The sequence below is a fragment of the Streptomyces sp. P9-A4 genome (assembly GCF_036634195.1).
Lineage (GTDB): Bacteria > Actinomycetota > Actinomycetes > Streptomycetales > Streptomycetaceae > Streptomyces.
This window is the reverse complement of sequence record NZ_JAZIFY010000001.1, coordinates 6,458,864-6,689,549: the sequence shown is the minus strand read 5'-3', so window position 1 is coordinate 6,689,549 and position 230,686 is coordinate 6,458,864. Positions and strand designations below refer to the sequence as shown.

Sequence of the window (230,686 nt, the reverse complement as noted above, 5' to 3'; positions counted from 1 at the left end):
CAAGAACTCGAAGTTCGCCACCGTCGCCTGCCCCAGCTGGATGACCGGCATCATCAAGGACCAGGCGGGCCCCGCCAACCAGGGCAAGTGGGACATCGCCGCACCGCCGGTGGCCGGCAACTGGGGCGGCGCCTTCCTCGCCGTACCGAAGTCCGGCAAGCACGCCAAGGAGGCCGCCGAGCTCGCCGCCTGGCTGACCGCCCCCGCGCAGCACGCCAAGGTGTTCGCGGTCAACGGCAACATCCCCTCGTCCAAGGACACGCTCACCTCGTCCGCGGTCCAGGACGCGAAGCTGCCGTACTTCGGTGACACCCCGGTCGGCCGGATCTTCTCCAGCGCGGCGGCCGGCATCACGCCCGCCACGATCAGCCGCTACGACGGCCAGGTGAAGACCTTCCTCACCGACAACGGCATCCTCGACATCGAGCAGCGGGGCACCGACCCGGCCAAGGCCTGGGAGAACGTCAAGAAGCTGGTCGACGACAAGATCGACCAGTAGCGGGGGGCGCCTGCCGGTCCGCCGCCGCCTCCGGGCGGCGGGCCGGCACCGTCCGTACCACCGCACGCATCGACCTGGAAGGACGCCCCCGTGGCCACCTCCGTTCGGGCGCGGCCGGACGGCTCCCCGCCGCCCCCCGCACCGCCCTCCACCCCCGGCCCACACCGCCGCGCCCCCTCCGGCGGCCTGCGCAGCACCCTCTACCGCTGGGACCTCAAGGCCGTCCCGTACGTCTTCGTCGCCCCCTTCTTCCTCACCTTCGCCGCCTTCGGCCTCTTCCCGCTGATCTACACCGGCTGGCTCTCCCTCCACCGGGTGGAGCTGGGCGGCGACGCGCGGTGGAAGGGCCTGGAGAACTACACCGACCTCGCGACCAGCGAGTTCTTCTGGAACGCGCTGTTCAACACCTTCACCATCGGGGTCATCTCGACCGTCCCGCAGCTGCTGATGGCGCTGGGCCTGGCACATCTGCTCAACTACGAGCTCCGCGGCCGCGGCTTCTTCCGGGTCGCGATCCTCGCCCCGTACGCCACCTCGATCGCGGCGGCGACCCTGGTCTTCGCCCAGCTGTTCAACACCGACTACGGGCTCATCAACACCTTCCTCGACGTGGCCGGGTTCGGCCCGGTCGACTGGGAGGCGTCCCGGTGGCCCGCGCAGATCGCGATCTCCACGATCGTCACCTGGCGCTGGACCGGCTACAACGCGCTGATCTACCTGGCCGCCATGCAGGCCGTGCCGCAGGACCTGTACGAGGCGGCCTCGCTCGACGGGGCCTCCCGCTGGCGCCAGTTCCTCAGCGTCACCATCCCCTCGATCCGGCCCACCATCCTCTTCACGATCGTCGTCTCCGGCATCGGCGCCACCCAGCTCTTCGGCGAGCCGATGCTGTACGGCGGCAGCGTCGGCATCAGCGGCGGCAGCGGCAACCAGTTCCAGACGCTGAGCCTGCTGATGTACGAGAAGGGCTGGGTGACCGGCGCGCTGGGCCAGGCCTCGGCCATCGCCTGGGTGATGCTGCTGCTCCTGCTGATCGTCGGCGGCGTCCAGGCGCTCGTCTCCCGCCACCAACGCGAGAAGCTGGGGGGCTGACCTCATGGCCCGCACACTCGACACACCGAGCCCGGCGCTCCAGGCGCCCGGAAACGCCACGCCGGGCCGGCGCTCCCGCCGGTCGCCCGGACGCCGGCTCCGTCAGTCGGCCGGCCGGCAGCACCACGCCGGACCCCTGACGTACGTCCTGCTGGTCGTCGCCGCCGTGGTCTCGCTCTTCCCGCTGTACTGGAACGTGGTCGCGGCCTCGCACACCGGCGAGCGGGTGGTGGAGGCGCCGGCGCCGCTGCTGCCGGGCTCCCGCCTCCTGGACAACCTCACGTTCGCCTGGAACCAGGTCGACATGGGCGCGGCGCTGGTCAACACGACGATCGTGGCGAGCCTGGTGGCCGTGTCCACCGTCCTGTTCTCCACGCTCGCGGGCTTCGCCTTCGCCAAGCTGCCGTTCCGCGGCCGGGGCCTGCTGCTGTCGCTCGTGGTCGCCACCATGACGATCCCGCCCCAGCTGAGCGTCATCCCGCTCTACCAGATCGTCACCGACCTCGGCTGGGTCGACCAGCTCCAGTCGGTCGTGCTGCCCTCGCTCGTCGCCGCCTTCGGTGTGTTCTTCATGCGGCAGTTCCTCGTCGAGGCGCTGCCGGTCGAACTGGTCGAGGCGGCCCGGATGGACGGCGCGCACAGTCTCCGGATCATCTGGCACGTGGTCTTCCCGGTGGCGCGGCCCGCCATGGCAGTCCTGGGCATGCTGGTCTTCGTCCAGGCGTGGAACGACTTCTTCTGGCCCTTCATCGCGCTCACCCCGGACGGCAACCCCACCCTTCAGGTGGCGCTCGCCGGGCTGGGCGCGGGCAACCACACAGTGGACCAGGCCGTCGTGCTGACCGGCGCCCTGCTGTCCACCGTTCCGCTGCTGCTCGTCTTCGCCTTCCTCGGCAAGCACATCGTCGGCGGCATCACGGCCGGCGCCGTGAAGAGCTGACCGGCCGCGCCGATGCCTTCTCCGTACCGAACGTCCCTACCCCGTACCCGCGTTGGGAGCGCTCTCCTATGACCGCGTCCGATACCCGGCCGCTCACCGCCACCCGTTCGTTCCCGTCCGGCTTCCTCTGGGGCGCCGCGACCGCCGCGTACCAGATCGAGGGAGCGGCGGCGGAGGACGGCCGCACCCCGTCCATCTGGGACACCTTCTCGCGCACTCCCGGCAAGGTCTTCGAGGGCCACACCGGCGACGTGGCCGTGGACCACTACCACCGGTTCCGCGAGGACGTCCGCATCATGTCCGAACTCGGTCTGAACGCCTACCGGTTCTCCGTCTCCTGGTCCCGGGTGCAGCCCACCGGGCGCGGTCCGGCCGTGCAGAAGGGCCTGGACTTCTACCGGGCGCTCGTCGACGAGCTGCTCGCCGCCGGGATCGAGCCCGCCCTCACCCTCTACCACTGGGACCTGCCGCAGGAGCTGGAGGACGCGGGCGGCTGGCCGGAGCGCTCGACGGCCGAGCGGTTCGGCGAGTACGCGGGGATCGTCGCCGACGCCCTCGGCGACCGGGTGACCCGCTGGACCACCCTCAACGAACCCTGGTGCAGCGCCTTCCTGGGCTACGGCTCCGGGGTGCACGCCCCGGGCCGCACCGACCCGGTGGCCGCCCTGCGCGCCGCGCACCACCTCAACCTCGGGCACGGTCTCGCGGTCCGGGCCCTGCGCTCCGCGCTCCCCGCCGACCGGCAGCTCGCCGTCTCGCTCAACCTCCACGAGGTCCGCCCGCTGACCGGTTCCGACGAGGACCGGGACGCGGCCCGCCGGATCGACGCCGTCGGCAACCGGATCTGGCTGGGCCCGATGCTGGAGGGCGCCTACCCGGAGGACCTGATCCGGGACACGGCGCGGGTGACCGACTGGTCCTTCGTCAAGGACGGCGACACCGCGACCGCCGGGCAGCCGCTGGACCTGCTGGCGATCAACTACTACACGCCGACCCTGGTCTCCCGCGTACCCGAGGGGGCGGAGAAGCCGCAGGACGACGGGCACGGGAACAGCGAACACTCGCCGTGGCCCGGCGCGGACGACGTGGCCTTCCACCGGGCGCCGGGCGAGCGGACGGCGATGGGCTGGCCGGTCGACGCGAGCGCCCTGTACGACCTGCTGACCCGGGTGTCGGAGGCGTATCCGCAGCTCCCGCTGGTGATCAGCGAGAACGGGGCGGCGTACGAGGACGTGGTCGGCCCGGACGGCTCGGTGCACGATCCGGAGCGCGCCGCGTATGTGCACGCGCACCTGGAGGCCGTCCACCGGGCGCTCTCGGACGGGGTCGACGTACGCGGCTACTTCCTGTGGTCCCTGCTCGACAACTTCGAGTGGGCGTACGGCTACGGGAAGCGCTTCGGCGCCGTGCGGGTGGACTACGACACCCTGGAGCGGACCCCGAAGTCCAGCGCCCGCTGGTACGCGCGGGTGGCGAGGTCGGGCGAGCTGCACGCCCCCGACGGCGCCTGACCGCCGCACCCGCGGGAGGGCCGCGCCGCACACACGCGGGAGGGCCGCGCCGGACGAACCGGCGCGGCCCTGCTTCACGGTGTGGGCGACGGTCAGATGTCGACCACGCGGTAGCCGATGACGTAGACGCCGCCGAAGCCTTCCACCGTGCGCCTGCCTTGACGGCCGAGCCGCTGAGCCCCCGGACGCAGGCCGGTCACTCGCTGGCCAGGGTCGAGCGGCTGCCTCACACGCCACCGTCGCACGCACCGGCGCTCCGCCCCGGTCGGCGGTGCGCCCTCTAAAGTGTCGGGAATGAGAGACGCTCACCAGCCCGCCCCCCGGTTCCGCCGGCGCCGGACCCTCGGCCTGGTCGCCGGGGCCACCGCCGTGGCGGGGCTCGCGACCGCGTTCGCCGTCGCCGCTCCGCAGGCGGGGTCCGCGCCCCGCCCGGTGGTGCGCGCCACTACACCGGCGAGTCCCTGGCTGCGCGCGCCCGGGGCGCCCCTGACGGTGATCGCCCACCGGGGCGCCCCCTCGGCGGCCCCCGAGAACACCCTGGTCTCCGACGAGGTGGCCCGCCGGGGCGGGGCCGTCTGGATCGAGAACGACGTCCAGCCCAGCAAGGACGGCGTGCCGTACATCCTGCACGACACGACCGTCGACCGGACGACCGACGGCACCGGCCCGGTCCGCTCGCTGACCGCCGCCCAGCTGGACGCCCTGGACGCCGGTTCCTGGTTCGCCCCGGCCTACGCCGGCGCCCGCGTCCCGACGCTCGCCGCGCAGCTGGCGGACCTCCGGGAGCGCGGCGGGAAGCTGCTCCTGGAGATCAAGGGCCGCCACAGCCACGCCGAGGTGGCCCGGATCGTCAGGGAGGTCCGTGAGCAGGACATGACCGGGCGGGTCTTCGTCCAGAGCTTCGACATCCCGTCCCTGCGGTACGTCCACGAGCTGGCGCCGGAGCTGCCGCTCGGTCTGCTGCGCGGCACCCTCGACGCCGACCCGGTCGCGCTCGCCGGGGAGCTGGGCCTCTCCGCGTACAACGTCGCGGACGCCGCGCTCACCACCCGTCCGGGTCTGGTCGGCGAACTGCACGCGGCGGGTGTGGCCGTGAACGTCTGGACGGTCGACACCCCGGCCCGCTGGAAGGCCCTGGACGCGCTCGGGGTGGACGGGATCATCACCAACCGCCCGACGGAGCTGGGCGGTTGGTCATCCGGCCGGGCGAGCCGGTCCGCTACGGGGTGACCTTCACCCCGTCGACGAAGGCCCGGACCATGATGGCGTGGGTGTAGACGACGGTGCCGGGCTTGATGAGGCCGTCGTCGCTCGTCCCTTCGACCTGGACGGTCCGCTCGCCGAGGAAGGCGAGGGTCTTGCTGTCGAAGATCCACTCGGTGCGCTGCCCGCTGGTGGCGTCGAACCGGGCGACGGCGACGCCCTTGCGGCCGACGGCGTCGGTGGCGCTGTCGACGGTGACGACGCCGGGGATCTTCGCCGCGGTCCGGTAGAGCGCGGCCGTGAGCCGCGGGGACGGCCAGCTCTCGACCAGCAGGTCCCCGATGGTGGTGAAGGCCTGCTGGTCCTTGTTGTTGCCCTGCCCCTCGGTCTCCTTGTAGATCTTGCGCAGCAGCGCGTCGGGGTCGGTGGGCAGTGCGGCGAGGTAGTCGTACGAGGGCGCGCCGAGGTGCGGCTTCGGTACGTCGCCGTTCTCGTCGGGGCCTTCCAGGGTGATGCCCTCGGGGCCGGTGGTGCCGGGTTCGATCAGCCAGCCCTTGAGGCCGTCGGGGGACTTCCAGGACTGCCGGGTGTGCAGCGGCCGGCCGACGAGGCTGCTCTCGCCGTTCACGGTCTTCACAGAGGTGTTGGCGATCCGCGACTCGATGTAGACGTACTGGCCGGTCCGGCCGTCCGGAGTGTCCGTCCCGGCCGCGGCCAGCGAGATCCGGTCGAGGAGCCGGGGCGCGCCGTGGGCGTCGACGGTGCCGATGCTGGTGGTCAGCACGGGTCCCGAGGCGCGGTCGTCGGGGGCCTGGACTCCGCCGGGGGTGAGTGCGAGGACGCCGACGGCGAGCGCGCCGGCGAGGACGGCCGCGGTGGGCAGGAGGATCGCCTTCCGCAGGAAGGGGTTGCGCGGGGCGGGCGGCGAGGCGGCTGCGGCGAGGCGGTCGTCGTGGATCCGGTTCATCAGACGCTCCTTGTGGAACTGGTGGCGGCCCGGAGGAAGTTCGTGCTCCTCGATCGCCGGGAGGTCTCCGGTCTCGTACCGGTTCGCCGTACGGGGCTGGTTCGGGTCGGGGTTCATCGGATTCCTTCCTGCGCGGGCCGGACCGCGTTCACGCGATCACCTGTTGTCTGTCGGGGGCGGGGTGCGGGTTCCCGTTTTCCCGCGTCGAATCGTTCCCGTCGTTCCCGGTCGAGTTCCTGCTCGGCGCCGGTACGGAGCTTGGCGCGGGCGCGGGAGAGCCGGGAGCGGACGGTGCCGACGGGCAGGCCGAGGGCTTCGGCGGCCTCGGTGTAGGCGAGGCCTTCCCAGAGGCAGAGCACGAGGACTTCGCGTTCGGTGCGCCGCAGGGTGCCGAGCGCCCGGAGGGTGGCGGCGATCCGGCGGCGGTCGTCGAGGCGTCCCGCGACCTCGGAGGCGTGGTCGGGCACCGAGGCCTCGGACGGTCCGGCCGTGGCGTAGGCGACGGCGGAGGCCCGGTACCGGCGGTTGCCCCGGCAGTGGTTGCGGGCGACGTTGGTGGCGACGCCGAGCAGCCACGGCCGGAGCGAGCCCCCTTCGGGGTCCACCTTCCCCCGTAGCCGCCATGCTTCGAGGAAGGTCGCCGCCATCACGTCCTCGGCGACGGACCAGTCCCCGGTCAGCCGGAACGCGTGGTTGTAGACGCTCCGGGCGAAGGAGTCGAAGAGTTCGGCGTAGGCCGAGGGGTCTCCGTCCCGGACGCGGGCGCGCAGGTCGTTGTTCACGTCTCTCGTCTGTCCGGCCCCCGGGAGGGGTTCCCGTGACCCGGGTCACACCGGGCGTCGAACTCCGCCAGGAGTTCGGGGTTGACCACCCGCAGGATGGTCGCGACGTGCCGGGGGTCGGCCGCCGCCCACAGCAGGTCCCTGGCCGTGCGGTACTTGGCGGCGAGCCGCTCCCGTCGGGCCGGGTCGAGGGCGGCGGCCCGGTCGGAGCGGCTGTTGTGCGCGTTGTCGGCGATCTTCAGGAGGGTGGCCTCGGGGTCCTCCGTGATGCGGCGGATCTTCTCCTCGTACGGGGTGCCGGGCCGGTTGGTGACGGCTTCGACGAGGGCGACGACCCGCTCGGGGACGCCGTCGGCGCGCAGCCGCTCCGCGGTCCACGGAGTGTCCTCGATGACGTCGTGGAGCAGCCCGGCCATGGCCAGGTGCGGGCCGAGCGGCGCCAGGCCGGCGGCGACCGCGCGGACGTGTTCGACGTACGGGACACCGGCCTTGTCGGTCTGTCCGGCGTGCGCCAGGCCGGCGAGCGCGTCCACCTCGGCGAGAGTCTTCATCGCCCCATCATGGCGGGGCGCGGTCGGATGCCCCCGGCGGGGCGGTGCCGGCCCCACCGAGGTGGACGCGCCCGCCCCTCCCCCGGACGGCGCAACACACTGTTCACGTACGGCGGGAATGCCCTTCCCGGACGGGCCGGTTGCCGCCTTCATGACTCTCGGAGTAACGCTCGGCTCGACCGCCGTCCAGCGCACGATCGACAACACGGTGGAACTCGCGCGAGAGGCGCGCGAGGCCGGTCTGCACTCGGCCTGGTTCGGCCAGACCTTCGCGTACGACTCGCCCTCGCTCGCCGCGATCGTCGGCCGGGAGGTGCCGGGCCTCCACGTCGGGACGTCCGCGATCCCGGTCTTCGGCCGCCATCCGCTGCTGGTCTCCAGTCAGGCGCAGACGGCCCAGGCGGCGACCGGAGGCCGTTACCACCTGGGGCTCGCCCTCGGCACCAGGCACCTCACCGAGACCGGTTTCGGCATCCCGTACGAGCGGCCCATCGGCCTGCTCAGGGAGTTCCTGACGGCGCTGCGCCCGCTGCTCGAAACGGGCAGCGCCGATTTCCACGGGGAGCTGCTGACGGCGACGACGCCCTACTCGGCGGCGGTGCCGGGCGCACGGCCGGCGGTGCCGGTGCTCGTCGCGGCGATGGGTCCGCAGGCCCTGCGGGTCTCGGGTGAACTGGCGGACGGGATCCTGCCGTTCCTGGCGGGGCCGCGTACGCTGGCCGAGCACATCGTGCCGGCCGTGACGGCCGCCGCGACGGCGGCGGGCCGCCCCGCGCCCCGGATCGTGGCGCTCGTCCCGGGTGTGGTCACGGCCGACCCCGTGGCCGTACGGGAGTCGGCGGCCGAGGCGCTCGCACTGTACGAGTCGATTCCCTCGTACCGGCGGGTCCTGGAGCTGTCCGGCGTGACGCGGGCGGCGGACCTCGCCGTGATCGGTGACGAGGAGACCGTCGCCGCCGAGGTGCGGCGCTACCGCGAGGCGGGGGCGACGGAGGTGGTCTTCACCGCGACGGAGCTGGGCGGCGAGGACGACCGCCGCCGCACCTGGAAGCTGCTGGGCGAACTGTCACGCGGCTGAACGGCGGCCCGCCGCCCCGGTGAGGGGGCGGCGGGCGTACGGGCGGACGGTGGTCTGGACCTCGGGGCGGGGATCAGGTCCCGGCCCGAGGCGCCGCGGCCCGCTCCGGCTCTCCCTCGCCCTCCGTGTCCAGGTGCGGCAGGATCCGGTCCAGCCAGCGGGGGGTCCACCAGGCGTGTTCGCCGAGGAGGGTCATCACCGCGGGTACGAGGAGCAGCCGCACCACGGTGGCGTCGATGAGGACGCTGGCCGCGAGGCCGAGGCCGAGCATCTTCACCACGATGTTGTCCGAGACGATGAAGGCGGCGAAGACGCTCACCATGATCAGCGCGGCGCAGGTGATCACCCGGGCGGTGATCTCCAGGGCGTGGGCCACGGAGGCCTTCGGATCGCCGGTGCGCAGCCAGGCCTCGCGGACCCGGGACAGCAGGAAGATCTCGTAGTCCATGCTCAGTCCGAAGACGATCGCGAACATCATCATCGGTACGTAGCTCTCGATGGGCACCTTGCCGGAGACGCCGAGCGCGGGCCCGCCCCAGCCCCACTGGAAGACGGCCACGACCACACCGTACGAGGCGGCGATGGACAGCACGTTGAGCACGGCCGCCTTGACCGCGACCAGCAGGCCGCGGAAGACCGTGAGGATGACGAGGAAGGCGAGTGCCACCACCACGGCGATGATCAGCGGGAGGCGGCTGGAGACGATGTCGAGGAAGTCGACCTGGGCCGCCGTGGTGCCGGTGACGTAGGTCTGCGCGTCGGTGCCGGCGACCGCTTGCGGCAGCACGTCGTCGACGAGGTGGTCGGTCAGCTGGGTGGTCCGCTCGTCCTGCGGGGAGGCAACCGAGTAGGCGGTGCCGACCAGCACGTCCCCGTCGGAGGTGGTCTGGAGCGGGGTGATGGAGGCCGCGTCGGGGACGCCGGTCAGTGCCTGCTTGAGCTTGTCCGCGAGGTCCGCGCGGTCGGCGGCCGGGACGGCCGACTGGTCCACGACGACGGTCAGCGGCCCGTTCGCACCGGGTCCGAAGGCGGTGGAGATCAGGTCGTAGGCCCGCCGGTCCGTGAACGACTCGGGGTCCGCGCCGTCCCCGATGTGGCCGAGCTGGATGAAGAGCAGCGGGATCGCCAGGATCACCAGTGCCACGACTCCTCCGGTGAGGAACCACCAGGGGCGCTTCTCCACCCGCTGCGCGTACCGGTGCCAGGTGCCGTGCGCCACCGCGCCGGGCGTCTCGTCGGCCTCCGCCACCGGCTTGCGCACGTGGTAGCGGTCGATCCGGCGGCCGACCAGGCCCAGCATCGCGGGGACCAGGGTGAGCGCGGCGAGGACGGCGGTGACGACGGTGAAGGCCGCCGCCAGGCCCAGTTTCCCGATGAAGGTGACGCCGGAGACCCACAGGCCGGACAGGGCGATGATGACGGTGCAGCCGGAGACCAGCACGGCGCGCCCGCTGGTGGTGGTCGAGAGGGCGGCGGCTTCGGCGGGGGCGTGCCCGTTCATCAGGTTCTGTCGGTGCCGGGTGATGAGGAAGAGCGCGTAGTCGATGCCGACGCCGAGACCGATCATGGTGGCCAGGGTGGGCGAGACGGTGCCGAAGGTGAAGGCGGCGGCCGTCAGGCCGAGGAGGGCGAGTCCGCAGATCACCCCGAGGAGCGCCGTGACCAGGGGCAGGACGGCGGCGATGGCGCTGCCGAAGCCGATGAGGAGCACGAGGATCGCGACGGCGAAGCCGATCGCCTCGCTGGTGCGGTCGTCGGGCTGCGGCCGGGCGAGTTCGCCGAGCGGGCCGCCGTACTCGACGGTGACCCCGGCGTCACGGAGCGGCTTGACGGCGGCGTCGACGCCGGGCAGGTAGCCGGTGCCGAGGGTGGAGGGCGGCACGCTGAAGCGGACGGTGATGTAGGCGGTCTTGCCGTCGGTGGAGAGCGGGCCGGTGTTGGGGACCCCGGCGGGGAGCGCGGGAGGGGTGGTACCAGGGGGCGGCAGGGGGTTCTGCACGCTGAGGACGTCGGGCAGTTTCTGCAGGGCGGCGACGGTCGAGTTGACGGCGGAGGCCTCGTCGGTGAGCGGTCCGGAGGGCCGGTTCAGGACGATCTGGGCGCCGTAGCCCCCGGCTGCGGGGTCGTGCGCCTTGAGGACGTCCAGGCCCTCGGCGGACTGGACCCCGGGGAGGGCGAAGTCGTCGGAGAACTGGCCGCCCACGGCCCGGTCGGTGATCTGGAGGCCGACGACGGCGGCCACCCAGAGGGAGATGACGATGAGGAAGTGGCGGGCGCACCAGTGCCCCAGTCGGTAGAGCACACCTCTGGGCGGTGACCCTCGGCCCTCGGCCGGGTTTCCAGCGTTCATGGCGTGGCCGTGTCCGGTTGGGAGGTCCCCGAGCGGTCCCGGCGCCGGCAGCTCGCGCCTACTCGGTCCATTGTTCGCCTGCCGTGGCGCTCCGGCATCTCGGCCGGTACGGAGGGCCGTTCGGTCAGGCCGGCAGCCGGTTGGGGTGGGAGGAGCGGCGGGCGGCGGCGAGGAGGGCGTGGATGCGGGGTCCGGCCTGGTCCATGTCGGTGACGGGTATTACTTAGGCAAGCCTAAGGTAACTCACTCCGCCGAGGGCGGAAGGGCCACGCCGACACGAACCGCCGCACGGCCGCGCCTCCCTCACACGGGGTCAGGGCGCGTCGCCCGACCAGTCGAAGCGGCCCGGATCACCGGGACGCGGGTCGTACAGCGAGCGCCCGTCCGCCCCGAAACGGCCCAGTTCCGTCTCCAGCGCCGCGCCTTCGGCCCTCTCCTGCGGCGTCCGGTCCGTGACGTCCAGGAGGAGTCCGTCCAGCGGCCCCCCGGTCAGCTCGACGTAGACCCGGCCCGGTCTCGGCCCCCGGTGGGGGTCGTCGTGGTCCTGGCCGTAGACCCGGCCCCTCAGCAGCTCCTCGTCCCTGTCCATGCGACCCAGCGTCCCAGCCGCCACTGACAACGCCCCGTACCGCGCCCACCACACGGAACGCCCCAGGTCCAAGAGAAGAAGGTCACAGTCGTACGCCCGCTGCGCCTTAAGCGATCTCCCCTAGCATCCGAGCATGACGGTCCTGCCTGACGACGGGCTCTCCCTGGCGTCCGAATTCCCTGACGCGCCACACGAACAGTGGCAACACCTCGTGGCGGGTGTCCTGCGCAAGTCCGGCAAGGACGTCTCCGGCGACGCCGCCGAGGACGCCCTGTCCACGCTCCTGGAGGACGGTCTCGGCATCCGCCCGCTGTACACGGCGCGCGAGGCCGCCCCCGACACCGGCCTCCCCGGCTTCGCCCCCTTCGTCCGGGGCGGACGCCCCGAGGGGAACACCGCAGGCGGCTGGGACGTACGCCAACGGCACCTCGCGGCCGACAACGAGGCCGTCCTCACCGACCTCGAGAACGGCGTCACCTCGCTCTGGCTGGGCGTCGGCGCCACCGGCACCCCGGTCTCCTCCCTCGACAAGGTCCTCGACGGCGTCTACCTCGACCTGGCACCCGTCGCCCTCGACGCGGGCGAGGAGACGACGGCGGCGGCCGAGCGGCTGTTCCGGCTGTACGAGGAGCGCGGCGTCGCCGACGACGCGGCCCGGGGCACCCTGGGCGCCGACCCGCTCGGCCACCTGGCCCGCACCGGACGCCTCTCCTACGACCTGGCGTCCGTCGCCGGTCTCGCGCGCCGCTGCGCCGACCGGCACCCGGGGCTGCGGGCCCTCACCGTGGACGCCCTGCCCTACCACGAGGCGGGCGGATCGGCCGCGCAGGAGCTGGGCGGTTCGCTCGCGACCGGTGTGGCGTATCTGCGCGGTCTGACCGGGGCCGGTCTGAGCGTCGCCGAGGCCTGCGGGCAGCTGGAGTTCCGGTACGCGGCGACCGCCGACCAGTTCCTGACCATCGCCAAGCTCCGCGCGGCACGCCGGCTCTGGGCCAGGGTCGCCGAGGCCTGCGGCGCCCCGGAGGCGGGCGCCCAGCGCCAGCACGCGGTGACCTCGCCGGTCATGATGACCCGCCGCGACCCGTGGGTGAACATGCTGCGCACCACGGTGGCCACGCTCGCCGCCGGGGTCGGCGGCGCCGACAGCGTCACCGTGCTGCCCTTCGACGAGGCGCTCGGCCTGCCGGACGCCTTCGCGCGCCGGATCGCCCGCAACACCTCCACCGTCCTCATCGAGGAGTCGCACCTGTCCCGGGTCATCGACCCGGCGGGCGGCTCCTGGTACGTCGAGCGGCTGACCGACGAACTCGCCCACGCAGCCTGGGAGTTCTTCCAGGAGATCGAGCGGGCGGGCGGCCAGGAGGCCGCGCTGCGCGCCGGGACGATCGGTGAGCGGCTGGCCACGACGTGGGCCGCGCGGAGCGCGAAGCTCGCCACCCGCCGCGAACCCATCACGGGCGTCAGCGAGTTCCCGGACCTCACGGAGAAGCCCGTCCACCGGGCGCCCGCGCCCGAGCAGCCGGCCGGCGGTCTTCCCCGGGTCCGGCGCGACGAGGCGTTCGAGGCACTGCGCGCCCGCTCGGACGCGCACCTGGCCGCGACCGGGGCACGGCCCCGGATCCACCTCGCCGCGCTCGGCCCGGCCGCCGCGCACTCGGCCCGGCTCGCCTTCGCCACGAACCTCTTCCAGGCGGGCGGCATCGAGGCCGTCACCGAGGGCACGTTCGAGGAGAGCGGCGCCCGCGAGGCCTGCCTCTGCTCCAGCGACGCACTCTACGAGGAGCAGGCCGCGACCGCCGCGGCCGAGCTGCGCGCGGCGGGCGCCGAGCACGTCCTCCTCGCCGGCCGCCCGGGGGCGTACCCCGGTGTCGACACCTACCTCTTCGCGGGCTGTGACGCCGTCGCCCTGCTCTCCACCGCCCTCGACCGCATGGGAGTGTCCTGATGTCCATCCCCGACTTCACCGGGATCGAGCTCGGGACGCCGACCGCCGAAGGCGGCCCCGGCACCGACGCCTGGCGTGCGGCCGTCGAGACGACCTCGGGCGGTGACGACCTGCTGTGGGAGACCCCGGAGGGAATCGGCGTCAAGCCGCTGTACACCGGGGAGGACCTGGAGGGCCTGGACTTCCTGGGCACGTTCCCGGGCATCGCCCCGTATCTGCGGGGCCCGTACCCGACGATGTACGTCAACCAGCCCTGGACGATCCGGCAGTACGCGGGCTTCTCCACGGCCGAGGAGTCGAACGCCTTCTACCGGCGCAACCTCGCCGCCGGGCAGAAGGGCCTCTCGGTCGCGTTCGACCTGCCGACCCACCGCGGCTACGACAGCGACCACCCGCGCGTCACCGGTGACGTCGGCATGGCGGGCGTCGCCATCGACTCCATCTACGACATGCGGCAGTTGTTCGACGGCATCCCGCTGGACCGGATGACGGTGTCGATGACGATGAACGGCGCCGTGCTGCCCGTTCTCGCGCTGTACATCGTGGCGGCCGAGGAGCAGGGCGTACCGCCCGAGAAGCTGGCCGGGACCATCCAGAACGACATCCTCAAGGAGTTCATGGTCCGCAACACGTACATCTATCCGCCGGGGCCCTCGATGCGGATCATCTCCGACATCTTCGCCTACACCTCCCAGCGGATGCCGCGCTACAACTCCATCTCCATCTCCGGCTACCACATCCAGGAGGCGGGGGCGACGGCCGACCTGGAGCTGGCGTACACGCTCGCCGACGGTGTGGAGTACATCCGCGCGGGGCGTGAGGCCGGTCTCGACGTGGACGCGTTCGCGCCGCGCCTGTCGTTCTTCTGGGCGATCGGCATGAACTTCTTCATGGAGATCGCGAAGCTGCGCGCCGCCCGGCTCCTCTGGGCCAAGCTGGTCAAGCAGTTCGACCCGCAGAACCCCAAGTCCCTCTCCCTGCGGACCCATTCGCAGACCTCCGGCTGGTCGCTCACCGCGCAGGACGTCTTCAACAACGTCACCCGCACCTGTGTCGAGGCGATGGCCGCCACCCAGGGCCACACCCAGTCCCTGCACACCAACGCCCTCGACGAGGCGCTGGCCCTGCCGACCGACTTCTCCGCCCGCATCGCCCGCAACACCCAGCTGCTCATCCAGCAGGAGTCGGGCACCTGCCGGACCATCGACCCGTGGGGCGGCAGCGCGTACGTCGAGAAGCTCACCCACGACCTCGCCCGGCGCGCCTGGAAGCACATCCAGGAGGTCGAGCAGGCCGGCGGCATGGCCAAGGCCATCGACGCGGGCATCCCCAAGCTGCGCGTGGAGGAGGCCGCGGCCCGCACCCAGGCCCGGATCGACTCCGGACGGCAGCCGGTGATCGGCGTCAACAAGTACCGGGTGGCGACCGACGAGCAGATCGACGTCCTCAAGGTCGACAACTCCTCGGTGCGCGCCCAGCAGATCGCCAAGCTGAAGCGGCTGCGCGAGGAGCGCGACGAGCGGGCCTGCCAGGACGCGCTGGCCGCGCTCACCCGGGCCGCCGCCGGCGAGGGCAACCTGCTCGAACTCGCGGTGGACGCGGCCCGCGCGATGGCGACCGTCGGCGAGATCTCCGACGCCCTGGAGAAGGTCTACGGACGGCACGCCGGCCAGATCCGTACGATCTCCGGGGTGTACCGCAACGAAGCCGGCGAGTCCCCCGCCGTGGACCGCACCCGGACCCTGGTCGACGCCTTCGCGGAGGCCGAGGGGCGCAGGCCCCGCATCCTGGTCGCCAAGATGGGCCAGGACGGCCACGACCGCGGCCAGAAGGTGATCGCCACCGCCTTCGCCGACCTGGGCTTCGACGTCGACGTCGGCCCCCTGTTCCAGACCCCGGCCGAGGTGGCCCGCCAGGCCGTCGAGGCGGACGTGCACATCGTCGGGGTCTCCTCGCTCGCCGCCGGCCACCTCACGCTCGTACCGGCGCTGCGGGAGGAACTCGCGGCGGAGGGCCGTGAGGACATCATGATCGTGGTCGGCGGGGTGATCCCCCCGCAGGACGTGGCGACGCTCCTGGAGATGGGCGCGGCAGCCGTCTTCCCGCCGGGGACGGTGATCCCCGACGCGGCCCACGACCTGGTGACGCGGCTGGCGGCCGACCTCGGGCACGAGCGGTGATCGGTCTCGACACGTATGTCCGGGGCGTACGGGAGGGGAAGCGGGCGCTCGTCGCCCGCGCGATCACCCTCGTCGAGTCGACCCGCCCCCAGCACCGGGCACTCGCCCAGGAACTCCTGACGGAACTCCTCCCGCACAGCGGCGACGCCGTGCGGATCGGGATCAGCGGAGTGCCCGGTGTCGGCAAGTCGACGTTCATCGACGCGTTCGGCACGATGCTGACCGGGCTCGGGCACCGGGTCGCGGTCCTCGCCGTCGACCCCTCGTCGAGCCGGACCGGCGGCTCCATCCTGGGCGACAAGACCCGGATGGAGCGGCTCGCGGTCGACCCGGCGGCCTTCGTCCGCCCCTCCCCCACCGCAGGGACGCTGGGCGGGGTCGCGAAGGCGACCCGCGAGTCGATCGTCGTGATGGAGGCCGCCGGCTACGACGTCGTCCTCGTCGAGACCGTGGGCGTCGGCCAGTCCGAGACCGCCGTCGCCGACATGGTCGACTCCTTCCTGCTGCTCACCCTGGCCCGCACCGGCGACCAGCTCCAGGGCATCAAGAAGGGCGTCCTGGAACTCGCCGACGTGGTCGCCGTCAACAAGGCCGACGGCCCCCACGAGCGCGACGCCCGCGCAGCCGCCCGCGAACTCGCGGGCGCGCTGCGGCTGATGCACGGCGCCGACGCCTTCTGGACGCCACCGGTGCTGAGTTGCAGCGCCCGCGAGTCCGCCGGCCTCGACGAGGTCTGGGACCGGCTCCGCCGACACCGCGCCCTGCTCGACTCGACGGGCCGCCTCACGGCCAAGCGCCAGGACCAGCAGGTCGACTGGACCTGGACGATGGTCCGCGAGGAACTCCTCCGCCGCCTCCACACGGACCCCGCGGTCCGGAGCCTCGCGCCCGATCTGGAGCGGCGGGTCCGCGCCGGCGCGCTGACGGCGACGACGGCCGCCGAGCGCGTCCTCGACGCCTTCGGCGACCGGCGCGACTGACAGGTTCCCCCTGGCCCGCACCCCCGCACACCCACTTTTTTGTGGGTACTTGCCGGGGTGCGGCGCCCCGGGCGAAGCTGGACGCGGCCCGGGAGGAAGGGAGCGGGGGCCTCAGGACACGGTGGCGGGTGCGGCCGTGAGCAGGTCCAGACGACGGTGGCCCCAGTCCGACAACGGGCCGAGCGCCTCGGCGAGTTCGCGCCCGAAGGCGCTCAGCGAGTAGACGGTCTTCGGAGGCAGGACGTCGTACGCCTCACGGTGCACGAGGCCGTCCTCCGTCATCTCCCGCAGTGCCTGGGTCAGCACCTTCTCGCTGATCTCGGGGAGCTTCCGGCGCAGTTCGCCGGGGCGGTGCGGGCCGGCCTCCAGCAGCCACAGCAGCGACGTCTTCCATTTGCCCTCGATCACCACGATCGCGGCGCTCACTCCGCACACGTTCGTGTCCTGGGCCCTGGCGCGTGACATCCGCGTCCTTCCCCTTCCTCCGGGATCTCTTTCCTTCACCTGTCTCCATGTCTACAAGGGAGTTCACCCATGTCTTCTTCCCCTTCGCCCACCCCGAACGGGCACGCGGTCACGGTCATCGGTCTCGGGCCCATGGGGCGGGCGCTGGCCGCCGCGTTCCTGACGGCGGGCGTGCGGACCACCGTGTGGAACCGTACGCCCGGCCGGGACGGGGAACTGGTCACCCGGGGCGCCGTCCCGGCCGCGAGCGCCGAGGAGGCGGTCGCGGCGAGCCCGCTGACGGTGGTCTGCCTGGTCAACTACGACGCCACCGACTCCGTGCTGCGGACCGAGGCCGTGACGCGCGCGCTCAAGGGGCGGACCGTCGTGAACCTCAGCGCGGACACCGCCGAGCGCGCCAGGGACACCGAGCGCTGGGCCGGCGAGCACGGCATCGGCTATCTCGACGGGGCGATCATGACCCCGACCCCCAGCATCGGGACGCCTTCTGCCGTGTTCCTCCACAGCGGCCCCGAACCGCTGCACCGCGAGCACCGGCCGGTGCTCGACGCCCTGGGCGGCACCCACACCCACCTCGGGGAGGAGATCGGCCGGGCCGCCGCGTACGACATCGCGCTGCTCGACATCTTCTGGACGTCGATGGCGGGCTATGTGCACGCGCTGGCCCTCGCGCAGGCCGAAGGCGTCTCCCCCACCGAGCTGGCGCCGTTCGCGCAGGGCATCGGCGCGATCCTGCCGCCGCTGTTCCAGGAGTGGGCCGAGGACGTGGAGAGCGGCGGCTTCTCCGGCGAGGGGAACCCGCTGACCTCGGCGGTGTCGACGATGACGCACGTCGTGCACGCCGCCGAGGGGCACGGCATCGACGCGAGCGTGATGCGCGCCGCGGAGGCCCTGGCCCGGCGGACGGTGGATCTGGGCCACGGCGAAGAGGGCTTCACCCGGGTCACCGAGGTCCTGCGCCGCCGCTGATCCGGGGCCGGGGCGCTCCCTCGGATGCCGTCGGCGGCGGGCCGTGGTGTGCTGGCTTGTAGGGGCGGACGCCGCCGGCCGGGTGGCGCGGGAGGTGCCGCGCCCCCTCACGAGGAGGGATCCATCATGGCGATCTTCGTGCACGCCATCCTTCCGGGCATCACCGCGGATCAGTACGACACCCTCAACTCCAGGCTCCAGGAGACGCCGGAGATCTTCGACGGCTGTGTGTCGCACACGTGCGTCGCCACGGGCGACGGCCTGGAGATCTTCGACGTCTGGGAGTCGGAAGGACAGATGGAGGCGTTCGCCGAGCGCATGATGCCGGTCTCGGCGGCACTGGGCTGGCCCTCGGACATGGACAGGCCCGAGGTGTTGAAGGTGCACAACTACTGGGTGCCGGGCGCGGGCGGCTGACCCGCCCCGTCCATGTACGGGGTTCCCGTACGGGTTCACTTACGGGCGGGGGTCACGTCCTCGCGAGGAAGGCCGGGCGGAGGGACGGGTCCACCGGGTCGTAGTACCGGTGGAACACCGGGGTGGCGGAGCCGGAGACCGGTGGGACGATCCAGCTCCAGTCGGCCGGGGTCTCGCGCCCGTGGCGGCTCTCCCGCTCGATGTGCCGCAGGAACCGCTGCGACTCGGTGTGGTGATCGGCCATGGTCACCCCGGCCTCATGGAAGGAGTGCAGCACCGCCACGTTGAGCTCCACCAGGGCGCGGTCACGCCACAGGGTCCGCTCGGCCGAGCGGTCGAGTCCGAGCCGGTCGGCGACCACCGGGAGCAGGTCGTAGCGTTCGCCGTCGGCGAGGTTGCGGGCGCCTATCTCGGTGCCCATGTACCAACCGTTGAACGGCGCCGCCGCGTACCGCACGCCGCCGATCTCCAGGGTCATGTCGCTGATCGCCGGAACCGCGTACCAGCGCAGTCCGAGCGAGGCGAACCAGGCGTGGTCGGGATGGCTCAGGGGGACTTCGAGCACGGAGTCGTCGGGCAGCTCGTACCACTCGGGCCGCGCGTCGGGGCGCTCCCGCACCATCAACGGCAGTACCTGAAAGGCCTCTTGGTCCCGCTTCCACCCGAGGTCGACGGCGCGGGCGGTGAGGGGGCCGCCTCTCGGGTCGCCGCTCCAAGGCCCCTCGGGCGTACGGTGTCCGGCGTAGCGCACCAGCTGGTCGTTGACGATCCGGGGCCCGGGGCGGCCCGGCCGGTCGGGGGCGAAGACCGAGATCACCGGTCTGATCCGGCCGCCGTTGCCGGCCTGCCGCAGGTGCTCGAAGCAGTGGGCGGCGATGTCGTCGGCGGAGGTGACGTGCCGCAGGTCGCGCACCACGAGACTGCGCCAGTAGAGCCTGCCTATGCAGCGGGCGGAGTTGCGCCATGCGACGCGCGCGCCGAACGCCAGCTCGTCGGCGGTGTGTTCGTAGGTGCCGGTACGGCCGATCTCGGCCAGCACCGCACGCACCCGCGGGGCGGCGTCCCCGGCGGTGGGCTGCTCGTGGTGGAACTGGCGGATGAATCGTTCCGCCTCGCCCCGGTCCACGGGGTACGACGCCGGGCCGGCGCGGTCCTCGGGGGCGGACCCGGCGGGCGCGAGGTCCCCGTGCGCGTAGGGGCAGGCCCCGGTGGAACCGGTGACGGACTTCCGGCGGCTGCGGCTTCGACTGAAGATCAATGTGTTCCCTCCCGGCGTCATGACTACCCTACGAACACATGTGGGCGCGGAGAGTACGTGAATATCCGGCCGGGGAGGGCCCGCGCTGGTAGGCTGCCCGCCGCCGTCACCGTGAACGCCGTCGAGCACCGGGCGCTCACCCCGTGCTGTCGCGGGCGATCAGGCGGGGCAGCAGGAGACGCCGGTTCGGCTCGGCGGGCGGGGCGCCCTCGATCGCGCCCAGGAGCAGCCGGATGGCCTCACGGGTCATCTCGCGGGTGGGCAGGGCGACGCTGGTGAGGGTGGGGCGGGCGAGCAGCCCCTCCGGACTGTCGTCGTGAGCGACGACGGACAGGTCGTGCGGGATCGAGCGGCCGGCCTCGCGCGCCGCCTCCAGCGCGCCGACCGCGAGCACGTCATGGGTGGCGAACAGGGCCGTGGCCGTCGGGTGCGCGGCGATTGCCGCCCTGGCGGCGGCGACACCGCCCTTGAACGACGGCTCGGGCGCCAGGTGCACCACGCTCTCCGGGACGTGCAGACCGTCCTCGGCGAACGCCCGGCGGAAACCGTCCACGCGCAGGGTGTGGGCGGGGCTGGCGAGCACGGCCACGTTCTCGTGGCCCAGGGCGCGCAGATGGCGCCCGGCGAGGTGGCCGCCGTGCTCGTAGTCGATGGTGACGACCGGGAACCCGGCCGGGGCCCGTGTCTCCCAGGCGCACAGGACCACGGGGAAGCGGGTACGGGACAGCAGCGGCAGATGGTCGGTCAGGCCCTGGTCGCCCGCGATGAGGAGGGCGTCGACCGAGCGGCTGGTGAGCCCCGCGAGGTGCGCCCGGGCGCGCTCCCCGTCCCGGCGCGTGGTGCACAGGAGGAGGTGGTAGCCGTGTGCGTCGAGTACGTCCTCGGCCTCCTCGACGACCTCCGCGTAGAAGGCGGTGGAGACGGTGGGGACGAAGAGGCCGACCGTGCGGGTGCTGCCGGTGGCGAGTGAGCGGGCCACCAGGTTGGGGACGTAGCCGAGTTCGGCTATCGCGGCGCGCACCCGGGCCTCGGTGCCGGGCCGTACGGCGACCCGGCCGGAGAGCACGTTGGACACGGTCTGCTTGGTGACGCCGGCGCGCTCCGCCACGTCCTGCATCGTCACCATGACTACCTCGATCGACCGGTCGGACGGCGGGTGCAACGTATCGCGGGGGAAAGCCGTGGTCAACGCCTCGGAGCGGGGGCCTACGGGCCGGTCGTGCGCATCAACTCCCCGGCGGGGCACGGAAGTTTTTCGGGCCGCGGCTCTTGTTTTACCGGTCAAATGAGCCGTACGGTCGCGCCGCGGCCGGGCCGCTTCCCGACCGGAACACGCACCACGCAACGCCCCCCGCACGACCCCGCTCCCGTACGACCCGCACCACCGCGATCCCACACGAACGCGATCCCACACGAACGCGATCCCGCACCACCGCGATCCCGCACGACCGCCGTCCCGAAGGGCGCCGGACCGTTCACGGAGCCGCCCCACCCGGCTCCTCCGATCAGGGGATACCCGTGACCACTCCTCGCAGCAGACTGGCCGGAGCGCTCGCCGCCGCCGCGCTGGTCCTCACCGGCGGCGGCGCGCTGACGGCGCCCACGGCAGCGGCGGCGCCGACCGCCCCCACCGCCTCTTCCGCCGCCTCCTACACCGTCGCCGTCGGGGCCAAGGGCTCCTGGACCCACCCGGACGACACCCCCGCCGGCCCGTACATCGACAAGGACGGCACCTTCTACTTCCAGCAGGCCCACGCGCTGTACGGCGCCGACGACCCGCGCAAGTGGACGTTCTTCACCGGCACGAACCTCGACACCGCCACCCGGTCGAGCGCGCTCAGCGACGCGGTGAACCCGGCGAACTCCAACGACCGCAACGACGACACCACTTGGCGATGCAACAACAGCCCGACCGGGGTCGAGTCGACCGCCGCCCCGGCGGGCTCGGGCTACGCGCACCGCAACTACTGCGACCTCGCGGGCGTCTGGGTCGACCCGGACACCGGCGACTGGTACGGCCTTGTGCACAACGAGTTCACCCCGCAGCCGTTCGGCGACGGCGTCCACTACGACGGCATCGACTACGCCGTCTCCAAGGACCAGGGCCGGACGTGGAGCATCAAGGACCACGTCATCACCTCGCGCTACGGCACGAAGCGCGGCGACACCGCCGCGTTCCCGCAGCAGACGTACCACTACGGGACGGGTGACCAGCGGCTGTTCGTGGACACGGCGTCCGGCTACTTCTACGCGTTCTACGGCTCGCGGATCGTGAACAAGGGCGGTGGCTGGGCGGCGTTCTACGGCCACGTGGCCCGCGCCCCGATCGCGTCGAAGATGGCGCCCGGTTCCTGGCAGAAGTGGTACGGCGGAGCCTGGTCCGAGCCCGGCGTCGGGGGCCGCGAGAGCACCATGGTGCCCGTCGGTTCCGGCAGCACCACCGGGTACACCCCGACGGCGAAGGAGTACGACCCCGCCAACTCCGGCAGCGTCAGCCAGCAGGTGGCCGCCGGCCTGATGCCCCCGACCTCCCCGCTGTTCGTCATGGACATCACGTACAACGCCCATCTGGGGCTGTACATCGGCCAGCCCCAGGCCGTCGACCAGAGCGGCAACGCGTCCCAGGAGATCTACGCGACGGCCGATCTGACCACCCAGAAGTGGTTCCGTCTCGGGGACACCGGCAGCTACCGGAACGCCTCCTGGTACCGCTGGTTCCTCGACAGCGGCAACAGGACCAGCTCGACGATCGTCGGCAAGGACTTCCGCTCGTACTGCTCCTTCGGCTGCTCCGGCGGAGCCAGCAGCGAGTACGTGAACCTGACCATCGACACGACCGAGCCCGCCGCCCCGGTCGACACCTCGAAGGCGTACCGCATCGCCAACTCCGGCGGCCGTGTCCTCGCCCAGATCGCCGACACCACGGCCACCACCTCGCTCGCCGCCGCCACCGGTTCGGCTGCGGAGTCCTGGACCTTCGCCTCCGACGGCGACGGCTCCTACCGCATCGCCAACTCCGCCACCGGCGGGCTGCTCGGCGTGGGCGCCACGTCCACGAGCACCCGCGCATGGGGCACCCGGCCCACCGTCACCCCGGCCGGGACCGGTGGACCCACCGTCGGCCAGCAGTGGTTCGTGCTCCGCGCGACCTCTCCCGCCGACGGCTCCGCCACCGGCGCGTACAAGATCGTCAACCGGTACAGCGGGCTCGTCATCGGCCTCTCCGCCGACTCCGGCCGCCCCGCCGAGACCACACCCACCCGCAGCTGGACCAACACCACCGGCAACTCCGTCGGCGGCACCCGCACGGCCGGCGAACAGACCCTGACCCTGACGCCGACCGCCCAGGCGCCCGAGACGGTGACGGTGCTCGGTCCGGGCCCGCAGTCCACCGCCCCGAACAAGCCCGTGTCCCTCAAGATCGACGCCACCGACTCGCTCGGGAAGGCCCTGACCTTCACGGCGAGCGGCCTGCCCGCCGGGCTGACCATCAGCTCCGCGGGCCTGATCACCGGTACGCCGACCACCGCGGGCACCTCCACCGTGACGGTCACCGCCGCATCGGGCACCGCCACCGGCACGGCCGCCTTCACCTGGGCGGTCACGGCCTCCCTCGACGGGCTCCACACGCTCGCCACCGGGGGCAGGGCGCTCGACAACCCCAACCACAGCACCACCCCCGGCACCCAGCTCATCACCTGGACGGCCAACGGCGGGGCCAACCAGAAGTGGCAGTTCACCCAGCAGGCCGACGGAGGGTACGTCCTCAGGAACAGCGAGTCCGGGCTGTGCGCGGACGTCGACGGCGGTTCCGCCACGGCAGGCGCGAAGATCATCCAGTGGACGTGCACCAACGGCGTGAACCAGCGCTGGACGATCACCCGGCAGACGAACGGCACCCACACCGTGGCCTCCGCCGCGAGCGGACTGCTCCTGACGGCCGCCTCCGCGGCGAACGGCGCCCTGGTCACCCAACAGCCGAACACCGGCGGCGCGCTCCAGCAGTGGACGATCGGCTGAGCGCGTCCATGACGCACGACCGAGCACGTCCACGACGACCCTGACGGTCCGAGAGATCGTCAAGGCCGACGGGCGCGGCGGGCCTGTCGGTATCCCGGGCAGCACACGGGATTCCGGCCCGTCGGGGTGAGCGGGGGGCCGCCCGCCGTCGCGGCGGCGGGCGGCAGACCCGTACCGAGGAGGTTCGGGCGGGATTCAGCCGGCGGGCGGGGTGAGGACGACGAAGTCGGCGTTCGAGGGGTCGAGGCAGACGGCGAGCCGGCCGACGCCTTCCACGTCCGCCGGGCCCATCTGTACGTTGCCGCCGTTCGCGGTGACCCTGGCGACCGTCTCGTCGCAGTCGGCGACGGCGAAGACGGGGTGCCAGTAGGGCTTGCCGTGCGCGAGGGCGAGGTCGGCCTCGGAGAGCTGCATGAGGCCGCCGTGCATGCGCTCGTCGGGGAGTCCGGCGGGGGTGATGAGGGTGTACGTGTCCCCGCCGCCCGGCATTTCCATGTCGCCGAACCGCCAGCCGAAGACACTGCCGTAGAACGTCTTCGCCGCGGCGGCGTCGGTCGTGTACAGCTCGGTCCAGGACAGGGAGCCCGGCGCGTCCACCAGGTCGACGCCCTTGTTCGTGCCGGGCTGCCAGACGGCGAACTGCCCGCCGAGCGGGTCGCTGTACTGGGCCATCCGGCCCCACTCGTCGAGGTCCGTGGGGGCGACCCGGACCGTGCCGCCCGCCTGTTCCACCGTCTGGGTGGTGGCGTCCGCGTCGGCGACGCTGTAGTAGATCATCCAGGCGGAACGGGCGCCCTCCTCGGTGAGCCTGCCGAGCCCGCCGACGATCTTCCCGTCCTTCCTGAACATCCCTCCCTCCATGTCCTCGCCCTCCCCCATGGACTCGTACTCCCAGCCGAGCACGGCGCCGTAGAAGGCAGCGGCGGCCGGAACGTCGGGGGCGCCGAGATCCAGCCAGCAGGGGGAGCCGGGTACGAAGTCGGTGGTGATCATGGCAATGCCTTTCACGTCTCCGGGGATGGACCCTCAGCCTGGCACCGCACCCGGAGCCCCGCCCGTCGGCCGACCCGCGCGGACCGTGTCGGGAAGGAACCCCGCTGAGGCCGACCCGGCACCGGCCCGCGGCGAGAGCGCTGGTCACCGCGGTCCGGACCTCTTCGACGGCTCGGTCCCGGGAAATGGGACGTTCTTACGGATCCGTGACGTGCGGTACGGCGGACCGGTCTTCGGGGAGTGGGCGGCATAGCTTCGCCGCATGCGTGTACTTGTGACTGGAGGCGCGGGCTTCATCGGCTCGCAGATCGTCGCCGCACTGGCCTCCCGCGGACACGAGCCGGTGGTCTTCGACCTGGCCGGGGACGGGCGGGACGTGCGTGATCCCGAGGCCGTGCGGGAGGCCCTGACCGGGGTCGACGCCGTGTGCCACCAGGCCGCCAAGGTCGGCCTCGGCAAGGACTTCGGCGACGCCCCCGCCTACGTGTCGGCCAACGAGCTCGGCACCGCCGTACTGCTGGCCGAGATGACGGCGGCGGGCGTCCGGCGTCTCGTGCTCGCCGGGTCGATGGTCGTCTACGGCGAGGGGCGGTACGAGTGCCCCGCGCACGGCACCGTCCGGCCGGGCCCGCGAGCCGAGGAGGATCTCGCCTCGGGCCGGTTCGAGCCCCGCTGCCCGGACTGCGGCGCCCCCCTCGCCCCCGGACTGGTCGGGGAGGACGCCCCGATGGACCCCCGGAACGTCTACGCCACCACCAAGGTCGCCCAGGAACACCTCGCGTCCTCGTGGTCCCGGGCCACCGGCGGGCGGGTGGTCTCGCTGCGCTACCACAACGTCTACGGGCCGGGGATGCCCCGCGACACCCCGTACGCGGGGGTCGCCGCCCTCTTCCGTTCCTCCCTCGCCCGCGGCGAGGCCCCCCGCGTCTTCGAGGACGGCGGGCAGCGCCGGGACTTCGTGCACGTCCGGGACGTGGCCGGGGCCAACGCGGTCGCGCTCGACGCCCTGTCCGGGACGGCGGACTTCGCCGCGTACAACGTCGGCAGCGGTGCCCCCCGGACCGTCGGCGACATGGCGGGCGCGCTGGCCGACGCGTACGGCGGCCCGGAACCGGTCGTCACGGGCGAGTACCGGCTCGGCGACGTCCGGCACATCACCGCCGACTCGACTCGGCTGCGCAGCGAGCTGGGCTGGCGCCCGGAGGTCACGTTCGCCGACGGGATGGCCGAACTCGCCGGCGGTGCGGACGAAGGGACCCGTCCGTCCGCGGCACTGGCCGGACTGCCGTAGGCCCCGCCCCCGGCCCGCGAGCATGATGACCGGGACGGGCCGTCCGCCGTCCTCCCGGGCCCGCAGCCGCCGGCAGACCTCCAGGCCGTCCATGCCGGGCAGCATCAGGCCGAGGACCACGAGGTCGGGCCGGGCTTCCTCGGCGGCGCGCAGCGCGGCCGGACCGTCGGCCGCGAGCCGTACGACGAACCCGGCGCGGTCCAGATAGCCGGCCACGACCTCCGAGACGGTCGGATCGTCGTTGACGACCAGCACCCGCGCCGCCGGGGCGCCGGTCGCGTGGGAACCGCCCGCACCGCCCGCACCGCTCCCGCTCACGCGGTCGTGCCCCTGGTGCCCGCTCTCCGCATCGCTCACCGCCATGGCCCCAGAGTGTCACCCGTCCGGGCCCACCAGCGGCGGACTCTTCCACCCGCCAGGAGGGCGTCCGCGTTTCGTAAGGTCTCGAAGCCCCTTTTCCCCGTTCCGGATTCCTACGGTGTGGAGGGTGACTTCTTCTGCTTGCGCACCGCCCCGCGCGGACGTCGTACTGCCGTGCCTCGACGAGGCCGAGGCACTCCCCTGGGTGCTGGCGCGGGTGCCCGCCGGTTGGCGCGCCATCGTCGTCGACAACGGCTCGACGGACGGCTCCGCCGGGATCGCCCGCGAACTCGGCGCGACCGTCGTCCACGAGAGCCGACGCGGTTTCGGCGCGGCCTGCCACGCCGGGCTGCTCGCGGCCCGCGCCGACCTGGTCTGCTTCTGCGACTGCGACGCCTCCATGGACCCCGGGCTGCTCGCCCCGATGGCCGCGCGCGTCGAGGCGGGCGAGGCCGACCTGCTCCTCGGCCGCCGCCGCCCGCAGGGCCGCGGCGCGTGGCCGGCGCACGCCCGCGCCGGGAACGTCGTCCTCGCGCGCATGCTGCGCCGCCGCACCGGCGTACGACTGCACGACCTCGGCCCGATGCGGGTGGCACGGCGTGAGGCCCTGCTCGGCCTCGGCCTGACGGACCGGCGCAGCGGCTACCCGCTCCAGATGGTCGTCCGGGCCGCGGACGAGGGCTGGCGGGTCGCCGAGACGGACGTGCCCTATCTGCCGCGCTCGGGGAAGTCCAAGGTCACCGGCACCTGGCGGGGCACCTGGCACGCCGTGAGGGACATGCGCCGGGTGCTGGCCGAACCGCCGGCGGAGCGGTCTCGCGCCGCCGGGGAGGTCGCCGTATGAGCACCGTCCCCACAACCGGTTTCCCCGCGAGCACCGCTCCCGTGACCACCGCCCGCGTCAGCACCGTCCCCACGACCACCGTCCCCGTGGGCACGCTCCTCGTCATCGCCAAGGCGCCCGTCGCCGGACGGGTCAAGACGCGCCTCACCCCGCGATTCGCGCCGGAGCAGGCCGCCGAGCTGGCCCGCGCCGCCCTTGAGGACACCCTCGCGGCCGTGCGCGCCACCCCGGCCGCACGCCGTGTGCTGGTCCTCGAAGGACTGCCGGGGCCCTGGGTGCCCGAGGGCATCGAGGTCGTTCCGCAGTGCCCCGGCGCACTCGATGTCCGGCTCGCCGCCGCCTTCGCGCAGGCCGAGGGACCGGCCCTGCTCATCGGCATGGACACCCCGCAGGTCACCCCCGGTCTCCTCGCCCGGGGGCTCGACTTCGGCGGGACCGACGCCTGGTTCGGCCCCGCCGAGGACGGCGGGTTCTGGGCGCTCGGACTGGCCGAACCCGACCCGGAACTGCTCCTCGGCGTCCCCATGTCCGTGAGCCACACCGGGCGGGAGCAACGCCGACGGCTCGTCGCCTCCGGGCGCGCCGTACGGGATCTGCCCGAGCTGTGCGACGTGGACGAGCCGGCCGACGCGGCGCGGGTCGCCGCCGCCTCGCCGGACACCCGCTTCGCCGCCCTGTACGAAGGCATGTGCGCGGTGGCGCGGTGACCGCCCAGCTGGCCGAGCCCGCCGTCGCCTGGCGGGCCGATCCGTACACGGCGGCGCTCCGCACCGGCCGGGGGCCGCTCTATCTGCGGCGGGAGGACGGCTGGTTGCTGCCGCTGGAGGTGGAGCGGTGGTGCGGCGAACCCGACGCGGCGGACGTCACCGTCCTGGACCGCTGTACGGGGCCGGTGCTGGACGTCGGCTGCGGACCGGGCCGGCTGGTCGCCGCGCTCGCCGCCCGGGGGCACCGGGCGCTGGGCGTGGACATCACCCCGGAGGCGGTGGACCGTACGGTACGGGCCGGGGGCAGCGCCCTGTGCCGCTCGGTGTTCGACCCGCTGCCCCGTGAGGGCCGTTGGGGCACCGTGCTGCTCATCGACGGGAACATCGGCATCGGAGGCGACCCGGCCGCGCTCCTCCGCCGTGCGACGCGGCTCGCGGCGCCGGACGGTTCTCTGCTGGTCGAGGTGGCCGCGGAGGATGTCGACGAGCGCGTCGAGGTCCACGTGGACGACGGGCGGGGCGGCCGGGGCGCGCCCTTCCGGTGGGCGCGGCTCGGGGCCCGAGCCCTGTGCGCCGGTGCCGCCGGGGCGGGCTGGACCCGATCCCTGACCTGGCAGTCGGCGGGCCGCGCCTTCGTCGGCCTGCGGCGCTGAGGGTCGGGCGGGAGGGCGGGAGGGCGGGAGGGCGGGACCGGCGGTCAACCGACTCCCGCCCCGCCCCCTCTCAGCTCCGCCGCCCACCCGACCCGGCCCGCCCGGACCGCCCGGCCCAACGCACCCGCGCCCCCGCGTACCCGGTCGCCGTCACCCCGACGGCCGCCATCGCCAGCAGCCAGTTCCGGGAGTGGTCCAGCGGCGGCACGGTCGGGTCCTCCACGCCGCCGGGGCGCAGGAGGCCCGGCAGGGCCACCACCGTCAGCGAACCGGCGACGACCAGCGCCGCCCGCGCCACACCGCGCGGGGGCCGTCCGGCCATCTCTTACGGAATGCGGACATGCGGCTCCGGGATCCATGGTTCGGGGCCCGTTCCTGGAACGCTGCCGAGGTGAACCAGCACACCGGCCGCACCGCCACGGTCCTCACCGCCCTCGTCATCGCCGCCCTCGCTGCCGCCCTCCTCGTCACCGTCCGGTACGACGGTCATGTCATCGATCCTTCCGGGCTGTTCGGCCGGTACGCGGTCTGCTGGGCCCTGTTCGTCGTAGCCCTGCTCGGGCTGTGGCGGGTTCCGGCCGCGCACGTCGTTCCGCTGCTCGTGGCCGGGGCGGTCGCGGTGACGGTGACGGGGCTCGTGGCTCCGCCCCGGACGAGCACGGACTCGTACCGGTACGCCTGGGACGGCCGCGTCCAGTCGGCCGGCGTCCCCCCGTACGACCACGCCCCCAGGGATCCTGAGCTGAGCGGGCTGCGCGACGCGTGGCTGTTCCCCACGGGGGCCGCCTGCGCGGGCCGAGACCTGGTCGCGGTCCCCTCCCCCGGTCCGGAACCGCACTGCACGAGGATCAACCGGCCCTCGGTGCACACGATCTACCCGCCCGTCGCCGAGGTGTACTTCGTAGCCGTCGACCGGCTGTCCCCGGAGGGAGCCCGGCACAAGCCGCTGCAGATCGCCGCCGGGCTGGTCGCGCTCGCCACGACCTGGGCGCTGCTGCTGATCCTGCGCCGCCGGGGAACGGATCCGCGCCGGGCCGCGGCCTGGGCGTGGTGCCCGGTGGTGCCGATCGAGGCCGTGAACAACGCGCACGTGGACGTACTCGGGGCGCTGCTCGCCGTGATCGGGCTCGGACTCGTCGCCACCGGCCGTACGAACGGCCGTCGGACCGCCGCAGACGTACGCCTCGACGGTGGCGTACCCCTCGGAGCGCCGCACGGCACCCGCCGCCTTGCCGCCGGCGGCCTCGTCCTGGGTGCCGCCGTCGCCACCAAGCTGATGCCCGCGGTCGTCCTGCCCGGTGCGCTGTCCGGGGTGCGCCGGGTGCGCGACGCCGCCGCCGTCCTGCTGCCGGCCGTGGTCTTCACCGGACTCTCGTACGTCCCCTACGTCCTCCTCTCGCACGACTCCGTCTTCGGCTACCTCGGCGGATACGTGGACGAGGAGGGCTACGACGACCCGTCGGCCGGCTCCCGCTACGCCCTGCTCCGGCTGGTCCTGCCCGACAGCTGGGCGTTCCCGGTGCTGCTCGCCGTGATGGCAGCGGTGTCCCTGTCGGTGATGTGGCGCGGCGATCCTCGGCGCCCGTGGAGCGGGGCGCTCCTGGTCACCGGCTGGGCCTTCGTGCTCCTCACACCCGGCTACTCCTGGTACGCGCTGCTCCTGGTGGCGCTCGTCGCGCTGGACGGGCGGCGGGAGTGGCTGGGCGTCGCACTCGCGGGCGAGGCGGTGTACGTCCTCGGGCCCGAGTACGGCTACCAGTCGGCGCTGAGCGCGACCGCGTACGGCATCGCGGCGCTCGTGGTGCTGCTGGGCCCGGCGGCCCGGCGGTGGCAGACCTCGCCTACCGGGTGGCGAGTTCAGCGTTCGCCCTCGCCGTGACGTGGGCGAGGGCGCGGGCGGCGATCTCGCGGTCGGCGGCCGGAAGGTCGCCGTAGAGCCGCTCGGTGAGCCCGGCCACCTCGTCCGTGAAGCCCCGGTGCAGCGTCTCCCCCTTCTCCGTGGGGGTGGTTCGGGCGCCGTCGGTCAGCCCGGCTTCGGCGAGTGCGGCGAGCAGGGCGCCGGCCTCCGACTCGGTGATCTTGAGCGTCGCGGTCAGACGGTCGACGGCATCGGAGCGGTCGAGCCCGTCGACGACGGCCTTGAGCGCGACGGACTGAGGGAAGGTCAGCCCGGAGTCGGCGAGGATCCGGTCCCGCACGGCGGCGATGGCGTGGTAGGCGATGCCGATCAGCTGACCGTTGAGGAGCGGGGCGGAGGGGGTGGTGTCGGCCATGGCGTGGATCTCCTTGGGTGCGATCGCGGTGCGCTCGGGAAGCTCCGGCCAACAAGCGGAGAACCCTCCGGTTGGCATGCCGCAACCATAAGCGGAGGACTCTCCGATTTTCAAGGCGTAACCGGAGACTCCTCCGCTACGTCCGCTACGCTGCTCCGCATGACCGCCCCCACCGAGCGCGCCGACGCCGCCCGCAATCGCCTCCGCATCCTCGACGCCGCCCGGCGCCGGCTCGCGGCCGACGGCTTCGCCGCACTCTCCCTGGACGCCGTGGCGAAGGACGCCGGGGTGGGCGTCGGTACGGTCTACCGCCGCTTCCACAACAGGGCCGGGCTCGTCTACGCGCTCATCGAGGACAACGAGAGCCGCTTCCAGGAGGAGTTCGCCCGCCAGGCGGAGGACGGGTCGCCTTCGGCGCGCGAGCGGCTGCGGGCCTTTCTGCACGGCATGGCCGACCTCGTCGAGGACAACCGTGAGCTGCTGCTCCTGGCGGAGGCGAGCGTCCCGGCCGGGCGCTATCGCAGTGCCCCGTTCCGCAGGCACCACGAACAGGTCGTCGGGATGGTCGCGGAACTCGCGCCGGACGCGGACACCGCCTATCTGGCCGATCTGCTCCTCATGGCGTACACACCCGGCCTGTTCGACTTCCAGCGCACGGACCGGGGCTGGGACGTGGACCGCATCAAGCGCGGGCTCGACGCCCTGGTCGACGGAATCGGGGCCGTCGGAGCCGGGGGAGCCGGGGCCGAGGAATCCGGGGAATCAGCAGGACCGCCGCCGAGGCGATGAACAGCGCCGCCGTGAAGAGCAGCCATCTCCCCAGGAACACGTCCGCCGGGAGCCCCGTCGCCGCCGTGTAGTGGCCGACCTGCCGGAAGACGAGCGGCCACCAGACGAGGAGCATCAGACCCGAGAGGAAGGCGGGCACACGGACATGGTTGACGCCGAACCGCGCCCTTCTCCAGCCATCGCCCCGCTCCCCTCGCGACCCGCTGTCCCCGTCCCCCCGGGGCGGGAACAGCAGCTGCGCGGCACGGTCGGTCACCGCGTACAGCGGCAGCAGGACCAGATCGTGCAGGAGGGCGGCGCCGACGAACCAGAGGGTCACCCCCAGCGTGTCGCCTTTCAGTAGACGTACGCCCGCGTAGGCGGCCAGCGCGAAGGAGGCGAGCACCAGCAGCAGGTGCAGCGGTGTGTCCTCCTCCCTCCGGCGGACCCCGCTCACGGCCGCTCCCCGAAGGTGAGGCGGGTGACCCACTTGGTGTTGAGGACGCCGGGAGCGCCGGGGACGATGACCCGGGCCGGGTAGCCGTGGTCGTGGGAGAGGTCGGCGCCGTTGACGCGAACGGCGAGCAGCGAGCGGTGGTCCCGCACCTGGTTGTCGCGCAGGGCGGCCACGCTGAACGGGCCCCCGCGCTGGACCGACTCCACCCGTACGTCCGGCGGATCGCCGTCGAGGCCGACGAGGGCGGCGAGGTCCACCAGCCGTACCCCGCTCCACAGCTGGTCCGGGGTGGACCACCCCTCCACGCAGGCGATCGGCAGCGCCGCCTCGTGCTGCGGCATGGCGAGCAGCGCCTCCCGGGTCAGGACGGTCTGCCGGCCCGCGCCGCGTACGGTGAGCCGCCACGCCGGACCGACGTCGCTCGCCCGGATGCCCACCGAGCCCGCGGTCTTGTTGATCTGGAAGCCGTTCGGCCCCGATCCGGGTTCCCGGCCGCCGTGCGGGGCGAACAGCGCGGTCCTGCGCCACCAGCCCCCCACGCTCTGCCCGGCCGTCACCGCGAACAGCGCCAGGGACCCCAGGCCCACCAGACCGACCGCACCCCGCCGGGAGATGGTCGGCTCGGCCGGCCGGGGCGACACCAGCCCCGCCGCCTCCTCACTCCCGGCGGCGGGCCGCGCCGCGTGCCCGGCCCGCACGGCCCGGAGTGCTCGCGGCAGCCTCAGCGTCACGTGCACCACGAACGCGCCGATGAACACCCAGGCGCCGAAGAAGTGCAGGACGTAGAAGGAGCCCGGGAAGATGTAGTGCAGCTGGATGTTGAGGATGCCGGTGACGAACTCGAAGCCGGCCCCGCCGACCAGGAGCAGCAGCGACAGCCGTTCGAGCGCGTGGCCGGGCGACCGCACCGGCGGCCACGCGAACAGCTTCGGGATGACGGACCACAGCTTGGCCAGGAGTACGGGCACCAGCACGACGCCCAGGACGACGTGCACGCCCTGCGTGAGCCGATACAGCCAGTACGGCGAGGTCGGCCAGGAGAAGAGGTAGAAGCCGAGCCACCCTTTGTCGGGCGTCTGGTCGTTGACCGCCGCGAGATCCGGGTTGTACGCGGCGTACGACAGGAGTCCCGTCACGAACAGGACCGTCACGCCGACGAGCAGGACCAGTCCGAACACGGCGGTCAGCCACGGCCCCCGCAGCGGGCTCCGCCAGAACTCCGGCCGCGACGGACCGGGCGGAGGGCCCGTCGGCACGACGGACTCCAGGACGGTGCGCCACCGTCGCGGCCCCGCCCGCCCGTCCTCGGACGGTGTCGGGTCTCCCGCCTCCTCGCGCCCGCCTTCGTCGCTCGCGTCCACGGGAAACCTCCGCACGTACCGGCCTCATCGGATGTCCCCCGCCGAGGAGAACATGCCGCACCCGAACGCCGAAGGAGGCCGTGACACGCCACACGGTCCGTCAGCCGCCCAGATAGTACGGCCGGTTGTGCGCCGCGACGGGCGGCGACTGATAGCTCCACGCACCTGCGGCCGGGGCGCCGCCGAGCAGCCGCTCCAGGTCCCGGCCGACGTCGGCACCGGGGTCGAGAACGGTCAGCCGGGCGCGCTCGGAGGCTCGGTCGGGTGCTCCGTCGGACGCTCCGTCTGCGAGGGAGTGCCAGGTGTAGGGGCCGTGGACGTTCATGGGACCGGCCAGTGCCCGCCCTTCCTCGTCGGTGCCGTATCCCGTGATGGGTGTGTTGTTCACGGCCCTGCCCCGGAGGGACGTGAGGTCGGCTTCGAGGGAGAACAGCGCGGTGGTGCCGCGCCGGAGTTCGCCCTGCGGGGTGAGTTCGGCGCTCCGGCAGGTCACCTGCCAGTCCTCGCCCTCGGGGCCGTTGAGGGACGGCATCGTCGCCTCGAACCAGGCGGGGTACTTGGGTTCGGCGTAGAGACGGCGGCCGGCGTCGATGGCGAGCGGGTTGTCGCACAGCACGTGGATGCGGGCGATGCCGAGCAGCTTGGTCTGGTCGTGGCCCTGGGCGTACTCGGGGTAGGACACCTCGGGCAGCCGCTCGGCGGCGGCGGCCGGGAAGGCGACGATGTTGACCTCGACCTCCTGGGTGACGCCGGCACCGGACCTGTACTGGGCGAAGTACAGCTGGAAGTTGACCGAGAGCAGGGCCCGGCCGCCGAAGTCGGCAGCGCTCAGGGCGGGATGGTGTTTGGCCAGGAGCTCGCGGGCCGGTTCGGGGTCGACGAGGAAGTCCAGGCCGATGTTGTGCAGGGCGCCGTAGTGGAAGGGAAGTTGGTACGGCGCTGCCACGGGCGGCAGGGGAAGCGGGCTCATGAGGCGGCTCCGGAGGGGTCGGCGGCGGGCGGGACGGTGTCCGTCAGGACGGCGGGCGCGTGGCGCGCGGTCAGGTCGGTCTCGATGCGTTCGGCGGTGCGCAGGGCCAGGGCGGCCATGGTCAGGGTGGGGTTGGAGGTGGCGAGCGAGGGCATGCTGCCGCAGCCGACCGCGTAGAGCCCGGGATGGTCCCAGCAGCGCTGCCAGTGGTCGACGACCGAGGTGGCGGGGCTGTCGCCCATGAGGTGGGTGCCTCCGGCGTGGCCCGCGCCCCGGAAGGCGTACGACCGGCCCCGATGGGTGAAGGTCCCGGGCCGGCCGGGGTCCGGGGTGTGGTCGCTGTGGTCCTCCGCGCCCAGCAGCGCGAAGAGCTGGTCGGACACCTCCTTGGCGGCCACGAAACCCTCCTTGACGTGGTCGGAGAGGTCGTACGCGACGACGGGGCGCGGCAGCCCCAGCGCGTCGCGGCGCTCCGGATCGAGGGTCACGCGGTTGGCGGGGTCCGCCTCCTGCTCGATCTCGAACTGGAGGGCGAACTGGCGCCCCACGCGGTCGCGCAGGGCGGCCCGCAGCGCCGTCCCGAACAGCCGGCCACCGTCCGCGCCCCCGCCGCGCACCAGACCCGCCACGTCGGCGCCGGAGCCTCCCGTCGCCCACACCCACCCCCAGTTCCCGATCTCGACGCGGAACGGGGCGTGCCGTGCGCGGGAGGGACCGAAGCGGAACCCCTCAAGGCCCGAGGTGGAGCCCGGACCCCGGTACGGGCCGATCTGCTCGGGCATCAGCCCCCAGGTCAGCAGCACCGGATGGTCCATCAGGTTGCGGCCCACCTGCCCGCTGCTGTTGGCGAGGCCGGAGAGCAGCAGCAGTCTGGCGTTCTCGACGGCGTGGGCGGCGAGCACCACGACGTCCGCGTGCGCGCGGTGGCGGGTGGTGCCCCGCGCGTACGAGAGGTACTCGACGCCCGTGGCGCGCCCGGCGCCGTCGACCAGCACCCGGCTCGCGACGGCACGGTCGACGAGCGTCACCGACGGAGCCCAGCGCGCCTGGGTGCGCAGCGGGGTGTACTTGGCCCGCGCGGGGCAGACGGGGATGCAGCTGGCATGCCCTTCGCAGCGCCGGTGCTCACCACCCGGGTCCGCATCTCCCGCATAGGCGGTGTTCGCGACGCCGTTGCGGCCGTGCGGTGTCCCCACCACCCGCAACGCCACACGCTCCCCGGCCACCGGGTCCGTCACCGACCGGCCGTCGAGGCGGCCCGCCATCACCGTGTCGAGGTGGCTCGGCGGCAGCGCGTGCATCGGGAAGACGTACTCGTCGGGGAAGGGCAGGCCCACGTGGTCGCGCTGCTCGGCGACGTCCGCCGCCACGCCGATCTCCCGCTCCGCGGCCCGGTAGTACGGTTCCAGGTCCCCGTAGCCGAGGGGCCAGCCGCGGCCGTAGCCGAAGAGGTCGGTGCGGAAGTCCTCCGGGTGCATCCGGGGTGTCAGCCCCGTCCAGACGTTCCCGGTACCGCCGTTCACCCTGATGTACGTACTGGAGTACGGCAGCGGGCCGCGCTGGATCAGATGGCCGTCGCCGCCCGCCCCGGCACCGAGGTCGGTGACCTCCGGCCAGGCGGCGGCGGGGTGCGGCACATAGGGCGAACCCGGCACCTTCGCCGTCGCGGCGAGGTAGGTCTCCACCGCCTCGGTGTGACCCCGCTCGGCATCCGGTGCGCTCGCCCCGGCCTCCAGGACCAGCACGCGCCGGCCGGCCGCGCCGAGGCGGTGGGCCACGAGAGTGCCCGCGAAGCCGCCGCCGACGACGATCACGTCGTAGTGCGAGCGGACCGCTCCGGTTGGTGTCATCGGAGCACCCCCGCCCCGGCGGCCTCGGCCGGTTTCTCCGCCCAGCTCCCGAATCCCCGGGGCGCCGCGCCGGGCGCCGCCCCGCCGAAGGTCCGCCACACAAGCCCTTCGGCGTACGCCCGCGCGGAGACCAGGAAGGCGGCCTCGCCGTCGAGCCCCGGCCACACACCCGTGTACCAGAGACAGGTGAGCGCTTCGGCGAGCTCTGCCACGTCGGGCGGGACGCGACCGCTCGGGCACTCCCAGGCGAACACCCCCTCGGCCGCCGCCGCGACGAGCCGCGCGTATCTCTCGGCTCCCGCGTGCGTCCGTAGGACGTCCCGGTAGTCGTCCACCATCCCGGTGGCCCATAACTCCCTCGTGTCGAAGCCCGTCAACTCCACGGACAGCGTCACGAACTCGTCCTGCGTACCGCTCTGTCGCACCGGTCCAGGCACGTCAGCCTCCCCCCGTCGGCCTCTGAACGACCATGGAAACAGGTGACGGGGGACGCCGACCACGGTTGGTCCGCCACTCCACCCGAACGTGTGGCGCCCCCAACCGCAAACCCGTTCGGGCACATTTGGCGACTTCCCGCCGGTGAGACAGGGCACGACCGCGTTCCCGGCCCTTCGCGCCCGAAAACACTTGGACCGCGCGGCGCCGCTCGCGGGAGACTCCGTCCTTCACCTGACGGTCCGACAACACAGGGTTGGGCATGGAATCACCAGAATCAGCTGAATCATCTGAACCACCGGAAAAACCCGAGGGGTTGCCGAACAAGGGATCGGTTGCCCTTGCCCTCCGCTGTTACGGACGGGAACTGGTCCGGCTCCGCCTGCTGACCGCCCCGGCCCTGCTGCTGCCCGCGCTCGGCAACATCGGCATCAACTACATCGCCCCGCTGATCGTCGCCAAGCTCGTCGGCCGGATCGCCGGAGGCGGCGCCTCCTCGGCGGTCGGCCCGATGCTGCCGTACGTCCTCGCCTTCGCCGGCGTCCTGCTCCTCTCCGAGGCGCTGTGGCGGGTCGGTCTGCACTGCCTGAACCGTCTGGACGCGCGCGGCATCGAGAACCTGTACGTGATCGGGATGGACGAGCTCTTCGCCAAGGACGCCGCCTTCTTCCACGACAACTTCGCAGGCTCGCTGACCAAGCGCGTCCTGAGCTTCGCCTCCCGGTTCGAGGACGTCGTCGACACGCTGACGTTCTCCGTCATGGGCAGCTTCGTGCCGCTGCTGTTCGCGTCGGTGGTGCTGTGGCAGTACGACCCGCTGCTCGTGGCCGGGCTGCTCGCCCTGATCGCGTTCACGGGGGTGCTGGTGGCACCCCTGATCCGCCGCCGTCAGCGGCTGGTGGCCCAGCGCGAGAAGGCCATCGCCCGGGTCTCGGGGCACGTCGCCGACAGCCTGATGAACATGGACACGGTGCGCGCCTTCGCCGCCGAGAAGCGGGAGGCCGCCGAGCACCGCTCCCGGGTCGCGGAATCACGCCGCCTCACCCTGCGTTCGTGGGACTACGGAAATCTGAGGATCGACACACTGGTCGCCCCGATGTCGGTGCTGACCAATGTGCTCGGTCTCGTCCTGGCCCTCGGCCTCGGCGCGGCCGACCACGGGGTGGAAGTGGTCATCGTGGCCTTCACCTATTACGCCAACGCCACCCGGATCATGTTCGAGTTCAATCAGATCTACCGGCGTCTGGAAAGCTCGATGACGGAGGCGGCACAGTTCACCGAGCTGCTGATCGATCCGCCCACCGTGCTCGACCCGGTGCCGCCGGAACCGCTCCTCGGCAAGGAGGCGGATGTCCGCTTCGAGGGCGTGACCTTCGCGCACGGCGGCGGGAACCCGCTCTTCGACGGCCTCGACCTGGACGTGCCGAGCGGGGCCAGGATCGGTCTCGTCGGCCGGTCGGGCGGCGGCAAGACGACCCTCAGCCGGCTGTTGCTGCGGATGACGGACGTCGACGGCGGCCGCATCCTGATCGGCGGGCAGGACATCAGCAAGCTGCGGCAGACCGATCTGCGCGGTCTGATCGCCTACGTACCCCAGGACCCGGTGATGTTCCACCGGACGCTGCGGGAGAACATCGCGTTCGCCCGGCCGGACGCCACCGAGGCCGAGGTGCGCCGGGCGGCCGAGGCGGCCCACGTGACCGAGTTCGCCGACGCGCTCCCCGACGGCTTCGACACCATGGTGGGCGAGCGCGGGGTGATGCTGTCCGGCGGGCAGCGCCAGCGGGTCGCCCTCGCACGGGCGATCCTGCGGGACGCGCCGATCCTGCTGCTCGACGAGGCGACCAGCGCGCTGGACTCCGAGAGCGAGATCCTCGTACAGGACGCGCTGTGGCGGCTGATGGACGGCCGGACGGCGCTCGTGGTGGCCCACCGGCTGAGCACGGTGGCCTCGATGGACCGGCTGGTCGTCCTCGACCGGGGCCGGATCGTCGAACAGGGCACGCATCAGGAGCTGCTCGACGCCGAGGGCTCGTACGCGAAGCTGTGGCAGCACCAGTCGGGCGGCTTCCTCGACGACACCACCACGGACGACACCCCGGCCGGCGCGGACGTGCGCTGAAACGGGAGGACCCCGGGTCCGTCGGGCAGCTGCCCGACGGACCCCCACTACGGCGCCGCCCCCGGACCCGGACCCGCCTCCGTCCCCGTCCCCGCCTCCGTCCCCGTCCCCGTCCCCGTCCCCAAATAGCGGCTCAGAGTCGGCTCCCGCGCCAGTACGGCTCCGATCGTGAACGCGAACGTGAGGGCGGCACACACCACGATGAGCCAGGACAGCAGCGTGAACACGAGCCCCAGCGCCCCGTACACCTGCAGGGCCCTGTTCATCGCGTTCGGTACGTAGAGGGGTGCCGTCAGGCCGAGCGCGGTGGTGGCGCCCGCCGCGAGCAGGGCCCCGGGCAGGAGCGGCGGCCAGGCGACCCGATTGGCGAGCAGCAGGTGCTGCGTCCAGAGCCACACCCCCGTACTGACCAGGAAGTACACGGGAAACCCCAGCCAGGCTCCCGCTCCGAAGCCGTCCCGGATCGGGCCCTGGAGGAGGACCACCATGAGGAGGGCGAGCAGCCACACCAGCCATCGCCAGGCCGTGATCCGCGTCTTCGCCTTGGGCAGTTGCCAGGCCCGCTCGCAGACCCTCGCCATGGCCCTGCTGAAGCTGGTCGCCGACACCAGGGCCAGGACCAGCCCCACGGCCCCGCTGGTCTCGCGCAGGGTGCCGTCGGTCGTACTGTCCAGGACGCGCCGCAGTTCCTGGTCCGAGGGCCCGCTCAGTCCGAACATGGCGCGCAGGGAGGAGAGGAGCTGATCGCGTACGCCGAGCGGCGCGAACGCGGCCACGGCGAACAGCAGTGGGACGGCGGCCAGGAACGCCTGCGCGGCCAGCCGGGTGCCCCCGTCCAGCAGATTGCCCGAGGTCAGTCTGCCGACGAGTTCGGTGAGGACCGGGAACCGGCGCTCGGCCCCCGCCCACGCCTGCCGCATCCGGGCCGCCCACGCCTTCACGTCTCCGCTCCCCCGGCCGGTTCAGTCCGCCGCGGGCTGATCGTGGGTGCGACGCTGGAGGAACTGCGTGGTCAGATGCGCGATGACGGTGGCGAGCACGATGAGCGGCATCTGGTTGTACGCGTCGTCCCCGAGCAGCAGGACGGCCAGGATCGCGCTCGTCAGCGGGAGCCCGGACACCGTGGTCGCGGCGGCGGCGGTGCCGAGCGCGAGCGCGGGCGTGACGCCGAATCCGGGCAGTGCCGAACAGGCCATGGCCGCGGCCGCCCCGATCAGGAGGGCGGGGAAGATGGGGCCGCCGCGCAGGCTGCCGAGGCTGATCCCCCAGGCCAGCCCTTTGCACGCGACGAGGGCGACGAGGGCCGCGACGGACCAGCTGTGCGGGTGCGCGGCGAGTTCGCCGAGGGTCGCCTGTCCGGAGAGGGCCGCTTCCTCGGGTGAGCGGCCCGTCAGCACCGCGTAGGCGGTGAGGCAGAGTCCGGCGGCGAACGCGCAGGCCACGGTACGCGTGGCGGTGTTGCGGACGGTCCAGCGGGCGGTGCTCCGGCCGAGCCGGTGGCCGGCTCCGACGATGACGGCGACGAGCACGGCGAGGGGCAGGCCCCAGAGGAAGTCTCCGGCGTCGGGGTTGACGTCGGGGGGCAGGCTGGGGAGCGCGAGACCCCCGATGGAGAGCCCCGTCCACGCTCCGAAGCCGGTGAAGACGATCGCGCCGACGCCGCTGGCGACGAGACATGGCAGGAGCAGCAGGACGAGCTGCCCGCCGGCCAGTCCCGCCGCCTCGACGACGAGGACGGCGGCGACGAGGGGGCCGCCGAGGATGGTGGCGATGGCGGCGGTCGAGCCCGCGGTGCCGATGACCAGGGACGACCGGGGGGCGACGGTGGTACGGGCGGCCCGTACGGCGAGGAGGGCCAGGCCGCTGCCGACCGCCATCAGGGGCGCCTCCGGGCCGAGGACGACGCCGAGCGGCAGGGTCGCGAGCGCGGCGAGGACGGCGCCGGGCAGTTCGGCGGGGCCGACCGGCGGGCCGCCGAGGCCGTTGACGGGCACGTGCCCGCCGTGACCGCGCATCCGGGTGACGATCGGGGCGAGGATCAGACCGGCGAGGAGGAGCGCGGGCATCGGCCACCACCAGGGCGCCCGGTCGAGGCCCAGGGCCCGGGGAAGGCTCTCCCAGACGGCGTGCTGAAGGGTGTGCTGGAGGCCGACGAAGAAGAAGCAGGCCACGGCGATCGGCACGCCGAGGAGTACGGAGAGCAGCAGCAGCTTCTGGTAGGAGCGGCTGAGCAGGAGGTCCCGTACGCCCTCCGCGGTGGGCGCGGTCTCCCCCCGCGTCTCCTCGCTCACGCCACCCCTTCGGGTCGTCCGCCCGGGAGCGCGGCGGGTCCCGCTCCGGCCGCCGCCGGTCCTTCGGTGGGTCGTGCGGGTCTCCGCCGCACAGTCCGGTCGAGCAGCACCGCACCCTCCCGGCAAGTCGAACGGTCGTCGTCGTCCCCCCAGTGAAAGGGGTCTGACGGGGTCTCGCATCCGGGCCGGGCCATATCCCCCGTTCGCCGCACGGACCCACATAAGCCCGACAAGATCACTTTGATGCGATTCGCCCACGAGGAAAGGCGGCACGGTCTCCGTCGTCGAACTCGCCGACTCCGCGGTCGCCGCCGTGTTCGAGTCGGTCACCGACGAACGGCTGGGCCGCGCGCCTCGCCACGGCTGCACGGGGCTCAGCCGGCCGGCCGGCCCTCCTGGAACGCGTACCGCACGAGGACGTCGTGCGCGCCATCACCGCCCTGGACGAGGAGTGACACCATGATCCGTCGACGCATCGCCGGGCCCGGCCCGCTCGGCACGACGGCCCGTACCGCCGTTATCACCGGGGGAGCGAGCCGGCCGACCTCAAGGCCCAAGGGGCGCTGACGGAGGAGGAGTTCGCGGCCGAGAAGGCACGCGTCCTCGCGTCCTGACCCAGCGGGCGGGCCCGGCCGGAAGAACCACCACCGGCCGGGCAAGCCCGTACCCCCAGAACCTCGCACACCCCGCCCGCACCCCGCAGCCCCCTCAGGGTCCCCGCCGGACCGCTGACCGTTCCGGCGCACACGCCGAGACCCGTACGACTGCGGTCGAGCAGTGCGCCCCCGCGCCCGAACGGAGGGCGGTTCCCTCCCCATCCGGATACGGCCAATGGGCCGGACGCCGTCCGGCCGCGCGACTGAGCACCCTCGAAAGGCGTGCGGCGTCTGCGATCCGGAGGGGTGGGCGGCAGCCGCCGTCGCACAAGCATCGTCCGGGTGTCACGGTCCGGTCACAGAGCCGTCGTCGCCCCATCGCACTCGCCGGACGCAGGATGGCCTGAATCCATGGCACTCAATCCCCCACGCGCGTCCCGTCGTTGATCACTTCCGCCGCGCCTCACATACTGCGCTGACCGGCGACGGGCGCTCTTGCGCCCCCGGTCCGGAACCGACCATTCGACCTCATCCCAAGCTCCTGGGGGAGACTTGCGCGCACACGTGCACAGAGCACGCGCCTTCACCATCGCGGCGGCCACTTCGGTGGCGCTCGTGGCAGGCATGACCGGCCCGGCGGCGGCGATCGCCGCGAACGCCACGGCCGCACCGGACACCCCGCGCCTCGACGGCAGCCGGCGGATCCCGCTCATCACCGGCGACCGCGTCGTGGTGGACAACACGGGCCGGATGGTGGGCTTCGAGTCCGCCGCCGGCCGTGAGCACATACCCGTACAGGTGCAGCGCACGGCGGGCCACACCCTGGTGGTGCCCGCCGACGCCCAGCGCCTCATCTCCTCGGGCCGGCTGGACCAGCGGCTCTTCGACCTCGACGTCCTCACCGACCCGCGGCTGCTCAAGAGCCACCGCGCGGGGCTCAAGCTGATCGTGCAGTACGAAGGCGGTGCCGCCGCCGCACGCGCCGAGGTGCGTTCGGCCGGTGACACCCAGCTGCGGCGGACCTTCCCGACCATCAACGCCGACGCCATCCGTACCTCGCAGGACGACGTGGCCCGGGTGTGGGACGCCCTGACCGACCAGGGCCGGACCGGCGCGCGTTCCACCGCCTCCGGCATCGGCAAGGTGTGGCTGGACGGGGTGCGCGGTGCGCGCCTGGACCGCAGCGTCCCGCAGATCGGTGCCGACCGGGCGTGGCAGTCCGGGTACGACGGCACGGGCGTCAAGATCGCCGTTCTCGACACGGGTGTCGACAAGACCCACGACGACCTCAGGACCCAGGTCGTCGGCGAGAAGAACTTCTCCGCCTCCGCCGACGCCGTCGACCGTGTCGGGCACGGCACCCATGTCGCGTCGATCGCCGTCGGCACCGGCGCCAAGTCCGGCGGCCGGTTCAAGGGCGTCGCCCCCGGCGCCAAGGTGATCAGCGGGAAGGTCCTCGACGACGAGGGCTACGGCGACGACTCCGCCGTCGTCGCGGGCATGGAGTGGGCAGCCGCCGAAGGCGCGGACGTGGTCAACCTCAGCCTCGGCGGCCCCGACAGCCCCGGCGTCGACCCGCTGGAGGCCATGGTCGACAAGCTGTCCGCCGAGAAGGGCATCCTCTTCGCCATCGCGGCCGGCAACGAGGGCGAGGACGGCGCGTCGACGGTGGGCTCGCCGGGCAGCGCGGACGCCGCGCTGACCGTCGGCGCCGTCGACAAGGACGACCGGCTGGCACCGTTCTCCAGCGTCGGCCCGCGCGTCGGCGACGGCGCCGTCAAGCCGGACGTGACCGCGCCCGGCGTCGCCATCACCGCGGCCGCCGCCGCCGGCAGCCTCATCGACCTGCGACCCGGTACGCCGCACCCCGCACCCGGGTACCTGCAGATCGACGGCACCTCGATGGCGACCCCGCACGTCGCGGGCGCCGCCGCGATCCTGAAGCAGCGGCACCCCGACTGGAAGTCCGCCGAGCTCAAGGGCGCGCTCACCGGCTCCACCAAGGGCGGCGAGTACACCGCCTTCCAGCAGGGCTCGGGCCGCATCCAGGTCGACAAGGCGCTCGCCCAGAGCGTGATCGCCGAGCCGGTGTCGCTGAACTTCGGCACGGCGCTCTGGCCGCACGCCGACGACAAGTCCGTCACCAAGAAGCTCACCTACCGCAACCTCGGTACGACGGACGTCACCCTCGACCTGTCGGTGTCCACCCTGGACCCGGCGGGCAAGCCGGCCCCGGCGGGGTTCTTCGCGCTGGGCGCCTCGAAGGTGACCGTGCCCGCGGGCGGCACCGCCGAGGTCGACCTCGTCGCCGACACCAGCGTCGGTGACGCCGACGGCACCTACTCGGGTTACGTCACCGCGACCGCGGCGGGGCAGTCCGTGCGCACGGCCGCGGTGGCCGTCCGCGAGGCCGAGTCGTACAACGTGACGGTGCGGACCCTCGGCCGCGACGGCTCCGACGCGCAGAACTTCTCCAGCACCCTGACGGGCGTCGGCGGACCCGCCGCCGGCTTCCAGGCGCGCGTCGACAACGAGCCGGGCGTCCACACGATCCGTGTGCCCAAGGGCTCGTACACCTTCAACTCGGCCGTCTACCAGGACCCGTCGGACTACACCGCGGGCACCGACTGGATCGCCCAGCCGAAGCTGGACGTCACCGCCGACACCTCGGTCACCGCCGACGCCCGCACCACCAAGCCGGTGGACCTGACGGTGCCCGGCATCGGCATGGCGGACTACGGCGGCACGTACTACGAGGTCGACACCGAGATCGGCGAGGTCGGCAACGGCTGGGTCCTCAGGGGCTTCAAGGGCTTCCGCACCGCGCACCTCGGTCCGGCGGTCACCGACGGCTCCCTCCTGCAGACCTGGGACGCGCACTTCCTCAAGGACCCCACGAGCCAGTACTCGGTGGCCTTCGGCGGCAAGACCAGCAAGGTCACGACCGGCTACACCAAGCACGTGAAGGCGAACGAACTGGCCACGCTCAAGGTCGGTCTCGGCTCGTCGGCGCCCGGTAAGACCGTCCTGGCCTCGCCGTACTCCCATCTGCCGGGCGCGCCGGAGGGCATCGGCTTCTCGGCACCGCAGGCGGCGCCGGGGACGCGTACCTTCTACGTCTCCACCGCCGACGGGGTCTCGTGGCTCACCCGGATCAACCAGCTCGGCGAGCTGGACGAGTGGGGCTACCCGGCCTTCGAGGGTGCCTACGAAATGGTCCGCCCGAAGCGCTACGAGACCGGCCGGACGTACCGGGAGACCTTCAACACGGGTGTCTTCGGCCCGCTCCTCGGTAAGGGCATGGGCGTCTTCCGTACGGCTCCCGACCCGGCGACGGGCGAGCAGCAGCTCGTCGGCGCCGTGCCGCTGGTCGCCGACGGCAAGGGCCACGTGGGCACCGTGCCGTTCACCTCGGCCACGTCGACGCTGTACCGCGACGGCGTCAAGGTCGGCACGAACGACGACCCGCTGAGCGGCTCGAAGCCTTTCACGGTCGACGCCGCCGACGCCGAGTACCGCCTCGTCACCTCCGTGGAACGCCCGTCGAACGTCGCCGCGGTCTCCACCCGGATCGACGCCGGCTTCACGTTCCGCTCGAAGCAGGTCGCGGAGACCACGTCGCTGCCGGTGTCCACGGTCCGCTTCGCGGCCCCCGTCGACCTCGCCACCCGCGCTCCGGAGAACGCTCCGGTCCTGGTCCCGGTGACCGTGCAGGGCTCGGCCGCCGGAAGCAACCTCAAGTCGCTCTCGGTGTCGGTGAGTTACGACGGCGGGAAGACCTGGCAGGTCGCGCAGGTGCAGGACGGGAAGATCTCCGTGAAGAGCCCGGCGAAGGACAGCGGCATCTCGCTCTCCGCCGAGGTCACGGACAAGCAGGGCAACACGTCGACGCTGACGATCCACAACGCGTGGATCGGCAAGTGAGGTTGGCGGATTGACCGCGTGACCATGTGACCGCATGACCGCGCGCCCGGGGGCCGGGTATCAGGGGGACCACCTCTGATACCAGGCCCCCGGTTCTCGTTCTCCCCGGGGAGCCGGCCGAGCATCACCGTTTCCTTCCGACCCGAGTGGTCGTTGCACCCAAAGATCCATTGGGGTGACGACGCGTCACCAGCGAGTCGAAAGTATGTGCCTTCAGTGAGTGTCACCACCGAAGACCTGTGGTTCTCCCCCGACCGTCCCGTGGCAGCCCGTCACCACACCCGGCTCTTCTGTCTTCCGCAGGGCGGGGCGGACGGGTCGGTCTTCCGTTCCTGGCAGGGCTTGGTGGGCCCCGGGATCGAAGTCGTGCCCGTGTACCTGCCGGGGCACGGACTCCGCATGGCGGAGCCCCCCGAGAGGTCGGTGGCCCGGCTCGGCGAGCGGCTCACCGGGCCGGTCGCCCGCCGGGCCGACGAACTCCCCTACGTGCTGTTCGGCCACAGCATGGGGGCTCTGCTCGCCTACGAACTCGGCCTCGCCCTCCAGGACGGCCCCCGTCCCCCGGCCGCGGTGATCGTGTCCGGCTCCGTCCCGCCGCACGTGCCCCGCCGCACCGAGCCCATGCACCTCCTCCCCGACGGGGAGTTCCTGGACCGGATCGGCGCCCTGGGCGGAATCCCGCCGGAACTGCTCGCGGAGGACGAATGGCTGGAGCTCATCCTGCCCGTGCTGCGCGCCGACTTCGAGGCCGCCGAGACCTACCGCACACAGAACGTGCTCTCGCCCGGCGTACGGCTGATCGCGCTCGGCGGCGCCGACGACCCGGCGGCGCCGCCCGCCGAGGTGGAGCGGTGGAGCGAGCTGGGCAGCGAGGTGACCGTACGGATCTTCCCCGGCACCCACTTCTTCCCCTTCGAGTCGACCGCCGAGGTCCTCGGCCTCGTGTCGGACGTCTGCCTTCCCCGTTGAGCCGCGCCCCCACCCGTCCGGAACCCGCGTCTCATCCCTTCGATTGGTGGATCAAGGAATGTCAATCGTGAGCAACAAGGCTGTACGACAAGGCCGTTACGGCATCGACGGTCCCGGCTGGATGGCCGCCCTCGGCGGCGGCGTCCTGGCGCCGCTGGCGGCGGTCTCCGCGGGCGCGCCCCGCTGGCTGCTGCGGATCCCGCCGCTGGTGGCCGTCCCGGCGGGGCTGTATCTGCACGCGACCCTACGGGGCAAGTTCCTCGTCTGGGAGGAGCAGTTGGACGCGCTCGCCCTGCGGGGCGACGAACAGGTCCTGGACCTGGGCTGCGGGCGGGGAGCGGTGCTGACGGCGGTGGCGCGCCGGGTACCGAAGGGCCGGGTCACGGGTGTCGACCTCTGGCGTTCGGTCGACCAGTCCGGCAACACCGAGAGCGCCGCGGAGGACAACGCCCGGCGGGAGCGGGTCTCCGACCAGGTCGAGCTGGTCACCGCCGACATGCGCAGCCTTCCCTTCCTCGACGACCAGTTCGATGTCGTGGTGTCCAGCATGGCGATCCACAACATCATGAGCGCGCGGGGCCGCGAGGAGGCCGTACAGGAGGCCTACCGCGTCCTCAGGCCGGGCGGCCGGCTGCTGGTGGCCGACGTCTTCCACGCCCCGCGCTACGTCGACATCCTGCGCGCGGCGGGCGCGGTCAACGCCACCCGCACCGACGCCGGCCCCCGGATGTGGTGGAGCGGACCCTGGGTCCGGACCCAGCTGGTGACCGCGGAGAAGCCGGCCATGGACGACGACGACGGCGGCGGCGGCGAGGCCTTCGCCGACGTGCGGGACGGGGAGCGGCGGGCATGAACCTTTCCGCGCCCTTCCCGGAAGCGTACGGCCGGCGGCCGAGCAGTCTCGTCGAGCTGCTGCGGTCCCGGGCCGAGCGGCAGCCCGACCGGCTCGCGTACGTCATCCTCGACAGCCATGGCGAGGAGGAGGCCCGGCTCACCTACGCCCGGCTCGACCACCGCGCACGTGTGGTGGCGGCGACGCTCCAGGAACAGGTCAAGACAGGTGACCGGGTCCTGATCCTGCACCAGCCGGGCGCCGACTACCTGAGCGCGTACTTCGGCTGCCTGTACGCCGGGGCCGTCGCCGTACCGTGCTATCCGCCGCACACCCGCAGCCTCCCCCGGCTCCGGGCCGTCGCCGCGGACGCGGCGCCCGTCGCCGCGCTGCTGGGCGACCGCATCACGGCCGGGACCCGCAGGCGACTCGTCGACGCACCCGAGCTGCGGGACGTCGCCCTGTTCTCGAACGGCGACCTCACCGCCGACGCCGAGCAGTGGACCGATCCGCTCGTCGGGACCGACAGCCTCGCGTTCCTGCAGTACACCTCGGGCAGCACCGCCGCGCCGAAGGGCGTGATGGTCTCGCACGGCAACCTCCTGTACAACTCCGCCCAGATCCAGCGGCGCATCCGGGCGTCGGAGGACTCCCTCTGTGTGAGCTGGCTCCCGCCGTACCACGACATGGGGCTCATCGGCGGAATCCTGCAGCCCCTCGCCGCCGGGTTCCCCGCGGTCCTGATGGCGCCGGGCACCTTCGTCCTGGACCCCGTCCAGTGGCTGCGCGCGATCTCCGCCTACCGCGCGACGAACTCCCCGACGCCTCCGTTCGCCCTGGACCTCTGCGTCGAGCGGGTCGATCCCGCCGTCCACGAGCCCCTGGACCTGAGCAGCCTGGAGAGCGTCATCGTCGGCGCGGAGCCCGTACGGGCCGCGACGCTGGACCGCTTCGCCGGGCACTTCGCCCCCTGGGGGTTCCGGCGGAACGCGCTGCGGCCCAGCTACGGGCTGGCCGAGGGCACCCTGATGGTGTCCTGCGGGGCCCACCTCACCCCGTCGGCCACCGTCACGGTCGACGTCCCCACGCTGGAGGCGCACCGCGTCGCCCCGGGAGGCGAAGGAAGCCCCGGCACCACGGGCGGCGGGTCCGGCCGGAGCCGGGACATCGTCGGATGCGGGTCCGCTGTCGACGGGCAGCGACTGGTCGTCGTCGATCCGGCCACGGCGGCCGTCTGCGGCCCCGACCGGGTCGGTGAGATCTGGGTGGGCGGCCCGAGCGTCGCCCACGGATACTGGGGGCGCCCGGACGAGAGCGAGGCCGCTTTCGAGGCCGAACTCTCCACCGGAGAAGGGCCGTTCCTCCGCACCGGCGACCTGGGGTTCCTGCGCGACGGCGAACTGTTCGTGACCGGCCGCAGCAAGGACCTGATCATCGTCCGGGGCCGCAACCTCTACCCGCACGACATCGAGCGCTGCGCGGAGCGCGCCCATCCTGCCCTCCAGGCCAACTCCTCGGCCGCCGTGGCCGTCGACGACGACGGCACGGAACAGCTGCTGCTCGTCGCCGAGGTCCGGCGCGGGGCGGAGCTGCCGCCCGTCGCCGAGGTCGCCCGGCAGCTCGGCCGTGTGATCGTCGCGGAGTTCGACGTACGACTCCACCGGCTGGTCCTCGTCCGCACCGGCACCATCCCCAAGACCTCCAGCGGCAAGATCCGGCGCAGGGCCACCCGGCAGGCGCTTCTCGACGGCGCCCTCACCGTCGTCGGCGAGTGGACCTCCGGCGCCGCACAGGAACCGGAGCCGCCCACCACCGACCGCCGGAGGAGCGCCGTCGAGGCCTATCTGAGCGACCTGGTGGCGACCCTGGTGACCGATACGGCGGGCGGTCCCGACCGACAACGCCCACTGCTCGACCTGGGGCTGGACTCGCTCGCGACCTTGCGGCTCGTCGGCCGGGTCGAGCGGGACCTCGGCGTGGACGTCTCCGAGGACGTGTTCGACGGCGACCCGACGATCGCCACCCTCGCGGCGATCGTCGTCGAGCGGCACACGGGCGGACTCCCGCTCGACGACGCGGGCCGACCGCTCCCGGCCGAGACCCCCGCCCTCGGCACCACGCCCGCCCTCACGCCCGCTTCGGGGCTCGCCTCCACTCCGGACACCGCAGGCACCGGCGCGGCGGACCCGGCCGCCCTCCCTGACGCCCCCTTCGCTCAGACGGACACCCAGCAGGCCTACTGCCTCGGCCGCACGGGCGCCTTCGAGCTGGGGAACGTCTCCACCCATGTCTATCTGGAGTTCGACGCCCCCGATCTCGACCTGCCCCGCTTCGAGCACGCCTGGCGGCGGGTGATCGACCGGCACGAGATGCTGCGCGCCGTGATGCTGCCCGACAGCAACGAGCAGCGGATCCTCACCGAGGTGCCCCCGTACGAGATCCGGGTGACCGATCTCCGGGGCCGTGAACACCGGGAGTCCGAGGACGAGTTGGCGGCCATCCGGGAACGGCTCTCCCACGAGGTGCGCCCGGCCGACCGTTGGCCGCTGTTCGAGGTCGCCGCCACCCGGCTCGACGACGGCCTGCGCGTCCACCTCAGCGTGGACTCGCTCATCGCCGACTTCTCCTCCGGGCGGCTGCTGTTCGACGACCTCTCCCGCTTCTACGAGGAGCCGGACGCCCGGCCCCCGAGGCCGGAGAAGTCCTTTCGCGACCATGTGCGCGCCGAGACCGAACGCCGGAACGGGGCCGCGTACCGGCGCTCGCGCGACCACTGGTGGAGCAGGCTGCCCGAGCTGCCCCCGGCGCCGCAGCTGCCCGGCGCCGCCCGCGCCGGTTCGATCGACCGGCCGCGGTTCACCCGGCGGGAGACCACGCTGCCCGCCGAACTGTGGCAGGGCCTCAAGGAGCGGGCCGGCCGGGCCGGACTCACTCCGACCGGACTGCTGCTCGCCGCCTACGCCGAGGTCCTGGCCGCCTGGAGCGCCGGCCGCCACTTCACGCTGAACGTACCGCGCCTCAACCGGCCGGTGCACGACCCGAGTTACCGGGAGGTGATCGGTCAGTTCGCGTCCTTCACCCTCCTTGAGGTCGACTTCCGTACGGGCTCCACCTTCCTGGACCGGGCGCGCGGACTCCAGCGGCAGCTGCGGTCCGACCTGCGGCACCAGGACGTCGGCGGCGTCGAGGTGCTCCGCGAACTCATGCGGCTCCAGGGCGGATTCGACCAGGCACTGATGCCGGTGGTCATGACCAGCAACCTCACCTTCGCCACCGAGGAGAGGACGGCACTGGAGAAGCTGCTCACCCCCGTCTTCGCCGTCTCGCAGACTCCGCAGGTCTCCCTCGACGAGCAGGTACAGGAGGAGGAGGGCGCGCTGCTCCTCAACTGGGACGCGGTCGACGAGCTCTTCCCCGCCGGACTCGTCGACGACATGTTCGCCGCGCATACGGCGCTGCTGCGCGCGCTCGCCACCGACGAGCGCACCTGGGACCTGCGCACCCCGCTCGCCCTGCCGCCCGCGCAGGCGAAGCGGCGCCGGTCGAGCATCGGGCCTGCCCGTGCCGTCCCGGACATCCAGGTGCAGCACCTCTTCGAGCGGCAGGTGGCCGCCCGCCCCGACGCCCCTGCGGTGATCGCCCCCGACCGGACCCTGTCGTACGCCGAACTCGACGCCGCCGCACGGCGGGTGGCCGGCTGGCTGCGTCCCCGGGGCGCCCGGCCCGGCCGGCTGGTGGCCGTCGTCATGGACAAGGGCTGGGAGCAGGCCGTCGCCGCCTACGCGGTGCTGTTCTCGGGCGCCGCCTACCTGCCGATCGACCCGGAGTTGCCCGGCGCACGCCTCCGCCGTCTGCTCGCCAAGGGCGAGGTCGAACTCGTCCTCACCCGGTCGAGGCTCGACGAGACCCTGGACTGGCCGACCGGACCGCTGCGGCTCTGCCTGGACCGGCCGCTGCCCGCCGTCACCGACACGCCGCTCCCCTCCGACGGCAGCCCGGCCGACCTCGCGTACACGATGTTCACGTCGGGGTCGACGGGCGAGCCGAAGGGCGTCGCGGTGAGCCACCGGGCTCTCGTCAACTGCCTGGTGGAGACCCTCGCGGCGTTCCGGATCACCGAGGACGACCGCTGCCTCGCGGTGTCCGCGCTCCACCACGACCTGTCGGTCTTCGACCTCTTCGGGGTCCTCGGCGCGGGCGGCACGATGGTCGTACCGGCAGCCGCCGACCGCCGTGACCCGGCTCACTGGGCGCGGCTGATCGCCGCCCACGGGGTCACCGTGTGGAACTCGGTCCCGGCGATGATGGAAATGCTCCTGGAGGCCACCGGCGGGGACAACTCGACCGGCACGACCGGCTCCACCCGCTCGGCCGGCTCGCCCGGCGCGCTCGCATCGCTGCGGCTGGCGTTCCTCGGCGGCGACTGGATCCCCCTCGCGGTCCCGCGCCGACTGGCGGACGCGGCACCTGGCATCGAGACGGTCTCCGTGGGCGGCCCGACCGAGACGACCTTGTGGAGCATCTGGCACCGGATCGCCGAGGTCGATCCGGCCTGGCGGAGCGTTCCGTACGGCACCCCCCTCGCCAATGTCGGCTACCACCTGCTCGACGAGCGCCTTGAGGAGTGCCCGGAGTGGGTGACCGGGGAGATGTACGTCTCCGGCGTCTGCCTGGCGGACGGGTACTGGCGGGACGCCGAGCGCACCGACGCGGTGTTCACCACCCACCCCCGCAGCGGGGAGCGTATGTACCGCACCGGGGACCTCGGCAGATGGCGGCCGAACGGCACCGTCGAGTTCATGGGCCGGGCCGACTTCCAGGTCAAGATCCGGGGCCAGCGCATCGAGCTCGGGGAGATCGAAGCGGCCCTGCGCGCACACCCCGAGGTCTCCTCGGCCGTGGTCACCGCCACCGGCCGCACGGACCGGCCCGGCCACGACGGGCTGGTCGCGTACGTGATTCCCGAGGCGGCGGGCGGCGGCGTACGGCCGACGGGCGGAGGTACGCGGGCCGGAGACGGAGACGGGCTCCCCGACGCGACCGACGTTGAGGAGGCCCGGCGCAACGGTGTCACAGTGCTCGACCCCTTGGACCGGGCCGCGTTCAAGCTCGCCCGGCACGGCCTGCGCCGGGAGGCGGACCGGCCCCGGGTCGTCCTGCCCCCGGTGGCGGACGAGCCGTCGCGGCGGCGCAGCGACCGGGCGTTTCTCCCCGGGCCGCTGGACCTGGCGGAACTGGCCGACTGCCTGGGCGTCCTGCGTCAGGAGGAGGTGGACGGACTCGCCACGTGCCGCTACCCGTCGAGCGGTGGCCTCTACCCGGTCCAGACGTACCTGTACGTGAAGGCCGGTGCGGTGTCCGGCCTGGCGGGCGGCACGTACTACCTCGACCCGCGGGACAGCGCGCTGGTCACCCTCGAAGAGGGCGCGACGATCGATGCCGGGATCCACGCGCCGCACAACCGGGCCGTCTTCGAGGCCGCCGGCTTCTGGGTGTTCCTCGTCGCGGATCTGGACGCGATCGAGCCCATGTACGGCCGGCTCGCCCGTGACCTCTGTCTGCTGGAGGCCGGGTACATGGGCCAGCTCCTGATGGACCGGGTGTCGCGTACCGATGTCGGCCTCTGCCCGATCGGCGCGTTCGACTTCGACCCAGTGGGGCCGCTGCTCGCACTGGGCGAACGTCATCTGCTGGTGCACTCCCTGCTCGGCGGCCGGGTGGACCGCGCCGCCCCCGCCCGGTCGGCCGAGACCGTCGAGCGGGCCGCGCCGCTCGGCGACCGGCTCCGGGCATGGCTGGGAGAACGGTTGCCGGCGCACATGGTCCCCCAGCACGTGCTGGCCCTGGACACCTGGCCGCTGAGCCCCAACGGCAAGGTCGACCGGCGCGCGCTGCCCGCCCCCCGGCGGACCGACGACGCGCCCAGGCCTTCCGCACCGCGCACACCGACCGAGGAGCGGCTCGCCGCCCTCTGGTGCGAGGTCCTGGAACTCCCCCACGTGGATGTCCGCGACAACTTCTTCGAGCTCGGCGGCGATTCGCTGGCCGCGACGCGGCTGATCGCCCGGATCCGCAAGGGGTTCCGGATCACGATCAGCCTGCGCGAGGTCTTCACCTCGCGCACGATCGCGGACCTCGCGGTCACGGTCGACCGCCTCGGGAGCGAGACGATCGGCGCCGACGAGGCGAGCGAGGTGAACGACACGGTCTGACCCCCGACCGATTCCCGGATTCAGCCGAGGGGCCGCTTCGGATCACTCTGAAACGGCCCCTCACCGCATGCGGTTCGACGAAGCGGTGGATCCCGCCCGGGGAAGAAGTCACGTTGATCGACTACGTCCTCCCATGACACAGTATTCGCACTCGCATTCTGCGAACATGCGTGCGCACGGGGGGATCTGAGGTCATGGCTGTCACGGTGCCGGACTGGGCGGACACACTGCTCGACCTGGTGGGGGTCAACTGGCCCAACGTCGACGAGGACGCGTACCGGGAGATGGCGGACGCGCTCCGCGAGTTCGCGGACGACCTCGCCGACGACGGCCAGCTCGCCAACAACCACATGGAGCGCCTGCTGTCGTCGGGGCACGGCGAGGCCATGGACGCGCTCAACGCGCACTGGACCAAGGTCAAGGGCAAGCACCTCAAGGACATGGTCTCCGCGGCCCGTACGATCGCGGACGCGCTCGACCTGGCGGCGGGTGCGATCGAGGGCATGAAGTGGAAGGCCGTCGCGGAGCTCGGGGTGCTGGCCGGCCAGACCGGTCTGGCGATGGCGCTGATCCCGGTCACCGGCGGTCTGTCCGCTCTGCTCGGCGCCGGAGCGATCGCGTTCACGAAGAAGCAGTTGCTGAAGCTCATCACGGCCGCGATGGAAGAGGCCGTCGGTCACATCGTCTCGGTCATGACCGAACCGGTCGTGGCCGCCCTTGAGAACATGGCGGCGGACCTGGTGGTCCAGGTCGGCATGGACGCCCTCGGCGTCCAGAACGGCGTGGACCTCAATCAGACGCGACAGGCAGGCAAGGACGGCTTCGACGAGGGCGTGCGGGGAGCGAAGGACAGCCTGAACCTCGCCTCCGCCGGAGGCGGCGGCAGTGGTGGCGGCGGTCGTGGCGGCGGCAAGGGCTTCCACATCGAGCACGACGAGCACGACAACGCCGGTACGAAGCTGAACGGCGTGAGCGTCGGCATCCACGGCAAGACCGCCGGCAAGCTCACCAAGGCGAAGTCGGCCCAGCGCCGCAACAAGGGCCGCGACGACATCGCCGACGCCCTCGACCCCGTCATCGAGAAGGCCATGGGCGCGCTGGTGAAGTCCGCCAAGACCATGGGCGACCACGTCGGCGAGACACTCCCCAAGGCCGTCAAGCGGATATCCAAGGACCACAGGAACAACGACGACGACATCCGCGACCGTCTCGCCCGCGAACGCAAGGACGACGACGGCAAGGGCAAGGACTCCCACGGCCACGGGCCGGGCGGCAAGGGGCCCCGCTCCGGCACGCACGTCAGGCCGGAGCCCCTCAAGGACAGCAGGTCCGACCCCCGTGGCAAGAGCGTCGAGATCGGCGACCGCACCTGCGAGGGCGACCCCGTCGACATCGCCTCCGGCGAGATGACGATGGAGCAGGTCGACCTGTCCCTGGCGGGCGTCCTGCCGCTGGTCCTGCGGCGCACCCATCTGTCGACGTACCGCTACGGACACTGGTTCGGGCCCAGTTGGGCCTCGACCCTCGACGAACGGATCGAGCCGGCCCCCTCCGGCCAGGGCGCCTTCTGGGCCCGCGAGGACGGATCGGTCCTGTGGTTCCCGGCACTCCCCGCGCCCGGTGCGGCGGACCCCGTCCTCCCCGTGGAGGGTCCCCGTCTGGCACTCCGCCACGGCGAGCAGGACGAGGCGGTGACCACGTACCGCGTCACCGACCCGCGCACCGGAGTGATCCGCACCTTCGCCGGCAGCCCGTACCACGAGTCCTCGGCGTACTGGCTCACCGCGATCGAGGACCGCGGCGGCAACCGGATCGCCTTCGGGCGGCGCGGCGACGGCACCCCCACCTCCGTGTCCCACTCCGGCGGTTACCTGGCGACGCTCGCGTCGGAGGACGGCAGGGTGCGCGAGCTCGCTCTCCGCACACCCGAGGGCCCGCGGACGGTGATGCGCTACGGCTACGACGAGCCGGGCCGGCTCACCCAGGTCGTCAACTCCTCTGATCTGCCGATGCGGTTCACCTACGACCCGGACGGCCGCATCACCTCGTGGTCCGACCGGAACGGCTCCACGTTCCGGTACGAGTACGACGCCGAGGGCAGGGTCGCCCGCACGATCGGCCCGGACGGCTGCCTGTCGTCGACGTTCGCGTACGACGTCCACCCCGCCACCGGCGACCGGATCACCCGCTTCACGGACTCCACCGGCGGGTCCAAGGTCTACGTCCTCAGCGACCGCCTCCACGTCCTGTCCGTGACCGACCAGTTGGGCAACACCGTCCGCCAGACGTGGGACCGCCACGACCGGCTCGCGACCCGCACCGACCCCGCCGGGCGGACCACGGCGTACACCTACGACGAGCGCGGCAACCTCACCGGCGTCGCACACCCGGACGGCGGTTCGGCCGGTGTCGAGTACAACGAGCTGAACCAGATCACGGTCGTCACCGCCCCGGACGGTTCGGTGTCCCGGCAGGAGTACGACGAGGACGGCAACCCGTCCTTGTTCATCCGCCCCAACGGCACGACAACCAGGCTCAGTTACGACGCACGGGGCCGCCTTACCGGGGTCGACGACTCGCTGGGCGCCGTCGACCGGGTGGAGAACGACCCGGCCGGCCTCCCGCTCGCGGTGCGCGATCAGCACGGCGGGGTCACCCGCTACGTCCGCGACGCCTTCGGCCGGCCCGTGCGGATCACCGACCCGCAGGGCGGCAGCACCGAACTGGAGTGGACCGTCGAGGGCCGGCTCGCCCGGCGGACCGATCCGGACGGGGCCACCCAGACCTGGGCGTACGACGGCGAGGGCAACTGCGTCCTGCACACCGACGCCCTGGGCGGCGAGACCCGCTTCGAGTACACCCACTTCGACCTGGTCAGCGCCCGGACGACACCGGACGGGGCGCGCCACGAGTTCGCGCACGACACCGAACTCCGCCTCACGCACGTCACGAACCCGCAGGGGCTCACCTGGTCCTACGCCTACGACCGGGCCGGTCTGCTGACCGCCGAGACCGACTTCGACGGACGCACCCTCGGCTACACGTACGACGGGCTCGGGCGGCTCGCCTCACGGACCAACGGGGCCGGGCAGACGGTCCGTTACGAGCGGGACCCCGGCGGCCGGCTCGTCCTGAAGGACGCCGACGGGGCGGTCACCCGCTTCACCTACGACGCCCGGGGCCACCTGGCCGGTGCCATCGGCCCCGACTGCGAGCTGTCGTACGTCCGCGACGTCTCGGGCCGGGTGCTCCAGGAGACGGTCGACGGCCGGACGCTGACCCGCGCGTACGACGAGGGGGGTCGCCGTGTCCGGCGCACCACGCCGTCCGGGGCGGTCGGCTCCTGGTCCTATCCGGCCGGCTCCACGGCGCGCCTGGACACCTCGGGGTACCGGGTCGACTTCGAGTTCGACGCGTCGGGCCTGGAGACCACGCGGCGCGTCGGCACCACGCTCACCATCGACCACGCCTACGACGCCGTGGGCCGCCTCACCGGCCAGCGCGTCCGGGCGGCCGGAACCGGGCTCGTCCAGCAGCGCGCGTACACCTACCGCCCGGACGGTCACCTCACCGCCGTCGACGACCGGCTGTCCGGTCACCGGCGGTTCGAACTGTCCGCGGAGGGCCGGGTCACCGGCCTCAGGGCCGAGAACTGGACGGAGCGGTACGCCTACGACGAGGCCGGCAACCAGACGCACGCCTCCTGGCCCGGCGCGGGCACGGCCGAGGGCGCCCGCGAGTACAGCGGCACCCGCATCGTCCGCGCCGGCGCGATCCGCTACGAGCACGACGCCCAGGGCCGGGTGGTGCTGCGGCAGAAGGCCCGGCTCTCCCGCAAGCCGGACACCTGGCGCTACGACTGGGACGCCGAGGACCGGCTGATCGCGGTCACCACCCCGGACGGCACGCGCTGGCGGTACCTGTACGACGCGCTCGGCCGTCGGGTCGCCAAGCGGCGCCTCGCGGACGACGGGGTCACGGTCGCCGAGGAGACGCTGTTCACCTGGGACGGCGACACCCTCTGCGAGCAGTCGACCCGCACTGCGGGCGCGCCGGAGAGCGTCGCGCTCACCTGGGACCACGACGGCTCCAAGCCGGTGGTCCAGGTCGAGCGCCGGTTCCTGGACGGCGCGGAGGTCGACCGCCGCTTCTTCGCGATCGTCACGGACCTGGTCGGCACTCCCCGCGAACTCGTCGACGAGTCCGGCGACATCGCCTGGCGCACGCGCGCCACCCTGTGGGGGACCACCACGTGGAACCGCGACGCCACGGCGTACACCCCGCTGCGCTTCCCCGGTCAGTACTTCGACCCCGAGTCCCAGCTCCACTACAACCGCCACCGCCACTACGATCCCGCCTCGGGCCGTTACGTCTCCCCCGACCCCCTGGGTCTCGTCCCGTCACCGAACTCGGTGGCGTACGTGGAGAATCCGACCAGGTGGATCGACCCGCTGGGGCTGGCGGGCTGCCCGCACAGGGGTGCGGACAAGCCCCGGCACAGTGTCGTCCTCGGGCCGAACCGGCCGCCCACCCACGCGTCGAACGAACTGGCCCGGTATCTGCGCAACGACCCCGCCGATCCGGATCACGACCCGAACCGCGAGAGGGATCCGGGGGCGCACACGTACAACGGCAACGACTACGCGTACGGCACCCCGCCCGACTGGATGACCAATGTCTCCGGCGCGGTCGGCGACCGGGGGACGAGGCTGTCCATCACGCTCGACGGAATGCCGAACAGCCGTGGGGAGGTGGGCAACTGGAACACCCCGGAGACGATCGTGGAGGCCTTCCGGGAAGCCGCGGTGTTCGGCTCCCAGTTCAACATGAGCCACGAGGACAACTACCCGCCCGCCGGTGTGGGCGGAACCGCGTGGGAGATGAGTCTGGTCGCCCGCGCCGTGCGTCAGTACGACGGCGACGCGGCCTGGGGAGAGGCGGACGAGGACCGTCTCGGCCGTCCCTGGGAGGAGATCGACTGGTACTCGAACAATGAGAGGATCGATGTGCCCAAGCCGGACATCCCGGAGATCAAACCCGACCTTTCGAAGCTTCCGAAGCACATGAGGTGAGAGCAGAGAGATGACGGACGACGCCGACGCGCGGAGTGCCGCGGAGACCGTGGCGGGGGAATGGCGTTTCCTCCTCGACGGAAGCCACGACCTGATCGAAGCGGAGACCGTCCGCGCGGCTCATGCGCAGCCGCGGCTGCGACAGCTCTTCCCCCTGGTCAGCCATGGAGTCATGTACTTCAGCGGCTGCACCGGAATGCCGGCCGCGCATGTCGGGGGGCAGGTCCATCCGCGTGGTGCCGACGGACGGTTCCGGGTGGCCGGGCCCAAGGGTGTGGGAACCCTCGGCAGGGCGGAGACCCTGGACGAGGCGTTCGCCCTGGTCGTCGCCAACCTCCCGGAGGAGTGCGGGCCGGCCGTGCTCGGGGGCGCGGGCCGCGTCTGACGGGGCCGGCGGGGACGGCCGCGAGGACGTGGGTGCGGCCCGGCGGGGCATCCCGGCCGGGCCGCACCCGTACCGCCGCGGCCTCTACTTCAGGTAGCCGAGGACGGTCGTCATCCCGGACTCGGCGTGGTAGACGATGTGGCAGTGAACCATCCACAGACCCGGGTTGTCGGCGTCGAAGTCGACCTCCAGCCGCCGACCGGGCAACAATACGAATCCGCCCCCGGGCCGCGTGCCGGTGGCCGCGGTCGCCGGCTCACGCCCGGGTCGCGGAGGCGACGAGGAAGGGCACGGCCAGGAACAGGCGGTCGGCCTCGGCCCGTGCCCGCTGCTCGGCCACCCAGTCGTCGGCCTGCGCCCGGGTGACCGCTCCGGCCGCGAACGCCCCCTGGGCGAGGCCGTCGATCATCGGCAGCACGGCCGGTGTCGTGAAGACACCCGTGTGCACCTCCACGTCGACATCGCGGAAGCCGGCGTCCAGGAGGAGGTTCCGGTGGCGCCGTGCCACCCGAGGACCCGGCACGACGTCGGCTCGGGCGTGCACGATGGTCCGGGTCAACGCTGCGGCGTCGGAGTCGAGCAGGAAGGAGTCCCAGTCCTGGCCGATCAGGACGGCACGGCCGCCGGGCATCAGGACCCTGCGCGCCTCCGCGACGGCGTGGGCGGGGTCGTCGAGTTCGTGGAGGATCTTGTCGGCCCGGTAGGCGTCCAGCTCTCCGTCCCCGAACGGAAGCCGGTCCGCACCGGCCCGCCGGAAGTCGCCGTCCGGCCTCCGCCCGCGGGCCTCGGCGAGCATCACTTCGCTGATGTCCACCCCGGTCGCCCGCGCGCCGAGGTCCGCCATCTCCGCCACCGCGCGACCCGCTCCACAGCCGACGTCGACGACCGCGGCACCGGGCCTCAGCCCAAGCAACTCGTACGAGCGCACACGGAGTCGCCGAGCGGCGGGGCGTACGTCCAGCGTGTCCAGCAGAGCCATGAGCCGCGCTGTCCGACCGACCGAATCACCATGCACCCGTGTGTTGGACATGACCGTCAGGCTGGCGCTTAATGTCGACGTGAAGTCAAGCGAGAACGCCCGGTCCATCCCGTCCATGACCATCGGGGCCCTCGCCGAGCGATTCGGGCTGGCCACACACGTACTGCGGCACTGGGAGTCGATGGGGCTCCTCACGCCCGAGCGCGGCGCGAACGGGCACCGCCGGTACGGCCGCGACGAGCTGGTCCGCACGGCGGTGATCCTGCGGGCCAAGGAGGCCGGCCTCGCCCTGCAGGAGATCCGGGCCATGTTGACGGTCCAGGACGCCCAGCACCGCAGGACGGTCCTCTCGGCCCACCGCGCCGCACTCCGCGCCACTGTCGCGCAGGCACGGTCCCAGCTCGCCCTGATCGAGGGCGCCCTGAACTGCGCACACGAGGACATCGCGACGTGCCCGCACTTCCAGCGGGTCATCGCGTCGCGTACGGGCGAGACCCTCCCGGACACCCCTCAGAACAGCCGAGAGGTCGCTTCGGATCTCTCTGAACCAGTCCCGGGCCCGACGTGCGTACGTCGGGGCGACGAGATGTGAGCTCAGCCGCGCAGCCGCACTGCGAGCATGGCGAGCCAGGCTCCGGGGGTGTACGGCGCCGGGGGTTCGACCTCCGCGCCGAGCGTCACCAGTGCCAGGGCCAGACCGTCCTCGTCGAGGCCGAGGGCCAGGAGGTCGTGCAGCTCCCCCGTCAGCTGGGCGACGAGCCCCGTGTCGGTGCCCTCCAGGTAGTCGGCGAGCGCGGCCTCGTGGTCGCCGAACTCGTCCGGCGTGTCCTGCGAGAACCAGCCGCCGAGCAGTTGCGCCAGCTCGGGGAAGCGGGCCCGCCACTCCCATGGCGTCGCGGGCGCGGCCGGCGGTGGCGCCTGGCCGTTCGCCAGGCTCTCGTCGAGCCGGTCGGCGAGGCCCGTGAGCCAGTCCCGGATCTCCTCGGGCGCCAGCCCCGTGTCGGGCAGCCGGTAGTACTCGCCGAGCCGCAGCCGCAGCCGTCCCGGCGGATTGTCGGCGTAGACGCGCAGCTGCTCGGCCGCGACGGCGATGGCCCAGGGCCGGGTGCGCCAGGTCTGCCGCAGATAGCCGGCCACGGCCTCGGGGGCGTGCGGACCGAGGCCCAGGTGTGCGCGGACGACCTGGTCGAGCTCGCCGTACTTGCGGTCGTGCTCGGCGGGGTTCAGGGACACGGAGGCCTCTACAGGTCGACGGGCAGGGAGGAGTGCACGGTGAAGGGGTACGCGCCGGGCTCGGCGGATCCGGTCCGGCGGAGCACGACCCGGGCGGCGCGCACCGGGACCGGCTCCTGGCCGGTCAGCGCCATCCCGGTGGTGAGCAGCGTGCCCACCGGATCGGGCCGCGAGGGCCAGGCGGCCTCGATCACGAGCCGCTGCCGGGTGGACTGGGCGAGCCAGCGGTGGATGACCTGCTCGTTCAGCGCGATCACCTGCTGGGTGGCCCATTGGGCGGTCGCCCGGTCAGGGAAGCTCGCGGCGCGGTCGGCGCGGGCCGGGGCGGGTGACGCGGAGGGGGCGGAGGGTCCGGGAGGCGGTGTCGTCATGTCAGGCCCCGCCCCAGCCGCGCAGGGTGGCCCGGTGGGCGGCGGAGTAGTTGGCGTGCCCGGTCGAGACGACGGCGTGCAGCCACTTCTGCGCGGCCTCCAGGTCCTGCATCTGCCGGTCCCAGCGGTCGAGTTCGTCCACGAAGGCCTCGCGGGCCTCGCCCTGCCAGGCCAGGACGACCGGCACCGTGCGGTCGTACAGCGCGCCCAGGCGCTCGTTGAGCTTCTTCACGATGTCCTCGAGGTCGCCGGCCATCTCGCGCAGCGCGACCAGGTCGACGGTGATCGAGCCGTCGTCGTTCACGTTTCCCCCTGCCTCACGGGTGTGGGGACACCCGTTCAGATGTCGTTGATCTTGCTGGTCGGCGCCGCTCCGGGACCCGGGCCGCCCGGTCCCTCGCCGGACAGTCCGCGTACCTCGGCGTCGATGTCGACCTTCTTGCTCTCGGCCCGGAACTGCCGCAGGGTGTCCAGCTCCTGGCGTGTGAAGCCGTCCCGGCTCATCCGGACCGCCGCCGCCAGGACTCCCAGGATCTCCCGGACGCGGACGGCGTCCGCCCCGGCCTCGCGGTGCAGCTTCCGGTACGCCGTCGCCGCCTCGCTGCGCCAGCGCGCCTCGGCACGGTCGACGATCGCGTCCATCCGGCGCACCTGCCCGTCGATGTGCGTCCGCATGGCGTCCAGGTCGTCCGCGAGACGCTTCAGGTCCTCGTCCGTCACGGCGAGGTTCGGGTCGGTGGGCATGGCGGCGGCTCCTTCCGGGGCGATGGGGTGGTGGGTGGTGGGTCAGTGCTGCTCGGCGAAGTGGGCGTGGACGGCGTCGAGCAGGCGGCGGACGCGTGCGTGGGTCACATGGGGCCTGGCGGTGGCGAAGGCGGCGTCCAGCTCGGCGGGCGTGCGGAACAGGTACAGGAGGCGCTGCAACTCGCCTGCGAGGTCGGCGAGTTCCTGGCAGTCGGGATGCTCGCTGGTCAGGATCTCGTCCAGGGCCTCGTCCACGCTGTCGTACTCCCCCGACACCATCGACGAGATGAAGGCCGAGGTCAGCGAGAAGCGTGCGCTCGCCTCCCAGTCGGACAGCGACAACTCCGTCAGGGCCGGGTACGAGAGCAACTGGCGGTCGCGGACGAGCTCGGCCATCGACCGAAGGAAGTCCGTCGGCGCATCGTCACCGGCCGCCCGCGCCAGCCGCTCGCGGTACGCGGCGGGCCGGGTCTCGAACACCTCCGTGCCGACCTCGTCGGCCAGGAGGTCGAGCAGCGAGGCCAATGACTCCAGGGGCATCACATGGGCGATCGCCCGGGAATCCTGCAGGAGGCGGGACAGCCGCTGGAGTTCGTCCTCCAGCGGCGCGGCGCCCGGGTTGCGCGACGCGGCGGCGATGCTCAGGAGGAGTCCCACCGCGCCCCGGGTGAGGAACTCGTGGTGTTTCGTGGTCACGTGGCGCATATTACGGCGCGCTCGGGAAGGCGGTGCGGACATAGAACGTCCCGGAATCCGGCGAGTAGGCGAGGATCAGCTTCACGCTGTGGACGTCCTTCGGCTGGGCGCCGAAGCCCTGAGCGGCGAAGTCGTCCTTCGAGACCAAGGATCCCGTCACGACGTTGTTCCCGTTGGTGTCCTTCACGGTGATGATGTCCAGATCCGGCGAGGAGGCGGAGCTGAACGTCCCGTTGATCACCTTCTGCTTCTGGTTGTTCATCCATTTCGTGATCGTGTCGATGTTGTCGGGGTCGTTGAGCGCGGCCTGGACGTTCCTCTGGGCGGCCGGCAGGTCCGCGAAGGCCGAGGCGTCGACGCCCTGGTCCCGTACGCGCATCCGCAGCTGGTCGGGGGTGAGGCCGACGTGCCGGTCGATCGCGTGCCCCTCCTTCGGGCTGCTCTGGGAGCCCTGGTAGGGATTGGTCTCCCACTCCATGGACGCGAGGTCGATGCCGAACCGGTTGTTCGGGTCCCGCGACTGTTCGTTGAGCGGGGTGATCGATCGGTTGAACTCGAAGAGCGAGCGCGCCCCGTACGCCTCCGCCCTCGCCGACTGCGACTGGAAGGTCGGCACCGACCGCGAGGCCTCCTGCAGCGGTTCGAGCAGGCCCTTCACCTTCTCCGTCTGGGCCCGCAGCTCGGTCTCGTAGGCGTCAACGGCCCGGTTGACGGCGTCCGTGTCGATGCTGAGGAGCACCGCGGCGCCCAGGCCCTTCCACAGGTTCTTGAGGCGCTTGAAGAAGTTCTCGAAGAAATCCTTGGGGTCGGAGAGGTCGAGGAGTGCCAAGGCGTCCTTGAAGGCCTTGTTCAGGATCTGGCGCAGCTCGGTGCGGACCTTCTCCGCGGCCTCCGCGTACGAGCGGATGGCCTGGGCCAGGATCTGGGCCGTGGTGCTGAGGACACCGAAGACCGGGAGGCTCGTCCCCGCGCCGGTCGGCGGCTTGTGCCCCCACTCGTAACCGGCCGTGTTCTTGCCCCAGGCCTTCGTGCCCCACAAGGACGATACGAACTGCAGCATCGCCCCGTGCCAGTCGCTGTTGGTGTGGTCCGTGATGGCGTCGATGGTGCCGCTGAGCTGCCCCTGGATGATGCCGAGGCCCGTCTGGTACGGCAGCCAGGCCTGCGACAGCTCGTTGACCCTGAGGTAGTTCGGGAGCGGCAGGAGCTCCAGCGCGCGGCCGGTGCGCAGCGCTTCCTCGATCACGCTGCGCATCAGGGAGCCGGGGATGTCGCCGTCGTCGAAGACGTCGGCGAAGTCGTCGACGGGGTTGCCGTCGCGGACGCCGAACGGCGGCGGGACCTTGTACGCCGGCGGCGCGGAGATGACCTGCGGCGGCGGCGACGGCGCGAAGGGCGGACTGAGCGGGTGGGTGGCCGCGTCCGCCTGCCGGAAGTTGTTGGCCGTGGTGGTGAAGCCGACCGACGCGCCGCCGATGGCGACCACGGCCTTGCCGTGGGTCTCGATGAGCAGGGCGACGACGGCGGCGTACTGGGTGGCGAACTCGACCGTGACGGTGCCGGATCCGCCGACCTTGGAGTAGCCGGCGTGCACGTCGAGGAACTGCGCGAGCGCCTTGTGGAACGACTCCTGCTCGACGGAGAGGGCCGTCGACACCTGGTACAGCTGGAGCGGCTGGACGTCGATGCCACCGGGGCCCGTCCACGGGGTGGTCACGGGGGGCGGGGTCGCCGGAGGCAGTTGGGGCGCGGGACCGGAGGCCGGCGGGGTCGGCGGCGTGTTCGGCATCGGCGACGGCGTCGCCTGGGAGCCGGGCGTGCCCGAAGGCTGGCCCTGCGGGGGCAGCTGCGTGGTGCCGGGTGTCGGTGTCGTGTTGGGCGGCGGGGTGGAACCCGGGGGCGCCGTTCCGCTCGGGCTCGGGTGGGGCGTACTCACCGGCACACCCGGCCGACGCCGCACCTGCCGCAAGCCGTGCGCGACCGCGCGTACGTACGTATGCCCCGTTCCCGTCCCATGAGTCCCCCCGACTCCGTCAGACTGAGGCCGAAACTAGCAGGACTTCACGCCAACTCCCATGATCGACAACAGAGTTGGCCGGAATACGCCACACCGCACTCGCGCCCCGGGCAGGGGCGGGGCGACCGCCGGCAGCACGCGAGGGGGATCGATGTGGGTGGCGGCGAGGGCGAGCCCGGCGGGGACGGCTACGTGTCCGCCGGGGAAGCCGGCCTCGGTGAGCGAGACCTGCGCGTCCACCAGATCGGGGCGGGGCAGGACCAGCCTGGCGAGCTCCTTTGACCCGACCGCGCCGATGCCGATCCCGGGCGCCGCGACCCCGTGATGCCGTAGCCGCGCAACGGCCCGTCCATGAGCGCGGCGAGGCTGCCGGATGCGCCGCCGCCCCACCCTCGGGGAGGGCGGGGCGGGGGCCGGGACGGGGATCAGCAGGGACGGATGTGGTAGACGGGGGTCCAGGACGCGGTGCCCGAGCCCTTGGCCACGTGGGACCAGCGTTCGCTGCCGTCGTTGTTGTAGAAGCGGGCGCGGGTGCCGGAGCTCTGGTTGTTGTTGAAGGTTCCGTCGCCGATGCCGTTGAAGTCGTAGTAGCCGCACCGGTAGTAGTCGTAGTTGACGCCGCGCCCGTCCGTGATGCACAGGTGTCCGTCGTTGCAGGCCCGGGGCGCGTTGGGGGCTGCCAGGTCGCGGGGTTCGGGCTGCCCGGGTGCCGGGATCGTTGCGGTGCCGCCGGGGATGGCGAGGGTGTTCGCCGAGGTCTGGCGGGCCTGCGGATCCTGGGCGAGAACGGCGTCGACCCGCCGCTGAAGCTGCCCGGCCTGCTCGTCGGTGAGGCCGGCGGCGCGCGCCTGCTCGGAGTAGGTCTGCTGATCGGTCTGGGCGATCGAGGTCGAGGCGTGGGCGGACAGGGCGGGACCTGCCATCAGGGCCACAGCGGCGACCATCAGTCCTGCGGATCGGCGGAACGGAACACGCTTCAAGGTCTTCTCCAAGCGTCGGCTCTGCACCTCATTCGAGGAGCAAGGGCACTCTTTCCACCACAACACCCTTTCAATGGCCCTTGGCGAGGGTGCGCCACACACCGTGAGGAATACGGACAGTCACGACCGAACATCGGAGAACGCCCGGCGCCGGGCTCCGGGCCTCGCGAAACGGTGCACGCGAGGACTCCACGGTCTACGTGCGGCGTCTGCCGCCCCGACAGCGGCCTCCAGGACACCTGAATCCGAGACGCAGGCCAGGCCCCGGGCGGGAAGCGGCGTTCGAGAGATGCGGGCCGACTCGTCCAGGACGAAGAAGCAGTTCGGACGTTCGGCCCGGGCCCGGACCAACTCGGTGAGCGCCGGGGGCGACAGCGCGGCGGCCACGCCGTCGCCCGTGGAACGCATCGGCTGTGTAGACGGGGGAGAGCTCTGGTCAGACCGTGGGCGTGACTGTACGGGTCACCGCTCTACCGTAGTTGCTCCAGTGCGACGGCCGTACGTCATCGCGGGGGCGGCCGTTGTGTGAATCGATGTTGACTTCGTTGTGGATGTTGCCGGTGCTGAAGTTGAACAGGCCGGGTCCACCGCAGAGCAGGAGGCAGGGCCCTGGCGTCGGGGGTGCGGGGGTTTGGGTCACGGTGACTGTGGTGGTGTTGCTCGAGGCGTCGCATCCGGTGTTGCCGTTGTACGCCGCGGTGATCGTGTGCGTACCGGTGACGTTGAACGTTGCCGTGTAGGTGGCCTGACCGCTGGAATTCACCGCGATGGTGTCCAGCACGTCAGGGCCGTCCCAGAAGGTCACGCCCAGGCCGCCGCTGGGGTCCTCGGCGCAGGTCACGGTCGCGGTGAGGGTCGCCGGGTTTCCGACGGTGGTCGTCGAGGGTGATGCCTGGACAGTGGTCGAGGAGTCCACGGCTGCGGCCGGGGTGGCCAGGCCGATCACGGCCGCGAGCGCGGCTGTGGCAACGAGAGTTCCCGCCCCCCGCCTGCGCAGATGCATACGTCCCATATGAGTGCTCCTTTGATCGAGGAACATCACCATATGCCCGCTTTACATAGATGCGGTGGAGGTGTTGCCGGGTCCGCCCGGTTGGATGGTGTGTCACTTCCAGCTGACTCCGCATCACCGGGCCCGGCGGTGGCGGTGCGGGTGGCCCTGTGGGGATCGATAGCGATGCATCACAGGCCGTATTCCTTGCGGTCGGACGATGGGGCGACCACGCTCGACACGCCGACGTCCGAAACCAGACGACCGGACATGCCTGTGTCGAGTCAGACCGCAGGCGGACGCAGGACTGGCGACATACCCCGGGAGAGCCGGCCCCGAAGAGCGGCAGACGTTCACGAGTCACCAGCACCTGGCCCGGCGTCCTGCAGCGCGCCACGAACTGCGAACCCAACCGCGCTCCGCCGCTCCTGTTCGAGTCGGCAGCTCACTACCAGAGGTCCCGTTCTTCGTCGTCACCGGCTTGGCGAACCACCCGTCAGCCGAACGCAACAGTGCTGGAAGCGACGTTGGCCGCCGACCGGCCAGTCGCACCTCTACGACTCGCCACAGATATTTACAAATGTCCCAATAGGCACATAAATATAACTCATTTGAGTGATGTGCCGTTAACCGTCTTGCTCATTCTTACGCCAAGCGGCTCACTGACTGATGTCCGAACCAGGTAACCCGCCCATCCCTCTGCTGGTGGCATCTGCGGCAGTACCGCGATTCCCATGACGCCTCGGCTCGGCAACCCCGCTCACGGGCGTCTCCAGCGTCGCGATCCGATCCACCGCCTGGTGCCCGTTTCCGCAGGGGGCACTGGTCCGGGATGTGGCGGTACCACTCAACACCCGACCTCATAGGAGGACCTGATGGCTCCCGTCATCACTTCCATCAGCCCCACCCAAGGCGCGTCCGGTACCGTCGTGACCATCGCCGGTACCGGGTTCGGCGCCATCGCCAGCACACCGACTGTCCACTTCGACAACACGTCAGTGACCGGCACGGTCACCGTCGCCAACACCCAGATCACCGTCACCGCCCCCGGCGGGTGCGCGCAGGTCAACGTCAGCGTGACTGTGGGCGCCTCCACCAGCAACGCCAAGCCGTTCTTCAACATCGCCGCCCCCACGATCGGGGGTATCAACGCCAACGTCGGCCCTGACACCTCCCCACCCGCCACCACGCTTTACGGCAGCGGGTTCGCCGCGACCACGGCGGTCACCTTCGGCGCTGCGGGCGCCGGCACCCTCGGCCCCGTCGTCAGCGACTCCCAGCGCTCCGTCACCCCGCCCACCTTCGTTGTCACGGGCGCACCGGTCACCGTCAACGTCACGGCAACCAACCCGGGCGGGACCAGCGCCATCGCCGGCGCCTCCGGCCAGTACACCTACTACGACCGGCCGACGGCCGCCACCATCACCCCCAGCACCGGGTCGCCGGGCGACACCGGCGTCCTCATCGTGGGCACCGGCTTCTACGACGTCAGCGCCGCCACCTTCACCGATCCCGCCGGCCCAACCGACTACCCCGCCGATTTCACCCCTCTCAGCGACACTCAGCTGATCGTGACGGTGCCCCCCGGCGCCCCGTCGGGAACGGCGCTCAACGTGACCGTCACCAACCCTGGCGGCACCACCACCCCGGCCCTCACCTTCACCACCTGACACCCACGGGTGCCGCGTCAGTCAGGGTTTGCCCGTCAGGGAGCAGCGTCCGGTGCGGTGGCTCGCAAGACGCCGGATCGACTTCGTAGAGGTCCTACTCGATCGATTCGGCGACGCCGCGAAGGGCCGTGCCGGACGCTGCGACGAGGCGAAAGTCGCCTGACGCTGCTCCAGCATCGCGAGCCGCGAGTTCGTGAAGAAGTGCAGTGAGATGCCGACAGCGAAGTCCCTGATGATAGAGGTGCTTGCTGTGTTTGGGCCCCCCAAATTCATCAATGGATTTCCGGTGGCGCACACGAGCCGCCCGTGTGTGCTCTGGGTGATCAGAGCACACACGCCCATCCACGGGGCTGGGGACCGCCCAGCCCCGTACAGAAAGCGCGCACCCCGCCCGAACGAGAGACAAGCCAGAGAGGCCCGCTCCATGCCACCGATGATCAGCACACTCAATCCCACCCAGGGCCCTGCCGTCGGCGGCAACCAGGTCATCATCTCCGGCGCCAGTCTCACCGGAGCCACCGCCGTCCGCTTCGGTACGAACTCCGCCGCCTTCACCGTGGTCAGCAACTCCTCCATCAGGGCCACCGCACCGCCGGGCGTCGGGCAGGCGAGCGTGCGAGTGACCACGCCTGGTGGCACCAGCAACGGTCTCACCTACACCTATCTCACGGCGCCGGTGCTCTACGCACTTGTGCCCGGCCAGGGGCCGACGAGTGGCGGGAATCAGGTGGTGCTCACGGGCGTCGGGTTCACCAGCGCCAGCGCGGTGCACTTCGGCGCGGCATCGGCGGTCTTCACCGTCAACAGTGACACGCAGATCACCGCCACCGCGCCCGTCGGGTCAGGTCCGGTCCCCGTGACGGTGACCACGCCCGGCGGCACCAGCAACGGTCTCACCTACACCTATCTCACGACGCCGGTGCTCTACGCACTTGTGCCCGGCCAGGGGCCGACGAGTGGCGGGAATCAGGTGGTGCTCACGGGCGTCGGGTTCACCAGCGCCAGCGCGGTGCACTTCGGCGCGGCATCGGCGGTCTTCACCGTCAACAGTGACACGCAGATCACCGCCACCGCGCCCGTCGGGTCAGGTCCGGTCCCCGTGACGGTGACCACGCCCGGCGGCACCAGCAACGGTCTCACCTACACCTATCTCACGACGCCGGTGCTCTACGCACTTGTGCCCGGCCAGGGGCCGACGAGTGGCGGGAATCAGGTGGTGCTCACAGGCGTCGGGTTCACCAGCGCCAGCGCGGTGCACTTCGGCGCGGCATCGGCGGTCTTCACCGTCAACAGTGACACGCAGATCACCGCCACCGCGCCCGTCGGGTCGGGTTCCGTCCCCGTGACGGTGACCACGCCCGGCGGCACCAGCAACGGCGTCACCTACTCCTACACCACCGTGGCGGGGCCCACCCTCACGGACCTCGACCCCCATTTCGGGTCCACCAGCGGCGGCACCAACGTCACCATTTTCGGGACCAACCTGACCGGCACCACCGCCGTCCACTTCGATGCCCAGGCCGCCGGCAACATCGTCGTCCTGGGGGACAACCAGATCACGGCGACTGCGCCGGCCGGCACCAACACCGTGGTGGTCACCGTCACCACTCCCGGGGGCACCAGCGACCCCAGTATCGGCAACCCGTACTACACGTACGTGCCACAGCCCGCCCTCACAAGCCTCATCCCCGACACCGGCGCCACCACCGGCGGCACCAACGTCACGATCAACGGCACAGCCCTCACCTACACCGACGGGGTCTTCTTCGGCGCCACGCCCGCCAGCTTCGCCGCCATCTCCGACACCATCGTCCTCGCCACCTCGCCGCCCGGGGTCGGAGGCGTTCCCGTCACCGTCCACTCCCCCGGCGGCACCAGCAACTCCCTCACTTTCACCTACGAGTGACCGAGAGGGTCTGTTCGTTTCTGTGGTTGATGCTGAGAGGACAGCGGCCGGAGCACGGCCGTACGGTCTGCCAGCTGCTGATGTAGGAGTTGGTTCTCGACTGTTGCTTGGTGCAGCGCGCCCACGAGAGCTTCGACGTCGGCCTTGACGCGGGCGATCTCCTCCGCGTCGGCAGCCCGCCGCTCCTTGAGCCGGCGGACCTGCTTGCGCAGGCGCTGCTCACTGTCCGGGGTGCCGCCGCAGGCGCCGGCCTTGTCGTAGAACTCGTTCTTCAGGTCGGTGTGCCGCTGGGTGAGTGCATTGCACGGGACACCGGCTTCGACGGCGAGGCCGACGATCGTCAGGGCGCCGTTGGAGCGTTCGGGTGTGCCGCTCAGGATGCGGTCCATCGCGGCACGGATACGGTCGCGCTCGTCTGCGACGGGGCTCATGCGGTCGGCTCCTGGGAATGGATGCCATCGGTGTGGTGACGGGTGGCCAGAGCCCGGAGATGGTCCGCACGCTGGGTGAGCCGGTCGGCGAGCGGGCCGGGCACAGCCTCCGAGGCGGCCTGCTTCTCCAACCTCTGTGCGCGCTGCACGAGTTCGTCGGCGTGGCGGTCGGTGCGCGCGATGTTCGCACACGACGGCTGGCAGCGGTCCAGGCTCGGGGCGTCGGCGACATGGAGGCGGTGGCATGGAGCGCGGTCGCGGTTGTAGACGCACATCAGGAACGAGTGCGGGCCGTCCACGGTGTTCCCTTCACGAGGCCGGTGACCGGGGCGGCCAGGGGGCAGGGGCCCGGATTGGTGCGTACGTACTCGGACAGGTGCTGCCACGGCCCGGTGCCCATCAGACCGTTGACTTGCGTGTATGAGCAGCCGCATGCCCGGCGATGCAGGTGGTGGCCAGGGCGTGGGCGTAGCCGGCGTTGGGTCGGGACGGAATCGGCTGGCCGCGGTCCACGTCGCGTCCGGCAGCGGTGTCCGGCCCACCACGCCGTCCCGGTCCTGCCAGTGCAGCAGAGCAAGCCGGCGAAGGCGGCCTTGCGATCGGCCAACCGCCCCGCCCACCCAGCGGTCGGCAGCCCGTCGGCTCCGAACCCGTGCAAGCCCACATCCACCCATCGGCGAAACGCCCGCGGCATCAGCCAGCGCACCTCACTGGTCCGCGCGTTCTTCGCCCGTGCCGCCGGAACCAAGACCGGATTGCCGGTCCGACCGACGACAGACCTCATCAGCAGCGGGTTCACCTGCACGAACTCGCGCTGCACCGCCCACTCGTACAGCCGCGCCAGCGCTGCCAGACCCCGGTTCCACCGTGCCCCGCCGATCCGGCTGGCGTTGCGGAGTGACCGGATTCGCCAGTCCTCGAAATCCCACAGATCGTCCGCCGATGCCTCGCTCCAGCACTTCCCACGACCCCACAGGAAATCGAAGAACAGGCAGTAGTCGTCCGTGTAGTTCCGCTTCGTCTCCGGCGCGGGACGGGCGAACGACGACCGGCACAAGTACCGGCTCAGCACCTCATCGATCCGGTGGTCCGGAGAAAGAAGAATCGGATCCCCAGGATGAATCCCTACGCGGTCCTCACATGCGGCCGGGTCTTCCCACCCGGTCAGAACAGGCACCCGGTCCGCCATCACCCGACGTTCCTCGGGCACCCAGTACGTACGCCAACCCGCCACGCATCCACCCCTGCTCGATCCGCTTCAACACGTAGATCCAACAGGGAAGACCAGCACAGCCGACAGAGTGCCACCCGAGGGAAGCCGCTCCCCCTTCCGCGACGACCGCGCCCGGCGAATTCGCAGGGGGCCTGGCCGGGCCGCCGCCGGGCGTCGCGTACGGAGCCGTGCCGGTCTGCTCGCAGACCTTGTTCGCCAAAGCGTCGCCCTACTCCCCCGAGGCGTCCTCGGTCCGGTTGCGCCGAGGCTGCTTTTTCGGGCGTTTCTCTTTTCGGAGGCACTCCCCTGTTCTTCCCCCGCGCCGTCGCGCGCCGGTGCCAGTCGAAGGCGGTCCGGCGGTCCGGCTCCCCGCCCGACGCACATCGGCCGAGGAGTTCCGGTGGTGACGGCCGGTGGCCACGGGCGCTTCACAGCGGCGCTGAATCGTTGCTGCAGGCGGGCCGGCCCGCCTGCATCGTCATCACGAATATGCCGGCGATCACGAACGTAAAGCACTTCTTCCTATCAATCACCGTTCGATATCGCTCGCCGCGGGCTGGCCAAAAAGCGTCGCCGAGGAATGAACAGGCCCTCTCGGCCGCTGCTAGTGTTCGGTCCCTCATTCGGACGTGATGGAGATTCTCCGCATGGAAAATCGACCCGAGACGGGGTCACTTTCGGCGAAATCGTGGGCCATCGCAGCTTCCTCGCGCGAGGTGCTTCGGCATGTCGCCTATCCGATCCTGGCCCTCTCCGCGGCCTGGCTCTTCGCCTCGACGCTGCGCTACGGCTGGGACCGCGGGGAGGCTGTCCAGTTCTTTCTGGTCGGCGCCATCCTCTATCTCGCGGTGCTGGAAAGGCTGATCCCCCATCGCTCCGACTGGCACCCCAGCGTGCGAGAACTCTGCTGGTACGCGGCCTACTTCGTGTTCACCATGGCGGGAGCCGTGCTCGCTCAGGCGGTCGTCGCGGTCGTCGTCGCGGCGGCTCCGGGAGGGGGGCTGGGGCTCGCGTTGTGGGTGCAGGTGCCCGTGGCCCTGCTGGCCTCCTCTCTCGCCGGCTACCTGGCGCACCGCTTCGCGCACACCAATCGGTGGCTGTGGAAGGTCCATGGAATTCACCATGTTCCGCGGAAGGTCAATGTCGCCAACAACGGCGTCAATCACGTGCTGGATGTCGCGTTCAAACAGGGTGCCGTTCAATTGAGCCTCGGATTGTTGGGGTTCTCTCCTGACTGCCTCTTCGCGGTGGCGCTCTTCACCATCGTTCAAGGATATTTCGTGCACGCGAATGTGGATGTCCGTCTCGGGCCGTTCAACCATGTCCTGGCCAGCCCCGAACAGCATCGGCTGCATCACAGCGCCGACATCGACGAGGCCGGCCACTACGGAGTCGACCTGTCGGTCTGGGACCGCCTCTTCGGCAGCTTCACCTGGCGGCCGGGCCGCCGGCCGGCCGTGGTGGGCGTCCAGGATCCGACCGCGTTCCCGGAGACCGGGGCGGTCCTCGCCGGCCTGCTGCATCCCTGGCGCCGCCCGACTCGCACCGCGTAGCCCCGTGCCGTACGGGCGTCGTGCCCGAAACCGCCCCTCGCCTGGCCCGTACCGAGGCGCCATCAATTCCGGATTGGACCATGACCGACTCACCCAACACCGCCTTCCGTGAGAAGGTCGCCATCATCGGCATCGGCTGCCGTCTCCCCGGACAAGCGGGTGACCACCGGGCCTTCTGGCAGAACCTGATCGAGGGGCGGGACTGCCTCGTCCCCACCCCGGCGGACCGGTACGACACCAGCACGCTCGGCAGCCGTGACAGGGCCAAGCCGGGCCGGCTCATCGGTGGCCGGGGCGGCTACATCGACGGCTTCGACGAGTTCGACCCCCACTTCTTCGGCATCAGCCCGCGCGAGGCGGAGCACATGGACCCGCAGCAGCGGAAGCTGCTGGAGGTGTCCTGGGAGGCGCTGGAGGACGGCGGACAGAAGCCGGGCGAGCTGGCCGGACGGGACGTCGGGGTGTTCATCGGCGCCTTCACCCTGGACTACAAGATCCTGCAGTTCGCCGACCTCGGCTTCGAGACGCTGGCCGCCCACACCGCCACCGGCACCATGATGACGATGGTGTCGAACCGCATCTCGCACTGCCTCGACTTCCGCGGCCCCAGCCTCTCGATCGACACGGCGTGCAGTTCCTCCCTGGTCGCGGTCCACCTGGCCTGTCAGAGCCTGCTGCGCGGCGAGAGCGAACTGGCCCTGGCCGGAGGCACCCTGCTGCACCTGGCACCGCAGTACACGATCGCCGAGACCAAGGGCGGCTTCCTCTCCCCCGACGGGCGCTCGCGTGCCTTCGACGCCTCCGCCGACGGCTACGTACGAGCCGAGGGCGTCGGTGTGGTGGTCCTCAAGCGCCTGTCGGACGCCCTGCGCGACGGCGACCCCGTCCACGCGGTGGTGATCGGCAGCGGCGTCAACCAGGACGGGCGGACCAACGGCATCACCGTGCCCAGCGCGGACGCCCAGGCCACGCTGATCGAGCGGGTGTGCGCCGAGGCGGGGGTCGCACCCGGCAGCCTCCAGTACGTCGAGGCGCACGGCACCTCCACCCCCGTCGGCGACCCGATCGAGGCCGAGGCACTCGGCCGGGTGCTGGCGATCGGCCGACCACCGGGGGCCCGCTGCTACGTCGGCTCGGTCAAGACCAACATCGGGCACACGGAGTCCGCGGCCGGAGTGGCCGGACTGATCAAGACGGCGCTCGCCCTCCGGCACCGCCGCATCCCGCCGCACCTCAACCTGGAACGCCCCAACCCCGCCATCGACTTCGCCACGCTGCCGTTCGAGATCCCGACCGCGGCGGTCGACTGGCCGGAGCACGAAGGTCCCGCCCGGGCGGGCGTCAACTCCTTCGGCTTCGGCGGCACCAACGCACACGTCCTGCTGGAGGAGGCACCACCGATCCCGCAAGGTGAGGGGAGTGCGGCGGACCAGCCGCCGCCCCTCTCCGTGCTTCCGCTGAGTGCCCGCCACGCGGCCGGGCTGGCGGAACTCGCGGGCGGCATCCGGCGGGAACTCGCCACGGGGGTGTCGCTCACGGACCTCGGGCACACGCTCGCGCACCGCCGCCAGCGGTTCGAGGAACAGCTGGCGATCGTCCACTCCTCCCGCGAGTCCCTGGACGAGGCGCTGGCCGCCTGCGAGCGCGGCGAGCCGCACCCCCGGGCGGTACGGGGCCGCCGGCGGGACGCCGGGCAGCGGCGGCTGGTCTGGGTGTTCACCGGCATGGGGCCGCAGTGGTGGGGCATGGGACGCCAACTGCTCGACGCGGAGCCGGTCTACCGGGAGGCGGTGGAGCGCTGCGACCGGGAGATCCGCCGCCAGGCCGGCTGGTCGCTGCTCGACGAACTGACCAGGCCCGAGCCGGAGTCACGGATGGCTGAGACCTGGCTCGCCCAGCCTGCCAACTTCGCGGTCCAGTCGGGTCTTGCGGCACTCTGGGAGCACTACGGGGTGCGGCCCGACGCGGTGGTGGGACACAGCACCGGCGAGATCGCGGCCTTCCACCGGGCCGGGGTGTACGGGCTCGAGGACGCTGTCCGGGTGGCGCTGGGACGCAGCAGCCTCCAGCAGCGGCTCGCCGGCACGGGCGCCATGCTGGCGGCGAACCTGCCCGAGGAGGAGGCCGAACGGCTCGTCCGCCCGTACCGGGACCGGGTGTCGGTGGCCGCCGTCAACAGCCCGGCCTCGGTGACGCTCTCCGGGGACCCGGACACCCTCCGCGAGCTCGCCGACCGGCTGGGCCGGGATCAGGTCTTCACGCGGTTCCTCGACGTCGAAGTGCCGTACCACAGCGTGCGGATGGACCCGATCCGCGCCGAGCTGCACGAGGCGCTGGCCGGGATCGAGCCGCGTCCGGCGAGGCTCCCGCTGTACCTGACGGCCCGGGAAGGACGCGCGCTCGGACCCGAACTGGACGCCGGCTACTGGTGGGAGAACGTCCGGCAGCCCGTCCGGTTCCGCTCCGCGATCGACCGGCTCGTCGACGACGGCTACACCCTGTTCCTGGAGCTCGGCCCCCACCCCGTCCTCGGCCACTCGATCCGGGAGTGCCTGGACGCCCGGGCCGCGGACGGGCTGACCCTGCCCTCGATCCGCCGCCGGGAGGACGAACCCGAGCGGTTCGCCCGCTCCCTGGCCGAACTCCACACCCTGGGCGTCGAGGTCGACTGGACGGTGCTCCAGCCCGGGGGGCGGCCCGTGCCGCTGCCCCGCTATCCGTGGCAGCGGGACCGATACTGGGTCGAACCCCGCCCGGTGGAGCAGATCCGCCTCGGCCTGCTCGACCACCCCCTGCTCGGCCGCCGCACCGCCTCCCTCCAGCCGACCTGGGAGAGCCAGCTGGACACCGAGCGCCTGGCGTACCTGGCCGACCACCGGATCGAGGGCAGTACGGTCTTCCCGGCCGCCGGGTACCTGGAAATGGCCGCCCAAGCGGTACGCGCGATGACCGGCGGCGATCTCGCGACCCTGGCCGACGTGGAGTTCTCCCGGGCCCTGTTCCTGCCCGAGGGCGAGTCCGCCACCGTACAGCTCTCCTTCTCTCCGGAGGAGGCCAGGTTCACCATCGCCTCCCCCGCGGACTCCGGAGCCGGAGCCGCGGACCCCACGGTGCACGCGAGCGGAGTCGTACGCACCGGCCAGCCGTGCCGGGTCGCGGGACCGCTGGACGCCGAGTCCGTGCGTGCCCGCGGTGGGCGCCGTCTCGACGGGGCCGCCTGCTACGGAGAACTGGCGGCGCTCGGCTATCACTACGGCCCGGCCTTCCAGGCCATCGACGAGGTGTGGACCGGGCCCGGCGAGGCGCTGGCCCTGATCCGCCCCACCCCGGAGATCGGCGCCGACGCGGCGGGCTGCCACGCGCATCCGGTGCTGCTGGACGCCTGCTTCCAGACCATGCTGACCGCGCTGTCGCCGGACGGCGGGCGTTCCGGTGGCATCCGCCTGCCCGTCGGGATCGAGGAGGTGCGCCTGGACCCGGTCGGGGACCGGCCGCTGTGGGCGCACGCCACCGTCACCGAGGAGAACGGCGAGGAGCTGATCGGCGATCTCGCCCTGTACGCCGAGGACGGAACCCCGATCGGCAGGATCACCGGCTTCCGCGCGGCGGCGGTGGATCGCGTGGCCTCCGCGGTGAAGCTGAGCACCATCGACGGCTGGCTGGCCGAGGTCGGCTGGGAGGAACTGGCGTCGGAGGAGACCGAACCGGAGGGGTCCGGAGGGGAGGCGTCCGTCGGCCCGTCGGATACGCGGGCACCCGACCTGCTGCTGTTCGCCGACGAGGGCGGCCTCGCCGACCGGATGGCCGATCTGGTGCGGGCCCGTGGCGGGCAGTGCCTGCTCGTACGTCCCGGCCGCGCCTACCGGAGCGGCGGACCGTACGCGACTGTCCGGCCGGACTCGGCCGCCGATCTGCGGAGCCTGTTCGCGGACCTCGACCCGTCCTTCCGGACGGTGGCCCATCTGTGGAACCTCGACCTGCCGGCGCTCGACGCCGTCGCCGCCGGGGACCTCGCCGAGATCGGCACCATCGGTGCCTTCTCGCTCGTCCCGCTCGCCCAGGTGCTGCCCGAGGCCCGACCGGACGGACGGCTGCACATCGTCACCCGGGGCACCCAGGCCGTCAGGCCGGGCGATCCGGTGGAGCCGTTCGGCGCGTCCGCCTGGGGCATCGGCCGGGTCCTTTGGCAGCAGGAACTCACCGCCCATGCAGGTAAGTTGATCGATCTCGATCCGACCGCAGGACCGACTGGGCGACCGGACTCAAGCCCGCCCGCCCAGTCATCGCCGGAAGCCGAAGCCCTGCTGCGCGAGCTGGCGGCCGACGACGGCGAGGACGAGATCGCTCTGCGTGGCGTCCGCCGCCACGTCAGCCGGCTGCGTCCGCCCGCCGGTCTCACCCGCCCGCTGCCACTGCGGCTGCGTACGGACGGCAGCTACCTGGTCACGGGCGCGTTCGGGGCGCTCGGGCGGCTGCTCTGCCGCACCCTGGTGCGGCGCGGGGCCCGGCGCCTGATCCTGCTCGGCCGTACCGCCGTGCCCGAGCGCGGCGCGTGGCACGGGCTCGATCCGCGGAGCCCCGCCGGGCAGCGGGTCGCCTTCCTTCGCGAGCTCGAAGCCCTGGGTGCCGAGGTGCTGGTCGCCGCGGTCGACGTGACCGACCAGGAGGCGATGGAACGCTGGCTGGCCGAGCAGAGGAGCAGTGGACTGCCTCCGGTACGGGGCGTGTTCCACCTCGCCGGGCAGGTACGGGACGTCCTGCTGCCGTCGCTGGACCGTGCGGCCTTCGACGCCGGCTACGGGCCGAAGGTGCACGGCGGATACCTCCTGCACCGGCTGCTGCGAGAGGAGCCGGTGGAGCACTTCGTCCTGTTCGCCTCGGTCGCCTCGCTGCTGACCACGGCCGGTCAGGTCAACTACGCCGCCGGCAACGCCTTCCTGGACGCGCTCGCCCACCACCGTCGTGCGCGAGGCCTGCCCGCGCTCAGCCTGGACTGGGGGCCCTGGGCCACCGGCATGATCGAGGAACTCGGGCTGGTCGCCCACTACCGGGACGCCCGGGGGATGAGCTCGCTCGCCCCGGACACCGGGATGGCGGTCCTGGAGCGGGTGATCGGGCAGGACCGGGCCCAGCTGCTCGTCGCCACCGTGGTGGACTGGCCGGTGTTCCTCTCCTGGTACCCCACGCCGCCGCGACTGGTCTCCGGCCTCGCGGCCGCCGCCGCGCGGGCCACCCCGACCGGGCAGGGCGGCAGCCTGCTCGACACCATCCGCGGCTCCGACCCGACGGCTCGCGCGCGGCTGGTCGCCGAGCACTTCGCCGCGCTGGCCGCGGGCGTGCTCCGGGTGGGGCCGGAGCTGATCGACGCGGACAGCCGACTCGGCTCGCTCGGTCTCGACTCGCTGCTCGCGATGGAGCTGCGGGCCCGGGTCCACACCGAGCTGGGTGTCTCACTGCCGGTGGTCGCCCTGCTCAGCAACGGGCCGGTCGGTGAACTGATCGACCGACTCCTCGAAGGACTGGCCGAGCTGGTGTCGGCCGACGGGGCGCCGCAGGAGACGGCGGTGGAGCTGTTCACCGACGAGCACTGTCACCCGCTCACCCACAACCAGCAGGCCCTGTGGTTCCTGCGGCAGCTCAACCCGGACGGTTTCGCCTACAACATCGGCGGCGCGGTGGAGGTCCGTGCCGAACTGGACCCGGAGCTGCTGTTCGAGGCATTCCGCACCCTGATCGGGCGGCACCCGAGCCTGCGGGCGAGCATCACCACCGAATCCGGCCGCCCCGTGCAGCGCATCCGGAGCGACGTCCGCGCCGACACCCGCCTGTTCGACGTCGAGGGCCGGCCCTGGGAGGAGATCCGCGCGCTGCTGGTCGGGGAGTACCGCAGGCCGTACGACCTGGAGCGCGATCCCCTGGTCCGGCTGCGGCTGTTCCGGCGCGGGCCGGACCGCTGGGTCATCATGAAGGCCGTCCACCACATCGTCTCGGACGCGATCTCCACCTTCACGTTCATCGAGGAGCTGTTCGAGGTCTACCACGGCCTGCGCACGGGCCGGCCCGTGGAGCTCGCCCCGGTGGCGGCCCGCTACCTCGACTTCCTCAACCGGCAGAACCGCTTCCTGGCCGGGCCGGAGGCGCGGCGGATGCTGGACTACTGGCGCGGTCATCTGCCGGACGAGGTGCCGGTGCTCGACCTGCCCACCGACCGGCCGCGCCCGCCGGTGCAGACCGACAACGGCGCCTCCGAGTTCTTCCGGCTGGACGAGGAGCTGAGCGCCCGGGTGCACGCGCTGGCCCGCGAGCACAACGTCACCGTGTACGTGGTGCTGCTGACCGCGTACTACCTGCTGCTGCACCGGTGGTCGGGGCAGGACGAGATCGTGGTCGGCAGCCCCGTCACCGGCCGCACCGAGGAGGAGTTCGCCTCCGTCTACGGCTACTTCGTCAATCCCCTGCCCCTCCACGTCAGCCTGACCGGCGAGCCGACGGTGCCCGAGCTGCTCTCACGGGTGCGTGACACCGTCCTCGGCGGGCTGGACAACCAGGAGTACCCGTTCGTACTGCTGGTCGAGCAGCTGGGCCTGCAGCACGACCCGAGCCGCTCGGCGGTCTTCCAGGCGATGTTCATCCTGCTCACCCACAAGGTGGCCACGGAACGCTTCGGCTATGAGCTGGAGTACATCGAACTCCCCGAGGAGGAGGGCCAGTTCGATGTCACCCTGTCCGCCTACGAGGACCGTTCGGACGGCCGCTTCCACTGCGTCCTCAAGTACAACACCGACCTGTTCGACACGGAGACGGTCCGGCGGATGGCCGGCCACTACCGCAACCTCCTCGACGGGCTCACCCGCGCACCGGCCGAGCGCCCGGCCGGCCGGCTGCCGATGCTCGGCGCCGGGGAACGGGAGCGGATCCTCACGGAGTTCAGCGGCGGCGCCCGGAGGATCGACCACGACGTCCCGGTGCACGAACTGATCGGCAAGATCGCCGCCCAGTACCCGGAGGCGGTCGCCGTGTCCGTGCCCGGCGGGCGGCGCCTGGGCTACCGGGAGCTGGAGCACCGCTCCCGGCGCATGGCGGCCTCGCTGCGCGAACTCGGCGTCGGCGAGGGCACGGTGGTGGCGCTCCGCCTGGCCAAGTCCCCGGAGCTGGTGATCGCCCTGGTGGCGGTGCTCCGGGCCGGCGGCGCGTACCTGCCGCTGGATCCGGACCACCCGGCCGAGCGGCTGGCCGAGCTGATGACCCACGCCGGTGCCCGGCTCGTCGTGACCGATCAACCCCAGGACGGTGTGTCCCGGCTGCCCGGCAGGCCGGTGACCCCCGAGGAGCTGGACCGGCCCGAAGCCGACGCCCGGCCGGAGCCCGTCGTGGGCCTCGACCAGGCCGCGTATGTGATCCACACCTCCGGTTCCACCGGCCGTCCCAAGGCCGTCCAGGTCAGCCACCGCAACCTCGCGTCGGTGTTCGCGGCCTGGCAGTCGGAGTACCGGCTGGACACCGAGGCCCGGGTCCACCTGCAGATGGCGGGCGTCTCCTTCGACGTCTTCACCGGAGACGTGGTCCGGGCCCTGTGCTCCGGCGGCACCCTGGTCCTGGTCGACCGCGACCTGCTGTTCGACACCGCACGGCTGTACCGGACCATGCGGTCCGAGGGCGTCGACTGCGGCGAGTTCGTCCCGTCCGTGGCGCGCGGCCTGCTGGCGTACTGCGAGCGGGAGGGTCTGAGCCTGGACTTCATGCGGCTGCTGATCGTCGGCTCGGACGCGTGGAAGGCGGGCGAGCACCAGCGGCTCATCGCCGTCTGCGGTCCGGCGACGCGGGTGGTGAACTCCTACGGTCTCACCGAGGGGACCATCGACAGCGCCTGCTTCGAGGGTCCGGCCGGTCACCTGGAGGCGGGCCGGATGGTGCCGGTCGGCCGGCCGCTGCCCAACAGCGAGGTGTACGTCCTCGACCGGCACGGCGAGCCCGTACCGCCGGGCGTGGCAGGCGAGTTGTGGATCGGCGGCGCCGGGGTCGCCACCGGGTATCTCGGCGAACCTGAGCGGACGGCCGAGCGGTTCGTCACCCTCACGCCGGACCGCGATCCCGTGCGGCTGTACCGGACGGGCGACCTCGGTCACTGGGATGCCGACGGTGTGCTGCACCTCCTCGGCCGGGCCGACGGCCAGGTCAAGGTCCGCGGCCACCGGATCGAGACCGGCGAGATCGAGGCCCGGCTGGCCGCCCGGCCCGAGCTCGCCCAGGTGTGCGTCACGGTGCGGCGGGACGAGAGCGGCGAGAACCTGCTGTGCGCCTACTGCGTACCCGTTGAGGGCGCCGGTCTCGACGCGCGGGAGCTGCGCCGCCACCTCGCGGAGCAGCTGCCCACGTACCTGATCCCCGCGCACTTCACCGAACTGCCGGCCCTGCCGCTCACCGCGAACGGCAAGGTCGACCTCGCCGCGCTTCCGGAACCCCGCGCCGAGGCCGGACCGGACCGGCACGAGCCGCCGGTGACGCTGTACGAGCAGCGGATGGCCGCGCACTGGCAGGCCCTGCTCGGGCTCGAACAGCCCGGTCTGCGGGACGACTTCTTCGAGGCGGGCGGCAGCTCGATCAAGCTGATCGAGCTGATCCACCACCTCCGGACCGAGTTCAACGCCGCCGTCCCGGTCGGCCGGCTGTTCCGGACCAGCACCCTGCACGGCATGGCCCGCACCCTGGAGGACGTCGTCACCGGACGGCTCCCCGGCGCGGAGCCGTACCTGTGGTTCAACCCCGGCGCGGACCGGACCAGGACGGTCTTCTGCCTGCCACCGGCGGGCGGCCACGGGCTGGTCTACCGGCAGCTCGCGGCCCTGATCCCCGACCACCGCTTCGCCGCGTTCAACTACCTCTCCGGCACGGACAAGGCCGCCCGCTACGCGGATCTGGCCGAGGAGCTGCACCCGGGCGGACCGTACATCCTGTTCGGCTACTCGCTCGGCGGCAACCTCGCCTTCGAGATCGCCGAGGAGCTGGAGCGGCGGGGCCGGACGGTGAGCACCGTGGTCATCATGGACTCGTACCGGATCACCGAGGCCGTCACCCTCGGCGAGGAGCACCTGGCCGAGTTCGAGCAGGAGCTGGCCGGGCACCTGCACCGGCACACCGGGTCCGAGATCGTCGCCCGGGAGACCCTCGAACAGGCCCGGGAGTACCTCGCCCACTGCGGTGCCCATCCCGCCCTGGGCGTGCTCCGCGCCCCGATCGTGGTGATCTCCGACCAGGACAAGCTGCGCCACTTCGCGGCGGGCGAGCCCGGAAGCTGGCACAGCGCCTCCACCGCCGGCTGCACGCTCCTCCAGGGCCACGGGCGGCACGCCGAGATGCTCGACGGCGCGTTCCTGGACCGCAACGCCGAGCTGGCCCGCACCCTGCTGGCGGGAGGTGCCCCGCATGGCGGCGCGTGACACCGGCCCCCGTTGGAGCGCCCGGCCTCCTGGCGGACGGCCGCGCGTCATCATCATCGGCGCGGGCATGTCGGGCCTGGCCGCCGGCTGCTACGCGCAGATGAGCGGGCTGGAGAGCCGCATCTTCGAGAAGCACGTCCTGCCCGGCGGCTGCTGTACCGCCTGGGCCCGGCAGGGCTACCTCTTCGACTACTGCATCGACTGGCTGATCGGCACCGCCCCCGGCACCGGGGCGAACGACGTCTGGCGCGAGCTCGGCGCGCTGGACGGCAAGCGGATCACCTCGTTCGACCAGTTCAACCGGGTCGTCGACGAGCACGGCAGATCCGTCACCTTCTACAACGACCCCGACCGGCTCCAGCAGCACCTGCTGGAGGTCTCGCCCGCCGACGCCCGGCTGATCCGCTCGTTCTGCCGGGACCTCCGGCGCTTCGCCGCCCTCGACCCACGCTGGGAGCTGAAGCCGCCGCCGCTGAAGTCCGCGGCGGAGAAGGCCGGGACGCTGCTCGGCATCCTGCCCGCGTTCCGTCTGTACTGGCGGACCGCGGCCACCCCCATGCGCCGCTTCGCGGACCGCTTCGAGGACCCGTTACTGCGGCGGGCCTTCCCGAACATGTTCCTGCAGGAGCTCACCGGCTTCCCGCTGCTCCCCTACCTCTTCACCATGTCCTGTGCGTACAACGGCAACGCGGGCTTCCCGGAGGGCGGTTCGCTCGGGCTGGCCCGTTCGGTCGAGGAGCGCTACGCCGGCCTCGGCGGGCACGTCGGCTACCGCTCCCGGGTGGAACGCATCCTCGTCGAGGACGGGCGTGCCATCGGCGTACGGCTCCGCGACGGGCAGGAGCACTTCGCCGACCACGTGATCGCCGCCTGCGACGGCCCGACGGTCCTGGACCGGCTGCTTGACGGGCGGTGGACCAGCCCGCGTACCGACCGCCTCTACCGCGAGCTGCTGGACACTCCGGACAACCTGTACCCGGCGGTGGTCTCCGCGTTCGTCGGCCTGGACGGCCCCCTGCCCGCCGGTGAGCCGCACAGCACCACCTACCTGCTCGGCGCGGAGCAGGGCGCCGCTCTGCCGGGCTGCCTGCAGCACAGTCTGGTGGTCCAGCAGCGTTCGGGCTACAGCACCGGCTTCGCGCCGGCCGGGAAGTCGGTGCTGCACTGCACCTACTTCACCGACCACCGGTCCTGGCAGGAGCTGCGCGGCGCCGACCGCCGGGCGTACCGGGCGCGCAAACAGCAGGTCGTCGACTTCCTCCGCCGGTTCCTGGCCGAACGGCACCCGGGCATCGACGAGCGGATCGAGCTCGTCGACGTGGCCACCCCGGCCACCACGGAGCGCTACACCGGCAACACCTACGGGAGCATCCTGGCCTGGAAGGCGTTCTCCGAGGCCGACGACGTGTCGACCGCGCTGGTCAACCGGGACCGGATGCGGCTGCCGGGCCTGAGCGGTTTCTCGATGGCCGGGCAGTGGACCGGCATGGGCGGCCTGATCCGGGCGGCCACCAGCGGCCGGTACGCCGTCCAGTACCTCTGCGCCGAGCTCGGCCAGGAGTTCCGGGCCTGGCCGAGCGAGGGGACCGAACCCTGGCACCCCGGGAAGCTGGGCCGGCTGCCGCAACTCGAACCACGACGGACTGCCCGGAAGGCGGAGGTGGCCGAATGACCAGAAGGACCATGCTGATCGTCGGCGGGGGTCTCGGCGGCCTGTCCACCGGCTGCTACGCCCAGATGAACGGATACCGCAGCAGGGTGCTGGAGATGCACGAGATCCCCGGTGGTTCCTGCACCGCCTGGGACCGGGGCGACTTCACCCTGGACTGCTGCGTCAGCTGGCTGCTCGGCAGCGGCCCCGGCAACGAGATGCACCAGATCTGGCTGGAGCTCGGCGCCCTCCAGGGCAAGCGGATGCGCAACTTCGACGTCTTCAACACCGTGCGCGGCCGGGACGGCCGGGCGGTCCACTTCTACTCCGATCCGGACCGCCTGGAAGCCCATCTGCTCACCCTCTCACCCGCCGACGCCCGCCCGATCCGGGACTTCTGCGCCGGGCTGCGCACCTTCCGGCGCGCTCTGGCCCGTTATCCCTTCCTCACCCCCGTCGGGCTGATGGGCCGACGGGAACGGTGGCGGATGCTGGCCTCCCTCATCCCGTACTTCAACGTGATCCGACGCTCCATCACCGTCCTGATGCGGGACTACTCCCAGCGGTTCCAGGACCCTCTGCTGCGCGAGGCGTTCAACTTCATTCTGTACGAGAAGCACCCCAACTTCCCGGTCCTGCCGTTCTATTTCCAGCTCGCCGCGCACGCCGGCCAGTCCGCCGGCGTGCCCGAGGGCGGTTCGCTCGGCCTGGCCCGTTCGGTCGAGCAGCGCTACCGGGGGCTCGGCGGAGAGGTCACGTACAACGCCAAGGTGGTGGAGATCCTGGTCGAGGAGGACCGGGCGGCCGGCGTCCGGCTCAGCGACGGGACCGAGCTCAGGGCCGATATCGTGGTCTCCGCCTGCGACGGCCGCACCACCCTCATGGAGCTGCTCAAGGGCCGGTATCTCACCGACACGTACCGCGAGCTCTACACCAGGACCATCACCGAGCCGGACATGGTCTTCCCCGGCTACTTCACCGTCTTCCTCGGGCTGCGCCGCGCCTTCCCGGAAGGCGAGCCCTGCACCACACACCTGCTGGACGAGGCCTTCGCGGCCCGGCTCACCGGGATCCGCCACCCCAGCATCAACGTCCAGTTCCGCAGCCGCCACTACCCCGAGCTGTCGCCCCCAGGCACCTCGGTCGTGTACGCCACGTACTTCTGCGACATCTCGCCCTGGCGGGAGCTGAGCACCGGCCCGGAGCAGGCCACGCGGCTGCGCCGGGGCGAGGAGCTGCACACCCTGCCGGTCGGCCGTGGGCGCGCGTACCAGCGGGCCAAGCGGCAGGTGCGGGACGCGATCACGGACTTCCTCGAAGAGCGCCACCCGGGCCTGCGGGACGCGATCGCGGTGAGGGACGTCTCGACCCCCCTCACCCAGGTCCGCTACACCGGCAACTACGACGGCACGGTGCTCGGCTGGCAGCCCTTCGTGACGAGCGGCGAGACCGTGGAGCAGGAGGTCAAGCGCCACGGGCCGGGTCTGCCCGGGCTCGCCGACTTCTACCTCTCCGGTGTCTGGGCCACCACCGGCGGCCTGATCAGGGCCGCCGCGTCCGGACGGCACGTCATGCAGTTCGTCTGCCGCGACGACGGCCGGCCGTTCACCGCCACCGTCGACCACAGCGCCCCCCTTCCCGTCCAACTCATCGACCCGGCAGGAGCAACCCCTTGAAGACCGAGAAGTGGATCGTCAGCGAGCACAACGACGGTGTCCCGGACGTGGACCGGATGTACGTGAAGGTGGTGGAGGACCTCGACACCGAGCTGGCCGAGGACGAGATGCTCCTGCGCACCCGGTACGTCTCCGTCGACCCGTACCTCCAGGGGATCGCCCTGGACACTCCGGTCGGCGACCACATGGGCGCCGACTCGATCATGGAGGTGCTGGCTGCCGGGCCGCGCGCCAGGTTCGCCGTCGGTGACCTGGTCCAGGGCTTCGGTGGCTGGCGCACGCACCTGGTCAGCAACGGTGCCCCCGCGCTGTGGCAGACCGGGACCTTCCCGATGGTCTTCCCCGGCTACCGCCGGCTGGACCCGGCCCACTACGACGACGCGCTGCCGCTGAGCACCGCGCTCGGTGTCCTGGGCGGTGCGGGCATGACCGCCTGGGGCACCCTCAACAGGTTCATGACCATCCGGCCCGACGACACGCTGGTGATCAGCGGCGCCTCCGGCGCGATCGGCACGCTGATCGGCCAGTTGGCCAAGCGGGCCGGGGCGCGGGTGGTCGGCACCACCGGTTCGCCGGAGAAGGCGGCCCGGCTGACCGCACTCGGCTTCGACGCGGTGGTCGACTTCCGGCACGGCGGGGACGCCGCCCAACTGCGGGAGGACTTCGCCAAGGCGGCCCCCGGCGGGGTCGACAAGTACTTCGACAACCTCGGCGGGGTCATCACCGACACCGTGTTCCCCATGCTCAATGTGGACAGCCAGGTCGCGGTCTGCTGGCAGTGGGCCAGCCAGGTCGGCGGCGAATGGTCCGGTCCGCGCCTGCTGCCGTACATCATGTTCCCCCGCACCACGATCCGGGGAATCTTCGCGCTGGAGTGGTTCACCGACGAGAACTGGGCCGCCCTGCACGCCGACCTCGGCCCGCTGGTCCGCGGCGGGGAGGTCCGGTACCAGCAGACCGTGCACCGGGGCTTCGACAGTATCCCCGCCGCCTACCGCAGCCTGTACACCGACCGGGCCGGGTCCTTCGGCAAGGTGCTGGTCGAGCTGTGAACCGCGGGTACACCCGGTCCTTCACCGAGGGCCCGAGCCCGGCCGACGCACACGCGCCGAGCCTGCCGTACCCCGACGGCTGGTTCGCGGTGGCCTTCTCCTCGGAACTGGTGCCGGGCACCGTGCTGACCCGGCCGCTCCAGGGCGAGGACGTGGTGCTCTACCGGCTCCGAGACGGCGGTGTGCGGGCGGTCCGCCCGTACTGTCCGCACCTGGGGGCCCACCTCGGACTCGGCTCGGTGGAGGGGGACGACCTGCTCTGCCCCTTCCACCGCTTCGCCTTCGGCCCCGACGGCTCCTGCCTGCGTACGGGGTACGGCACGCCACCGCCGCCGTCGTCCGACCTGACGCTGCTGCCGGTGTGCGAGGTCAACGACGCCGTCTTCGTCTGGCGGCACCATGACGGGCGGTCACCGGACTGGGAACTCCCGGCCTGGCACACCCTCGGCGCGCGGGCCCCCCGTCTCGCCACCTGGGAGATGGCGGGCCACAGCCAGGACGTGGTCGAGAACGCGGTGGACACCGGGCATTTCACCCCCCTGCACGGCTGGGGCGAGTCCGAGGTCGCCGAACCCGCCACGTTCGAGGGACGGAGCTTCCGGGTGTCGGTCCGCTCCCACGAGCGGGTGCCGCTGCTGGGCGAGAGCCCTCTGGAGGTGACGCTGGAGGGCTGCGGCATCAGCCGCGTCCACGTGTGCACCGCCCTCCCGAGGTTCGGAGTGCGCACCTGTGCCATGTACGCGGCCACGATGATCAAGCCTGCCGTGTTCCAGCTCCGGCAGGCGAGTTGGCTCGACATCGCCGAGCCGGGCGCGCTTCCGGCGCCGGTGGCACGCTGGCTGAGCCGCTCGGCGGCGCGCCTTCTGGCCGGGGTGATGTTCCAGGGGAACTGCGAGTTCGTCGCCCAGGACTTCCCGGTGTGGGCGACCAAGCGCTACCAGTCCCCGCCCCGGCTGGCCAGGGGCGACGGTCCGATCGGCCCGTTCCGGCACTGGGCCCGCCAGTTCTATCCGGCGGACCCGCTGCGGGCGCACGTGCCGTCGTCGGTCCGCCCGGCGGAGGGAAGCAGGACGACCTGAGGGGTGAGGGGGCGCCTCGCAGCCGCCGGGGCCGTCCCCGGGGGGCCATCCGCTGCTCGCGCAGCGCGTCCGGGGCCTTCTTGGTGATCTCGATGGCGCCCGGGGGGATCTCGGGCGCGTCGGCGAAGGCGGTCGGGGCCCAGACGAGAGAGCCGGTCGCCAGGGTGGTCGCGGCGGCGGTGACCGTCGGCCGGGCGTCCACCACCTCGGGTGCGGTCCGGCTACGGCAGGCGGCGAGTCCTACCGAGCTCGCCCCAGCCGCTCCCGCAGGCCCGGCAGGAACCGCCGGATCTGCCGGTCCTCGACGTCGTCGTACGCCGTGCGATGGAAGTCGACGGCTTCCGATGTCAGCTCCCAGCCCTTCGTTTCCGCCGCGCGGGGAAGCTTGGTGCCGAGGAGGAACTCCTCGTCCCGGGTCCAGTAGTGGTGGACGCGCATGCCGCCACGCCCGGGTGCCGGGTCGGCCGGAACGGTGACGTAGGCGCTGCCGGGCAGGAGCTCGCAGCGGTGAATACCCGCCTCGGCGACTCGGTGCGGTTTGACGATCGACTTCCCCGGATTCGGGCGTGCCGCCATGCGGCGGCACATGCGCTCGGTGAGCAGTTCCCCGGTACCCAGCCGCCGCACGCCCGATGTTCCGAACATGCGCCATTCCACGTGCACCGCTCCCGCCTCCTCGTGGTCCGAGAGGAACTCGATGACGGTGGGGGCGACGGTCGGTACGAGGAACTCGTCGACGTCGACGAGGGCCAGCCAGCGCACGGCTCCGCGGAGTTCCCTGCACAGCCCGCCCAGGACCACGTGCTGGTACTGGTTCCACCGGCGCCCCGCGTACGCCGGCGGGCAGGGCTTCTCAATGACCTGGACGACGCCTTCGTCGACGTAGGGCTTCACCACGTCCCGGTAGTCGTCCTCGCTGCGGTCGTCGACGAGGAAGAAGCGCTGCACGCCCATCAGCCGGTGGAACTCGATCCATTCCCTCAGGAATCTGGCTTCGTTCCGGAAGGTGCATCCGATGGCGAGGTCCAGCGGAAAGTGCCGTTCGGGTGTCACACCCTCGCCTGGACCTCCATTTCGTTGACTGTGCTTCAGGTCACTGCTAGGAAGGCTTTCCCTCAACATAGTCCCCTTCGTCACAACTTGACGTGACAAGTCAGGAGTACACCATGTGTGAGAACACCGACATGACGCAGCCACGCAAAGAAATCGTGGTGGAGGTGTTCGAAGGAGCCGACACGCCGCGAGTGGAGCTGAACGACGGCGACCGGGTCGCCATCGAGCTCCGCCGCCGCACCGGGCAGGCCGACACCTCCGACGCGGCCGACGAGGGCGACGCCGGCGACGAGACGGCGGCGGAGCCCGAGGAGGTCATGTCCATCTCCCTCCAGACCGTCGACATCGAGCTGGACAACCAGAGCTTCGGCATGATCACGGCCTGCACGGGATGCGCGTCCAACGTCGGCGGGCCGAGTTGCTGAGCGACGCCGCTCGGGACTGATTCCCATGGACACGGAGAAGCGAGGGCTGGCCACCGTCCTCGGCAGCCCGGACGTCACCTCCTTCCTCCGCACGAGCTGGGAGCGCGAAGCGCTGCTGCTCCGCGGGGCCGCCGCTCCGCTGGTCGGGCGGCTGTTCACGATCGAGGACTTCGAACGGCTGGCCTGCGGCGGAGGCGCCGATCTCAGCGTCGTACAGGAAGGCCGGGCACGGCCGGTCGTCCCCCACCACTCCGACCGGTCCCCGGGGCGGGACGTCCTGACCGCCTACCGCTCCGGCGCCACGCTGCTGCTCTCCCTCCTGGCCCGCCGCTGCACCCCGGTCGGCGAGCTGTGCCGCGGCATCGAGTTCGACCTGCTGGAGCTGGGCGTGCTCCCCGCCGAGCCCGTGAGTGCCAACGCGTACCTCACTCCGCCGCGCGCACAGGGCTTCGATCGCCACCACGACGACCATTCGGTGCTCGTCGTCCAACTGCACGGCACCAAGAGGTGGGAGGTCTTCGCGCCCGGGTCGCAGCGCTCGGGAACGCTCGTCTCCGCGACGCTGGAGCCGGGCGACGTCCTGTATGTCCCCCAGGACTTCCCCCACGTCGCACACACGACCGACGAGGCCTCGCTGCACCTCACGCTCGGTCTGCACACGCTGTCCTGGGCGGACGCCATGGCGGACATGCTGCGCGACCACGAGCCGTTCCGCCGCTCGGTCACCGGACCCACGGTCCTCGGACCCGCGCTGCCCGACCTCCCGGACCTCGACGTCCCCGCCTATCTGCGGGAACGCCGCGTACGGTGCGTCGCCGGACTCGATCCGCTGCCCGGTGGGCAGCTGGTGGCGGGCAGCGCCGCCACCGCGATCGCGCCGGACACCGTCGTGCGCAGAGTGCCGCTGATGCCCAGCGAATCCGACAGCGACCGCGGGCTCGCGCGACTGACCTTCCCCGGCGGCACCCTGCGCCTCGACGGGCGGCTCCAGCCCGTCGTCGACCACGTGTCGAAGGCGGAGTCCTTCACTCCGAGCGAGCTGCCGCGGGTCGGTCAGCACTACGACGCCGTCGAGCTGACCCGGATCCTCGTGCGGCACAACCTCTTCCGGCCGGTCGACAGCACCGCCGGACCGGCATCGCCCGTGCTGACCGCGGCCCCTGCGGGAGGCCCGGCCACGGCCTCGGCCGCCCCCACCCGAGCGGAAGATCCTGTCCTACGGACCCGCAACCCGACCCTGGTCCGTGACGGCGGCCCTTCGGCCGGCCATCACCTGGGCTGGATGCGCCTGCGGGAACGCCTCACCGCCGCCGACTGCGACGACCTCGTCGCAGCCTGCCGCGATCTCCCGCTGACGGCACCGACCACCGTGGACGAGGCCGGGCATCCCGGCCATCGGCGAGCGGAGACCCGGCACGTACCGAAGGGGCCACGCACCGAGTGGATCTACCGACTGGTCGATTCCGTGGCGCGGGAGGCCGCGCGGACCGTCTACGGGTTCGATCTGTCAGGCATCACGCGCGCTCCGCAGTACGTCGAGTACCTCCCCGGCAACGGGCACTTCCACCGGCACAACGACTACAGCCACGACCAGGCCGACTCCCCCCGGAAGATCACCGTCATCGTCCAGCTGTCCGATGCGTCCTCGTACGAGGGCGGGGGATTGCAGATGTTCGGCGTCGACACCGAGGAACTGCCGCGCGAACGCGGCTCGGTGCTGGTCTTCCCGTCCCTGATCGACCACCGCGTCACGCCGGTCACCAAGGGGCTGCGTCGCGCTCTGGTGGCCTGGGTCGCGGGCCCCCGGCTGCGGTGATCCCGAGGTCACCGCTCCGGCCGCCCCCCGTTCTCCGTTCCCTCCCCATCCGGCCCCCGAGGAGCCACGATGAGCAGCAAGCAGACCCTGGTGACCCTTCGCGCCTGGCAGGGGGGACCGGCACTCTCCGGACCCGACGACGCACAGCCGTTCCCGCGGTTCGGCGCGCCGGACCGGGCTCCGTACGGCGCCGTCGGTCTGACGGACCACCCGTCGCCCACCGTCGCCACCCCCGCCCGGTACCCCGCCCGCCGGTCCGCCGACGGCTCCCGCGCGGTCTACGACCTGCCCACGAAGGAGCCGGTCCCGTTCGTCTCCTCGCTCGCCCATCACCAGGTCGACGGCGCCCACCTCTGGATCGCCGTGGAGGACGGCAAGCTGCTGGTCGCCGACGACGTCGACCACGCGCTGCTCACTCTCCTCGTCGCCGGCACGACGCCCGTCGACGCCGCCCGCGAGCTGCACCGGTCCCACGGGCTCGACCCGGACGCGGCGACGCGGGCGATGGCCAAGCTCGTCGCGCGGGTCGCACACGCCGGGATGGTGCGCGGGATCCGCGGCCACCACTCGGTCAAGCAGGTACGGCCGCACGTGTTCGCCCGCTTCCATCTGACCAACCGCTGCCAGCTCGAGTGCGTGCACTGTTACACCGGCTCAGGCCCGTTGCTGCCCAAGGACGGCGAACTGACCACCGAACGCTGGATCAGGCTGGTGGAGGACTTCGCGGCGAACGGCGGGGAGAAGCTGCTCCTCACCGGCGGCGAGGCGCTGCTGCACGAGGGCTGCATCCCGGTGATGCGGCGAAGCCACGAACTCGGGCTCGAGGTCACGCTGTTCTCCAACGGCATGGCCGTGCCCAAGCACCTCGGCGACATCGTGCGCTACGCCGACATCGTGCAGATCAGCGTGGACGGGCCCACCGCCGAGTCCCACGACGCGATCCGCGGCCCGCACTCCTTCCGCCGGGCCGTGCGCGCCATCCGTCTCCTGCTCGACGCCGGAGTGCAGACGCGGGTCAGCACGACCGTCATGGCCGCCAACTGGGCGGCTGTGAAAGCGGGACTCCCGGGCTTCACCGAGCAGTGGCGCGACACGGACCTGCGGTTCCGGATCAGTTACGGCGCCATGGCGCACGGCCGGGGCACGGACCTCGACCACGACCTGGACACCGACGAGGTGCGGGCGTGGGTCGACGCGCTGCTCGGCGAGCTGCGCGAGGAGGACGACAAGGTCCACGGGTCCAACATGGTCCAGAAGATCAGCGGTTGCGGATACGCCGAGCAGCTCGTGGTCGCCCCCGACGGGCTCGTGTACCCCTGCCACCTGATGTCCGGTGCGCTCGGCCACGTCGACCAGCTGCCGCTCGGCGAGATCACGACATACCTCGGGCGCACGGCCGCGGCCTTCGGGGTCGACAACCGGGAGGGCTGCCGCTCCTGCGACCTGCGCAACCTGTGCGGCGGGACCTGCCGTGTGGAGGACGAGAAGCACACCGGCAGCAGACTGGTGACCACCTGCACGCCCGAGGAGAAGCTGCGCAGGCGGCGCTTCCTCGTCCAGCGCTACCGACCGATCCCCCACCCCGCGCCGCCGGCCGGTTCCGAGCCGGGGCGGGAGGACGCGTGACGCTCGCCGAACTGCTCCGCCCGACGGACGCGGCGGCCTTCGTCGACTCGGTACGGAGTCGGGAGCCGCGTCTGTTCCCCGGCGTCGCCTCAAGTGCCCCGCCGCTCGACATGGACGGCTTCGAGGCCATGCTCGGTGCCCTGCACCACGCGCACGAGGGCGTGCTGCACCTGGCCCGCGGCGGAGACCGACGACCCTTGCCGCCGACGCTCGTCGACGCGGACGGCATGCTCGACCTGCGACAGGTCCGGCGGTTGTTCGAGGACGGCGAGACGCTCTACCTGACCAAGGCGCACCGGCTCTCGCCGGCTCTGGCCGACCTGTGCCGCGGCATCGAACTCGACCTGGCCGAGCATGGCGTCGCCCTCCGGGCGCCGGCCGGTGCCCACGTGTTCGCCACACCGGCCGCGGCGCAGGGGTTCGCGCCGCACCGCGACGACCACGGGAGCCTGGTCGTGCAGCTCGACGGGCACAAGATCTGGCGGGTGGAGGAGGGCAACGGCCCGCAGCAGCCGTGCGGGGTCCCGGCGCGGGAGTGGGCACGGATCCCGCAGCGGGAGTTCGCGCTGGAGCCGGGGGACGTGCTGTACGTGCCCGAGTACCGCGGGCACGCGGCCCGGACCGGGACCGCATCGTCCCTGCACCTGACGATCAGGCTCTTCCCGCTGCGCTGGCGGGACGTCCTCGACGAGGTCGTGGCGGGCCTGCCCGGTCTGGACGGGCCGGTCCCGCATGCCCGTACGGCCGATGCCGACGCGCTCGCCGCCGGGCTGGCCGACCTGCTCGGCTCCCCGGGCATCCGTACGGCGCTGCCGGGCATGCTCGGCGGACTGTCCGCCCGGCGCGCCGCCCGGCGGGCGGTCCTTGCGGACGGCGGGCTCGGCGAGCGCGGCGGCCTGGAGGGGATCGACGAGAAGACGTGGCTGGTGCGCGCACGGGGCACGGACTGCCGCGTGAGCGCGGACGACGTCTCCGCGACGATCCATTTCCCGGGCGGCGCGGTCCGCGGCCCGATCGGTGTGCTGGCAGCGTTCGAGCACGTGGCCGGGGCACGCGTGCTGCGTGCCGTCGACCTGCCCGGCGCCCTCGCCCCGCGCGCCGCGGTCGATGTCGTCCGGAAGCTCGTGTCCGAGGGGCTGCTGCGCCGCTCGCGGCCGGGCGAGATCGATGGGCTCGTACGGTGAGCACACAGCCGGTCGTGTTCCTGGGGCCGTCGATGCCTCTCGCCGAGGCCCGTCTGCTCCTCGACGCCGACTACCGTCGGCCGGTCCGGCGCGGCGACCTCGACGCGTTCCCTGCCGGGCAGGTCGTCGGGATCGTCGACGGCGTCTTCGAGCAGTCCCTCGCCGTCAGCCCGGCAGAGGTGCGCCTGGCCGTCGACCGGGGAGTCGTCGTGTACGGCGGTGGCAGCATGGGCGCGTTGCGCGCGGCCGAGGTTCCCGGTGTCATCGGCATCGGGCTGGTCCATGCCTGGTACCGCGACGGCGTCGTCAGCCGGGACGACGAGGTCGCGCTGCTGTTCGACGCGGCGACCGCCGCTCCTCTGACCGTGCCCATGGTGAACGTCCGCTACGCGATCGACCGCCTGCACCGGGGCGGCACCATCGACCGACCCACCGCCGACCGTCTGCTCGCGGCCGCGCTGAAGCTGCCGTACAAGGCGCGCACCCACCGCCGCATCGTCCGCTCCGCCGGGCTGCTCGATCGCGCCGACGGCGATGACCTCGTCGCCATGCTGGCGGGGCACGACCTCAAGCACCGGGATGCCCAGTCGGTCCTGGAGGCGGTGGGGGCGGCCCGTGTGGCGCCCGTGCCCGGTGAGCGGCCCCAAGTGAACGTGGGCCGCCCGGTCGCCGAGCCCGTCGCCACCGGTACGGCTCTGATCTGGGAGAGCGGCGACCGGGTCGACGACGACGAACTGTTCGCCTTCCTCACGTACACGGGTCGGCTCGAACCGCTGGGCCGTGCCGCCCATCCCGTACCGCCCGAGCTGCTGCCGGCGGTCGACGCCGAGGCCGCTCGGGCCACGTTCCGGTCCGCCGTGCGCCGCTGGGGGTGGCTGAGCACGGAGGAGGCCCGGGTCACGCTCGCGGACCTCGGCATCGACCTGTCGACCCTCAACCGCCGTGCCGAGGCGGAGGCCGTGGCCGATGCCGGGCTTACGGCGTGGGCCAGGGTCGATCGCGAGGTGTTCCGGCGATCGGTGCGCGCCGCGCTGTTCCTGCACGACGCCTCGCTCAAGCGGGAGGTGATGCGGTGCGGTGCGCTGCGCCTGTTCGCCGAGCGGGATCCCCGCCCGGCGGGAACCGAGGAACTCGCCGAGGCGTGGCAGGTGCTCTGCAAGGCGAACCTGGCCGTCGACCGGGAGGCCCTGCGGCAGCGGTGGGCACAGTGGGGTCACGGCGACCGCGCCGCTCAGGACGCCTTCGCCGAAGGGCTCGCGCGGGCTCGGCGCAACGTCCGGACACTGGCCGCGACGATGGCCGGCGGGGCCCTGCCCGCCGGGGCCCGCCCCGTACCGCACCCTGCCCTGGGGCTGCGCAGTCGGCCGAAGCCTCCGGGGGAGCGACGCTTCTGCACCTCTCTGAGGCAGGCGCGCGACCACGCGGAGAGGCTGGCGAAGGCCATCGGGATCACCCGGATCGGGATGGTCGGCGAGCTCGGGGACATCGGCGGCGTTCAGATCGCGCAGGCCGCCCGGCCCGACGGCCGCTGGTCGAGCACGTACGGAAGCGGCAAGGGGCTCACCGAGGACGGTGCGTACGTCGGCAGCGTCATGGAGGAGTTGGAGAAGTGGGCGCAGGAACGCTGGGTGCCGCGCGCCGACGACCTCGTCGAGGCCAGCTACCGCGAGCTGGGCGCCGAAGCCGTCGACCCGGCGGGACTGGCCTTGCCGTACGACAGCGGTTACACCCCCGAGCTGCCGCTGACCTGGGTGCGCTGCCCGGACCTCCTCACCGCGCGGACGGTCCTCGTCCCGCTCGACCTGCTGCGGCTCGAACGCGGCCGGGGCGATATCTGCTTCAGTCCGCGCGGGGCACGGAAGGTCATCGCGACCAATGGTCTGGGGTCGGGATTCTCCCTCGAGGAGGCGTTGCTGCACGGGCTGTGCGAGTACCTGGAGCGCCATGCCCAGCGCCTCGCGGAGGTCGCCCTGGTGAACCCCGGTGGGACGGGGGCGCCGCCGTTCCGGTTCGTGGACCCCGACACCGCTCCGGACCGGGCGCGCGAGGCTGCGGACCGGCTGCGCCGGGCCGGGCACGTGGTCCGGGTCCTCGACATCACGTCTGAGGTCAAGGTCCCCACGTTCATGGTGACGGTGTGGCGCGGCCTGGACCGTGCCGAGGGCTACGGCACCCATCCTGATCCCGGGACGGCGGTCGAAATGGCCCTGCTGGAGGCCGCCCAGTCGATCGCCTGCTCGGTGGCGGGAGGTCGCGAGGACCTCACGATCAGGGCCCGCAGCCTCGGTCGGCACGAACGGCCGCGTCCCATCGCGCACGAGGACGCCTGGTTCTGGCTCGACCCGGACATCATCGCGGCCCCGCTCCCCCGAGGGCTCACGGGTGACGACGTGCTCGACGACCTGCGGTGGACCCTGCGGCGGGTCGCCGACGCCGGTGTCTCCCACGTTCCCGTGCTCGACCTCTCCCGCCCGGAGACCGCGCCCGGCCACGTCGTGCGGGTGATCGTCCCCGGTCTGGAGAGCAACAATCCGTTTGCGACCGGAGAGCGCGCCCGGCTGACGCTCCTGCGCGACCTGCTGCCCCGCTGGTCCTGAATTCCGACCGGAGAACGCCATGACGACGACAGAACTCGACCTGCCGCAGGCCGACTCGGCGGTCCGCGCCATCGGCGAGCGCGGTTACCTGCTGGTGGAGAACCTGCTGCCCGAACCGGCCATCGACCGGATGCGGGAGTCCCTCGAACGGCTGCTGCACGCGGAGAAGCAGCGCAATCTGCACCCCAGCGGACACCAGCGGGTCCTGCATCTGCCGGCGAAGGATCCCGTGTTCCTCGACGCCCTGGTCCACCCCTTCGTCCTCGCCGTGTGGCGGCGCTATCTCGGCGAGGACCTGATCTGCTCGACGTTCAGCGCGAACACGCTCTGGCCCGGCGCCGTCGAGCAGTACTGGCACGCCGACCACCCCTACTGGACGCTGACCCCGCCGTGGCCCGCCATCCCGCTCGCCGGGCAATGCATCTGGTTCCTTGACGACTTCACCGTGGAGAACGGCGCCACCGCCGGCATTCCCGGTTCGCACCGGGCGAACCGGCTGCCGGACATGGGGGAGTCGTGGTGCGACGAGGGCGAGATCCTCGCCGGTCCCCGCGGGAGCGTGATCCTCGCCGACGGCGCCTGGTGGCACACGTCCCGCCCCAACCGCTCCACGGAGCTGAGGTCCGCCCTGCTCATCACCTACACGCACACCTTCTGCGTGCCCCAGGAGGACATGCGCTCACAACTGGCCGCTCTCACCGACCCGTCCGACCTCGTGGTCGAGCTGCTCGGGGGCAAGCAGTACCAGTCCCGCCGCGACTTCCCGTACTGACCGCCCGACGCCGGACCCACGAGGCCCTCACCTCACAGGACACGGTCCGCGGACATGGGCAGGCCCACGGCACCCGCCTCCACGACGTGATCCGGGCCGGTGCCGCATCACCCTGAGGTCCTGGCCTTGACGAGCGAGCCGTGCGGCGACCAGCGCACCTTGACCGAGTCGAGGTGCCCTTCGCCCCGGTCACGTGCGCCGGTCCCCACATGGTCCCCAGGAATGGCCAAGGGGCCGTTTCAGATTTCTCTGAAACGGCCCCTTGATCTACGACTTCGAAAAGTCGGGACGACAGGATTTGAACCTGCGACCCCTTGACCCCCAGGAGTGAGGGCCACGGGTATTTTATGGATATAGCAGGCTTAATCAGGGCGCAAACTGTGTGCAGAAGGGTCCATCGTGCACCGCCGCGCACACCGCGTGGTCCCCAAGTGGTCCCCAGACTCGCTGCGCTGGCGACCAGGCTCTGCCTGAACCGTCCACCCACACACACACACGTGCGTGGGAGGCTGCCGGATCGTCAGCCTCCCCTCACTTCCTTTGTAGGCGCCGCTGTCGGCGACGCGCCCTCGCCCCCCGCACTGCACCCCGTAATCGTCATGGGAGGCGCCGCGTCCCTGCGACGCCGACCGGAGGATCCGCCTCGCCAGGGTCACGGACCGCCTTCACGTGCCGCGCACGCCGGGGGCCAGTGATGGCCGTGCAGGCGGTACACCATCTCGTCCGGAGAGGTGACCATGCGTGCATCACGCCAGGCGGTGTCGTAGGAGCGCGCCCCCTTCCCTCGCCGCCACAGGCGAAACGCCCGCACGCTGGTGAACGGCGCCAGGAGTGCCCGCCAGAGCAGAGGACTCACCGGGAGGCCCCCCGCTCAGACTTCCCGGGGGCCACGAGAGGGCTCGGTGGACCGGGGTCGACGGGGAGCGCCGCCGACCCGCAGGTGAACGTCTTCAGAGAATCGAGCAGGGCGAGCATCGCCTGCTGCTGCCGGTCAGCGTCGCTGAAGCCGCGGCCGACGTCCTCCCATTGTTCGAGCAAGGGCTGCCACCAGCTCCCACAGGCTCTGATGGACCGCGCGAGGCGTTGGAGTTCGGCAACGTGCTCGTCCGCCAGCGTGCCGGGCCGCTGTTCGAGCCGGTCCAGGACCAGCAGGTCGGGGTGGTCGTACAGCTGGGCCTTGAGGAACTGCAGGCGTCGGACCCGGTCCTCGTCGGCCCGGCTCTGGGCGACGGCCTCGCGGCTTTCCGCGGACAGCCGCAGCGTGACGCGCGCGTGCAGTATCCGATAGGACCCACCAGTGGTCCCGCGCAGCTCACGCAGGGCAGCGTTGACGACGTCCTGCGCGGCATGCGGATCGGCCGCCTCGCAGCGTCCCGCGGCTGCGGCCGCCACCGCGTGGACCCCGAAGCGCACTAGGTCCTCGAGATTGGAGCCCGTACGCCACGCCGGCCGCCAGACGATGACGAAGACCGCCCCGAAGGGGACTCCCGCCGTGGCGCTCGGCAGGAGGCGCTGGTGGGGACAGTTGCTGGTGCGCTCCGCGCGCTGCCAGGGCCATCTCACGCGGACCCCGTTTCGAGCGCGAACACCGAGCGGAGCCGCGGGTCGACGAGGTGCCGGTGGAAGTCCTCCGCCACGTCGACCCCCTCGACGGTCACGGGTGCGTCGGCCAGGGCCCGCATGAAGGCCCAGTACGCCTGGAACAGGCCGTTGCCCCGCAGGATGTCGACGAGACGGTCGCGTAACCGCTCGTACCCGACGGCGTCGGTGGCGTACGAGCCGATCCACTTCGTCAGTCTGGGGATGACCTCCTGCGCGGTGGCGGCGTCGCCGAGGAGGTCCCGCAACGCGCGGTCGACGTCGATGCCGGCTGCCTCCTCGGACATGAGCCACGGCACCTTCGTGTGCTCCTTCTCCATCAGAGCGAGGAAGGCGAGGCTGCCGGACCTGACGGAGACCTTGGACGCCTGCCAAGCAGCGACTTCGGCGACGAGCATCACAGTGCGGGCCGGCCGCGAGACCAGCTCCTTCAAGACCGAGAGGACACGGAGCCGTGTCGTGGGATCGTCGCTCTTCCGGGCGATCCGGCGCAGCCGGACCAAGGCCATCTTGGCTGCGGACGGGCCCGCGGTCTCGTCCAGGAGCACGCTGCGGCAGGTGTCGACCACCGTGCGGGTGTACTCCTGCTGTCCGGCCCACCGGTACAGCGTGGCCCAGGCGGCGCGACCGGCGTGCTCGTCCCCCACGGCGCGCAGCAGCACGGCGCCGAGCAGCACGGGATTCTTGGCACAGGCGATGTTTCCCAGCGTGTCGAGATGGTCGGCGTTACCGTGCCGCAGGACGAGATCGGCCAGGGCGCCGACCATCGGCTGGGCCGACACGGTGGCGTCGCCGGGCTGAGTGAGCCAGACGAGCAAGGGCCCGCGCATCACCTCATAGTTGTCCCACACATAGGTCAGGACAGCTCGCCCGTAGGCCGGCTGGTCGAAGACCACCGAGTCGTGTGTGTTGACGCGTGCGCCCACGTCATGGATACGGCGGCGCAGACCGCGCCCTGCGAAGACGGACTGGACCAGCGCTTCGGCGGCGGGCTTGTCGCCGTCGGGCACCGCGAGCAGGCTCCGCAGGCTGCCCGCCGTGGCGGCTACCTCCGTCATGGGCGCGGACTGGCGGACGGCCAGAGCCAGCAGCAGACAGCGGTCCTCCAGGGTGAGCGAGGCGCTTCGCCCGTCGTAGGTGGCGGTCGCTTCCCCGAACAGGCCGTCCAGCCTCTGCCTCCAGTCCGACAGCGCGGCCGTCAGACGTTCCGCGAAGCCGGAAGGCCGCTCCTGCCCGGCCGTACGCGCCGCGGCGGGCGGCAGTTCGGGCCGGCTGTAGTGCTCCTCCCATACCGCCATGGCGGTGACTGCGGCACGCACTGCCTCGACCGCGTTGAGCCCGTGCAGGGAGACGACCGCCTCGTCGAGGGACTGGACATGGGGCACCAGCTGGGAGTGTCCGTGGTGCTCCAGGTGCTCCTCGATCACGAGCTCCGACTGAGGCGGCTCGTCGAGGCGCACGACCATGACGTCACCGCGAGGCCTGAGGTAGTGATCGGGCCAGAGCTCCTTCGCCACGGTCATCACCAGGAAGGAACGCGCCGACGCGAGCGCTTCGGCATGTCGGGTAAGCGAGTCGAGGAAGTCGGCCGAGAGTAGATCCGTACGCGTGTCCTTGAGATCGACCTGGTAGGCGTGTCGGTGGTCCACCGGAAGCCGGCCCCGGCTGGGCGCGTTCCAGTCGGCGTCCAGTTTCACCAGGGTGGTGTCCGCTTCGGTGTGGCGCGCCAGCAGTTGGAGCGCGAAGGTCGTGGAGCCGAACGAGCGCGGCGCCACGACCAACACGATGCGTGGTCGCAGAAGGCGCGTCTCCCCGTTGATGGCCTGTTCCCAGGCTTCCTTCCAGCGCCCCGAGAGGATGAAGGGCTGATCGAGGATCTGCTGCCGATCTCGCTCCACTCCTTCGAGCACGTCCCGTTTGCGCGTCTCCTGCAGCAGGTTGAGTTCACCGATGTGCCCGGCGGCCACACTGGCCTGCCGGATATGAAGGTCGCCGGGCCGGGAGGTCGGCACGGAGGCGGGGGAACTGAGGTCCGGAGACGTGCTGTCGGATTCCGGACTCTTCCGTTCGTCGGGTTCGGGCGAGGTGAAGGCGTTCTCCGCCATGGATTCTTTCCTCTGCTGGAAGCGGGGAGGAGGGAGACTGCGCGTGCCCGTCAGCGCCGGCGCTGGTCGAGGTTGAGTGTGTCGAGCTCGCCGATGACAGTCGGGCGGTCCATGGCGCCGTTGAAGTTCAGGACAGGACCGCGGTGGCCGGCCTCCGGAGAAGAGCTGCCCTCGGCTCCGCGCGCCGGCGCAGGGGCCGAAGCGGACGACGGCCCGGGACCGGCCGCGTCCGTGATGGAAGGGCCCAGCAGTACGGGTGACAGGCCGGGGACAAGGAGCCGGCAGGGCTCCTCGAACTCCGGCTTGCCGTCCACGCGGGCCATGGCCCGCACGAAATGCCGCTCGTCGAGATCGAGCGTGCGGCCGGCCCTCACCGTCCGGCGGAAGGCGATCTCCGAGACCACGGCCGCCAGGTAGGCGCCGTGAGCCTCGGCTGCGTCCAGCGCTTCCCGCACCGCCTTGCTGTCGACCAGCCGGCACGCCTCGACGACGGCTCGATTGCGGCGGCCGGGCAGTGACACCGGCCCGACATGGACGCTGGCCCGCAGACGGATCTCCGGTCCGCTGTGCAGGCGCGCGTTCTTGTCGTACCGGGACAGGGCCGCGTTGAGGTGTCCGAGCAGCGGGTCGACCAACCGTGTGGTGTCCAGGGCCGGCAGGACGAAGATGCCGCCGTCGCCGGTGTCACCGAACGCACCGTCGATCCGCCGCGGCATGTCCAGCCCGCTCTGGTCGAACACGGTGTCGAGGATGCTGTCCAGGTCGAAGCGCGCCGGTGCCATCCGCGCTTCGGGGATCCTGCTGTAGCCCTTCATGTCGACGACCAGCAGAGCGTGCTCCGGTGGCACGTCGACCGGGTCCGGCTGTGCAGGAGACTTCATGGGAACACCAGCCCTTCCGCCACGACTTTCGTGGCCGGCGCACCATGCTGGTCGGGTCGGAGGCAGCTCGGTGCCCACTACTGGGCACCAAGCCGGTGCGCTCCGTCACCCCCGGCCGAGGGGATGAGCCTTGATCCGGGCGATGTCCCTGATCAGCAAGCCACCACCGGCTTCCGTCTCCAGCCATCCGTGATCGCGCCACGCCTTGATCGCCGTTCCGACGGCGTTCCGCGACGCCCCGATCAGCTGAGAGAGCTCCACCTGCGTCAGTCGCACATGGACATGGCCGGCCGTGCAGGAAGTCGACTGGACCAGCCGCCCCAGAGCCGACGCGAGTCGTGCCGGCACCGGGGCGGTCGCGAGTTCGAGCCGTACCGCCTCCGCCTCACGCACACGAGCGATGGCGTGGCGCAGTATCGATGCCGTCAGACCGTGCTCGTCGACGAAACCGAGGAATTCGGGGGCGGGGATGACCCGGACCTGGCACGCCTCCGCCGCGATGACGGACGCCGTGCGCGGCTGGGCGTCCAGCACGGCCAGCTCCCCGATCAGTTCACCCGCCCCCCGGACCGCCAGCAGGGTCCGCTCACCGTTCTCACCGGTCAGGGTCACGATCGTGGAGCCGGACTCCAGCAGGAGGACATGTGTCCCCGGATCCCCCTGTCGCAGAAGGACACTCCTGGCGGGCCGTGACCGCAATGGAGCCAGACCGCGCAACTTCGCCCACAAGACCTTGTCGAACACGGCGGCGTGCGGCTGATACATAGCACCTCCGATGTGAGGAAGCGTCAGAAGCCGGATGCTCTCAAGAGACGAAGCAGCTGATCAACACACCGATTCCGGCCACCCCCAGGGTGATGACCGTCAGGTCCACGGCCACCTTGATGATCCGGAACTTGCGGTGCGCGAGAGCGGCCAGCCGCGCCACGTTCCGAGCGTCTGCCTGGTGCCGTCCTCCGGCGGTCTGCCACGTTGCCGCGGCTACGACGGCTTCAGGAACCTCATCGGGACATGGTCCGTCCATTCCCGTAAGCGCCGTACCCCCCGGCAGGACGGGGCGCAGAGCCAGGAGCGCCGCGACGAGCGCGGCGGCCGCCCCCGCGCACATGACCGCCAGGGTCGTCCTCACCACCCAGGCGGCTTCCGCGCCCACCGGCAGCGCCGCGACCACGACGGCCAGGAGGGCCACGTCCAGGCCTGACAGCACGGTCGCCTTGGTGTCGGCCCGCTGCACCTCCACGAACAACTCGGCTGTCCTCGTACGCATCCTGTCCACCGCATCGCGAGACAGAGCGCCTTCGGCCCGTGCAACCGATCCGGACACGTCACCCGCCACCTTCCGTTGCAACAGGACCAGCCCTGTCACGAGACCCCCAAGGTGCCAGGAAGGCGGATGCGGCAGGTGCCCAGCAGAGGGCTCGACGGCAGGCGATTGCACCACACGCCCATTGATCAGCATTCCGCGATCTTCTGACCAATAGGCCAAGTGATAGCATTCTCTGGACAGTTCGCTTCTCCAGAGCCAGGTCGCGCAGATCCGCAGGCAGAGCAGGCGGCCGCCGCAGGTGAGGTGAGCAGCGAGATCGAGCAGATGCTGGGTCGCCATCTCACCCCGCGTCGCCACAGCCGGCCGGCACCGGTCACGTTCAGCCCCCCGAACCCGAGGCGACCCCAACGACCCGGTTCGCGGGGCTGGTGTTCTGCCGGCCCGACGGCCGCCCGCTCAGACCACCCCTGGTACTCGACCGGCTGCACCGGCTGTCCGAGGAAACCGGCGCCCCCTGGGTCACCGTCCACGACCTGCGCCACCTCGCCGCCACCATCACGATCATCGCCGGCGTCCCGCTCACCGTGGTCTCCAAGACGCTGCGGCACTCCACGCCGTCGACCACCGCGAACCGCTACAGCCACTTCTCCCAACAAGCCGCGCACCAAGCCGTCGACCACATTCTCAGCGGAGCCGAGCAGACGGTCGGCCGTACGGGCCGGCCTACATGGCTGCGACCACCGCGCGACCGCATCCACCGCCTCCGCGAAGCCCTCCACAGGATCCGCTCCCCCGCACCGCCGGCCGCCAACACCTGGGCGAATCAGCCGAGGCCCGGGCGTGCGACCACATTGCAACCACCACGGCTCCAAACGCGCGAAAGGCCGCCCTCCCATGAAACGTGAGAACGACCTCCGACCTGCGTCTCCGCGTGGTCGGGTCGACAAGATTTGAACCTGCGACCCCTTGACCCCCAGCAGCGGGCACACCGTGTGGTCCCCGATTGGTCCCCATGGCAGCCTCGGAGGAGCATCCCTTGCGATCGGGTAGGTGATCTCCAAGCGAACCTCTAGCATGAGCATCTCACCCGGTCTGCCTCCGCAGCCATCGCTGCCTGTGCGGCTGCGTCTGGGAGCCGGTAGGAAAAAGGGGGATTCGTGGAGATCGGTCTGGCGGAAACCATCAAGGCCCTGCGCGGGGAGCTGTCGAGGGCCATGGCAGACGGCGAGGGCCAGCCCGTCCGGCTTCGGGTGCAGTCGGTGAAGCTGGACGTGCAGGTCGCTGTGACGACGTCGGCGGAGGCCCACGGCGGGGTCAAGTTCTGGGTTCTGGCCGCTGACGGGAAGGCGACCAAAGGCACGTCTGCCACGCACACCGTCTCGTTGGAGCTGACGGCGGAGACGGCCGAGGGCGGCTCGGTGCTCACGCATTCGGCACGTGGGGCCCGGTTGGAGGACTGACGCCGTGCGTGAGTCAGCCGACCGCCGAGGATCCCGGGCGGGTCGGAGGTGATCGACGCACAGCAGGGTCTGAATCGGGTCGCCATGGTGGTCCGTCGGGATCCCGACGGTACCCCTCGCTTTGCGGCAACCGGTTTTCTGCTGGCTCCCCGGCTGGCCATCTGTGCCGGTCACGGCTTCACTCGGCACGACGCCATCCACGAGGTGCGACTGCCCGGGCAGTCCGCGCAGCGGGTCAGCGTCGAGCAGGTGTTCCGGCACCGCGACCCGGGGGTGGATCTCGCCCTGTTGCTCCTTGGTGAGGGAGGCGACGCGATCCCTCCCACTCGGTGGGGAGTAGTACCTCCGGCCGTGGGATCCCTCCCGTTCATCGCCGTCGGGTTCCCTGACTTCGCGTCTCGCGGGGAAGTACCCATGACACGGCAGATGACCGGCTCGATCCTCCTGGGTTCCTTTCTCGGAAGCCACGAGATGGAGCTCTCACTCGCCAGCCCCGCCCCCCGACAGACAGGTAGATCCCCCTGGCAGGGCGTGTCAGGAGCGGGTGTCCTTACTCAGAACGGTGTGCTGGTGGGTGTGTGCACGAGCCATCACATTCCAGCTGGTGCCGCGAGCCTCACTGCGACCGGTTTCTCCCCGCTGACCGAGGATCCGGAGTTCGAGCGGCTACTGGGCGAGCACGGGGTGGAACGGGTGTCGTTGGGCTCGGCTGTGCCCTTGCCCGAGGGCAGCGATATCCGCCGCCGCATACGCACACACGCCGACGTGGTTCGAGATCTACGCGGACGACGCAATTACCTGGATCAGGAGCAGCTTCCCTTCGTCCACCCTGGGGTGGACCACGACTCCCATCCGGACAAGCTCTTCGGCCGGTTGAGCGCCGACCAACCGCGCGGGGTCCTTCTGATCGGACCGGCCGGCTCGGGTAAGACAAGAACATGTTTCGAAGTGGCACAGCGGGCTAACCGCGTCGGCTGGCAAGTCTTGCACGTCCAGGCTGACAGCTCTGTGGATATCAACGATGTGGCGGCGTCCGTCCTGTCCGGTGCGCGTAGACGGGTGCTGCTGGTCCTGGACTACCTGGATGCCTGTCCACAGTTGGACCTGCAAGCCCTTGACGAGGCGCTGCTTCCGGAGGCCCAGCGGCGCGGCGTGACCGTGGCGTGCTTGGCGTCGGTGCGGCCAGGCTCGCGGCACGCAGTCCATCTGCGCGGCAGCGCGCGCGTACTCGACGAGGTTTTCGTACGGGACGATTGGCCCCATCAATCCGCCGTCATCACGCAGGTACTGAATCATGCGGCCCCCGACGCTGTGCGCCACTGGGGGCTGGAGGAACTGTCCCGGCTGTGCGGGCGCCGTCCCGTCACCGCCTTGCTCATCGCTCGGGCGATCGAGGAGCAGGGCCTGGGGCGGTTCCCACTCAAGGTTACAGCCTCGGTGCGCCCCGGCGAATTGCTGGCATGGCTCCGGGAAGGGATGCGGCGGGACGCGCTCGCAACGAGTCTCACTGGTTCCGCTTCGCCGTTGGATGTCGCGACTCCTGATGTCGGGCAGCTCGCCTTCGCCGTGGCGGTGGCTTCCACCCCGCAACCCAGGCGAACCGTCGAACAGACCGTCGACTCCTTCCTGGCCACGGCCGGGGACGAGGGCAGGCGCTACAACGGGCGCCAGGTGGTCGACACGCTGATCTCGTTGGGATGGCTCGACGAAGCCGACGGACGGCTGGTGGTCGTCCACGACATCGTCACCGACGAACTGCTGCTGCAGTCGCTGATGCCCGCTCCGGGGTGGAGCATCCATCACCCCTCCGCCGGACCCCTGCTCACCGCGGTCGCGGGGCATCCCCGCACGTTCGCCGTATTCACCGGCCATCTTCGGCGCCTTGCCGCCGACCTGGCTTCTCGCGGCCCCGCCCACCGCGCCAGTGCCCTGGAACGGTTCTGTGGTGAATGGCTGGTTGCCAACGCGGATTCATTGGGGCGGCTCCTGGAGAATGCCGGCCATGACGGTGAACAAGCGCTGCTGACACTGGTGACAAGCAGGCCGTGGCACGGCTACGCACCTTCGGTCTGGAGCGCGCTCGTGGCACCGTGGCTCGTCCGAGCCGAGGACAGATTCGTGGCGCAGCCCTTTTTGACTGCCGCCCTTCAAGGTTCGGACGAGCCCTCAGCCGCTCTGGTCGAGGCCTCCATCGGCTGGCTCGTACGGCGCAGCCGGCAGACCGATGCCGAACATCTCCTACGCGCCCTGCTGGCCCGTCCGAACCTCTCACCGGCGGCCGAGGATCTTGTCGTCGACTGCACGCTTCGGTGGGTGCCGTCCCGGCCCGACTGGCGCTACACGCCCACCCTTCTGAAGCGCCTGCTGACGATGAACCACTCGCCCACTCGGCTGGCACAGGTGTCAAGAGTGGTACTGGGGTGGTTGACGCCGTTCCGCGCCAGCGGAGTCGGCGCGGTGATCCGTGCCCTGCTCCAGCGTGAGGATGTCGACGACACTGTCCATGAGGAAGCGGTCGGAAGGGGGGTCGCCTGGTTGCGCTCGGGCGTGAGAGCCGGCACGGATGTGGGTTCGTCCGTGTGCGCTCTTCTGGAGTGTGACCGCTTACCGGAAATCGCCCGGACCGAACTGTTCCGCCTCACACTGGAGTGGCTGGGGAAGCCGCGAAGGTACGCGAGCAAGGGCCGCGTCCTGCGCAGCATTCTGGTCGATGAACGCTGTCCGGCGGAGCTGAAACGCCAGGCAGCCGACTTGGCGCGATCGTGGGTCACCCAAGGCTTTACCGAGACGGAGGCCTCGAACCACTCCCAGGTCGTGCAGGCCCTTCTCGTCCACGACCACACGCCAGACGCAGCTCTCCCTCTGCTGAACCAGCTGGCCTCACAGCCCGATGCTCCGTCCGCCCCTGCGGTGCTACAGCGCCTGCTCCTGCACCACGAACAGCTCAACCCGGTCCAGGCTCGTGCAACGGTTGCGCACGCCTTCAGATGGCTGAGAGATCATCAGGACCACGAAGGCTTCGTCACCGTCCTCGGCCCCCTTCTCCGCGTGCCTGAATTGACCGCCCACCAACTGCATACGGCGATCAATCACGGGTTCGCCCATCTCCTGACACACCCGCACGACCATGAGGGCATGGCCATGATGCTGAGTCAGCGCCACGGCCTGACCACTACTCAGGCCCAGGCCATCGCCGACATCAGCCTTCGATGGCTGGCCTCCCATGACGGCAAAGCGCAACGGGCCGTACTGGCTTCGTTCCTCACGCGCCCGGACTTGTCCGCCGAACAGGCACGTACCGGCATCGACATCGCCTTGGATCGCTTGACCGCCGGCGCATCGACCAAGGCTCGCGCCGTACTCTCAGGCGTCTTGCGACACCCTGCTCTCGACGCGGACCAGCGCTCCCGCGCCGTCGACTGTGCACTGCGATGGCTCTATCAACACAGCAAACTTCCCAAAGCATGCCTGATCCTCGAAGACCTGCTCACTCTTCCGTCGTTCCCAGCCAGTGAAAAGACGCTCCCTCTTCGCCTGGCCGAAGACTGGCTGGACCAGCATGCGGACCATCCGCTCGCCGACAGATTGCGCATCGCCATGGTGTCGTGCACAGCTGGTGGCCGACTTGGTCATGCTTGAAGATGACCCGCAGCCGTGCTGGAATCGGCCCGGAGATAGCGGGAAGCTGGCCCCTTCTGTACCCCCTGAACCGGTGCCCGGCCGCGGCGACCGGCCCCGGCAGGCGCTTCGGGCTGGTGGCGGACGCCGCTGTCGTGCCGTCAGGCGACGGTGACGAACGGGTCGATGCTCGGCACCCCTTGGGCGTTCAGGGCAAAGAGATGTAGGTGCCCGGCAGGACCACGCCCTTGTCCGCCGAGAGGGAAATCGTGTACGTGCCAGGCGCCACGGCCGTGGAAACCAGCGGGACCGCCGCTGGTCGTTGTCCGTGGAATGGGTCGCGGCCTCGGCCCGCATTAGGACGAAGGAGGCCACCGGCCCCTCAGTGCCGACAGTGAGCAAGGTGCCGGCGGCGGCACGGCTGAGCGTGACGCCGCCGGTGGCGCCCCGTTCGACCAACAGACGAGCCCGGCATCCCGTGCAACAGCTGGTCGTTCCCCGCGTGCTCACGCCAGAGGAACCCACTGTCGGGGATGGCTGATTCGAGGTCAAGGCCACGATGGTTCCACGCAATCATGTCGGTAGCGGCTGCTGCATCCATGGGCGATCACGGCTCCGCGGACCACGCGGTCGGGTCGAGACCCGGGCGGCGGTGCGATTGTCCCCGCGGCAACCAGCACGGTGGCGCGTGTGGTTCGGCGGGCGGGTGCGCAGCTTGTCCGCGCGTGGCCTGTCGTCGCCGCAGCGGCTGTGCTTGGTCCCGAATTCGGCATTTGGCGGGCTGTGAGTGCCGCGAGAGAGAGCCGCCTGCACTGAACGGCTGACCGTCCTGCGCTACACACCATGAGGGCGCTGGACGCGACGGACGACCGACAGTTCGAGCTCACCCTACGAACCAGTGCCGACCCCGACACCGGTGCTGCTCACGTGCACGGCATAGGCCTACGGCACCACTTCCACGACGTGATCCGGGCCGACACCACATCACCGTGAAGTCCTGGCCTGGGCGAGACAGTCGTGCGGCGATCAACGCACATTGACCGAGTCAAGGTGCGCTTCCCCCCGGTCAAGTGTGCTGGTCCCCAACTGTTCCCCAAAAGGCCCGAGCAGCCTTGCCAAAAGAAAGCAGGCCAGGGGACTGCACAGCCCGAAGAACGAGCTCCCTCCACTCGTTTCAGCAGTGTGCGGATAACATCCTGCCCCTGGAGCGTTCCGCCGTCATCTGCTCGGACACGCGGCCAGGGGACCGCAACAACACCACTGCGGGCCCGATCACGTACCAGCTCAGGCACGCAGCCGTACGGCGAGCATGGCGAGCCAGGCTCCGGGGCTGAACGGCACTGAGGGCTCGACCTCCGCGCCGAGCGTCACCAGCGCCAGGGCCAGGCCGTCCTCGTCGAGGCCGAGGGCGAGGAGGTCGTGCAGCTCCCCCGTCAGCTGGGCGACGAGCCCCGTGTCGGTGCCCTCCAGGTAGTCGGCGAGCGCGCCCTCGTGGTCGCCGAACTCCTCCGGCATGTCCTGCGAGAACCACCCGCCGAGCAGTTGCGCCAGCTCGGGGAAGCGAGCCCGCCACTCCCACGGCGTCGCGGGCGCGGCCGGCGGAGGCGCCTGTCCGTTCGCCAGGCTCCCGTCGAGCCGGTCGGCGAGGCCCGTGAGCCAGTCCCGGATCTCCTCGGGCGCCAGCCCCACGTCGGGCAGCCGGTAGTACTCGCCGAGCCGCATCCGCAGCCGCCCCGGCGGATTGTCGGCGTACACGCGCAGTTGCTCGGCCGCGACGGCGATCGCCCAGGGCCGGGTTCGCCAAGTCTGCCGCAGATAGCCGGCCACCGCCTCGGGAGCGTGCGGACCGAGGCCCAGGTGGGCGCGGACAACCTGGTCGAGCTCGCCGTACTTGCGGTCGTGCTCGGCGGGATTCAGGGACACGGAGGCCTCTACAGGTCGACGGGCAGGGCGGAGTGCACGGTGAAGGGGTACGCGCCGGGCTCGGCGGATCCGGTCCGGCGCAGCACGACCCGGGCGGCGCGCACCGGGACCGGCTCCTGGCCGGTCAGCGCCATCCCGGTGGTGAGCAGCGTGCCCACCGGATCGGGCCGCGAGGGCCAGGCGGCCTCGATCACGAGCCGCTGCCGGGTGGACTGGGCGAGCCAGCGGTGGATGACCTGCTCGTTCAGCGCGATCACCTGCTGGGTGGCCCACTGCGCGGTCGCCCGGTCGGGGAAGCTCGCGGCGCGGTCGGCACGGGCGGGGACGGCTGACGCGGAGGGTGCGGGAGGTGTCGTCATGTCAGGCCCCGCCCCAGCCGCGCAGGGTGGCCCGCTGGGCGGCGGAGTAGTTGGCGTGCCCGGTGGTGACCACGGCATGCAGCCACTTCTGCGCGGCCTGCAGATCCTCCATCTGGCGGTCCCAGCGGTCGAGTTCGTCCACGAAGGCCTCGCGGGCCTCGCCCTGCCAGGCCAGGACGACCGGCACCGTGCGGTCGTACAGCGCGCCCAGGCGCTCGTTGAGCTTCTTCACGATGTCCTCGAGGTCGCCGCCTATCTCGCGCAGCGCGACCAGGTCGACGGTGATCGAGCCGTCCTCGCTCATGTTTCCCCCTCTGTGGTCCGGACGTTCAGAGCTCGCTGATCCGGCTGATCGGTGCCGGACCGCCACCGGGACCCGCGCCGCCCGGCCCCTCACCTGACAGCTCCCGTACCTCCGCGTCGACGTCGACCTTCTTGACCTCGGCCCGGAACTGCCTCAGAGTGTCCAGCTCCTGGCGCGTGAACCCGTCCCGGCTCATCCGGACCGCTTGCGCCAGCACTCCCAGGATCTCCCGGACCCGAACGGCGTCCGCCCCGGCCTCGCGGTGCAACTTCCGGTACGCCGTCGCCGCCTCGCTGCGCCACCGCGCCTCGGCACGGTCGACGATCGCGTCCATCCGGCGCACCTGCCCGTCGATATACGCCCGCATGGCGTCCAGATCGTCCGCGAGACGCTTCAGGTCCTCGTCCGCGACGGCGAGGTTCGGATCGATGGGCATGGCGGCGGCTCCTTCCGGGGCGATGGAGTGGTGGGTCAGTGCTGCTCGGCGAAGTGGGCGTGGACGGCGTCGAGCAGGTAGCGGACGCGTGCGTGGGTCACGTAAGGCATGACGGTGGCGAAGGCTGCGTCGAACTCTGCGGGCGTGCGGAACAGGTACAGGATGCGCTGCAACTCCCCGGCGAGGTTGCCGAGTCGCTCATGGCAGTCGGGGTGCTCGCTGGTCAGGGTCTCGTCCAAGGCCTCGTCCACGCTGTCGTACTCCCCCGAGACCATCGACGAGACAAAGGCCGATGTCAGCGAGAAGCGTCTGGCCGCCTCCCAATCGGATAGCGGCAGCTCCGTCATGTCGGGGTACATGAGGAACTGGCGGTCGCGGATGAGCTCGGCCAGCGAACGCAGGAAGTCCGTCGGTGGATCGTCACCGGCCGCCCGCGCCAGTGCCTGGCGGTACTCGGTGGGCCTGGTCTCGAACACCTCAGTGCCGACCTCGTCGGCCAGGTGGTCGAGCAGCGAGGCCAGCACCGCATTCGGCATCACGTGGGCGATCGGCCCGGAATCCTGCAGGAAGCGAGAGAGCCGCTGAAGTTCGTCCTCCAGCGGTGCGGCCCCCGGGTTACGGGACGCGACGGCGACGCGCAGCAGGAGCCCTACCGCGCCTTGGGTGAGGAACTCGTCGTGTTTCGTGGTCACGTGGCGCATGTTACGGCGGGGTCGGGTAGGCGGTCCGGACGTAGAACGTCCCGGAATCCGGCGAGTAGGCGAGGAGCAGCTTCACGCTGTGGACCTGGGTCGGCTGGGCGTTGAAGCCCTGGGAGGCGAAGTCGGAGCCCGAGACGGAGGATCCCGTCACGATGTTGTTCCCGCTTGCGTCCTTCACGGTGAAGACGCGGATGTCCGGTGAGGAGGCGGGGTTGAACGTCCCGTTGGCCACCCGCTGCTTCTGCCGTCCCATCCATTGCTCGATTGTCCGGATGTTGTCGGGGTCGTTCAGCGCGGCCTGGACGTGCTTCTGGGCTGCCGGAAGGTTCGGGAAGGCCGAGGCGTCGACGCCCTGGTCCCGTACGCGCATCCGTAGCTGGTCCGGGGTGAGGCCGACGTGCCGGTCGATCGTGTGACCGTCCTTCCCCGGTCTCAGCGGGTCGTTCGGACTGGCCTGGTAGGGGTTGGTCTCCCATTCCATGGACGCGAGGTCGATGCCGAACCTGTTGCTCGGGTCCCGCGACTGCTCGTTGAGCGGGACGATCGACCGGTCGAACTCGAAGAGCGAGCGCGCCCCGAACGCCTCCGCCCTCGCCGACTCCGACTGGAAGGTCGGCACCGCGCGCGAGGCCTCCTGCAGCGGTTCGAGCAGGCCCTTCACCTTCTGCGTCTGGGCCCGCAGCGTGGTCTCATAGGTGTCGACGGCCGCGTTGACGGCGTCCGTGTCGATGCTGAGGAGCACTGCGGCGCCGAGGCCCTTCCACAGCTTCTTGAGGCGCTCGAAGAAATTCCCGATGAAGTCCTTGAGGTCGGTGACCTCCAGGAGAGCCAAGGCGTCCTTGATCGCCTTGTACAGGATCTCGCGCAGTTCGGTGCGGACCTTCTCCGCGGCCTCCGCGTACGTGCGAATGGCCTGGGCCAGGATCTGGGCCGTGGTGCTGAGGACGCCGAAGACCGGGAGGCTTGTGCCCGCGCCGGTCGGCGGCTTGTGCCCCCACTCGTAGCCGGCCGTGTTCTTGCCCCAGGCCGTCGTGCCCCACACCGATGACACGAACTGCAGCATCGCCCCGTGCCAGTCCCCGTTGGCATGGTCCGTGATGACATCGATGGTGGCGGTGAGCTGGCCCTGGATGATGCCGACGCCCGTCTGGTACGGCAGCCATGCCTGCGAGAGCTGGTTGACCCTGAGGTAGTTCGGGAGCGGCAGGATCTCCAGGGCTCGGCCGGTACGCAGAGCCTCCTCGATCACGGTGCGCATCAGGGAGCCGGGAATGTCGCCGTCGTCGAAGACATCGGCGAATTCGTCTACGGCGTTGCCGTCGCGGACGCCGAACGGCGGCGGAGCCGTGTATGCCGGCGGCGCAGAGATGACCTGCGGCAGGGCCTGCGGTACGAAGGACGGACTGAGGGGGTGGGTCGCGGCGTCCGCCTGCCGGAAGTTGTTGGCCGTGGTGGTGAAACCGACCGCCGCGCCGCCGATGGCGACCACGGCCTTTCCGTGTGCCTCCATGAGCAGGGCGACGACCGCGGCGTACTGGGTGGCGAACTCGGCCGTGACGGTGCCGGATCCGCCGACCTTGGAGTAGCCCGCGTGCACGTCGAGGAACTGCACGAGCGCCTTGTGGAACGACTGCTGCTCGACGGAGAGGGCTGTCGACACTTGGTACAGATGGAGCGGCTGGACGTCGATGCCGCCGGGGCCCGTCCACGGGGTGGTCACGGCGGGCGGGGTCGCCGGAGGCAACTGGGGAGGCGGACCGGAGACCGGCGGGGTCGGCGGCGCGTTCGGGCTCGGCGACGGCGTCGGCTGAGGGCTGGGCGTGCCTGACGGCTGCCCCGGCAACGGCAGATGCGTCGTGCCGGGTGTCGGCGTCGTGGTGGGCTGCGGGCTGGGGCTCGGCGATGCCGTACCGGTCGGGCTCGGGCTCGGCGTACTCACCGGCGTTTCCTGCCGGTTCCGCACATCGCGCGGGAGTGCGCGTACGCACCCGTGCCCTGTTCCCGCCCCATGAGTCCCCCCGACCCCGTCAGACTGCTGTCGAAGCTAACAGGACGATGCGTCAAATCCGGTGATCGAGAGCAGGGTTGGCCGAAAGACTCCGCGTGCGCGTCATCGGCCCCGCCGAACGCGCCGAGTTGCTGCGGGCCCGCACGTGAGCGGCGACCGGAGCGCCGGGGCACACCGGAGGACGGGGTACGGGAGCACGCGGACGGCGTGGTGCGGGAGGTACACGACTGGGCCACGCCGACCATCGGCGGGGCCCGGCGGGCGCACCGTCAAGCCCGCCCCGCCGGATGCGCAGGTGCCGGCGCAATGCCGCTACTCCCCCGTCGCGCTGCTCGACGAGCCGGCGGCGGACCGGCTGGAGGCGGCGGCACTCGGCGACCACCCCCACGTACGAGTGCCGACGCACCTCCATCCGCACACGACAGACCCGGCGGAAGTCCGTCCTGGCCGCCGTAGCCGCGAGCCTGCGGACGTGCATCTCCGGCGAGTCTGCGCTGCCGGTGGAGGTGCTGAAGGGCTTCGAGGAGCGGAAGCACTTCGGCGTGCCGGTCGTCGAGGGCACGACGCAGCAGGACCGAGCGGGCACTGGCCGCCCTGCCCCGCGGAGTGCACCTTGACCGAGTCGAGGTGCACTCCGCCCCGGTCAAGTGCGCTGGTCCCCAACTGGTCCCCAAAAACGAGTCAGAGGCCGGTTCAGATTGCTCTGAAACGGCCTCTGACCTGCGACTCTTTCGAGTCGGGACGACAGGATTTGAACCTGCGACCCCTTGACCCCCAGTCAAGTGCGCTACCAAGCTGCGCCACGTCCCGATGCGCGTCTCCGTGGGGTTGCTCCCTCGGTGGCGTGCAGGGGAAACATTACCTCACTCCGGCGGGCGGAATGACGCACGGGCTGTCACCGGGTCCTGGAGGAGGAGAATCGCGCCGCACGCGGTGGCCAGGGCCTTCGCTTCCGCGAGGGTTTCCGCGGAGCCCGTCGCGCGGGCGAGGTCCAGACGGGCGGGGGCCTCCTCGTAGCGGGAAGGGGAGGCCGGCAGGCGGGCGACCGCGCGGGTGAGCAGGTCCCTGGCTACCTATGCCCCACTCCCCCACACGCGCGACCCGCATGGAGCGACGGCCCGCTCCACCCCCGCGGACCAGGGAATCGCCGGACCGACGAGCCTGGGGCCTGTCTTTCGGATCATGCCGGGCTCGCGGGGCCCGGCACGCACGCTCGCCGCGGCCCTGATCGTCCCGGGGGCGACAATGGGCGGGTGAACCGCACACCGAGTGACCGCGGCAGGGACCGCGACGAGGAGGGGCGGGCGCGGAGCGCGCGCCCGCGTGACGGTCTCGGCCGGCCGCTGCCGTACGGGGCGGAGGGCGTGCCCCGCCAGCCCGAGGGGGTGGTGCGCGCCCCGGACGAGACCTTGCGCGAGGCGCAGCGGTTGCTCGACGCCGGGATGCCGTTCCACGCGCACGAGGTCTTCGAGGACGCCTGGAAGTCCGGCCCCGCGTCCGAACGGGACCTGTGGCAGGGCCTCGCGCAGCTCTGCGTGGGCCTGACGCACGCCGCGCGCGGCAACGGGCCGGGCGGGGCACGGCTGCTGCGCCGGGGCGCCGACCGTCTCGCGAGCGGCCCGGGGAGCACGGCGGCGGCACCGTACGGGATCGACACGGCCGGACTCGTGAGCTGGGCGCGCGCGTTGGCTTCGCGTACGGAGGCGGCGGGGTCGGGGGTGACCGGGGCGGCGGCGGCCGACTCGGGGGCGGCCGACTCGGGGGCGGCCGACTCGGGGGCAGCTCGCCCCGGGGCCGCGAGCTCGGGAGCGGCCGGCTCAGGAGCGGCCGGCTCAGGGGCAGCTCGTCCCGGGGCCGCCGAGGCGCCCGACGTCCCGGCCTTCCCCGTCGACGCCGTCGCCGAAGCGCCCCTCCTGCGGGCCGGGCTCCGCTGACGGCTGCATCTCGGCGTCCCTCGGCCACCCCGGCGCGGTCACTCCCCCGGCCCCTCCAGCTCGCGTCGCAGTACCGACGTGTGGCTGACCGACGGGTCCTTCGCGGCGGTCAGGAGCGTGACCGTCCCCTTCCGCGCGAGTTCCCGCAGCCGGCCGAGCGCCGCCGCCGCGTCCGGGGCCGTCAGCTCGGCCTCGTACCGCCGGGAGAACTCCTCGTACTCGCCCTCAGGTCCGTGGTACCAGCGGCGGAGTTCCGTCGAGGGTGTGAGCGCCTTCGGCCACTCGTCGATGTGGGCGTCGGTCCTGGCGAGTCCGCGCGGCCAGAGCCGGTCGACGAGGACCCGTACGCCGTCCTCGGGCGACGGGGTCTCGTAGATGCGGCGGACGCGGACGTCATGGCTGTGTGCGGGCATGGTCCCAGGGTGCGGGACGGCCCCCGCCCTCACCCCTCGACGCGCAGCGCCGGAAGGAGGACGGCGTCGACGAAGGTCAGCATGGTCGAGACGTCCGTGAAGCGTTCCTCGAAGAGTCGCTCGACGCGGAGCATGCCCATGAAGCAGGGGGCGACGAAGCCGATGGCGGGGTTGTCCGCGTCGACCTCGCCGCGCTCGACCGCGCGCGCCACGACCGCGTCGATCGCGGCGATCTCGGGGGCGATGACGGTCTCGCGGAGCGCGGCCCGCAGGTCCGGGTGCTGGATGAAGGCCTGGGCGACCGCCTCCATCAGTTCGGCGTCGCGTTCGCGGTGGGAGGCGGCGATGCGGCCCGCCTCGCGCAGGTCCCCGGCGAGCGTGCCGGTGTCGATTCCGGCGAAGACGGTGCAGCGCCGCTGGGCGAGCGCCGCGGTGACGAGCTGGGGCTTGGTGCCCCACTGCCGGTAGAGGGTGGCCTTGCCGCACTTGGTCCGGGCGGCGACGCCCTCCATGGTCACCGAGTCGTAGCCGCCCTCACGCAGGAGGCAGAGCACGGCGTCGTACAGCTCCGTCTCGCGCTCCGGCGTGATCTTGCTGCGGCGGGCTGCTGTGGTCGCGGCCTCTGTGGACATCGATCCCTCCCGGACACCTCTGTCTCTGCACATACGAGAGTAGGGGGTGCACAATCGAGACGCAAACGTATCGAGACGCTTGCGTCTCGATGGATTCGGATCTAGGCTCACTCCGTTTGTTGGCGATTTGACGGATTAGAGGGCCGCACGATGGCTGGCGGGATACGCGGGATACGAGGACCACGTCCTGCAGGACCGGGGCTGACGCCTACCCCCGGCCCCGGCGAGGGGGACCGCGGCACGAGCGCCCGGCCGCCCCTGCTGCGCGAGCTGGTCCTCGTCACCACGCTCTTCCTCGTCTACAAGTTCGGCCGGCTCTTCGCCAACGGCCACGAGGCCCTCGCCTTCCGGAACGCCGACCGCGTCTGGGACGCCGAACGCGCACTCCACCTGCCCAGCGAGGCCGCCGTCCAGCAGCTCCTGCTGCACGGGGAGCCCCTGGTCCGGGCCGCGAACACCTACTACGCGGCCGTGCACTTCCCGGCCACCATCGCCTTCCTCGTCTGGCTCTACCTGCGCCGCCCCGCCCACTACGTGTGGTCGCGGCGGGTGCTCACCCTCGTCACCGGCGCCGCGCTCGCCCTGCATCTGCTGATGCCGCTCGCGCCGCCCCGGATGCTCGCCGCCGACGGACTCATCGACACCGCCCGTGTCTACGGGCCCTCCGTCTACGGGGCCACGCCGGAGACCGACTCGATGGCGAACCAGTTCGCCGCCATGCCCTCACTGCACTTCGGCTGGGCCCTGATGGTCGCGATCGGCCTCATCGCCGCCACCCGGTCGCGCTGGCGCGTCCTGTGGCTGCTGCACCCGCTCCTCACCCTGCTCGTCATCGTCGGCACCGCCAACCACTACTGGTTCGACGCGCTCGCCGCCTCCGCGCTGCTCGGCCTCGCCCTGCTCGCCGTCCGCGCCCCCGGTCGCCGCACGGCGCCACCACCCGAACCCCGCGCCCTCGGCACGGCCCCCCTCCCGGTCGGAGCCCTCCGATGAACCCCGCCGCCGGCACCCTCCTCGCGGTGCTCCTCTCGCTCGTCTCCGCCGCCGGTTACGCGCTCGCCGCCGTCGCGCAGTCCCGGCTCGCCGCCGCCTCCCCCGTCCAGGACGGGCGCGGCGCCCTGCGCGCGCTGCTGGCCCGCGGCCAGTGGTGGGCGGCCGTCGGCCTGAACGCCGCCGGAGCCCTCGCCCACGTCGTCGCCCTGCACTACGGGCCGCTGACCCTGGTCCAGCCGCTCGGCGCGCTGACCCTGGTGGCGGCGCTGCCCCTCGGCGCGTACGCCGCACGGCGGCGGGTGACCCGTACCGAGTGGCGCGGGGCGCTGTGGACCCTCGGCGGGCTCGTCGGACTCGTCGCGGTGACCGGGCCCACCGCACCGGGCGAGGCACTCACCCTCACCGAGGCCCTCGTCGTCGCCGCTGCGACGGCTCTCCTCATCGCCGCACTGGCCTCCGGCCGGCACGGCACCACGGCGGGCCGGCCCCGGCGCGGGCTCGGGCACGCCACGGCCTCCGGCATAGCCTCCGGCGTCGCCTCCGCGCTCACCCAGACCCTGACGGCGGCGCTCGCGCTCGAACTGCCGGGCAGCGAGCCGAGCTGGTGGCAGACCGCACTGCTCGCGGTCCTCATCTCGGGCTTCGCGACGGGCGGTCTGCTGCTTTCGCAGGCCGCCTACCGGGGCGGGCTCGCCGCCCCCCTCGCCGTGGTCAACCTCTCCAACCCGGCGGCGGCGGCGGTGATCGGCGTGGCCCTGCTCGGCGAGACCTTCCGGGCGGGCGCCTGGGGCTGGGCCGTCGCGGCCACCGCATCGCTGGTGGCGGCCCGGGGCGTGGTCCTGCTCACGAAGGGCGGGCCTGCCGAGGCGGGAGCCGGGGAGATCGCGTCGGTGGCGGCTTCGGCACCTGAGCCGGTGCCGGTGCCGGTGCCGCCGAACGTGCCCGCGTCCGTGCCCGCGCATGCTGCCGCCCCCGCCCCCGCCCTCGCGAAATCCGGCTCCACGCGCACGCGTACCCCTTGGGAGGTCCAGCCGGTTCCGGCCGCCCGCGCGACCGGTCCCGCCGTCACCGGCCGGTCCACCACCGACCGAACCGTCATCAACCAGAGCGTCATCGATCGAACCGCCGGAGACCGACCGGGCGGCGACCGCCCCTCCGGCGACCTCGCGGCCACCGGTCTCGCGCTCCCCGACGCCGGTCTCGCTCTTCCTGACGCCGGACCCGCCCCCGCGCCGGTCGCGGGTTGAGGGCAGACAACCCCGTAACCCACCCGTCCACCACCCCGGCCGCCCCCGCGACCTTGAATGCGTCACCTTGACGACAACTATCCACGCCCCCTATCGTCAACATGACGACAAGGGGGCTTTTCCATGGCAGACATCACCCGGCGGGCCGGCTGGCGCCACCTGCGTTCCGCGCCCACCGCCCACATCCGCCACCAGCGCCGCGGCCGGCTCGTGCACGACGGCGAAGGCCTGAGTTTCTGGTTCCGGCCGCGCACCGCCGCGCTCTCCGAGGTCCCGGTGAACGACCGCGAACTGGCGATGGCCTTCCACGCCCGTACCGCCGACTTCCAGGACGTCAGCGTCCAGTCCACCGTCACGTACCGGATCGGCGACCCGGCCGCCGCCGCCACCCGGCTCGACTTCTCCATCGACCCCGACACGGGCGCGTGGCGCGGCACCCCGCTGGAGCAGATCGCCACCCTCCTCACCGAGACCGCCCAGCAGCACGCCCTCGACGTCCTCGCCCGCACCACGCTCGCCGAGGCGCTCGTCGACGGCGTCGCGGCCGTACGGGACCGCGTGACGGCCGGGCTCGGGGCCGAGCCGCGCCTGCCGGCCACCGGCATCGAGGTCGTCGCCGTCCGGGTCGTCGCACTCCGCCCGGAACCCGAGGTGGAGCGCGCCCTGCGCACCCCCGCCCGCGAGCAGATCCAGCAGGAGGCCGACCGCGCCACGTACGAGCGTCGCGCCGTCGCCGTCGAACGCGAACGCGCCATCGCCGAGAACGAACTCGCCAGCAAGATCGAGCTGGCCCGGCAGGAGGAACGGCTCGTCGAGCAGCGCGGCACCAACGCCCGCCGCGAGGCCGAGGAGAACGCCGCCGCCGACGCGGTGCGCGCCGAGGCCGAGGCCGTACGGAAGGTCCGCCTCGCGCGGGCCGAGGCCGAGGCGGCGCGCGAGATCGGCGAGGCGCGCGCCGGAGCGCAGTCCGAGTGGCTGCGGGCGCACGGGGAGGTGGAACCCGCCACGCTGCACGCCCTCGCCGTGAACAGCGCGGCCGAGAACCTGCCCCGGATCGAGCACCTGACGCTCTCGCCCGACGTCCTGACCGGGCTGCTCGCCAGGCTGGGCGAGGGCGGGGCGCGGTCGTGAGCCTGGCACCGCGCGCGGTCCTCGTGCACCGGACCACGGAGTACGAGGAGCTGCTCGCCCGGCACGGTACGCACGGCCAGGCCGCGTTCTTCCTCGCCGCGCGCGGCCGCTCGGCCGACGCCGTGCGCGAGCGGCACGAGCGCGCCCACCGGGCGCTGGCCGAGGTGGCGGGCGCGGTGCCGCTGACATGGCGGCAGACCCGGGTGGAACGCGCCGACCTGGACCGGTTCCTGTTCGGCCCCGAGGACGTGGTCGTCGTGGTCGGACAGGACGGCCTGGTCGCCAACGCGGCGAAGTACCTGACCGGGCAGCCCGTCATCGGGATCGACGCCGACCCCGGGCGCAATCCGGGCGTCCTGGTCCGCCACCGTGCGGACCGGGCGCGCCGGCTGCTGCCGTACGCGGTCGCGGCGGGTGCGACGGTCGACGAGCTGACGATGGTGGAGGCCGTGACCGACGACGCGCAGCGGCTCCTCGCCCTCAACGAGATCTACGTGGGTCCGCGCGGCCACCAGACGGCGCGCTACACGCTGGAGGTGGACGCGGCGGAGGCCGCGCCCGAGCCCCAGGCCTCGTCCGGTGTCCTCGTCGGCACCGGCACGGGGGCGACGGGCTGGCTCAGGTCGCTGTGGGAGCAGCGTTCCAGCGCGCTGGCGCTGCCCGCGCCGGCGGACGCCCGGCTCGCCTGGTTCGTCCGCGAGGCCTGGCCGTCACCGACGACCGGGACCACCCGCGTGGAGGGGCTGCTCGACCGGGAGCAGTGGCTGCGGCTCACCGTCGAGTCGGACCGTCTGGTCGCGTTCGGCGACGGCGTCGAGTCGGACTCGCTGGAACTGACCTGGGGTCAGACCGTCCGCCTCACCGTGGCGGGGACGCGGCTGCGCCTGGTGCACTGAGGCGCTGGGGCACTGGGGCACTGGGGCGCTGGGCATTGGGGCGCTGGGCATTGGGGCACTGCCGGAACGAGCCCCCGCTCGTACGCCCCGAGCCGCCGCCCGTACGCCGAGGACTGCCCGTACGCCCCCACCCGCGACCGCGGCCGGAATCGATCGGCGCCGAGCCGGCGCCCTCCCGGGCGGCGCTATGCTCGGCGCGCTTTGTCCGGTTTTCCGTCCGGCCGGACAACCCCCCGCCCGCTCCCGGCTGTCGAAGGAACCCCCATGCCCTCCGTCTCCTCCGGCTCGTTGTCCGTCTCCCCCGCCACGGCGCGGGAGTGGGAACTCGTCCGTTCCTGGGCGGCCGTGGAGGGGTGGAACCCGGGGCTCTCCGACGCCCCCGCGTTCTTCGCGCAGGATCCCCAGGGCTTCTTCCTCGGCCGGGTGGACGGTGAGCCGGTCTCGGCCATCTCGGTCGTCACCTACGACGACGCTTACGCCTTCCTCGGCTTCTACCTCGTACGCCCCGAACTCCGTGGGCTCGGTCACGGGCTGGCCACCTGGCGCGCCGCCCTCGCCCACGCGGGCGGCCGGTCCGTGGGGCTCGACGGGGTCCCGGCGCAGCAGGACAACTACCGGCGCTCGGGCTTCACGACCGCGTACCGGACGGCACGTTACGTGGGCGGGATCCCGGCCCCCGACGGCCCGGCGGCCGGGGTGGTGGCCGCCGGACAGGTCGATCCGGCCGTCCTCGCCGCGTACGACGGCGCCTGCCACCACGCCGACCGGCCGCGGTTCCTCTCCGCCTGGCTGACGACGCCGGGACACCGTGCGCTGGTACGGGTGGTCGACGGGCGCCCGACCGGGTACGGGGTGGTCCGTCCGGCGCAGGACGAGGCGCGGATCGGGCCGTTGTTCGCGGACACGCCGGCCGACGCGGCGGTGCTGCTCGACGCGCTCGCCGGCGAGGCGCGGGCCTTCGGCGCGGACCGGATCGCGGTCGACATGCCGGAGTCGAATCCGGCGGCGGCGCGGCTGGCCGAGGAACGGGGACTCGAGCCGACGTTCGAGACGGCCCGGATGTACACGGGCCCGGTCCGTCCGGTGGCGCACGAGCGGGTCTTCGGCGTGACGACGCTCGAGCTCGGCTGATCCAGCCGCCCTTGGCGCACCCCGCGCACCCTCCCCCTCACCGACCCCCCGCCACCCTCTGAGGGGTGACAAGGGTTTTCCCCGTATCGGGTTCACCCCCCCGTTCCCTACTGTCCTCCGCACCGGCAGATATCATCCCCCGACAGCACCCTGACAGGTGCATGCGGAGGGTGGTGTCCGCCGGTGACGGCCTTGACCCGGGCCGTCGCGCCGGTGGCGGCGCACGGGCCCCCCAAGCCCAGGGAACCTCGGACCGCGACCCCACTTCGCCCCGTGTGTCCCGCGCCGCCGCCACTGCTCCGCAGTTACGTCGTACTCGAAAGGGCCACACCTTGAACGGTTCCAGGCGGAGAGTCATATCCGTGGTCGCGAGCGCCGCGATCCTCGGTGCCGCTGCCACCACCTCCGGGGCGTTCGCCGCCCCGGGCGCTGCCACCCCGAAGCCGGCTCCGGCTTCGCAGACGATGCGGGCGCTTCCCAGCGCCCCCGTCGAGAAGGTCATCGTGACCTACAAGAGCCGGGCCGCCGAGGCCGGTTCCAACACCGCCGCGAAGAGCGACACGGCCGAGAAGGCCGCGAAGACGGGCGAGAAGCTCTCCTTCGAGCGCCGCCTCGCCGGCGGTGGCGCCCTGGTCGACCTGGGCGACAGCGTCACCAAGCAGGACGTGGCGGAGGTCATGAACGCCTTCCGCGCCGACCCGTCCGTCGCCTCGGTCGAGCCCGACATCCGCGCCTACGCGATGGCGGTCACCCCGAACGACACCGACTACGCCAAGCAGTGGGACCTCTTCGAGCCCACCGGCGGCATGAACGTTCCTGCAGCCTGGGACAAGACGACCGGCTCCGGTGTCACCGTCGCCGTCATCGACACCGGCTACGCCGCCCACTCGGACCTGGCGACCAACATCGTCTCCGGTTACGACTTCATCTCGACCTCCGCCGACGCCCGCGACGGCAACGGCCGCGACGCGGACCCGAAGGACGAGGGCGACTGGAACGCCACCGCCGGGGAGTGCGGCACGGGCTCCACGGCCTCCAACTCCTCCTGGCACGGCACCCACGTGGCCGGCACCATCGCCGCCGTCACGAACAACACCAAGGGCATCGCGGGCATCGCGTACAACGCGAAGATCCAGCCCGTGCGCGTACTCGGCAAGTGCGGCGGCTCGTCCTCCGACATCGCCGACGCGATCACCTGGGCCTCCGGCGGCACCGTGCCGGGCGTCCCGGCCAACGCCAGCCCGGCCAAGGTCATCAACCTGAGCCTGGGCGGCGCCAGCTCGACCTGCCCGAGCGTCTACCAGACCGCCATCAACGGCGCCGTCTCGCGCGGTACCACCGTCGTCGTCGCCGCGGGCAACAGCAACGCCAACGCCTCCGGATTCACGCCCGCGAACTGCTCGAACGTCATCACCGTGGCGTCGACCAGCCGTGAGGGCAACCGGTCGTACTACTCCAACTACGGCACCCTCGTGGACGTGGCCGCGCCCGGCGGCGAGACCCGTCGCTCGACGGACACGCCCGGTACCGTCACCACCCCCGAGAACGGCATCTACTCCACGCTGAACTCGGGCGCGACGACCCAGTCGACCGAGACCTTCAAGCCCTACCAGGGCACCTCGATGGCCGCGCCGCACATCGCCGGCCTCGCCGCGCTCCTCAAGTCGGCCAAGAGCACGCTCACCCCGGCCGAGATCGAGTCCGCGGTCAAGACCAACGCCCGTCCGCTGCCCGGCACCTGCACCGGCGGCTGCGGCACCGGCATCGCCGACTCCGCGAAGTCCGTGGAGGCGGTCCTCGGCACCACCCCGCCGACCGGGACCGTCTTCACCAACGCGACGGACGTGTCGATCCCCGACAACACCACCGTGTCGTCCTCGATCGCCGTCACCGGCCGCACCGGCAACGCTCCCGCCGCCCTCAAGGTCGGCGTGGACATCAAGCACACCTGGCGCGGGGACCTGGTCATCGACCTGATCGCCCCCGACGGCACGGTGCGCAACCTCAAGGCGTCCTCCTCCTCCGACGGCACCGACAACGTCCTGACCACGTACACGGTCGACGCGTCGAGCGAGGTCGCCAACGGCACCTGGAAGCTCCAGGTCCGCGATGTGGCCACGGGTGACACCGGCTACATCGACTCCTGGAGCCTCACCTTCTGACGCACCACCGCTCCACCATCGAACCACCCCCCACATCAGCATTGTTGCTGGTCAGCGACGCGCTCGTGGTCTACACCACGGGCGCGTCCTGGCGTCTCGCGGGGCCTCGCGGCGGAGGCGTACTGTCCGTATGCCGGACATGGGGCCTGGACTCCGCGCGCGGGCTCCGTATTCTCTGCCCACGGGGCCCACGGGCCGGGCCCGAGTGCGGCGGAGGTGGGGGACAGTGGCGACAGCGGCTCCGTATCTCACCCTGCGCCCCGCGGGCACGGGAGGCACCCCGGCGCCGGTCGGCCGCGAGGAGCTTCTCGCCCGCCTCGAACGCGCCCTCCACACCCGGGGCCGCGCCCTGCTCACCGGACCCGCCGGGGTCGGCAAGACCGAACTCGCCCTCGCCGAGGCGACCCGCGCGGAGGCGCGCGGGGAGACCGTGCTGTGGCTCGCGACCCTGCCGTCCGACCGCGAGATACCCGGGGCGTCGGCCGCCGCGCTCGTCGCCTCGGTCGCGGCGACGGTGGTCTGGCCGGGCGGACCGCGGCCCGACGCCTTCGCGGCCACCGGGGGCGCTGGGGTGGCTGGGGCCGGTGCGGGCTCCGGGGTCTCCACGACCTCCACGACCACCCGGGCCTCTCAGACCTCTCGGACCTCTCGGACCTCAGGAGCTTCCCCGGCATCCGGGTCCCCCGGGTCTCCCGGAGTCTTCGAGTCCTCCGGTGTCTTCGACGAACTGCCCGGTCCGCAGCGCACCGCCGTAGCCATGCTCTGCCGCGAGGCGCCGATCGACGCGGGCGGCTGGGACCCGATCGCGCTCCGGCTCGGCATCGCCCAGATCCTGCGCACGCTGACCCGCCGGGGGCCCGTACTCCTCGTCGTCGACGGGGTGCAGCACGTCGACCCGGACAGCGCGGACCTGCTGCGGTTCGCCTTCCACCTGGCACCGCCGGCCCTGCGGGTGGTGGCCGTCGAGACCCCCGAGCCGTACGCGGAGGCGGGCGAGCCGTACCGCGAGCCCCACCGCCACGAGGACCCGCACGCCGCCCATCTCTGGGTGCCGTCCGAGGCGGACGTGCTGCTCGTCCCCCCGCTGCACGCCGACGAGATCGCCGAACTGCTCATCCACCACCGGCTGCCCTCCCGGATGGCGGGCCGCATCCACCGCGCCAGCGGCGGAAATCCACGGCTCGCGCTCGCCGTCGGCCGCTCCCTGGCCGACGCTCGGACCCCCGTGCACCACGCCGAGGCACTGACGCTCTCCGGCCGCGCCCGCGACCTCGCCCGCCAGCTCCTCGGCGCCGCACCCCTCGCCGTACGCCAGACGCTGCTGCTCGCCGCGCTCGCGCTGCGCCCCTCGGCGACCCTGGTACGGCGGGCCGGCCGGCCCAACGCCGAGGCGGACCTGGCGGCGGCCGAGCGGGCCGGTCTGGTCTCGCTCGCCGAGGACGGTTCGGTGACCTTCACCGCCGGGCTGCTGCCCTCCACCCTGGTGCACGACGCCTGTTGGGCCGAGCGGAGCGCCGGGCACGCGGCCCTCGCGGAGGTCGTGGACGACACCGTGGAAGCGGTACGGCACCGGGCGCTCGCCACCGACAGCCCGGACGAGGACCTCGCCGCCGAGGTCGCCGCCGCCGCCGACCTGGCCCGGCGGCGCGGGAACAGCGCGCTTGCCGCCGAACTCGCCCTGCTCGCGGCCGAGTCGACCCCCGGCCGGCACGGGACGCGACGCATCACCCGGCTCGTCCACGCCGCCGAGGAGGCCGCCCGCGCGGCCCGCGCCGACCTCGCGATGCGGGCCGCGACCGATCTCCTCGCCCGGGACGCGGTCCCCTCCGACCGGGTCAGGGCCCGGCTCGCCGTGCTCGACACGGCCGGCCAGGGACTCACCGGACTCGACGAGATGTACGTCCACGCCATGGAGGACTCGGAGGGGGACACCGCGCTGCGGGCCGCCGTACAGCTGCGGCTCGCAGTCAAGTACGTCCTGGCGGACGGCGATCCACAGCGCTCACGGACCGCCGCAGTCGAATCGGCCGCACTCGCCGCCTCCATGGGCGATCCGCGCCTCGCCGCGCAGGCCCTGACCGTACAGGCGCGGATGGAGCGGGCCCTCGGGTCACCGGACGCCGAGGCGGTCCTCGCGCAGGCCCGCGCCCTGGAGTTGGCCGAGCGCCCGCTCGGGATCCGCAACGCCGCACAGATCCTGACGATCCGTCACGCGCTCTTCGACGACCGGCTCACCGACGCCCGCGACGAACTCGGCGCGCTGCTCCCGCTGGTGCAGCGCCGCGGCGCCGTGGAGGACGCCATCGAGCTGTTCCGTACGCTCGCCGAGATCGAGTCCCGGATCGGACCCTGCTCCGCCGCCCTCGCGCACGCCGGGCAGTCGCTCGCCCTCACCCTGGAGGCGGGCCTCTCCCCCGGCCCCGCCTGGTACGCGCTCGCGCTCGCCGAGACCGCCGGCGGCAGCTTCGCGCGGGCCGCGAGCTACGCCCGGCGGAGCGTCCAGGCCTCGGAGGAGGAGGGCGACCGGGTCTTCCTCTCCCGCAGCCGGTACGCGCTCGGCCGGGTCCAGCTCATCAACGGCGATGTCGCCGCGGCCCTGGAGACGCTCCGCCGCGTCCAGGCCGACGAGCGCGCCCAGTCGACCGTGGACCCCTCCATGCTGCGCTGGCACGAAGAACTCGCCGAGGCACTCCTCGCCAACGACGCCGGCGACGAGGCCCTGGCCCTCCTCGACGAGGTGCGCCCGGTGGCCGCCCGCCTCGGCCGGTCCACGGTCCTGCTCGGCTGCGACCGCGCGTACGCCCTGTGTCTCGCGGCGGACGGCAGGACCGACGAGGCGGCGGTCCTGCTCACCCGCACGGCGGAGCGGTTCGGCCAGACCGGGCTTCCCCTGGAGCGGGGGCGGGCGCTGATCGCGCTCGCCCGGGTGGAGCGGCGCAGACGCCGCAGGTCGGCGGCGCAGGGCGCGCTGCACGAGGCGGCGTCCCTGTTCGAGCGGGCGGGCGCTGCCCCGTGGCTCGCCCTCGCGAGCGAGACCCCGGCGAGCGCGGCGGGCGAGGGGCCCGGGAGCGGTTCCGGCGGTGAGGATGCCCTGCCGTCGACGCTGTCCTCCCTGACGGAGGCGGAGCTGCGGCTCGCCCGGCTCGTGGGGCAGGGGGCGAGCAATCAGGAGGCGGCGGCGAAGCTGTATCTGAGCGTGAAGACGGTGGAGGCGCGGCTCACCCGGATCTACCAGAAGCTCGACGTCCGGTCACGGGCGCAGCTGGCCATGGCGCTGCGGCCGTAGGGGCACTCGTACCGCCCGCGTCACCCGGCTCGCTCAGATCGTGAACGGCCGCTGGTCGAGGAAGCCCCGGTCCGGGGTGCCCGTCAGATAGAGGTTCGGGCTCTGGGTCGGGGGCAGTTCGCGCTGGATCGCCCGGTGGAACTCGCGGTAGCCGCCCTGGAAGCCGCCGGCGTCCCACACCTTGAGCAGCGCCTCGGTGAAGGCTCCGTTGACCTCGCCGTCGGCGGCGACCTGGTTGTCCTGGCAGCCCGACACGAGCAGGGCGTCGGGGCCGGTCCCGTCGGCGGGCGCGGCGTCCGCGAGCGAGCGCCGCAGCTCCGTGAAGAACTCCCGGTCGCGTTCGTACAGCTGCCGCTGCCGGGACTCGGGCATGAAGCGGCCTTCCGCGTCCGCGCCCCCGGGCAGCTCGATGCTGCTGCCGCTGTGGCAGCAGTCGAAGAAGGCGACGATCCGTACGTCGTCGGCGAAGGCGCGGAAGGCCGCCTGGACCTCGTCGTCGAGGAACTGGCGGTCGTAGAAGACGAGGGTCTCGTCGAGCGCGTCCGGCTCGACGTCGGGGCCGGGGGCGTCCGGCACCTGCCCTCCGTGGCCCGAATAGGTGAGGAGCAGGATGTCGCCGGGGACGAGCCGGGCGGCGGCATCGGCGAGGACACCGGTGACGTTCGCGACCGTTCCGTCGCGGGTGAGCAGCCTCGTCGTCTCGAATCCCGCGGTGCGGGCGAGCCGTGCCATGTCGTGGGCGTCGTTCTCGCAGGCGCGGAGGGTGCCGTCCCAGCCCTCGTAGCGGGCGGGGTCGACCCCGTTGAGTCCGACGTGCAGGGCGAGTCCGGTGGCCATGGGGTGCCTCCTGGTAGGGAAGCGGAGGGTGGCCGGGACGGCTGCCGATGTGGCCGGCGGGAGCGTCCGGTGGCGGGCCACCGGGAGCGTCTGTTCGAGTGGCCTGTGGTCCGGTGCCGAGCGCGGCCCTCTCCACGCGGTACTTACATCGTATGAACCCTTCCGAGCCGCTGTCCCCCGCAGACGCGGGCGGTGCCTCCCGCCGCGCGGGCGGTGACCCCCATGCGCTCGCCGACCGCACCGGATACGACGAGACCTTCCTCGGTCCGGTCGTCCCGCTGCCGCTCCCGGCCCGGAACGCGGTCACGACGGTGATCCTGCCCTACACCCATTTCACCGTGGTGTTCCGGCCCGACCGGCGGCTCGCCGCCTCGACGGCCGTGTGCATCGAGGGCGGCGAGCTCCTGGAGGACGTACCGCGTGACGACGTGTGGTCGTACGACCCCCGGCTGCCCGAGGAACAGCAGGCGGGCGAGGACATCTACCGGAACAACAGCCTCGACCGGGGTCACCTCGTCCGACGGCTCGACCCGGTCTGGGGAGCCGCCGCCGTCGCGGGCCGCGCCAACACCGACACTTTCCACTTCACCAACGCCGCTCCCCAGGCCGATGTCTTCAACCAGGGCAAACAGCTCTGGCAGGGGCTGGAGAACCACCTGCTCGACCACGCCGCCGCGTACGACCGCAAGCTGACGGTCCTCACGGGCCCGGTGCTCCAGGACTCCGACCCGCCCTACCGGGGCATCCAGATGCCGATGCGCTTCTGGAAGGTGGCCGCCTTCATGCAGGACGGGGCGCTCGCCGCCGCCGCGTACGTACTCGACCAGAGTCCGGATCTCAGCCGGGACGCGGAGCGGGCCCTGGCGGGGGCGCAGGCCGGGGCGCCGCCGCCTCTCGGCCCTTTCCGGACCTACCAGGTGCCGGTCTCGGACGTCGCCGAGATCACCGAGCTGGAGTTCGGGCCGCTGCCGGACGTGGACGTCATGCCGCCGACCCGGGCACCCGAGGACCGCTGGCGGCGCCTCCGGACGTACGAGGACCTCGTACTGCACCCCTGACCTGCGGCGACGGCGGGGCTGGACAGCGATTGCGGGTGTCCCGGCCCGGTGAAACGATGAAAGTGACAGAGCGATGAAGGGATCGGTCGTCTTGATGGCTCGGGGTGGTCGTCACGACCGCCCGGGTGGTCGTGACGATCGCTCGGGGCAGTCATCACGACCGCTCGGGGCAGTCAACGTGAGCGGTCATGACGACCGCCCGGAGCACGGCCGGTCCTTCACGTCCCGGCGCCGGAGCGACCGGCGCTGCGCGAAGAGCGCCGGGCAGGTGCGGTATGCCGCTCACGGAGACCGAGTGGGGGCTCGTCGCCAGCTGGGTGCGGGACCATCTCCTCGACACCCCCGAACCACGCGAACGTCTGCTGCGCGCCGGTCTCCCCGCCGACTTCGTCGCGGATCTGCCGCTCACCCCGGACCCGGGCCGCAACGCCCTCCTCGTGGTCGCTGCCGCCCGCCGCGACATCGCCCACCAGCGCCGGCTGCTCTCCGTCCTGGCCGGTCTCGACGCGCTGGCCGCCATCGACGATCCGCGCGCGTTCGAGCAGGGCGCCGAAGCCCGAAATCTGCTCACCCGGCTGCGCGAGGACGAGCGGCTGCGGCGCTCACCGCGCGATCCGTTCGACAGCCTGCTCCTGAAGCACGGCACCGAGGTCTTCCTCGACCGGACCGAACTGCGCGAGAAACTACGGCACTTCATCGCGGACCCGGAGCAGACGGTACTCGTCGTCGACGGCCCCCCGGACAGCGGCCGCTCCTACACGTACGAGCTGATCCGTCATCTCGGCCAGCACCTCGACTTCCGTCCGGTACGGGTCACCCTGTCGCGCACCTCCACGGCGACGCGTCTGCTGGAGCGACTCTCGGCCTTCGTCGCGGGCCCGGCGAGCGACGGATTCCCGCTGAACCCCACACGGTTGAACGATCCACTGCCCTCGTTCGAAGACGCGGCCCATCGGATCGTCGCCCGTGCGACCGCCGCCGAGGAACGCTTCTGGCTGGTACTCGACGACTGCGACCGGCTCGACCCGCACGCGGACGTGTGGGACGCCATCGGCGTCCTGGCGCGCGCGATCTACGAGCACACTCCGGTCCGCGCCGACGCCGTGCCCCGCCTCGTCCTGCTCGGCTACGCGACGACGATGCGCCAACTCCCTTACGAGATACGCAAGAACGAGTGCCGGGACACCACGCACCTCGCGGGCGAGGAAGATCTCAGGGCCTTCTTCCGCGACTTCTTCGCCGACACGGGCGGACAGGGAGGGGAGGAAGCAGTCCGCGAACTGGTGGAGACCTCCGTCGCCGAAGTGCTCCGCGCCGCCGACTCCGCCTCGGACGGAGACAGTTACATGCGCCGGCTGTGTACGGCGGTGGAGGACGTCGTACGGTTCCACCGGTCCCTGCCCCCGACGTCACCACCGACCGGCGAGGCCGGTCACCTGCTGCGCGACACCCTGCGGGCGAGCCTTGCCGCACCCGCCGCCGCTGTCCTCGAACCCCGTCGTTCCTATCGTGAAGTCGCTTGCCTGCTCCAGGAGTTCGATCCTGCGCTGCTCCGCCTGCCCGGCGAGGAGCAATCCACCGGGCGGGCGGTCCTCGAGCTCGTCGACGACTGCACGGCCCTCCCCTCCCCCGGCGCCACGATGTGGACCCTGAAGCCGGAGGTCCGAGACGCGGCGCTGACGGGACTCGCGGGCCCCGCCAACGCGCTACGGGCCCTCCGCGCCAATCTGGACCTGCGCCCCGAGGGCCCGGGACCGGAACGCGCGGCGTTGACGCTGCTCACGGGCGCGGGCGCCGGTACGGGTACAAGTGCGGCCGCAGGTACGGGTACGGGTACGGGCGCGACGACTCCCACCGACGCACCCCCGGCCCTCCCACCCCTCCCCACCGACGTCGAAGCCCTCTCCGACACCCTCCAAGCCGTCCTCTGGCTCAGTCGTGTGCCCGGCGTGAGCGGACTGCCCACCGTCGACGACGTCCAGCACCGGCTGGAGAAGGCCCGGCTGCTCCAGCCGATGCACCGACTCGCCCGGGGCACCTTCCACGGCCGCACCGCCGAACTCGACTCCCTGCACGCCTATCTCGCCCTGCCCGAGGAACCCGCGGAGCCCCCGGTCCTCCTGCACGGCATCGGCGGCATCGGCAAGAGCACATTGCTCGCCAAGTTCCTCGTCGACGCGCTCGCCGCCGCTTCCCCCGACGGATTCCCCTTCGCGTACATCGACTTCGCGCGCCCGACCCTCTCCGTCCACGAACCCGCAACCGTGATCGCGGAGACGGCCCGACAGCTCGGCGTCCAGTACCCCGCGCAGCACGCCGCCTTCGAGGCGCTCGCGGACGATGCGGAGCGGACCGCCGCCGTACAGCGCGCCGAACGCAACGAACTCGACGGGCTCTACCAGCTGGCCGGCACCCGCGCCACCATCGGCCGCGACTACTCGGCCGGATTCCACTCCCGCGCCAGCGCCCGCGAGCAGGAACTCGCCCACCGGGTCGCCTCGACGGTCCACGAGGCGGTCCTGCCCGCGTCCGGCGGGACGGCGCCGCCGTTCCTCGTCGTCGTCGACTCCTTCGAGGAGGCCCAGTACCGGGGCTCGCCCGTCATCGCGCGGATGTGGGCGATCTGGACGGCCCTGCGGGCGGGCTACTCGCGGCTGCGGTTCATCGTCTCGGGGCGGGCGCCGATCGACCACCCGGCCCGGGTCCTCACCCCGCGCACGATCGAACTCACCGAACTCGACCACCAGGCCTCGGTGGATCTCCTGATGTCGTCCGGAGTCCTCGACGAGACGCTCGCCGAGGACCTCGCCGAGCGGATCGGCGGCCACCCGCTGAGCCTCAGGCTCGCGGCCCGCACGGCGGTCGCCGTGGGTTCCGGGTCCGCCGACATCGGCGGCCTGCTGCGCGGACTCCCGTCCCGGCGCCGCTACTTCGACCGTCAGATCGACCAGATGCTCATCCAGGGAACGCTTTACGACCGCATCCTCAAGCACATCCCGGAGGACGACGTCCGGGCCCTCGTACAGGCGGGTCTCGCACTGCGGTTCATCACCCCCGAGCTGGTGCGGGAGGTGCTCGCCGGGCCGGCGGGACTGCGGGTCGACACCCCGGCGGAGGCCCGCCGCCTGTACGGGCTGCTGACCTCACGGGTCGACCTGATGGAGTCGGCGGGCCCCCGGAGCATCCGGCACCGGGCGGACCTCCGGACCATCATGCTGCGCCTCTCGGACAGCGCCCGGACGGATCTGATGCGGGCGGTGGACCGCCACGCGGTCGCGCACTACGCGGCCGGCGAAGGTTCCCGGGACCGCGCGGAGGAGATCTACCACCGGCTGCGCCTCGGCGAGAACCCCCGTACGGTGGAGGCGCGTTGGGAACCGGGCGTGGCCCCGTACCTCGGCGGGACCGCCCACCAGGAGATGCCGCACCGCTCGGCCGCCTTCCTCCTCGGCCGGATCGGCGGCCATGTGCCCGACCAGATCATGACCGAGGCCGACCAGGAGGACTGGGAGCGGATCGCCGTCCGCGAGGTCGAGGACCTGCTCACCCAGGGATACGTGGACGCCGCGGCCCAGCGGCTCACCGAGCGGCGCCCGTGGACGCCGTGCAGCCGGCTGCACGCGCTGCTCGGCGAGACCCTCGCGCGCTCCGGGCGGACGCCGGAGGCGCGCGCGGAGGTCGAGCGCGCGGTGGACGGCGCGGCGGAGGCGGGCTGCGCGGAGACGCAGCTCGAACTGCTCCAGCTGGCGGCGCGGCTCGCGCAGGACGCGGGGGACTTCGCGGGCGCCGACCGGGATCTGCAGGAGGCGGAGGAGATCGCGGCGGGCCTCGGGCTGCGCTACGAGTCGCTCGGCGTCCTGGTCGCCCGGTCCCGGCTCGCCTCGCTGGCGGACCACGACGCGGCCCCGGCGCGGGAACGTCTCGCCAGGACACTGCGCGCGATGCCCGACGCGGAGCTCGCCCGCCAGCCCTCGCTGGCCCGCGCGGCGGCGGCCACGGCCTGCCCGGCCGACCCCCGGCTCCTGGAGCACACCCTGCGGCTGGTCGGGCTTCCGGCGGACGAGGAGGCGGTCGTGACCGAGCTGGCCCGCTGGATCGCCACCACCCTCGCCGACGAACCGGCGCTCCGGGAGCCGCTGTACCGCATTCTGGGGGCGGCGGTGGGGAGGGGCACGAGGCCTGCGGCGGATACCCGGGCCGGGTCCGGCCCGGGTATCGGAGCCGACACCGAACTCGACTCGGGCCTCGATGCCGGCATCGGCTCCGGACTCGATGTCGACCGCATCGAGCGGGACCTGCGGGAGGCGCGGCGGCGCGGCACGCTCGACAGTGTCGCCCGGCAGGTGCTGACCCTCCGGGACGACAGCGGGGACCTGCTCCTCGGGGTCGCGTCGGCGATGGACGCGGGCCCGGCAGGGCACGGAGGCGGACCGCAGGAGGACGGACCGGGGGGCGGCCCGCCGCCCGACGGTGAACGGCACGATGCGGCTCCTCCCATGCCGGCCCCCGCAAGAGCCTCCACCCCGGGTCCCGGCACGCCTCCCACCTCAGGTCCCACTCCAGGTCCCGGCACGGGGCCCGCGGTGTCTCGCGGCACCGCGGTCCGGGGCACCACGGCCGCGTACGTGCGCGGCGGTGCCGGACTGTGGGCCCGCCCGCCGCCGACCGCCGCGGGGGCCGCCCTCCGCAAGGAACCGTTCCTGCCGCAGAGCGAACTCGTCCGGGTGCGCAACGCCGCGACGGAGGCGGGGCTCGCGGACCGCGACCTGCGCCCGGCCCTGCTCAGGGGAATCCCCGGCTCGTTCACGGCCACGCTGGAGCCGCTGGCCGACCCCCGCGACCGGATCCACGCCGACCTGAACGCGATGAACCAGGTCGAGCGGCTGATCGACGGTCTGGTGCCGCTGGAGATCTGGCTGCACAACGCCATCGAACGGACCCGCGAACCGGGCCCGCGCGCCGTCCTCCAGGGCGCGCTGGACACGGTGTCCCGTGCGATAACCGGGGAGGCGGAGCTACCGGCGGAGATGATGCCCGGGGAGATGAAGGAGGAGATCGTCCTCCAGGACGACACCGTGCCCTACGAGTTCCTGCACGGGGGCATCCGGGCCGGTGCCTCGGTCGCGCTGCTCAGGATCCCGCCGTACGAGTCGGGGGCGCCGCTGCTGCCCTCGTATCCGCACGGGGGGACGGGCTGGATGATCGCTCCGGGGCTTCTGATCACCAACCACCATGTGGTGATGGCCCGTTCGTGGGAGGCGGGCGTGCGGCCGTACGTGAGCGAAGAGGACCTGCGGCTCCAGGTGACGATGTCCCGCTCGCGGTTCGACTTCGTCGAGAACGCGACGGCGGCGCCCGAGGCGACTGCGGGTGAACTCGCGGCCTGGGACGCGGTGTTGGACTATGCCGTAGTGCGGCTCTCGCCGGACCAGGAGCCGAGGCCGACGCTACGGGTCGCGACCAGGCCGCTGCTGGTACGGGAGCGGCAGCGCGTGCCTGTCAACATCATCCAGCATCCGGGCGGCCTGCCGAAGCGCGTCGCCCTGCGCAACAACCTGGTGTACCGGGCCGACGAGCACGACATCCTGTACTTCACGGACACCCGTGGCGGCTCCTCCGGCTCGCCGGTCTGCCTCGACGACTGGACGGTCGTGGGGCTGCACCGGGGCACGAGGAAGGTCGACGAGGTCGAGTTCCAGGGCGCCAGGACGAGGTTCGTGAACGTCGGAACGCAGATGAGCGGCATCCTCGCCCATCTAGGGGAGTTCCGGCCGGAGTTGTACGCGGAGATCATGGCGGCCCAGTCGGGGCGGCCGGCACCGGGGGACGGGACCAACGGGAAGCCGAGGTGAGTGACCATGCCGAACGGATCACGGAACGTGTCGCCGGTCGCGACCGCCGCCGAGCGGGTCTTCGGGGATCTGCGGGAGGTCGCCGCGCGGGTACGCGGTGAACTGGAGGCGGAGATCGCCGAGTCCACGTACGAACTCCCCGCCGACGCGGCACCGGCGGCGGAGATCTCCCGCTTCGCCCGCGAGGAGCGGGCCCGGGTCCTGGAGGCCGGGGTCAGCGGCCTGGAGAAGCTGGCAGCGAACCGCGAGGACGAACTCGACGGGAACGAGACCTTCGGTGTGGAGGCGATCGTCCTCCTGGAGGGCCGCCCGGCGATCCTGGTGCAGCGCCAGGACTTCGCCCCGCAGCGGGACGAGTGGGCGATCCTGGACGGCCACCGGCCGGCGATCCGGGAGTCCCTGGCGCGGGTGGGGCGGGTGGAGGTCACCGGCCACCCGAGCCTGGACTGGATCGGGACGGCCTTCCTCGTCGGGCCGCGCACGGTGATGACGAACCGTCATGTGGCGGCGGAGTTCAGCCGGTTCGAGGAGAACGGGGGCAAAGGAGGGCGCTGGAACTTCGCGTACGGGATGTCGGCGCGGGTGGATCCGGCGGAGGAGCTGCCGGTGGACGGCGCGGCGGCGGGGGCGTCCGCCGCGTACGAGATCACGGAGATCATCGGCATCCATCCCGATGTCGACATGGCCCTGCTCAGGGTCGAACCCTCGACGGACGGCGGGCTGCCCACGCCCCTGGCGGTGGCGGCGGACGCACCGGCGAGCGTGCCGGGCCGCCCGGTGTACGTGATCGGCTACCCGGCGTGGGACGGGCGGCGCAATGAACCGGAGTCGATGCGCCGGATCTTCATGGACGTCTACAACGTGAAGCGACTCCAGCCGGGGACGGCGACCGATTTCACGCCGGGCGGCCTGGTGATGAAGCACGACTGCTCGACCCTGGGCGGCAACAGCGGCTCACCGGTCTTCGACCTCACGGACCACCGCGTCCTGGGCCTCCACTTCGGCGGCCGCTACCGCACGGGAAACTTCGCGGTCCCCCTGTGGGAACTGCTGGACGACCCGCTGTTGGCAACGGCGGAGGTGAACTGGGTCTGAGAACACCCAGAGCAGTCCCGACAACCATAGTTACCATTTCCCACTCACGTGAACTATAGTTGTCGCATGACGATGTCGCCCGAGATCACCCCGGAAGAGCGCACCGCGCTCGACAAGGCCCTCCTGGACGCCCTCAACCCCCTGGCCTCGGCCCTGCGCTCCCGCGTCACGGGCCTGCCGGAACACCGCATGTGGGACGCGGATCCCGTGGAAGTGACCCTCTCGGTACTGGCCACCTGGAAGGTGCTGGACGCAAGGGTCAAACACCTCACGGCAACGGCCGCGGGCACCGCGGGAGCCTACGGCGCAAGCTACGAACAACTGGGCGCGGCGTGGGGCATCACCCGCCAGGGCGCCCGGAAGAAGTGGCCGGACGCGGTAGGCGCCCGACCCGCGACGCCCCCCGTGACCCTGGAACTGTTCGGCGGCAAAGCGGAACTGACACAGAGCCACACCTCAGGCACCTGGACCTGGCAGGCCCGATCGGCCGACGGCACCCAAGGCCCGACCACCCCCACCCCTCCCCACCCGACCAAGGAGGAAGCCGCGGCCTACGCGGGCGCCTTCCTGAAGGAACACGCCTCGCAGGACTAGCTAGGGCGCTTCCTTCGGATCTTCCGGTCGGATCGCGCTGAGCAGAGCCGCACGGACGATCATTGGGTCGAGAGGAGATAGCCGTCGCCGACAAGGCGGCCGGACTCCTTGCCCTGCTGTTCGCCCAGGGACCCTTCCGTATCACCGCCCTTACCGCCGCTCACATGGCGTTCGGCGGCGATGGGGTGTCGCTCCGGATCGGAAGGGTCCCCGTACAGATGCCCCCGCCCCGCGACACCGCCCGCCTCCGGCTGCTCGGCATCCGCCCCCGGATCTGCGATCGGCGTGCTGGGCGGGATGATCGGCCTGGGCTGCACGGAGTTCCGCCCGCCGAGAGGACGAGTGGGTAAGAGGAAGCCGGCTGGGCGGCGGGAGGGCAAGCCGGTCAGGGAGTTCGCCCATGAGAGGCGCGAAGGGAGCGCGGTGTCACCGCGTCCTGTTCCGCGAGGTGGCTGTCCATGGTGGTGTTCAGGTCGGCCATGAACGCTTCGACCTGTTCCAGGAACCGTGGCGGGTAGTGCGACATCGCCGCGTCGAGGCGTTGGGCGAGCGGGCCGAAGAACTCGTCCGCCCTCTCCTGGATGTGTGCTCCGCTGCGCAGAGTGACGATGCGCCGGTCGGAGTCCTCGCGGGCGCGGGTGATGTGTCCCGCCGCTTCGAGGCGGTTCAGGAGCGCGGTGGTGGCGCCGGTGGAGAGGGAGATCCGCTCGCTCAGCCGCGCCGGTGAGAGGGGAGTGCCGCGCTCCTCGGCGGCGGCGATCTCCAGGACCGCGGTCGCATCCGTGGAGTGCAGGCCCAGCCAGGCGGCGAAGCGCCGGCTGAGCTCGGCGTAGTGACCGCCGTAGATCCTCAGCGACTCCATCAGCCGCTCACGCTGCTCCGCGACACCGTCGCGCACCGCTTCCTCCACGCCTCCGCCCTTCTCTTCTTTACCTTCACGGTGGAATTACTTCACCATGGAGGTATCTGGCGTGCGTGCCCCGTCCCCCACCCCTGACAAGACGACCGAGCCCTACCGGTGGCGGTGGCTGATCCTGGCGGTGATGATCGTCGCGGAGATCATGGATCTCCTGGACGCCTCGATCGTCAACGTCGCTGGACCGGACCTGGAGAAATCACTCGGTGCCGGTTCCGTCGGACTGCAATGGGTGATCGGCGGCTACGCCCTCACCCTGGGCGCCAGGCTCGTGCTCGGCGGCCGGCTCGGCGACCGCTACGGCCGGCGCCGGATGTTCCTGATCGGCCTGGCGGCCTTCACCGCGGCCTCCCTGCTGTGCGCGATCGCGCCGAACATCGAGTCGCTGATCGCCTTCCGCCTGCTGCAGGGCGCCGCCGGAGCGATGCTGCTGCCCCAGGGCCTGGGCCTGCTGCGGGAGAACTTCTCCGGCCCCGAGCTCACCAAGGTCTTCGCGATCTTCGGACCTGGCCTGGGCCTGGGCGGCATCATCGGCCCGGTCCTGGGCGGCTTCCTCATCGAGGGCGACTTCTTCGGCCTGGGCTGGCGGTCGGTGTTCCTGATCAACCTGCCCATCGGCATCGCGGCACAGATTGTCGCCGCGAAGTTCGTGCCCAAGAAGGCGGGCGACCGCACGGTCCGGGTCGACATGACCGGCGCCGCCCTGGTCGTGGCGTCCTGCGCCCTGCTGGTGCTGCCGCTCAACCAGGGGCAGGAGAACGGCTGGCCGCTGTGGACGTGGCTGTCCATGGCCGCCTCGGTGATCGGTTTCGCCCTCTTCGCCCTCCAGCAGCGCCGAACAGCCGCTGCGGGCCGCGAGCCGCTGGTGACCCCCGGCCTGCTGCGCAAGCCGGCCTTCACCGTCGGCCTCGGCGGCATCGCCCTGTTCTTCGGCGGACTGATCGGCACCCAGCTCGTCCTGACCCTGTTCCTCCAGATCGGCCAGCACTTCACCGCCGGTGACGCGGGACTGGGCAACCTGCCCCTCGCGGTGGGAACCGCCATCGGCGGCGCCATCAGCGGCGCGTTCCTCGCCGACAGGATCGGCCGCAAGGTGCTCCAGATCGGACCGCTGGTCCAACTGGCCGGCGCGGCCGTGCTGTGGTTCGAGCTCGACCGCCTCGACGCCGCCTCGTTCTCGATCTGGGACATCGCTCCCGGCGTGGCGGTGGCGGGCATCGGCGCCGGCATGGTCATCGCCGCCCTGTTCAGCTTCATCCTGGCCGCCGTCGACGACGACGAGATCGGATCCGCCTCCGGTGTCCTGTCGGCGGTCCAGGCAGTCGGCGGCTCCATCGGCGTGGCGGTCTTCGGCTCGGTGTTCTTCGCCCAGGCCAAGACCGGTGACTTCACCGGCGGCTTCCACCGCGCACTGATCGTCCAGGCATGTCTGCTGGTGGTCTTCCTCGCGATCACCTTCCTGCTGCCCGAGCAGGGCCGCCCCGAAGAAGAACAGCACGGCGTCACCCCCGAAGCGACTGCCGACGGCCACGATCGTGTTGCTCTTCGTTGAGGACATCAAGACCGCCGGGAGCCTCTCCTTGCCCTGGTGGCGCCGCGACATCACCCCCGGGCGATTGCGCCAACTTGACGCCCACCTGGTCGAGGTGTTCTGCGACTGCGACACCGCGCTCGTTGCTGAACGGTTCCGAACGCGCGACCGCCACCCAGGACACCTTGACCAGGCACCGCCTGGCTGATCATGTGATTGCCAGGATCCAGAGGTGTCCGTTCCCCGTTGGTCAGTGCCGGCGGACGGGCGGGGTGCGGCAGTGATGGGCGGTGCGGATCCGGTGCTTCCAGCAGCGGATGGCGAACGGGGGGCCTGTGGGGAGTCGACGGCTGCATGGATGTCTCGGGGTGGCGGTGGCTCTGGCTCTCGCGGTATCCGCTGCCGTGCTTCTGGGCAGGTCGTGGACCGCCTGTGACGTGGGAGTGAACAACGCGGCCAACAGTGGTTTCCTGCTTTGGCTGTTCATCCCGGGCCTCTGGACGGTCCTGCTGCTGGCCTGGGTCGCGGTGGGCGCTCTTCGTGAGACCCGTCCCGACTGCGGGCGTCGAGCGCCTCAGTCCTTCCGGGCCGTGGCGACGACGTCATGGCCGAAGGACGCGGCGAGCGCCCGCGCGATCAGGTCGGGCAGATTCGACCGCCCGTCGTCATCGGCCCAGCGTGTCAGCGCTGTGTGCATCACGGCGAGGCAGGCGCTGATCGCGGCCCGTGCGCGGAACGCGGCCTCGGGATCGGTCACGTCGCCCCCGAGGGCGTCGACGACAGCCTGTTGCAGCGCGTACTGACTGTCCAGGTGCCGGGCCCGCAGCGCGGGCGTCGAGATCATGAGCCGGAGGCAGTCCAGCAAGAACCGCTCGTTCGCCGCCGGTTCGTCCCCCTCGCCGCCCGTCAATGCCGTGGCCGCCTCGACGAGTGCGCCGCCGACGCGGCGCACCAGGGGTTGGGCTGCGGATGACGCGGCGACCCGCTCGGCGATGAGCGATGTCGGCTGGTCCACAAGGACAAGGCCCTCCTTGGTGGGGAAATGCCGGTACACCGTCATTGCCGAGACACCGGCGGCCTCGGCGACGTCGGCCACCGTCACGGCGTCGTAGCCGCGGTCGGTGAACAGTCGCACGGCGTGCGACTGGATCGCGCGCCTCGTCTCGGATCGCTGCCGCTCCCGAAGGGTCGGTTTCCGCTCGTTCATATGATAGACACTACCTTATTGTTAGTTACTAACAGATGAGGTGACGGCATGAGTGGTCTGACGGGCAGGACGGCTCTGGTGACGGGCGCGTCGCGCGGCATCGGGCAGGCGATCGCAGCCCGGCTCGCGGCTGAGGGCGCCTTGGTCATCGTGCACTTCGGCACGGACGAGAGCGGGGCGGCGGCCACAGTCGAGGGCATAGAACGCGCCGGTGGGACCGCCCTCGCCGTCCGGGCCGAACTGGGCGTGGACGGCGACGTCGAGACGCTCTTCGCCGGGGTCGAGGCCGGCTTGGCCGGTCGGCCGCTCGACATCCTCGTCAACAACGCGGCGACCGCACCGACGGGCCCGCTCGGCGCGACGACACGGGCGGAGTTCGACCACCTGTTCGCGGTGAACGTGCGAGCGCCGTACTTCATCATCGAGCACGCGCTGCCCCTGATGCGCGACGGCGGCCGGATCATCACGATCTCGTCGGTGGCGACCCGGATGGCCAACCCTGCCCAGACGTCCTTCGCCATGACGAAGGCAGCGGTCGAGACGATGAGCAGGACCCTCGCCAACCAACTCGGCCCGCGAGGGATCACGGTGAACGCGGTCGCTCCCGGAGCCACCAGGACGGCGACCAACGGAGCCGTCTTCGACGTACCGGGCCTCGCCGAACAGATCGCCGGCATGACGGCACTCGACCGACTGGGCGGCCCCGACGATGTCGCTGACGTGGTCGTCTTCCTCGCCTCCGACGCCGCCCGCTGGGTGACCGGTCAGATCGTCGACGCGAGCGGTGGCCTGTTCCTCGGCCCACGCGTCTGACCGACGAGGGCGACGCGACGGCCGCAACGGACTGCCCCAAGCTCAAGCCCCCGCAGGCCCCGCGCCGCCCTCATCAGTCGGTGCCCCCAGCTCCAGCGCAGCGCAAACCGGCGACCGCGAACGCCGCCGCAGGTTCTTCGTCCAGCGGACCGATGATCAAGATCGCACAGCCGTAGAACGCGATCCCTGCGGCAACGGGAAGCCACACGTATGCCGGTCGCCGAAGCACCCTGGTCCGCATCCAGAACCTCCCCCGAACCGCAGACCTTTGTCCGCCGGCCCTCTTCACACCGTCTTCACTGTCACCATGTGTCCCATGACGCACATCGCCAAGGGGGCCAACGTCCCCGTCCCCGCCGCCCCGTTGCGGATCGCCGTCGGGCGGCATCGGGTGCCCGGAGTTCCCGTCGTCGACGCCGCCGCCCTGCTGCTCGACCCCGGCGGCGTCGTGCGCGGTGACGCCGACATCGTCTTTCACGGACTGCCCGCTCATCCTTCCGGTGCTGTACGCCACTTGGGCAGCGGCGAGGGTGGTGGGCAGCTCGCCGAGTGGCTGGAGGTGGACCTGCCGCAGGTCGAACCCGCCGTCCAGCGAGTGCTGGTCGTCGGGTCCTGCGAGGGGGGTGTCTTCGGGCAGGTTCCCGGGCTGTGCGCGCAGGTGGTGGCCGCCGACGGCGCGGTCCTCGCGCACTACGACGTGACCGACGCCTCCAGCGAGACGGCGTTCGTGCTCGGGGAGTTCTACCGGCGCGAGGGCGGGTGGAAGTTCCGCGCGGTCGGTCAGGGATACGACTCGGGGCTGGCCGGGCTGGCGACGGACTTCGGGGTCGTCGTGGCCGACGCCGCCGCGCCGATGGCACCGCCGAGGCCCGGGACGGTGGTCCCGCCGGATTCCGTACCGCTGACCCCGGCCGCGTCCGGACCTGCCGCACCTCCGACATCCGTACCCGTCCCTCTGCGGGGCGTGAGCAAGACGGCCTCCGCTCCCGTCCCGTCGGCTCACGCGCCCGCCTCCGCCTCCATGTTCGTCCCTTCCCTCTCCAAGCCGGCCGCACCGGCCTCCTTCTCCCCCGTCTCCGGCCTGCCCATCGCGCCCAGCCCCTTCCAGGGACCCGGTTTCCTCGACTTCGAACCGATCCACTTCAGCGGCAAGAGCGGGAAGACCGTCACCGTTGACCTGCCGTTCCCTCCGGGCTCCGCTCCCGTGATCCTGGAGGCGCGCGTCGAGGAGTACCAGTTCCTCCACGTCGAGATCCCGGGCCGTTCCGACGACGTCTTCTGCACCGACCTGCCCGACTACTACAGCCGCGCCCTGCTCGTACCACCGCGCAAGGGCGGCCCCTTGAAGCTGAAGGTGGGCCACTCCGGGACGTGGGCACTCACCGTCCTGCCCCTGTCGGCGGCCCGTCCGATCACCACCGGAACGGTTCAGGGAAGCGGCCGCGAGGTCTTCCTCCACACCGGCCCCGCGGCCCAGCTGAAGGTCCGGGCGACGGATCGCCACAACGGGTGGTTCCAGCTGAACCACCACCAGGGTGACGCCCCCGCCGATCTGAGGCGCCCCGCCGAGGAACTCGTCCACGCGTGGAACGGCCGCCGGGTCAAGGAGAAGGTCCGGCTCCCCGAGGGGCCCCTCCTGCTCGTGATCGACAAGAGCCGCCACCACTGGGAGCTCACCCTCGACCCACTGCCCGTCGGGCGGTGACCGGCCTGTCGGTCACCCGTGGCACACTCCTCCGTCGGTCACGGGATTCCCGCCCGTGACCCGGGCACCGACCCCGACCCCGACCCCGACCCCGACGACATGGTCGACGTGGCGCAGGCGGTCCTCAAGCAGCGCGGCTGGGCCTGGTCGCTGAGTGGAAACGTCAGGCAGTCGTGGCAGCGCGGTCGGATGCGCTGCGCAGCACGCAGAATTCGTTGCCCTCCGGGTCGGCGAGGACCGCCCAGCCGGTGCCGTCGGGGTTCCGGTGGTCGGTGACGAAGGTGGCGCCGAGGTCCAGCAGGCGTTCCACCTCCTGTTCGCGCGAGGTCTCCGGGCGCAGGCAGAGGTGGATCCGGTTCTTGGCCGTCTTGGTCTCGGGCACCTGGTTGAAGTACAGCACCGGGCCCTCCGCCAGGAGCACCTGAGCCTCCGGGTCCCCCGGCCTGTGGTCCGGGTCCAGCGGGGCGCCGGTCACCGCGCTCCAGAAGCGGGCCAGCTCATAGGCATCCGCACAGTCGATCGCCATGTTCTGCACTACCGAAACCATGCGCCCGACCCTTCCTGATCTCCCCGCGTGACGCCACCGATTTGCGCCGCCCTCGTGGGTCGAGCGGTCGACTCGTGGTCGACTCGTGGTCGACTCGTCGAGTTCCTCGCCCCGACGGTCAGCAGCAGCCGCATCGGGGCCGCGCAGAACGCGCAGTCGATGGCCATCGGACCCGTCGACGCCCAGCCGGGAAAGCCGCCGGCCCGTCAGCCGGGCGCGATCGACAGATCGCCCTGGTAGCTGGGCGCGTCAGGGCCGTGTTCCGCCGCTTGGGCGTCCTCCCATGCGTCGATGCGCGCGATCAGCGGGGCGGGCAGTACGTCCTGCTCCGCCCACGGGTAGGTGTCCACTTCTTCGGGGTGCAGGACACACGGCTCCGGGAGTTCGTCCTCCCCTCGCAGCAGGGGTACCTGGGGCGGATCGGCCAGAAGGCGTTCGGCCCGCTCGGTCTCCTCGGCCCGCCGCCACCGCAGGTGGTACTCACGCTCCAGGTAGGGGCCTTGGGTGAACGGGCAGCGGAACAACTGCGCCAGGTCCGCACCGTCGGGCCCGGACGCCAGGCCCGGGACATCCCGGCAGAAGAACTGGGCGAGCCCCACGAAGGGCACCGGTCCGTCCGCCTCGAGCAGTCCGCCGCCGGGCCACGTCCGACTCGACGGCCACACGCCCGCCGTCCGGGCGGTACGGAAACCGCCCTAACCGTCCTCGCCCAGCACGACCACGTACGTGCCCCGTGCCGTCGTTCCGTCGGGGAGTAGCCACTCCGCCGTCAGTCGGGTCGCGGCGTCGGGGGCCGGTGTCGAGGCCGGGCCCGGCGTCAGGGTTCGGTGGAGCCGCAGCGTCAGCCGGGTTCCCGAGGCTCGCACCCGTACGTCGGTGCCTTCGCGGTCGTCCTCCGCCCCCACGAGTTCCGCTTCCCCCTCGGTCCCCCGTCCGGCGGGCGAGACGGTGACCGTGAGGTCCGGGGTGTCGGTCTGCGACTGGGCCTGGGCCTGGGTGCGGCCGGCGAGCAGGGCGTACAACCGGTCCACGAGCACCGGGTCGTGGGCGCCGTCGTAGATCCAGCGCTTGCCGAGGACTCCGTGTTCGCAGGTGCCGATGAGCGCGTGATCGGCGCCCGCCAGGGGACCCGCGCGGTACGTCATGGGGACCAGATACGCGGCCCCGTCCGCGTCCGTCACCGCCATGAACTCGATGCCGACCTCGCCCGCCGGGTCGTCGAGCCGGAAGCCCCCCGCCTTCGCGGGCCGGGGCTCCGTACCGGCGTACCACTCCCGGGTCGGCAGCCACTCGGTGAGCAGCTCCAGCTTCGTGGGCCGCAGGGTGGTGTGGTGGATGACGGCCATCGTGCGGTCTCCCTCGCCTTCGTGCCCCGGGCGCCCTCCGCGCGCGGGGCATTCGCAACGTAACAGACCATGCCGCGAGGTCACCGAGCGGGCCGGTTCGACCCGGCCTAGCCTGGAGGAGGAGTTGTCCCCGGCAGGCGGGAGGCCCGCCGTGAGGTGCTCACGCACGTGCCGCAGGCGCGTCTGCGGCGGAGTCGCGGGAATCGCCGCTCTCAGTATCTTCGCCGCGCCGGTGGGCGCGGGTACGGCGTTCGCAGCCGACGATCCACCCGCCCCCGCCCCGTTCGCGGCATCGGCCACGGCCTCGCCCTCACCCACTGCCTCGGCATCGGCCACGGCCCGGTCGGACTTCCCCCAGCTCACCCCTGCCGTCGCCGCCCGGCTCGACAAGGCGATCCAGGACGTGCAGAAGGAAGCCGGCGTGCCCGGTGTGACGGTCGCCCTCTCGGCTCCGGGGAAGGGCTCGTACGTCCGTTCCTTCGGCGTCGCCGACACGGGCACCGGCATGCCGATGAACGCCGGTCTCTACATGCGGATCGGCAGCGAGACCAAGACCTTCACGGTGACCGCCGTGCTCCAGCTCGTCGACCGGGGCAAGGTGGGCCTGGACGACCCGATCTCCCGGTACGTCGACGGCGTACCGAACGGCGACAGGATCACCCTGCGCCAACTCGCCGCCATGCGCAGTGGCCTCTTCAACTACACGGCGGACGAGGGCTTCTACAAGGCGCTGACCACGAACCCCCACCGTTCGTTCACGCCGCGGCAGCTGCTCGACTACGCCTTCAAGCATCCCGTCCAGTTCCAGCCGGGAGCCGAGTTCGAGTACTCCAACACGAACACGGTCCTCCTCGGCCTCGTCGTGGAGAAGGCCGGCGGCATGCCGCTGCCCGACTTCATCCGGAAGAACATCCTCGACCCGGCGGGCCTGGCCCGGACCTCCTTCCCGACGGACGCCGCGTTCCCCAGCCCGCACGCCCACGGCTACACCGAGCAGACCGCCTCGGGGAAGCTGGAGGACGCCACCGACTGGAACCCGTCCTGGGGCTGGGCGGCCGGCGCGATGATCTCCGACCTCCAGGACATGCGGAACTGGGCCCGGGTGGTGGCGACCGGGACGCTGCTCACTCCCAGGACACAGGCCGAGCGCCTCAAGGTCTACCCGGGGAGCACCCCCGGCTCCGGATACGGGCTCGGCATCTTCGACATCCAGGGCTGGATCGGCCACAACGGATCCCTCCCCGGCTACCAGTCCCTGACGATCTATCTGCCCGAGTCGAAGGCCACCCTGGTCATCCTGCTCAACACCGACGTCGTGCACGAGGGCAGTGCGCCCAGCACCCTCCTCGGCAAGGCCGTCACCCGTGTCGTGACGCCGGACCACGTCTACGACATCCCGGTCCCGGCGGCTCCGTCGAGCGACAACCCTGAGCAGGACCGGGGATGAGGAAGTGGTTCCGTAGCACCGGCCGGTGTACGAGTCGCCGACCGACTACTGCCCCCACGGCGTGTGGGCGTGCGGCCGCAACAGGAAGGCGGCGCGGGAGCACCGGCGCTGAGGAGAGGACGTAGGGGTGTCCGAGTCGCGCGGGGGTGGTTCGGAGCGCGCCCGCAGCGTGACGACCCTGCTGATAATGTCGGAAATGCCGCATTTCACCTGTGGCACGCAGCCGTGCCGCCGTACAACGGGAGCAGGAATGACCGGTGGACCCGAACCCATCAGCGCCGTCGCCCGCGAGGCACTGGAGCGGGAACTCGACGATCTGCGCACCGAACGCGAGGCCGTCGCCGTCACCCTGCGGGGCGGGGGCGACGACGAGACGGGCGACCGGGCCGACCAGGCCGACGAGCTCGAACGCGCCACGGAACTCGACCGCCTGGACCGCCGTATCAAGGAGATCGACGGACGGCTGGGCGAGGCGAAGGCCGCCGGAGCGCCCCGTACCGACGCGATCGGTGTGGGCAGCACGGTGACCGTACGGTTCCAGGACGGCACGGAGACCACTGTCCAGATCGGCGAGGTCGCGGCCGTCCTCGACCGGACGATGGTCACCGCCGACAGCCCGCTCGGCGGCGCGCTCCTCGGCCACCGCGCGGGCGACACCGTCGGATACGTGACGCCGGAGGGTCCGGCCACGGTCCTCGTCCTGTCCCTCGGCGACTGACCGGATGTCCGACGCACGACCCGAAGGAGACCGGCCCGGGGCCGAGGGAAAGCCCGGCACCGGCCGCTCGGGAGCCGAGACCGGGCCGGACGCAAGCGGGTCCGGAGGCGAGGCAAAGACCGACGCCAGTCGCTCCGGAGCCGAAGCCGAGCCCGACGCCAACCGCTCCGGAGCCGAGGCCGAGACCGACGCCAGCCGCTCCGGAGCCGAAGCCGAGCCCGACGCCAACCGCTCCGGAGCCGAAGCCCGCGGTCAGGAGCAGGTCAAGGAGGCCGATCGCAAGGGCGGTCCCGGACACACCGTCCTGCTCGCCCTCGCGCTCGCGGTGCCGGTCGCCAAGGTGGCGTACACCGTCGGCGGCGGAGACGCCGTCCGCGACGTGTTCGTCGGCATGGAGCTCGCGAACTGGCCGGACGTCCTGATCGGCATGGTGATCACGGACCCGCTGCTCGGCTCGGTGCTCGCCGTCGTCATCTCCCGGGTGGTCTTCGCCCTGTTCGCGGCGCGTGGTGCCGTCCCGCTCGGCGGCGGCATCGGCGGCGCGGCCCGGCGCGCGGCGCTCACGGTCGTGAACCCGGTCGCCGTGGGCGTGATCGACGCGTGCCTCTTCGGCCCGTGGTGGGGACTCGCCACCGGACTCGTGGCGTACGCGCTCCGCCAGGGCGTGGTCGTGGAGTACCGCACGGGCCGGCGCCGTTCGCACCACCACCGGAGTCGTCCGGGCGCGGACACCGCCTACCGGCCGGCCGCCTGGCTGCGCCGGGCCGCCGGTGTGGAGCAGTGGGTGGCGCTCGGTCTGACCGTGGTCGTCCTGCCGTTCCTCGCCTTCGCGTCGGCGCTCGACGGCCGGGCGTGGACCTCGATCGTCGAGTGCCGGGTCACGGACGGCACCCGGACGACGAGCGACCGTCTGATCGAGCTGGGCCGCAAGGGCAACGGCGTCGTCGGCTGGAACCTCGCGTCCGAAGAGATCTCGAACGGCGTGGGCTGCGTGGGCGTCGACAGCCTCTACGTACGCGAACCCTGGTGGCGCAGCTGACCGGCCCCGGGCCTCCCCGGGCCTCCCCGCCGGGCCTCAGCCCGTCACGATGCCCGTGACCAGGTTGATCGTGGTGGCCAGGATGCTCACGCCGAAGACGTACGACAGAAGGCAGTGCCGCAGGGCGACCGAGCGGATCGTCGTGTCGGACACGTTGGTGTCGGAGACCTGGTAGGTCATGCCGAGGTTGTAGCTGAAGTAGAGGAAGTCGCTGTAGCGCGGGGGCTCCGGGGAGTTGAAGTCGATGCCGCCGCCCGGCCTCCGGTAGTAGAGGTACGCGTAGCGGGTGGCGTACATCAGGTGCAGCGCCGCCCAGGCCATGAACACCCCGCCGAGCGCCGTCGCGGCGGCGGCGTGGCTCAGGTCGGACCTGCCGACCAGGAGCAGTACGACGATGCCCACGAGGCCGCCCACCGCCGTGCCCACGACGACGAGTTCCTCGACGACCGGCCGGAACTCCTCGCGGCGTACGTTGCGATGGGTGGTCGGCGCGTCCATCGGCCACAGGACGATCCATCCCGCGGCGACGAACAGCGTCTCCGCCACGGCGATCCCCGTGAGCACGCCGAGGGGCGCGTGGGTGAGCGCGCCGACGAGCCAGCCGGCCGCCGCGCCGACGACCATGGACGCGGCGAGCCGGTGTACGGCGGCGAGCAGCAGCCGAGAGGTCATGACGGGGCTCCCGGGCTCCGGGCTGGGGCAGGGGCGAGATCGGAGTGAGGGCCGTCAGCCTTCCAGTACGACCACGGCCTCGTCCGTATAGGTCCGGAAGGTCAGCGTCTCCTGGAAGTAGAGCTGGACGCTGGTCGCGTCGTGCCCCGAGTAGCCGATCGCCAGGTCCTGCCCGATGAGCAGTTCGAAGTCGCCGCCCCGGGTGGACAGGACGAAGCCGCCGCTGAGGGCAGGGGCCCAGATCGGGGAGCCGTCCAGCATCCGTCCGAGGTGCGCGGCGATCGGGTAGCCGTGGTCGGAGGTCTCGCTGACCGCGCGGTACTCGTCGGCGCCGAGGAGCAGGGCGTACGGGCCGTCCACTCCGGCGAGCCGCAGCGCGGTCAGCGCCCGGCTCACCGCGTCCGGGTAGTCGCGCGGTTCGGCGGGCAGCCGTACCACCGGGTTCGAGGAGCGGGCGCGCAGTCCGTCGACGCCGGCCGCCCCGTACCCGTCGAAGACCGTCCGGTCCTCGACGAACGCCATCGCGCGGGCCGCGTCCTTGACGGGCTGCCAGTCGGAGTCCTTGGCCCCGCGCTCGACGTCGTCCACGGCGGCCCTCGCCACGGTGAACGGCACCCGGAGTTCGACGAGCGGCTTCGCCTCGCGCAGGTACGCCGTGACGCCGGGGGCGGGCGGGCTCATCTCGGTGAGGTGTCCGGTGCCGACGGCGGAGAGTTCCGGACCGGCCGGGTCGGGTACGTCGACGACCCGGCGTCCCGCGACGTTGCGCCGGAAGGTGCGGCGGGCCTCCTCCTCGATCTCGGCCCAGGCCGCCGGGGTGATCGGGGCGAGTTCGCGGTGCAGGTTGTTCGTGGTGAGTCCGTGCGGCGCGGGGGGCGTGGCGTCGGGGGTCGTCATGGGTGCTCAGGCTCCTTTCAGGCCGCCGATGCCGAGGGATTCCCCCCGGCGGGCGGCGTCCGGCGGCGCGGCCGGCAGGTCGTCGAGGAAGTCGGCGCTCGGCACGAAGAAGAGGCCGCCGGTGACGGCCCTGGAGAAGTCGAGGATGCGGTCGGTGGTGCCCGGCGGGTCGCCGAGGAACATGTTGCGGAGCATCCGTTCGGTGACGGAGGGGGTCCGCGCGTATCCGATGAAGTAGGTGCCGAACCGGCCGCCGCCCACCTGCCCGAACGGCATGTTCGCGCGGAGGATCTGGCGGGACACGCCGTCCTCGTCGACGATCGTGTTCAGGGCGACGTGCGAGTTCGCGGGTTTGACGTCGTCGGGCATCTCGACGTTGGACGCCTTGGACCGCCCGATGACCCGCTCCTGCTCCTCGACGGTGAGCGCGTCCCAGGCGCCCATGTCGTGGAGGTACTTCTGCACGACGACATAGCTGCCGCCGCGGAAGCCGGGGTCCTCGTCGCCGATGTGGACGGCTCCGGACGCCACCGCGCCCGAGGGGTTCTCGCTGCCGTCGACGAAGCCGAGGAGGTCGCGCTCGTCGAAGTAGGTGAATCCATGGACCTCGTCGACGACGGTCACGGCGCCGCCCAGCCGGTCCATGATCAGCCTGGCCAGCTCGAAGCAGAGGTCCATGCGCCGGGCGCGCACATGGAAGAGCAGGTCGCCCGGGGTGGCCGGGGCGCGGTGCCGGGGGCCGGTCAGGGCCGGGAAGGGGTGCAGTTCGCGGGGGCGGGGGCCGCCGACGAGCCGGTCCCAGCCCTCGGACCCGATCCCCGCGACGCAGACGAGACCGGCGTCGCGCAGCCGGAAGGAGACGGAGCGGGTCAGGGAAGACAGCTCCTGGAGACCGTCCCTCACCGTGGCCTCGCCGCCCGGGTTGACGGTGGCCACCAGGAAGACGGCGGCCCGGGTGGGCGATGTGACGACGGGCTGAACGACGACCATGGCACTCCCGGCCGGAAAGTGATCAGCAACGATCAACAAAAGGGAAGAAAGGGACAGCGTCAGGGTAGGTGCGCTTGATCGGACCCGCAGCCCGACGGGGAGGGGCGCGGCGAGCGGTTCGCACGCGGAGATGCGCGCGATACGGGTGCACCCGAGGCGGGTGGACCAGGGGCGACCACCCCAGAGGCGGGCGCATCCGAGACTGGCGCACCCGGGGCGGGCGCAGCAGAGGCGGGCGTATCCGAGGCGGGCGCACCCGCCCACCCAAGTGGCATGGCCCCCTCGCCGCACATAGCCTGCCAAAGGATGCCGATTCCTCCGTCATGCCCTGATTTCCCATGGTGAAAGGGTGGAAAGCCTTGAGCACCGACCAGGAAGCGCAGAACGCCCCGGAGGGGCCCGAGCCCCTGGAGCCCAGGGTGGGTCCCCGGGAGCCCAGGGTGGGTCCCGCTCCCGACGGCGACCCCGAGTTCCACCCCTACCACCACCCCGCCGCCGGCTGGGGCGCCGCGAAGAGCGTGACCTCCTTCCTCGTACGCGAAGGGGCCCTGGTCGACGGCCCGCGCGCGATCATGCGGATGAACCACGAGAACTCCGGCTTCGACTGTCCCGGCTGCGCGTGGCCCGACGACACCAAGGGCCTCCACCTGGACATCTGCGAGAACGGCATCAAGCACGTCACTTGGGAGATGACCCGCAAGCGGGTCGGCCGCGAGTTCTTCGCCGCCCACTCGGTGTCCGAGCTCACCGGGTGGAGCGACTACGACCTGGAGAACGAGGGCCGGCTGACCGAGCCGATGGTCTACGACCCGGCGTCGGACCACTATGTGCCGATCACCTGGAAGGACGCGTTCGAGGTGGTGGGACGCGCGCTGCGCGGCCTCGACGACCCGAACCGGGCGGCGTTCTACACCTCGGGGCGGCTCGGCAACGAAGCCACGTTCCTGTACCAGCTGATGGCCCGTGAGCTGGGCACGAACAACCTTCCCGACTGCTCCAACATGTGCCACGAGGCGAGCGGCCGCGGCCTTCAGGCCTCCCTCGGTACGGGCAAGGGCACCGTCGACCTCAAGGACTGGGAGGCCGCCGACGCGCTGTTCGTCTTCGGGGTGAACGCCGCGTCCAACGCGCCCAGGATGCTGACCGCGCTCGCCGATGCCCACCGGCGCGGCGCCCAGATCGTGCACGTCAACCCGCTCGTCGAGGCGGCGGCGACCCGCACCATCGTCCCGCACGACTTCACGGACATGGCGCTCTTCAAGGCGACGAGGACGAGCACCCTGAACCTCCAGCCGCGCATCGGCGGCGACATGGCGCTGATCCGGGGCATGGCCAAGGTGATCCTGGAATGGTCCGCGACCGACCCCAGGGCGCTCGACCGGGAGTTCATCGACCGCCACACCTCCGGCTTCGAGGAGTACCGCGCGGTGTGCGAGGCCACGCCGTGGGAGGAGATCGAGCGGCAGTCCGGGCTGAGCCGGGCCGACGTGCTCAAGGCAGCGCGCGTGTACGGCGATGCCGACCGCAGCATCATCAGCTGGTGTCTCGGCCTCACCCAGCACGAGCACGGTGTCGACACCGTCCGCGAGATCGTCAACCTGCTGCTGCTCCGGGGCAACCTGGGGCGGGAGGGCGCGGGTCCCTCGCCCGTACGCGGTCACAGCAACGTCCAGGGCAACCGGACCTGCGGCATCGACCACCGCCCCGGCGACGCCTTCCTGGACCGGCTCGCCGAGGTGTGCGGGATCGAGCCGCCACGCGAGCACGGCATGGACACCGTCCGCACGATCGAGGCGATGGGACGCGGCGAGGTCAAGGTGTTCGTCGGCATGGGCGGCAACTTCGCCCTGGCCGCCCCGGACACCCCGCTCACCTACGCGGCGCTTCGGAACTGCGACCTCACCGTCCAGGTCAGCACCAAGCTCAACCGCAGCCACCTCGTCCACGGCGCGCGGGCCCTCATCCTCCCCTGCCTCGGCCGCACCGAGAAGGACCACCAGCGCAAGGGCGTGCAGAGCACCTCTGTCGAGGACTCGATGAGCATGGTCCACCTCTCCCTCGGCATGAAGCGCCCCGCGTCGCCGCATCTGCTGTCCGAACCGGCCATCGTCGCCGGCATGGCGCGGGCCGCGCTCCCCGACAGCGCCACCCCCTGGGAGTGGTACGTCGAGGACTACGACCGCATCCGGGACACCATGGCCAAGGCGCTCGACGGCTTCGAGGACTTCAACCGGCGGGTCCGCCTGCCGCTGGGCTTCCGCATCAAGCAGCCGGCCCGCGAGCTGGTCTTCCTCACCCCCTCGGGCCGCGCCGAGTTCTCCAGTCCCCCGCTGCCCGACGTCGTGCCCGAGCCGGGCACCCTGGCCCTCGGCACCATGCGGTCCCACGACCAGTGGAACACCACCATCTACTCCGACAACGACCGCTACCGCGGCATCAAGAACCTCCGCACCCTCGTCTTCATGAACCGCGCGGACATGCGCGAGCGCGGCATCGCCGACATGGGCCCCGTCGACATCACGAGCACCGCGAAGGACGGGAGCGAACGGCATCTGAAGGGGTACCTGGCGATCCCGTACGACATTCCCCGGGGCTGCGCGGCCGGATACATGCCGGAGATGAACGTGCTGTGCGCGCTCGTCGACTACAGCACCCAGAGCGACCAGCCGATCATGAAGCACGTCACGGTGACGGTCCTCCCGGCCGCCTGACTCCCCGCGCCCCGTGACAGAGTCGTACCCGGCCGCCCGAACAGGCACGACCACCACACACCGTCGGAGCGGCGCTCCGGGAAGAGGAGCGAACCATGGGGAGAGTGACCGTACGGCGGCGCGTCCTGCGCGTGCGGGAGGGGGTCTCCTCCTACCGCCCCGACACCCTGGCCGCGGAGGAGCCGATGGAGATCCGCGTCGGCGGACGGCCGCTGACGGTGACGATGCGCACCCCGGGTGACGACTTCGACCTGGCGGCCGGGTTCCTGGTGAGCGAGGGCGTCGTGCACACGGCGGCGGACGTGGCCGGAATCCGCTACTGCGCGGGCGCCACCGCCGACGGCGGCAACACGTACAACGTGGTCGACATCGGCCTCGCCCCCGGTGTGGCCGCCCCCGACGCGTCCCTGGAGCGGAACTTCTACACGACCTCGTCGTGCGGGCTGTGCGGCAAGGCCAGTCTGGACGCGGTGCGCACCACGGCCGCCTGGTCGGTGGCCGAGGACCCGCTGCGCGTCGGTACGGACGTGCTGGCGATGCTCCCCGACCGGCTGCGGGCGGCGCAGCGGGTGTTCGACACCACCGGCGGGCTGCATGCCGCGGGGCTGTTCACGGCCGAGGGCGAGCTGCTGTGCCTGCGGGAGGACGTCGGCCGGCACAACGCCGTGGACAAGGTCGTGGGCCACGCCCTGCGGGAAGGCCTCCTGCCGCTGCGCGGGTCGGTCCTCATGGTGAGCGGCCGGGCGTCGTTCGAGCTGGTGCAGAAAGCGGTGATGGCCGGAATCCCACTGCTCGCGGCCGTCTCGGCGCCGTCCTCGCTCGCGGTGGACCTCGCGACGGAGAGCGGTCTCACCCTGGTCGGCTTCCTGCGCGGTACGTCGATGAACGTGTACACGGGTGACGAGCGGCTCGACCCGCTGCCTGTGGCCTGACGGCCGCCCCTGCCTCTGCCCTGACGGTCACCCCTGCCCGTGGCCGGGCGGGCGCCCCTGAGGGTCGCCCGCCCGGCCTGAGGGAAAGCCCCCGCAGCCCCTACGGGTCCCTACGGGGCGACCGCTCCGCTCTCCGCCCACTCGGACTTCGCCCCGGCCCCGGTCCCGGCCTCGTGCTTGCGCACCGTGCAGTGCAGCGAGTCGTCGATCACGTCGGCCACGATCGTGTCGCCGGGATCGGCCTCCCCGCCGAGGAGCAGCGAGGCGACGCGGTTGTCCAGTTCCGTCTGGATCGTGCGGCGCAGCGGGCGGGCGCCGAACTCCGGCTGGTAGCCGTGGGCGACGAGGAGCTTCTTCGCCGCCTCGGTGACCTCCAGAGTCATGCCCTGCGCGTGCACCCGGTGCTTGCTGCGGTCCAGGAGGTGCTCGACGATCTCCGACAGGTCCGCCTCGGTGAGGCTGTGGAAGACGATGATGTCGTCGATGCGGTTGAGGAACTCGGGCAGGAACCGCCCGCGCAGGTCCCCCATCAGCTCGTCCTTCAGCTCGGCGGCGTCGCCCTCGTGGGCGAGGATCCGGTGGGCGCCGATGTTGGACGTCATGATGACGACGCAGTGCCGGAAGTCGACCGTGCGGCCCTGACCGTCGGTGAGCCGTCCGTCGTCGAGGATCTGGAGCAGCGTGTTGAAGACGTCGGGGTGGGCCTTCTCCACCTCGTCGAACAGGACGACGCTGTACGGGTTGCGGCGGACCTTCTCGGTGAGCTGGCCGGCCTCCTCGTAGCCGACGTATCCGGGGGGCGCGCCGACGAGCCGGGCCACGGTGTGCTTCTCCTGGAACTCGCTCATGTCGAAGCGGATCATGCGGTCCTCGTCGCCGAAGAGCAGGTCGGCGAGGGTCTTGGCGAGTTCGGTCTTGCCGACGCCCGTCGGCCCGAGGAAGAGGAACGAGCCGACGGGACGGTTCGGGTCGCCCATGCCGGCGCGGCTGCGGCGCACCGCCTCGGAGACCGCGGTGACGGCCTCGTCCTGGCCGACGATCCTGGCGTGCATCTCGTCCTCCAGCTTGAGCAGCTTCTCCTTCTCGCTGGCGGTCAGCTGGGACACGGGGATGCCCGTACGGCGCGACACGATGTCGGCGATGTCGGAGGCGGTGACGGAGACGACGCCCTCGCGGCGTTCCTCGACGCCCGCGAGTTCGCCCTCACTCTCGGCGATCTGCCGCTTCAGGTCGGAGGCCTTCTCGAACTGCTCGGCGGCGACGGCCTGGTCCTTCTCGCGCCGCAGCTTGGCGAGTTGGTCCTCGCGGCTGACGACCTCGGTGGAACGGCCCGCGCTGCGCAGCCGTACGCGGGCGCCCGCCTGGTCCATCAGGTCGATGGCCTTGTCGGGCAGGAACCGGTCGCTGATGTAGCGGTCGGAGAGCTCGGCCGCCGCCGCCAGGGCGCCGTCGGCGAAGCGGACCTGGTGGTGGGCCTCGTAGGCGTCCCGCAGTCCTTCGAGGATCTGCACGGTCTCCTCGACGGTGGGCTCCGGGATCAGGACGGGCTGGAAGCGGCGCTCCAGGGCGGCGTCCTTCTCGATGTGCTTGCGGTACTCGTCGATCGTGGTCGCGCCGACGACGTGCAGCTCACCGCGCGCGAGGGCGGGCTTGAGCATGTTTCCGGCGTCCATCGAGCCCTCGCCCGTCGCGCCCGCGCCGACGACGGTGTGGAGTTCGTCGATGAAGACGATGATCTCGCCGCCGGCGTTCTGGACGTCCTCGATGACCTTCTTCAGGCGTTCCTCGAACTGGCCGCGGTACTGCGCTCCGGCCACCATGCCCGACAGGTCCAGGGAGACGACCCGCTTGTCCTTCAGGGTGTCGGGCACCTCCCCGGCGACGATCCGCTGGGCGAGGCCCTCCACGATGGCGGTCTTGCCGACGCCGGGCTCGCCGATGAGCACGGGGTTGTTCTTGGAGCGCCGGGAGAGGATCTCGATGGTCTGCTCGATCTCCTCGGCGCGGCCGACGACCGGGTCCAGTCTTCCGGCCTTCGCCTCCTCCGTGAGGTCCCTGCCGAACTCGTCCAGGGTCGTCGCCGGCTCCTTCGCCGCCGCCCGGGCGCCGCCGTCGGGTCCGGCCGCCCGGTCCGTGAGGCCGCGCAGCTTCTTCACATCGTGGTCGTCCGCGCCGAGCATCCGGGTGGCTCCCGAATCGGCGTCGTCGAGGAGGGCGGCGAGGATGTGCTCGGGGCCGATGTACGACACGCCCGCCCGCTGCGAGCGGGCGTAGGCGGCGGCCAGGGTGCGCTTGGCCGCCGGGGTGAGTCCGGGCTCGGAGGAGGGCTCGCCGGACTCCCGGGGCAGCACCTCGTCGAGCTGGGCCGCGAGCGCCTCGGGGTCGACCCCGACCTGGGCCAGCAGCCTGCGCGAGGGGTCGACCCGGGTCGCCGCCCACAGGAGGTGCTCGGTGTCGAGGTCGGAGGTGCCGTCCTCGACGGCCTTGCGGGCGGCCAGGTTGAGGAGTTCGTGCGAGGACTCGGTCAGCAGACGCCCGATCGGTACGCGTTGCACGGCGGGCGGCGACGACGCCGGTGACATTCCGAAGAACCGGTTCAGCATGTCGCTGAACGGGTCGGACGAACCGAAGGGTGAACCGAACGCCATCGACATCTCAGCTCCAGGGACGCATGGGGGGGCGAACCCACTCAAACGCGACGCCCTGGGCTCCGCAACCGGAACGGATACCCCTGAATCCCGGGCCACGACGGGGGTGCGGCCGGGCCGTGACGGGACCCCGGCGGGCCGCCGCCGGGCCGCGGGCGGCATCCCGACGAAGCCCGGGAGGGGCCGCCGACCACCTCACCGTTCCCCCTCGCCGTGGCGCCCGCGCCGACACGCCCGCCCACCCCGTACGGGCCGCAATCCCGGGCTCCGGCGCGCGCCCGTCGACGATGGCACCATGACGTCCGCGAACCCCCCGCACACCCCCGGCCCACAGGTCCGGGCCGGCAACCTCGTCCGGCGCCCCAAGCTGTGGCTCGTCCCCACCGTCCTGAGCTCCCTGGTCGCCCTGGGCCTCGCGTTCCTCTACATGGGCGGCATCCTCAACCCGAACGACAGCCTCCACCGACTGCCCATCGCCCTCGTCGACGCGGATCAGGGCCGCCCGCTGCCGGGGCAGAGCGAGAACCTGGGCCGGCAGATCACCGACGCCATCGCCGCCACCGGCTCCTCGAAGACCGACGTCGACTGGCAGCGGCTCGACCCCGCCCAGGCCCAGAACGCACTGGCCTCGGGGAAGGTCTACGGCGCCCTCGTCGTCCCGGAGGACTTCACCGCCTCCGTCGCGGCGCTGACCACGGAGCGGGCGAAGGTCCGGCCGACGCTCACCGTGCTCACCAACCCCGGGCTCGGCAGCCTGGGCTCGTCGATGGCGTCCCAGATCAACCAGGCCGCCGCCCACCAGGCCTCACTGACCCTCGGCAAGCAGCTCGCCGCCTCGCCCACCACCGCCTCCGCCGACTCCACGACCCGGCTGCTGCTGACCGACCCGGTGGGCGTCACCACCCGGGTCGGCCATCCGATCGGCCGGCACAGCGGCCTTGGCCTTTCGGCCTTCTACTACACGCTGCTCCTGGTCCTCGGCGGCTTCATCGGCGGCAACCTCGTCAACAGCGGCGTCGACACCGCACTCGGCTACGCGGACAGCGAGATCGGCCCCTGGCACTCCCGCCACCCCACGGTGCCGATCAGCCGCACCCAGACGCTCGTCCTCAAGATGCTCATGACGGCCGGCATCTCGGTCCTCACCACGACGCTCGTCATGGTGGCCACGATCGCGATCCTCGGCATGGACGCATCACACCTGCCGATGCTGTGGCTCTTCTCCTACTGCGCGACGACCGCCGTCGGTCTGGGCGTCCAGGCCATCAACGCCGCTTTCGGCGGCATCGGCCAGCTCGTCTCCATGTTCGTCTTCATCGCCCTGGCCCTCCCCTCCTCCGGGGCGACCGTGCCCCTGGAGGCCACCCCCGGCTTCTTCCGCTTCCTGAGCATCTTCGAGCCGATGCACCAGCTCAGCGCCGGGGTGCGGTCCATCCTCTACTTCGACGCCCGTGCGGACGCGGGGCTGGCGCGCGGCTGGATCATGATCGGCGTCGGCGTCGTCCTGGCCCTGGCCTTCGGACTCGCCATGACGCACTACTACGACCGCAGGGGCCTGCGCCGCCTCACCCCGCAGCCGGCCTGAGCAGATGTCCGGCCCCGCGTCCGCCCGATCCGGCTACCGCCAGTCCTCCCACGGCGGCTCTTCCGACTCGTCCATGTCGTAAGGCGGCTCTTCGTCGAACGAGAAGGAGTCAGGCCCGGGACCGGCATGGGCGGCGCTCGGGGCACTTGAAGTGCTCGGAGTGCTGGTCCCTGTGCCGGGGGCCTTGGCAGGAGCCTCGGCGGTGGCGGCCTTGGCGGTGGGCGCGACGGCCTTGCCGGCAGGAGCGGCGGCGGAAGAACCGCCCGCGCCCGCCCCGGCGCCGTGCTCCGCCAGCGCCTCCAGCACACCCTCGGCGTACTTCGTGAGCTTGGCCTCGCCCACGCCTCCGACGGTGCCCAGCTCCTCGACCGTGGCCGGGAGCAGCGTCGCGATCTCCCGCAGCGTCGCGTCATGGAAGACGACATACGCGGGCACGCCCTGCTCGCGGGCCGTCGCGGCCCGCCAGGCGCGGAGGGCCTCGAAGACCGGCACGGCGGCGGCGGGCAGGTCGACGGGCACGCGGGCGCCCTTGCCCGAGCGCGAACCGGACTCCTTGCGGGAGGCGGCGGCCGGAGCCTTCTCCTTCCGCATCGTGACGGTGCGGCGCCCGCCGAGCACCTCGCCGCTGCCCTCCGTGAGGACGAGCGTCCCGTAGTCGCCCTCCACCGTGAGGAGCCCGAGCGCGAGCAGCTGCCGGACGACACCGCGCCACTCGGCGGTCCCGAGGTCCGAGCCCACGCCGAAGACGGACAGCGCGTCGTGGTCGAACTGGATGACCTTGGCGGTCTTCTTGCCCTGGAGGATGTCGATGATCTGGCCGGCGCCGAACTTCTGGCGCCGTTCCTTGGCCAGCCGCCACACCGTGGACAGCAGCTTCTGCGCCGCGACCGTGCCGTCCCAGGACTCGGCCGGGGCGAGGCAGGCGTCGCAGTTGCCGCAGGGCTCGCCCGCCTGCCCGAAGTAGGCGAGCAGCCGCACACGGCGGCAGTCGACGGTCTCGCAGAGCGCGAGCATCGCGTCGAGGTGCATGCCCAGGGCCCGCCGGTGCTGCTCGTCGCCCTCGGACCCGTCGATCAGCTTGCGCTGCTGGACCACGTCCTGGAGGCCGTACGCCAGCCAGGCCGTCGCCGGTTCGCCGTCACGGCCGGCGCGACCGGTCTCCTGGTAGTAGCCCTCGACGGACTTCGGCAGGTCGAGATGGGCCACGAACCGCACGTCGGGCTTGTCGATGCCCATACCGAAGGCGATCGTCGCCACCACGACGACCCCGTCCTCCCGCAGGAAGCGGGCCTGGTTCGCCGCGCGCGTACGGGAGTCCATGCCTGCGTGGTACGGCACGGCGTCGATGCCGTTCTCCACGAGGAGCGCGGCGGTCTTCTCCACCGAGGACCGGGAGAGGCAGTACACGACTCCGGCGTCGCCCTGGTGCTCGGTGCGGATCAGTTCGAGCAGCTGCCTCTGCGGGTTATTCTTCGGGACGATCCGGTACTGGATGTTGGGCCGGTCGAATCCGGCGACGAAGTGCCGGGCCTCCTCAAGACCGAGCCGCGCGGCGATCTCCTTGTGGGTGGCCTCGGTGGCCGTCGCGGTCAGCGCGATGCGCGGCACCTTCGGCCAGCGCTCGTGCAGCATGGAGAGCGCCAGGTAGTCGGGCCGGAAGTCGTGGCCCCACTGGGCGACGCAGTGCGCCTCGTCGATCGCGAACAGCGACACCTTGCCGCGGTCGAGGAGCCGCTGCGTGCCCTCGGTCCGCAGCCGCTCGGGGGCCAGATAGAGCAGGTCGAGCTCGTCGGCGAGGAAGGCCTGCTCGACGGCCTGCCGCTCGTACGGGTCCTGCGTCGAGTTCAGGAATCCGGCCCGCACCCCGAGGGCCTTGAGCGCGTCCACCTGGTCCTGCATGAGGGCGATGAGCGGCGAGACCACCACACCGGTGCCGTCCCGGACCAGGGCCGGGATCTGGTAGCAGAGCGACTTGCCGCCACCGGTCGGCATCAGTACGAGGGCGTCGCCGCCGTCGACGACCTGCTCGATGATCTCCTGCTGCTCCCCTCGGAAGGAGCTGTAGCCGAAGACGCGGTGGAGCACCCGCGCTGCGTCGGAGATCTCGGCGGATTCGTCGGTGAGAACCATTCGTCAAGCCTATAGGCCTGGAAGGACACCCCGGCCGGGTCCGCCGCAACCTGTGGACAACCACCCGAGGCAACGCCCGGGGCGCGTACGACGTCTTTCAGGCCGGCACCACCGGGTGGGACCTCCCCGGCCGGGGGAACAGGACAGGACACACGATGAGCGACAAGGCCCGCACCCTCTTCGACGCGCTCGACCTCGACCGGGACGGCACCCTGACGCGTACCGAGGTCATCCTCGCGCTCCAGGCCAAGGGCCCGACGCTCGCGGCGCAGGGCGTGATCCCGCTCTGGGGCGTGGGGAACGCGGACGACGCCTCGGCCCTCTTCGACGAGGCGGACCTCAACGGCGACCGCGTGCTGAGCTTCGAGGAGTTCGCGGGCCTGGTGAACCGCCGCTTCGGCTGGTGACCCGGACCTCCGTACGACCGGCAGGGCGGCCCGCGCGCCGTGACGCGGTACCGCCCTGCCGTTGGCCGCCATGCGCTGCACCGCGCTGCTCGTGCTGCACCGGCTGCTCTGTACTGCCCGGGGCCGCCCCGTACCGATCAGGAGATCTCGGGGAGCACTCCGGCGACGGGCGCGGCCAGGTCGGTGAGCTGGCGGAGCTGGTTGAGGTCGTTCACGCGGTTGAGCCCGCCCAGCTGACCGGCGATCCCGGGGAACTGCTCGCGGGACTCGGCGGGAATCCCGGTGGTGGAGATGGCGTCGAGCTCGCTGATCGGGTTGATCGGCGGGCCGAGCGGGCTGGTGGTGGCGACGGCCTGGGCCGCGGAGGCGCCGAGGCAGGAGAAGGCGGCGGCCACGGCCAGTACGGAGGTGATGCGTCGGGTAGAAGTCACACCCTCACAACGGCCCGCCCCGCCGACGGACACGGCTCCCCACCCGTACGGGCCGCCCGCCGCATCCCTGACACGGCCGCCGCACCTCCCGTACGGGCCGATACACCTCCCTTACGGGCCGCCACCCATCCCCTACGGTCTCCTCCCGTACGAGAAGTCACACCTCCCGTACGGGGTGCTTGCTCAGGATCGAGACTCGGTTGAACGCGTTGATGGTGATCGCCACCCAGACCACCGCGGACAGCTCGTCGTCGTCCAGCACCTCGCGGGCCTCGTCGTAGGCCCGCTCCTGCGCACGGGCGTCGGCGGGGTCGGTGGTGGCCTCCGCCAGGGCGAGCGCCGCGCGCTCCCGGGGCGTGAACAGCTCGGTGTCCCGCCAGGCGGGAAGCACGCCGAGGCGGCGCGTCGTCTCGCCCGCGCGAAGCGCGGCCCTGGTGTGGACGTCGAGGCAGGAGGCGCAGCCGTTGATCTGTGACACCCGCAGGTTGACGAGTTCCACGAGGATGCGGTCGAGGCCGGCCTCCGCGGCCGTCGCGCGGACGGCGTCGGCCGTCCTGACGAGGGCCTGGTAGGCCGCCGGACTCTGCTTGTCGAGGTAGATCCGCCGGCCGCCAAGGGCCTGTGTCACGTCGCTCACGATGCGCTCCTTCGGCGAGCCCGTGCGCGTCACGGGTTCTGGAGCTATGATCACCCATAATTGTTGAAAGCGAAACTACATCGCACTGCGCGAGAGGGGTCGGGCATGCACGACACCGAGGTCGAGATCCTCACCGCCCGGGACGTACCGCTGGGCGGACCGCGCGCCATGACCGTACGACGCACCCTGCCCCAGCGGTCACGCACGCTGATCGGCGCCTGGTGCTTCGCCGATCACTACGGCCCCGACGAGGTCGCGGAGTCCGGCGGCATGGACGTCGCTCCCCACCCGCACACCGGTCTGCAGACGGTCAGCTGGCTGTTCAGCGGCGAGATCGAGCACCGCGACAGCCTGGGCAGTCACGCGATCGTACGGCCCGGCGAGCTGAACCTCATGACCGGCGGCCACGGCATCAGCCACACCGAGGTCTCCACCCCCGGCACCACCGTCCTGCACGGAGTGCAGCTCTGGGTGGCGCTGCCGGAGGAACACCGCCACACCGACCGCGACTTCCGGCACCACGCCCCGGAGCCGGTGCGCCTCGACGGCGCCGAACTCCGGGTGTTCCTCGGCACGCTGGCCGGCGACACCTCCCCGGTGCCCACCTTCACCCCGCTCCTCGGCGCCGAACTGCTCCTCGACGCGGGCGCCACGCTCACCCTCACCGTCGACGCGTCCTTCGAGCACGGCCTGCTCGTCGACGAGGGAACCGTCCTCGTCGACGGCGCACGGGTGCGTCCCGCCGAACTCGGCTACGTCGGCACCGGACACGAGACCCTGACCCTCACCAACGAGTCCGACCGCCGGGCGCGGGCCGTCCTGCTCGGCGGCACGCCCTTCGACGAACGGATCGTCATGTGGTGGAACTTCATCGGCCGCAGCCACCAGGACATCGTCGAGGCCAGGGACGCCTGGGAGCGGGCCTCCGAACGCTTCGGCCACGTCGACGGCTACCCGGGCGACCGCCTCCCCGCCCCGATCCTCCCGAACGCGGCCCTCACACCGCGCGGCAACCCGCCTCGCGGCTGACCCCGTAGCCCACTCCCTCTCCCCCCACCCCTCTCCCCCACCTCGACGAATCAACGAAAGGCCCGCCATGAGCGAGCAGGAGACCACCCCCCGGAACACCCCCGTCGTCCGGCACGTCGAGCCCCGGCACCGCTACGAGATCCTGGTCGAGGAGCAGCGCGCCGGCCTCACGGCGTACCGGGACCGCGACGACCGGCGCGTCTTCTTCCACACCGAGATCGACGACGCGTACGCGGGCCAGGGCCTCGCCTCGATCCTCGTCAAACAGGCCCTCACGGACGTACGCGCCTCCGGGATGCGGATCGTGCCCGTCTGCCCCTACGTGGCGAAGTTCCTGAAGAAGCACGAGGAGTTCGCGGACATCACGGACCCGGTGACCCCCGAGATCCTCCAGTGGCTGGAGGCCCGCCTGGCCCGTTGACCCCAGCCGCCACGGGAACCCCGACCGGCCCGGGGATCCGGGCCGGTCCCGTCCGTCCCGCCCCGGCGGAGTCGTACGCCGGGGTAGTGCGCCCACGCCCCGGACAACCCGCACCTGGCGGAGCAGTTGACCCGGCGGTCCGCCCAGGGGCCGACGTACCGGTACACCAACGTCGACAACCGGTGGCGGCCCTACCGTCCATGACGTCCTCCCCCGCCGTCCTGTCGGCGGGGACCGGGATAATGGGACCCCTCGGGCTCCCCGGACACACGGGGTCACGGCCCGGCCGACCGGGAGAGACGGACGAGGGATCGATGACACTCGAAGAGGGCCGGCGAGTGAGGCTGGCGACGGACCTCAGGCTGACCGGTGCGGTCACACGGGCCGACGGGTCCGCCACGGCCGCTGAGGCGGAGGCGGGTACGGGAGAGGCCGCCTTCGCCGGATTCCTGGCACTGGCGGCGGGCCTCGAAGGCACCGTCGAGCGCGTGGACACCCACGAGAGGCGGCAGAGCGACGCCGCCCGCGAGTACGAACGGCTCAAGTCCCTCCTGGACGGCTTCGGGCACCAGATGCCGCCGGAGAGCCGGAGCCGGCTGGAGGAGCAGATCGGCGCCCTGGAGCCCGAGTGGACCGCCTACCAGCGGGAACGGACCCGGGTGACCGTCCGCGTGCGCTTCGACAACGGATTCGTGCTCGACGAGGCCCCCGAGGACGCCTTCACCGAGTCCTGACCCCGTACGGCTCGGGCAGCGGCCAGGCGCCGGGGTAGGGCACGCGCAGTGTCTCGGGCGGGGTCGGGCTGTGGTCGGCGGCGGCATGGAACCGGCCGTCGCGCAGGACGGTCGCGCCGCTGGCGAGCATGCTCGTGACCAGGTCGGCGGCGAGCGCCTCGGGGCCGATGCCGAGGAGACGCGCGGCGTCGGTCAGCCAGGCGCGGGCGTGCAGATACGGCTCCACCTCGTCGGCCGGGATGCCGCCGCGGATCATCAGGGCGAACGCGAAGATGCGCCGGGCCCCGTACCGGACCGCCCCTTCGGGGTCGTCGACGAGACGCCGTCCCCGCCGCAGCGCCGCCGCGAGGGCCCTGGCCGGGTCTGCGGGGACCGGGCCGTGGGACGGCAGGATCACACGGGGTTCGAGGTCGGCGAGCCGCTGGAGCGAGGCGAGTGCGGTGGTGGCCACGTCGGGCCCGTCGAGGGCGAGGTCGACCCAGCCGACGTCGTAGTCCGAGAGCGCGTCCCCGACCACGAGGAGCCGCTCTTCGGGCTGCCACAGGGCGAGATGGCCCGGGGTGTGCCCCGGCGTGCGGACGACCTCCCAGTCCGTGTCGCCGAGCCGGAGGACCTGGCCGTCGTCGAGAGCCACGTCGACCGTGTACGGCGGTACGGGCTGGTCCAGGTACTCGGCGGAGCAACAGCCCGCGTCCCGGCGGGTGATGGCCTCCGCCTCGGGGGCCCCGGCGGCGATGGCGGCTCCGCCGGCCTGGAGGAGGGCGTTGCCGCCGACGTGGTCGGAGTGCCAGTGGGTGTTCACGACCAGATCGACCCGGCCGGTCCGCGCACGGACCCATGCGGCGGTCTCCTCGGCGTGACCGACGAACCCGCTGTCGATCAGGGCGGGTCGACGCCCGTACAACAGGATCGTGTTGGCGTTCGGGAAGGGCCGCTCCCACCAGGTCAGCCAGGACGGCAGTGCGGGACGGGGGTTCATCGGGGGCTCCTGATCACGAGGATCATCCTCGCACCGGGGGGCGGGGGACGGCCAGAGCGACCGCGACGGGGGCCCACCCGGTCGAGGGCGACGAGCACCGCGAGGACTCCGGCTCCAGGTCGGCCTGTTAGGCCCGCAACTGGCGCAGAATCCGGTAGTGGTTCCGGTACGGACCGGGTATCGCCGGCCAGACGACGAGGAGCCGCCGCCCGCCCTCACCGCCCCGGGGCTCCCGCCGAGCCTCGGCGACCGCCTGCCGCCGGACCTCCGCCCCCGGAGCCTCGTCGCGGCGCGGCCCGTCGAGGGCGTTCCGGCTCTCCTAGGGGGAGAGCCGTACGGGGTGCCGCCGACACACACAGTGAGCGCCGACCGCACGGAATCGCGATCCACCGCCGAACGCCGGCCCGGCATCCCCGGCCGGGCGGGCGGTCCGCCGGGGCGGCGAACTCCTTGTCGCCCTGCGTCCGGTGCCGTCCAGCCGGGCCGTCGCCTTCGCCACTCCTTCATGGAGGACCAGGAACCCGCACTTCCGGAAGGGCGGCCCACTTCACGAAGGGCCGGAGTCCGGCCACAGGAAACGACCGAGGGGCCGTTTCAGATCACTCTGAAACGGCCCCTCGAATTCCGACTTTCTCAAGTCGGGACGACAGGATTTGAACCTGCGACCCCTTGACCCCCAGTCAAGTGCGCTACCAAGCTGCGCCACGTCCCGGCGCCCGTCTGACCTGGGGTTTCCCCTGGCTGAACGCGCATGAGAACAGTACCGCACTTTCCCCGGTGGTCACGAACCCCTTTCCGGGTGCCTCGGACGCGAGGACACGCGTAGGGGTGCGCGTCACTCTCCGTAGCGCAACGGAGGCGCGGCGCATTGGACGGAGCGGCGACCGGCGGGCTTCCGGGATGAACCGTCTTGGGTACGGAAGGGGCCCCTGTGGCGAACAGGAGGTTTCGTGGGCATATGCCGGAGAGTCCTTTGCCGTTGGCATGTGGCAGAAAGAAGCCCAAGCGGAATCCCGGGCTCATCGACCCCAGCAGGGCGGGACCACCGGAAACACAGTCGCTCCCGATCGTCAACCGTTCGGGTTTCGGACAAATCTCGTGGCGATATTGCTCCCTCCTGGAAAGATCAACACCATGAAGTGTCGGCCTGTTCGGGACGGGACCACTGCCGATGCACCACCTGGCCGGACGACCGACCAGGCGTTTCGCAGGGGAGGAACTCGGATGGACGCCTACTTCAGCAGTCGGCTGCATCATCAGCTCAGGGAGACGGTCCGCGACTTCGCGGAGCGGGAGGTCCGGCCGCGGATAGCCGAGATGGAGGCGTCCCGGACGGTCCACCACGAGCTGTCCCGGCTGATCGCCGAACAGGGCTGGCTGGGCGCGACCATCAACCAGGAGTACGGCGGCATGGGCGCCGGGCATCTGGCGAAGACCATCATCATCGAGGAGCTGTCCCGGGTCAGCGGCGCCATGGGCGCCATGGTCCAGGCCTCCCAGCTGGGCACCGCCAAGATCGTCCACTTCGGCAGCGACGAGCAGCGCAAGACCTGGCTCCCGGCCATCGCCGCGGGCGAGTGCCTGCCGACCATCGCGGTCACCGAGCCCGAGTCCGGGGGGCACGTCCTCGGCATGACCGCCAGCGCGGTTCGGGACGGCGACGACTACATCCTCAACGGCAGCAAGGTCTTCGTCGGCAACAGCCATGTCGGCGATCTCCACGGCGTCGTGGTCAGGACCGGTCCCGGTTCGAAGGGACTCACCGCCTTCCTGGTCGAATCCGATCGCCCCGGTTTCAGGACCGGTCCGCAGCAGGAGGCCATGGGTCTCCACGGCTTCAGCTTCGGCGAGCTGATCTTCGAGAACTGCCGGATCCCGGCCGCCAACCGCCTGGGCGACGAGGGCGACGGACTCTCCGTCGCGTACTCCTCCAGCGTTCTGTACGGACGGGCCAACCTCACGGCCGTCTCGCTCGGCATCCACCAGGCGATCCTGGACGAGACCACCCGCTTCGCCTCCGAGCGCATCCGCTACGGCAAGCCGCTCCACGACCTCCCCACGGTCAAGCTGAAGCTGGGTCAGATGCAGTCCCGCCTCATGACCGCCCGGCTCTCCGCGTACCACGCCGTGCACCTGCTCGACCAGGGGCTCTCCTGCGACGCCGAGCTGATGAACGCCAAGCTCGTCAACGTCGAGTCGGCGATCGACTCCGGGCGCAACGCCATGGAGATCCACGCCGCCGCCGGCCTCTTCACCGACCGCGCCATCGAGCGCTACCTCCGGGACGCCCACCACATCTTCGCCCCGGCGGGCACCTCCGACATCCAGCTGTTGCGGCTGGCCGAGGTCGCCCTCGGCCAGGACAAGGGAAGCTGGTCGGAGCGGCTGTCCGAACTGGTCCGCACCCCGGACCCGGAGCCCGTCCACGCCTGACCTCGCACCCCGGATCCAGCACCCGTCCGCGCCCGACCGCGCCCCGGACCCGGCACCCGTCCGCGCCCGACCCCCCGCGCGTCGCGCCTCGACATGCCGGGAGCCCCGATACGGCCGATGCCGTACCGGGGCTCCCCGTGTCCCGGACGCCGAGGGTCAGAACATCCCGTCCTCGCGGCGGTTGATCTGCTCCATCAGCTCCGCCGCCATCGTCTTGATCGTCTCCAGTCCGGCGCGCCCCCACGGCCGTACGTCCGTGTCGACCACGCAGATGGTGCCGAGCGCGACGCCCGTACGGTCTATCAGCGGCGCCCCCATGTACGAGCGGATGCCGATCTCGTCCACGACCGGGTTCCCCGCGAAGCGCGGGTAGTCGCAGACGTCCTCCAGGACCAGCGCCTTCCGCCGCACGACCACGTGCGGGCAGTAGCCGTGGTCACGGGCCATGAACCGGCCGACACCACCGGCGCCGGCCGCGGCGGCACCGAGGTCGCTGCCGGAGTGGGTGCCCTCCGGGGTGTGCAGGCCGGCGAAGAACTGCCGGTTCTCGTCGATGAAGTTGACCATCGAGAACGGGGCACCGGTGACCTCGGCGAGGCGGTGGGCGAACTCGTCGAACGCCGGTTCCGGCCGCTCCCCGAGACCGAGTTCGCGCAGCCGCTGCACACGGGCGGGCGCGTCCTTGTCGACGGGCGTCAGCAGGAGGTGACCGGTCGGGTCGTACGTCATGGCGTGGCTCCGTAGCTCGGCGCGGCGGCCGGGAGGGTGGTGAGCAGATGCTGTACGAGTGTCAGCAGGGTGCGGATGCCGGAGCTGGAGATCCGGGCGTCGCAGAGGACGACCGGCACCTCCGGCTTGAGGTCGAGGGCAGACCGGATCTCGTCCGGTTCGTAGCGGTAGGAACCGTCGAACTCGTTGACCGCGACGACGAACTGGATGCCCCGCCGCTCGAAGAAGTCCACGGCGGAGAAGCACTCCTGGAGTCTGCGGGTGTCGGCGAGGACGACCGCTCCGAGCGCTCCCTCGGAGAGTTCGTCCCACATGAACCAGAAGCGCTCCTGGCCCGGGGTGCCGAAGAGGTAGAGGACGTGGCGGTCGTCGAGCGTGATGCGGCCGAAGTCCATCGCCACGGTCGTCGTGGTCTTGGACTCCACGCCCTCCAGGCTGTCGGTGGCGGCGCTGACCGAGGTCAGCAGCTCCTCGGTGCTCAGCGGTTCGATTTCGCTGACCGCGCCCACGAGGGTCGTCTTGCCCACGCCGAATCCGCCGGCCACCAGGATCTTGAGCGCGGTGGGAAAGGCGTCGGTCGTGGCACTGTCGTGGCGCTCAGAGCCGTTGTCGTAGGCCATCGAGCACTGCCTCCAGCAAGGAACGGTCGGTTGGGTAGGCGTGGAATCGGGGGGCGCGGGCGGTGATCGCCCCGCAGTCCACGAGGTCGGAGAGCAGGACCTTGGTGACCACGGCCGGAAGCCGTAAGTGCGCCGCGATCTCCGCCACCGAGGTGGGCCCGCCGCACAGCCCGAGGGCCAGGCTGTGCTCGGGACCCATGTGGGCCTGGGGTGACGAGCCGGTCGCCATCACCATGGACAGCAGGTCCAGGGCGGTGGTGGGCTGGGTCCGGCCACCACTGACCGTGTACGGGCGGATCAGCCGGCCGGCCGCGTCGTCGAGCCAGGGCCCATCCTGAGCGGACGTCACCTTCACCGGCCGCGGCCACCGACCGCGCCGGCCGCCTGCCGCGCCGGGGTGACCAGATACGGCCGGACGCTCTTGACGAGCATCGCCATCTCGTATCCGAGGACAGCCGCGTCGGCCTCGCGCCCCGCGAGGACCGCGAGGCAGGTGCCGGAGCCCGCCGTGGAGACGAACAGGAGGGTGGAGTCCAGCTCCACGACCACCTGCCGCACCTCGCCGCCGTCACCGAACCGGGCGCCCGCGCTGCGCCCGAGCGAGTACAGCCCGGAGGCGAGCGCCGCCATGTGGTCGGCGGCGTCGGGGTCGAGACCGTGCACGGACTTCACGAGGCCGTCGGAGGAGAGCAGAACCGCGTTGCGGGTGTACGGGACCCGCTGGACCAGGCCGCTCAACAGCCAGTCGAGATCCGAGGAATGGCCGGTCGGCACATTGCTCGCCATGGTGATCTACTCCTTGTGCGCGTCGCCTGGACGCAGCGATTCATGGGGGGCGGGCTGGGACTCGGCGAGACCGATGCCGCGTTGGAACGCGGCCATCAAGCCGGGGTCGTGCAGGGCGTGCTCCTCGGGCTTGCGGGCCACGGGTTCGTCGCGCAGCTGCGGGACGATGTGCTCCTGGGCGCGCCGCTTGGGGAGCAGCGGGCGGCCGTTGGACTCGGGCGCCGGGGGCAGCGGCGAGAGGAGCGAGGCGGGCGGACCCGAGCGGTCGGCGCCGGCGGGCTGTGCCGGTACGGCGGGCGCGTGGCCGGAATCGCCGTAGCCGTCGGTCGCGGACGCGTGGCCGGACTCCCGGTACCCGTCGGTCGCGGGCGCGTGGCCGTAGTCGTCGGTCGCGAGGGTGCGGCCGGACTCGCCGTAGCCGTGGGCCGCGGGGGCGTGGCCGTGCTCCCCGTATCCGCTCGGAGCGGACGTACGGTCCACGTCCCCGTAACCTCCCGTGGCGGACGTACGGTCCACGTCGCCGTACCCGCCGGCGACGGAGGTGCGCTCGGGGTCCCCGTAGCCGCCGGTGCCGGTGGTGCGGGTCGGGTCGCCGTACACGCCCGGCTGCGCGCCGCTCCCCGTACCCGTACCCGGGTAGGCGAGCGGGGCGGGGGTCTCCTCGTGGCGGGCGGCGGCCCGCTCCGGGGAGGGCGTGGACGGCGGTACGGGTGCCGTGCCGGCCGTGGGGCCCATGACCAGGGGCGCGGGCACCTGGGGGTGCGCCGGGGCCGTCACAGGCGTGGCGGGCGCGGGCCGCGAGGCCGTCGGGGGCTGCATCTGCACCTGGTTCGGCGGGACCGCCGAGGAACCGGCGGTCGCGGCGGCCTGGCGCTCGTGCTGGGCCAGCCCCTCCGGGTCGGCGCCGAGGAGGCCCTGCGGGAGGACCAGGACGGCCTGGACCCCGCCGTAGATGTTGGACTGGAGGCGTACGTTGATGCCGTGCCTGCGGGCCAGCGCCGAGACGACGAAGAGTCCGATGCGGCCGTCCTGGAGCAGGTGCGCGACGTTGACCTGGTCGGGGTCGGCGAGCAGGGCGTTCATCTTGTTCTGCTCGGTGACGGGCATGCCGAGACCGCGGTCCTCGACCTCGATCGCGAGTCCGGCCGTGACGTACTGCGCGCGGAGCAGCACCGTGGTGTGCGGCGCGGAGAACAGCGTGGCGTTCTCGACGAGTTCGGCGAGGAGGTGGATGACGTCGGCCACGGCGTGGCCCCGGAGCGTACCGTCGATCGGCGGTACGAGCTTCACGCGCGGGTACTGCTCGACCTCGGCGATCGAGGAGCGCAGCACCTCGGTCATGGTGACCGGGTTCGACCACTGGCGGCGGGAGATGGCGCCACCGAGGACGGCGAGGTTCTCGGCGTGGCGGCGGATGCGGGTGGCGAGGTGGTCGACGGTGAACAGGCCCTTGAGCAGGTCGGGGTCCTCGACCTCGTTCTCCAGCTCGTCGAGGAGCTGGATCTCGCGGTGGACGAGGGACTGCAGGCGCCGGGCGAGGTTGACGAAGACCTCGACCTTCTGTTCGTTTCCGACGCTGCTGGAGAGCTTCGACGCCTGCACGACGGCGGCCACGGCGGCCTCGTGAGAGCGCGTCAGTTCCTGGGAGAGCAGGTCGAACTCGTCGCCGCCGGAGCTCGTCGGCAGCGCGGGGCGGGGCGGGATGGCCTCCCCCGTGCGCAACTGTTCCAGAACCGTGCGCAGCTCGCCCTGTCCGACCGCGCTGGAGCGGCGCAGGGCGTTGCAGCGGTCGAGCACCGCCTTGGCGGCGCGGTCCGCGCCGAGCGCCGCGGCGGTCACGGAGGCGACCGTGAGGGCGGCGGCTCCGGTGAGCGCGGCCCAGAGGCCGGGGGTGGGGCTGGCGCCGGTGGAACGGATGGTGAAGAGGACGGCCGCCGCCCCGCCCAGTGCCACCGCGACGGCGGGGAGCACCGAGGTGCGGAGGAGTTGGGGCCGTATGCGGGCTTCCGCGGTGTGCGGCGCGGGGGGCTGTGCCGGGGGGGTGCTGGGGTTGCCGGGGGCGGAGCGGGCGCCTGACCGGCCGTGCCGCCCGCCCTCGCGTCGATCGGACCGCGAGGCGGGTGCGCGAAGTTGAGACATGAGTGTCCTTGGTACGTGCCCAGGAATCGGCGTTGCGGGGGTCGCTTATGTACTTCTTCGATGGGTGGAGACGGGGGGTGGAGACGGTGGTGGACGACGGCGGTGCGATGAGCCTACCGATGATCAGCAACCACACACTGTAGTCGTCAACCATTCATGTGCGGTGCGCAGTTGGCAAACTTACCCGTTGACCTGCCCGCTCCGGTATCGCCCCCCGTATGACCGGCCGAGAAGCATCGGCCGAAACTCGACGACGTGGCGCGGAAGACCCATTCGGGGACGGGAGCGGGCGGGAACGGAAGGGGGCGGAGGCGCCCTCACACCTCCGTCCTCTGCGGAAATCGCCCCCGACCGGAATCCCCCGGCAAGGGCGCGGACCCGACCGGCCCGCCCGCGCGCCAGGGTGTCCGCGCGGCCTCCGGCACCCCCGGCCCGCGTCGGTTCCGGGCCCCCCGGACGACCGGCCGATGCCTGCGTCGGCGTTCACTTCCGCGTCGACGCCACCGGCACCGGTGAGCGCACCGTCACTTTCGGTGACGAGGGGTTCGCTCCAGCCCCTCGCGGGGACTCGGGCGACCGGACGCCACCACGCGGTGTCGGGCACCCGCTCGGCACCCGGCTCGAAGGGCCGGCCGGGGATCGGCAGGGCGATCCGCTGGATGGCGCCCGCGGCGGCCTCCACCGCGCCCTCCCCCGGCTCGGCCCACGGGTGCGGGGCGAGGTTGAAGGTGCCCCAGTGGATCGGCAGCATCACACCGGCGGGGCCGCCGCCCTGGAGGTCCAGATGCGCCCGCATGCCCTCCGGGTGACGACGAGCATCGTGACCCACTCGACCAGAGCATGAGGGAGGTCGAGTGCGGCAGGACAGGGAACCAACAGGGCTCCTGTGCCGGTGGCTTGAGACGCCGAACGCCTCCCTCAACGGCACGGGGGCCTTGTGCGTTGTGGCCTTCATCTCGACCTCACCGGCGTCACCCGATCAGTGGCCACGCTGAAGACGCTCAGTGTTCTCGGCAGCTTGATGATCTACTGCTTAGCGTGACCGTGCGCGCGGATGCTTGGTTTGAAGGCTTTCGCCGGAGAGTAGTGGGACTGCGATGAGTGAACTGACCAAGCCCGAGATCCACCTTCCGGAGGGGGCCGCTCCCGACGAGCTGGCTGTTCGCGACCTCGTCGTCGGGGATGGGGTCGAGGCCAAGCCCGGGAGGGTTGTCCGGGTTCATTACGTCGGCGTCACCTTCGAGTCCGGGAAGGAGTTCGACTCCTCCTGGGACCGGGGGCAGCCGTTCAAGTTCGCGCTGGGCGGTGGCAGGGTCATCAAGGGCTGGGACCGCGGGATCAGGGGGATGAAGGTCGGTGGTCGGCGCGAGATCATCGTTCCTCCGCGTCTCGGGTACGGCAACCAGTCCCCCTCGTCGTTGATCCCTGCGGGCTCGACGCTCGTCTTCGTGGTGGACCTGCTCTCCGTCGCCGTCTGAGGGGCGCCGGCTCTGACGGGACGCGGGGGCGGTGGCCCTGTCGGCCACCGCCCCCGCGTCCGGGACTACCTGCGTCAGATGTGGACCTGGCTCGCCGGTACGCCGACGCCGGTGGCGATCACGCCCGCCGCCGTCCAGCCGCCACTGAGTGCCGCGCCGTTGTTCGTCCAGGCCTGGACCGAGCCGTCCGCGGCCACTGCCAGGTAGTCCGCCCGGCCGTCGCCGTTGGCCTCGGCGAAGACGGGCTGCGTCCCGACGGCTCCGAGCGCCGGGGCGTAGGCGCCGAGTGCCGTCCAGCCGCCGTTGCCGTTGCCGCCCTGGTTCAGCCAGGCCTTCGCCGACCCGTCCGACGCCAGCGCCACGTAGTCGGCGCGACCGTCCGCGTTCAGGTCCGCGAACCGGACCAGCGAACCGGTCGCACCCGTGCCGGAGGCGTACGTCCCCAGTGCCGTCCAGCCGCCGTTGCCGTTGCCGCCCTGGTTCAGCCACGCCTTGACCGACCCGTCGGCGGCGACCGTGAGGTAGTCCGCCCGGCCGTCCGCGTTCAGGTCCGCGAACCGGACCTGGTCGCCCGGCGAGCCGGTGCCCGAGGCGTACGTTCCCAGCTCCGCCCAGCCACCGCGCCCGACGCCGCCCTGGTTCAGCCACGCCTTGACCGACCCGTCGGCGGCGACCGTGAGATAGTCCGCCCGGCCGTCCGCGTTCAGGTCCGCGAACCGCACCTGCGAACCCGGGGCTCCGGTCGTCGTGGCGTACGTCCCCAGCGGTGTCCAGCTTCCCGGGGTGCCGTTGTTCAGCCAGGCCTGCACCGAGCCGTCCGCCGCGACCGTCAGGTAGTCGTCCCGGCGGTCGGCGTTGATGTCGGCGAAGCGCAGGTCCGCGACCGGCGCGCCGACGCCGGAGGCGAACGTGCCGACCGTCGTCCAGCCACCCCCGCCGACGCCGGTGCCGTCACCGCCCTTGTTCAGCCACGCCCGTACCGCACCGTTCGCCTCGACCACGACGTAGTCCGCGCGACGGTCGGCGTCGATGTCCGCGAATCGTACGGCCGAGCCGAGGGCATCGGTACCCGCGGCGATCTGGCCCGCGTCGGTCCAGCCGGCCGTGCCCGCACCCCCCTTGTTGAGCCACGCCCGCACGGCGCCCACGGCATCGACGGCGAGGTAGTCCGCGTACGCGTCGCCGTTGACGTCGGCCAGCCGGATCTGGTCTCCGGGTACTCCCACTCCGGAGGCGATCTGCCCGACGCCGGTCCAGCCGGCCGTGCCCGTACCGCCCTTGTTCAGCCACACCCGCAGGGCGCTGTTCGGGTCGACGACGACGTAGTCGGCGTACTTGTCGCCGTTGATGTCGGCGAAGCGGACCTCGCCGCCGGCCAGCGTCACCCCGGAGGCGATCTGCCCGGCGCTGGTCCAGCCCGCTGTTCCTGTGCCGCCCTTGTTCAGCCAGGCGCGCACGGCTCCGCCCGGGTCGACGACGAGGTAGTCGCTGTAGCGGTCGCCGTTGATGTCCGCGAAGCGGACCTGGCCGCCGTTCAGCGGGACGCCGGTGGCGATCAGGCCTGCTTCGGTCCAGCCCGCCGTGCCCGTACCGCCCTTGTTCAGCCACGCCCGCACGCCGCCCGCCGCGTCGACCGTGAGGTAGTCGGCGTAGCCGTCCGCGTTGACGTCGACCTGGTAGTCGCCGAGTCCGGCGCGCGGGGGCGCGGGGCGCACCGTCACGGTGTCGCTGATCCAGCCGGCGCGGGCGGCCGTGTCGATGCCTCCGGCGAAGGCGGTGGCCATCTTGGTGTAGCCGGTGTTGTTCGGGTGGAGCCGGTCGGAGATGTCGGCGTTGGTCAGCGCGCCCATGCTGACGAGCGTGACCTTGTCGCCCCGGTCCTGCCGGGCCTTGACGATTCCGGGGAGCTGCGCGTTGTACGCGTTGACGCGGGTCTGGACCGTCGGTGAGGTGGAGGGGACGAGCGTGGCCACGACGACGGTGGTCTGCGGGGACGCCGCGGTGATCTGGTCGATGAGGGCGGCGAGGCGGGCCGGGGCGGATGCGACGGCGTTGTCGCGGTCCATGTCGTTGGTGCCGATGTGCAGCAGGACGACATTGGGCTTGGCCGCCTCCAGCCAGCTGTCGACGTTCGCGGCGATGCCGTCGATGAGCCAGCCCGAATGACCCTCGTGGTCGATGTCCGGGAGCTGGCCTTCGCGTTGGGAGCCGACGAAGTCGAGAGTGTCGGCCCGGCCGGTCAGCATCGGCCAGAGCGGGGCCCGGTAGCCGGATCGGGTGGAGCTGCCGACCCCGAGCGTGATGGAGTCGCCGAGCGGCATCACGGACAGGCGCGGCACGTGCCAGTTCTCGCCCTGACTGTCGGGTGTGCCTCCGTAGCCGGGGGTGTCGGGGTGGTACGTGTACTGGTTCAGCGCCTCGACCGTCGCGCGTACGCCGCCCAGGTGGAAGTGGTCCACGGCGAGGAAGTTGGGCTTCTTGCGGGCGGCCGGCCGGCAGAACTTCTTCAGCCGCTCCAGCACCTGCTGGTTGTCCGAGGACGCGCGGGTCGTGAACGGCATGTCACGGAAGTGGTTCATCACGAACAGCCGGCGGAAGTGCTTCTCCTCCTTGGCCAGCGGTACGTCGTCCCAGCGTGTCCTGCAGGTCCAGTCCGGTGTGTCGGTGGTGCCGGATCCCAAGGACCAGTAGTTCTCGGCCGTCCAGTTGCGCTGGTACGCGAAGCCGACGTTGACGTTGGTGTCGGAGGGGAACAGATCCTCCTTGTTCCAGCTGTCGGAGAAGAGCAGCACGCGGTTGCCGGCGTCGATGAGCTGGGAGACCTTCGGCCAGCCCTTGTTCGCGACGTCCCAGCGGGGGTCGGCCGGGTTGAACAGCATGCCGGCCAGTTGGCCGCCGGGGGCCAGGTCGTCGCCGACCTCGTCGCGCAGGTCGGCGGGGTCGTCGACGTAGTCCTCGGTGAAGACCGTGACGATCTCCTTCTCGTTCCCGGGTGCCTTGAGGAAGTCCGCGATGTCGGTGAAGACGTCGGACATCGGCCGGCTGTCGAGCGCGCAGGGTCCGTGACACATCCGGACCCGGCCGTTGTACTTGTGGGCGTCGAGCATCAACCCCCGTACACCTTGGGCCAGTTGGTCACGGATCGGCATCCACTGGTTGGGCGGTAGGGACGTCCCGATCCCGCCCACGTCGGCGCTGTTGTAGAACGCGTTGTGGGCCGTCATGAACGTCATGTCGTCGAACGTGGGATCCGCCGGCATGGCGCGGGTCGTCGGCTCGTACGGCGTGACGTACCACTCCTGGCGGTTGCCCAGCACCTTGATCCTGGACAGGGTGACCTCGCGGCCCTTGTCCAGCGGGGTCTCCAGCCACTCGTCGGAGTGGCCGACCGGCTGGATCCGGTAGCGGTCGCCCTTCGCGGACGCGAAGTCCCAGTCGGTTCCCGCTGCGCCGCAGTCACGGAACGCGAGACGGGCGTTGCCCGCGGCGTCCGAGTCCCTGCTCATGCAGCCGCTCTTGGTACGGCTCTTGACCTTGTACGAGCCCCCCGCGGACGCCTCCAGGTACCACAGCTGGTTGTCCTGGTCGCCCTTCGGTTCGGTCGCGCGGAAGAGGAGGTCGGTGCCGGAGATCTGCAGCCCGGTGCCGCCCGCGTACCCGACGTTCTTGTCGTCGCCCGTGCCGTCGCCCTGGCTGTCGCCGACGCTCTGCAGCACGACCGTCGTCCCCACGGGTACCGCGGCCGCCGGAGGGGCGGCGGTGACGACCAGCGTGCCGGCGACGAGCGCCCCGGCCAGGGCGAGCCCGGTGACGTGCAGCGCGGCACGGAACCGGCCCCGCCGGGTTCCGTGATCCGGCGGCAGCGGCCCCGGTCGTCCGAGGGGGAGGGAGAGACGTCTCATCGAGAACCCTTTGCACTGTGGCGGCCGCACGACAGGGGCCGGGACACGGAAAACGAGAACCAGTCCAGCACCCGGGCGGTGCGGGCACGAGGCAGTCGCACCGGCAGAAGTGCGGTCCTGCATACTTCTGCCGGACCACCGCACGTCGCGCCGCCCCCGGCCGGCACCGGCCGCACCGCGCACGGAGACCCGCACGATGACCACTGCCGATTCCGCCCGCTCCGGCCACGGGGAGTTCGGATCGCTGCTGCGCACCCTGCGCACCCGCGCCGGACTCAGCCAGGAGGAGCTCGCCCACCGCGCGGGGGTGAGCGTGCGGGCGCTGGCCGACATGGAACGCGGGCGCACGCGGGGTCCGCAGCGTCGTACGGTGGGCGCGCTGGTCGCGGCGCTCGCGCTCGACGGTACCGAGGGCGAGGCCGAGGCTCTGGAGCGGGCCGCGGCCGCGGGGCGGCCCCGTCCTCGGGCGGCGTCGGCGGCGCCGAGCGGCCCGCTGGGGGCGATGGGGCTGCGGTTGCCACGCGACGTACGGGACTTCACCGCGCGGGAGGCCGACCTTGCCCGGCTGCGGGCCTTCGCGGAGGACGCCGGACCTGCCTACCCGGCGGTGGTGCTGGTCACGGGCCAGCCGGGGCTGGGGAAGACGGCCTTCGCGGTACGGGCGGCACACGGCCTCGCGGACCGCTACCCGGACGGGCAGTTCGCCGTCGATCTGCGCGGTACGGATGCCGCGCCCACGGAACCGCGCGAGGTTCTGCGGCGGCTGCTGCGGGCGCTCGGGATCGCCGAGGGCGCCGTACCACCCGACACAGAGAGCCGGGCCGGGCTGCTGCGGGCCACCGTCGAGGACCGGCGGGTGCTCCTCGTCCTGGACAACGCGGCCGACGAGGACCAGGTCCGGCCGCTGCTGCCCGCTTCCGGGCCCGCGCTGACCCTGGTCACCAGCCGCAACGCGCTCACCGGGCTGGAGGACGTGCACCGCGTCGCGCTCGGTGTACTGCGCCGTGAGGAGTCCGTCGCCCTCCTCAGCCGGGTCGTCGGACCCGAGCGGGTGGCGGCGGAACCGCAGGCGGCGCGCGATCTGGCCGATCTGTGCGGGCAGTTGCCGCTCGCGGTGCGCATCGCCGCGCAGAGGCTGGCGGCCCGGCCCGCGGAGCGGCTCGCGAAGCTGGTGGCCCAACTCGCCGACGAGGGGCGCCGGCTCGATGTGCTGCAGGCCGGGAACCTCCAGGTCCGGGCGGCCTTCACGCTGTCGTACCGGCGGCTGGAGCCGTTGGCACGGCTGGTACTACGGCGCGCCACGCTGGCCGCGGGTACGGACTTCTCCCCGCAGACCGCGGCGCTGCTCTCCGGGACGACGCTGCGGCAGGCCGAACTCTGCACCCAGGACCTGGCCGACCGCGGGCTGCTCCAGCCCGACCCGGCCGCCGAGCGCTACCGCTTCCACGACCTCCTCCGCCTGTTCGCCGCCGAGCGGTTGGCCGAGGACGATCCGGCGGAACTCCATCTGGCCCGGGAGCACACCGCCCGGTGGACGCTGGCACGCGCCGGTGCCGCCGCGCTCCACTTCGACGCCGAGCGCTCCCCCGTCGGCGACCCGCACGGCGCCACCGCGCCCCGTGGGCCCGGCGAGGCGCGCGACTGGCTGGAGGCGGAACGGGCCCAGTGGCTGGACGCCCTGCGCCAGGCCCTCGCCGACGGGCACCACCAGGAGGTCCTGGACGCGGCGGAGGCGATGCACTGGTTCTCCGATCGCACCCAGCACTGGGAGCAGTGGGTGGAGGTTTTCCGCTGCTCGGTGGCCGCCGCGCGGGCGCTGGGCAGCCGGCGCGACGAGGCCGTGCACCTCAACTACCTGGCCTGGGCGCACAACCTGTGCGTCCATGACTACGCCGGCGGGCTGGCGGCCGCCCGCGAGGCGCTGGCCGCGGCGCGCGAGGCGGGCGACCTGCTGCAGACGGGCTGGGCCCACGGATACGGGGCGGGAGCGCTGCACCATCTGGGGCGGGCCGAGGAAACGGTGGCATGGCTGAAGGAGTCGGCGGCCTGCCACCGGGAGAACGCCACGCCGCAGAGCCGGCTGGCGGAGCTCTCGACGCTCAACGCACTGGGCGGGCACCTGCGTTCGATGGGGCGGGCCGAGGAAGCGCTGGCCATTCACCGGCAGAGCGAGGAGCTGTGCCGCGCCGGGATCCCTGGTCAGTCGGAAGAGGTTCTGGCGGTGTTCCGGGCGGGTACGTTGCAGCATCTCGGCCGGGATCTGGGCGAGTTGGGGCGCTGCGCGGAGGCCGAGCCGTTGCTGCGCCGCGCCCTCGACGGTTTCGAGGCGGCCGGTATGGCCGCGTGGAGCGAGCCGGCCCGCCTGGACCTGGGCGTCGCGCTGCGTCGGCTCGGTCGTGCGGAGGAGGCCCGTACGACGCTGGATGCCGCTCGGCGCGGCCTCGCCGAGCAGGGCCATCCTCGGCAGGCGGAGGCCGAACGGGAGCTGGCCGCGTCCGCTGGTTGCGGGGGCTCCGGGTCGTGACTCCTGAGGGCCGGGGCGCCGCCTTGGGTCCTGGGGCGCCGCCGGGCTGGGATCAGGTGTGGGGCCGCCGGGGACAGGTTGGCACGGAACGGGTTCAGGGGCGCTGCCGAGGGCTTTCCGGCGTCTCCGGGGAAAGGCTGAGGCGGGCGGCCACGGGGAGGTGATCGCTCGTCGTCGCCGGGAGGGTCCAGGCCGAGGTGGCGTTCATGCCCTTGAGGAGGATCTGGTCGATCCGGACGACGGGGAAGCGTGCGGGCCATGTGAAGCCGAAGCCCTTTCCGGCCGTGGCCTGGGCCGAGGTCATGTCGAGGGTCAGGGGGCGCAGCGCGCGGTCGTCGGTGGAGCCGTTCAGGTCGCCCATCACGATGACGCGCCGGAGGCGTTCTGCTCGCAGGTCGGCGGCCAGGCGGTCGAGGGCTTCGTCGCGTGCGCCGGCGGTGAAGCCGGCGGGGGTGACGCGTACGGAGGGGAGGTGGGCGACGTAGACGGCGAGCGGGCCTCGGGGGGTGTCCACCGTGGCGCGCAGGGCCCGGGTCCACGGCATGATCGGGACGGGGCGTGTGTCGCGCAGGGGGTACTGGCTCCACAGACCGACCGTGCCGTCGTAGAAGTGGTACGGGTACGTGGCCGCGAGGGCCTGCTCGTACAGGGGCGCCGTGTCGGGGCTGAGTTCCTCGAGTGCCAGGATGTTCGCCCCGGACGCGATCAGGCTCCGTGCGGTGCCGTGCGGGTCGGGGTTTTCCTGGTGGACGTTGTGGCTGACGACGGTGAGGTCTCCGCCGGGCGAGGACTTGTCGGTGAGCCGGCCGCCGAAGACCGCCAGCCAGACGGTGATCGGGACCACCAGGGCGACCGTTGCCGCCGGCGATCTGCGCAGTATGGCTGCGGCGAGCAGCGCGGGGAGGGCGAGCGCGGTCCAGGGGAGCAGGGTCTCGGCCAGGCTGCCCAGGCGGCCCGGGGAGTCGGGGAGCCAGTCGTGGCCCGCGATGATCAGTGTGAGAACGGCGGAGCAGATCGTGGTGGTCGTGCCCCTGGGGCGTGACGTCCATGGGCTGGGCGGACGGTGCGGCGGCGGGCTTGCGGGGTTTGGAATCGTTGCGGTGGGGGTGAGCGGCGGGGCTGGGGTGTTCGGGGCCGTCACGGCGGGGGCGAGCGGCGGGGCTGCGGCCTTCGGGGCCGTCACGGCGGGGGCGAGCGGCAGGGCTGCGGCCTTCGGGACCGTCGCGGCGGGGGCGAGCGGCAGGGCTGCGGCCTTCGGGACCGTCACGCCCGGCGGCTCGTTCCGTTGCGTGTCCTGTGCCGGGGTGTCGGGTACGGGGCGGATGGGTGTCATCGTGGTTCAGCGTTCCGTCCGTGCCGAGGTCAACCGGTCGCGGAGATCGGTGATGAGGCGGCGGCTGTTCTCCAGGGCCGCGTGCATTCCCTCGTTGGGTGTGGTGTTCGCCCGCTGGTGCAGAACGGCGCCCAGGAGCATGCGGGTGGTGTCGCCGCTGCGGACCTCGCAGGCCCACAGGAGGTTGCCTCCGGCCGGGGTGCTGGAGCCGGTCTTGATGCCGACGACGCCCGGGGTGTCCAGCAGGGAGTTGGTGTTGGTGATCGGGCCGATGCCGGGCACGGTGATGGTCCGGCTGGCCACGATCTCGCGGAAGACGGGGTCCTTCATCGCCTGTCGGGCCAGTTTCAACTGGTCCACGGCGGTGCTGGTGGTCGTGGGTTCGATCCCGCTCGCTCCCGTGTAGGTCGACCGTCCCATGCCCAGGTCGTCCGCGGTGCGCTGCATCTTCTTCGCGAACGCCTCCTGGCTGCCGGAGTCCCAGCGGGCCAGGAGACGGGCGACGTTGTTTCCCGAGGGGATCAGCAGCAGTTCGAGGAGCTGGCGCAGGGAGTACTTCTGGCCGGCCTGGACCGGAACGGTCGACTCGCCGCCGACCGCCACCTCGTGGAAGGCCTGTCGGTCCACCTCGATCAGCGGTCCCGGCTCACCCGGCCGCAGCGGGTGCTCCTTGAGGATGACATGGGCGGTCATCACCTTCGTCAGGCTCGCGATCGGCACCGGTCGCTGGTCGCCCCGCGCTTGCGGGGAGCCCGCGCCCACCAGTTCCACGGCGCTCTGTCCGTCCTGCGGCCACTGGATCGTGCTTCCGTCGATGGCCGGGCCGCCGTCGGGGCCAGGTCCGGTGGAGGCCGCCGATCGGTTGCCGGACGCGGGCGTGGGGTCGGCTCCGCGCTCCACGGTGATGGCTGTGACGGCCGTGATGCCGAGGACGAGCAGGGCCAGCGCGCCGCCTACGGCGCGGTGACGAAGGGCGGGGTAAAGGGACATCGGAGGCCACCTCCGGGGCTGCCGTACGGGTCGGGGTACGGCGCCAAGACTGCGTGGGTGGTGTGTCGGGGCGGCGGGTGCGAGAGCGCTACGGGCGCTCGGGAACCCATCGGCTGTGTATCGGATGCGTCAGTGGCCGGTGGTCTGTGCGGCAGGGCGGCTGGGAGTCCCTTATGGATCGCTTGATGGCAGTCCGTTCTCAGGGCCTGCTGGCATCGGCGGCGCTGCTGCCTGCGACGATGTGCTCGCGAGCTATGACCTTGCCGTGTGGGACGGCGACCGTCCATTCGACGACCGCCAAGCCGCCTCGATGTACGACGGGCTCTTGTGTACCTGCTCATGTCTTACGGCACGGCTGAGGAAGTGTCCGAGTACGCCGCTGCGCCGGCCCGCGAGCACGGCCTCCTCTGCTTCGATCCGCAGGGGGAATGTCTCCGGCCGTGAACTGGCCGCTCTTCAGCGGGTGGAGCAGGGGAAGATGTCCGCGGCGCCCGACGTGAACGGGCTCCCGGTGCGGTATGTGAACGCGAGTCCTCGGTCACCTGCCGGTGATCACGTCACCGGCTGCGCGGCCGTGTGGGGATCGGCCGGTTCATGGGTGGCTGCGGGAAGGCGCAGCGTCGCTACCGCTCCTCCGTCCTCCGGGTGGTTGGTGAACGTCAGTTTCGCTCCGATCACCTGGGCTTGGCCGCGTGCGATCGTGAGGCCCAGGCCGTGACCGCGGCCTCGTTCCACCGCGCCTGTGCGGAAGCGCCGGGGGCCGTGGGCGAGGAGGTCCGCCGGGAAGCCGGGGCCGTGGTCCCGTACCGTGATCGTCGGGCCGGCGACGGTGATCTCCACGGGGCCGGCTCCGTGGCGGTGGGCATTGACGACGAGGTTCGCGACGATGCGGTCCAGGCGTCGGGGGTCGGTCCTGGCGACCGTCGGCTCGCCCTGGGTGGTCACCCGCGCGGTGAGGCCGGTCCTGGCCACCGACTCCTCGACGAATTCGGTGAGGTCCACCGGTCGCGGCAGTGGCTGCTCGGCGCCCGCGTCGAGGCGGGAGATCTCCAGGAGGTCCTCGACCAGGTCGCGCAGGACCTGGACCCGGTCCCGTACGAGGTCGGTGGCCTCGCTTTCGGGGAGCAGTTCGGACGAGGTGAGCAGGCCCATCAGCGGGGTGCGGAGTTCGTGGGCGACATCGGCGGTGAAGCGCTGCTCGTCCGCGATGCGCTGTTGCAGGCTGTCCGCCATCGAGTCGACCGTGGCGCCGATCTCGGCGATCTCGTCGCCGCCGCGCCCGCCCATGTCCGTACGGGCATCCAGGTCGCCCGCCGTGATCCGGCGGGCGGTACGGGCCACCCGGCGCAGTCGCCGGGCCGGCAGTTCGGTCGCCAGGGCCGTGGCCGGGATCACGACGGCCAGGGTGAGCAGGAAGTACTTCCACATGTGCCGGTCGAGGGCCTGTCGGGTGAGCTCGTCCGTGGTCATGTCGACCTCGACCGCGTACAGCCGGCCGCCTTCCCACCTCGCGGCCCAGTAGACGGGGGCGGGGGGCCCGTCCTCGTAGAAGGTTCCCTCGGTGTGGCGGTCGAGCTGCCGCATCAAGGCGTCGGGGAGTTCGCCCGGGGTGGCGAGGGGCGATTCCCGCTCCGAGGTCCGGGCGGTGTCGATCGCCCGGTCCAGGGTGGCGCGGGCCTTGGCCGCGCCGTCGTGCATCGACCTCCTGAGGGTCGAGTCGTGCACGAGCAGACCGACGGTGAGGGCCATCGCGGAGCAGGCCAGGGCCACCAGAACAATGATCTTCCAGCGCATGGAACGGGGGTTCAGCAGTGCGCGAACGACCGTCATCTCGTGGTCTCCGTTCAGCGCCGCAGCTTGTAGCCGAAGCCGCGGACCGTGTCGATGCGTTCGGCGCCGATCTTCTTCCGCAGCCGCTGTACGCACAGGTCGACGACCCTCGTGTCGCCGTCCCAGCCGTAGTCCCAGACGTTGCGCAGCAGGGTCTGGCGGTCCAGCACGATCCCGGGACGGGCCGCGAACTCCAGCAGCAGCCGTAGTTCGGTCGGCGCCAGGGCCACTTCCCGGCCGTCCCTGGTCACCTCCAGGGCAGCGGGGTTGATCGTGAGATCGCCGAAGACCAGCAGGCCGGCCGACTCGTCACGCCCCTCCCGTGCTGCCTGTCCCGCGCTCCCGGGCTGCCCCGCCTGACCCGAGGCGCCGAACGTCGCCCGGCGCAGCAGGGAACGGATCCGGGCCACCAGGACCGAGGTGTCCACGGGCTTGACCACATAGTCGTCGGCCCCGGCTTCCAGTCCCGAGACCACGTCCAGGGCATCGCCGCGTGCCGACATCATCAGGATCGGGGCCATGCTCGTCTCCCTGATCCGGCGGCACAGCCCGATGCCGTCGAGCCCCGGCAGCATCACGTCGAGCAGCAGCAGGTCGTGCCGGCCCTCTCTGAACAGTTCGAGCCCGCTCAGCCCGTCGCTCGCGACGGTCACGTGGTAGCCGTAGCGTTCCAGTGCCATCGCGACGGATCGACGGATCACCTCGTCGTCCTCGACGAGCAGGATCATCACGGGGGTGGCTTCAGACATGGGCATCCATCAGGCGGGGTGGTCGGCCCTCCATCATGCCTCTCCTCACCATCCACCGCGCACACCCGGCAACCTGCGGCGCACACCGAGCAACCCGTCTGACCTGGGGTGATACACGGGTGATACACGGGTGATACGCGGCCGCGCGGAGACTGAGACAGGACGTCCACCGGCATATCATGCCGAACGCGCCCGGCTTCCGGCCGAGTGGCGCCGTAGCTCGCCGCCACCAGCGGCATCGCGAGGGCGCCGGTGCGACGTCGTCCTCGGAACTCGACATCTCGCGGGTGGTCTCGACGAGAGCGGCCATCTGCTCGTCAAGCTCGTCCTCATGTCGTAGCGGTCGGGGGCATTTGTCGTAGCGGGTGGCGATGCCGCGCCATTGCTTGAGGCGGTGGAAGCAGCTTTCGACGACGTTGCGGCGTCGGTAGGCGGCTTTGTCGAACCCTCGGTAGGCGGCCGTGTCGAACCCGCAGGGCCGTTCACGGCGTCGTTGCCGGCCGGCGAGCTGGTCGACGCGTTCGGGGATCGTGGCCTTGATCCCTCGGGCGCGGAGGTAGGCACGGAAGGTGCGGACCGAGTAGCCGGTCCATCTCCGCCCGGCTCTGGGCCGTGGCCAGGAGGCGGTCGAAGGTGCCGTCGGTGGCCCAGTGGGCGAATCGTCCATCGACGATTCGCCGGGAGCCGAGCCGCTCGGGCAGGTCCCTCCAGGGCAGGCCGGTACGGAACTTGAACACGATGCCCTCAAGGACCCGGTGGTGATCCCGCCACCGGCCACGAGCACGATCCACCGGCGGCAACAACGGCGCGATCGCCGCCCACGCAACGTCAGAAGTCTCCCCATCCCTCACGATCGGACCAACGATCCGATGATCGGAAAGTGCGATGCTCCGGTCGCCGCTGTTGGTCATGACTGTCACAGTGCCGGACTGGGCGGACACTCTGCTGGACCTCGTGGGGGTGAACTGGCCCAACGTCGACGAGGACGCGTACCGCGACCTGGCAGATGCGCTGCGGGAGTTCGCGGACGATCTCGCCGACGACGGTCAGCTCGCCAACAACCACGTCCAGCGCCTGCTGTCGTCGGGTCACGGCGAGGCGATGGACGCGCTCAACGCCCACTGGGGCAAGGTCAAGGACAAGCACCTCAAGGACATGGTGTCGGCCGCCCGGACGATCGCGGACGCGCTCGACCTCGCGGCGGGCGCGATCGAGGGCATGAAGTGGAAGGCCGTCGCGGAGCTCGGGATCCTGGCCGGCCAGACCGGTCTGGCCATGGCGCTGATCCCGGTGACCGGTGGTCTGTCCGCACTGCTCGGCGCGGGTGCGATCGCGTTCACGAAGAAGCAACTTCTGAAGCTGATCACAAATGCAATGCAGGAGGCGGTCGGTCACATCGTCTCGGTGATGACCGAGCCGGTCGTGGCCTCGCTGGAGAACATGGCCGCCGACCTGGTCGTCCAGGTGAGCATGGACGCACTGGGCGTCCAGAACGGCGTGGACCTCGACCAGACCAAGCAGGCCGGCAAGGACGGCTTCGACGAGGGTGTGCAGGGCGCCAAGGAGGGCCTGAACCTCGCCTCCGCGGGTGGGGGCGGCGGCGGGGGCAAGGGCAAGGGCTTCCACATCGAGCACGACGAGCACGACCAGGCCGGCACGAAGCTGAACGGTGTGAGCGTCGGGATCCACGGCAAGACCGCAGGAAAGCTGACCAAGGCCAAGGGGCACCAGGGACGCAACAAGGGCCGGGACGACATCGCCGACGCCCTCGACCCGGTCATCGAGAAGGCCATGGGCGCCCTCGTGAAGTCCGCCAAGACCATGGGCGACCACATCGGCGAGACGCTCCCCAAGGCCGTCAAGCAGATCTCCAAGGACCACAAGAACAACGACGACGACATCCGCGACCGCCTCGCCCGCCAGCGCAAGGGCGACCACGACAACACCGGCGGGGGCGACTCCCGGACGCCGCACCGAAGGAAGCCCGGCGACAGCGCTCGAACGAGGCCCAACGGACTGCGCGAAGTCCGTGACGACGCGCGTCGTCACTCCATCCCGCTGGACCGCAAGACGTGCAGGTCCGACCCAGTGGACATCGCGACGGGGGAGATGACCCTGCCACAGGTCGACCTCTCCCTGCCCGGCGTGCTCCCCCTCGTCGTGGACCGAACACACCTGTCGACGTACCGCTACGGTCACTGGTTCGGCCGCAGCTGGTCCTCGCTCTTCGACGAGCGCCTGGAAGCCGACCCCGTGGGACCGGGTGTCGTCTGGGCCCGCAGCGACGGATCGTGCCTCGTCTACCCCCGGCTCCCGCAGCCCGGCGAAGACCGGGTCTGGCCCGTTGAGGGACCGCGGATCGCCCTCGTCCACGGCGGCGTGTACGAGAACGAGACCACCTACACCCTGTCCGAACCCGCAGGGCTCACCCGCTCGTTCACCGGGAGTCCCTACCGCACATCCCCGGCCTACTGGCTCGCCGAACTGAGCGACCGCCACGGCAACACCATCGTCTTCACCCGCCGCCCGGACGGCGCGCCATCCATGGTGTCCCACAGCGGCGGCTACAGGGTCCAGGTGGACGTGACCGACGACCGGATCACCACCCTGCGTGTTCGCACCCCGCAAGGCCCCGTCACCGTCATGCCGTACGGATACGACGCGGACGGCAACCTCGATGCCGTCACCAACTCCTCAGGCACGGCAATGCGCTTCGCCTACGACCCCACCGGCCGCATCACCTCATGGACCGACCGCAACCGGTCCACCTACCTGTACGTCTACGACGACGCCGGCCGCGTGGTCCGGACCGTGGGACCCGACGGCTTCCTGTCCTCGTCCTTCTCCTACGACAGCGAGGGGGGCGTCACCCGCTACACCGACTCCACCGGCGCCACAAGCGTCTTCCATCTCAACCACCGCCTCCAGGTCGTCGCCGAGACCGACCCCCTGGGCAACACCATCAGCCAGATCTGGGACCGCTACGACCGGCTCCAGAGCCGCACCGACAGCCAGGGCCGCACCGTCACCTACACCTGGGACGAGGACGGCAACCCCACTTCCGTACGCGAGCCGGACGGCTCCCTCGCCACCACACGGTACGACGAACGGGGCCTGCCCACCGTCGTGACCGCCGCCGACGGAAGCGTGTGGCACCGCACCTACGACGATCGCGGCAACAACGTCTCCCTGACCACGCCGGACGGGGCCACCACCCACTACGCGTACGACCCGAACGGAGCCCTCGCCGCGGTCACCGACCCGCTGGGCGTCCGGCAGAGCTACCGCTCGGACGAGGCCGGTATGGTCCTGGCCCACACCGATGCCCAGGGCAGGACGACCACCCTGGTTCGCGACGCGTTCGGCCGGCCCGTCTCCGTCACGGATGCCGACGGTGCCGCCACCACGTGCACGTGGACCGTCGAAGGCCACTTCGCCTCACACACCCGCCCCGACGGCGCCACCCAACGGTGGACCTACGACGGGGAGGGCAACTGCCTCACCGAGACCGACGCCAACGGCGGTATCACCCGATACGAGTACACCCACTTCGACCAGCCGGCCTCCCGCACCACTCCGGACGGCGCCCGCTACGACTTCCGTTACGACACCGAACTACGCCTCACCGAGGTGCGCAACGCCGCCGGACTGACCTGGAGCTACGCGTACGACGCCGTGGGGCGTCTGGTCTCCGAGACCGACTTCGACGGCCGCACCCTGCGCTACGGCTACGACCCCTCGGGCCGCGCGCGCAGCCGCACCAACCCGCTGGGTCAGACCGTCACCACCCACCTGGACGACGCCGGCCGCGTCACCGCCCGCGATGTCGAGGGCGCCGTCACCACCTACACCTACGACCGGTCCGGCCGCCTCACCGAGGCACACTCCACCGACTCCGTCCTCGCGCTGGAGTGGGACGCCATGGGCCGCACGGTCGCCGAGACCATCGACCGGCGCACCAGCCGGTACAGCTACGACGCACTCTCGCGCCGGACCCTGCGGGTTACTCCTGGCGGGTCCACCACCCGTCTCACCCACGACGAGGCGGGCAACCGCACCCGCGTATCCCTCGACGGCCACGGCATCGCCTTCTCCCACGACGCCACCGGCCGAGAGGTGACCCGGTCCTTCGGCAGCCCCGAGCGACCCGTGGTCCTCGGCACCACCTACGACGCGGTGGGCCGGATCAGGGAACACCGCCTCACCACCCTGGACCGGACCCTCAGCCGCCGCCTCTACGCCTACCGCGCCGACGACCGTCTGGAGACCGTCACCGACGGGCTGACGGGCAATCGCAGGCATTACGAACTCGACCCGGCGGGACGACCCCTGCGCATCGAGTCCCACGGCTGGACCGAGACCTACGCCTACGACAGCGAGGGCAACCAGACCTCCGCCCAGTGGCCGGACAAGGCCCCGCACCCCGAGTCCCGCGGCCGGCGTACGTACAGCGGCAACCGACTGCGATCCGCCGGCGCCCTGCACTACACCTACGACGCGGCAGGCCGCATCGTCGAACGGCGCAAGAAGCGAATATCCCGCAAGCCGGACATCTGGCGCTACGAGTGGGACGCGGCCGACCGACTGACCGCCTGCACCACACCCGACGGCACCCGATGGACCTACCGCTACGACCCGCTCGGCCGCCGCATCGCCAAGCGCCGGCACGCCGACGACGGCACCGTCGTCGCCGAGACCCTCTTCAGCTGGGACGGCAGCCGCCTGGCGGAACAGACCGACTCCTCCACCGGCACCACCGTGACCTGGGAGTACGACGGCCACCGCCCGATCGCTCAGGCCGAGCGCCGCACGACGCAGAACCCCGGCGGCGACCAGGACTCCGTCGACGCCCGCTTCTTCGCGATCGTCACCGACCTCGTCGGCACACCCACAGAACTCGTCGACCACACGGGCGCCACCGCCTGGTACAGCCGCGCCACCCAGTGGGGCGCCACCGCCTGGAACCGGGACGCCAGCGCACACACCCCGCTGCGCTCCCCCGGCCAGTACGCCGACCCCGAGACCGGCCTGCACTACAACTTCTTCCGCCACTACGACCCCGAGGCCGGCCGCTACGTCAGCCCTGATCCGCTCGGCCTGGACCCCGCCCCCAACCCCGCCGGCTACGTCGCCAACCCCGCCACCGAGGCCGACCCCCTCGGCCTGGCGCCCTGCATGCAGGGACTGGAGGACATGGCACACAAGATCTCCCAAGTCCTGCCCAACAAGCGGCAACGGGAGGGGCAGACCGTCGCGGTCATCGCCACCCGCCACAAGGGCAAGGACGTCCTCATCGTCGCCGGAACCAGCAAGAGCAAGCTGACGCCCGCCCAGCGGAAGCTGGCCGAGGAGATGGGCCTCTACCCGCTCCCCAACGACCAGTACCTCCCCCCGACGCCGCCCAAGGTCCCAGGCGGGCATGCGGAGCAGAACATCCTCCACTACCTCAGTCGTCTGCACGGCAAAGGCTCGGACGACTGGCTGCCCACCCACGGCGCGGCCATGCGCAGCGTCTGCCCCGATTTCTGCGCACCCATCATCCGCATCGAGGGCATGCTCGCGGGGCCGACGTATGGTGACGACAAACCCACCCACCGGCGGCAGTTCTACTGGCCCAGCCGCTACGCCCCGGACACGGACTAGGAAGAGCACATGGACTACCCCCGCGTACCCGCACGGCTACTCGCCCGCGAGTCCCTGCCCGGTATCACCGAGGCGCTGGGGAACATGGACGGCTGGCTCCTGCGCGACGGCGCGCGCTGGCTCGTGACCCGGCACGACGGCGCGATCACCACCAGCAGGGTCAGCACCGAGCGCTCTCAGGTGGTCGCCGCCCGCGCCACGTGGACCGACCCGGCCGCGGACGGCTCCGACACCTACTGCTCGCCCCTGCCCGACGGCACCCTGGCCATCAGCACCCGGGAGGCCGTCATCGTCCAGGAACCCGACGGCACCGTCCGCTGGGAACACCGCCACCGGGACTGGCGGCATTCACCCGAGGCCTCCGGCGCGTGCACGCCCGACCCGGCCGGCCGTGTCCTTCTGGCGACCATGGCTGGACCCCTCGGGGCGGACGGGCTTTCCAAGGGCGACATCTGCCGCGCCCTCGATCTGACCACCGGTGAGGTGCTCGCCGAGCACGTCCTGCCGTCCTTCTCGGCGACGTACGCCTTCCAGCAGTTCCCGGACGCACGCCCTGAGGTTCTGCTCACCGCTTCCATGGGCCAGGACGGCACCCACTGCCTCCTGGTCACCTACACGGCCGCCGGGCTCGAAGTCCGGGCGGCGGGTACCGCCGAGGAACCCTACGTCGGCCTCGGTGCGGACGGGGTGCTGGTCAGCCAGGACATCGGCGGGGGCTACCTCTGCCGGACGCAGGACGGCGCCGACGACGTCATCGTCGAGGCCAGCGAGGTACTCCCCGAGGACTGGTTCTTCGTCGGCTACACGCCGAGCTTCGTCGACGACAAGCGGATTCTGGTCGTGGCGGCCGAGGAACAATGGGCGGAGGAGGGCACCCACCTCCTGCTCGACGCCCATACGCTCAGGCCCCTCGCCGAACTCGACTACCCGCAGACGCCAGGAGTTACTGCCGTGCCGCTCGGCGACGGCACGTGGCTCACCCACGACGAAGAGACCGTACAGCGCTGGACCACCGCCTGATCCGACTCGCCCCGGCAGCCGGCTCACCCGACCGTCATCGTTGACGGTCGGGAGGCCGGTGCCGATGAGCTCACCATCGGTCACACGCGACCGAGACGGCCCCACGGCCTGGTGGCCCACGCGAGGGAAGCACGATGTGCAGGACCTGACCGGGCCAGGCGCGGCCGCATTCGCGTCCACGTCGAGCAACGAGCCGCCCGCGTCATCCGTCAAGTCCGGCGCCAACGGTCGGCGTTGCGCCGATGGCGTACCTCCACCGTCCCCCGACCGACGTCACCGCTCGCCCGCGAGGTCGAGATCGTCGCTACGCTTCTCGGGCTCGACCTCGGCAGGGCGGGGACGGCGCCACGGACGCGCGATCGGATGGGACACCGCCCGCCACCACGCCTCCCCCGGCAGCTTCCCCCCGGGCTCGAAGGGCTCACCCGGCCGGGGGAACGCCACCGCCTGGCCGGCCTCCTCAGCCGCGTCCCTCGTCCACTCACCCGGCTCCGCCCACGCATGCAGAGCCAGACTGAACGTGCCCCAGTGGATCGGCAGCAGCACACCGGCGGGGCCGCCGCCCTGGAGGTCCAGATGAGCCCGCATGCCCTCCGCCGGGGTCATGTGGATGTCGGTCCAGAACTCCGAGTACGCGCCGATCTGGATCATGGTGGCGTCGAAGGGGCCGTGGGCCGCGCCGATGTCCTTGAAGCCCGAGAAGTAGCCGGTGTCCCCGCTGTGGAAGATCCGGTGGCTCGGGCCCGCCACCGCCCAGGAGGCCCAGAGGGTCATCTGCCGGTTGCGCAGCCCGCGCCCGCAGAAGTGCCGGGCCGGGGTGGCCGTGAGCCGCAGGCCGCCGACCTCGGTGGACTCGTTCCAGTCCAGCTCCCGGAGCCGGGAGGCGGGCACGCCCCAGCGCTCCAGGTGCGCGCCGACGCCCAGCGGCACCGCGAAGACGGTGTCGGTGGTGGCCAGCTCCTTGATCGTCGGCAGGTCGAGGTGGTCGTAGTGGTCGTGCGAGATCACCACGACGTCGACCGGGCCGAGCTCGGCGAGCGGCGCGGGCACCGGGTGGAGCCGCTTCGGCCCCGCGAAGGGGAAGGGGGAGCAGCGCTCGCCCCAGACCGGGTCGAAGAGGACCCGGTGGCCGTCGATCTCCGCGAGGATGCCGGAGTGCCCCATCCAGGTCAGCCGCAGGCCGGTGGCCGGGGGCCTGGCCAGGTCGGCGAGGGTGGTGGGATGGACGGGGATCGTGCCGGTGGGGGCGCGGCGCGAGCGTCCTTCCTTGTCGAAATAGATCTTGGCGAATTCGACGCCGGAGCCGGAGGGCCCGCGTCGGGCCGCTTCGGGGTTCCGGAAGATCCCGTCCGCGAAGTTCGGCGAGCGATGGATACGGGCGAGGCGCTCACCCGTGGGGTCCGCGCCGAAGGACTCGGGGCGCAGCGCGCGCAGCCGCGCCCGTGGCGAACGGTCGGAGCCGGTACCGGTCACAGGACCTCCTGATCTCTGGGGGTCGTTCCATTATGGGCGGCCCGCGCGGCGAACGGTCGGGGAAGGACGCCGCCGCCGCGTCACGGGCGGCGGAGAAGGGTGGCCGCCGCCCTGTCACGGACCGTGGGCACGGGTGGCCGGGACGGTCCGGCATACTGAATGGCTGTTCAGTACGGCACATCCGCCGACCCGCCCCTCCCGAGGAGATCCGCCATGAGTTCCGCCCCCCTGATGTCCGTCGGCTGGACCGACCACGTGACCGGGCGCCGGGGGCATCTGGTGATCGACCGGCTGGTGCGCGGAGTGGCCAGCGGCGGACTGCGAATGCGGGAGGGCTGCACGGCCGAGGAGGTCGCCGGGCTCGCTCGTGGCATGACCATGAAGGAGGCCCTGCACTACGACGAGAAGGCCCGGTACGTCCCGCTGGGCGGCGCGAAGGGCGGCATCGACTGCGACCCGCGCTCCCCCGAGGCGTACGGCGTCCTGGTCCGCTATCTGCGTGCGATGCGGCCGTACGTCGAGCGGTTCTGGACCACCGGCGAGGACCTGGGGCTCACCCAGGACCTGGTCGACCGGGCCGTGGCCGAGGCGGGGCTCGTCTCCTCGGTGCAGGCGGTCTACCCGCTCCTGGAGGACGAGGCGGCCGCCCGGCGGCGGCTCGCCGACGCCTTCGCGATCGATGTCGACGGCATCGGCCTGGACGAGCTGGTCGGCGGCCTCGGGGTCGCCGAGTCCGTGCTCGTCGCCCTCGACCGGGCCGGCCGGGAGTACACGGGGACCCGGGTCTCGTTGCAGGGGCTCGGCACGATGGGCGGGGCGACCGCCCGGTTCCTGGCGCGGGCGGGCCTGCGGGTGGTGGCCGTCGCCGACGTCCGGGGCACGATCGCCAACCCCGACGGCCTCGACGTCGAGGCGCTGCTCGCGGCCCGCGACGCCCACGGCGCCGTCGACCGCTCGGTCCTGCGGCCCGGCGACCGCGAGGAGCCCGGGGACGCCTGGCTGTCCGCCGAGGCGGAGGTCCTGGTGCCCGCGGCCGTCTCGTACGCGATCGACGCCGGGAACCAGGGGCGGATCACGGCCCGCTGGATCGCCGAGGCGGCCAACATGCCGGTGCTTCCGGAGGCCGAGGAGGCGCTCGCCGCGCGCGGGGTGACGGTGCTGCCGGATGTCGTCGTGAACTCGTGCACCAACGCCTGGTGGTGGTGGACGCTCTTCGGCGACATCGAGGCCGACGCCGACCAGGCCTTCGACCGGGTGCGGCGGGCGATGCGGACCCTCGTCGGCGGGATGCTCGACCGCGCGGCGGCGGACGGCACGAGCCCGCGCGCCGCGGCGCACGCGCTGGTGGCGGAACGGCTGCCGGTGATCGCGGAGCGCTACGGCTGGTACTGATCCGATGGAGGGCGGGCGACGGCGGTCCGGTGCAACCGGTCGGGTGGTGGTGGTCCGGTGCAACCGGTCGGGTGGTGGTGGTCCGGTGCAACCGGTCGGGTGGTGGTGGTCCGGTGCAACCGGTCGGGTGGTGGTCCGGCCGCGTGGTGGAGCCGCCGATGATCATGCCCTTGTCATGTGCTGTGTAGGGTGACCGGCGTGGCGAGAGTGCGGTTGAGCGTGGCCGAGCGGCGGGACGAGCTGCTGCGGGCCGCCGTCGGACAGATCGAGGCGCGTGGCGTCGCCGCCGTCCGGATCTCCGACGTGGCCTCCGCCCTCGGGGTGAGCAACGCCCTGGTGCTCTACCACTTCTCGTCCAAGGAACAGCTGGTCACCGCCGCCTTCGCGCACGCCGCCGAGGCCGACCTCGCGCAGCTGCGGCAGCTCCTCGGGCGTCGCACCAGCGCCGTGCGACGGCTGCGGGCCGCCGTGCGCTGGTACGCCCCGACCGGGCAGGCCAAGGGCTGGCGGCTGTGGATCGAGGGCTGGGCGGCCTCGCTGCGCGACCCGGAGCTCCGGCGCGTCGCCGCCTCCCTCGACCAGGAGTGGAAGGCGGCGCTGACCGGGGTGATCACAGAGGGTGCCGCCGCCGGGGAGTTCCGCTGCGCGGATCCCGCGGTCGCGGCCTGGCGGCTCACCGCCTTCCTCGACGGCCTCGCGGTGCAGACGACCGCCTACGCCGGCTCCCTCTCCCGCACCGCGATGCTGCGCTGGGCGGACGAGGCCCTGGCCCGGGAGCTCCACCTCCTCCCCGACGAGGACGGCGAAGAACCCGGGAGCGACGGACCCGAGTAGGGCCGTCTCCGCGCCTGCGCCCCTCCGCGACCGGCGGCGCGGCGCGGCACAATCGCGGCTCCGCTTCGGAGTCCCGTCGTCAGATCAGCTCGTAGACCGCCGAGACCGTGATGTGCTCCTCGATCTCGCCCGGGGCGAGCGGCACGCTCGGCTCGTCGGCCGCGAGGGCGGGCGTGACACCGGGGCCGGGGCGCACCGACTCGCCCTCGCTGAGCGAGACGAGCCGGCCGAGCCGGTGTCCGCTGAGCCGGGCGTGCTGCGCCGCCTTGTCGTGCGCGTCCTTGTAGGCCGCCTCGCGCGCCCTCACCCGCAGCGCCGAGGGGTCGGCGACGTCGAAGACGACGCCGTTGATCCGGCCCGCGTCGCCGGTGGCGTCGTTGACCGCGCCGATGACCTGGCCCGTCCTGTCGATGTCGCGGACCTTCACGGAGAAGGACTGGCCCGCCTGGTAGCCGGTCACCTTGCTCTCGCCCTCGGAGGTCTGTGTGGAGACCGGGAACAGCGAGAGGCTGTCGGTACGGATGTCCCGGTCGGCGATGCCCTGCTTGCGCAGCACGTCGAGAAGGGCCTCGGCTGCGGTGTTCTGCGCGGCCATCGCCTCCTTCGCGGTCTTACGGGCGGCCTCGACGCCGACGGACAGGATCGCCAGGTCGGGGGCGGCGGCGGCATGGCCGTTGCCCGTGACGGTGACCGTCACGGGCGCCTCCGCACGGGCCGCCTTCCGGAGAGCCGTCCGCTCGGGCGCGGCGGCCAGGGCGGGAGCGGCGGTCCCGACGAGAAGGCCGCCGAGCACGGCGGTGGCGGCGAGCAGACGGGCGGTACGGGCGGCGCTGGGCCGACGGATCGTCACGGGCGGTCCCTTCGAGGATGGGTGCCGGGGCTCCGGCGGGCACATCCCAGCACCCGGCGCCGCCACCACCCGTACGCCACTCCTGACGGCGGCTCCCTTCACCTCTTTCGTACCAGCCGGGCCCGTCCGTCCCCCGTCTCCTCACCTCCCCTCGCCGCGTCCTCAGGTCTGGACGAGCGGCGCGTACGCGTCGGGCTGCAGACCGAAGGTCCAGGCGACGCCCTGGCGCGCGGTCCTGGTCGTCGGCGGCACCCGCAGCCAGTAGGTGCGATGGCTGCCGTCGGGCTCGGGAGTGGAGTTGACGACCTCGACCATCACCACGTCCTCGTCGTCGGGCAGTCCGATCCGCCAGAGGACACCCGTCTCGTCCTGGTGCTCGTGCACGGCTCCTGAGGCGGCGAGGTAGCGGTCGTAGCCGTAGTACTCCAGCATCACGCGCCGCAGTTCGGCGTTCTCCTCCTGCCGTATCCGCTCGGGGGTGAGTCCGGCGAGTCCGGCGAGGAACTCCGCGGGCACCGTCATGCCCCGCCAGGCGTGCAGGGCGAATCCGTCGGGGTAGGCGAGTGCGGGGCCGTCGCCCCGGTCGAGCCGCCCGGCCTCGTCGCGGTGGAGTTCGACGGGACGCTCGCAGACCACGACGGCGTTCTCGTACGGCCACCACCAGCCGGCGTTCTCGGCGACGGCGGCGAGGCCCGCGAGGCGCTCGCCCTGGCCGTCGAACGCGGCGAGCCAGGCGGCGTCGTGCTGACCGAGCACCGCGTCGAGCAGTACGAGACGGACGTCGTCCGGCCCTTCGTCCCCCTCCTCCGCCGCCTCGACGGCCTCGGTCACCCCCGCCCGTATCCGGTCGGCGAGGGCCCGGGTGAGGTCCCAGAGCACCGCCCCGGTCGACTGCCAGTGCGCCGCCCAGGCGGCGGGCCCCAGGGCGTCGTGGAGGCGGCGCCGCTCCTCGGCCCACGGTCGGGTGCGCACCTCCTCCCGTACCGAGCGGCCCGGGTCCGGCAGGCGGGCCAGGAGCGCCACGGCCTCGACGGGCGAGTCCGCCCAGAGGACGCGGTCGGGTTCGGCGAGGCCGGCCGTGCGGTAGGCGAGCCGGACGCCGGCCTCGGCGGCGGCGCGGTCGGCGGGCCCGGTGGCCGCGGCGACGGAGCGCCACTTGTCCTGTGCGGTGGTGCGGTTCATGTCGGTGTCCCCCAGGATCTCGTTCGGTCGGTGCGGGTTCTCGGTCATGCGGTGAGTCGTTCGGTCGGCCAGTGGGTGAGGCGGTCAGTCCGCGACGATCCGGTACGCGCCGGGCACGTACTCCCGCTGGCGCACGACCCGGTACCAGCCCTTGGGCAGCGCGATCGGCGCGTGCTCCTCGTGCACCACCCGGCCCCCCTCAGGGAGTTCGAGCAGGAGCGGGCCGAAGGGCCCCGGCTCCCGCACGAGCCGCCCGGGTCCGGGGATCGCGTGGGCGTGACGGGTGACCTCGCCGAGCGCGAGGACCAGCCGGCCCCTGGCGTCCCTGGGCTCCCCCGCGGCCGTCCTGGCACGCTCGGGAACGGCCGTCTCCTCGACGGGCGCGATCAGCACGTCTCCCTGCCGGTACATGGCTCTCCCTCCCCGTCCGGCCGGTGTGGCCGGACATGGGAACGACGCTAGAGGCCGGGTCTGACAACGGGCCCCGAATCCGGCCCCCGGCCCCGTCGAGCCGACCCGGCCAAGGGCGTTGTCAGTGCCGCTTGGTACAACTCTTGGCATCAGCCGATCCACGTCGTCCGTCGCCGGGAGCACCGTCATGACCGTTGGCCACCACCTGAGGAAATTCCACGGACTGCCCGTGTTCGAGTTCCCCGACGCGGACGCGCGGGGCGAGCTGCCCGGCGCGGCGGACGTGGCCTGGCGGATCTCCGCCCCCACGTACAGCGACCCCGGGGACGAGGAGTGGGGGCCGCTGTTCGAGCGGTTCCTGAAGACGGTGGACACGGGCAGGGTGCGGGCGCTGATCGTCGGCGGCTGGAACGAGGCGTACGAGGAGTCGTCCGCCGCCATCGTCACGGCGCTCATCGCCGCGAACAACCGGCTCACCGGCCTGGAGGCCGTGTTCCTCGGGGAGATGGGGTCCGAGGACTGCGAGATCTCGTGGATCGTGCAGTCCGATGTGACCCCGCTGCTCGCCGCCTACCCGGCCCTGCGGGAGTTCGCGGTCCGCGGCGGCACGAGCCTGGCCTTCCCCTCCATCCGGCACAACTGCCTGGAGACCCTGGTCGTGGAGACGGGCGGCCTGGGCGCCGAGGTGGTGCGCGGGATCGTGGGCAGCGACCTGCCCGCCCTGGAGAAGCTGGAACTGTGGCTCGGCACCGACGAGTACGGCGGTGACAGCACGACCGAGGACCTGGCGCCGCTGCTCTCCGGCTCGTCGTTCCCCGCCCTGCGCTCCCTCGGTCTGTGCAACAGCGTGATCCAGGACGCCGTCGCCGCCGCCGTGGCGGGCGCCCCGGTCGTCGCCCGGATCGAGCGGCTCGACCTGTCCATGGGCGTACTCACCGACGAGGGCGCGGCGGCCCTGCTCGACGGGCAGCCGCTGACCCATCTCACCCGTCTCGACCTCACCCACCACTATCTTTCCCAGGCCATGGCGGACCGGCTCAGCTCCGCCCTCGTGCCGCACGGCGTGACCGTCGTCCTCGACGACCCGCAGGATCCGGAGGACGACGGCGACGGCGAGGTCTACCGGTACGTCGCGGTCGCCGAATGACCGCCCGCCCGCGCCTCGTGGTCGTCGGCGATCCGGCGGGCCGTCGCGTCGCGTTCTTCCGGGACGCGCTGCGGTCCGCCGGGCTGCCCGAGGCGCGGGCGGTGTCATGGCCCGAAGTACTCCGCGGCACGGCGCGGTTCGCCGCGGGCGAGACCGTACGCCTGGACTCGCCCGGTGAGGACCCGGAGGCCGACCGGCTGCTCCGGGGGGTCGACGAACCGTCGCGGGTGGAGGGCACCGGCCGCTGGTACGCGCGGTTCCTCGCCGCCGCGGCTGAGCTCGCCGGGACCGTCGCCGGTTCGGGCGCCGTCCTCGTCGACGACCCCGCCGAGCTGGCGGCCCTGTTCGACAAGCGGCTGAGCCACGGCCTGCTGAGCGCCGCCGGAGTCCCGGTGCCCGAGTCCCCGACGTCCGGGCCGTCCGCCCCCGCCGTGCGCGGCTGGGCCGATGTGAAGGCGCTGACCGCCGGGACCGGGATGCGCAGGGTGTTCGTGAAGCTCGCGCACGGATCCTCCGCCTCGGGCGTGCTGGCCGTCGAGACGAACGGCGCGGGGCGGATCCAGGCCACCACCTCGGTGGAGCGCGGGCCCGGCGGGCGGCTCTTCAACTCCCTGCGGGTACGGCGCTACACCAGCGAGAGCGAGGTCGCCGCGATCGTGGACGCCCTCGCCCCCGACGGTCTGCACGTCGAGCGCTGGCTGCCCAAGGCCACCCAGGACGGCCGGGCCGCCGACCTGCGGGTGGTCGTCGTCGACGGGCGGGCCACCCATGCGGTGCTCCGCACCAGCCGCTCCCCCATGACCAACCTGCATCTGGGCGGCGCCCGGGGCGATCTCGACGCGGCCCGCGCCGCGATCGGCGCGGCCGGCGGGCGGTGGACGGACGCGCTCGGGGTGTGCGAGCGGGCCGCGGCCGTCTTCCCCGGCACCCGGTGCGTGGGCGTGGACCTGCTGCCCTCCACGGGCTGGCGCCGCTTCGCCGTGGGCGAGGTGAACGCCTTCGGGGATCTGCTCCCGGGCCTCACGGGCCTGCCCGGCAGCGGGGCGGAGGGCCTCGACACGTACGAGGCCCAGGTCGCGGCGCAGTTCCCGGCCGACCGCGGGTGGCACACCACAAGAACCACTGCCAACACCACCGGCACCAGCACCAGCACCAGCACCAGCACCAGCACCACAGGAACGAGCACCGCGTGAACCAGCCCGACATGAACGCGATCGTCGGAAGCCACGATCTCCTCCTGGTCACCCTCGACACGCTCCGGTACGACGTGGCGGTGGAGCTGGCGGCCGAGGGCCGCATCCCGCACCTGGCCCGCCATCTCCCCGGCGGGGCCTGGGAGCGGCGGCACGCTCCCGGCAGCTTCACCTACGCCTCCCACCAGGCGATATTCGCCGGCTTCCTGCCGACGCCGGCCACCCCGGGCCCGCACCCGCGTCTGTTCGCCGCCCGTTTCGCGGGCAGCGAGTCGACCGCCGACGGCACCTACGTCCACGACACCCCGGACTTCGTCTCCGCCCTCGTGGGCGAGGGCTACCGGACCGTGTGCGTCGGCGGCGTCGGGTTCTTCAACAAGCAGCCGCCGCTCGGCTCCGTGCTCCCGGACCTCTTCCAGGAGAGCCACTGGGAGCCCTCCTTCGGCGTGGCCTCCCCCACCTCCTTCGAGTCGCAGGTGACGCGCGCCGAGGAGGTCGTCGCCGGGCTCCCCCACGAGCAACGGCTGTTCCTCTTCGTCAACGTGTCCGCGCTGCACCAGCCCAACTGGTTCCACCTGCCGGGCGCGACCCGCGAGGCCGGCGACTCCCGGGCCACCCACGCGGCGGCCCTCGTCTACATCGACCGGCACATCGGGCGGCTCTTCGCCGCGATGAGCAGCCGCCGCCCGTGCTTCGCGATCGTCTGCTCCGACCACGGCACGGCCTACGGGGAGGACGGCCACACCGGCCATCGCCTCGGCCACGAGGTCGTCTGGACCGTCCCGTACGCGCAGTTCGAGCTGGCGGGCCCGGAGCCGGAGGCCGTGGCATGAGCGACCGAGCCACCCCGCGCCCGTACCGGAGCTATGTCTACGCGTACCCGCACAAGACGGCGTACCGGCCGCTGCCCGCCCCGGGGCCGTCCCTGGCCGCGCTCTGGCGGGGCGAGCCGAAGGACGCGCTCTCCCTCTACGCGCACATACCGTTCTGCGAGGTCCGCTGCGGTTTCTGCAACCTCTTCACCCGCATCGGCGCCCCGGACGAGCTGACGACCCGCTACCTCGACGCACTCGACCGTCAGGCCACCGCCGTGCGCGAGGCCCTCGGGGACACCGAACCGGTGCGGTTCGCGACGGCCGCGTTCGGCGGCGGCACGCCCACCTTCCTCACCGCCGCCGAGCTGGAGCGGCTCTGCGACATCGCCGAGAAGCGGATGGGGGCGGATCTGCGGGCGGTGCCGCTCTCCGTGGAGACCTCGCCGTCGACGGCGACCGCCGACCGCCTCGCGGTCCTCGCCGAGCGGGGAGCGACCCGGCTCAGCATCGGCGTGCAGAGCTTCGTGGAGGCCGAGGCACGGGCGGCCGTCCGGCCGCAGCGGCGCGCCGACGTCGAGGCGGCGCTCGGCCGCATCCGGGAGACCGGCGTCCCCGTGCTGAACATCGACCTGATCTACGGGATCGACGGCCAGACGGAGCGGTCATGGCGGCTCTCGCTGGACGCGGCCCTCGCCTGGCGGCCCGAGGAGCTGTACCTCTATCCGCTGTACGTACGCCCGCTCACCGGCCTCGGCCGGATCCAGGACCCCGCGGCGGCCGACCAGGCCTGGGACGAGCAGCGGCTCCGCCTCTACCGGTACGGCAGGGACCATCTCCTCGCGCACGGCTACGAGCAGGTGTCGATGCGGATGTTCCGCCGCGCGGACGCCGGTCCCTCCGGCCCGGACGACTACGCCTGCCAGACGGACGGCATGATCGGCCTGGGCTGCGGGGCCCGCTCGTACACCTCCGCCCTGCACTACTCCTTCGACTACGCCGTCGACATGCGGAGGATCCGCACGATCATCGACACCTACACGGAGACGGAGGACTTCGCACGCGCCCGGCACGGCTACGGAACGACCGGGGCCGAGGCCCGGCGCCGTCACCTCCTCCAGTCGCTGCTCCAGGCGGAGGGGATGCCCGTCGACGGGTACGAGGCGCGATTCGGTTCTTCTCCCTTCACCGACTTCGGCCCGGACCTCGCCCGGTTCGAGGGCTACGGCTGGCTGGACACGGCGGCCCCGGCGGGGCTGCTGCGCCTGTCCCCCGAGGGCCTCGCGCACTCCGACGGGCTGGGCCCCGAGCTCTTCTCCCCCGCCGTACGGGCCGCGATGGCCGCGTACGAGGCGAAGTAGGCGGCGACCGTGGACCTGACACCGCTCCTGTCACCCGGCCCGGCCACGGGCATGGACCTGACGCTGCTCTACCGCGGCCCGCTCTCCTCCTGCGACTTCGACTGCCCCTACTGCCCCTTCGCCAAGCGCCGCGACAGCCGGGAGCAGCTGCGCGCGGACCGGGCCGCGCTCGACCGGTTCGCCGGCTGGGCCGCCGGCCGGACCGGCGACCGGCTGCGGATCCTCTTCACCCCGTGGGGCGAGGGCCTCGTCCGCTCCTGGTACCGGCGGGCGCTGGTCGAACTGTCCCGGCTTCCGCACGTCGAGCGGGTGGCGATCCAGACCAATCTGAGCTGCCGGACCGACTGGCTGGCGGAGGCGGACCCGGAGAGCGTGGCGCTCTGGTGCACGTACCACCCGGGGCAGACGCCGTACGAGCGCTTCCTCGGCAAGTGCGGTGAGCTGGCCGACCGGGGCATCCGGTTCAGCGTCGGCGTGGTGGGCCTTCCCGAACACGCGGAGCACGCCCGCAGGCTGCGGGCGGCGCTGCCGGCGCACGTCTACCTCTGGGTGAACGCGGCGGAGGGGCACACGTACACCGACGCGGAGGCGGCGGAGTGGACGCGGATCGACCCGCTGTTCCCGTACAGCCGTCATCCGCACCGCTCGGCCGGGCTGCCCTGCCGGACCGGGGAGTCGGTGATCTCGGTGGACGGCGAGGGGACGGTTCGGCGCTGCCACTTCGTCAAGGCCGAGCTGGGGAACCTGTACGACGGTTCGTACCGGGCCGCCCTGCGCCCCCGCGCCTGTCCGCTCGCCGTCTGCGACTGTCACATCGGCTACGTCCATCTGGAGACGCTGCCGCTGTACGACGTGTTCGCCGGCGGGGTCCTGGAGCGGATCCCCGCCGGCGTAAGCCCGGCGGCCGTGGCCCCGACTACAGGGGCATGAGGTTCGGGCGCTTGGGCTCGACGTGGTCGCCGGAGCTCTCGCCGCGCAGGCGGCGCCCGATCCACGGCACGAGGTACTCCTTCGCCCAGTGGATGTCGTCGCGGCGCACTTCGAGCGTGCCGCGCGGGGGAACCGGCGGCCACGCCTGGTCCGGGTCGGCGGGGACCGGCATGTCGAGGACCTGGGCGGCGCGCAGCGCGACCCGGGTGTGGCCGTCGGGCGAGAGATGCAGCCGGTCGTCGTCCCAGGCGCGCCGGTCCTGGACGGACTTCAGCGACCACAGGTCGAGGACGGGGCACCCGTAGCGGTCGGCGATGGCCCGGACGTGCCCGTTGTAGGTGGCGATCTTGCCGCGCAGGTGCTTGAGGAGGATCACGTCGCGGGTGTCGAAGCCGGTGGTCACCATGACGGTGCCGACGGCGGAGGTCAGTTCGGCGACGGCGCGCTCGAAGCGCTCGGCGACGTCGTCGGGGTCCGTGCCGGGGCGGATGATGTCGTTTCCGCCGGCGCAGAAGGTGACCAGATCGGGGGCGAGTTCCTTCGCCCTGGGGACCTGTTCCGCCACGATCTGATCGAGGAGGCGCCCACGTACGGCCAGGTTGGCGTAGCGGAAGGCGTCGTGCTCCGGCAGCTGGTCGGCGAGCAGCACCGCGAAGCGGTCCGCCCAGCCGACGTAGGTCCCGTCGGGTCCGGGGTCTCCGACGCCCTCGGTGAAGCTGTCACCGATCGCCGCGTACGACCCGAATGCGTTCTTGTCTGTTGATCTCGAATCGTCTGCCACGGGAGCACATCCTTCCCTTTCGGATGTGACCTACGCGACCGTAAGGAGGGGTTGACTCAGGGTGACATATGCCACCGATAAAGAATTCGCCAAGCCGGAATACACCGACGGCCCGGCACACACGTGCCGGGCCGCCGGAGATTCCGTGGGCGTCAGACGGAGACGCCGTGCTGGCGGAGGTAGGCCAGCGGGTCCACGTCGGAGCCGTAGCTCGGCGAGGTGCGGATCTCGAAGTGCAGGTGGGGCCCGGTGGAGTTGCCGGTGGAGCCGGAGAGGCCGATCTGCTGGCCGCCGCTGACGGACTGGCCGGCTGAGACGGAGAGGGAGGAGAGGTGGGCGTACTGCGAGTAGTTGCCGTCGGCGTGCTGGATGACGACCTCGTTGCCGTACGCGCCGCTCCAGCCGGCCGAGACGACCGTGCCGGCGCCGACGGCGCGGACGGTGGTGCCGGAGGAGGCGATGAAGTCGACACCGGTGTGATAGCCGGAGGACCACATGGAGCCGGAGGCGTGGTACGGGGTGGAGAAGCCGCCGCCGCTGACGGGCGTGACCCAGCCGGACGCGGAGGCCGAGGAGCCGGAGGACCGCGAGGTGGTGGCGGAGTCCGAGGTGACGGCGGCCGGGGCTGCCGCGCGCTCGGAGCCGCGGGAGGCGCGCGTGGTGTCGCCGGAGCTCTTCGCGGAGTCCTTGCGCTCGGCCTTCGGGGCGGCCTTGGCGGTGCTCTTCGGGGCGGCGGCCGGGGCCGTGCTCTTGGCGCCGAGGGTGAGCTTCATGCCGGGCATGATGAGCGAGGGGTTCTCGCCGACGACCTGTCGGTTGTCCTCGTACAGCTTCTGCCAGCCGCCGGTGAGGTGGTGCTCGGCGGCGATCTTCGAGAGGTAGTCGCCGCGGACGACGGCGTACGTCTTCGGCGCGGCCTTCGCGGCGGTGGGCGCGGCCGGGGCGGCGGCGGCCTTCACCTGGGCGGCGGCGGGGGCGGCGGCCGGGGCGGCCTGCTCGGCGGCGTGGGCGCCGGTGGCTCCGAGAAGCGGGAGGGCGACGACGGCGCCTCCGGTGCCGGCGGCGGCGATGCCACGGGCCAGGCGGTTGGGCATGGTGCGGCGGTGCTTACCCTTTGCGGGCATGGCGAATTCCTCTCCGGCGCCTGCGAGGTGAGCTGTCGGGTTCGGACTGGAGATGTCCGGCCGCGTTCTCACGCGGCTTCACCCCGAGCCGTCCTTCTTGGAGGGATCGGCGACTTACCTGGGTCCCCCGCTCCTGCCTTGTACGGGTGAGTGCGGATTCCGGTCGGTGGCAGGATTCGGCGGTCCGTCCGGATTGAGCGCGACGCTAGACGAGTGGGGTCGGCGTGAACAAGCCGGGGTTTTCAATTGCTCCGGGATTCCGCGATATCCGGCCGGAATTCCGGTCACCCTCCGTTGATGACGGTCCCTCGATCTCCTTTTCCCGGGGGGCATTTGGAAAAGACGATCAGGCACGGTCCGTCACGGTTATGACGCTGCTCACGCAGCGATCCCCATCTCCCCTGCAACCCGGGCGGGTTATGGCGAACTCCTCAATACGGACAGATCGCCCATTCCAGAGCGAGGGGGTGTGCTCCCCCGCCGGCACCCGAGATGATTGCCCCAGGAATCGATCGAGAGAACAGGAGCAGCCGTGACGCAGCAGCTGCCGCAGGTCCCGCCCGCCGACGCGAACGAGCCCGAGCTGGCCGAGGTCCGCAACTTCCGGGACGTGGGGGGTCTGCCGACGACGGACGGGCGCGCGGTGCGCCCCGGCCGCCTGTTCCGCAGCGGCCACCTCGCCCACGCGACCGAGGAGGACGCGGCCTTCCTCGCCTCGCTGGGGCTGCACACGGTCTTCGACTTCCGGAACCTGGCCGACCGTAAGCTCGAGGGGCCCGACGTCGAGCTGCCCGGCACGCGGAACGTGAACATACCGCTCAACGACCCGGCCGACGGCAAGGAGTTCTGGAAGCTCGTCCAGGACGGGGACCTCGTCCAGCTGCGGGAGATCCTCGGCGACGGCAAGGCCGCCGGCCGGATGTCCGACTCGTACCGGAAGATGGTGGTCGAGCGGACCGCCGAGCACAGCCGTGTCCTGCACGCGCTCGCGGAGGACAGCGTCCCCGTCCTGATGCACTGCGCGGCCGGCAAGGACCGCGCCGGGCTCTCGATCGCGATCACCCTGCTCGCCCTCGGGGTCGAGCGGGATGCCATCGAGGCCGACTACGTGAAGTCGAACGACCCGCACCGCCGCTACAAGGTGCGTCGCAGCTCCACCGCCTCCGACGCCATGTCGCCCGAGGTGATGGAGCTGCTGAGCCCGCTGTTCGACGCGCGGGTGGAGTATCTGCGGGGCGCCTTCGAGACCATCGAAGGGACCTGGGGCTCGGTGGACGCCTACCTCGCCGAGGGCCTGAAGCTGGCCCCGGAGACCCGCGAGCGGCTGCGGGAGCGCCTGCTCACGGAGGCCTGAGCCCCGGCGGTCCGGGCCCGGTGACACTCCCGGGCCCGCGTCGCCTCTCAGGCACCCGGGACCGGCTACTGGTTCTGCCCGCCCAGCATGAAGAGCAGGTAGAGGAAGCCGGCGAAGAGGTGTCCGGCGATCAGATACGCGAAGAGACGGAGGACGAGCCCTTTGGGAAACTTGCCTTCCCCGCGCTCTTCGCCGGTGACAGGTCGTGACTTCTCGGACATCTCGGTCCTTTTCTGACGAAGGGGCGTGCCTCTCGGGAGGCGCGCGGGATCAGCGCCGATGCGGGGTCCCGTCACCGAGACACAGCTCGGCGGCGGGACTCTGCAGCAGGGTGTGGACGAAGAGCAGCTCGGCTCCGCCGGGCGTGGCGGCGCCGATCCGGTGCGGGGTGAGCGAGTCGAAGTGCGCGCTGTCCCCGGGATCGAGGACGTGGACGGCCTCGCCGAGCGCGAGCCGCACCCGGCCCTCCAGGACGTGGATCCACTCCTCGCCCGGGTGGACGCGCACGATGTCGGCCCGGGTGGCGTACGGCACGTGGACCCGCAGGCATTGGAGGGCGCGGCCGGCGCCGCCGGCCTGGCGGTAGATCCAACCGTCCGCCTCGACGGGTTCGGAGCGCCCGGCGCGGACGACGGGGTCCCGCTCGGGGGGTGCCTCGCCGAGAAGCTCGGAGACCGTCGTACCGTAGATACGGGCGAGGCCGAGCAGCATCGGCAGCGAGGGCTGGCGGTTCCCCGTCTCCAGGCGCGAGAGGTGGGCCGGCGAGAGCCCGGCCCGCTGGGCGGCGGCCTCCAGGGTGAGTCCCCGGCGGCGGCGCAGGGCCCGCAGCTGCGGGGCGACGTCGGGCAGGACGTCGGGAACGGCAGGGTCCGGGGGATGGTCCCCGGGGACGTGGTCCATGCCTCTATTTCGCCAGGATCGTGCCTCTGAGGCAAGTTTCTTGCCTCAGAGGCAAAAGCCCGGGGTCATCCGTCCGGCCACGCCTCTCAGCGCTGTGCGACCGCCTGCTTGACCAGCGTCTTCCCGAAGTCCCACATCAGCCCGCCGCCACCGTGGGCGTCGTCCATGACGGCGGTGAAGGCGGTGACGAACCGGTCCACGTCCGCCTCGTCGATGACCAGCGGCGGGATCAGCTTGATCACCTCCAGATGGTCCCCGGAGACCTGGGTGAGGATGTGGTGCCGCTGGAGCAGCGGAACCACGACCATCTGGGCGAAGAGGCCCTTGCGGGCCGCCTGGAGCATCGTCCAGCGGCTGCGCAGCCCCAGCGAGGACGGCCGGCCGAACTCGATCCCGATCATCAGCCCGCGTCCCCGGATCTCGTGCAGCAGCTCGTACCGGGGCACCAGCTCCTTGAGGCGTCCGGAGAGCAGGTCCCCGATCCGGCGGGCGTGCGCGACCGTCCCCTCGTCCTCCATGACCGAGAGGACGGCGAGCCCGGCGGCCATGGCCTGGGCGTTCGACCCGAAGCTCGCCGAGTGGACCAGGACCCGGTCCATCGACGAGTAGACCTTCTTGAAGATCCAGTCCTTGCCGAGGGTGGCACCGACCGGCACATAGCCGCCGGAGAGCGCCTTGGCGACGCAGACCAGGTCAGGTTCGACCCCCTCCTCGTGCTGGTACGCGTAGAAGTCGCCGGTCCTGCCCAGGCCGGTCTGCACCTCGTCGGCGATGAGCAGGGCGCCGTGCCGGTGCAGCAGCTCCTGGGCCGCCCGCAGGAAGCCGGGCGGGGACGCGTGGACGCCCTTGCCCTGGATGGGCTCGACGACGAAGGCGGCCACGTCGCCCTTGCGCAGCTCCCGCTCCAGGGCGTCGAGGTCGCCGAGCCCGATCGCCGTGTCGGGCAGCAGCGGGGCGAAGCCGTCGCGGAAGCCGTTCTCGCCGTTGACGGAGAGGGAGCCGGTGGTGAGCCCGTGGAAGGCGTGGGAGCAGTAGAGGACCCTGGGCCGCCCGGTGGCGTACCGGGCGAACTTGAGGGCGGTCTCGACCGCCTCCGTGCCGCTGTTGCCGAAGAAGACCCGGTCGAGATGGGGGCTGTGGGCGAGGAGGCGCTCGGCGAGGAGTCCGGGCAGTGGCTGGCAGTCGAAGCGGGTGAGATCGGCGAGCTGGGCGTCGAGGACGTCGTGGAGGGCCTGGCGGACGACGGGGTGGTGCCGTCCGAGACCCATCACACCGAAGCCGGCGAGCATGTCGAGGTGGTCGACCCCGTCGGCGTCCCAGAAATGGGCGCCCTCGGCCCGCTCGTAGACCTTGTCGAAGCCGATGGTGTGGAGCATGCGCGGGAGCTGGTGGTTGAGGTAGCGGGCGTGCAGCTCGTACCGCTCGCCGCCGCGCTCGGCGAGCAGCGCCCGCAGGTCGAACTCCCCGCTCATCGCGGCCCCTTCCTCTCCCGCTCCCTCCCCCGCCCGCTCCTCACGCGCTGTTCCCGGAGACGGTCTCCCTGATCGCGCGCAGGGATTCCTTGAGCGAGCCCATGGTGGCGAGGACGGCGGTGGGCTCGTAGCCGCAGTGCGCCATGCAGTTGGCGCAGCGCGGGTCCTTGCCCCGGCCGTACTTGTCCCAGTCGGTGTCCTCGATGAGCTCACGGTACGTGGGGACGTAGCCGTCGCTCATCAGATAGCAGGGGCGCTGCCAGCCGAAGAGCGAGTAGTTGGGAATGGCCCAGGCGGTGCAGGGGAAGTCCGCCTTTCCTTCCAGGAAGTCCAGGAAGAGCGGCGAGTGGTTGAGCCGCCAGCGGCGCCTGTTGCCCCCGGCGAACGCCTTCTTGAAGAGTTCGCGGGTCTGCTCGACGCCGAGGAAGTGCTCCTGGTCGGGGGCCTTCTCGTACGCATAGGCGGGCGAGATCATCATTTCGTCGACCTGGAGGTCGTCGTTGAGGAAATTGAGCACCTCGATGATGGTCTGCGGGGTGTCGGTGTTGAAGAAGGTCGAATTGGTGGTGACCCGGAAGCCGCGCCGCTTGGCCTCCTTGATCGCCGCCACCGCCTCGTCGAACACGCCCTCCTTGGCGACCGACTCGTCGTGCCGCTCGCGCAGGCCGTCGATGTGCACGGCGAAGGCGAAGTACGGGGAGGGGGTGAAGTCCTCCAGCTTCTTGCGCATCAGCATCGCGTTGGTGCAGAGGAAGACGTACTTCCTCTTGGCCACCAACTGCCGCACGATCTCATCGATCTGAGGGTGCATCAGGGGCTCGCCGCCCGCGATGGACACCATGGGGGCGCCGGACTCCAGGACCGCCCCGACGGCCTGGGCGACGGGCATGCGCTGCTTGAGGACGCCGGCCGGGTGCTGGATCTTCCCGCAGCCCTCGCACTTGAGGTTGCAGGCGAAGAGCGGTTCGAGTTCGACGATGAGCGGGAACTTCTCGCGCTTGCGGAGCTTCTGTTCGAAGAGGTAGGTCCCGACCCGGATGGACTGACGGAGCGGCATGGCCATAACTCGTTCACCTCCTGGGGAGCAGCAAAGAACGGTGCCATTCGAAGAATGCGGGAAGGACGGCACGAAGGACACGGAAGGCCGATATTCCCCCGCGTACCGTGCCGATCCGGACCAGTTCATGTTCTGGAGCGTCCACGACCACCCGGACGGCCGCAACCGGGCGGGCGCCCGGCCCGCCGCCGGGCGGCTCGGTGCCCCGGGCCGTACCCAGGGTCGCGGCGGACTCCATGTCGACGGCGATCGCCCCGGTGGCGCGCAGCGCGGCCCGCTCGGGCCCGCGCACCACATGGTCGGAGCCGGTCAGCGGCCCGGTGTGCACGGCCCGCCCTGGTACGGCTCTGACCAGCGCCTTCACCAGCAGTTCGGTGCCGGAGCAGAGGGTGGTGCCGTCCGGGCCACGGGTCTCGTCGGCCACGACCAGGTCCCCCGGGTGCATGCCGGGGGCGAGCCCCGCACAGAACCCGGAGGCGATGACGGCGGCGTCCCGCCACCCCTCCTCGGCGAGCGCCCGGGAGACCGCCGTACGGGCGCGGTCCGGCCCCATGCCGGTCCGCAGCACGGTCACGGGCCCGGGAGCGCCGCCCCGGTCGCCGCTGCGCAGGGCGAGCCGCTCGATGCCGAGCGCGCAGGCGATCAGCAGGGGCGGTGGGGCGCCGGGGCCCGGCTCGCGTCCCATCAGCGTTCCTTGCCGGGCGAGGGCTCCCCGTGCACGTAGCGCCCGAGCGCGGTGAGGGGGAAGACCTGACGGTAGAGGTGGTAGTTGATGGAGAAGTCCCAGGGGAAGCCGGTGCCGGTGAAGTGCGGCTCGTCCCAGGAGCCGTCCTCCCGCTGGGTCTCGGCCAGCCAGGCGACGCCGCGCCGGACGGGCTCGGAGTCGCGCTCGCCGGCGGCGAGGAGGGCGATGAGCGCCCAGGCGGTCTGGGAGGCGGTGGAGTCGCCGCGCCCGATCCACTCCTTCGCGTGGTACGAGCGGAGGTCCTCGCCCCAGCCGCCGTCTTCGTTCTGTACGGAGCCGAGCCAGCCGACGGCCCGGCGGATCGCCGGATGGGAGACGGGGAGCCCGGCCGCGGTGAGCGCGGGGATCACCGAGCCCGTTCCGTACACGTAGTTCACGCCCCAGCGGCCGAACCAGGCTCCGTTCGGGTCCTGTTCGGCGAGCAGCCACTCGATTCCCCTGCGGGTACGGGGGTCCTGGGCCATTCCCTCGTAGGCGAGCATCTCCACCACATGGGCGGTGACGTCGGCGGAGGGCGGGTCGATCACCTCGCCGAAGTCGCAGAAGGGCAGCTTGTTGGGGAGGACGCTGGTGTTGTCGGCGTCGAAGGCGCCCCAGCCGCCGTCCCGGGACTGCATGCCGAGCGTCCAGCGGGCGCCCCGGCCGACGGCCGCCGACACCCGGGCAGGGTCGGGGTGGTCGACCCGGCGGAGCGCGAGCACCACCTCGGCGGTGTCGTCGATGTCGGGGTAGGTGTCGTTGTGGAACTCGAACGCCCAGCCGCCCGGCGGCAGTCCGGGCCGGCGTACCGCCCAGTCCCCGGTCCGGGTGATCTCCTCGTCGAGCATCCAGTCGACGGCCTTCACCAGCGCCGGGTGATCGGAGGGGAGCCCGGCGTCGGCGAGCGCGATGGTCGCGAGGCAGGTGTCCCAGACGGGCGACTGGCAGGCCTCGATCATGCGGGAGCCGTCCTCCCCCCGTACGGCGAAGCGGTCGAGGGATTCGAGTCCGGCCCGCATGACGGGGTGCCCCAGGTCGTACCCGAGGAGGTGGAGGGCGATCACCGAGTAGACGGCGGGGGGCTGGATGCCGCCCCAGCAGCCGTCGTTCTCCTGGCGCTCGACGATCCAGCGGGCCGCCAGGTTCATGGCGGTCCTGCGCACCGCGCGCGGCGCCACCCGGTGGTAGACGTGCAGGGCCTTGTCGAGCCGCTGGAAGATCCCGTCCCAGCCGGTGACGGGGGCGAGCGGCCGGGGCGGGTTGGGGCGCGCCGGGTCGCTGTGCAGCTCGTCGAGCGGGAAGGGTGCGGGCCGTACCGGGCGCTTCGCGGAGACCACGGTGAGCGGCACGATCGTCTGCCGGGCCCAGCAGCCGAAGTCGTAGATGTTGAGCGGGAACCACTTCGGCAGGAAGAGCAGTTCCGGGGGCAGCTCGGGCAGGTCGTCCCAGCGCCACCAGCCGAAGAGGGCGAGCCAGATCCGGGTGAAGACCCGGGCGGCGGCGATCCCTCCGTCGGCGCGGACCCGGGCGGCGGCGCGGGCCATGTGCGGGGCCTCGGGCGGGTCTCCGGCGAGCCGCAGCGCCACATAGGCCTCGATGGTGGCGGAGAGGTCGCCGGGTCCGCCGTGGAAGGTGGGCCAGGCGCCGTCCTCGCGCTGCAGGCGGCGGATGTGGAGTGCCGCGGCGCGGGTGGTGTCGGCGTCGAGGATGCCCAGGAACTGGCGGAGCAGGAGGTCCTCGGCGTCCATGGTGACGTTGGTCTCCAGGTCGCCCTTCCACCAGCCCTCGGGGTCCTGCCGGGCGAGGAGGTGCTCGACGGCCAGTTCCGTGGCCCGTGCGGCGGCGCCGTCGAGGTCCGGCGCACCGGCGCCGGTGTCGTTCGTCTTGCTGGCCGCGGCTGCCCGGGGGCCCACGGCCCCGGCGCTTCCGTCGGTCGTCGCTGTCATGGCTTCCCCTTTGCGCAGTCGGTTTCTTCTGCTTCTACGGGTCTGCCGTCGGCCGGCGCCGGAGGGCACCGGCCGGCGACTGCGAACTCATATCAGGGTGATGGTGATCATCTCTTCCGTACGACGACGAAGTCGGCGAGTGCGGTGAGCTGGGCCCGCACCCGGGCGGGCATGTCCACCTCGTCCAGGGCCTCGATCGCGACGGCGTGCTGGCGACGGGCCTCCTGGGAGGTCCACTCGCGCCCTCCGGCCTCCTCGATGAGGGCCGCGCGGGTGGCGAACTCCTCCTCGGAGAAGGTGTCGAAGTCATTGGACTTGGCGTCCGCGGCGAGGAGTTCACCGAGCCGCTCGGAGGCCCTGCCGCCGGCGGCGAGGGCGGCGACGACCGGCAGGGACTTCTTTCGCTGGCGCAGGTCGCTCCAGGTCTGCTTGCCGGTGGCCTCCGGGTCGCCCCAGATGCCGAGCAGGTCGTCGACGGCCTGGAAGGCGAGGCCGAGGTGGTAGCCGTACTCCTCCAGCTTGTCGGCGGTCCGGTCGTCGGCGCCGCCGAGGACGGCGCCGATGGAGACGGCGCAGGCGAGCAGGGCGCCCGTCTTGTTGCCCTCCATCTCCAGGCACTCCTCGACGGTGACCCGCTCGCGGTGCTCGTAGGAGATGTCCTGGGCCTGGCCGTCGATGAGCTTGCGGCTGGCGGTGGTGAGCCGGCGGGTCGCCCGGCCGGCCTCCACGGTGCCCAGCTCCAGCAGGATCTCGTTGGCGAGCGCGAACAGGGCGTCGCCGACGAGGATGGCCTGCGCGGGTCCGTGCACCTTCCACACGGTGTCGCGGTGGCGCCGCTGCTCGTCGCCGTCCATCAGGTCGTCGTGCAGCAGCGAGAAGTTGTGGACGAGTTCCACGGCGACGGCGCCGGGGATGCCGACCTCGGGCGCGGCACCCGCGGCCTCGGCCGACAGCAGGGCGAGCGCGGGGCGGACGGCCTTGCCGCCGTCGCCGTCCGCGGGGTTGCCCTGCGCGTCGATCCAGCCGAAGTGGTAGGCGGCCACGGTGTCCATGGGCGGCGCGAGGCGGTCGACGGCCGCCCGCAGTACGGGCGTGGACAGGGTCCGCCCCCGCTCCAGCAGTGCGGACACGTCCGCGGTGTCGACGGCCGGATTACCCGGCGGCACAGTCGGCACGGTCTCTCCTCTTGTTCCGGTACTCACACTCATGCCGCCTCCTGCAGCGGATGGTCATGGCGGCGGCCGAGGGCGGAGAGCGCGGCGCCCGCGGCGCTGAAGCCGCTGCGCACCGCCCCCTCCATGGTCGCGGGCCAGCCGGTGGCGGTCCAGGCCCCGGCCAGATACAGCCCCGGCGCCCGGGTGCGGGCTCCGGGGCGGAGCCTGCCGACGCCCGGGGTGGGCGCGAACGTCGCCGTCCGCTCCCTGGTGACGAAGAAGTCGCGGATGCCCGCGCCCCGGGCGGCGGGCAGCAGCCGCTCCAGCTCGGGGAGGTACTTGGCGCGCAGGGCGGCGACGGGTTCGTCGATCTCCTCCTGGGCGGCCGACTGGGAGACGGCGAGGTACTGGCCGCCGCCGGTGAGTCCGGAGGACTCGGTGCGGTCGAAGACCCACTGCACGGGCGAGCCGAGCGCGGCGAAGAAGGGACGCTTCAGCACCTTGCGGTCGTAGACCACGTGGAGGTTGAGGATGGGGGCGGTGGCGATGTCGAGCAGCCGGTCGGGGTCGTCGAGGACGCCCTCGGGCAGCAGGCCGTGGGTCTCCTGCTGCGGCACGGCGAGGACGACGACGTCCGCCTCCAGGGTCTCGCCGGGCACGTCGACGGTCCAACGGCCGTCGCCGGTACGGGAGATCCGCTCGGCCTTGGTACGGAGCGCGGTGCGGACGCCGAGCTCGTCGAGTTCCTTCGCGGCCCGGGTGTCGTGGATTTCGCCGAGCGGCACGTGGGCCCAGCCGATGTCGGCGGCGCCGGGCTCGGAGAGCAGACCCGTCTTGAAGACCATCGCGGCGAGCCCCATCGAGGCCTGCGGGGCGGGGGCGTTGAGGGTGGGGATGCCGACGAGGTCCCACAGCGCCTGGACGGTCCGCGGGGACTGACCGTGCCGGCCGAGCCAGGTGGCGAAGTCGATGCCGTCGAGCGCGGGGTCGGCGGGGTCGAGCTTCTTCAGGGCGAGCGCGGCCCGGCCGACGGAGGCCCGCTCGGCGAGCGAGAGATGGGGGTACGTGGCGAGGCTGCGCGCGAGGTGCAGCGGTACGGGCAGGGCGTCTCGGCGGATCCGGCCGAGGCGCGGGCCGCGCGGGTGGCCGACGTCGAGGACGGGCACGTCGAGGCGGTCCTGGAGCGGGGCGAGCCGGGCTCCGTCGATCCGGTCGAGGAACCAGCGGTAGGCGGTGCAGCAGCGCAGGTAGACGTGCTGGCCGTTGTCGACGGTGAGGTCGCCGCGGCGGAAGGAGAAGGCGAGGCCGCCGAGCCGGGGCCGGCCTTCGAGGAGGGTGACACGAAGGCCGCTCTCGGCGAGCTGGAGCGCGGCGGTGACCCCGGCGAGCCCGCCGCCGACGACGACGGCGCGGGGCCGCCGGTCTCCGCCGGTCCCGGTGCCGGGGCCGGGGGCTCCCGGCGAGGCGTGCCGCTCGGTTCCTTCGTGGGTCACGCGGCCTCCGTTCGGATCGTCGTGGGCGGGTGCGCGGGCACCTCGGTCAGGGACGCCGTGGCGGCGCCCGGGGTTGCCCCGCGGCCGGGGACGTACGGGCGCATCAGGCACGCCTCCTGACGGCGCGCCGGGCGATGTGGCGGGTGTCGAGGCCGGAGAGCCCGCGGACCGCGACGTACGCCTTCTCGTGGCCGGGCAGCGAGACACGGCCCCGGAGCACGGCCTCGGGATCGCGCTCGATCCGGTCGAGGAGACGGCGGTAGATGCCGGCCATGGCGGCGACGCAGGCGCCGCTGCGCCGGTCGAGCATGGGCAGGAGTCCGTAGCCCTCGGCGAACAGGGCGCGGGCGCGTCGGACTTCGAAGTGGACGAGGCCGGCGAAGTCGGCGCCGGCGGGCGGGGTGTCGCTGCCGAAGCCGTCGCCGCAGCCGAACTTGGCGAGGTCGTCGGAGGGCAGGTAGGTCCGTCCGTTCCCGGCGTCCTCGCGTACGTCCCTGAGGATGTTGGTGAGTTGGAGCGCGAGGCCCAGGGTGTCGGCGTACTCGGCCGCACGCTCGACGCCCTGGGCGCCGGGCTGGGTGCCGAAGACGCCGAGGGAGAGCCGGCCGATGGCGCCGGCGACGCAGCGGCAGTAGACCTTGAGGTCGTCCCAGGTCTCGTAGGTCGCGCCGTGCACGTCCATGAGGACGCCGTCGATGAGTTCGTCCAGACCGCCGAGCGGGATCGGGAAGCGGCGGGCCGAGTCGGCCAGGGCGACGGCGACGGGGTCGGTGTCGTCCTCGTCGATCTCCTCGGCCCTGATCCGGTCGAGCAGGGCGCGGGTGGCCTCCAGGCGCTCCCGCTTGGCCTCGGGCGGGAGCGTGCCGTCGCCGATGTCGTCGACGCGCCGGGAGAAGGCGTACAGCGCGGACATCGCCTGCCGCTTCTCGGTCGGCAGCAGCCGGATTCCGTAGGCGAAGTTCCGCGCCTGCTGTCCGGTGACCGCCTCGCAGTAGCTGTAGGCGGCCTGTACGGGTGCGGACGGCTGGGGCTGTGCCTCCACGGTCGCGCTCACCCCTCTCTCCGCGCCCGGAGCAGAACCGCTCCCGCCTGGCGCATCAGGCTCGGCTTGGTGGCCTTCGGTGGCCCGGTCAGCACGTCGAATCCGGCATCGGTGATCGCGTCGAGCGCGGCGAGGCCCCCGGCGGTGAATCCGGCGAGGAGGAGCCGCAGCCTGCCGTGGACGCTGCCGACGAGGGGGGCTCCCGCGTCGAGCAGGTCGCGGGCCCGGCCGGCCTCGAAGGCGATCAGGGCGCGCACGGAGGCGCCGGCGGTGGGCCGGGCGAGGTCGCTCTCGGTGACGTGGAAGCGCTTGAGGTCCTCGGCGGGGAGGTAGATCCGGTCCCGGGCGAGGTCCTCGGCGACGTCCTGGAGGTGCTCGACGATCTGCAGGGCGGTGCAGATCTCGTCGGAGCGCCTGAGCCGTTCGGGGGTGTCGGTGCCGGTGATCGCGAGGACGAGCCGGCCGACGGGGTTGGCCGAGAGCTCGCAGTACGCGAGGAGGTCGTCATAGGTCTCGTAGCGGCCGACCTGCTGGTCCTGGCGGTTGGCGGCGATCAGACCGAGGAAGGGCTCGGGGGTGAGACCGCAGCGCCGGACGGTCGGCTGGAGGCCGCGCAGCAGGGGGTGCCGGGGGGTGCCGTCGAAGACGCGGCGGAGGTCGGTCTCGAAGGCGTCGAGGAAGGCGAGCCGGTCGCGGGCGGCCTCGGGGCCGAGGCCGAGGTGGCGGGCGTCGGCGCCGCCGGGGGCGAGGTCGCCGTCGCCGATGTCGTCGACGAGGCGGGCGAAGCCGTAGACGGCCATGAGGTCGTCGCGCCAGGCCCGGGGCAGGAAGAAGGGGGCCACGGGGAAGTTCTCGTCCGCGGCCTTGCCGAGTGTGGCGCGCGAGGCGGCGTCGGTGCGCGCCTGGCTGGTGTCCGTCACAGGTCACTGCCCGACGGAGGGACGGCGACACCCTCGTGGAGCTGGAGATTCTGCGTCATGGCCGTCACGTCTCCCGTTCTACACTGCCGATCCAATCCATCCTATTTCGGACACGCCGCCGACCCCTGACCGTAGAGCCGCCGCCCGGAGGCCCGATGGCCGTGGGGTATCGCCCTACTTGCCGCGAAACAGACCGCTCCAGCTTACGTTGTACGACGACCGTCGCCGTTCCGGGGTGCCGGGCGCTCCGCCCCTCACCCGAACGAGCCGTCAACCCGGCTTCCGCGCAAGGCAGTTCGGCCCGAAGCAGACCTCAGAGGGTACGGGTCCCGGAGACGACCATGGCGAGGGTGGTCTCGACGACGGCGTTCCTGCGCTGCGCGGGAAGCCGGCGAAGAGGGCCGTCGAGCAGGAGAAGTGACAGTCCGTGAATAGCCGACCACGCTGCGACACCACCGGCGGCGCGGACCCCCGGCCGGGGGGTGCCGGCGAGGGCTTCGAGGGCCTCCCGGAGCAGGGTGAAGGCGCGGACCTCGGGCTCGGGCGCCTGCCGCTCGGCCGGTCCCGGCAGCTCCTCCCGGGCAGGCCGGGGCACGCAGAACGCGGCCCGGTAGAGCCCGGGGTGTTCCACGGCGAAGCCGACGTATCCCCGGCAGAGGGCGGCGAGCCGGCGCTCGGCCGCGAGGGCGGGGTCGTCGGCGCCGGGCTCGCGGGCCGCGGCCCGTTCCATGGCGTCGGCGAGGACCCGCTGGGCGTGGGTCCTGACGGTACGGAGGAGTTCGCCGCGGCCGTCGAAGTGCCGGTAGGCGGCGGTGGGCGAGACGCCGACCCGGCGGGCCGCCTCCCGCAGGACGACCCGTTCGGGGCCGCCCTCGGTGGCGAGGTCGACGGCGGCACAGATCAGCGCGTTGCGCAGGTCGCCGTGGTGGTAGGTCTTTCCCCCCGAGATCGCTGCCATGGGCTCATCCTGCCCGATGTTGACCGCATGCACATTCCAGGTGACGGCACGACGCGCGAAAAACGGAACTGCCCCCACCGGAAGGGTGGGGGCAGTTCGGGAAGCGGGGTCAGCGGGCGGTTTCCCGCTCGTACGCCTTGAGGACCTCGTCCGTGGGCCCGTCCATGAGGAGCTGGCCCTTCTCCAGCCAGAGCACCCGGTCGCAGGTGTCCCTGATGGACTTGTTGCTGTGGCTCACCAGGAAGACCGTGCCGGCCTCCTTGCGGAGCTCCCGGATGCGCTCCTCGGAGCGGATCTGGAACTTGCGGTCACCCGTCGCCAGCGCCTCGTCGATGAGGAGGACGTCGTGGTTCTTGGCGGCGGCGATGGCGAAGCGGAGCCGGGCGCCCATGCCGGAGGAGTACGTCCGCATCGGCAGGCTGATGAAGTCGCCCTTCTCGTTGATGCCGGAGAAGTCGACGATCCCGTCGTACCGCGAGCGCACCTCCTCGCGGCTCATGCCCATGGCGAGGCCGCCCAGGATCACGTTGCGCTCGCCGGTGAGGTCGTTCATGAGGGCCGCGTTGACGCCGAGCAGCGAGGGCTGGCCGTCGGTGTAGACCTTGCCGCTCTCGGTGGGCAGGAGTCCCGCGACGGCGCGGAGCAGCGTGGACTTGCCGGAGCCGTTGGAGCCGATGAGGCCGATGGCCTCGCCCCGGTAGGCGGTGAAGGTGACACCGCGCACCGCGTGCACCTTGCGGATGCCCCGGCTGACCTCGGCCTTGCCGCGGCCGACGATGCGGCTGAGCGCCGCCGTGGCGCTGCCCCTGCCGCCGCCACCGGCGTTGACCCGGTAGACGATGTGGACGTCGTCGCAGATGACGGTGGGAACGTTGGACCGGTCGGTGTCAGCCACGGCCGTACCTCTCCTCGGCCTTCCAGAAGTAGACGAAACCGCCGATGCCGAAGGCCACCGCCCAGCCGAGGGCGGTCAGCCACACGTGCGAGGGCAGGTTCTCGGCACCGTATCCCTCGATGAGGGAGTAGCGGATCAGGTCCATGTAGACCGCCGCCGGGTTGTACATCAGGACGTCGGCGATCCACGCGGGCTTGTCGGCAAGCATCGCGGGGATCGAGAACATGACACCGGACGCGTACATCCAGGTGCGCATGATGAACGGCATCAGCTGGGCCAGGTCGGGCGTCTTCGCACCCATCCTGGCCACGATCATGGCGAGTCCGATGTTGAACACGAACTGCAGCAGCAGGGCCGGGAGCAGCAGCAGCCAGCGCAGCGAGGGGTAGCTGCCGAAGGAGATCGAGACCGCGAAGAGCACGATCATCGAGAACAGCAGCTGCTGGAGCTGCTGGAGGGAGAACGAGATCGGCAGGGTGGCCCGGGGGAAGTGCAGGGCCCGGACCAGGCCGAGGTTCCCGGAGATCGCCCGGACGCCGGCCATGACCGAGTTCTGGGTGAAGGTGAACACGAAGATGCCGGTGACGAGGAAGGGGATGTAGACCCCCTTGGACATCCCGCGTCCGGCACCCAGGATGAGCCCGAAGATCAGGTAGTAGACCAGGGCGTTGAGCAGCGGGGTCGCGACCTGCCACACCTGCCCCAGCTTCGCCTGGCTGTACTGGGCGGTCAGCTTGGCCGAGGAGAAGGCCAGGATGAAGTGGCGGCGGCTCCACAGCTCGCGGACGTACTCGAACAGCCCGGGCCGGGCGCCGCTGACCGAGAGGCCGTACTTCGAGGCCAGCGCGGCGGGGGTCAGGCCCTCGTCGACGGACGGGGGCGCGCTCGTCGCGACCGCCCCGCCCTGGTGTGTGTCACTCACAAGTCGAAACTTTCGTGTTCAAGATGCGCGGCACGTCGGTACCACGATGTCAGACGACCGGGGGGCGACCCAGCCGGGTCAGCCGCCACACCGTACGCCACCTCATGGGCCGGCGCGGTCCGCAGGGGGTCGTCCAGCCTTCGCGGAATCCGCCGAACCACGCCTTGAGCGCGGAGGGCGAGGGCCGACGGGCCAGGGTGAGCAGGAGCCAGACGCCGAGATACACCGGCACCAGGGGCGCGGGCAGATTGCGGCGTGCCAGCCAGACTCGGTTGCGGGCCACGTTGAAGTGGTACGAGGCGTGGCGGGAGGGTGCTGTGGTGGGGTGCAGCAGCACCATGTCGGAACGGTAGTCGATCATCCAGTCGGCGTCGAGCGCGCGCCAGGCGAGGTCGGTCTCCTCGTGCGCGTAGAAGAACTCGTCCGGCAGACCGCCGACTTCGGCGAACACCTTGGTGCGGACGGCGTTGGCGCCGCCGAGGAAGGTGGTCACCCGCGAGGAGCGCATCGGGTCGGAGGCGCGCAGCCTCGGCACGTGCCGGCGCTGGGTGGCCCCGGTCTCCGGATCGGCGATCCGGAAGGTGATGATGCCCAGGCGCGGGTCGGCGGTGAAGGCCTGCCGGACCAGCTCCGCGGTGTCGGCGTGGGCGAGGAGCCCGTCGTCGTCGAGGAAGAGCAGGACGTCGACGTCGGTGCCGCCGGGGCCGAAGGCCTCGATGCCGACGTTCCGGCCGGCGGGGATGCCGACGTTCTCCGGCAGGTCCACGGTCCGCACCCAGTCGGGCACCCCGGTGACCGGGGTGCCCTGGCCGACGACGACGACCTCGACGGGGTCGCCCTCCTGCTTGGCGACCGAGTCGATCAGCGCGCGCAGGTCGTCGGGGCGGTTGCCCATCGTGATGACGACCGCGCCCACCTTGAGCGGAGTACTCACGGCCGGCCTCACTTCAGCCTGCTGGAGACCATGATCGACACCAGGTGCAGCACGGTCTGGAGCAGGGCGATGCCGGCCAGGACGGCGACACCGAGCCGGGTGAAGAACAGGTCGCCGCGGACCTGGTCCGCGATCGCCAGGACCACGATGAGCAGCGAGGCCTCGATGCCGAGGACGAGCCGGTGGAACTTCAGCGCCCCGGCGGCCCGGCGGGCCAGCGCCATGCCGGAGGAGCGCGGCTCGGAGGCCGACTCCTTGACCGGCGGCAGACCGCCCTGGTGCCGGGCGACGCCGACGAGGTCGGTCTCGGCCTTGATCAGGATGGCGCCGAGCGCGGCGAGGGTGCCGAGGAAGGCCCACAGCCAGTCGATCCGGCCCGAGCCCCACAGGTCGGCGGCGCGCAGGCCGAAGCCGACGAGCACCGCCGCGTCGCACAGGTAGGCGCCGACCCGGTCCAGGTAGACACCTGCCAGCGAGAACTGCTTCTTCCAGCGGGCCACCTCGCCGTCGACGCAGTCGAGCAGCAGGTAGAGCTGGACCATGAGCGCGCCGAGCAGCGCCCCGGGGATGCCCGGGACGAGCAGGGCCGGGGCCGCGAGGACGCCGGCGATGGTCATGACGTACGTGAGCTGGTTCGGCGTGACCTTGGTGCCGACGAGCCGACGGGTGATCCGGAGCGAGATCTCCCGCATGTACATGCGACCGCCCCAGTGCTCCCCACTGCGCCGGTCCTTCACACCCGGAGGGTGGACGACCGGGCGGAGCTCAGCTACGGATGGCTTTGGCATAGTCGGCGTACGCGTCCCTGATCTCGTCGTCGGACAGGTCGAGGTGTTCGAGGATGGTGAAGCGGCCCGGCCGGGTCTGCGGGGCGAAGGACACCGCCTGGACGAACTCGTCCACGGTGAAGCCCATCTCCTCCGGCTGGACGGGAAGTCCGTGCCGGCGCAGGGTCTCGACCATCAGCGCGGAGCCGTCGGCGGCGCCGCGCAGGTGCATGGCGAAGGCCGCTCCGAGGCCGCACTGCTCGCCGTGGCTGGCGGCGCGGTCCGGGAAGAGCAGGTCGAAGGCGTGGCTGATCTCGTGGCAGGCGCCCGAGGAGGGGCGGCTGTCCCCGCTGATCGACATGGCGATGCCGGACATCACCAGGCCCTCGGAGAGGGTGACGAGGAAGTCGTCGTCGCCGACGCCGCCGGGGTGGCGGAGCACGGCCTCGCCGGCGCTGCGGGCCATGGCGGCCGCGAGGCCGTCGACGGGCTCCCCGGTCACCTGGTGCGACAGCTCCCAGTCCGCGATGGCGGAGAGGTTGGAGATCGCGTCGCCGATGCCGGAGCGGACGTAGCGCACCGGGGCGTCCCGGATCACGTCGAGGTCGACGACCAGCGCGATCGGGGTCGGCACACCGTAGGAGCCGCGCCCGTTGTCGTTGTCCAGGGTGGAGATCGGCGAGCAGATCCCGTCGTGCGACAGGTTGGTCGCGATGGCCACCAGCGGCAGCCCGACCCGGGCCGCCGCGTACTTGGTCACGTCGATGATCTTGCCGCCGCCGAGGGCCACCACGGCGTCGTACCGCTTGCCGCGCATGGCGTCGGCGAGCTTCACGGCCTCGTCGATGGTGCCGCCGGAGACCGGGTACCAGTCGGCGCCGGGCAGCTCGGGGGCGAAGTGGTCACGCAGCTTGAGGCCCGAGCCGCCGCTGATGGCGACGGCGATCTTGCCGTTACTGGAGATCCGCTGGTCCGCGAGGAGCGCGGACAGGTCGTCCAGCGCTCCCCGGCGGATGTCGACGACGACCGGCGAGGGGATCAGCCGGGTCAGTACTGGCACGCGATCTCACGGCCCTTCGCGAGGTCGTCGTGGTTGTCGATCTCGACCCACGTGACGTCGCCGATGGGCTCGACGTCGACGGTGAAGCCGCGGTTGACGAGCTCCTGGTAGCCGTCCTCGTAGTACAGGTCGGGGTCGCGCTCGAAGGTGGCCTTGAGGGCGTCGGCGAGCTCCTCGGCGGCCTCGGCCTCGATGAGGGTGACACCGATGTACTCGCCGGTGGCGGTGGCCGGGTCCATCAGCTTGGTGATGCGCTGGACGCCCTTGTCCTCGGCGGTGATGACCTTCATCTCCTCGTCGGCGAGGTGCTTCACCGTGTCGAGGGCGAGGATGATCTTCTTGCCCTCGCCGCGGGCGGCGAGCAGGGTCTTCTCGACGGAGACCGGGTGGACGGTGTCGCCGTTGGCGAGGATCACACCGCGCTTGAGGACCTCACGGGCGCACCACAGGGAGTAGGCGTTGTTCCACTCCTCGGCCTTGTCGTTGTCGACGAGGGTGATCTTGAGGCCGTACTTCGCCTCCAGGGCGTCCTTGCGGTCGTAGACGGCCTCCTTCCGGTAGCCGACGACGATCGCGACCTCGGTGAGGCCGATCTCGGCGAAGTTCTTCAGCGTCCCGTCGAGAATCGTGATCTCGCCGTCGACGGGCACGAGGGCCTTCGGAAGGGTGTCGGTGTAGGGGCGCAGACGCCGTCCGGCACCGGCTGCCAGTACGAGACCGATCATGCTGTTTCTCCTTCGTCGTGAACGGCGGGTGCTCCGGAGGAGACCCAGAAGCGGATGGACTCCACGAGCACCACGAGGGCGACGGCCACCGCGAGGGCGGTCAGTGCCAGGGTGAAGTCGTCGCCGCGGTCCGCCAGCAGGGCGGCGAGGACGGCCACCAGGAGCGTGCGCCCCTCGTGTCCGCCGGTGACGCGCACCAGCCACGCGGGCGGCGCGCCGGTGCCGCCGCGGATGCGGTACACCGTGTCGTAGTGATGGTAGGCGACCGCCGCGACCAGCCCGAATGCGGCGGGCAGGGCCTGCGCCGAGTCGGAGCGGGCGGCGAGCACGAGGACGGCGGTGTACTCGGCGGCGCGGAAGAGCGGGGGTACGAGCCAGTCGAGGGCGCCCTTGAGGGGGCGGGCGACGGCGGCGCCGGAGAGGATCACGTAGCCGATGGCGGCGATCACGATCTGCCGGTCGCCGAAGGGCCACGTGAGGACGGCGAAGAGGAGACCCGCCGTCGCGATCGCCGCGAAGACGACTCCCGCGCCGCGGGCTCCCGACCGGCCGAACACGCGGGCGGCCAGCTGGGCCAGCGGCCCGCAGTCCGCGAGGTCGGCCAGCGCCTGGGCGGCCCGGTCGGTGCGCTTCGCCTTGCGGGTCAGGGAGCGCAGGACGCGGCCCGCCGTCGTGTAGCAGGCGCCGAAGGCGCAGCCGATGATCAGTGCCCAGAAGACGATCCGGGGGGCGGTGACCGCGGTGAGGACGGCGATCATCGCCCAGCGCTCGCCGATCGGCAGGATGATCATGCGGCGGGCCCAGACGGTCCAGCCGAGGCTGTCGAGCCGGTCGGAGAGGGCCGCGGTGGGGCTGGTGTTGGCGGTGGCGTCGTGGTTGGCCTCGTTGAACGAGAAGTCCACGACGTGCCGGCAGGTCATCAGGATCATCGCGCCGAGGGCCAGGGCCCAGACGTCGTCGCCGTTGCGGGCGGCGCCGAGGGCGAGGCCCGCGTAGAAGGCGTACTCCTTGGCGCGGTCGAAGGTGGCGTCGAGCCAGGCGCCCATCGTCGAGTACTTCAGCGCGTAGCGGGCGAGCTGCCCGTCGGTGCAGTCGAGGACGAAGGAGACCAGGAGCAGGACGCCGGCGGCGATGTAGCCGCCGCGCTCGCCGGTCGCCGCGCAGCCGGCCGCGATCAGTGCGGTGAGCAGCGAGGCGGTGGTGACCTGGTTGGGGGTCAGTCCGCGGCGCGCGCACCAGCGGGCGATGTAGCGCGAGTACGGGCTGATGAAGAAGGTGGTGAAGAAGCCGTCGTGGGCCTTGACGGCCGAGCGGAGGCGTACGGCCTCGTCGTCCACGGCGGCGACGGCGGCGCGGGCCTCGTGGCGGGCCTCGGCGTCGGCGGGGACGGTGGCGACGAGGGTGCCGAGCTGGGGCCGGTGCACGGCGACGCCGTCGGCGTCGAGGGCGTCGGCGAGGGTGCCGGTGAGGTCGTCCCTGTCACCGGCGGTCGCCGAGGCGGCGGTCAGGGCGCGGGTGAGCGCGGGGCGGGCCCCGTTCTGCGCGGTGAGCGTGCCGGGTGCGGCGGCGGCGGGGAACCTGGGGTCGGTGAGGGCCAGGCGCAGCGCGTGCAGGTGGCCGACGAACCGGGGGTCGACGAGCGCGACGCGCTCACCCGCGGGGACGGCGGCCAGCAGCGCGGCGGCCTGTTCGGCGCCGGAGGCGGCCTTGACGTCGAAGCCGAGCGACCGCAGGTCTCCGTCGAGCGAGGAGCCGGGTGCCGGGGGGCCGGTGAGGATGGCGGTCGACAGACGAACTCACTCCTTGGAGCTGACGAGGGGCCGGCGGGGCCATGGCGGCCCCGGGCGCGGCGGTGCGCCCCGGCACCGGGCGGCGACACGTCGGCTGAGGCTATCGGATGAACGGAACACGAGTTCACCGAGGCTTCGCGGGCAGGACTCCCCCGGGCCCACCCGTGTCCGTAAGGGTGCGCCTCGTCCTGCGGAGATCATCATGGGCGATCGGTGGCCCGGCTCACAAACCACCGTCGCGGGCCCGCGCGAGGGGCTGCGGAGCCGCCTTCCCGCCATGGCCGGTCCTGAATGCATCGCCGCAGGTCAGAGCATATGACAACGGTGTTCAGTACCGTGTTGCACATACCCCCCTCCCGTAGTTCACTTGCGAATCGGGGCACACGAGACGACACGATCTGGAGGCCACGCGATGGGGGCTGGACACGACCACGGGCACAGCCACGGCGGCCCGCCGCCGACGGGGACCGCGGGGGCCGCGTACAAGAGCCGGTTGCGGATCGCACTCGGCATCACGCTCTCCGTGATGGTGATCGAGATCATCGGCGGTCTGGTCGCCGACTCCCTCGCGCTGATCGCCGACGCGGCCCACATGGCGACCGACGCGGTCGGCCTCGCGATGGCGCTGCTCGCGATCCACTTCGCGAACCGGCCTCCCTCGGGGAACCGCACCTTCGGGTTCGCCCGGGCCGAGATCCTGGCGGCGCTCGCCAACTGTCTGCTGCTCCTCGTCGTCGGCGGCTACGTGCTGTACGAGGCGATCCAGCGGTTCGTCGAGCCGGCCGAGACCAAGGGCGGGCTCGCCATCGCCTTCGCGGTGATCGGCCTGGTCGCGAACGTGATCTCGCTGTCGCTGCTGATGCGCGGCCAGAAGGAGAGCCTCAATGTGCGCGGGGCGTACCTGGAGGTCCTCGCGGACGCCCTGGGCTCGGTCACCGTGATCATCGCCGCCACGGTCATCCTGACGACGGGCTGGCAGTACGCGGACCCGATCGCCTCGATCGTGATCGGCCTGATGATCGTCCCCCGTACGTTCAAGCTGCTGCGGGAGACCCTGGACGTGCTCCTGGAGGCGGCGCCGAAGGGTGTCGACATGGCGGAGGTACGGGCGCACATCCTGGCCCTGCCGGGTGTCGAGGACGTGCACGACCTGCACGCCTGGACGATCACCTCGGGCATGCCGGTGCTCTCCGCGCACGTGGTCGTCGACCAGGGGGCGCTGGACTCGGTCGGGCACGAGAAGATGCTGCACTCCCTCCAGGGGTGCCTGGGGTCCCACTTCGACGTGGAGCACTGCACCTTCCAGCTGGAGCCGGCCGGGCACGCGGAGCACGAGGCCGGGCTCTGTCTCTGACCACGGCCGACTGTTAGTCTCTTCGTACGAACGCGTGGAGAGAGGAGCTGAGGTTGATGACCGTCGCGATGGAGGCTGCCCGCAGCGGCAGCGCCCGGTCGTCCCTCAGCCTCCGGGTCTCCGGCTGACCTGATCCCGGTCCAACCACCGGTACGTCACGTCGTCGGCCGGGGCCCTCTCACACAAGGGTTTCCCACGTTGTCCGACAACGCATTGCACGACGCCTTCTTCGCCCTGCACCACGGCCTTCCGCGGCAGGGTCCCGGCTCCGACACCACCACCCGCCGGCTCCTCTCGTCGGCCGGGCCGCTCCCCGAGCGTCCCCGGGTGCTCGACCTGGGCTGCGGCCCCGGCCGTTCCGCGCTGCTCCTGGCCGCCGAGGCGGGCGCCGAGGTGACCGCCGTCGACACCCATGAGCCGTTCCTCGCCGAGCTGCGGGAGTCCGCCGCCGCCCGCGGGCTGGACGGATCGATCCGCACCCTCAACGCCGACATGGGCGCGCTGCCGCTCCCCGACGGCTCCTTCGACCTGGTCTGGGCCGAGAGCTCGGTCTTCGTCCTCGGCTTCGACCGGGCACTGGCCGAATGGCGCAGGCTCCTCGCGCCCGGCGGCACCCTCGTCCTCACCGAGTGCGTGTGGACCGCCGAGGATCCGGGCCCCGTGGCCCGCGCCTTCTGGGAGGAGCACTACCCGCTCCGTACCGTCACCGGGAACGCGGCGGCGGCGGTCGGGGCCGGCTACCACGTGGTGGCGACGCTCCCGCAGCCCGAGAGCGACTGGGACGAGTACTACGTCCCGCTCGCGGCGCACGCCGACGCCGCCGACACCACCGTGCCCGGCACGGCCGAGGCGGTGGCCGGGGCGCGCGCCGAGATCGCGCTGCGGCGCGAGCACGGCTCCGACTACGGGTACGCCGGCTTCGTCCTGCGGCCCGCCGATCCGCGCTGGACCGTCCGTCCGGAGCGGGACGGGGAGGCCGGGGCGGTGTGGCGGGTCGTGGCGGCGGCCTTCGGATCGGAGGCGGAGGCCGATCTGGTCGACGCGCTCCGGCGGGACGCCGACGCCTGGCTGCCCGGCCAGTCGTTCGTGGCCGAGGCCCCGGACGGCTCGGTCGCGGCCCACGCCCTGATCACCCTTCCCCTGCCTTCGGCGGGGAGACCCCAAGCCTGGTGGGGGCCTGCCCTCGGCGGCGCTCGCCCCGGTCTCGGTGGCGCCGGAGCACCAGCGCTCGGGGGCCGGACAGGCCGTCGTTCGAGCGGTGCTCGACGCGGCGCGGCTGCGGGGGGAGCGGCACGTCCTCGTACTGGGCCATCCGGAGTACTACCCGAGGTTCGGGTTCGTACGTGCGTCTGAGTATGGAATCAAGCCAGGTTTCGAAGTCCCGGACGAGACGATGATGGCGCTCGTCCTGGACGGCACCGCGCCCGTTCCGTCCGGCATGCTCGTGTATCCGGCGGCTTTCGGGGTGTGAGGCCACCCCCGCCGCTTCCGCTCCCGCCGCGCCGGTTCCGCTCCGGCGCGGCGGGAGCGGCCACGTCCGGCCGTCGAAGTACGGACAAGCCGCTTTTGTACGGCAGACTGTGTTTCCCCCACCGGGGCCGAGGACCGAAGCGAAGGATGGGTATGCCGACCACACCAGCCACCGCGGCTCAGATCTCGCCGGAGATCGCGTCGAACGGTGTCCAACCGTCCGGAGCCGCGGCGCCGATCATGCTCGAACTGGTCGACGAGGACGGGACGACCATCGGCACCGCGGAGAAGCTCGCCGCGCACCAGGCGCCCGGCCTGCTGCACCGCGCCTTCTCCGTCTTCCTCTTCGACGAGTCCGGCCGGCTGCTGCTCCAGCGCCGCGCGCTCGGCAAGTACCACTCCCCCGGCGTCTGGTCGAACACCTGCTGCGGCCACCCCTACCCGGGCGAGGCCCCGTTCGCGGCGGCGGCCCGGCGCACCTTCGAGGAGCTGGGCGTCTCGCCCTCGCTGCTCGCGGAGGCCGGCACCGTCCGCTACAACCACCCGGACCCGGCATCGGGCCTCGTGGAGCAGGAGTTCAACCACCTCTTCGTCGGCCTCGTGCAGGCCGCACCGAAGCCGGACCCCGAAGAGATCGATGACACCGTCTTCGTGACCTCCGAGGAGCTGGCCGAGCGCCACGCCGCCGCGCCGTTCTCCGCCTGGTTCATGACGGTGCTCGACGCGGCGCGGCCGGCCGTCAGGGAACTGACGGGTCCGTCAGGGGGCTGGTGACCGTCCGCGTACGAGGCATGCCTCCCGGCCCCGGTGCCATCGGGGCCAGGGGCAGCGCCGCCCAGATGATCTTCCCGCCGCTCGCCGTGTGCTCGACGTCGCAGACGCCGCCGGACTCCAGGGCGATCTCCCGGACCAGCAGCAGGCCGCGACCGCCGGTCTGCCCGTAGTCCGCCTCCAGGGCCTTGGGCCGGTAGGGGTGGTTGTCCTCGACGGACACCCGGACCCACTCGGGTCCGATGGCCACCTCGACCGCTATCTCCGGGGACAGCAGCGCCGCGTGCCGCACTGCGTTGGTCACCAGCTCGGAGACGATCAGCAGCAGGCCGTCCATGATCTCGTCATGGAGGGGTACGCCCTGGCGGACCAACAGGTCGCGTACGGCGTGCCTGGCCTGTGGGACGGAGACGTCGACCGCGGCAGCGGTGAAGCGCCAGACTCCTTCGTAGGACGGTTGCCGGGCGGGGACACCCCCGTGGTGCTCCACGGTCCGGTTCCCACCCTCGTGCTCGATTCTCGCCACGGATCGAGTCTTGGCAATCCGCGTGGGCGGACCGGCCTACTGACCAGAAGTCGACACTTATCGGCCACATTCTGATCGG

General features: G+C 71.9%; 175 protein-coding genes, 2 tRNA genes, 9 pseudogenes and 1 riboswitch (1 of these 187 only partly in view). Of the genes and pseudogenes, 85 read left to right on the top strand and 101 right to left on the bottom strand.

What is annotated here, in order from left to right; all coding sequences use genetic code 11:
• The 5 genes from V4Y03_RS29955 to V4Y03_RS29935 all read left to right on the top strand — a co-directional run.
• Positions 1–499, top strand: the 3' end of a protein-coding gene (locus V4Y03_RS29955; RefSeq protein ID WP_332436969.1) for an ABC transporter substrate-binding protein. Its footprint begins 836 nt before the window's first position; only the last 499 of its 1,335 coding nucleotides appear in the window; its start codon lies beyond the left edge, outside the window; it ends in the stop codon at positions 497–499.
• Between the two features lie 90 nt (positions 500–589).
• The gene (locus V4Y03_RS29950) at positions 590–1,591 is read left to right on the top strand and encodes a carbohydrate ABC transporter permease (RefSeq protein ID WP_332436967.1); all 1,002 of its coding nucleotides are present in this window, start codon (positions 590–592) and stop codon (positions 1,589–1,591) included.
• 4 nt (positions 1,592–1,595) lie between these two features.
• A complete protein-coding gene (locus V4Y03_RS29945) occupies positions 1,596–2,531 on the top strand; it encodes a carbohydrate ABC transporter permease (protein ID WP_317877874.1) in 936 nt (311 codons plus the stop codon).
• 68 nt (positions 2,532–2,599) lie between these two features.
• Positions 2,600–4,042 carry a GH1 family beta-glucosidase gene (locus tag V4Y03_RS29940; protein ID WP_317877873.1) on the top strand — a complete coding sequence of 481 codons (1,443 nt, stop codon included), beginning with the start codon at positions 2,600–2,602 and terminating at the stop codon, positions 4,040–4,042.
• Between the two features lie 294 nt (positions 4,043–4,336).
• Positions 4,337–5,272, top strand: coding sequence for a glycerophosphodiester phosphodiesterase (locus V4Y03_RS29935; protein WP_332436966.1), 936 nt, complete (start codon positions 4,337–4,339; stop codon positions 5,270–5,272).
• Here V4Y03_RS29935 and V4Y03_RS29930 read toward each other — a convergent pair.
• Genes V4Y03_RS29930 through V4Y03_RS29920 form a run of 3 tightly spaced genes read right to left on the bottom strand, consistent with a single transcriptional unit; the run spans position 5,262 to position 7,545 of the window.
• Positions 5,262–6,329: a CU044_5270 family protein gene (locus V4Y03_RS29930; protein ID WP_332436965.1), complete on the bottom strand. Its 1,068-nt coding sequence runs from the start codon at positions 6,327–6,329 to the stop codon at positions 5,262–5,264. The genes V4Y03_RS29935 and V4Y03_RS29930 overlap by 11 nt on opposite strands.
• Positions 6,326–6,994, bottom strand: coding sequence for an RNA polymerase sigma factor (locus V4Y03_RS29925; RefSeq protein WP_317877118.1), 669 nt, complete (start codon positions 6,992–6,994; stop codon positions 6,326–6,328). The genes V4Y03_RS29930 and V4Y03_RS29925 overlap by 4 nt, the downstream gene beginning before the upstream one ends.
• Positions 6,991–7,545: an HD domain-containing protein gene (locus tag V4Y03_RS29920; RefSeq protein ID WP_317877119.1), complete on the bottom strand. Its 555-nt coding sequence runs from the start codon at positions 7,543–7,545 to the stop codon at positions 6,991–6,993. The genes V4Y03_RS29925 and V4Y03_RS29920 overlap by 4 nt, the downstream gene beginning before the upstream one ends.
• Positions 7,546–7,696: 151 nt before the next feature.
• Between V4Y03_RS29920 and V4Y03_RS29915 the strand changes: the two genes are divergently transcribed.
• Entirely contained in the window at positions 7,697–8,623 is a 927-nt protein-coding gene (locus V4Y03_RS29915; protein WP_332436963.1) for a TIGR03564 family F420-dependent LLM class oxidoreductase, read from the top strand.
• Positions 8,624–8,696: 73 nt separating this feature from the next.
• Here V4Y03_RS29915 and V4Y03_RS29910 read toward each other — a convergent pair whose 3' ends face one another.
• From V4Y03_RS29910 to V4Y03_RS29900, 3 genes and pseudogenes are all read right to left on the bottom strand, one after another.
• Entirely contained in the window at positions 8,697–10,973 is a 2,277-nt protein-coding gene (locus V4Y03_RS29910; protein WP_317877121.1) for an MMPL family transporter, read from the bottom strand.
• A 124-nt stretch (positions 10,974–11,097) separates the two neighbouring features.
• Positions 11,098–11,190 (bottom strand): annotated as a pseudogene (locus V4Y03_RS29905) (DUF2470 domain-containing protein); the annotation flags it as partial.
• A gap of 96 nt (positions 11,191–11,286) precedes the next feature.
• Positions 11,287–11,562: a hypothetical protein gene (locus tag V4Y03_RS29900; RefSeq protein WP_317877123.1), complete on the bottom strand. Its 276-nt coding sequence runs from the start codon at positions 11,560–11,562 to the stop codon at positions 11,287–11,289.
• Positions 11,563–11,695: 133 nt separating this feature from the next.
• On the opposite strand from V4Y03_RS29900, the gene V4Y03_RS29895 reads away from it, so the two are divergent.
• From V4Y03_RS29895 to meaB, 3 genes are read left to right on the top strand one after another with little or no spacing between them, the layout of a single operon-like run.
• The gene (locus V4Y03_RS29895) at positions 11,696–13,507 is read left to right on the top strand and encodes a methylmalonyl-CoA mutase subunit beta (protein WP_332436962.1); all 1,812 of its coding nucleotides are present in this window, start codon (positions 11,696–11,698) and stop codon (positions 13,505–13,507) included.
• Positions 13,507–15,687 (top strand): methylmalonyl-CoA mutase, encoded by a 2,181-nt coding sequence (gene scpA, locus V4Y03_RS29890; protein WP_317876136.1) that lies wholly within the window; start codon positions 13,507–13,509, stop codon positions 15,685–15,687. The genes V4Y03_RS29895 and scpA overlap by 1 nt, the downstream gene beginning before the upstream one ends.
• Positions 15,684–16,667 (top strand): methylmalonyl Co-A mutase-associated GTPase MeaB, encoded by a 984-nt coding sequence (gene meaB, locus V4Y03_RS29885; protein ID WP_332436961.1) that lies wholly within the window; start codon positions 15,684–15,686, stop codon positions 16,665–16,667. Before scpA ends, meaB begins: the two co-directional genes overlap by 4 nt.
• Positions 16,668–16,778: 111 nt before the next feature.
• Here the strand turns inward: meaB and V4Y03_RS29880 are convergent, their stop codons facing one another.
• Positions 16,779–17,132 (bottom strand): winged helix-turn-helix transcriptional regulator, encoded by a 354-nt coding sequence (locus tag V4Y03_RS29880; RefSeq protein WP_332436960.1) that lies wholly within the window; start codon positions 17,130–17,132, stop codon positions 16,779–16,781.
• A gap of 69 nt (positions 17,133–17,201) precedes the next feature.
• On the opposite strand from V4Y03_RS29880, the gene V4Y03_RS29875 reads away from it, so the two are divergent.
• Both V4Y03_RS29875 and V4Y03_RS29870 read left to right on the top strand, forming a co-directional pair.
• A complete protein-coding gene (locus V4Y03_RS29875; protein ID WP_332436959.1) occupies positions 17,202–18,101 on the top strand; it encodes an NAD(P)-dependent oxidoreductase in 900 nt (299 codons plus the stop codon).
• A gap of 126 nt (positions 18,102–18,227) precedes the next feature.
• Positions 18,228–18,518: a hypothetical protein gene (locus V4Y03_RS29870; RefSeq protein ID WP_332436958.1), complete on the top strand. Its 291-nt coding sequence runs from the start codon at positions 18,228–18,230 to the stop codon at positions 18,516–18,518.
• A gap of 52 nt (positions 18,519–18,570) precedes the next feature.
• Here the strand turns inward: V4Y03_RS29870 and V4Y03_RS29865 are convergent, their stop codons facing one another.
• Together V4Y03_RS29865 and V4Y03_RS29860 are read right to left on the bottom strand one after the other, a co-directional pair.
• Positions 18,571–19,644 (bottom strand): nitric oxide synthase oxygenase, encoded by a 1,074-nt coding sequence (locus V4Y03_RS29865; RefSeq protein ID WP_332437296.1) that lies wholly within the window; start codon positions 19,642–19,644, stop codon positions 18,571–18,573.
• A 268-nt stretch (positions 19,645–19,912) separates the two neighbouring features.
• A complete protein-coding gene (locus V4Y03_RS29860) occupies positions 19,913–20,902 on the bottom strand; it encodes a LacI family DNA-binding transcriptional regulator (protein WP_332436957.1) in 990 nt (329 codons plus the stop codon).
• 392 nt (positions 20,903–21,294) lie between these two features.
• Between V4Y03_RS29860 and V4Y03_RS29855 the strand changes: the two genes are divergently transcribed.
• Positions 21,295–23,796 (top strand): RICIN domain-containing protein, encoded by a 2,502-nt coding sequence (locus V4Y03_RS29855; RefSeq protein ID WP_332436956.1) that lies wholly within the window; start codon positions 21,295–21,297, stop codon positions 23,794–23,796.
• 195 nt (positions 23,797–23,991) lie between these two features.
• On the opposite strand, the gene V4Y03_RS29850 is transcribed toward V4Y03_RS29855, so the two are convergent.
• A complete protein-coding gene (locus V4Y03_RS29850; RefSeq protein WP_332436955.1) occupies positions 23,992–24,789 on the bottom strand; it encodes a VOC family protein in 798 nt (265 codons plus the stop codon).
• Positions 24,790–25,051: 262 nt separating this feature from the next.
• Here V4Y03_RS29850 and V4Y03_RS29845 point away from each other — a divergent pair, with 262 nt between their 5' ends.
• Positions 25,052–26,080: an NAD-dependent epimerase/dehydratase family protein gene (locus V4Y03_RS29845; RefSeq protein WP_317876144.1), complete on the top strand. Its 1,029-nt coding sequence runs from the start codon at positions 25,052–25,054 to the stop codon at positions 26,078–26,080.
• A gap of 6 nt (positions 26,081–26,086) precedes the next feature.
• Here V4Y03_RS29845 and V4Y03_RS29840 read toward each other — a convergent pair.
• A pseudogene (locus V4Y03_RS29840) lies at positions 26,087–26,443 on the bottom strand (response regulator); the annotation flags it as partial.
• A 124-nt stretch (positions 26,444–26,567) separates the two neighbouring features.
• Between V4Y03_RS29840 and V4Y03_RS29835 the strand changes: the two are divergent.
• The 3 genes from V4Y03_RS29835 (at position 26,568) to V4Y03_RS29825 (ending at position 28,644) form a co-directional block, all read left to right on the top strand.
• On the top strand, positions 26,568–27,284 hold the full coding sequence (locus tag V4Y03_RS29835) for a glycosyltransferase family 2 protein (RefSeq protein ID WP_332436954.1): 717 nt from the start codon (positions 26,568–26,570) through the stop codon (positions 27,282–27,284).
• A gap of 86 nt (positions 27,285–27,370) precedes the next feature.
• Positions 27,371–27,991, top strand: coding sequence for a TIGR04282 family arsenosugar biosynthesis glycosyltransferase (locus tag V4Y03_RS29830; RefSeq protein ID WP_332437295.1), 621 nt, complete (start codon positions 27,371–27,373; stop codon positions 27,989–27,991).
• Entirely contained in the window at positions 27,988–28,644 is a 657-nt protein-coding gene (locus tag V4Y03_RS29825; RefSeq protein WP_332436953.1) for a class I SAM-dependent methyltransferase, read from the top strand. The genes V4Y03_RS29830 and V4Y03_RS29825 overlap by 4 nt, the downstream gene beginning before the upstream one ends.
• Before the next feature lie 70 nt (positions 28,645–28,714).
• On the opposite strand, the gene V4Y03_RS29820 is transcribed toward V4Y03_RS29825, so the two are convergent.
• Positions 28,715–28,966 (bottom strand): hypothetical protein, encoded by a 252-nt coding sequence (locus V4Y03_RS29820; protein ID WP_332436952.1) that lies wholly within the window; start codon positions 28,964–28,966, stop codon positions 28,715–28,717.
• A gap of 69 nt (positions 28,967–29,035) precedes the next feature.
• Here V4Y03_RS29820 and V4Y03_RS29815 point away from each other — a divergent pair, with 69 nt between their 5' ends.
• Positions 29,036–30,523 carry a glycosyltransferase family 87 protein gene (locus tag V4Y03_RS29815; protein WP_332436951.1) on the top strand — a complete coding sequence of 496 codons (1,488 nt, stop codon included), beginning with the start codon at positions 29,036–29,038 and terminating at the stop codon, positions 30,521–30,523.
• On the opposite strand, the gene V4Y03_RS29810 is transcribed toward V4Y03_RS29815, so the two are convergent.
• Positions 30,486–30,995 carry a hypothetical protein gene (locus V4Y03_RS29810; RefSeq protein WP_332436950.1) on the bottom strand — a complete coding sequence of 170 codons (510 nt, stop codon included), beginning with the start codon at positions 30,993–30,995 and terminating at the stop codon, positions 30,486–30,488. The genes V4Y03_RS29815 and V4Y03_RS29810 overlap by 38 nt on opposite strands.
• An 81-nt stretch (positions 30,996–31,076) precedes the next feature.
• Between V4Y03_RS29810 and V4Y03_RS29805 the strand changes: the two genes are divergently transcribed.
• Positions 31,077–31,706 carry a TetR/AcrR family transcriptional regulator gene (locus tag V4Y03_RS29805; protein WP_317873458.1) on the top strand — a complete coding sequence of 210 codons (630 nt, stop codon included), beginning with the start codon at positions 31,077–31,079 and terminating at the stop codon, positions 31,704–31,706.
• On the opposite strand, the gene V4Y03_RS29800 is transcribed toward V4Y03_RS29805, so the two are convergent.
• The 5 genes from V4Y03_RS29800 to V4Y03_RS29780 form a co-directional block, all read right to left on the bottom strand.
• Positions 31,600–32,142, bottom strand: a complete 543-nt coding sequence (locus V4Y03_RS29800; protein ID WP_332436949.1) for a hypothetical protein — start codon at positions 32,140–32,142, stop codon at positions 31,600–31,602. The genes V4Y03_RS29805 and V4Y03_RS29800 overlap by 107 nt on opposite strands.
• Positions 32,139–33,410, bottom strand: a complete 1,272-nt coding sequence (locus V4Y03_RS29795) for a molybdopterin-dependent oxidoreductase (RefSeq protein WP_332437294.1) — start codon at positions 33,408–33,410, stop codon at positions 32,139–32,141. Before V4Y03_RS29795 ends, V4Y03_RS29800 begins: the two co-directional genes overlap by 4 nt.
• Before the next feature lie 193 nt (positions 33,411–33,603).
• Positions 33,604–34,473, bottom strand: a complete 870-nt coding sequence (locus V4Y03_RS29790; protein WP_332436948.1) for a hypothetical protein — start codon at positions 34,471–34,473, stop codon at positions 33,604–33,606.
• Complete coding sequence (locus V4Y03_RS29785) at positions 34,470–36,323, bottom strand: GMC family oxidoreductase (RefSeq protein WP_332436947.1); 1,854 nt, start codon at positions 36,321–36,323, stop codon at positions 34,470–34,472. Before V4Y03_RS29785 ends, V4Y03_RS29790 begins: the two co-directional genes overlap by 4 nt.
• A complete protein-coding gene (locus V4Y03_RS29780; protein WP_332436946.1) occupies positions 36,320–36,760 on the bottom strand; it encodes a hypothetical protein in 441 nt (146 codons plus the stop codon). Before V4Y03_RS29780 ends, V4Y03_RS29785 begins: the two co-directional genes overlap by 4 nt.
• 260 nt (positions 36,761–37,020) lie before the next feature.
• Here V4Y03_RS29780 and V4Y03_RS29775 point away from each other — a divergent pair, with 260 nt between their 5' ends.
• Positions 37,021–38,880: an ABC transporter ATP-binding protein gene (locus V4Y03_RS29775; protein WP_443079846.1), complete on the top strand. Its 1,860-nt coding sequence runs from the start codon at positions 37,021–37,023 to the stop codon at positions 38,878–38,880.
• A 47-nt stretch (positions 38,881–38,927) separates the two neighbouring features.
• Here the strand turns inward: V4Y03_RS29775 and V4Y03_RS29770 are convergent, their stop codons facing one another.
• Positions 38,928–39,821 carry a YhjD/YihY/BrkB family envelope integrity protein gene (locus tag V4Y03_RS29770; RefSeq protein ID WP_332436944.1) on the bottom strand — a complete coding sequence of 298 codons (894 nt, stop codon included), beginning with the start codon at positions 39,819–39,821 and terminating at the stop codon, positions 38,928–38,930.
• Between the two features lie 21 nt (positions 39,822–39,842).
• Positions 39,843–41,171 (bottom strand): chloride channel protein, encoded by a 1,329-nt coding sequence (locus V4Y03_RS29765; protein ID WP_332436943.1) that lies wholly within the window; start codon positions 41,169–41,171, stop codon positions 39,843–39,845.
• A 545-nt stretch (positions 41,172–41,716) separates the two neighbouring features.
• Between V4Y03_RS29765 and V4Y03_RS33960 the strand changes: the two are divergent.
• From V4Y03_RS33960 to V4Y03_RS29735, 7 genes and pseudogenes are all read left to right on the top strand, one after another.
• Positions 41,717–41,785, top strand: a pseudogene (locus tag V4Y03_RS33960) (SHOCT domain-containing protein); the annotation flags it as partial.
• A 546-nt stretch (positions 41,786–42,331) separates the two neighbouring features.
• Positions 42,332–45,691: a S8 family serine peptidase gene (locus V4Y03_RS29760; protein ID WP_443079845.1), complete on the top strand. Its 3,360-nt coding sequence runs from the start codon at positions 42,332–42,334 to the stop codon at positions 45,689–45,691.
• A 216-nt stretch (positions 45,692–45,907) separates the two neighbouring features.
• Entirely contained in the window at positions 45,908–46,660 is a 753-nt protein-coding gene (locus tag V4Y03_RS29755) for a thioesterase II family protein (RefSeq protein WP_332436942.1), read from the top strand.
• Positions 46,661–46,727: 67 nt separating this feature from the next.
• Complete coding sequence (locus V4Y03_RS29750; protein WP_332436941.1) at positions 46,728–47,513, top strand: class I SAM-dependent methyltransferase; 786 nt, start codon at positions 46,728–46,730, stop codon at positions 47,511–47,513.
• The gene (locus tag V4Y03_RS29745; protein ID WP_332436940.1) at positions 47,510–53,704 is read left to right on the top strand and encodes an amino acid adenylation domain-containing protein; all 6,195 of its coding nucleotides are present in this window, start codon (positions 47,510–47,512) and stop codon (positions 53,702–53,704) included. Before V4Y03_RS29750 ends, V4Y03_RS29745 begins: the two co-directional genes overlap by 4 nt.
• Before the next feature lie 194 nt (positions 53,705–53,898).
• A complete protein-coding gene (locus V4Y03_RS29740; protein ID WP_332436939.1) occupies positions 53,899–58,776 on the top strand; it encodes an RHS repeat-associated core domain-containing protein in 4,878 nt (1,625 codons plus the stop codon).
• Between the two features lie 10 nt (positions 58,777–58,786).
• Positions 58,787–59,161 carry a DUF6193 family natural product biosynthesis protein gene (locus V4Y03_RS29735; protein WP_332436938.1) on the top strand — a complete coding sequence of 125 codons (375 nt, stop codon included), beginning with the start codon at positions 58,787–58,789 and terminating at the stop codon, positions 59,159–59,161.
• A gap of 84 nt (positions 59,162–59,245) precedes the next feature.
• Here the strand turns inward: V4Y03_RS29735 and V4Y03_RS29730 are convergent.
• A pseudogene (locus tag V4Y03_RS29730) lies at positions 59,246–59,374 on the bottom strand (multicopper oxidase domain-containing protein); the annotation flags it as partial.
• A 43-nt stretch (positions 59,375–59,417) separates the two neighbouring features.
• Complete coding sequence (locus V4Y03_RS29725) at positions 59,418–60,140, bottom strand: methyltransferase domain-containing protein (protein ID WP_332436937.1); 723 nt, start codon at positions 60,138–60,140, stop codon at positions 59,418–59,420.
• Positions 60,141–60,255: 115 nt separating this feature from the next.
• On the opposite strand from V4Y03_RS29725, the gene V4Y03_RS29720 reads away from it, so the two are divergent.
• Positions 60,256–60,732, top strand: a complete 477-nt coding sequence (locus tag V4Y03_RS29720) for a MerR family transcriptional regulator (protein WP_332436936.1) — start codon at positions 60,256–60,258, stop codon at positions 60,730–60,732.
• A gap of 2 nt (positions 60,733–60,734) precedes the next feature.
• Here V4Y03_RS29720 and V4Y03_RS29715 read toward each other — a convergent pair whose 3' ends face one another.
• The 8 genes from V4Y03_RS29715 to V4Y03_RS29680 form a co-directional block, all read right to left on the bottom strand.
• A complete protein-coding gene (locus V4Y03_RS29715; protein ID WP_332436935.1) occupies positions 60,735–61,373 on the bottom strand; it encodes a contact-dependent growth inhibition system immunity protein in 639 nt (212 codons plus the stop codon).
• Positions 61,374–61,381: 8 nt separating this feature from the next.
• Positions 61,382–61,744, bottom strand: coding sequence for an RNase A-like domain-containing protein (locus tag V4Y03_RS29710; RefSeq protein ID WP_332436934.1), 363 nt, complete (start codon positions 61,742–61,744; stop codon positions 61,382–61,384).
• A 1-nt stretch (position 61,745) separates the two neighbouring features.
• The gene (locus tag V4Y03_RS29705; protein WP_443079844.1) at positions 61,746–62,048 is read right to left on the bottom strand and encodes a WXG100 family type VII secretion target; all 303 of its coding nucleotides are present in this window, start codon (positions 62,046–62,048) and stop codon (positions 61,746–61,748) included.
• A gap of 35 nt (positions 62,049–62,083) precedes the next feature.
• A complete protein-coding gene (locus tag V4Y03_RS29700; RefSeq protein WP_332436933.1) occupies positions 62,084–62,488 on the bottom strand; it encodes a WXG100 family type VII secretion target in 405 nt (134 codons plus the stop codon).
• A gap of 42 nt (positions 62,489–62,530) precedes the next feature.
• On the bottom strand, positions 62,531–63,184 hold the full coding sequence (locus V4Y03_RS29695; RefSeq protein WP_332436932.1) for a hypothetical protein: 654 nt from the start codon (positions 63,182–63,184) through the stop codon (positions 62,531–62,533).
• 10 nt (positions 63,185–63,194) lie between these two features.
• Positions 63,195–64,901 carry an RNase A-like domain-containing protein gene (locus V4Y03_RS29690; protein ID WP_332436931.1) on the bottom strand — a complete coding sequence of 569 codons (1,707 nt, stop codon included), beginning with the start codon at positions 64,899–64,901 and terminating at the stop codon, positions 63,195–63,197.
• Positions 64,902–65,626: 725 nt separating this feature from the next.
• Positions 65,627–66,145, bottom strand: a complete 519-nt coding sequence (locus tag V4Y03_RS29685; RefSeq protein ID WP_332436930.1) for a hypothetical protein — start codon at positions 66,143–66,145, stop codon at positions 65,627–65,629.
• Between the two features lie 472 nt (positions 66,146–66,617).
• Positions 66,618–67,226: an Ig-like domain-containing protein gene (locus V4Y03_RS29680; protein WP_332436929.1), complete on the bottom strand. Its 609-nt coding sequence runs from the start codon at positions 67,224–67,226 to the stop codon at positions 66,618–66,620.
• 821 nt (positions 67,227–68,047) lie between these two features.
• Here V4Y03_RS29680 and V4Y03_RS29675 point away from each other — a divergent pair.
• Both V4Y03_RS29675 and V4Y03_RS29670 read left to right on the top strand, forming a co-directional pair.
• Positions 68,048–68,842 (top strand): IPT/TIG domain-containing protein, encoded by a 795-nt coding sequence (locus V4Y03_RS29675; RefSeq protein ID WP_332436928.1) that lies wholly within the window; start codon positions 68,048–68,050, stop codon positions 68,840–68,842.
• Between the two features lie 433 nt (positions 68,843–69,275).
• Positions 69,276–70,748, top strand: a complete 1,473-nt coding sequence (locus V4Y03_RS29670; RefSeq protein WP_332436927.1) for an IPT/TIG domain-containing protein — start codon at positions 69,276–69,278, stop codon at positions 70,746–70,748.
• Here V4Y03_RS29670 and V4Y03_RS29665 read toward each other — a convergent pair.
• Genes V4Y03_RS29665 through V4Y03_RS29655 form a run of 3 tightly spaced genes read right to left on the bottom strand, consistent with a single transcriptional unit; the run spans position 70,739 to position 72,368 of the window.
• Positions 70,739–71,179: a hypothetical protein gene (locus V4Y03_RS29665; RefSeq protein WP_332436926.1), complete on the bottom strand. Its 441-nt coding sequence runs from the start codon at positions 71,177–71,179 to the stop codon at positions 70,739–70,741. The genes V4Y03_RS29670 and V4Y03_RS29665 overlap by 10 nt on opposite strands.
• On the bottom strand, positions 71,176–71,478 hold the full coding sequence (locus V4Y03_RS29660; protein WP_332436925.1) for a hypothetical protein: 303 nt from the start codon (positions 71,476–71,478) through the stop codon (positions 71,176–71,178). Before V4Y03_RS29660 ends, V4Y03_RS29665 begins: the two co-directional genes overlap by 4 nt.
• On the bottom strand, positions 71,454–72,368 hold the full coding sequence (locus tag V4Y03_RS29655; RefSeq protein WP_332436924.1) for a hypothetical protein: 915 nt from the start codon (positions 72,366–72,368) through the stop codon (positions 71,454–71,456). The genes V4Y03_RS29660 and V4Y03_RS29655 overlap by 25 nt, the downstream gene beginning before the upstream one ends.
• Positions 72,369–73,039: 671 nt before the next feature.
• On the opposite strand from V4Y03_RS29655, the gene V4Y03_RS29650 reads away from it, so the two are divergent.
• The 6 genes from V4Y03_RS29650 (at position 73,040) to V4Y03_RS29625 (ending at position 88,840) form a co-directional block, all read left to right on the top strand.
• Positions 73,040–73,945, top strand: coding sequence for a sterol desaturase family protein (locus V4Y03_RS29650; RefSeq protein WP_332437291.1), 906 nt, complete (start codon positions 73,040–73,042; stop codon positions 73,943–73,945).
• 80 nt (positions 73,946–74,025) lie between these two features.
• On the top strand, positions 74,026–83,382 hold the full coding sequence (locus V4Y03_RS29645; protein ID WP_332436923.1) for a non-ribosomal peptide synthetase/type I polyketide synthase: 9,357 nt from the start codon (positions 74,026–74,028) through the stop codon (positions 83,380–83,382).
• Positions 83,369–85,054 (top strand): phytoene desaturase family protein, encoded by a 1,686-nt coding sequence (locus tag V4Y03_RS29640; RefSeq protein ID WP_332436922.1) that lies wholly within the window; start codon positions 83,369–83,371, stop codon positions 85,052–85,054. The genes V4Y03_RS29645 and V4Y03_RS29640 overlap by 14 nt, the downstream gene beginning before the upstream one ends.
• Before the next feature lie 11 nt (positions 85,055–85,065).
• Positions 85,066–86,709: a phytoene desaturase family protein gene (locus tag V4Y03_RS29635; RefSeq protein WP_317873893.1), complete on the top strand. Its 1,644-nt coding sequence runs from the start codon at positions 85,066–85,068 to the stop codon at positions 86,707–86,709.
• Positions 86,706–87,761: an MDR family NADP-dependent oxidoreductase gene (locus tag V4Y03_RS29630; protein WP_332436921.1), complete on the top strand. Its 1,056-nt coding sequence runs from the start codon at positions 86,706–86,708 to the stop codon at positions 87,759–87,761. Before V4Y03_RS29635 ends, V4Y03_RS29630 begins: the two co-directional genes overlap by 4 nt.
• A complete protein-coding gene (locus V4Y03_RS29625) occupies positions 87,758–88,840 on the top strand; it encodes a Rieske 2Fe-2S domain-containing protein (protein ID WP_317873881.1) in 1,083 nt (360 codons plus the stop codon). Before V4Y03_RS29630 ends, V4Y03_RS29625 begins: the two co-directional genes overlap by 4 nt.
• A 240-nt stretch (positions 88,841–89,080) precedes the next feature.
• Here the strand turns inward: V4Y03_RS29625 and V4Y03_RS29620 are convergent, their stop codons facing one another.
• Positions 89,081–89,893: a glycosyltransferase family 92 protein gene (locus V4Y03_RS29620; RefSeq protein WP_317873883.1), complete on the bottom strand. Its 813-nt coding sequence runs from the start codon at positions 89,891–89,893 to the stop codon at positions 89,081–89,083.
• 113 nt (positions 89,894–90,006) lie between these two features.
• Here V4Y03_RS29620 and V4Y03_RS29615 point away from each other — a divergent pair, with 113 nt between their 5' ends.
• The 6 genes from V4Y03_RS29615 (at position 90,007) to V4Y03_RS29590 (ending at position 98,313) form a co-directional block, all read left to right on the top strand.
• Complete coding sequence (locus V4Y03_RS29615) at positions 90,007–90,318, top strand: hypothetical protein (protein WP_332436920.1); 312 nt, start codon at positions 90,007–90,009, stop codon at positions 90,316–90,318.
• A 25-nt stretch (positions 90,319–90,343) separates the two neighbouring features.
• Complete coding sequence (locus V4Y03_RS29610) at positions 90,344–92,134, top strand: JmjC domain-containing protein (protein WP_332436919.1); 1,791 nt, start codon at positions 90,344–90,346, stop codon at positions 92,132–92,134.
• Between the two features lie 69 nt (positions 92,135–92,203).
• Positions 92,204–93,760 carry a radical SAM/SPASM domain-containing protein gene (locus V4Y03_RS29605; protein WP_332436918.1) on the top strand — a complete coding sequence of 519 codons (1,557 nt, stop codon included), beginning with the start codon at positions 92,204–92,206 and terminating at the stop codon, positions 93,758–93,760.
• Positions 93,757–94,944: a JmjC domain-containing protein gene (locus V4Y03_RS29600; RefSeq protein ID WP_332436916.1), complete on the top strand. Its 1,188-nt coding sequence runs from the start codon at positions 93,757–93,759 to the stop codon at positions 94,942–94,944. Before V4Y03_RS29605 ends, V4Y03_RS29600 begins: the two co-directional genes overlap by 4 nt.
• A complete protein-coding gene (locus tag V4Y03_RS29595; RefSeq protein WP_332436915.1) occupies positions 94,941–97,541 on the top strand; it encodes a YcaO-like family protein in 2,601 nt (866 codons plus the stop codon). Before V4Y03_RS29600 ends, V4Y03_RS29595 begins: the two co-directional genes overlap by 4 nt.
• A gap of 19 nt (positions 97,542–97,560) precedes the next feature.
• Positions 97,561–98,313, top strand: a complete 753-nt coding sequence (locus V4Y03_RS29590; RefSeq protein WP_332436914.1) for a phytanoyl-CoA dioxygenase family protein — start codon at positions 97,561–97,563, stop codon at positions 98,311–98,313.
• Positions 98,314–99,165: 852 nt separating this feature from the next.
• Here the strand turns inward: V4Y03_RS29590 and V4Y03_RS29585 are convergent.
• The 5 genes from V4Y03_RS29585 to V4Y03_RS29565 all read right to left on the bottom strand — a co-directional run bounded on the left by V4Y03_RS29585 (position 99,166) and on the right by V4Y03_RS29565 (position 104,504).
• Positions 99,166–99,876: a hypothetical protein gene (locus V4Y03_RS29585; RefSeq protein WP_332436913.1), complete on the bottom strand. Its 711-nt coding sequence runs from the start codon at positions 99,874–99,876 to the stop codon at positions 99,166–99,168.
• Entirely contained in the window at positions 99,873–102,017 is a 2,145-nt protein-coding gene (locus V4Y03_RS29580) for a hypothetical protein (protein ID WP_332436912.1), read from the bottom strand. Before V4Y03_RS29580 ends, V4Y03_RS29585 begins: the two co-directional genes overlap by 4 nt.
• Before the next feature lie 50 nt (positions 102,018–102,067).
• Positions 102,068–102,898, bottom strand: a complete 831-nt coding sequence (locus V4Y03_RS29575) for a hypothetical protein (protein WP_332436911.1) — start codon at positions 102,896–102,898, stop codon at positions 102,068–102,070.
• A gap of 105 nt (positions 102,899–103,003) precedes the next feature.
• Entirely contained in the window at positions 103,004–103,663 is a 660-nt protein-coding gene (locus V4Y03_RS29570; RefSeq protein ID WP_332436910.1) for a Crp/Fnr family transcriptional regulator, read from the bottom strand.
• Positions 103,664–103,703: 40 nt separating this feature from the next.
• Positions 103,704–104,504 carry a hypothetical protein gene (locus tag V4Y03_RS29565; RefSeq protein WP_332436909.1) on the bottom strand — a complete coding sequence of 267 codons (801 nt, stop codon included), beginning with the start codon at positions 104,502–104,504 and terminating at the stop codon, positions 103,704–103,706.
• A gap of 89 nt (positions 104,505–104,593) precedes the next feature.
• Here V4Y03_RS29565 and V4Y03_RS29560 point away from each other — a divergent pair, with 89 nt between their 5' ends.
• The 3 genes from V4Y03_RS29560 (at position 104,594) to V4Y03_RS29550 (ending at position 109,264) form a co-directional block, all read left to right on the top strand.
• Complete coding sequence (locus V4Y03_RS29560; RefSeq protein ID WP_332436907.1) at positions 104,594–105,070, top strand: tyrosine-type recombinase/integrase; 477 nt, start codon at positions 104,594–104,596, stop codon at positions 105,068–105,070.
• A gap of 252 nt (positions 105,071–105,322) precedes the next feature.
• Positions 105,323–105,625: a trypco2 family protein gene (locus tag V4Y03_RS29555; protein WP_332436906.1), complete on the top strand. Its 303-nt coding sequence runs from the start codon at positions 105,323–105,325 to the stop codon at positions 105,623–105,625.
• A gap of 84 nt (positions 105,626–105,709) precedes the next feature.
• Complete coding sequence (locus tag V4Y03_RS29550; RefSeq protein ID WP_332437290.1) at positions 105,710–109,264, top strand: trypsin-like peptidase domain-containing protein; 3,555 nt, start codon at positions 105,710–105,712, stop codon at positions 109,262–109,264.
• 1,263 nt (positions 109,265–110,527) lie between these two features.
• On the opposite strand, the gene V4Y03_RS29545 is transcribed toward V4Y03_RS29550, so the two are convergent.
• The 7 genes from V4Y03_RS29545 to V4Y03_RS29515 all read right to left on the bottom strand — a co-directional run bounded on the left by V4Y03_RS29545 (position 110,528) and on the right by V4Y03_RS29515 (position 115,784).
• Positions 110,528–111,166, bottom strand: coding sequence for a contact-dependent growth inhibition system immunity protein (locus V4Y03_RS29545; protein WP_332436905.1), 639 nt, complete (start codon positions 111,164–111,166; stop codon positions 110,528–110,530).
• An 8-nt stretch (positions 111,167–111,174) separates the two neighbouring features.
• A complete protein-coding gene (locus V4Y03_RS29540; RefSeq protein WP_332436904.1) occupies positions 111,175–111,525 on the bottom strand; it encodes an RNase A-like domain-containing protein in 351 nt (116 codons plus the stop codon).
• A gap of 1 nt (position 111,526) precedes the next feature.
• On the bottom strand, positions 111,527–111,829 hold the full coding sequence (locus tag V4Y03_RS29535) for a WXG100 family type VII secretion target (protein ID WP_332436903.1): 303 nt from the start codon (positions 111,827–111,829) through the stop codon (positions 111,527–111,529).
• Between the two features lie 25 nt (positions 111,830–111,854).
• Positions 111,855–112,265, bottom strand: a complete 411-nt coding sequence (locus V4Y03_RS29530) for a WXG100 family type VII secretion target (protein ID WP_332436901.1) — start codon at positions 112,263–112,265, stop codon at positions 111,855–111,857.
• A 35-nt stretch (positions 112,266–112,300) separates the two neighbouring features.
• Positions 112,301–112,957, bottom strand: a complete 657-nt coding sequence (locus tag V4Y03_RS29525) for a hypothetical protein (RefSeq protein ID WP_332436900.1) — start codon at positions 112,955–112,957, stop codon at positions 112,301–112,303.
• Positions 112,958–112,967: 10 nt separating this feature from the next.
• Positions 112,968–114,686, bottom strand: coding sequence for an RNase A-like domain-containing protein (locus V4Y03_RS29520; protein ID WP_332436899.1), 1,719 nt, complete (start codon positions 114,684–114,686; stop codon positions 112,968–112,970).
• A gap of 1,024 nt (positions 114,687–115,710) precedes the next feature.
• Positions 115,711–115,784 (bottom strand) — tRNA-Pro (locus tag V4Y03_RS29515).
• A gap of 443 nt (positions 115,785–116,227) precedes the next feature.
• On the opposite strand from V4Y03_RS29515, the pseudogene V4Y03_RS29510 reads away from it, so the two are divergent.
• A pseudogene (locus tag V4Y03_RS29510) lies at positions 116,228–116,713 on the top strand (DUF309 domain-containing protein); the annotation flags it as partial.
• Positions 116,714–116,946: 233 nt separating this feature from the next.
• Here the strand turns inward: V4Y03_RS29510 and V4Y03_RS29505 are convergent.
• Together V4Y03_RS29505 and V4Y03_RS29500 are read right to left on the bottom strand one after the other, a co-directional pair.
• Positions 116,947–117,321 carry a DUF488 domain-containing protein gene (locus V4Y03_RS29505; RefSeq protein ID WP_332436898.1) on the bottom strand — a complete coding sequence of 125 codons (375 nt, stop codon included), beginning with the start codon at positions 117,319–117,321 and terminating at the stop codon, positions 116,947–116,949.
• A gap of 29 nt (positions 117,322–117,350) precedes the next feature.
• Positions 117,351–117,953 carry a TetR/AcrR family transcriptional regulator gene (locus tag V4Y03_RS29500; RefSeq protein WP_332436897.1) on the bottom strand — a complete coding sequence of 201 codons (603 nt, stop codon included), beginning with the start codon at positions 117,951–117,953 and terminating at the stop codon, positions 117,351–117,353.
• 201 nt (positions 117,954–118,154) lie between these two features.
• On the opposite strand from V4Y03_RS29500, the gene V4Y03_RS29495 reads away from it, so the two are divergent.
• The 7 genes and pseudogenes from V4Y03_RS29495 (at position 118,155) to V4Y03_RS29465 (ending at position 128,799) form a co-directional block, all read left to right on the top strand.
• Positions 118,155–118,946 (top strand): phosphatase PAP2 family protein, encoded by a 792-nt coding sequence (locus V4Y03_RS29495; RefSeq protein ID WP_443079897.1) that lies wholly within the window; start codon positions 118,155–118,157, stop codon positions 118,944–118,946.
• Positions 118,943–119,929, top strand: a pseudogene (locus tag V4Y03_RS29490) (DMT family transporter); the annotation flags it as partial. The gene V4Y03_RS29495 and the pseudogene V4Y03_RS29490, both read left to right, overlap by 4 nt.
• Before the next feature lie 387 nt (positions 119,930–120,316).
• On the top strand, positions 120,317–121,324 hold the full coding sequence (locus tag V4Y03_RS29485) for an SPFH domain-containing protein (RefSeq protein WP_332436895.1): 1,008 nt from the start codon (positions 120,317–120,319) through the stop codon (positions 121,322–121,324).
• Positions 121,321–122,220, top strand: a complete 900-nt coding sequence (locus V4Y03_RS29480) for a hypothetical protein (protein WP_332436894.1) — start codon at positions 121,321–121,323, stop codon at positions 122,218–122,220. The genes V4Y03_RS29485 and V4Y03_RS29480 overlap by 4 nt, the downstream gene beginning before the upstream one ends.
• Before the next feature lie 264 nt (positions 122,221–122,484).
• Positions 122,485–123,351, top strand: a complete 867-nt coding sequence (locus V4Y03_RS29475) for a GNAT family N-acetyltransferase (RefSeq protein WP_332436893.1) — start codon at positions 122,485–122,487, stop codon at positions 123,349–123,351.
• Between the two features lie 362 nt (positions 123,352–123,713).
• Entirely contained in the window at positions 123,714–125,513 is a 1,800-nt protein-coding gene (locus tag V4Y03_RS29470) for a S8 family serine peptidase (RefSeq protein ID WP_443079843.1), read from the top strand.
• Positions 125,514–125,739: 226 nt separating this feature from the next.
• Positions 125,740–128,799 (top strand): helix-turn-helix transcriptional regulator, encoded by a 3,060-nt coding sequence (locus tag V4Y03_RS29465; RefSeq protein ID WP_332436892.1) that lies wholly within the window; start codon positions 125,740–125,742, stop codon positions 128,797–128,799.
• Between the two features lie 33 nt (positions 128,800–128,832).
• On the opposite strand, the gene V4Y03_RS29460 is transcribed toward V4Y03_RS29465, so the two are convergent.
• On the bottom strand, positions 128,833–129,636 hold the full coding sequence (locus V4Y03_RS29460; protein ID WP_332436891.1) for a caspase family protein: 804 nt from the start codon (positions 129,634–129,636) through the stop codon (positions 128,833–128,835).
• A 152-nt stretch (positions 129,637–129,788) separates the two neighbouring features.
• Here V4Y03_RS29460 and V4Y03_RS29455 point away from each other — a divergent pair, with 152 nt between their 5' ends.
• The 4 genes from V4Y03_RS29455 to V4Y03_RS29440 all read left to right on the top strand — a co-directional run bounded on the left by V4Y03_RS29455 (position 129,789) and on the right by V4Y03_RS29440 (position 138,235).
• Positions 129,789–130,694 carry a DNA/RNA non-specific endonuclease gene (locus V4Y03_RS29455; RefSeq protein ID WP_332436890.1) on the top strand — a complete coding sequence of 302 codons (906 nt, stop codon included), beginning with the start codon at positions 129,789–129,791 and terminating at the stop codon, positions 130,692–130,694.
• Positions 130,695–130,969: 275 nt separating this feature from the next.
• Positions 130,970–136,546, top strand: a complete 5,577-nt coding sequence (locus tag V4Y03_RS29450) for a trypsin-like peptidase domain-containing protein (RefSeq protein ID WP_332436889.1) — start codon at positions 130,970–130,972, stop codon at positions 136,544–136,546.
• Between the two features lie 6 nt (positions 136,547–136,552).
• Positions 136,553–137,641, top strand: coding sequence for a trypsin-like serine peptidase (locus tag V4Y03_RS29445; RefSeq protein ID WP_332436888.1), 1,089 nt, complete (start codon positions 136,553–136,555; stop codon positions 137,639–137,641).
• A 66-nt stretch (positions 137,642–137,707) separates the two neighbouring features.
• Positions 137,708–138,235: a hypothetical protein gene (locus V4Y03_RS29440; protein WP_332436887.1), complete on the top strand. Its 528-nt coding sequence runs from the start codon at positions 137,708–137,710 to the stop codon at positions 138,233–138,235.
• Between the two features lie 59 nt (positions 138,236–138,294).
• Here the strand turns inward: V4Y03_RS29440 and V4Y03_RS29435 are convergent, their stop codons facing one another.
• Together V4Y03_RS29435 and V4Y03_RS29430 are read right to left on the bottom strand one after the other, a co-directional pair.
• Positions 138,295–138,552 carry a hypothetical protein gene (locus V4Y03_RS29435; protein WP_332436886.1) on the bottom strand — a complete coding sequence of 86 codons (258 nt, stop codon included), beginning with the start codon at positions 138,550–138,552 and terminating at the stop codon, positions 138,295–138,297.
• Positions 138,553–138,620: 68 nt separating this feature from the next.
• A complete protein-coding gene (locus tag V4Y03_RS29430; protein ID WP_443079896.1) occupies positions 138,621–139,097 on the bottom strand; it encodes a MarR family winged helix-turn-helix transcriptional regulator in 477 nt (158 codons plus the stop codon).
• A gap of 109 nt (positions 139,098–139,206) precedes the next feature.
• On the opposite strand from V4Y03_RS29430, the gene V4Y03_RS29425 reads away from it, so the two are divergent.
• Positions 139,207–140,703 carry an MFS transporter gene (locus V4Y03_RS29425; protein ID WP_443079842.1) on the top strand — a complete coding sequence of 499 codons (1,497 nt, stop codon included), beginning with the start codon at positions 139,207–139,209 and terminating at the stop codon, positions 140,701–140,703.
• Between the two features lie 553 nt (positions 140,704–141,256).
• Here V4Y03_RS29425 and V4Y03_RS29420 read toward each other — a convergent pair.
• Positions 141,257–141,889 (bottom strand): TetR/AcrR family transcriptional regulator, encoded by a 633-nt coding sequence (locus tag V4Y03_RS29420; RefSeq protein ID WP_332436883.1) that lies wholly within the window; start codon positions 141,887–141,889, stop codon positions 141,257–141,259.
• Positions 141,890–141,937: 48 nt separating this feature from the next.
• On the opposite strand from V4Y03_RS29420, the gene V4Y03_RS29415 reads away from it, so the two are divergent.
• Positions 141,938–142,702, top strand: coding sequence for an SDR family NAD(P)-dependent oxidoreductase (locus V4Y03_RS29415; RefSeq protein WP_332436882.1), 765 nt, complete (start codon positions 141,938–141,940; stop codon positions 142,700–142,702).
• 316 nt (positions 142,703–143,018) lie between these two features.
• On the top strand, positions 143,019–144,407 hold the full coding sequence (locus V4Y03_RS29410; protein ID WP_332436881.1) for a TerD family protein: 1,389 nt from the start codon (positions 143,019–143,021) through the stop codon (positions 144,405–144,407).
• Positions 144,408–144,570: 163 nt separating this feature from the next.
• Here V4Y03_RS29410 and V4Y03_RS29405 read toward each other — a convergent pair whose 3' ends face one another.
• From V4Y03_RS29405 to V4Y03_RS29395, 3 genes are all read right to left on the bottom strand, one after another.
• On the bottom strand, positions 144,571–144,954 hold the full coding sequence (locus V4Y03_RS29405) for a VOC family protein (RefSeq protein WP_317874320.1): 384 nt from the start codon (positions 144,952–144,954) through the stop codon (positions 144,571–144,573).
• A gap of 206 nt (positions 144,955–145,160) precedes the next feature.
• The gene (locus V4Y03_RS29400; RefSeq protein WP_332436880.1) at positions 145,161–145,562 is read right to left on the bottom strand and encodes a hypothetical protein; all 402 of its coding nucleotides are present in this window, start codon (positions 145,560–145,562) and stop codon (positions 145,161–145,163) included.
• Between the two features lie 87 nt (positions 145,563–145,649).
• Complete coding sequence (locus V4Y03_RS29395) at positions 145,650–146,300, bottom strand: maltokinase N-terminal cap-like domain-containing protein (RefSeq protein ID WP_332436879.1); 651 nt, start codon at positions 146,298–146,300, stop codon at positions 145,650–145,652.
• Positions 146,301–146,532: 232 nt separating this feature from the next.
• Between V4Y03_RS29395 and V4Y03_RS29390 the strand changes: the two genes are divergently transcribed.
• The 3 genes from V4Y03_RS29390 (at position 146,533) to V4Y03_RS29380 (ending at position 149,504) form a co-directional block, all read left to right on the top strand.
• Complete coding sequence (locus V4Y03_RS29390) at positions 146,533–147,747, top strand: serine hydrolase domain-containing protein (RefSeq protein WP_332436878.1); 1,215 nt, start codon at positions 146,533–146,535, stop codon at positions 147,745–147,747.
• A 250-nt stretch (positions 147,748–147,997) separates the two neighbouring features.
• Positions 147,998–148,465, top strand: a complete 468-nt coding sequence (locus V4Y03_RS29385) for a GreA/GreB family elongation factor (protein ID WP_317874325.1) — start codon at positions 147,998–148,000, stop codon at positions 148,463–148,465.
• Positions 148,466–148,469: 4 nt separating this feature from the next.
• Positions 148,470–149,504, top strand: a complete 1,035-nt coding sequence (locus V4Y03_RS29380) for a hypothetical protein (RefSeq protein ID WP_332436877.1) — start codon at positions 148,470–148,472, stop codon at positions 149,502–149,504.
• 36 nt (positions 149,505–149,540) lie between these two features.
• Here the strand turns inward: V4Y03_RS29380 and V4Y03_RS29375 are convergent, their stop codons facing one another.
• From V4Y03_RS29375 to V4Y03_RS29365, 3 genes are read right to left on the bottom strand one after another with little or no spacing between them, the layout of a single operon-like run.
• A complete protein-coding gene (locus V4Y03_RS29375; protein WP_317874326.1) occupies positions 149,541–150,176 on the bottom strand; it encodes a DUF1345 domain-containing protein in 636 nt (211 codons plus the stop codon).
• 54 nt (positions 150,177–150,230) lie between these two features.
• Positions 150,231–151,073, bottom strand: a complete 843-nt coding sequence (locus tag V4Y03_RS29370) for a family 1 encapsulin nanocompartment shell protein (protein ID WP_332436875.1) — start codon at positions 151,071–151,073, stop codon at positions 150,231–150,233.
• 6 nt (positions 151,074–151,079) lie between these two features.
• Positions 151,080–152,063: a Dyp-type peroxidase gene (locus V4Y03_RS29365; protein WP_332436874.1), complete on the bottom strand. Its 984-nt coding sequence runs from the start codon at positions 152,061–152,063 to the stop codon at positions 151,080–151,082.
• A gap of 359 nt (positions 152,064–152,422) precedes the next feature.
• Between V4Y03_RS29365 and V4Y03_RS29360 the strand changes: the two genes are divergently transcribed.
• Positions 152,423–154,774 carry an FdhF/YdeP family oxidoreductase gene (locus V4Y03_RS29360; RefSeq protein WP_332436873.1) on the top strand — a complete coding sequence of 784 codons (2,352 nt, stop codon included), beginning with the start codon at positions 152,423–152,425 and terminating at the stop codon, positions 154,772–154,774.
• 95 nt (positions 154,775–154,869) lie between these two features.
• Positions 154,870–155,706 (top strand): formate dehydrogenase accessory sulfurtransferase FdhD, encoded by an 837-nt coding sequence (fdhD, locus tag V4Y03_RS29355; protein WP_332436872.1) that lies wholly within the window; start codon positions 154,870–154,872, stop codon positions 155,704–155,706.
• A 110-nt stretch (positions 155,707–155,816) separates the two neighbouring features.
• On the opposite strand, the gene V4Y03_RS29350 is transcribed toward fdhD, so the two are convergent.
• Positions 155,817–158,360, bottom strand: coding sequence for an ATP-dependent Clp protease ATP-binding subunit (locus tag V4Y03_RS29350; protein ID WP_332436871.1), 2,544 nt, complete (start codon positions 158,358–158,360; stop codon positions 155,817–155,819).
• Positions 158,361–158,649: 289 nt separating this feature from the next.
• Here V4Y03_RS29350 and V4Y03_RS29345 point away from each other — a divergent pair, with 289 nt between their 5' ends.
• Positions 158,650–159,939, top strand: coding sequence for a YhgE/Pip domain-containing protein (locus V4Y03_RS29345; protein ID WP_317876160.1), 1,290 nt, complete (start codon positions 158,650–158,652; stop codon positions 159,937–159,939).
• Between the two features lie 33 nt (positions 159,940–159,972).
• On the opposite strand, the gene recQ is transcribed toward V4Y03_RS29345, so the two are convergent.
• Positions 159,973–162,069, bottom strand: coding sequence for a DNA helicase RecQ (recQ, locus tag V4Y03_RS29340; RefSeq protein WP_332436870.1), 2,097 nt, complete (start codon positions 162,067–162,069; stop codon positions 159,973–159,975).
• 155 nt (positions 162,070–162,224) lie between these two features.
• On the opposite strand from recQ, the gene V4Y03_RS29335 reads away from it, so the two are divergent.
• Positions 162,225–162,476, top strand: coding sequence for an EF-hand domain-containing protein (locus V4Y03_RS29335; protein WP_332436869.1), 252 nt, complete (start codon positions 162,225–162,227; stop codon positions 162,474–162,476).
• A gap of 137 nt (positions 162,477–162,613) precedes the next feature.
• Here the strand turns inward: V4Y03_RS29335 and V4Y03_RS29330 are convergent, their stop codons facing one another.
• Both V4Y03_RS29330 and V4Y03_RS29325 read right to left on the bottom strand, forming a co-directional pair.
• Positions 162,614–162,907 carry a hypothetical protein gene (locus tag V4Y03_RS29330; protein ID WP_317876157.1) on the bottom strand — a complete coding sequence of 98 codons (294 nt, stop codon included), beginning with the start codon at positions 162,905–162,907 and terminating at the stop codon, positions 162,614–162,616.
• 157 nt (positions 162,908–163,064) lie between these two features.
• A complete protein-coding gene (locus V4Y03_RS29325; protein ID WP_332436868.1) occupies positions 163,065–163,544 on the bottom strand; it encodes a carboxymuconolactone decarboxylase family protein in 480 nt (159 codons plus the stop codon).
• Between the two features lie 105 nt (positions 163,545–163,649).
• On the opposite strand from V4Y03_RS29325, the gene V4Y03_RS29320 reads away from it, so the two are divergent.
• The 3 genes from V4Y03_RS29320 to V4Y03_RS29310 all read left to right on the top strand — a co-directional run bounded on the left by V4Y03_RS29320 (position 163,650) and on the right by V4Y03_RS29310 (position 165,728).
• A complete protein-coding gene (locus tag V4Y03_RS29320) occupies positions 163,650–164,573 on the top strand; it encodes a pirin family protein (protein ID WP_317876155.1) in 924 nt (307 codons plus the stop codon).
• A 67-nt stretch (positions 164,574–164,640) separates the two neighbouring features.
• Positions 164,641–164,994, top strand: a complete 354-nt coding sequence (locus V4Y03_RS29315; RefSeq protein ID WP_332436867.1) for a GNAT family N-acetyltransferase — start codon at positions 164,641–164,643, stop codon at positions 164,992–164,994.
• A gap of 314 nt (positions 164,995–165,308) precedes the next feature.
• Positions 165,309–165,728, top strand: a complete 420-nt coding sequence (locus V4Y03_RS29310; protein ID WP_332436866.1) for a hypothetical protein — start codon at positions 165,309–165,311, stop codon at positions 165,726–165,728.
• Here the strand turns inward: V4Y03_RS29310 and V4Y03_RS29305 are convergent.
• The gene (locus tag V4Y03_RS29305) at positions 165,715–166,707 is read right to left on the bottom strand and encodes an MBL fold metallo-hydrolase (protein ID WP_332436865.1); all 993 of its coding nucleotides are present in this window, start codon (positions 166,705–166,707) and stop codon (positions 165,715–165,717) included. The two genes, V4Y03_RS29310 and V4Y03_RS29305, sit on opposite strands and share 14 nt — an antisense overlap.
• Before the next feature lie 638 nt (positions 166,708–167,345).
• Positions 167,346–167,419: transfer RNA gene (locus tag V4Y03_RS29300), tRNA-Pro, on the bottom strand.
• 512 nt (positions 167,420–167,931) lie between these two features.
• Between V4Y03_RS29300 and V4Y03_RS29295 the strand changes: the two genes are divergently transcribed.
• Positions 167,932–169,140 carry an acyl-CoA dehydrogenase family protein gene (locus V4Y03_RS29295; RefSeq protein ID WP_317876150.1) on the top strand — a complete coding sequence of 403 codons (1,209 nt, stop codon included), beginning with the start codon at positions 167,932–167,934 and terminating at the stop codon, positions 169,138–169,140.
• A gap of 156 nt (positions 169,141–169,296) precedes the next feature.
• Here the strand turns inward: V4Y03_RS29295 and V4Y03_RS29290 are convergent, their stop codons facing one another.
• The 6 genes and pseudogenes from V4Y03_RS29290 to V4Y03_RS29260 form a co-directional block, all read right to left on the bottom strand.
• Positions 169,297–169,869 carry a GAF domain-containing protein gene (locus V4Y03_RS29290; protein WP_317876149.1) on the bottom strand — a complete coding sequence of 191 codons (573 nt, stop codon included), beginning with the start codon at positions 169,867–169,869 and terminating at the stop codon, positions 169,297–169,299.
• Positions 169,866–170,489, bottom strand: coding sequence for a GTP-binding protein (locus V4Y03_RS29285; RefSeq protein WP_317876148.1), 624 nt, complete (start codon positions 170,487–170,489; stop codon positions 169,866–169,868). Before V4Y03_RS29285 ends, V4Y03_RS29290 begins: the two co-directional genes overlap by 4 nt.
• Positions 170,467–170,838 (bottom strand): DUF742 domain-containing protein, encoded by a 372-nt coding sequence (locus V4Y03_RS29280; protein ID WP_332436864.1) that lies wholly within the window; start codon positions 170,836–170,838, stop codon positions 170,467–170,469. The genes V4Y03_RS29285 and V4Y03_RS29280 overlap by 23 nt, the downstream gene beginning before the upstream one ends.
• A gap of 2 nt (positions 170,839–170,840) precedes the next feature.
• Positions 170,841–171,275, bottom strand: coding sequence for a roadblock/LC7 domain-containing protein (locus V4Y03_RS29275; protein ID WP_056562465.1), 435 nt, complete (start codon positions 171,273–171,275; stop codon positions 170,841–170,843).
• Between the two features lie 6 nt (positions 171,276–171,281).
• Positions 171,282–173,414, bottom strand: coding sequence for an ATP-binding protein (locus V4Y03_RS29270; protein ID WP_332436863.1), 2,133 nt, complete (start codon positions 173,412–173,414; stop codon positions 171,282–171,284).
• Between the two features lie 801 nt (positions 173,415–174,215).
• A pseudogene (locus V4Y03_RS29260) lies at positions 174,216–174,290 on the bottom strand (IS5/IS1182 family transposase); the annotation flags it as partial.
• Positions 174,291–174,511: 221 nt separating this feature from the next.
• Here V4Y03_RS29260 and V4Y03_RS29255 point away from each other — a divergent pair.
• Entirely contained in the window at positions 174,512–174,892 is a 381-nt protein-coding gene (locus V4Y03_RS29255) for an FKBP-type peptidyl-prolyl cis-trans isomerase (RefSeq protein ID WP_317877943.1), read from the top strand.
• A 74-nt stretch (positions 174,893–174,966) separates the two neighbouring features.
• Here the strand turns inward: V4Y03_RS29255 and V4Y03_RS29250 are convergent, their stop codons facing one another.
• The gene (locus tag V4Y03_RS29250) at positions 174,967–178,794 is read right to left on the bottom strand and encodes an FG-GAP-like repeat-containing protein (protein WP_332436862.1); all 3,828 of its coding nucleotides are present in this window, start codon (positions 178,792–178,794) and stop codon (positions 174,967–174,969) included.
• Between the two features lie 196 nt (positions 178,795–178,990).
• Here V4Y03_RS29250 and V4Y03_RS29245 point away from each other — a divergent pair, with 196 nt between their 5' ends.
• Positions 178,991–181,318, top strand: coding sequence for an ATP-binding protein (locus V4Y03_RS29245; protein ID WP_332436861.1), 2,328 nt, complete (start codon positions 178,991–178,993; stop codon positions 181,316–181,318).
• 94 nt (positions 181,319–181,412) lie between these two features.
• On the opposite strand, the gene V4Y03_RS29240 is transcribed toward V4Y03_RS29245, so the two are convergent.
• The 5 genes and pseudogenes from V4Y03_RS29240 to V4Y03_RS29220 all read right to left on the bottom strand — a co-directional run.
• Positions 181,413–182,411, bottom strand: a complete 999-nt coding sequence (locus tag V4Y03_RS29240) for an endonuclease/exonuclease/phosphatase family protein (RefSeq protein ID WP_443079895.1) — start codon at positions 182,409–182,411, stop codon at positions 181,413–181,415.
• Positions 182,412–182,657: 246 nt separating this feature from the next.
• Positions 182,658–183,641, bottom strand: coding sequence for a D-alanyl-D-alanine carboxypeptidase family protein (locus tag V4Y03_RS29235; protein WP_332436859.1), 984 nt, complete (start codon positions 183,639–183,641; stop codon positions 182,658–182,660).
• A 552-nt stretch (positions 183,642–184,193) separates the two neighbouring features.
• A complete protein-coding gene (locus V4Y03_RS29230; protein WP_332436858.1) occupies positions 184,194–185,471 on the bottom strand; it encodes a HAMP domain-containing sensor histidine kinase in 1,278 nt (425 codons plus the stop codon).
• Positions 185,472–185,485: 14 nt separating this feature from the next.
• The gene (gene cseB / locus V4Y03_RS29225) at positions 185,486–186,220 is read right to left on the bottom strand and encodes a two-component system response regulator CseB (RefSeq protein WP_332436857.1); all 735 of its coding nucleotides are present in this window, start codon (positions 186,218–186,220) and stop codon (positions 185,486–185,488) included.
• Positions 186,221–186,500: 280 nt separating this feature from the next.
• A pseudogene (locus tag V4Y03_RS29220) lies at positions 186,501–187,074 on the bottom strand (transposase); the annotation flags it as partial.
• Between the two features lie 55 nt (positions 187,075–187,129).
• Between V4Y03_RS29220 and V4Y03_RS29215 the strand changes: the two are divergent.
• Both V4Y03_RS29215 and V4Y03_RS29210 read left to right on the top strand, forming a co-directional pair.
• Positions 187,130–191,863: a DUF6531 domain-containing protein gene (locus tag V4Y03_RS29215; protein ID WP_332436856.1), complete on the top strand. Its 4,734-nt coding sequence runs from the start codon at positions 187,130–187,132 to the stop codon at positions 191,861–191,863.
• Positions 191,864–191,872: 9 nt separating this feature from the next.
• On the top strand, positions 191,873–192,883 hold the full coding sequence (locus V4Y03_RS29210; protein WP_332436855.1) for a hypothetical protein: 1,011 nt from the start codon (positions 191,873–191,875) through the stop codon (positions 192,881–192,883).
• A gap of 273 nt (positions 192,884–193,156) precedes the next feature.
• Here the strand turns inward: V4Y03_RS29210 and V4Y03_RS29205 are convergent, their stop codons facing one another.
• Positions 193,157–194,356 carry an MBL fold metallo-hydrolase gene (locus V4Y03_RS29205; RefSeq protein WP_332436854.1) on the bottom strand — a complete coding sequence of 400 codons (1,200 nt, stop codon included), beginning with the start codon at positions 194,354–194,356 and terminating at the stop codon, positions 193,157–193,159.
• A gap of 213 nt (positions 194,357–194,569) precedes the next feature.
• Between V4Y03_RS29205 and V4Y03_RS29200 the strand changes: the two genes are divergently transcribed.
• Positions 194,570–195,748 carry a Glu/Leu/Phe/Val dehydrogenase dimerization domain-containing protein gene (locus V4Y03_RS29200; RefSeq protein ID WP_332436853.1) on the top strand — a complete coding sequence of 393 codons (1,179 nt, stop codon included), beginning with the start codon at positions 194,570–194,572 and terminating at the stop codon, positions 195,746–195,748.
• A 198-nt stretch (positions 195,749–195,946) separates the two neighbouring features.
• Positions 195,947–196,582, top strand: coding sequence for a TetR/AcrR family transcriptional regulator (locus tag V4Y03_RS29195; RefSeq protein ID WP_317875260.1), 636 nt, complete (start codon positions 195,947–195,949; stop codon positions 196,580–196,582).
• Positions 196,583–196,661: 79 nt separating this feature from the next.
• Here the strand turns inward: V4Y03_RS29195 and V4Y03_RS29190 are convergent, their stop codons facing one another.
• From V4Y03_RS29190 to V4Y03_RS29180, 3 genes are all read right to left on the bottom strand, one after another.
• Positions 196,662–197,432: an SIMPL domain-containing protein gene (locus V4Y03_RS29190; protein WP_332436852.1), complete on the bottom strand. Its 771-nt coding sequence runs from the start codon at positions 197,430–197,432 to the stop codon at positions 196,662–196,664.
• Between the two features lie 162 nt (positions 197,433–197,594).
• Positions 197,595–198,614, bottom strand: a complete 1,020-nt coding sequence (locus V4Y03_RS29185; RefSeq protein WP_332437287.1) for a DUF6745 domain-containing protein — start codon at positions 198,612–198,614, stop codon at positions 197,595–197,597.
• 84 nt (positions 198,615–198,698) lie between these two features.
• Positions 198,699–199,025, bottom strand: a complete 327-nt coding sequence (locus tag V4Y03_RS29180) for a hypothetical protein (protein WP_332436851.1) — start codon at positions 199,023–199,025, stop codon at positions 198,699–198,701.
• A gap of 187 nt (positions 199,026–199,212) precedes the next feature.
• Here V4Y03_RS29180 and V4Y03_RS29175 point away from each other — a divergent pair, with 187 nt between their 5' ends.
• From V4Y03_RS29175 to V4Y03_RS29155, 5 genes are read left to right on the top strand one after another with little or no spacing between them, the layout of a single operon-like run.
• Positions 199,213–200,172, top strand: coding sequence for an STM4015 family protein (locus V4Y03_RS29175; protein WP_317878897.1), 960 nt, complete (start codon positions 199,213–199,215; stop codon positions 200,170–200,172).
• Positions 200,169–201,365: an STM4014 family protein gene (locus tag V4Y03_RS29170; protein ID WP_332436850.1), complete on the top strand. Its 1,197-nt coding sequence runs from the start codon at positions 200,169–200,171 to the stop codon at positions 201,363–201,365. Before V4Y03_RS29175 ends, V4Y03_RS29170 begins: the two co-directional genes overlap by 4 nt.
• An 11-nt stretch (positions 201,366–201,376) precedes the next feature.
• Positions 201,377–202,198: an STM4013/SEN3800 family hydrolase gene (locus V4Y03_RS29165; RefSeq protein ID WP_317878223.1), complete on the top strand. Its 822-nt coding sequence runs from the start codon at positions 201,377–201,379 to the stop codon at positions 202,196–202,198.
• Positions 202,195–203,538, top strand: coding sequence for an STM4012 family radical SAM protein (locus V4Y03_RS29160; protein WP_332436849.1), 1,344 nt, complete (start codon positions 202,195–202,197; stop codon positions 203,536–203,538). Before V4Y03_RS29165 ends, V4Y03_RS29160 begins: the two co-directional genes overlap by 4 nt.
• Positions 203,539–203,589: 51 nt before the next feature.
• Positions 203,590–204,468, top strand: coding sequence for an STM4011 family radical SAM protein (locus tag V4Y03_RS29155; RefSeq protein ID WP_317878224.1), 879 nt, complete (start codon positions 203,590–203,592; stop codon positions 204,466–204,468).
• Here the strand turns inward: V4Y03_RS29155 and V4Y03_RS29150 are convergent.
• Together V4Y03_RS29150 and V4Y03_RS29145 are read right to left on the bottom strand one after the other, a co-directional pair.
• Positions 204,455–205,249 carry an SGNH/GDSL hydrolase family protein gene (locus V4Y03_RS29150; RefSeq protein ID WP_332436848.1) on the bottom strand — a complete coding sequence of 265 codons (795 nt, stop codon included), beginning with the start codon at positions 205,247–205,249 and terminating at the stop codon, positions 204,455–204,457. The two genes, V4Y03_RS29155 and V4Y03_RS29150, sit on opposite strands and share 14 nt — an antisense overlap.
• Before the next feature lie 152 nt (positions 205,250–205,401).
• Entirely contained in the window at positions 205,402–206,373 is a 972-nt protein-coding gene (locus V4Y03_RS29145; RefSeq protein WP_332436847.1) for a M23 family metallopeptidase, read from the bottom strand.
• A gap of 2 nt (positions 206,374–206,375) precedes the next feature.
• A riboswitch (cyclic di-AMP (ydaO/yuaA leader) is annotated at positions 206,376–206,532 on the bottom strand.
• Positions 206,533–206,905: 373 nt separating this feature from the next.
• Here V4Y03_RS29145 and V4Y03_RS29140 point away from each other — a divergent pair.
• Entirely contained in the window at positions 206,906–207,727 is an 822-nt protein-coding gene (locus tag V4Y03_RS29140) for a tyrosine-protein phosphatase (protein WP_332436846.1), read from the top strand.
• Between the two features lie 65 nt (positions 207,728–207,792).
• Here V4Y03_RS29140 and V4Y03_RS29135 read toward each other — a convergent pair whose 3' ends face one another.
• The 18 genes from V4Y03_RS29135 to V4Y03_RS29050 all read right to left on the bottom strand — a co-directional run bounded on the left by V4Y03_RS29135 (position 207,793) and on the right by V4Y03_RS29050 (position 226,486).
• A complete protein-coding gene (locus V4Y03_RS29135; protein ID WP_015037637.1) occupies positions 207,793–207,948 on the bottom strand; it encodes a DUF6126 family protein in 156 nt (51 codons plus the stop codon).
• A 49-nt stretch (positions 207,949–207,997) separates the two neighbouring features.
• Positions 207,998–208,627, bottom strand: coding sequence for a helix-turn-helix domain-containing protein (locus tag V4Y03_RS29130; RefSeq protein WP_317878109.1), 630 nt, complete (start codon positions 208,625–208,627; stop codon positions 207,998–208,000).
• Positions 208,628–208,713: 86 nt separating this feature from the next.
• Complete coding sequence (locus V4Y03_RS29125; RefSeq protein WP_332436845.1) at positions 208,714–210,099, bottom strand: aspartate aminotransferase family protein; 1,386 nt, start codon at positions 210,097–210,099, stop codon at positions 208,714–208,716.
• Positions 210,100–210,139: 40 nt separating this feature from the next.
• Complete coding sequence (gene hpnH, locus V4Y03_RS29120) at positions 210,140–211,162, bottom strand: adenosyl-hopene transferase HpnH (RefSeq protein WP_317878111.1); 1,023 nt, start codon at positions 211,160–211,162, stop codon at positions 210,140–210,142.
• Between the two features lie 7 nt (positions 211,163–211,169).
• The gene (locus tag V4Y03_RS29115; RefSeq protein WP_332436844.1) at positions 211,170–211,841 is read right to left on the bottom strand and encodes a phosphorylase family protein; all 672 of its coding nucleotides are present in this window, start codon (positions 211,839–211,841) and stop codon (positions 211,170–211,172) included.
• The gene (shc, locus tag V4Y03_RS29110; protein ID WP_317874908.1) at positions 211,841–213,826 is read right to left on the bottom strand and encodes a squalene--hopene cyclase; all 1,986 of its coding nucleotides are present in this window, start codon (positions 213,824–213,826) and stop codon (positions 211,841–211,843) included. Before shc ends, V4Y03_RS29115 begins: the two co-directional genes overlap by 1 nt.
• 107 nt (positions 213,827–213,933) lie before the next feature.
• On the bottom strand, positions 213,934–215,034 hold the full coding sequence (locus tag V4Y03_RS29105; RefSeq protein ID WP_317874907.1) for a polyprenyl synthetase family protein: 1,101 nt from the start codon (positions 215,032–215,034) through the stop codon (positions 213,934–213,936).
• Positions 215,031–216,473, bottom strand: a complete 1,443-nt coding sequence (hpnE, locus tag V4Y03_RS29100; protein ID WP_332436843.1) for a hydroxysqualene dehydroxylase HpnE — start codon at positions 216,471–216,473, stop codon at positions 215,031–215,033. The genes V4Y03_RS29105 and hpnE overlap by 4 nt, the downstream gene beginning before the upstream one ends.
• 103 nt (positions 216,474–216,576) lie before the next feature.
• Positions 216,577–217,527: a presqualene diphosphate synthase HpnD gene (gene hpnD, locus V4Y03_RS29095; RefSeq protein ID WP_317874905.1), complete on the bottom strand. Its 951-nt coding sequence runs from the start codon at positions 217,525–217,527 to the stop codon at positions 216,577–216,579.
• On the bottom strand, positions 217,524–218,435 hold the full coding sequence (gene hpnC / locus V4Y03_RS29090; protein WP_332436842.1) for a squalene synthase HpnC: 912 nt from the start codon (positions 218,433–218,435) through the stop codon (positions 217,524–217,526). The genes hpnD and hpnC overlap by 4 nt, the downstream gene beginning before the upstream one ends.
• 313 nt (positions 218,436–218,748) lie before the next feature.
• Positions 218,749–219,393: a TetR/AcrR family transcriptional regulator gene (locus V4Y03_RS29085; protein WP_332436841.1), complete on the bottom strand. Its 645-nt coding sequence runs from the start codon at positions 219,391–219,393 to the stop codon at positions 218,749–218,751.
• A 109-nt stretch (positions 219,394–219,502) separates the two neighbouring features.
• On the bottom strand, positions 219,503–220,288 hold the full coding sequence (locus tag V4Y03_RS29080; RefSeq protein WP_317874902.1) for an ABC transporter ATP-binding protein: 786 nt from the start codon (positions 220,286–220,288) through the stop codon (positions 219,503–219,505).
• Entirely contained in the window at positions 220,281–221,210 is a 930-nt protein-coding gene (locus V4Y03_RS29075) for an ABC transporter permease (RefSeq protein ID WP_317874901.1), read from the bottom strand. Before V4Y03_RS29075 ends, V4Y03_RS29080 begins: the two co-directional genes overlap by 8 nt.
• A gap of 49 nt (positions 221,211–221,259) precedes the next feature.
• Positions 221,260–222,105 carry a glycosyltransferase family 2 protein gene (locus tag V4Y03_RS29070; protein ID WP_317874909.1) on the bottom strand — a complete coding sequence of 282 codons (846 nt, stop codon included), beginning with the start codon at positions 222,103–222,105 and terminating at the stop codon, positions 221,260–221,262.
• Positions 222,106–222,152: 47 nt separating this feature from the next.
• A complete protein-coding gene (locus V4Y03_RS29065; RefSeq protein ID WP_332436840.1) occupies positions 222,153–222,932 on the bottom strand; it encodes a CDP-alcohol phosphatidyltransferase family protein in 780 nt (259 codons plus the stop codon).
• A complete protein-coding gene (locus V4Y03_RS29060) occupies positions 222,910–223,971 on the bottom strand; it encodes an iron-containing alcohol dehydrogenase family protein (protein ID WP_317874899.1) in 1,062 nt (353 codons plus the stop codon). The genes V4Y03_RS29065 and V4Y03_RS29060 overlap by 23 nt, the downstream gene beginning before the upstream one ends.
• Positions 223,959–224,696 (bottom strand): phosphocholine cytidylyltransferase family protein, encoded by a 738-nt coding sequence (locus tag V4Y03_RS29055; protein WP_317874898.1) that lies wholly within the window; start codon positions 224,694–224,696, stop codon positions 223,959–223,961. The genes V4Y03_RS29060 and V4Y03_RS29055 overlap by 13 nt, the downstream gene beginning before the upstream one ends.
• Positions 224,693–226,486, bottom strand: coding sequence for a DUF5941 domain-containing protein (locus V4Y03_RS29050; RefSeq protein WP_332437286.1), 1,794 nt, complete (start codon positions 226,484–226,486; stop codon positions 224,693–224,695). Before V4Y03_RS29050 ends, V4Y03_RS29055 begins: the two co-directional genes overlap by 4 nt.
• A 412-nt stretch (positions 226,487–226,898) precedes the next feature.
• Between V4Y03_RS29050 and V4Y03_RS29045 the strand changes: the two genes are divergently transcribed.
• The 3 genes and pseudogenes from V4Y03_RS29045 to idi all read left to right on the top strand — a co-directional run bounded on the left by V4Y03_RS29045 (position 226,899) and on the right by idi (position 230,084).
• The gene (locus V4Y03_RS29045; RefSeq protein ID WP_332436839.1) at positions 226,899–227,840 is read left to right on the top strand and encodes a cation diffusion facilitator family transporter; all 942 of its coding nucleotides are present in this window, start codon (positions 226,899–226,901) and stop codon (positions 227,838–227,840) included.
• A gap of 198 nt (positions 227,841–228,038) precedes the next feature.
• A pseudogene (locus V4Y03_RS29040) lies at positions 228,039–229,311 on the top strand (GNAT family N-acetyltransferase).
• A 152-nt stretch (positions 229,312–229,463) separates the two neighbouring features.
• Positions 229,464–230,084 carry an isopentenyl-diphosphate Delta-isomerase gene (gene idi, locus V4Y03_RS29035; protein WP_443079841.1) on the top strand — a complete coding sequence of 207 codons (621 nt, stop codon included), beginning with the start codon at positions 229,464–229,466 and terminating at the stop codon, positions 230,082–230,084.
• On the opposite strand, the gene V4Y03_RS29030 is transcribed toward idi, so the two are convergent.
• Entirely contained in the window at positions 230,050–230,571 is a 522-nt protein-coding gene (locus tag V4Y03_RS29030) for an ATP-binding protein (RefSeq protein ID WP_332437284.1), read from the bottom strand. The genes idi and V4Y03_RS29030 overlap by 35 nt on opposite strands.
• Positions 230,572–230,686 lie beyond the last annotated feature (115 nt).

What these genes read in the sequence shown, in the direction of transcription:
- hpnH (WP_317878111.1), bottom strand. Translation starts at nt 211,162, where the DNA reads ATGGCCATGCCGCTCCGTCAGTCCATCCGGGTCGGGACCTACCTCTTC.
- V4Y03_RS29415 (WP_332436882.1), top strand. Translation starts at nt 141,938, where the DNA reads ATGAGTGGTCTGACGGGCAGGACGGCTCTGGTGACGGGCGCGTCGCGC.
- V4Y03_RS29635 (WP_317873893.1), top strand. Translation starts at nt 85,066, where the DNA reads ATGCTGATCGTCGGCGGGGGTCTCGGCGGCCTGTCCACCGGCTGCTAC.
- V4Y03_RS29500 (WP_332436897.1), bottom strand. Translation starts at nt 117,953, where the DNA reads ATGTCCACAGAGGCCGCGACCACAGCAGCCCGCCGCAGCAAGATCACG.
- V4Y03_RS29410 (WP_332436881.1), top strand. Translation starts at nt 143,019, where the DNA reads ATGACGCACATCGCCAAGGGGGCCAACGTCCCCGTCCCCGCCGCCCCG.
- V4Y03_RS29700 (WP_332436933.1), bottom strand. Translation starts at nt 62,488, where the DNA reads ATGCCCACCGACCCGAACCTCGCCGTGACGGACGAGGACCTGAAGCGT.
- V4Y03_RS29680 (WP_332436929.1), bottom strand. Translation starts at nt 67,226, where the DNA reads ATGGTGATGTTCCTCGATCAAAGGAGCACTCATATGGGACGTATGCAT.
- V4Y03_RS29785 (WP_332436947.1), bottom strand. Translation starts at nt 36,323, where the DNA reads ATGACACCAACCGGAGCGGTCCGCTCGCACTACGACGTGATCGTCGTC.
- V4Y03_RS29235 (WP_332436859.1), bottom strand. Translation starts at nt 183,641, where the DNA reads ATGTCCCTTTACCCCGCCCTTCGTCACCGCGCCGTAGGCGGCGCGCTG.
- V4Y03_RS29580 (WP_332436912.1), bottom strand. Translation starts at nt 102,017, where the DNA reads ATGGCGGAGAACGCCTTCACCTCGCCCGAACCCGACGAACGGAAGAGT.
- V4Y03_RS29845 (WP_317876144.1), top strand. Translation starts at nt 25,052, where the DNA reads ATGCGTGTACTTGTGACTGGAGGCGCGGGCTTCATCGGCTCGCAGATC.
- V4Y03_RS29450 (WP_332436889.1), top strand. Translation starts at nt 130,970, where the DNA reads ATGCCGCTCACGGAGACCGAGTGGGGGCTCGTCGCCAGCTGGGTGCGG.
- V4Y03_RS29290 (WP_317876149.1), bottom strand. Translation starts at nt 169,869, where the DNA reads ATGACGTACGACCCGACCGGTCACCTCCTGCTGACGCCCGTCGACAAG.
- V4Y03_RS29275 (WP_056562465.1), bottom strand. Translation starts at nt 171,275, where the DNA reads ATGGCGAGCAATGTGCCGACCGGCCATTCCTCGGATCTCGACTGGCTG.
- V4Y03_RS29375 (WP_317874326.1), bottom strand. Translation starts at nt 150,176, where the DNA reads ATGACCTCTCGGCTGCTGCTCGCCGCCGTACACCGGCTCGCCGCGTCC.
- V4Y03_RS29460 (WP_332436891.1), bottom strand. Translation starts at nt 129,636, where the DNA reads ATGGCCACCGGACTCGCCCTGCACGTCGGACTCAACGGGGTCGACCCC.
- V4Y03_RS29805 (WP_317873458.1), top strand. Translation starts at nt 31,077, where the DNA reads ATGACCGCCCCCACCGAGCGCGCCGACGCCGCCCGCAATCGCCTCCGC.
- V4Y03_RS29575 (WP_332436911.1), bottom strand. Translation starts at nt 102,898, where the DNA reads ATGAAGTCTCCTGCACAGCCGGACCCGGTCGACGTGCCACCGGAGCAC.
- V4Y03_RS29540 (WP_332436904.1), bottom strand. Translation starts at nt 111,525, where the DNA reads ATGACGACACCTCCCGCACCCTCCGCGTCAGCCGTCCCCGCCCGTGCC.
- V4Y03_RS29210 (WP_332436855.1), top strand. Translation starts at nt 191,873, where the DNA reads ATGGACTACCCCCGCGTACCCGCACGGCTACTCGCCCGCGAGTCCCTG.
- V4Y03_RS29455 (WP_332436890.1), top strand. Translation starts at nt 129,789, where the DNA reads ATGAACCCTTCCGAGCCGCTGTCCCCCGCAGACGCGGGCGGTGCCTCC.
- V4Y03_RS29055 (WP_317874898.1), bottom strand. Translation starts at nt 224,696, where the DNA reads ATGATCGGTCTCGTACTGGCAGCCGGTGCCGGACGGCGTCTGCGCCCC.
- V4Y03_RS29610 (WP_332436919.1), top strand. Translation starts at nt 90,344, where the DNA reads ATGGACACGGAGAAGCGAGGGCTGGCCACCGTCCTCGGCAGCCCGGAC.
- V4Y03_RS29665 (WP_332436926.1), bottom strand. Translation starts at nt 71,179, where the DNA reads ATGAGCCCCGTCGCAGACGAGCGCGACCGTATCCGTGCCGCGATGGAC.
- V4Y03_RS29250 (WP_332436862.1), bottom strand. Translation starts at nt 178,794, where the DNA reads ATGAGACGTCTCTCCCTCCCCCTCGGACGACCGGGGCCGCTGCCGCCG.
- V4Y03_RS29165 (WP_317878223.1), top strand. Translation starts at nt 201,377, where the DNA reads ATGAACGCGATCGTCGGAAGCCACGATCTCCTCCTGGTCACCCTCGAC.
- cseB (WP_332436857.1), bottom strand. Translation starts at nt 186,220, where the DNA reads ATGTCTGAAGCCACCCCCGTGATGATCCTGCTCGTCGAGGACGACGAG.
- V4Y03_RS29420 (WP_332436883.1), bottom strand. Translation starts at nt 141,889, where the DNA reads ATGAACGAGCGGAAACCGACCCTTCGGGAGCGGCAGCGATCCGAGACG.
- V4Y03_RS29875 (WP_332436959.1), top strand. Translation starts at nt 17,202, where the DNA reads ATGTCTTCTTCCCCTTCGCCCACCCCGAACGGGCACGCGGTCACGGTC.
- V4Y03_RS29675 (WP_332436928.1), top strand. Translation starts at nt 68,048, where the DNA reads ATGGCTCCCGTCATCACTTCCATCAGCCCCACCCAAGGCGCGTCCGGT.
- V4Y03_RS29065 (WP_332436840.1), bottom strand. Translation starts at nt 222,932, where the DNA reads ATGCCAAAGCCATCCGTAGCTGAGCTCCGCCCGGTCGTCCACCCTCCG.
- V4Y03_RS29105 (WP_317874907.1), bottom strand. Translation starts at nt 215,034, where the DNA reads ATGAGTGTGAGTACCGGAACAAGAGGAGAGACCGTGCCGACTGTGCCG.
- V4Y03_RS29085 (WP_332436841.1), bottom strand. Translation starts at nt 219,393, where the DNA reads ATGGCAGCGATCTCGGGGGGAAAGACCTACCACCACGGCGACCTGCGC.
- V4Y03_RS29735 (WP_332436938.1), top strand. Translation starts at nt 58,787, where the DNA reads ATGACGGACGACGCCGACGCGCGGAGTGCCGCGGAGACCGTGGCGGGG.
- V4Y03_RS29370 (WP_332436875.1), bottom strand. Translation starts at nt 151,073, where the DNA reads ATGACGACCCCCGACGCCACGCCCCCCGCGCCGCACGGACTCACCACG.
- V4Y03_RS29200 (WP_332436853.1), top strand. Translation starts at nt 194,570, where the DNA reads ATGAGTTCCGCCCCCCTGATGTCCGTCGGCTGGACCGACCACGTGACC.
- V4Y03_RS29405 (WP_317874320.1), bottom strand. Translation starts at nt 144,954, where the DNA reads ATGGTTTCGGTAGTGCAGAACATGGCGATCGACTGTGCGGATGCCTAT.
- V4Y03_RS29270 (WP_332436863.1), bottom strand. Translation starts at nt 173,414, where the DNA reads ATGTCTCAACTTCGCGCACCCGCCTCGCGGTCCGATCGACGCGAGGGC.
- V4Y03_RS29945 (WP_317877874.1), top strand. Translation starts at nt 1,596, where the DNA reads ATGGCCCGCACACTCGACACACCGAGCCCGGCGCTCCAGGCGCCCGGA.
- V4Y03_RS29430 (WP_443079896.1), bottom strand. Translation starts at nt 139,097, where the DNA reads ATGGAGTCGCTGAGGATCTACGGCGGTCACTACGCCGAGCTCAGCCGG.
- V4Y03_RS29880 (WP_332436960.1), bottom strand. Translation starts at nt 17,132, where the DNA reads ATGTCACGCGCCAGGGCCCAGGACACGAACGTGTGCGGAGTGAGCGCC.
- V4Y03_RS29650 (WP_332437291.1), top strand. Translation starts at nt 73,040, where the DNA reads ATGGAAAATCGACCCGAGACGGGGTCACTTTCGGCGAAATCGTGGGCC.
- V4Y03_RS29870 (WP_332436958.1), top strand. Translation starts at nt 18,228, where the DNA reads ATGGCGATCTTCGTGCACGCCATCCTTCCGGGCATCACCGCGGATCAG.
- V4Y03_RS29915 (WP_332436963.1), top strand. Translation starts at nt 7,697, where the DNA reads ATGACTCTCGGAGTAACGCTCGGCTCGACCGCCGTCCAGCGCACGATC.
- V4Y03_RS29395 (WP_332436879.1), bottom strand. Translation starts at nt 146,300, where the DNA reads ATGGCCGTCATCCACCACACCACCCTGCGGCCCACGAAGCTGGAGCTG.
- V4Y03_RS29440 (WP_332436887.1), top strand. Translation starts at nt 137,708, where the DNA reads ATGACGATGTCGCCCGAGATCACCCCGGAAGAGCGCACCGCGCTCGAC.
- V4Y03_RS29385 (WP_317874325.1), top strand. Translation starts at nt 147,998, where the DNA reads ATGACCGGTGGACCCGAACCCATCAGCGCCGTCGCCCGCGAGGCACTG.
- V4Y03_RS29505 (WP_332436898.1), bottom strand. Translation starts at nt 117,321, where the DNA reads ATGCCCGCACACAGCCATGACGTCCGCGTCCGCCGCATCTACGAGACC.
- V4Y03_RS29930 (WP_332436965.1), bottom strand. Translation starts at nt 6,329, where the DNA reads ATGAACCCCGACCCGAACCAGCCCCGTACGGCGAACCGGTACGAGACC.
- V4Y03_RS29940 (WP_317877873.1), top strand. Translation starts at nt 2,600, where the DNA reads ATGACCGCGTCCGATACCCGGCCGCTCACCGCCACCCGTTCGTTCCCG.
- V4Y03_RS29775 (WP_443079846.1), top strand. Translation starts at nt 37,021, where the DNA reads ATGGAATCACCAGAATCAGCTGAATCATCTGAACCACCGGAAAAACCC.
- scpA (WP_317876136.1), top strand. Translation starts at nt 13,507, where the DNA reads ATGTCCATCCCCGACTTCACCGGGATCGAGCTCGGGACGCCGACCGCC.
- V4Y03_RS29160 (WP_332436849.1), top strand. Translation starts at nt 202,195, where the DNA reads ATGAGCGACCGAGCCACCCCGCGCCCGTACCGGAGCTATGTCTACGCG.
- V4Y03_RS29135 (WP_015037637.1), bottom strand. Translation starts at nt 207,948, where the DNA reads ATGTCCGAGAAGTCACGACCTGTCACCGGCGAAGAGCGCGGGGAAGGC.
- V4Y03_RS29570 (WP_332436910.1), bottom strand. Translation starts at nt 103,663, where the DNA reads ATGTATCAGCCGCACGCCGCCGTGTTCGACAAGGTCTTGTGGGCGAAG.
- V4Y03_RS29645 (WP_332436923.1), top strand. Translation starts at nt 74,026, where the DNA reads ATGACCGACTCACCCAACACCGCCTTCCGTGAGAAGGTCGCCATCATC.
- V4Y03_RS29475 (WP_332436893.1), top strand. Translation starts at nt 122,485, where the DNA reads ATGCCCTCCGTCTCCTCCGGCTCGTTGTCCGTCTCCCCCGCCACGGCG.
- V4Y03_RS29285 (WP_317876148.1), bottom strand. Translation starts at nt 170,489, where the DNA reads ATGGCCTACGACAACGGCTCTGAGCGCCACGACAGTGCCACGACCGAC.
- V4Y03_RS29910 (WP_317877121.1), bottom strand. Translation starts at nt 10,973, where the DNA reads ATGAACGCTGGAAACCCGGCCGAGGGCCGAGGGTCACCGCCCAGAGGT.
- V4Y03_RS29590 (WP_332436914.1), top strand. Translation starts at nt 97,561, where the DNA reads ATGACGACGACAGAACTCGACCTGCCGCAGGCCGACTCGGCGGTCCGC.
- V4Y03_RS29365 (WP_332436874.1), bottom strand. Translation starts at nt 152,063, where the DNA reads ATGGTCGTCGTTCAGCCCGTCGTCACATCGCCCACCCGGGCCGCCGTC.
- V4Y03_RS29045 (WP_332436839.1), top strand. Translation starts at nt 226,899, where the DNA reads ATGGGGGCTGGACACGACCACGGGCACAGCCACGGCGGCCCGCCGCCG.
- V4Y03_RS29315 (WP_332436867.1), top strand. Translation starts at nt 164,641, where the DNA reads ATGAGCGAGCAGGAGACCACCCCCCGGAACACCCCCGTCGTCCGGCAC.
- V4Y03_RS29345 (WP_317876160.1), top strand. Translation starts at nt 158,650, where the DNA reads ATGACGTCCGCGAACCCCCCGCACACCCCCGGCCCACAGGTCCGGGCC.
- V4Y03_RS29710 (WP_332436934.1), bottom strand. Translation starts at nt 61,744, where the DNA reads ATGACGACACCGCCTCCCGGACCCTCCGCCCCCTCCGCGTCACCCGCC.
- V4Y03_RS29230 (WP_332436858.1), bottom strand. Translation starts at nt 185,471, where the DNA reads ATGACGGTCGTTCGCGCACTGCTGAACCCCCGTTCCATGCGCTGGAAG.
- V4Y03_RS29155 (WP_317878224.1), top strand. Translation starts at nt 203,590, where the DNA reads ATGGACCTGACGCTGCTCTACCGCGGCCCGCTCTCCTCCTGCGACTTC.
- V4Y03_RS29655 (WP_332436924.1), bottom strand. Translation starts at nt 72,368, where the DNA reads ATGGCGGACCGGGTGCCTGTTCTGACCGGGTGGGAAGACCCGGCCGCA.
- V4Y03_RS29295 (WP_317876150.1), top strand. Translation starts at nt 167,932, where the DNA reads ATGGACGCCTACTTCAGCAGTCGGCTGCATCATCAGCTCAGGGAGACG.
- V4Y03_RS29860 (WP_332436957.1), bottom strand. Translation starts at nt 20,902, where the DNA reads ATGGTGACGATGCAGGACGTGGCGGAGCGCGCCGGCGTCACCAAGCAG.
- V4Y03_RS29850 (WP_332436955.1), bottom strand. Translation starts at nt 24,789, where the DNA reads ATGATCACCACCGACTTCGTACCCGGCTCCCCCTGCTGGCTGGATCTC.
- V4Y03_RS29740 (WP_332436939.1), top strand. Translation starts at nt 53,899, where the DNA reads ATGGCTGTCACGGTGCCGGACTGGGCGGACACACTGCTCGACCTGGTG.
- V4Y03_RS29900 (WP_317877123.1), bottom strand. Translation starts at nt 11,562, where the DNA reads ATGGACAGGGACGAGGAGCTGCTGAGGGGCCGGGTCTACGGCCAGGAC.
- V4Y03_RS29445 (WP_332436888.1), top strand. Translation starts at nt 136,553, where the DNA reads ATGCCGAACGGATCACGGAACGTGTCGCCGGTCGCGACCGCCGCCGAG.
- V4Y03_RS29485 (WP_332436895.1), top strand. Translation starts at nt 120,317, where the DNA reads ATGGCAGACATCACCCGGCGGGCCGGCTGGCGCCACCTGCGTTCCGCG.
- V4Y03_RS29255 (WP_317877943.1), top strand. Translation starts at nt 174,512, where the DNA reads ATGAGTGAACTGACCAAGCCCGAGATCCACCTTCCGGAGGGGGCCGCT.
- V4Y03_RS29130 (WP_317878109.1), bottom strand. Translation starts at nt 208,627, where the DNA reads ATGGACCACGTCCCCGGGGACCATCCCCCGGACCCTGCCGTTCCCGAC.
- shc (WP_317874908.1), bottom strand. Translation starts at nt 213,826, where the DNA reads ATGACAGCGACGACCGACGGAAGCGCCGGGGCCGTGGGCCCCCGGGCA.
- V4Y03_RS29810 (WP_332436950.1), bottom strand. Translation starts at nt 30,995, where the DNA reads ATGCCAACCGGAGGGTTCTCCGCTTGTTGGCCGGAGCTTCCCGAGCGC.
- V4Y03_RS29125 (WP_332436845.1), bottom strand. Translation starts at nt 210,099, where the DNA reads ATGAGCGGGGAGTTCGACCTGCGGGCGCTGCTCGCCGAGCGCGGCGGC.
- V4Y03_RS29790 (WP_332436948.1), bottom strand. Translation starts at nt 34,473, where the DNA reads ATGAGCCCGCTTCCCCTGCCGCCCGTGGCAGCGCCGTACCAACTTCCC.
- V4Y03_RS29170 (WP_332436850.1), top strand. Translation starts at nt 200,169, where the DNA reads ATGACCGCCCGCCCGCGCCTCGTGGTCGTCGGCGATCCGGCGGGCCGT.
- V4Y03_RS29350 (WP_332436871.1), bottom strand. Translation starts at nt 158,360, where the DNA reads ATGTCGATGGCGTTCGGTTCACCCTTCGGTTCGTCCGACCCGTTCAGC.
- V4Y03_RS29920 (WP_317877119.1), bottom strand. Translation starts at nt 7,545, where the DNA reads ATGAAGACTCTCGCCGAGGTGGACGCGCTCGCCGGCCTGGCGCACGCC.
- V4Y03_RS29115 (WP_332436844.1), bottom strand. Translation starts at nt 211,841, where the DNA reads ATGGGACGCGAGCCGGGCCCCGGCGCCCCACCGCCCCTGCTGATCGCC.
- V4Y03_RS29745 (WP_332436940.1), top strand. Translation starts at nt 47,510, where the DNA reads ATGAACCTTTCCGCGCCCTTCCCGGAAGCGTACGGCCGGCGGCCGAGC.
- V4Y03_RS29640 (WP_332436922.1), top strand. Translation starts at nt 83,369, where the DNA reads ATGGCGGCGCGTGACACCGGCCCCCGTTGGAGCGCCCGGCCTCCTGGC.
- V4Y03_RS29145 (WP_332436847.1), bottom strand. Translation starts at nt 206,373, where the DNA reads ATGCCCGCAAAGGGTAAGCACCGCCGCACCATGCCCAACCGCCTGGCC.
- V4Y03_RS29535 (WP_332436903.1), bottom strand. Translation starts at nt 111,829, where the DNA reads ATGAGCGAGGACGGCTCGATCACCGTCGACCTGGTCGCGCTGCGCGAG.
- idi (WP_443079841.1), top strand. Translation starts at nt 229,464, where the DNA reads ATGCCGACCACACCAGCCACCGCGGCTCAGATCTCGCCGGAGATCGCG.
- V4Y03_RS29320 (WP_317876155.1), top strand. Translation starts at nt 163,650, where the DNA reads ATGCACGACACCGAGGTCGAGATCCTCACCGCCCGGGACGTACCGCTG.
- V4Y03_RS29070 (WP_317874909.1), bottom strand. Translation starts at nt 222,105, where the DNA reads ATGGGCAACCGCCCCGACGACCTGCGCGCGCTGATCGACTCGGTCGCC.
- V4Y03_RS29615 (WP_332436920.1), top strand. Translation starts at nt 90,007, where the DNA reads ATGTGTGAGAACACCGACATGACGCAGCCACGCAAAGAAATCGTGGTG.
- V4Y03_RS29820 (WP_332436952.1), bottom strand. Translation starts at nt 28,966, where the DNA reads ATGGCCGGACGGCCCCCGCGCGGTGTGGCGCGGGCGGCGCTGGTCGTC.
- V4Y03_RS29565 (WP_332436909.1), bottom strand. Translation starts at nt 104,504, where the DNA reads ATGGCGACCCAGCATCTGCTCGATCTCGCTGCTCACCTCACCTGCGGC.
- V4Y03_RS29725 (WP_332436937.1), bottom strand. Translation starts at nt 60,140, where the DNA reads ATGGCTCTGCTGGACACGCTGGACGTACGCCCCGCCGCTCGGCGACTC.
- V4Y03_RS29175 (WP_317878897.1), top strand. Translation starts at nt 199,213, where the DNA reads ATGACCGTTGGCCACCACCTGAGGAAATTCCACGGACTGCCCGTGTTC.
- V4Y03_RS29670 (WP_332436927.1), top strand. Translation starts at nt 69,276, where the DNA reads ATGATCAGCACACTCAATCCCACCCAGGGCCCTGCCGTCGGCGGCAAC.
- V4Y03_RS29335 (WP_332436869.1), top strand. Translation starts at nt 162,225, where the DNA reads ATGAGCGACAAGGCCCGCACCCTCTTCGACGCGCTCGACCTCGACCGG.
- V4Y03_RS29605 (WP_332436918.1), top strand. Translation starts at nt 92,204, where the DNA reads ATGAGCAGCAAGCAGACCCTGGTGACCCTTCGCGCCTGGCAGGGGGGA.
- V4Y03_RS29185 (WP_332437287.1), bottom strand. Translation starts at nt 198,614, where the DNA reads ATGAACCGCACCACCGCACAGGACAAGTGGCGCTCCGTCGCCGCGGCC.
- V4Y03_RS29530 (WP_332436901.1), bottom strand. Translation starts at nt 112,265, where the DNA reads ATGCCCATCGATCCGAACCTCGCCGTCGCGGACGAGGACCTGAAGCGT.
- V4Y03_RS29310 (WP_332436866.1), top strand. Translation starts at nt 165,309, where the DNA reads ATGACACTCGAAGAGGGCCGGCGAGTGAGGCTGGCGACGGACCTCAGG.
- V4Y03_RS29305 (WP_332436865.1), bottom strand. Translation starts at nt 166,707, where the DNA reads ATGAACCCCCGTCCCGCACTGCCGTCCTGGCTGACCTGGTGGGAGCGG.
- V4Y03_RS29180 (WP_332436851.1), bottom strand. Translation starts at nt 199,025, where the DNA reads ATGTACCGGCAGGGAGACGTGCTGATCGCGCCCGTCGAGGAGACGGCC.
- V4Y03_RS29245 (WP_332436861.1), top strand. Translation starts at nt 178,991, where the DNA reads ATGACCACTGCCGATTCCGCCCGCTCCGGCCACGGGGAGTTCGGATCG.
- V4Y03_RS29685 (WP_332436930.1), bottom strand. Translation starts at nt 66,145, where the DNA reads ATGGTCGCCGCTGTGGCCCTGATGGCAGGTCCCGCCCTGTCCGCCCAC.
- V4Y03_RS29935 (WP_332436966.1), top strand. Translation starts at nt 4,337, where the DNA reads ATGAGAGACGCTCACCAGCCCGCCCCCCGGTTCCGCCGGCGCCGGACC.
- V4Y03_RS29550 (WP_332437290.1), top strand. Translation starts at nt 105,710, where the DNA reads ATGGTGGTCCGTCGGGATCCCGACGGTACCCCTCGCTTTGCGGCAACC.
- V4Y03_RS29380 (WP_332436877.1), top strand. Translation starts at nt 148,470, where the DNA reads ATGTCCGACGCACGACCCGAAGGAGACCGGCCCGGGGCCGAGGGAAAG.
- V4Y03_RS29215 (WP_332436856.1), top strand. Translation starts at nt 187,130, where the DNA reads ATGACTGTCACAGTGCCGGACTGGGCGGACACTCTGCTGGACCTCGTG.
- recQ (WP_332436870.1), bottom strand. Translation starts at nt 162,069, where the DNA reads ATGGTTCTCACCGACGAATCCGCCGAGATCTCCGACGCAGCGCGGGTG.
- V4Y03_RS29895 (WP_332436962.1), top strand. Translation starts at nt 11,696, where the DNA reads ATGACGGTCCTGCCTGACGACGGGCTCTCCCTGGCGTCCGAATTCCCT.
- fdhD (WP_332436872.1), top strand. Translation starts at nt 154,870, where the DNA reads ATGGGGAGAGTGACCGTACGGCGGCGCGTCCTGCGCGTGCGGGAGGGG.
- V4Y03_RS29720 (WP_332436936.1), top strand. Translation starts at nt 60,256, where the DNA reads ATGACCATCGGGGCCCTCGCCGAGCGATTCGGGCTGGCCACACACGTA.